The 224,946-nt window shown below is 69.8% G+C and carries 211 protein-coding genes and 4 tRNA genes (2 of these 215 running past the window's edge); 135 read left to right on the forward strand and 80 right to left on the reverse strand.

The window, feature by feature from the left end:
- On the forward strand, positions 1-333 hold the 3' portion of the coding sequence (locus JNB50_RS10825) for a TetR/AcrR family transcriptional regulator (protein WP_208040146.1). 246 nt of this gene lie to the left of the window's left edge; the window shows 333 of its 579 coding nt (coding positions 247-579); the start codon falls outside the window, past its left edge; it ends in the stop codon at positions 331-333.
- A gap of 62 nt (positions 334-395) precedes the next feature.
- Here JNB50_RS10825 and JNB50_RS10830 read toward each other — a convergent pair whose 3' ends face one another.
- Genes JNB50_RS10830 through JNB50_RS10850 form a run of 5 tightly spaced genes read right to left on the reverse strand, consistent with a single transcriptional unit; the run spans position 396 to position 6,323 of the window.
- Entirely contained in the window at positions 396-1,922 is a 1,527-nt protein-coding gene (locus JNB50_RS10830; RefSeq protein WP_208040147.1) for an ABC transporter ATP-binding protein, read from the reverse strand.
- Complete coding sequence (locus JNB50_RS10835) at positions 1,919-2,833, reverse strand: ABC transporter permease (protein WP_208040148.1); 915 nt, start codon at positions 2,831-2,833, stop codon at positions 1,919-1,921. Before JNB50_RS10835 ends, JNB50_RS10830 begins: the two co-directional genes overlap by 4 nt.
- 1 nt (position 2,834) lies before the next feature.
- The gene (locus JNB50_RS10840; protein ID WP_307794691.1) at positions 2,835-3,875 is read right to left on the reverse strand and encodes an ABC transporter permease; all 1,041 of its coding nucleotides are present in this window, start codon (positions 3,873-3,875) and stop codon (positions 2,835-2,837) included.
- A 60-nt stretch (positions 3,876-3,935) separates the two neighbouring features.
- Positions 3,936-5,483 (reverse strand): ABC transporter substrate-binding protein, encoded by a 1,548-nt coding sequence (locus tag JNB50_RS10845; RefSeq protein WP_208040149.1) that lies wholly within the window; start codon positions 5,481-5,483, stop codon positions 3,936-3,938.
- 45 nt (positions 5,484-5,528) lie between these two features.
- Complete coding sequence (locus JNB50_RS10850; protein ID WP_208040150.1) at positions 5,529-6,323, reverse strand: DUF427 domain-containing protein; 795 nt, start codon at positions 6,321-6,323, stop codon at positions 5,529-5,531.
- Between the two features lie 144 nt (positions 6,324-6,467).
- Between JNB50_RS10850 and JNB50_RS10855 the strand changes: the two genes are divergently transcribed.
- From JNB50_RS10855 to JNB50_RS10865, 3 genes are read left to right on the forward strand one after another with little or no spacing between them, the layout of a single operon-like run.
- On the forward strand, positions 6,468-7,499 hold the full coding sequence (locus JNB50_RS10855; RefSeq protein WP_208040151.1) for an LLM class flavin-dependent oxidoreductase: 1,032 nt from the start codon (positions 6,468-6,470) through the stop codon (positions 7,497-7,499).
- Positions 7,496-8,830, forward strand: a complete 1,335-nt coding sequence (locus tag JNB50_RS10860) for an LLM class flavin-dependent oxidoreductase (RefSeq protein WP_208040152.1) — start codon at positions 7,496-7,498, stop codon at positions 8,828-8,830. Before JNB50_RS10855 ends, JNB50_RS10860 begins: the two co-directional genes overlap by 4 nt.
- Positions 8,827-10,152, forward strand: a complete 1,326-nt coding sequence (locus tag JNB50_RS10865; RefSeq protein WP_208040153.1) for an NtaA/DmoA family FMN-dependent monooxygenase — start codon at positions 8,827-8,829, stop codon at positions 10,150-10,152. Before JNB50_RS10860 ends, JNB50_RS10865 begins: the two co-directional genes overlap by 4 nt.
- On the opposite strand, the gene JNB50_RS10870 is transcribed toward JNB50_RS10865, so the two are convergent.
- From JNB50_RS10870 to JNB50_RS10880, 3 genes are read right to left on the reverse strand one after another with little or no spacing between them, the layout of a single operon-like run.
- The gene (locus JNB50_RS10870; RefSeq protein WP_208040154.1) at positions 10,086-11,102 is read right to left on the reverse strand and encodes a DMT family transporter; all 1,017 of its coding nucleotides are present in this window, start codon (positions 11,100-11,102) and stop codon (positions 10,086-10,088) included. The two genes, JNB50_RS10865 and JNB50_RS10870, sit on opposite strands and share 67 nt — an antisense overlap.
- Entirely contained in the window at positions 11,089-12,408 is a 1,320-nt protein-coding gene (locus JNB50_RS10875) for an NtaA/DmoA family FMN-dependent monooxygenase (RefSeq protein WP_208040155.1), read from the reverse strand. The genes JNB50_RS10870 and JNB50_RS10875 overlap by 14 nt, the downstream gene beginning before the upstream one ends.
- A gap of 7 nt (positions 12,409-12,415) precedes the next feature.
- A complete protein-coding gene (locus JNB50_RS10880; protein ID WP_208040156.1) occupies positions 12,416-13,729 on the reverse strand; it encodes an O-acetylhomoserine aminocarboxypropyltransferase/cysteine synthase family protein in 1,314 nt (437 codons plus the stop codon).
- A 386-nt stretch (positions 13,730-14,115) separates the two neighbouring features.
- Here JNB50_RS10880 and JNB50_RS10885 point away from each other — a divergent pair, with 386 nt between their 5' ends.
- A complete protein-coding gene (locus JNB50_RS10885; RefSeq protein WP_208040157.1) occupies positions 14,116-15,129 on the forward strand; it encodes an isopenicillin N synthase family oxygenase in 1,014 nt (337 codons plus the stop codon).
- 40 nt (positions 15,130-15,169) lie between these two features.
- Here the strand turns inward: JNB50_RS10885 and JNB50_RS10890 are convergent, their stop codons facing one another.
- Positions 15,170-15,604 (reverse strand): SRPBCC domain-containing protein, encoded by a 435-nt coding sequence (locus tag JNB50_RS10890; protein WP_208040158.1) that lies wholly within the window; start codon positions 15,602-15,604, stop codon positions 15,170-15,172.
- Positions 15,601-17,538 (reverse strand): FAD/NAD(P)-binding domain-containing protein, encoded by a 1,938-nt coding sequence (locus tag JNB50_RS10895; RefSeq protein ID WP_208040159.1) that lies wholly within the window; start codon positions 17,536-17,538, stop codon positions 15,601-15,603. Before JNB50_RS10895 ends, JNB50_RS10890 begins: the two co-directional genes overlap by 4 nt.
- Before the next feature lie 153 nt (positions 17,539-17,691).
- Between JNB50_RS10895 and JNB50_RS10900 the strand changes: the two genes are divergently transcribed.
- The 13 genes from JNB50_RS10900 to JNB50_RS10960 all read left to right on the forward strand — a co-directional run bounded on the left by JNB50_RS10900 (position 17,692) and on the right by JNB50_RS10960 (position 31,911).
- Positions 17,692-18,204 (forward strand): GNAT family N-acetyltransferase, encoded by a 513-nt coding sequence (locus JNB50_RS10900; protein ID WP_208040160.1) that lies wholly within the window; start codon positions 17,692-17,694, stop codon positions 18,202-18,204.
- Positions 18,201-19,184: an amino acid ABC transporter permease gene (locus JNB50_RS10905; RefSeq protein ID WP_208040161.1), complete on the forward strand. Its 984-nt coding sequence runs from the start codon at positions 18,201-18,203 to the stop codon at positions 19,182-19,184. Before JNB50_RS10900 ends, JNB50_RS10905 begins: the two co-directional genes overlap by 4 nt.
- Positions 19,181-19,939 (forward strand): amino acid ABC transporter ATP-binding protein, encoded by a 759-nt coding sequence (locus JNB50_RS10910; RefSeq protein ID WP_208040162.1) that lies wholly within the window; start codon positions 19,181-19,183, stop codon positions 19,937-19,939. The genes JNB50_RS10905 and JNB50_RS10910 overlap by 4 nt, the downstream gene beginning before the upstream one ends.
- A 36-nt stretch (positions 19,940-19,975) precedes the next feature.
- On the forward strand, positions 19,976-20,995 hold the full coding sequence (locus JNB50_RS10915) for a transporter substrate-binding domain-containing protein (RefSeq protein WP_208040163.1): 1,020 nt from the start codon (positions 19,976-19,978) through the stop codon (positions 20,993-20,995).
- 10 nt (positions 20,996-21,005) lie between these two features.
- The gene (locus tag JNB50_RS10920) at positions 21,006-21,827 is read left to right on the forward strand and encodes a DUF1684 domain-containing protein (RefSeq protein WP_208040164.1); all 822 of its coding nucleotides are present in this window, start codon (positions 21,006-21,008) and stop codon (positions 21,825-21,827) included.
- A complete protein-coding gene (locus JNB50_RS10925; RefSeq protein WP_208040165.1) occupies positions 21,824-22,915 on the forward strand; it encodes an LLM class flavin-dependent oxidoreductase in 1,092 nt (363 codons plus the stop codon). The genes JNB50_RS10920 and JNB50_RS10925 overlap by 4 nt, the downstream gene beginning before the upstream one ends.
- The gene (locus tag JNB50_RS10930) at positions 22,912-24,273 is read left to right on the forward strand and encodes an NtaA/DmoA family FMN-dependent monooxygenase (RefSeq protein WP_208040166.1); all 1,362 of its coding nucleotides are present in this window, start codon (positions 22,912-22,914) and stop codon (positions 24,271-24,273) included. Before JNB50_RS10925 ends, JNB50_RS10930 begins: the two co-directional genes overlap by 4 nt.
- A 330-nt stretch (positions 24,274-24,603) precedes the next feature.
- A complete protein-coding gene (locus tag JNB50_RS10935; protein ID WP_208040167.1) occupies positions 24,604-25,572 on the forward strand; it encodes an ABC transporter permease in 969 nt (322 codons plus the stop codon).
- Entirely contained in the window at positions 25,569-26,477 is a 909-nt protein-coding gene (locus JNB50_RS10940; protein WP_208040168.1) for an ABC transporter permease, read from the forward strand. The genes JNB50_RS10935 and JNB50_RS10940 overlap by 4 nt, the downstream gene beginning before the upstream one ends.
- A complete protein-coding gene (locus JNB50_RS10945; protein ID WP_208040169.1) occupies positions 26,474-28,105 on the forward strand; it encodes an ABC transporter ATP-binding protein in 1,632 nt (543 codons plus the stop codon). The genes JNB50_RS10940 and JNB50_RS10945 overlap by 4 nt, the downstream gene beginning before the upstream one ends.
- Positions 28,102-29,739 carry an ABC transporter substrate-binding protein gene (locus JNB50_RS10950; RefSeq protein WP_208040170.1) on the forward strand — a complete coding sequence of 546 codons (1,638 nt, stop codon included), beginning with the start codon at positions 28,102-28,104 and terminating at the stop codon, positions 29,737-29,739. The genes JNB50_RS10945 and JNB50_RS10950 overlap by 4 nt, the downstream gene beginning before the upstream one ends.
- 10 nt (positions 29,740-29,749) lie before the next feature.
- On the forward strand, positions 29,750-30,865 hold the full coding sequence (locus tag JNB50_RS10955; RefSeq protein ID WP_208040171.1) for an LLM class flavin-dependent oxidoreductase: 1,116 nt from the start codon (positions 29,750-29,752) through the stop codon (positions 30,863-30,865).
- Positions 30,862-31,911, forward strand: coding sequence for an LLM class flavin-dependent oxidoreductase (locus JNB50_RS10960; protein ID WP_208040172.1), 1,050 nt, complete (start codon positions 30,862-30,864; stop codon positions 31,909-31,911). Before JNB50_RS10955 ends, JNB50_RS10960 begins: the two co-directional genes overlap by 4 nt.
- Here the strand turns inward: JNB50_RS10960 and JNB50_RS10965 are convergent.
- Genes JNB50_RS10965 through JNB50_RS10985 form a run of 5 tightly spaced genes read right to left on the reverse strand, consistent with a single transcriptional unit; the run spans position 31,896 to position 37,838 of the window.
- Positions 31,896-32,873, reverse strand: coding sequence for a RimK family alpha-L-glutamate ligase (locus tag JNB50_RS10965; protein WP_208040173.1), 978 nt, complete (start codon positions 32,871-32,873; stop codon positions 31,896-31,898). The genes JNB50_RS10960 and JNB50_RS10965 overlap by 16 nt on opposite strands.
- Positions 32,870-34,204, reverse strand: a complete 1,335-nt coding sequence (locus JNB50_RS10970) for a M20 family metallopeptidase (RefSeq protein ID WP_208040174.1) — start codon at positions 34,202-34,204, stop codon at positions 32,870-32,872. Before JNB50_RS10970 ends, JNB50_RS10965 begins: the two co-directional genes overlap by 4 nt.
- The gene (locus tag JNB50_RS10975) at positions 34,197-35,303 is read right to left on the reverse strand and encodes an LLM class flavin-dependent oxidoreductase (RefSeq protein WP_208040175.1); all 1,107 of its coding nucleotides are present in this window, start codon (positions 35,301-35,303) and stop codon (positions 34,197-34,199) included. Before JNB50_RS10975 ends, JNB50_RS10970 begins: the two co-directional genes overlap by 8 nt.
- Positions 35,300-36,652 carry an NtaA/DmoA family FMN-dependent monooxygenase gene (locus tag JNB50_RS10980; RefSeq protein WP_208040176.1) on the reverse strand — a complete coding sequence of 451 codons (1,353 nt, stop codon included), beginning with the start codon at positions 36,650-36,652 and terminating at the stop codon, positions 35,300-35,302. The genes JNB50_RS10975 and JNB50_RS10980 overlap by 4 nt, the downstream gene beginning before the upstream one ends.
- 13 nt (positions 36,653-36,665) lie before the next feature.
- The gene (locus tag JNB50_RS10985) at positions 36,666-37,838 is read right to left on the reverse strand and encodes an LLM class flavin-dependent oxidoreductase (protein ID WP_208040177.1); all 1,173 of its coding nucleotides are present in this window, start codon (positions 37,836-37,838) and stop codon (positions 36,666-36,668) included.
- 156 nt (positions 37,839-37,994) lie between these two features.
- On the opposite strand from JNB50_RS10985, the gene JNB50_RS10990 reads away from it, so the two are divergent.
- Positions 37,995-38,342, forward strand: a complete 348-nt coding sequence (locus JNB50_RS10990; protein ID WP_208040178.1) for a rhodanese-like domain-containing protein — start codon at positions 37,995-37,997, stop codon at positions 38,340-38,342.
- Between the two features lie 12 nt (positions 38,343-38,354).
- Here the strand turns inward: JNB50_RS10990 and JNB50_RS10995 are convergent, their stop codons facing one another.
- On the reverse strand, positions 38,355-39,698 hold the full coding sequence (locus JNB50_RS10995; RefSeq protein WP_208040179.1) for a M20/M25/M40 family metallo-hydrolase: 1,344 nt from the start codon (positions 39,696-39,698) through the stop codon (positions 38,355-38,357).
- 126 nt (positions 39,699-39,824) lie between these two features.
- Between JNB50_RS10995 and JNB50_RS11000 the strand changes: the two genes are divergently transcribed.
- From JNB50_RS11000 to JNB50_RS11060, 13 genes are all read left to right on the forward strand, one after another.
- Positions 39,825-40,403 (forward strand): flavin reductase family protein, encoded by a 579-nt coding sequence (locus tag JNB50_RS11000; protein ID WP_208040180.1) that lies wholly within the window; start codon positions 39,825-39,827, stop codon positions 40,401-40,403.
- Positions 40,404-40,482: 79 nt separating this feature from the next.
- Complete coding sequence (add, locus tag JNB50_RS11005) at positions 40,483-41,553, forward strand: adenosine deaminase (protein WP_208040181.1); 1,071 nt, start codon at positions 40,483-40,485, stop codon at positions 41,551-41,553.
- An 11-nt stretch (positions 41,554-41,564) separates the two neighbouring features.
- Positions 41,565-42,278, forward strand: coding sequence for a GntR family transcriptional regulator (locus JNB50_RS11010; protein ID WP_208040182.1), 714 nt, complete (start codon positions 41,565-41,567; stop codon positions 42,276-42,278).
- Positions 42,279-42,433: 155 nt separating this feature from the next.
- On the forward strand, positions 42,434-43,459 hold the full coding sequence (locus tag JNB50_RS11015; protein WP_208040183.1) for a BMP family ABC transporter substrate-binding protein: 1,026 nt from the start codon (positions 42,434-42,436) through the stop codon (positions 43,457-43,459).
- Positions 43,460-43,478: 19 nt separating this feature from the next.
- On the forward strand, positions 43,479-44,990 hold the full coding sequence (locus tag JNB50_RS11020) for an ABC transporter ATP-binding protein (RefSeq protein ID WP_208040184.1): 1,512 nt from the start codon (positions 43,479-43,481) through the stop codon (positions 44,988-44,990).
- Positions 44,987-46,072 carry an ABC transporter permease gene (locus tag JNB50_RS11025; protein ID WP_208040185.1) on the forward strand — a complete coding sequence of 362 codons (1,086 nt, stop codon included), beginning with the start codon at positions 44,987-44,989 and terminating at the stop codon, positions 46,070-46,072. The genes JNB50_RS11020 and JNB50_RS11025 overlap by 4 nt, the downstream gene beginning before the upstream one ends.
- Positions 46,069-47,043 (forward strand): ABC transporter permease, encoded by a 975-nt coding sequence (locus tag JNB50_RS11030; RefSeq protein ID WP_208040186.1) that lies wholly within the window; start codon positions 46,069-46,071, stop codon positions 47,041-47,043. Before JNB50_RS11025 ends, JNB50_RS11030 begins: the two co-directional genes overlap by 4 nt.
- Entirely contained in the window at positions 47,040-48,185 is a 1,146-nt protein-coding gene (locus JNB50_RS11035; protein WP_208040187.1) for an acyl-CoA dehydrogenase family protein, read from the forward strand. The genes JNB50_RS11030 and JNB50_RS11035 overlap by 4 nt, the downstream gene beginning before the upstream one ends.
- A gap of 2 nt (positions 48,186-48,187) precedes the next feature.
- Entirely contained in the window at positions 48,188-49,561 is a 1,374-nt protein-coding gene (locus JNB50_RS11040) for an LLM class flavin-dependent oxidoreductase (RefSeq protein WP_208040188.1), read from the forward strand.
- Positions 49,562-49,630: 69 nt separating this feature from the next.
- A complete protein-coding gene (locus JNB50_RS11045) occupies positions 49,631-50,203 on the forward strand; it encodes a hypothetical protein (RefSeq protein ID WP_208040189.1) in 573 nt (190 codons plus the stop codon).
- Between the two features lie 180 nt (positions 50,204-50,383).
- Positions 50,384-52,009, forward strand: coding sequence for a LuxR family transcriptional regulator (locus tag JNB50_RS25750; RefSeq protein ID WP_208040190.1), 1,626 nt, complete (start codon positions 50,384-50,386; stop codon positions 52,007-52,009).
- Positions 52,010-52,199: 190 nt separating this feature from the next.
- On the forward strand, positions 52,200-59,465 hold the full coding sequence (locus JNB50_RS25755; protein ID WP_208040191.1) for an isopeptide-forming domain-containing fimbrial protein: 7,266 nt from the start codon (positions 52,200-52,202) through the stop codon (positions 59,463-59,465).
- A 75-nt stretch (positions 59,466-59,540) separates the two neighbouring features.
- Positions 59,541-60,224, forward strand: coding sequence for a hypothetical protein (locus tag JNB50_RS11060; RefSeq protein WP_208040192.1), 684 nt, complete (start codon positions 59,541-59,543; stop codon positions 60,222-60,224).
- Between the two features lie 82 nt (positions 60,225-60,306).
- Here JNB50_RS11060 and JNB50_RS11065 read toward each other — a convergent pair whose 3' ends face one another.
- Complete coding sequence (locus JNB50_RS11065) at positions 60,307-60,873, reverse strand: TetR/AcrR family transcriptional regulator (RefSeq protein WP_208040193.1); 567 nt, start codon at positions 60,871-60,873, stop codon at positions 60,307-60,309.
- Positions 60,874-60,940: 67 nt separating this feature from the next.
- Here JNB50_RS11065 and JNB50_RS11070 point away from each other — a divergent pair, with 67 nt between their 5' ends.
- Positions 60,941-61,687, forward strand: coding sequence for a hypothetical protein (locus tag JNB50_RS11070; RefSeq protein WP_208040194.1), 747 nt, complete (start codon positions 60,941-60,943; stop codon positions 61,685-61,687).
- A 140-nt stretch (positions 61,688-61,827) separates the two neighbouring features.
- On the opposite strand, the gene JNB50_RS11075 is transcribed toward JNB50_RS11070, so the two are convergent.
- From JNB50_RS11075 to JNB50_RS11085, 3 genes are all read right to left on the reverse strand, one after another.
- Positions 61,828-61,900 (reverse strand) — tRNA-Phe (locus JNB50_RS11075).
- Positions 61,901-61,961: 61 nt separating this feature from the next.
- A tRNA-Asp gene (locus JNB50_RS11080) sits at positions 61,962-62,038 on the reverse strand.
- A gap of 37 nt (positions 62,039-62,075) precedes the next feature.
- A tRNA-Glu gene (locus JNB50_RS11085) sits at positions 62,076-62,148 on the reverse strand.
- A gap of 352 nt (positions 62,149-62,500) precedes the next feature.
- Between JNB50_RS11085 and JNB50_RS11090 the strand changes: the two genes are divergently transcribed.
- Both JNB50_RS11090 and JNB50_RS11095 read left to right on the forward strand, forming a co-directional pair.
- Positions 62,501-63,763 (forward strand): M23 family metallopeptidase, encoded by a 1,263-nt coding sequence (locus JNB50_RS11090; RefSeq protein WP_208040195.1) that lies wholly within the window; start codon positions 62,501-62,503, stop codon positions 63,761-63,763.
- Entirely contained in the window at positions 63,756-65,081 is a 1,326-nt protein-coding gene (locus tag JNB50_RS11095) for a C40 family peptidase (protein WP_208040196.1), read from the forward strand. The genes JNB50_RS11090 and JNB50_RS11095 overlap by 8 nt, the downstream gene beginning before the upstream one ends.
- 112 nt (positions 65,082-65,193) lie before the next feature.
- Here the strand turns inward: JNB50_RS11095 and ppa are convergent, their stop codons facing one another.
- A complete protein-coding gene (ppa, locus tag JNB50_RS11100) occupies positions 65,194-65,685 on the reverse strand; it encodes an inorganic diphosphatase (RefSeq protein WP_208040197.1) in 492 nt (163 codons plus the stop codon).
- Positions 65,686-65,729: 44 nt separating this feature from the next.
- On the opposite strand from ppa, the gene tilS reads away from it, so the two are divergent.
- Positions 65,730-66,845 carry a tRNA lysidine(34) synthetase TilS gene (gene tilS, locus JNB50_RS11105; protein WP_208040198.1) on the forward strand — a complete coding sequence of 372 codons (1,116 nt, stop codon included), beginning with the start codon at positions 65,730-65,732 and terminating at the stop codon, positions 66,843-66,845.
- A 16-nt stretch (positions 66,846-66,861) separates the two neighbouring features.
- Positions 66,862-67,413: a hypoxanthine phosphoribosyltransferase gene (gene hpt / locus JNB50_RS11110; RefSeq protein ID WP_208040199.1), complete on the forward strand. Its 552-nt coding sequence runs from the start codon at positions 66,862-66,864 to the stop codon at positions 67,411-67,413.
- A 6-nt stretch (positions 67,414-67,419) separates the two neighbouring features.
- Here the strand turns inward: hpt and JNB50_RS11115 are convergent, their stop codons facing one another.
- Together JNB50_RS11115 and JNB50_RS11120 are read right to left on the reverse strand one after the other, a co-directional pair.
- Positions 67,420-67,686: a type II toxin-antitoxin system RelE/ParE family toxin gene (locus JNB50_RS11115; RefSeq protein WP_208040200.1), complete on the reverse strand. Its 267-nt coding sequence runs from the start codon at positions 67,684-67,686 to the stop codon at positions 67,420-67,422.
- Positions 67,683-67,952, reverse strand: a complete 270-nt coding sequence (locus tag JNB50_RS11120) for a type II toxin-antitoxin system Phd/YefM family antitoxin (RefSeq protein WP_208040201.1) — start codon at positions 67,950-67,952, stop codon at positions 67,683-67,685. The genes JNB50_RS11115 and JNB50_RS11120 overlap by 4 nt, the downstream gene beginning before the upstream one ends.
- 104 nt (positions 67,953-68,056) lie before the next feature.
- Between JNB50_RS11120 and JNB50_RS11125 the strand changes: the two genes are divergently transcribed.
- From JNB50_RS11125 to lysS, 13 genes are all read left to right on the forward strand, one after another.
- Positions 68,057-68,425 carry a nuclear transport factor 2 family protein gene (locus JNB50_RS11125; protein WP_208040202.1) on the forward strand — a complete coding sequence of 123 codons (369 nt, stop codon included), beginning with the start codon at positions 68,057-68,059 and terminating at the stop codon, positions 68,423-68,425.
- Positions 68,426-68,513: 88 nt separating this feature from the next.
- Positions 68,514-70,517 carry an ATP-dependent zinc metalloprotease FtsH gene (gene ftsH, locus JNB50_RS11130; RefSeq protein WP_208040203.1) on the forward strand — a complete coding sequence of 668 codons (2,004 nt, stop codon included), beginning with the start codon at positions 68,514-68,516 and terminating at the stop codon, positions 70,515-70,517.
- A 12-nt stretch (positions 70,518-70,529) separates the two neighbouring features.
- Positions 70,530-71,105 carry a GTP cyclohydrolase I gene (gene folE / locus JNB50_RS11135; RefSeq protein ID WP_208040204.1) on the forward strand — a complete coding sequence of 192 codons (576 nt, stop codon included), beginning with the start codon at positions 70,530-70,532 and terminating at the stop codon, positions 71,103-71,105.
- Between the two features lie 416 nt (positions 71,106-71,521).
- The gene (locus JNB50_RS11140; protein ID WP_208040205.1) at positions 71,522-71,785 is read left to right on the forward strand and encodes a hypothetical protein; all 264 of its coding nucleotides are present in this window, start codon (positions 71,522-71,524) and stop codon (positions 71,783-71,785) included.
- Positions 71,782-72,585: a dihydropteroate synthase gene (gene folP, locus JNB50_RS11145; RefSeq protein WP_307794692.1), complete on the forward strand. Its 804-nt coding sequence runs from the start codon at positions 71,782-71,784 to the stop codon at positions 72,583-72,585. The genes JNB50_RS11140 and folP overlap by 4 nt, the downstream gene beginning before the upstream one ends.
- On the forward strand, positions 72,578-72,976 hold the full coding sequence (gene folB, locus JNB50_RS11150; protein ID WP_208040206.1) for a dihydroneopterin aldolase: 399 nt from the start codon (positions 72,578-72,580) through the stop codon (positions 72,974-72,976). The genes folP and folB overlap by 8 nt, the downstream gene beginning before the upstream one ends.
- A complete protein-coding gene (gene folK, locus JNB50_RS11155) occupies positions 72,973-73,539 on the forward strand; it encodes a 2-amino-4-hydroxy-6-hydroxymethyldihydropteridine diphosphokinase (RefSeq protein ID WP_208040207.1) in 567 nt (188 codons plus the stop codon). Before folB ends, folK begins: the two co-directional genes overlap by 4 nt.
- Positions 73,536-74,012, forward strand: coding sequence for a DUF3180 domain-containing protein (locus JNB50_RS11160; RefSeq protein WP_208040208.1), 477 nt, complete (start codon positions 73,536-73,538; stop codon positions 74,010-74,012). Before folK ends, JNB50_RS11160 begins: the two co-directional genes overlap by 4 nt.
- Positions 73,996-74,481: a PH domain-containing protein gene (locus JNB50_RS25760; protein ID WP_208040209.1), complete on the forward strand. Its 486-nt coding sequence runs from the start codon at positions 73,996-73,998 to the stop codon at positions 74,479-74,481. Before JNB50_RS11160 ends, JNB50_RS25760 begins: the two co-directional genes overlap by 17 nt.
- A gap of 17 nt (positions 74,482-74,498) precedes the next feature.
- Positions 74,499-76,472, forward strand: a complete 1,974-nt coding sequence (locus JNB50_RS11170; RefSeq protein WP_307794693.1) for a PH domain-containing protein — start codon at positions 74,499-74,501, stop codon at positions 76,470-76,472.
- On the forward strand, positions 76,469-77,263 hold the full coding sequence (locus JNB50_RS11175) for a Rossmann-like and DUF2520 domain-containing protein (RefSeq protein WP_208040210.1): 795 nt from the start codon (positions 76,469-76,471) through the stop codon (positions 77,261-77,263). Before JNB50_RS11170 ends, JNB50_RS11175 begins: the two co-directional genes overlap by 4 nt.
- A 107-nt stretch (positions 77,264-77,370) precedes the next feature.
- Entirely contained in the window at positions 77,371-78,246 is an 876-nt protein-coding gene (gene panC, locus JNB50_RS11180; RefSeq protein ID WP_208040211.1) for a pantoate--beta-alanine ligase, read from the forward strand.
- 142 nt (positions 78,247-78,388) lie between these two features.
- Positions 78,389-79,915, forward strand: a complete 1,527-nt coding sequence (gene lysS / locus JNB50_RS11185; protein WP_208040212.1) for a lysine--tRNA ligase — start codon at positions 78,389-78,391, stop codon at positions 79,913-79,915.
- An 83-nt stretch (positions 79,916-79,998) separates the two neighbouring features.
- On the opposite strand, the gene JNB50_RS11190 is transcribed toward lysS, so the two are convergent.
- Positions 79,999-80,910, reverse strand: a complete 912-nt coding sequence (locus JNB50_RS11190; protein WP_307794694.1) for a cytochrome c oxidase assembly protein — start codon at positions 80,908-80,910, stop codon at positions 79,999-80,001.
- A 27-nt stretch (positions 80,911-80,937) separates the two neighbouring features.
- Between JNB50_RS11190 and JNB50_RS11195 the strand changes: the two genes are divergently transcribed.
- Together JNB50_RS11195 and cls are read left to right on the forward strand one after the other, a co-directional pair.
- On the forward strand, positions 80,938-81,111 hold the full coding sequence (locus JNB50_RS11195) for a hypothetical protein (protein ID WP_208040214.1): 174 nt from the start codon (positions 80,938-80,940) through the stop codon (positions 81,109-81,111).
- Positions 81,112-81,172: 61 nt separating this feature from the next.
- Complete coding sequence (cls, locus tag JNB50_RS11200) at positions 81,173-82,651, forward strand: cardiolipin synthase (RefSeq protein WP_208040215.1); 1,479 nt, start codon at positions 81,173-81,175, stop codon at positions 82,649-82,651.
- 4 nt (positions 82,652-82,655) lie between these two features.
- Here the strand turns inward: cls and JNB50_RS11205 are convergent, their stop codons facing one another.
- The 3 genes from JNB50_RS11205 to JNB50_RS11215 all read right to left on the reverse strand — a co-directional run bounded on the left by JNB50_RS11205 (position 82,656) and on the right by JNB50_RS11215 (position 84,529).
- On the reverse strand, positions 82,656-83,120 hold the full coding sequence (locus JNB50_RS11205) for a type II toxin-antitoxin system VapC family toxin (protein ID WP_208040216.1): 465 nt from the start codon (positions 83,118-83,120) through the stop codon (positions 82,656-82,658).
- The gene (locus JNB50_RS11210) at positions 83,117-83,398 is read right to left on the reverse strand and encodes a hypothetical protein (protein ID WP_208040217.1); all 282 of its coding nucleotides are present in this window, start codon (positions 83,396-83,398) and stop codon (positions 83,117-83,119) included. The genes JNB50_RS11205 and JNB50_RS11210 overlap by 4 nt, the downstream gene beginning before the upstream one ends.
- A 147-nt stretch (positions 83,399-83,545) precedes the next feature.
- Positions 83,546-84,529 carry a pirin family protein gene (locus JNB50_RS11215; RefSeq protein ID WP_208040218.1) on the reverse strand — a complete coding sequence of 328 codons (984 nt, stop codon included), beginning with the start codon at positions 84,527-84,529 and terminating at the stop codon, positions 83,546-83,548.
- Between the two features lie 87 nt (positions 84,530-84,616).
- Here JNB50_RS11215 and JNB50_RS11220 point away from each other — a divergent pair, with 87 nt between their 5' ends.
- From JNB50_RS11220 to JNB50_RS11245, 6 genes are all read left to right on the forward strand, one after another.
- Complete coding sequence (locus JNB50_RS11220) at positions 84,617-85,039, forward strand: hypothetical protein (RefSeq protein WP_307794695.1); 423 nt, start codon at positions 84,617-84,619, stop codon at positions 85,037-85,039.
- Between the two features lie 127 nt (positions 85,040-85,166).
- The gene (locus tag JNB50_RS11225) at positions 85,167-87,689 is read left to right on the forward strand and encodes an ATP-dependent Clp protease ATP-binding subunit (RefSeq protein ID WP_208040219.1); all 2,523 of its coding nucleotides are present in this window, start codon (positions 85,167-85,169) and stop codon (positions 87,687-87,689) included.
- A 164-nt stretch (positions 87,690-87,853) separates the two neighbouring features.
- Complete coding sequence (locus JNB50_RS11230; protein WP_208040220.1) at positions 87,854-88,369, forward strand: amino-acid N-acetyltransferase; 516 nt, start codon at positions 87,854-87,856, stop codon at positions 88,367-88,369.
- 45 nt (positions 88,370-88,414) lie between these two features.
- Positions 88,415-89,050, forward strand: a complete 636-nt coding sequence (locus JNB50_RS11235; RefSeq protein ID WP_208040221.1) for a hypothetical protein — start codon at positions 88,415-88,417, stop codon at positions 89,048-89,050.
- Between the two features lie 125 nt (positions 89,051-89,175).
- Complete coding sequence (gene radA / locus JNB50_RS11240) at positions 89,176-90,537, forward strand: DNA repair protein RadA (protein ID WP_208040222.1); 1,362 nt, start codon at positions 89,176-89,178, stop codon at positions 90,535-90,537.
- 409 nt (positions 90,538-90,946) lie between these two features.
- Positions 90,947-91,870 carry an alpha/beta fold hydrolase gene (locus JNB50_RS11245; RefSeq protein ID WP_208040223.1) on the forward strand — a complete coding sequence of 308 codons (924 nt, stop codon included), beginning with the start codon at positions 90,947-90,949 and terminating at the stop codon, positions 91,868-91,870.
- Between the two features lie 10 nt (positions 91,871-91,880).
- On the opposite strand, the gene JNB50_RS11250 is transcribed toward JNB50_RS11245, so the two are convergent.
- On the reverse strand, positions 91,881-92,654 hold the full coding sequence (locus JNB50_RS11250) for an SGNH/GDSL hydrolase family protein (RefSeq protein WP_208040224.1): 774 nt from the start codon (positions 92,652-92,654) through the stop codon (positions 91,881-91,883).
- A 102-nt stretch (positions 92,655-92,756) separates the two neighbouring features.
- Here JNB50_RS11250 and JNB50_RS11255 point away from each other — a divergent pair.
- The 3 genes from JNB50_RS11255 (at position 92,757) to JNB50_RS11265 (ending at position 93,939) form a co-directional block, all read left to right on the forward strand.
- Positions 92,757-92,846: transfer RNA gene (locus tag JNB50_RS11255), tRNA-Ser, on the forward strand.
- A gap of 248 nt (positions 92,847-93,094) precedes the next feature.
- On the forward strand, positions 93,095-93,712 hold the full coding sequence (locus JNB50_RS11260) for a hypothetical protein (protein ID WP_208040225.1): 618 nt from the start codon (positions 93,095-93,097) through the stop codon (positions 93,710-93,712).
- Positions 93,712-93,939, forward strand: coding sequence for a helix-turn-helix transcriptional regulator (locus JNB50_RS11265; RefSeq protein WP_208040226.1), 228 nt, complete (start codon positions 93,712-93,714; stop codon positions 93,937-93,939). Before JNB50_RS11260 ends, JNB50_RS11265 begins: the two co-directional genes overlap by 1 nt.
- A gap of 394 nt (positions 93,940-94,333) precedes the next feature.
- Here the strand turns inward: JNB50_RS11265 and JNB50_RS11270 are convergent, their stop codons facing one another.
- Positions 94,334-94,546 (reverse strand): hypothetical protein, encoded by a 213-nt coding sequence (locus JNB50_RS11270; protein WP_208040227.1) that lies wholly within the window; start codon positions 94,544-94,546, stop codon positions 94,334-94,336.
- 407 nt (positions 94,547-94,953) lie between these two features.
- On the opposite strand from JNB50_RS11270, the gene JNB50_RS11275 reads away from it, so the two are divergent.
- The 9 genes from JNB50_RS11275 (at position 94,954) to JNB50_RS11315 (ending at position 102,537) form a co-directional block, all read left to right on the forward strand.
- Positions 94,954-95,274, forward strand: a complete 321-nt coding sequence (locus JNB50_RS11275) for a hypothetical protein (protein WP_208040228.1) — start codon at positions 94,954-94,956, stop codon at positions 95,272-95,274.
- Between the two features lie 91 nt (positions 95,275-95,365).
- The gene (locus JNB50_RS11280) at positions 95,366-95,854 is read left to right on the forward strand and encodes a hypothetical protein (RefSeq protein WP_208040229.1); all 489 of its coding nucleotides are present in this window, start codon (positions 95,366-95,368) and stop codon (positions 95,852-95,854) included.
- 701 nt (positions 95,855-96,555) lie between these two features.
- Positions 96,556-97,479, forward strand: a complete 924-nt coding sequence (locus JNB50_RS11285) for an ATP-binding cassette domain-containing protein (protein WP_208040230.1) — start codon at positions 96,556-96,558, stop codon at positions 97,477-97,479.
- Positions 97,476-98,276 carry a hypothetical protein gene (locus tag JNB50_RS11290; RefSeq protein WP_208040231.1) on the forward strand — a complete coding sequence of 267 codons (801 nt, stop codon included), beginning with the start codon at positions 97,476-97,478 and terminating at the stop codon, positions 98,274-98,276. Before JNB50_RS11285 ends, JNB50_RS11290 begins: the two co-directional genes overlap by 4 nt.
- Positions 98,277-98,295: 19 nt before the next feature.
- Positions 98,296-99,096: a hypothetical protein gene (locus JNB50_RS11295; protein WP_208040232.1), complete on the forward strand. Its 801-nt coding sequence runs from the start codon at positions 98,296-98,298 to the stop codon at positions 99,094-99,096.
- An 88-nt stretch (positions 99,097-99,184) separates the two neighbouring features.
- Positions 99,185-100,399: a sensor histidine kinase gene (locus JNB50_RS11300; RefSeq protein WP_208040233.1), complete on the forward strand. Its 1,215-nt coding sequence runs from the start codon at positions 99,185-99,187 to the stop codon at positions 100,397-100,399.
- Positions 100,392-101,069 (forward strand): response regulator transcription factor, encoded by a 678-nt coding sequence (locus tag JNB50_RS11305; RefSeq protein WP_208040234.1) that lies wholly within the window; start codon positions 100,392-100,394, stop codon positions 101,067-101,069. The genes JNB50_RS11300 and JNB50_RS11305 overlap by 8 nt, the downstream gene beginning before the upstream one ends.
- A 104-nt stretch (positions 101,070-101,173) precedes the next feature.
- Complete coding sequence (locus JNB50_RS11310) at positions 101,174-101,548, forward strand: SdpI family protein (protein WP_208040235.1); 375 nt, start codon at positions 101,174-101,176, stop codon at positions 101,546-101,548.
- The gene (locus tag JNB50_RS11315) at positions 101,548-102,537 is read left to right on the forward strand and encodes an AvrD family protein (protein ID WP_208040236.1); all 990 of its coding nucleotides are present in this window, start codon (positions 101,548-101,550) and stop codon (positions 102,535-102,537) included. The genes JNB50_RS11310 and JNB50_RS11315 overlap by 1 nt, the downstream gene beginning before the upstream one ends.
- Here JNB50_RS11315 and JNB50_RS11320 read toward each other — a convergent pair.
- On the reverse strand, positions 102,516-103,181 hold the full coding sequence (locus tag JNB50_RS11320) for a ScbR family autoregulator-binding transcription factor (protein ID WP_208040237.1): 666 nt from the start codon (positions 103,179-103,181) through the stop codon (positions 102,516-102,518). The genes JNB50_RS11315 and JNB50_RS11320 overlap by 22 nt on opposite strands.
- A 62-nt stretch (positions 103,182-103,243) precedes the next feature.
- Between JNB50_RS11320 and JNB50_RS11325 the strand changes: the two genes are divergently transcribed.
- On the forward strand, positions 103,244-104,197 hold the full coding sequence (locus JNB50_RS11325; protein WP_243768393.1) for an NAD(P)-dependent oxidoreductase: 954 nt from the start codon (positions 103,244-103,246) through the stop codon (positions 104,195-104,197).
- On the opposite strand, the gene JNB50_RS11330 is transcribed toward JNB50_RS11325, so the two are convergent.
- From JNB50_RS11330 to JNB50_RS11365, 8 genes are all read right to left on the reverse strand, one after another.
- A complete protein-coding gene (locus tag JNB50_RS11330; RefSeq protein WP_208040239.1) occupies positions 104,154-104,588 on the reverse strand; it encodes a lasso peptide biosynthesis B2 protein in 435 nt (144 codons plus the stop codon). The two genes, JNB50_RS11325 and JNB50_RS11330, sit on opposite strands and share 44 nt — an antisense overlap.
- On the reverse strand, positions 104,585-104,863 hold the full coding sequence (locus JNB50_RS11335) for a PqqD family protein (protein ID WP_208040240.1): 279 nt from the start codon (positions 104,861-104,863) through the stop codon (positions 104,585-104,587). Before JNB50_RS11335 ends, JNB50_RS11330 begins: the two co-directional genes overlap by 4 nt.
- Positions 104,860-106,665 carry an asparagine synthase-related protein gene (locus JNB50_RS11340; protein WP_208040241.1) on the reverse strand — a complete coding sequence of 602 codons (1,806 nt, stop codon included), beginning with the start codon at positions 106,663-106,665 and terminating at the stop codon, positions 104,860-104,862. The genes JNB50_RS11335 and JNB50_RS11340 overlap by 4 nt, the downstream gene beginning before the upstream one ends.
- Before the next feature lie 78 nt (positions 106,666-106,743).
- On the reverse strand, positions 106,744-106,854 hold the full coding sequence (locus tag JNB50_RS11345) for a lasso RiPP family leader peptide-containing protein (RefSeq protein WP_208040242.1): 111 nt from the start codon (positions 106,852-106,854) through the stop codon (positions 106,744-106,746).
- 34 nt (positions 106,855-106,888) lie between these two features.
- On the reverse strand, positions 106,889-107,821 hold the full coding sequence (locus JNB50_RS11350; protein ID WP_208040243.1) for a sporulation-delaying protein SdpB family protein: 933 nt from the start codon (positions 107,819-107,821) through the stop codon (positions 106,889-106,891).
- On the reverse strand, positions 107,808-108,347 hold the full coding sequence (locus JNB50_RS11355) for an SdpA family antimicrobial peptide system protein (protein WP_208040244.1): 540 nt from the start codon (positions 108,345-108,347) through the stop codon (positions 107,808-107,810). The genes JNB50_RS11350 and JNB50_RS11355 overlap by 14 nt, the downstream gene beginning before the upstream one ends.
- A 127-nt stretch (positions 108,348-108,474) precedes the next feature.
- Positions 108,475-109,098, reverse strand: coding sequence for a hypothetical protein (locus tag JNB50_RS11360; protein ID WP_208040245.1), 624 nt, complete (start codon positions 109,096-109,098; stop codon positions 108,475-108,477).
- A 69-nt stretch (positions 109,099-109,167) separates the two neighbouring features.
- Positions 109,168-109,278: a lasso RiPP family leader peptide-containing protein gene (locus JNB50_RS11365; protein ID WP_208040246.1), complete on the reverse strand. Its 111-nt coding sequence runs from the start codon at positions 109,276-109,278 to the stop codon at positions 109,168-109,170.
- Positions 109,279-109,519: 241 nt separating this feature from the next.
- Here JNB50_RS11365 and JNB50_RS25510 point away from each other — a divergent pair, with 241 nt between their 5' ends.
- Positions 109,520-109,642, forward strand: a complete 123-nt coding sequence (locus tag JNB50_RS25510; RefSeq protein WP_279554310.1) for a hypothetical protein — start codon at positions 109,520-109,522, stop codon at positions 109,640-109,642.
- A gap of 62 nt (positions 109,643-109,704) precedes the next feature.
- Here the strand turns inward: JNB50_RS25510 and JNB50_RS11370 are convergent, their stop codons facing one another.
- From JNB50_RS11370 to JNB50_RS11415, 10 genes are all read right to left on the reverse strand, one after another.
- Positions 109,705-111,783 carry a family 16 glycoside hydrolase gene (locus tag JNB50_RS11370; protein ID WP_208040247.1) on the reverse strand — a complete coding sequence of 693 codons (2,079 nt, stop codon included), beginning with the start codon at positions 111,781-111,783 and terminating at the stop codon, positions 109,705-109,707.
- Between the two features lie 54 nt (positions 111,784-111,837).
- Positions 111,838-114,114: an FAD-dependent oxidoreductase gene (locus tag JNB50_RS11375; protein WP_208040248.1), complete on the reverse strand. Its 2,277-nt coding sequence runs from the start codon at positions 114,112-114,114 to the stop codon at positions 111,838-111,840.
- The gene (locus tag JNB50_RS11380; RefSeq protein WP_208040249.1) at positions 114,111-115,103 is read right to left on the reverse strand and encodes an acetylxylan esterase; all 993 of its coding nucleotides are present in this window, start codon (positions 115,101-115,103) and stop codon (positions 114,111-114,113) included. The genes JNB50_RS11375 and JNB50_RS11380 overlap by 4 nt, the downstream gene beginning before the upstream one ends.
- A gap of 9 nt (positions 115,104-115,112) precedes the next feature.
- On the reverse strand, positions 115,113-117,119 hold the full coding sequence (locus JNB50_RS11385) for a beta-galactosidase (RefSeq protein WP_208040250.1): 2,007 nt from the start codon (positions 117,117-117,119) through the stop codon (positions 115,113-115,115).
- Positions 117,116-118,759: an FAD-dependent oxidoreductase gene (locus JNB50_RS11390; protein ID WP_208040251.1), complete on the reverse strand. Its 1,644-nt coding sequence runs from the start codon at positions 118,757-118,759 to the stop codon at positions 117,116-117,118. The genes JNB50_RS11385 and JNB50_RS11390 overlap by 4 nt, the downstream gene beginning before the upstream one ends.
- Positions 118,760-118,805: 46 nt before the next feature.
- Positions 118,806-119,729: a carbohydrate ABC transporter permease gene (locus JNB50_RS25035; RefSeq protein WP_208040252.1), complete on the reverse strand. Its 924-nt coding sequence runs from the start codon at positions 119,727-119,729 to the stop codon at positions 118,806-118,808.
- Entirely contained in the window at positions 119,726-120,673 is a 948-nt protein-coding gene (locus JNB50_RS11400; protein WP_208040253.1) for a carbohydrate ABC transporter permease, read from the reverse strand. The genes JNB50_RS25035 and JNB50_RS11400 overlap by 4 nt, the downstream gene beginning before the upstream one ends.
- Before the next feature lie 10 nt (positions 120,674-120,683).
- Positions 120,684-122,006, reverse strand: coding sequence for an ABC transporter substrate-binding protein (locus tag JNB50_RS11405; protein ID WP_208040254.1), 1,323 nt, complete (start codon positions 122,004-122,006; stop codon positions 120,684-120,686).
- A gap of 61 nt (positions 122,007-122,067) precedes the next feature.
- Positions 122,068-123,147, reverse strand: a complete 1,080-nt coding sequence (locus JNB50_RS11410) for a LacI family DNA-binding transcriptional regulator (protein ID WP_208040255.1) — start codon at positions 123,145-123,147, stop codon at positions 122,068-122,070.
- A 442-nt stretch (positions 123,148-123,589) separates the two neighbouring features.
- Positions 123,590-124,033 carry a hypothetical protein gene (locus JNB50_RS11415; RefSeq protein WP_208040256.1) on the reverse strand — a complete coding sequence of 148 codons (444 nt, stop codon included), beginning with the start codon at positions 124,031-124,033 and terminating at the stop codon, positions 123,590-123,592.
- Positions 124,034-124,609: 576 nt separating this feature from the next.
- Between JNB50_RS11415 and JNB50_RS11420 the strand changes: the two genes are divergently transcribed.
- From JNB50_RS11420 to JNB50_RS11430, 3 genes are all read left to right on the forward strand, one after another.
- Positions 124,610-125,053: a hypothetical protein gene (locus tag JNB50_RS11420; RefSeq protein WP_208040257.1), complete on the forward strand. Its 444-nt coding sequence runs from the start codon at positions 124,610-124,612 to the stop codon at positions 125,051-125,053.
- Positions 125,054-126,301: 1,248 nt separating this feature from the next.
- On the forward strand, positions 126,302-127,741 hold the full coding sequence (locus JNB50_RS11425; protein ID WP_208040258.1) for an Ig domain-containing protein: 1,440 nt from the start codon (positions 126,302-126,304) through the stop codon (positions 127,739-127,741).
- Positions 127,742-127,787: 46 nt separating this feature from the next.
- Complete coding sequence (locus tag JNB50_RS11430; protein ID WP_208040259.1) at positions 127,788-128,348, forward strand: hypothetical protein; 561 nt, start codon at positions 127,788-127,790, stop codon at positions 128,346-128,348.
- 114 nt (positions 128,349-128,462) lie between these two features.
- Here JNB50_RS11430 and JNB50_RS11435 read toward each other — a convergent pair whose 3' ends face one another.
- Positions 128,463-131,120, reverse strand: coding sequence for a discoidin domain-containing protein (locus JNB50_RS11435; protein ID WP_208040260.1), 2,658 nt, complete (start codon positions 131,118-131,120; stop codon positions 128,463-128,465).
- A gap of 142 nt (positions 131,121-131,262) precedes the next feature.
- On the opposite strand from JNB50_RS11435, the gene JNB50_RS11440 reads away from it, so the two are divergent.
- Positions 131,263-132,249: a LacI family DNA-binding transcriptional regulator gene (locus JNB50_RS11440; protein WP_208040261.1), complete on the forward strand. Its 987-nt coding sequence runs from the start codon at positions 131,263-131,265 to the stop codon at positions 132,247-132,249.
- A gap of 16 nt (positions 132,250-132,265) precedes the next feature.
- Here JNB50_RS11440 and JNB50_RS11445 read toward each other — a convergent pair whose 3' ends face one another.
- On the reverse strand, positions 132,266-133,123 hold the full coding sequence (locus tag JNB50_RS11445) for an AraC family transcriptional regulator (RefSeq protein WP_208040262.1): 858 nt from the start codon (positions 133,121-133,123) through the stop codon (positions 132,266-132,268).
- A gap of 162 nt (positions 133,124-133,285) precedes the next feature.
- Between JNB50_RS11445 and JNB50_RS11450 the strand changes: the two genes are divergently transcribed.
- From JNB50_RS11450 to JNB50_RS11485, 8 genes are all read left to right on the forward strand, one after another.
- Positions 133,286-134,230, forward strand: coding sequence for a carbohydrate ABC transporter permease (locus tag JNB50_RS11450; protein ID WP_208040263.1), 945 nt, complete (start codon positions 133,286-133,288; stop codon positions 134,228-134,230).
- On the forward strand, positions 134,227-135,051 hold the full coding sequence (locus JNB50_RS11455; protein ID WP_208040264.1) for a carbohydrate ABC transporter permease: 825 nt from the start codon (positions 134,227-134,229) through the stop codon (positions 135,049-135,051). Before JNB50_RS11450 ends, JNB50_RS11455 begins: the two co-directional genes overlap by 4 nt.
- Positions 135,052-135,097: 46 nt before the next feature.
- A complete protein-coding gene (locus JNB50_RS11460) occupies positions 135,098-136,369 on the forward strand; it encodes an ABC transporter substrate-binding protein (RefSeq protein WP_208040265.1) in 1,272 nt (423 codons plus the stop codon).
- 81 nt (positions 136,370-136,450) lie between these two features.
- Entirely contained in the window at positions 136,451-139,006 is a 2,556-nt protein-coding gene (locus JNB50_RS11465) for a family 78 glycoside hydrolase catalytic domain (RefSeq protein ID WP_208040266.1), read from the forward strand.
- A complete protein-coding gene (locus JNB50_RS11470) occupies positions 139,003-140,508 on the forward strand; it encodes a hypothetical protein (RefSeq protein ID WP_208040267.1) in 1,506 nt (501 codons plus the stop codon). Before JNB50_RS11465 ends, JNB50_RS11470 begins: the two co-directional genes overlap by 4 nt.
- The gene (locus tag JNB50_RS11475) at positions 140,508-141,761 is read left to right on the forward strand and encodes a hypothetical protein (RefSeq protein WP_208040268.1); all 1,254 of its coding nucleotides are present in this window, start codon (positions 140,508-140,510) and stop codon (positions 141,759-141,761) included. Before JNB50_RS11470 ends, JNB50_RS11475 begins: the two co-directional genes overlap by 1 nt.
- 99 nt (positions 141,762-141,860) lie before the next feature.
- Positions 141,861-142,826 carry a GlxA family transcriptional regulator gene (locus tag JNB50_RS11480; protein WP_208040269.1) on the forward strand — a complete coding sequence of 322 codons (966 nt, stop codon included), beginning with the start codon at positions 141,861-141,863 and terminating at the stop codon, positions 142,824-142,826.
- Between the two features lie 55 nt (positions 142,827-142,881).
- Complete coding sequence (locus tag JNB50_RS11485) at positions 142,882-144,177, forward strand: DJ-1/PfpI family protein (RefSeq protein ID WP_208040270.1); 1,296 nt, start codon at positions 142,882-142,884, stop codon at positions 144,175-144,177.
- A 1-nt stretch (position 144,178) separates the two neighbouring features.
- On the opposite strand, the gene JNB50_RS11490 is transcribed toward JNB50_RS11485, so the two are convergent.
- On the reverse strand, positions 144,179-144,820 hold the full coding sequence (locus JNB50_RS11490) for a TetR/AcrR family transcriptional regulator (protein WP_208040271.1): 642 nt from the start codon (positions 144,818-144,820) through the stop codon (positions 144,179-144,181).
- Positions 144,821-144,872: 52 nt separating this feature from the next.
- Here JNB50_RS11490 and JNB50_RS11495 point away from each other — a divergent pair, with 52 nt between their 5' ends.
- The 3 genes from JNB50_RS11495 to JNB50_RS11505 are packed head-to-tail and all read left to right on the forward strand — an operon-like array spanning position 144,873 to position 150,023.
- Positions 144,873-147,383, forward strand: coding sequence for a hypothetical protein (locus JNB50_RS11495; protein WP_208040272.1), 2,511 nt, complete (start codon positions 144,873-144,875; stop codon positions 147,381-147,383).
- A 43-nt stretch (positions 147,384-147,426) separates the two neighbouring features.
- A complete protein-coding gene (locus JNB50_RS11500; RefSeq protein WP_208040273.1) occupies positions 147,427-148,698 on the forward strand; it encodes a DUF3089 domain-containing protein in 1,272 nt (423 codons plus the stop codon).
- Between the two features lie 38 nt (positions 148,699-148,736).
- Entirely contained in the window at positions 148,737-150,023 is a 1,287-nt protein-coding gene (locus JNB50_RS11505) for an MFS transporter (RefSeq protein ID WP_208040274.1), read from the forward strand.
- A gap of 33 nt (positions 150,024-150,056) precedes the next feature.
- On the opposite strand, the gene JNB50_RS11510 is transcribed toward JNB50_RS11505, so the two are convergent.
- Entirely contained in the window at positions 150,057-150,929 is an 873-nt protein-coding gene (locus tag JNB50_RS11510) for a methyltransferase domain-containing protein (RefSeq protein ID WP_208040275.1), read from the reverse strand.
- A gap of 97 nt (positions 150,930-151,026) precedes the next feature.
- Here JNB50_RS11510 and JNB50_RS11515 point away from each other — a divergent pair, with 97 nt between their 5' ends.
- The 3 genes from JNB50_RS11515 to JNB50_RS11525 are packed head-to-tail and all read left to right on the forward strand — an operon-like array spanning position 151,027 to position 152,533.
- Positions 151,027-151,350, forward strand: coding sequence for a PadR family transcriptional regulator (locus JNB50_RS11515; protein ID WP_208040276.1), 324 nt, complete (start codon positions 151,027-151,029; stop codon positions 151,348-151,350).
- A complete protein-coding gene (locus JNB50_RS11520; protein WP_208040277.1) occupies positions 151,347-152,129 on the forward strand; it encodes a permease prefix domain 1-containing protein in 783 nt (260 codons plus the stop codon). The genes JNB50_RS11515 and JNB50_RS11520 overlap by 4 nt, the downstream gene beginning before the upstream one ends.
- Positions 152,126-152,533 (forward strand): hypothetical protein, encoded by a 408-nt coding sequence (locus JNB50_RS11525; RefSeq protein ID WP_208040278.1) that lies wholly within the window; start codon positions 152,126-152,128, stop codon positions 152,531-152,533. Before JNB50_RS11520 ends, JNB50_RS11525 begins: the two co-directional genes overlap by 4 nt.
- 28 nt (positions 152,534-152,561) lie before the next feature.
- Here JNB50_RS11525 and JNB50_RS11530 read toward each other — a convergent pair whose 3' ends face one another.
- The 3 genes from JNB50_RS11530 to JNB50_RS11540 all read right to left on the reverse strand — a co-directional run bounded on the left by JNB50_RS11530 (position 152,562) and on the right by JNB50_RS11540 (position 154,286).
- Positions 152,562-152,954, reverse strand: coding sequence for a hypothetical protein (locus tag JNB50_RS11530; RefSeq protein ID WP_208040279.1), 393 nt, complete (start codon positions 152,952-152,954; stop codon positions 152,562-152,564).
- An 80-nt stretch (positions 152,955-153,034) separates the two neighbouring features.
- Entirely contained in the window at positions 153,035-153,640 is a 606-nt protein-coding gene (locus tag JNB50_RS11535) for a DUF1269 domain-containing protein (RefSeq protein WP_208040280.1), read from the reverse strand.
- A gap of 217 nt (positions 153,641-153,857) precedes the next feature.
- A complete protein-coding gene (locus JNB50_RS11540) occupies positions 153,858-154,286 on the reverse strand; it encodes an Hsp20/alpha crystallin family protein (RefSeq protein WP_208040281.1) in 429 nt (142 codons plus the stop codon).
- A gap of 412 nt (positions 154,287-154,698) precedes the next feature.
- Between JNB50_RS11540 and JNB50_RS11545 the strand changes: the two genes are divergently transcribed.
- Positions 154,699-154,974: a MerR family transcriptional regulator gene (locus tag JNB50_RS11545; protein ID WP_208040282.1), complete on the forward strand. Its 276-nt coding sequence runs from the start codon at positions 154,699-154,701 to the stop codon at positions 154,972-154,974.
- 32 nt (positions 154,975-155,006) lie between these two features.
- Here the strand turns inward: JNB50_RS11545 and JNB50_RS11550 are convergent, their stop codons facing one another.
- Both JNB50_RS11550 and JNB50_RS11555 read right to left on the reverse strand, forming a co-directional pair.
- Positions 155,007-155,666 (reverse strand): DUF1345 domain-containing protein, encoded by a 660-nt coding sequence (locus tag JNB50_RS11550; RefSeq protein WP_307794697.1) that lies wholly within the window; start codon positions 155,664-155,666, stop codon positions 155,007-155,009.
- Positions 155,667-155,763: 97 nt separating this feature from the next.
- Positions 155,764-157,236 (reverse strand): aminotransferase class I/II-fold pyridoxal phosphate-dependent enzyme, encoded by a 1,473-nt coding sequence (locus JNB50_RS11555; protein WP_208040283.1) that lies wholly within the window; start codon positions 157,234-157,236, stop codon positions 155,764-155,766.
- Between the two features lie 59 nt (positions 157,237-157,295).
- Here JNB50_RS11555 and JNB50_RS11560 point away from each other — a divergent pair, with 59 nt between their 5' ends.
- On the forward strand, positions 157,296-158,177 hold the full coding sequence (locus JNB50_RS11560; RefSeq protein ID WP_208040284.1) for an alpha/beta fold hydrolase: 882 nt from the start codon (positions 157,296-157,298) through the stop codon (positions 158,175-158,177).
- Positions 158,178-158,214: 37 nt separating this feature from the next.
- Here the strand turns inward: JNB50_RS11560 and JNB50_RS11565 are convergent, their stop codons facing one another.
- Together JNB50_RS11565 and JNB50_RS11570 are read right to left on the reverse strand one after the other, a co-directional pair.
- Entirely contained in the window at positions 158,215-158,469 is a 255-nt protein-coding gene (locus JNB50_RS11565; protein WP_208040285.1) for a hypothetical protein, read from the reverse strand.
- A 104-nt stretch (positions 158,470-158,573) separates the two neighbouring features.
- Positions 158,574-159,935, reverse strand: a complete 1,362-nt coding sequence (locus JNB50_RS11570; RefSeq protein WP_208040286.1) for an Nramp family divalent metal transporter — start codon at positions 159,933-159,935, stop codon at positions 158,574-158,576.
- Positions 159,936-160,153: 218 nt separating this feature from the next.
- Here JNB50_RS11570 and JNB50_RS11575 point away from each other — a divergent pair, with 218 nt between their 5' ends.
- The 11 genes from JNB50_RS11575 to JNB50_RS11625 all read left to right on the forward strand — a co-directional run bounded on the left by JNB50_RS11575 (position 160,154) and on the right by JNB50_RS11625 (position 170,628).
- A complete protein-coding gene (locus tag JNB50_RS11575; protein ID WP_208040287.1) occupies positions 160,154-161,191 on the forward strand; it encodes an acyl-CoA dehydrogenase family protein in 1,038 nt (345 codons plus the stop codon).
- Positions 161,185-162,450, forward strand: coding sequence for a bifunctional PIG-L family deacetylase/class I SAM-dependent methyltransferase (locus JNB50_RS11580; RefSeq protein ID WP_208040288.1), 1,266 nt, complete (start codon positions 161,185-161,187; stop codon positions 162,448-162,450). The genes JNB50_RS11575 and JNB50_RS11580 overlap by 7 nt, the downstream gene beginning before the upstream one ends.
- Positions 162,447-163,121 carry a glycosyltransferase family 2 protein gene (locus JNB50_RS11585; RefSeq protein ID WP_208040289.1) on the forward strand — a complete coding sequence of 225 codons (675 nt, stop codon included), beginning with the start codon at positions 162,447-162,449 and terminating at the stop codon, positions 163,119-163,121. The genes JNB50_RS11580 and JNB50_RS11585 overlap by 4 nt, the downstream gene beginning before the upstream one ends.
- A gap of 68 nt (positions 163,122-163,189) precedes the next feature.
- A complete protein-coding gene (locus JNB50_RS11590; protein ID WP_208040290.1) occupies positions 163,190-163,927 on the forward strand; it encodes a FadR/GntR family transcriptional regulator in 738 nt (245 codons plus the stop codon).
- Positions 163,928-163,997: 70 nt separating this feature from the next.
- Complete coding sequence (locus JNB50_RS11595) at positions 163,998-165,209, forward strand: 2-oxo acid dehydrogenase subunit E2 (RefSeq protein ID WP_208040291.1); 1,212 nt, start codon at positions 163,998-164,000, stop codon at positions 165,207-165,209.
- Positions 165,210-165,241: 32 nt separating this feature from the next.
- A complete protein-coding gene (locus JNB50_RS11600) occupies positions 165,242-166,291 on the forward strand; it encodes a thiamine pyrophosphate-dependent dehydrogenase E1 component subunit alpha (RefSeq protein ID WP_208040292.1) in 1,050 nt (349 codons plus the stop codon).
- Between the two features lie 8 nt (positions 166,292-166,299).
- Positions 166,300-167,265, forward strand: coding sequence for an alpha-ketoacid dehydrogenase subunit beta (locus JNB50_RS11605; protein ID WP_208040293.1), 966 nt, complete (start codon positions 166,300-166,302; stop codon positions 167,263-167,265).
- Positions 167,262-168,131: a fumarylacetoacetate hydrolase family protein gene (locus JNB50_RS11610; protein WP_208040294.1), complete on the forward strand. Its 870-nt coding sequence runs from the start codon at positions 167,262-167,264 to the stop codon at positions 168,129-168,131. The genes JNB50_RS11605 and JNB50_RS11610 overlap by 4 nt, the downstream gene beginning before the upstream one ends.
- Complete coding sequence (locus JNB50_RS11615) at positions 168,124-168,930, forward strand: SDR family NAD(P)-dependent oxidoreductase (RefSeq protein ID WP_208040295.1); 807 nt, start codon at positions 168,124-168,126, stop codon at positions 168,928-168,930. Before JNB50_RS11610 ends, JNB50_RS11615 begins: the two co-directional genes overlap by 8 nt.
- 28 nt (positions 168,931-168,958) lie before the next feature.
- The gene (locus JNB50_RS11620) at positions 168,959-169,861 is read left to right on the forward strand and encodes an SMP-30/gluconolactonase/LRE family protein (protein WP_208040296.1); all 903 of its coding nucleotides are present in this window, start codon (positions 168,959-168,961) and stop codon (positions 169,859-169,861) included.
- 83 nt (positions 169,862-169,944) lie between these two features.
- Positions 169,945-170,628 carry a GntR family transcriptional regulator gene (locus JNB50_RS11625; protein WP_208040297.1) on the forward strand — a complete coding sequence of 228 codons (684 nt, stop codon included), beginning with the start codon at positions 169,945-169,947 and terminating at the stop codon, positions 170,626-170,628.
- A 50-nt stretch (positions 170,629-170,678) separates the two neighbouring features.
- Here the strand turns inward: JNB50_RS11625 and JNB50_RS11630 are convergent, their stop codons facing one another.
- Entirely contained in the window at positions 170,679-171,692 is a 1,014-nt protein-coding gene (locus JNB50_RS11630; RefSeq protein ID WP_208040298.1) for an Ldh family oxidoreductase, read from the reverse strand.
- Positions 171,693-171,951: 259 nt separating this feature from the next.
- On the opposite strand from JNB50_RS11630, the gene JNB50_RS11635 reads away from it, so the two are divergent.
- From JNB50_RS11635 to JNB50_RS11650, 4 genes are read left to right on the forward strand one after another with little or no spacing between them, the layout of a single operon-like run.
- Complete coding sequence (locus JNB50_RS11635; RefSeq protein WP_208040299.1) at positions 171,952-173,205, forward strand: ABC transporter substrate-binding protein; 1,254 nt, start codon at positions 171,952-171,954, stop codon at positions 173,203-173,205.
- Positions 173,195-175,069: an ABC transporter permease subunit gene (locus tag JNB50_RS11640; protein WP_208040300.1), complete on the forward strand. Its 1,875-nt coding sequence runs from the start codon at positions 173,195-173,197 to the stop codon at positions 175,067-175,069. Before JNB50_RS11635 ends, JNB50_RS11640 begins: the two co-directional genes overlap by 11 nt.
- A gap of 46 nt (positions 175,070-175,115) precedes the next feature.
- Complete coding sequence (locus JNB50_RS11645; protein WP_208040301.1) at positions 175,116-176,084, forward strand: C-terminal binding protein; 969 nt, start codon at positions 175,116-175,118, stop codon at positions 176,082-176,084.
- Positions 176,081-176,812: an SDR family NAD(P)-dependent oxidoreductase gene (locus JNB50_RS11650; protein WP_208040302.1), complete on the forward strand. Its 732-nt coding sequence runs from the start codon at positions 176,081-176,083 to the stop codon at positions 176,810-176,812. The genes JNB50_RS11645 and JNB50_RS11650 overlap by 4 nt, the downstream gene beginning before the upstream one ends.
- A gap of 75 nt (positions 176,813-176,887) precedes the next feature.
- Here the strand turns inward: JNB50_RS11650 and JNB50_RS11655 are convergent, their stop codons facing one another.
- Positions 176,888-177,523, reverse strand: coding sequence for a bifunctional 4-hydroxy-2-oxoglutarate aldolase/2-dehydro-3-deoxy-phosphogluconate aldolase (locus JNB50_RS11655; protein WP_208040303.1), 636 nt, complete (start codon positions 177,521-177,523; stop codon positions 176,888-176,890).
- Between the two features lie 66 nt (positions 177,524-177,589).
- Here JNB50_RS11655 and JNB50_RS11660 point away from each other — a divergent pair, with 66 nt between their 5' ends.
- From JNB50_RS11660 to tatC, 5 genes are all read left to right on the forward strand, one after another.
- Positions 177,590-179,026 (forward strand): FGGY-family carbohydrate kinase, encoded by a 1,437-nt coding sequence (locus JNB50_RS11660; RefSeq protein WP_208040304.1) that lies wholly within the window; start codon positions 177,590-177,592, stop codon positions 179,024-179,026.
- A gap of 68 nt (positions 179,027-179,094) precedes the next feature.
- Positions 179,095-182,481 carry an alpha-galactosidase gene (locus tag JNB50_RS11665; protein WP_208040305.1) on the forward strand — a complete coding sequence of 1,129 codons (3,387 nt, stop codon included), beginning with the start codon at positions 179,095-179,097 and terminating at the stop codon, positions 182,479-182,481.
- 22 nt (positions 182,482-182,503) lie between these two features.
- Complete coding sequence (locus JNB50_RS11670; RefSeq protein WP_243768351.1) at positions 182,504-182,779, forward strand: twin-arginine translocase TatA/TatE family subunit; 276 nt, start codon at positions 182,504-182,506, stop codon at positions 182,777-182,779.
- Positions 182,780-182,811: 32 nt separating this feature from the next.
- Positions 182,812-183,006 carry a twin-arginine translocase TatA/TatE family subunit gene (tatA, locus tag JNB50_RS11675; protein ID WP_208040307.1) on the forward strand — a complete coding sequence of 65 codons (195 nt, stop codon included), beginning with the start codon at positions 182,812-182,814 and terminating at the stop codon, positions 183,004-183,006.
- A gap of 43 nt (positions 183,007-183,049) precedes the next feature.
- Positions 183,050-183,820 carry a twin-arginine translocase subunit TatC gene (gene tatC / locus JNB50_RS11680; RefSeq protein WP_208040417.1) on the forward strand — a complete coding sequence of 257 codons (771 nt, stop codon included), beginning with the start codon at positions 183,050-183,052 and terminating at the stop codon, positions 183,818-183,820.
- 34 nt (positions 183,821-183,854) lie between these two features.
- Here tatC and JNB50_RS11685 read toward each other — a convergent pair whose 3' ends face one another.
- The 5 genes from JNB50_RS11685 to JNB50_RS11705 form a co-directional block, all read right to left on the reverse strand.
- Positions 183,855-184,772: a DMT family transporter gene (locus JNB50_RS11685; RefSeq protein ID WP_208040308.1), complete on the reverse strand. Its 918-nt coding sequence runs from the start codon at positions 184,770-184,772 to the stop codon at positions 183,855-183,857.
- Entirely contained in the window at positions 184,769-185,341 is a 573-nt protein-coding gene (locus JNB50_RS11690) for a TetR/AcrR family transcriptional regulator (protein WP_208040309.1), read from the reverse strand. Before JNB50_RS11690 ends, JNB50_RS11685 begins: the two co-directional genes overlap by 4 nt.
- Positions 185,342-185,414: 73 nt before the next feature.
- Positions 185,415-186,383 (reverse strand): agmatinase, encoded by a 969-nt coding sequence (gene speB / locus JNB50_RS11695; RefSeq protein ID WP_208040310.1) that lies wholly within the window; start codon positions 186,381-186,383, stop codon positions 185,415-185,417.
- 65 nt (positions 186,384-186,448) lie between these two features.
- Positions 186,449-187,858 (reverse strand): amidase, encoded by a 1,410-nt coding sequence (locus JNB50_RS11700; RefSeq protein WP_208040311.1) that lies wholly within the window; start codon positions 187,856-187,858, stop codon positions 186,449-186,451.
- Positions 187,855-189,390, reverse strand: a complete 1,536-nt coding sequence (locus JNB50_RS11705; protein WP_208040312.1) for a cytosine permease — start codon at positions 189,388-189,390, stop codon at positions 187,855-187,857. The genes JNB50_RS11700 and JNB50_RS11705 overlap by 4 nt, the downstream gene beginning before the upstream one ends.
- A 218-nt stretch (positions 189,391-189,608) precedes the next feature.
- Between JNB50_RS11705 and JNB50_RS11710 the strand changes: the two genes are divergently transcribed.
- The 8 genes from JNB50_RS11710 (at position 189,609) to JNB50_RS11745 (ending at position 198,138) form a co-directional block, all read left to right on the forward strand.
- On the forward strand, positions 189,609-190,592 hold the full coding sequence (locus tag JNB50_RS11710; RefSeq protein ID WP_208040313.1) for an Lrp/AsnC family transcriptional regulator: 984 nt from the start codon (positions 189,609-189,611) through the stop codon (positions 190,590-190,592).
- A gap of 103 nt (positions 190,593-190,695) precedes the next feature.
- Positions 190,696-192,372, forward strand: a complete 1,677-nt coding sequence (locus JNB50_RS11715; RefSeq protein ID WP_208040314.1) for a thiamine pyrophosphate-binding protein — start codon at positions 190,696-190,698, stop codon at positions 192,370-192,372.
- Positions 192,373-192,409: 37 nt separating this feature from the next.
- Positions 192,410-193,927, forward strand: a complete 1,518-nt coding sequence (locus tag JNB50_RS11720) for a PucR family transcriptional regulator (protein WP_208040315.1) — start codon at positions 192,410-192,412, stop codon at positions 193,925-193,927.
- A gap of 73 nt (positions 193,928-194,000) precedes the next feature.
- Positions 194,001-194,444 carry a type II 3-dehydroquinate dehydratase gene (locus JNB50_RS11725; protein ID WP_208040316.1) on the forward strand — a complete coding sequence of 148 codons (444 nt, stop codon included), beginning with the start codon at positions 194,001-194,003 and terminating at the stop codon, positions 194,442-194,444.
- Positions 194,445-194,453: 9 nt separating this feature from the next.
- Positions 194,454-194,987, forward strand: coding sequence for a hypothetical protein (locus JNB50_RS11730; protein WP_208040317.1), 534 nt, complete (start codon positions 194,454-194,456; stop codon positions 194,985-194,987).
- A gap of 43 nt (positions 194,988-195,030) precedes the next feature.
- Positions 195,031-195,516: a MarR family winged helix-turn-helix transcriptional regulator gene (locus JNB50_RS11735; RefSeq protein ID WP_208040318.1), complete on the forward strand. Its 486-nt coding sequence runs from the start codon at positions 195,031-195,033 to the stop codon at positions 195,514-195,516.
- Positions 195,517-195,806: 290 nt separating this feature from the next.
- On the forward strand, positions 195,807-197,147 hold the full coding sequence (locus JNB50_RS11740) for an MFS transporter (protein WP_208040319.1): 1,341 nt from the start codon (positions 195,807-195,809) through the stop codon (positions 197,145-197,147).
- A gap of 7 nt (positions 197,148-197,154) precedes the next feature.
- Positions 197,155-198,138 (forward strand): hypothetical protein, encoded by a 984-nt coding sequence (locus JNB50_RS11745; protein ID WP_208040320.1) that lies wholly within the window; start codon positions 197,155-197,157, stop codon positions 198,136-198,138.
- Here JNB50_RS11745 and JNB50_RS11750 read toward each other — a convergent pair.
- Complete coding sequence (locus JNB50_RS11750; RefSeq protein ID WP_243768354.1) at positions 198,131-198,931, reverse strand: dienelactone hydrolase family protein; 801 nt, start codon at positions 198,929-198,931, stop codon at positions 198,131-198,133. The genes JNB50_RS11745 and JNB50_RS11750 overlap by 8 nt on opposite strands.
- A 112-nt stretch (positions 198,932-199,043) precedes the next feature.
- Between JNB50_RS11750 and JNB50_RS11755 the strand changes: the two genes are divergently transcribed.
- Genes JNB50_RS11755 through JNB50_RS11765 form a run of 3 tightly spaced genes read left to right on the forward strand, consistent with a single transcriptional unit; the run spans position 199,044 to position 202,215 of the window.
- On the forward strand, positions 199,044-200,090 hold the full coding sequence (locus JNB50_RS11755) for a cupin domain-containing protein (RefSeq protein WP_208040322.1): 1,047 nt from the start codon (positions 199,044-199,046) through the stop codon (positions 200,088-200,090).
- Complete coding sequence (locus JNB50_RS11760; RefSeq protein WP_208040323.1) at positions 200,087-201,352, forward strand: FAD-dependent monooxygenase; 1,266 nt, start codon at positions 200,087-200,089, stop codon at positions 201,350-201,352. The genes JNB50_RS11755 and JNB50_RS11760 overlap by 4 nt, the downstream gene beginning before the upstream one ends.
- Positions 201,349-202,215 carry a fumarylacetoacetate hydrolase family protein gene (locus JNB50_RS11765; protein ID WP_208040324.1) on the forward strand — a complete coding sequence of 289 codons (867 nt, stop codon included), beginning with the start codon at positions 201,349-201,351 and terminating at the stop codon, positions 202,213-202,215. Before JNB50_RS11760 ends, JNB50_RS11765 begins: the two co-directional genes overlap by 4 nt.
- Here JNB50_RS11765 and JNB50_RS11770 read toward each other — a convergent pair.
- The 6 genes from JNB50_RS11770 to JNB50_RS11795 all read right to left on the reverse strand — a co-directional run bounded on the left by JNB50_RS11770 (position 202,203) and on the right by JNB50_RS11795 (position 208,240).
- A complete protein-coding gene (locus JNB50_RS11770; RefSeq protein WP_208040325.1) occupies positions 202,203-203,393 on the reverse strand; it encodes an alpha/beta hydrolase in 1,191 nt (396 codons plus the stop codon). The two genes, JNB50_RS11765 and JNB50_RS11770, sit on opposite strands and share 13 nt — an antisense overlap.
- Before the next feature lie 62 nt (positions 203,394-203,455).
- A complete protein-coding gene (locus JNB50_RS11775) occupies positions 203,456-204,049 on the reverse strand; it encodes a TetR/AcrR family transcriptional regulator (RefSeq protein WP_208040326.1) in 594 nt (197 codons plus the stop codon).
- A gap of 1 nt (position 204,050) precedes the next feature.
- A complete protein-coding gene (locus tag JNB50_RS11780) occupies positions 204,051-204,596 on the reverse strand; it encodes a hypothetical protein (protein WP_208040327.1) in 546 nt (181 codons plus the stop codon).
- Between the two features lie 52 nt (positions 204,597-204,648).
- Entirely contained in the window at positions 204,649-206,418 is a 1,770-nt protein-coding gene (locus tag JNB50_RS11785) for a DEAD/DEAH box helicase (RefSeq protein ID WP_208040328.1), read from the reverse strand.
- 52 nt (positions 206,419-206,470) lie between these two features.
- Positions 206,471-207,565 carry a GNAT family N-acetyltransferase gene (locus JNB50_RS11790; protein WP_208040329.1) on the reverse strand — a complete coding sequence of 365 codons (1,095 nt, stop codon included), beginning with the start codon at positions 207,563-207,565 and terminating at the stop codon, positions 206,471-206,473.
- A gap of 123 nt (positions 207,566-207,688) precedes the next feature.
- The gene (locus tag JNB50_RS11795; protein WP_208040330.1) at positions 207,689-208,240 is read right to left on the reverse strand and encodes a TetR/AcrR family transcriptional regulator; all 552 of its coding nucleotides are present in this window, start codon (positions 208,238-208,240) and stop codon (positions 207,689-207,691) included.
- 64 nt (positions 208,241-208,304) lie between these two features.
- On the opposite strand from JNB50_RS11795, the gene JNB50_RS11800 reads away from it, so the two are divergent.
- The 3 genes from JNB50_RS11800 to JNB50_RS11810 are packed head-to-tail and all read left to right on the forward strand — an operon-like array spanning position 208,305 to position 210,182.
- A complete protein-coding gene (locus tag JNB50_RS11800) occupies positions 208,305-208,757 on the forward strand; it encodes a nuclear transport factor 2 family protein (RefSeq protein ID WP_208040331.1) in 453 nt (150 codons plus the stop codon).
- Positions 208,758-208,794: 37 nt separating this feature from the next.
- Positions 208,795-209,391, forward strand: a complete 597-nt coding sequence (locus JNB50_RS11805; protein ID WP_208040332.1) for an RNA polymerase sigma factor — start codon at positions 208,795-208,797, stop codon at positions 209,389-209,391.
- Positions 209,388-210,182 carry a peptidase M56 family protein gene (locus tag JNB50_RS11810; RefSeq protein WP_208040333.1) on the forward strand — a complete coding sequence of 265 codons (795 nt, stop codon included), beginning with the start codon at positions 209,388-209,390 and terminating at the stop codon, positions 210,180-210,182. The genes JNB50_RS11805 and JNB50_RS11810 overlap by 4 nt, the downstream gene beginning before the upstream one ends.
- A gap of 35 nt (positions 210,183-210,217) precedes the next feature.
- Here JNB50_RS11810 and JNB50_RS11815 read toward each other — a convergent pair whose 3' ends face one another.
- Both JNB50_RS11815 and JNB50_RS11820 read right to left on the reverse strand, forming a co-directional pair.
- A complete protein-coding gene (locus JNB50_RS11815; RefSeq protein WP_243768355.1) occupies positions 210,218-210,904 on the reverse strand; it encodes an SGNH/GDSL hydrolase family protein in 687 nt (228 codons plus the stop codon).
- Positions 210,901-211,542 carry a TetR/AcrR family transcriptional regulator gene (locus tag JNB50_RS11820; protein WP_208040334.1) on the reverse strand — a complete coding sequence of 214 codons (642 nt, stop codon included), beginning with the start codon at positions 211,540-211,542 and terminating at the stop codon, positions 210,901-210,903. The genes JNB50_RS11815 and JNB50_RS11820 overlap by 4 nt, the downstream gene beginning before the upstream one ends.
- A 175-nt stretch (positions 211,543-211,717) precedes the next feature.
- On the opposite strand from JNB50_RS11820, the gene JNB50_RS11825 reads away from it, so the two are divergent.
- The 7 genes from JNB50_RS11825 to JNB50_RS11855 all read left to right on the forward strand — a co-directional run bounded on the left by JNB50_RS11825 (position 211,718) and on the right by JNB50_RS11855 (position 220,232).
- Positions 211,718-213,397, forward strand: coding sequence for an ABC transporter substrate-binding protein (locus JNB50_RS11825; protein WP_208040335.1), 1,680 nt, complete (start codon positions 211,718-211,720; stop codon positions 213,395-213,397).
- Between the two features lie 76 nt (positions 213,398-213,473).
- Positions 213,474-214,298: an ABC transporter ATP-binding protein gene (locus JNB50_RS11830; protein ID WP_208040336.1), complete on the forward strand. Its 825-nt coding sequence runs from the start codon at positions 213,474-213,476 to the stop codon at positions 214,296-214,298.
- Positions 214,295-215,107 carry an ABC transporter ATP-binding protein gene (locus tag JNB50_RS11835; RefSeq protein ID WP_208040337.1) on the forward strand — a complete coding sequence of 271 codons (813 nt, stop codon included), beginning with the start codon at positions 214,295-214,297 and terminating at the stop codon, positions 215,105-215,107. Before JNB50_RS11830 ends, JNB50_RS11835 begins: the two co-directional genes overlap by 4 nt.
- Before the next feature lie 26 nt (positions 215,108-215,133).
- Positions 215,134-216,228, forward strand: coding sequence for an ABC transporter permease (locus tag JNB50_RS11840; protein WP_208040419.1), 1,095 nt, complete (start codon positions 215,134-215,136; stop codon positions 216,226-216,228).
- A 2-nt stretch (positions 216,229-216,230) separates the two neighbouring features.
- Positions 216,231-217,292, forward strand: a complete 1,062-nt coding sequence (locus JNB50_RS11845; protein WP_208040338.1) for an ABC transporter permease — start codon at positions 216,231-216,233, stop codon at positions 217,290-217,292.
- On the forward strand, positions 217,289-219,565 hold the full coding sequence (locus tag JNB50_RS11850) for a glycoside hydrolase family 3 N-terminal domain-containing protein (protein WP_208040339.1): 2,277 nt from the start codon (positions 217,289-217,291) through the stop codon (positions 219,563-219,565). The genes JNB50_RS11845 and JNB50_RS11850 overlap by 4 nt, the downstream gene beginning before the upstream one ends.
- 16 nt (positions 219,566-219,581) lie before the next feature.
- The gene (locus JNB50_RS11855; RefSeq protein ID WP_208040340.1) at positions 219,582-220,232 is read left to right on the forward strand and encodes a DUF2625 family protein; all 651 of its coding nucleotides are present in this window, start codon (positions 219,582-219,584) and stop codon (positions 220,230-220,232) included.
- A 93-nt stretch (positions 220,233-220,325) separates the two neighbouring features.
- Here JNB50_RS11855 and JNB50_RS11860 read toward each other — a convergent pair whose 3' ends face one another.
- Together JNB50_RS11860 and JNB50_RS11865 are read right to left on the reverse strand one after the other, a co-directional pair.
- Complete coding sequence (locus JNB50_RS11860) at positions 220,326-220,736, reverse strand: hypothetical protein (RefSeq protein ID WP_208040341.1); 411 nt, start codon at positions 220,734-220,736, stop codon at positions 220,326-220,328.
- Positions 220,733-221,788 carry a glycoside hydrolase family 6 protein gene (locus JNB50_RS11865; protein ID WP_208040342.1) on the reverse strand — a complete coding sequence of 352 codons (1,056 nt, stop codon included), beginning with the start codon at positions 221,786-221,788 and terminating at the stop codon, positions 220,733-220,735. Before JNB50_RS11865 ends, JNB50_RS11860 begins: the two co-directional genes overlap by 4 nt.
- A gap of 125 nt (positions 221,789-221,913) precedes the next feature.
- Here JNB50_RS11865 and JNB50_RS11870 point away from each other — a divergent pair, with 125 nt between their 5' ends.
- The gene (locus JNB50_RS11870; RefSeq protein ID WP_208040343.1) at positions 221,914-222,606 is read left to right on the forward strand and encodes a hypothetical protein; all 693 of its coding nucleotides are present in this window, start codon (positions 221,914-221,916) and stop codon (positions 222,604-222,606) included.
- Here JNB50_RS11870 and JNB50_RS11875 read toward each other — a convergent pair.
- On the reverse strand, positions 222,600-223,250 hold the full coding sequence (locus JNB50_RS11875) for a DNA-3-methyladenine glycosylase (RefSeq protein ID WP_208040344.1): 651 nt from the start codon (positions 223,248-223,250) through the stop codon (positions 222,600-222,602). The two genes, JNB50_RS11870 and JNB50_RS11875, sit on opposite strands and share 7 nt — an antisense overlap.
- A complete protein-coding gene (locus JNB50_RS11880; protein ID WP_208040345.1) occupies positions 223,250-223,822 on the reverse strand; it encodes a TetR/AcrR family transcriptional regulator in 573 nt (190 codons plus the stop codon). Before JNB50_RS11880 ends, JNB50_RS11875 begins: the two co-directional genes overlap by 1 nt.
- Positions 223,823-223,914: 92 nt before the next feature.
- Between JNB50_RS11880 and JNB50_RS11885 the strand changes: the two genes are divergently transcribed.
- The gene (locus JNB50_RS11885; protein ID WP_208040346.1) at positions 223,915-224,367 is read left to right on the forward strand and encodes a hypothetical protein; all 453 of its coding nucleotides are present in this window, start codon (positions 223,915-223,917) and stop codon (positions 224,365-224,367) included.
- Positions 224,368-224,392: 25 nt separating this feature from the next.
- Here JNB50_RS11885 and JNB50_RS11890 read toward each other — a convergent pair whose 3' ends face one another.
- Positions 224,393-224,946, reverse strand: the final stretch of a protein-coding gene (locus JNB50_RS11890; protein ID WP_208040347.1) for an MFS transporter. The gene runs 619 nt beyond the window's last position; the window shows 554 of its 1,173 coding nt (coding positions 620-1,173); its start codon lies off the right edge, out of view; its stop codon occupies positions 224,393-224,395.

Raw genomic sequence — 224,946 nt, forward strand, 5'->3', positions numbered from 1 at the left:
CCGGACCCCCGCGATCGGCTGCTCTCGATCTTCGATTCCCTCGGAACCCTCGTCGCCAAGCCCGACTACCGCGGATGCGCGTTCGTGAACGCGGTGGCCGAAGCCGAGCCGGGCGGCGTAGAAGAGGCGGCGAGTGAGAAGTTCCGCGAGTGGCTCCACGGACTCATCGGCGGACTCGTCGCCGAGATCGGCGTCGGCGATCCGACCTGGACGACCCAGCAACTGGTGATCCTCTACGACGGTGCGACCACGACCGCTCAGATGGACAGACAGGCCTCGGCCGCCTCGGCCGCACGACGCATGGCGGAACTGGTCATCGACTCGTCACGGTGACGCGTCGCAGGGGACCCTTCACTTTTCGCAACATCCCGTCGTCCGGCCCGCCCCTGCCGCCGTCAGTGCAGCGCGGCCCGCAGCGCCGTCGCAGCGCCGACCAGCTCCCTGGTGTACTCCTCGCGCGGGGAGGTGAAGAGCTCGTCGGGCCGCCCCTCCTCCACGATGCGCCCGTGCTTGAGCACGATGATCCGGTCCGCGAGTGAGCGGACGACCGCGAGGTCGTGGCTGATGAAGAGGTACGCCACACCGGTTCGATCCCGGAGGTCGGCCAGCAGATCGAGGATCTGCGCCTGGACCGAGACATCCAATGCCGACGTGACTTCGTCGCACACCACGAGCGGCACGGGTCCTGCGAATGCCCGCGCGATGGCCACGCGCTGCTTCTGGCCGCCCGACAGCTCTCTGGGGAGCTTGTCGAGTACGTCGCCGGTCAGGCCGACCGCGTCGGCGAGCGTCCCGGGCGCCCAGTCGCCGCCGAGCAGGCGGATGGACCGGGTCAGGACCTGGCGGACCGTGCGGCGGGGATTGAGCGAGGCGTCCGGGTTCTGGAACACGACCTGTACCGGGATGCGTCCCGCCGGACCGTTCAGTTCGCGGGTGCCGCCGTGCGAGGTGAGTCCGGCGGCGATGCGGCCGAGCGTCGACTTCCCGCTTCCCGACTCGCCGACGACGCCGACCGTCTCGCCCGCGGCGACAGTCAGGGAGACTCCGTCGAGCGCGCGCTTGCGGCCGAAGTCCTTCGTGACCGACCGGAGGTCCAGCAGCGTCGTCGACTCCGCCCGTTCCCGTCCCGGCCGGCCGTCGAGGGAGGGGAGCGCCGCCACGAGCTCACGGGAGTACGGGTGGGTCGGCCGCGTCAGCAGCCGGCGCGCCTCGGCGCGCTCCACCACTGTCCCCTGACGCAGCACGGCCACGCGATCGCAGTGCGTCGCCACCAGCGGCAGGTTGTGGCTGATGAGCAGCGTCGCGAACCTGCGCTCCCTCCTGAGCCGTTCGATGAGGTCGAGGATGCCGGCCTCCACCTTGCTGTCGAGGCCGGTGGTCGGCTCGTCGAGGATCAGCAGTCGCGGATCGGTGGCGAGTGCCATGGCGATGACCGCGCGCTGCTGCTGGCCCCCGGACAGCTCGTGCGGATAGCGGCGCAGGATGGCGTCCGGTTCGGGGAGGTCGACGCTCGCCGCCGCGGCGACGGCGGCAGCCCAGGCGTCCGAGCGGGATGCGCCCGCGATGCGGTACACCTCGGCGAGCTGGGCTCCGATGCTGGAGGTGGGGTTCAGCGCGAGCCCCGGCTCCTGGTAGACGACCCCGACGGATCCGGCGCGGTAGCGGCGAAGGCCGGTGGAGTCGAGTGACGGCACGTCGTGGCCGTCGACGATGAGCCGGTCGGCTGAGATGCGGGCATTGGCGGGCAGGTACCGGGTGAGGGCCAGCGCGATGGTGCTCTTCCCCGAGCCCGATTCGCCGACGAGCCCGTACGACTCGCCCGCGTGGATCGTCAGGTCGACGTCGGAGACCACCCGCCGTCGCGCGCCGCCGATCCGGTAGTCGACGGCCAGGGTCTTCACGTCGACGATGGGGTCGCTCATCGGTCGAGCACCTCCTTGAGATTGTCGGCGATGAGGTGCACGGCCACCACCAGGGACGCGATCGCGGCGGCAGGGAACAGCACGGTCCAGCCTGCGCTCTGCAGATACGCGCGGTTGTCGCTGATCGCGAGACCCCAGTCCGGCGATGGCGGGGCTGACGCCAGGCCGAGGAACGACAGCGACGACGAGATGAAGATCGCCGCGGCGAGGCTGAGGGTGGCCTGGATGAGGATTGTCGGGAAGATGTTCGGCAGCAGCTCGCGGAACAGGATGCGCACCGTGGACTCCCGCTGCAGTTTCGCGGTCGTGACGTACTGCTTTCCCATCTCGGTCAGCACCGCGGCGCGGATGATCCGCGCGATGCCCGGAGCGAAGACGAGACCGACGGTGAGGATCAGCGTCGGCACGCTCGCGCCGAACGCTCCGACGATCACGAGGATGAAGATGAGTGTCGGCAGTGCCAGGAAGACGTCGAACACGCGCATGAGCGCCGTGTCGACCCAGCCGCGGTGGTAGCCGGCGATGAGTCCGAGGGTGCTTCCGAGCACGGTCGCCAGGATCGTCCCTGCCGGGCCGATCGCCAGAGCGGGCTCGGCTCCGGCGAGGACGCGAGCGAACACGTCGCGGCCGATGCCGTCCGTGCCGAACCAGTGTGCCGGCGACGGGGGTGCGAGGTGCTGCCCGGTGTCCGCGAACGGGTGCAGACCGAACCAGCGCCAGCCGACGGCGGCCACGATCCAGAACAGCACGACGAGTGCGCTGAGCACGAAGGTCGGACGCCGCAGCAGTTCGAGGACGGCTCGGCGCCGCGGTGCGGACCGGGAACGCGCGGGTTCGGCCCGGGTGGGCTCGGCGAACGGGGGCCGCGGCTGTTCCTGCGTACCGGTCAGGCCGATGTCGTCGATCGCCATCTCAGTCCTTCGCATCGAAGCGGATCCGCGGGTCGACGAGCGCGAAGACCACGTCCGTCAGCAGGAGTGCCAGCAGGGAGACGACTCCGGTGACCATCACTCCGGCCTCCAGCAGCACGATGTCCTTCTTCTGGGTCGCGGTGACGAGCAGTGCGCCGAGCCCCGGATAGCCGAACAGGGACTCGACGATGGCGCTGCCGCCGAGCAGGGTGCCCAGGTAGATGCCGAGGAGGGAGATCGTGGGGATCAGCGCGTTGCGGGCGACGTGCGATCGCACCACCTGCGACGGGGTGAGGCCTTTGAGCACCGCCGTACGGTGGTACTGCGACGTCAGCGTCTCGAGGGTTCCGGTACGGACCATCCGCACCAGAACAGCCAGATACCCGAGCGCCAGCGTGATCGCCGGCAGGGTCATGGCCCTCAGATGAAGCAGCGGGTCCGCGGAGGTCGCGTCCGCGGCCGAGCTGACCGGCACCCAGCCGAGCCCCACCGCGAAGACGATCAGGAAGACGATGCCGATCACGAACTCGGGCACGGCGGACAGCGACATCAGCACCACGGTGATGAACCGATCGGTGCGTCTGCCCTCCCGGTACGCCTGCACCGCACCGAGGGCGATCGCCACCGGCACGACGATCACGAACGCGTACAGGCCGAGCAGCAGCGAGTTGCCGAGGCGGCCGAGGATGAGCTCGGAGGCGGGCTGGGCGTAGATGAGGCTGACGCCCCAGTCGCCCGTGACGAATCCGCCGAGCCAGTGCAGGTATCGTTCGACGATGCTGCCGTCGAGACCGTGCTCGGCGTTCCACGCGGCGACCTGCGTCGCCGTGGCGTACGGGCCGAGGGCATTCCTCCCCGGGTCGCCGGGAACGACCTGGACGAGCCAGAACACCAGCATAGAGACCACGAGCAGCACCAGCGGGATCTGCACGAGCCGCCTGCCCGCGAGGCGGGTGAGCGCGAGGTGGCGCGGCGCGAGGGCACGCAGCCCCCGCCTGCGCGACGGATCGGCATCGCGCAGGCGGGGGCTGGTGGTCGTCACGAGTCGTCTCCTGGTGGGATTCGTGCTGGTGGGATTCGGTGCGGGTGGGATCGCGGCGGGTCAGCCGGTGATCGTGATGCCCTTGAAGGAGTAGCCGGTGTAGAAGTCCAGCGCTCCGGGGAACTGGCCGTGCACCCGCTTGTTCTGCAAGACCTTGGCCTTAGCGAACGTGGGGACGATCACGGCGAGGTCTTTCCACTGGGTCGCGGCGATCTCGTTGACGAGCTTCTGGCGCTCGGTCTTGTCCGTCGCCTTGTCGTAGGCCGCCGAGGTCGCCTCCAGCTCCGGGTTGGAGTAGTGCGACGCGTTCCACGCCGCTCCGGAGGTGAAGATGAGCGAGATGTACTGAGACGGAGCGCGCACCGCCCAGTTGGTGATCGTCAGCGGCGCGCTCAGCCACGGCGAGTCCGCGCCGTCGGCGTAGTACTGCTCGCTCGTGAGCACCTTGAGGCCGACCTTGAAGCCCTTCACCGCGTTGAGCTGCTGCTGCAGCACCTCGCCGTAGAGCTTGTTGTCGGTGGTGATGTCGAACGAGACCGTCTTGCCGCCGAGGAGCTCTGCCACCTTGGCGGTGTCCTTCTGGCGCTGGTCCAGGCCCTGCGGCTGGAGCGGGTAATCCGGGAAGTAGGTCGTGTCGTTCGCCACGACGGCGTTGCCGCCGTAGACGTTCTTCACCAGGCCCGGCCGGTCGATCGCCCAGGCGACGGCCTGGCGCACCTTCGGGTCGTCGAACGGCGCCGCGGTGACATTGAGGAAGATGCCGTCGAACTTGTTGTAGCCGGAGCTGACCTCGTTGTAGTCGGAGGCCTTCACCGCCGCGGCGACCTCGCTCGACTGGTCGATGCGGTCGATCTCGCCGGCCTGGAACGCGAGCAGCTCGGCCTGGGTGTCGGCGTAGACCTTGAGCTCGACGCCGGAGAGCTTGATGTCCTTGGCGTCCCAGTACTTGGGGTTCTTCGAGAACGTCGCGCCCTGCCCTGGAGTGAACTTGTCCAGGACGAACTGGCCGGCGCCGACCGGGTGCTTGAGCCAGCCGCCCGGGGTGTAGCCGGCCGGCAGGATCGCGGTGTTCGCGCCCGTCAGCAGACGGGGGAAGTCGGAGAACGGGCGGGCCAGCGTGAAGACGACGCTCTCGTCGTCGGTGCCCACCGCCACGGACGAGAGGATGCCGTCGAACGAGCTCTTGCCCGGCGATTTGCTGTCCTTGGCGGTGATGGCGTCGAAGGTGGCGACGACGTCCTTCGCGGTGACGGGCGTGCCGTCGTTGAAGTCGGCGCCCTTCCGCAGCGCGACGGTCCAGGTGAGGCCGTCCGCCGACGGCTTCCAGGAGGTGGCCAGCCGCGGCACGAGGTCACCCTTCGCGTCGAGGCTGATCAGGCCCTCGGACGCGAGGCCGGTCAGGAGCATGGCGTTGTAGTCGGCCGCGGTGAGCGGGTCGATGTCGCCGCCCGGGTCGGTGATCGGAATGCGGTACACGCCGCCGGCAGCGCTCGACGATGTCGGTGCCGCGGCGCCCGAGGTCGCGCAGCCGGCGAGGAGCAGGGCGGCGGAGGCGAGAGCGGCGGCGAGTGCGGCCGCACGTCGTCGGTGGGACGTTCTGATGGTCATTCGGGTCTCCTGGCTGTGAGCGGTGGCGTGGTGCGGGTGGTGCGGTCAGCGGGGTTCGCCGTCGACGGTCAGGTCGAGGCGTTCGGTGTAGAAGGCGACGCGGCCGGCGATCGCGTCGACGTCCTGCTTCGGGTCGCCGTAGGACCACGCGACATCGTCGAGCGATCCGTCGGCGAGGCTCCAGTACTGCGTGGTGTGCCCCTTGTACGGGCACGAGCTCTCGGTGCTGCTCGTTGTCAGCACCGAGAAGTCCACGTTCTGCGGCGGGAAGTAGTAGCGGGGGAGGAGCCCGGTCTCGTAGACGATGACGGTCTCGTCGCTGTCGGCGAGGACGACCCCGTCGCGCGAGACGGTGACGCGTCGGCTGCTGGGCAGCGCATCCACCCGGCTGAACTGGTCGCGCGGATGCGTGAACACCGGCTGGTCCTCCTCCAGCCAGCGGTCGAGCACCCCGGGGAACCAGCTGACGCCGAGGAAGCCCCCCAGCTCGGGGACGTCCCAGCTCCACGCCGCGTGCCGGATGAGCCGGTCGCCGATCCGCAGGTCGTACCACTGTGCCGGAGCGCGACGCGGACGGTAGTAGCCGAGGTCGCCCTCGGGCGCGTCGGTCTCCTCGAGGAGGTCGGTGCGGACGTCGGCGAGCGGGAACCCGTACTCGGGAACCTTGTGCCGGGGCTCCCACACGAGGAGCTGACGTCGGCTGTCGACGACGGCGACATCGCCCGCGAAGCCGCGGACCCAGCGCTCGCTGGGCTGGAAGCTCCACGTCTCCGGATAGGCCGGGAAGCGCTGCACGAGGTTCTCGGTCACGGGAGGGAGCCAGGTCTGATCGGTGGACATGCGTGGAACCTTCGCCTGGCTCACGTCGAGCGCGCCACCTCCGCCGAAACACAACGACATCTCCGACACATCGCGAAACAGAGGCTCACACGCTCGGGAGCGCCGTGGCTAGATTGGCCGCCTTCACGAGAAACGGAGACCCCGGTGACCGATCGGATCGTCGACGCGCCCCTGCAGCTCGGCCTCTTCGCGCACTTCGCGGAAGAGGCCGGCGAGGCGGAGTCGTACCGCGAATTCCTGCAGCTGTTCGAACACGCCGAAGAGGTCGGGTTCGGCTACGCCTGGGTTCGGCAGTTCCACTTCCGGAGCCCGGGGAGCACGCGCTCGGGCGGCTTGCCGTCGCCATTCGTGCTGCTGGCGGCGCTCGCCGCGAGCACCACGAGGCTGCGTCTCGGCACGGCCGCGATCACCCTGCCGCTGGAGAATCCGATCCGGGTGGCGGAGGACGCAGCGGTGCTCGACGCGATCAGCGGCGGCCGCCTCGAACTCGGCGTCGCGAACGGCGCGGGAGCGCCCGCCGCGGCCGAGGCGCTGGGCCGGCGGCTCTCGGAAGACCGCGACGAGCGCAGGCGGGCCTTCCTCGACGCGCTCGATGTGCTGCTGGACGCCCTCCGCGGCGAGCCGGTCAGCACAGACGGGCACACCCTCGCCCCGACGGCGCCGACTCTTCCCGACCGGATCTGGGAGGCGACGCTGACCGCGGAGAGCGCACGGGCCGCAGGAGAGCGCGGCTACGGAGTCCTGGTGGGCACCACCCAGACCGTCCCCGCCGAGGTCACGGCCGCGGCCTATCTGGAGGGGCTGGGCGTCTCGGGCGCCGCACCCCGGCTGGGGCTGTCCACCCTGGTCCTTCCCGGGCGCACCCGTGAGGAGGCTCTCGCCGCGGCGCGAGAGGGCATCGAACGCAAGTGGGCGTGGGGCAAGGACTTCCTGCCACCGGCGAGCACGCTCGCCGAGAAGGCGGCGTCCGTCGGCCTCCACTACGGCACGACCGACGACATCGTCGAGTCGATCGCCTCGCAGCCCGCGTTCCGCTTCACCACCCACCTGCAGGTGCAGCTCGAGCTGGTGTACGACGGCTTCGCGCAGCGCCACGACGCGCTCGAGCAGTTCGCCGCCGAGATCGCCCCGGCCCTCGGCTGGACCTCTCCGCTTCTCGCCGGGGTCGGCCGATGAGCGGCGGGCGGCACCCGCTGGTGCTGGGCGCCGGGCTGTTCTATCCCGGTGGCGAGCACATCACCGGGTGGCGATCGCCGGCCGCGCAACCCGATCGCTATCTCGACCTCGACTACTACGCCGAGTTCGCCCGGACGGCGGAAGACGGCCGATTCGCCACCGTGTTCATCGCCGACGAGCTCTACGTGTGGGATCGCTACGACTCGGGGATCGACCACGGCGTCAACATCCGGCCCGAACCTTTCACGCTGCTCTCCGCCCTCTCGCAGCTGACGACGAAGATCGGCCTGGCGGCGACGGTCTCCACGACGTACAACGAGCCCTACCATGTCGCCCGCAAGCTCGCGTCCCTCGACTACCTCAGCGAAGGCCGGGCAGCCTGGAACCTCGTCACGAGCGCGAGCGACGAGGAGGCACGCAACTTCGGCAAGGACGCGAACCTCGATCACGCCGTGCGCTACCGCCGCGGCGAGGAGTTCGTGGAGGTGGTCCAGGGGCTCTGGGACAGTTGGGACGACGATGCGCTGCGCTACGACAAGGCGTCCGGGTTCTTCGCCGACCGCGAGAAGGTGCACGTCCTCGACCATCAGGGCGAGTTCCTGTCGGTGCGCGGTCCGCTGAACATCCCGCGGCCGCCGCAGGGCCATCCGCCGCTGTTCCAGGCGGGTGCGTCGGAGGCAGGCCGCGCGCTGGCGGGACGCACGGCCGATGCGGTCTTCACGCTCGGCTCCGACGACCTCGTGGCGGGGCAGCGGCTCTACACGGACTACAAGCTCCGCGCCCGTCGCAGCGGTCGGGACCCGGAGGACGTGAAGGTCCTTCCCGCTCTTCAGCCTGTGATCGGCCGCACCCTCGCCGAGGCGGAGGAGAAGCTGCGGCTCATCGAAGAGCTCACGCCGGAGCAGGTCGCACTCGACCTGCTCTCGCACTGGCTCGGCGAAGACCTCGGAGCGCGCGAGCTCGACGAGAAGTTCGAGTTCGACCCGGACCTCGCCGGGTTCAACCAGTCGAAGTCGCTCTACGCCTCGATCGTCGCCCTCCTGGGTGAGCGCGATTACACCCTCCGGGAGTTGTACCGCACGGTGCTGCGCCGCCGGTTCGTGCTCGGAACGCCCGACTCACTGGCCGACCGACTGGCCACGACCTATGAGGAGCGGGCCGCGGACGGGTTCATCCTGATGTTCCCCACCCTCCCCGACACCCTCACCGACTTCGTCGCCTACGTCGTGCCGCGGCTCACCGACCGGGGCGTGTATCCGGCCGAGTACGCGGGCGACACCCTCCGCGAGCACCTCGGGCTCGCCCGACCGGGAAGCAGGTACGCCGCATGACCCGCCGCATCCACCTCGGAGCGTTCGCCTTCCACCCGGGCGGCGCTCACGTCACAGGATGGCGTCACGAGACCGCGCACCCCGACCGGCACCTGACGATCGGGCACTACAAGCACTTCGCCGAGACGGCGGAGCGCGGAGTGTTCGACACGATCTTCCTCGCGGACGGGCTGTACTTCTGGGATCGTCACCCGTCGGGCGTCGACCACTACGGCCAGCTGCGGCTCGAACCGCTGACCCTGTTGTCGGCGCTCTCCGTGCACACGTCGCACATCGGCCTGGCGGCCACGATCTCCACGACCTACAACGAGCCGTACCACGTGGCACGCGCGCTGGCGTCGCTCGACCACCTCAGCCGCGGACGCGCGGCGTGGAACCTCGTCACGTCGCGCTACGACGAGGAGGCCCGCAACTTCGGCGGCGATCACCACCTCGACCACACCCGCCGCTACGAGCGCGGCGAGGAGTTCGTCCGCACGGTCGAAGAACTGTGGGACAGCTGGGACGACGACGCATTCCCCACCGACCGGGAGAGCGGCATCTTCGCCGACCGCAGCCGGCTGCACACCGCGGACCATCGCGGCGAGTTCTTCCGGGTCAGGGGACCGCTCAACATCGCTCGCCCGCCGCAGGGCTACCCTGTCCAGTTCCAGGCGGGCGGGTCACCCGCCGGCCAACGGCTGGCGGCTCGGACCGCCGACGCCGTGTTCGCCGGTTACCGGCCGTTGGCCGAGGCACAGGCGTTCTACACGGGGCTCAAGCAGCAGGTGGAGGATGCCGGCCGCGATCCGGAGGCGTTCCACATCCTCCCCACGCTGCAGCCCGTGGTCGGCAGCACGCGGAGCGAGGCGGAGGATCTCGCCGAGCAGCTGCTCGCATCGACACCGGATGCGCTGATCGTGGAGGACGTCTCGCACTCGATCGGCCAGGATCTCACCGGGCGGTCGGCCGACGAGCCTTTCGCGTTCGAGCCGGACGTCGACACATCGAACGAGTCGCGTTCGCCGAATCGACGGGCGGAGGCGTTGCGCACCGGGGACGCCCCGGCGACGCCGCGACAGGTGTACGCCCGCTCGTTCCGCGAGGGGATCGTCGTCGGCACCGCGACGGAGGTCGCCGATGTGATCGAGGAGCGGGTGGAGGCGCGCGCGGCCGACGGCTTCATCGTGCAGTCGCTGACGCTCCCGTACAGCCTCGACCGGTTCGTCGACCTGGTCACGCCGGAACTGCAGCGCCGAGGCCTGACGCCCGATTCCTATGCGCCGGGCACCTTGCGCGATCGGCTCGGACTGGAGAGGCCCGCGCGGGTCGTTCCGGTCTGACGAACCGACGCTGAGGCGTCCGTCGTCCGTTCGAGCCGGACGAGCACGACGCCGGCGATGATGCACGCGCCGCCCGCGAGCTGACGCGCATCCGGCTGCTCGCCGAGCAGGAGCCACGCGAGGATCACAGCCGACACCACTTCGGTGAGGCCGGCGAACGACGCGATGCGCGCTCCGAGGCGCCGCGAACCGGCGATGCTCAGCGAGTACGCCGCGGCCGTCGCGACGAGGGCCACGACGAGCACGGGCTCCCACCACGACATCGTGATCCCGCCCAGCTCGACCTGGCCGGTCGAGAACGCGAGCGGGAGCAGACCGGTCAGTCCGACGCCCACGGTCGCGACCGCGCCGACGATCAAGCCGGAGCTGACCAGCGCCAGGGGCGGCAGCCCGGGCGTCGGGACCGCCGAGAGCACGTAGTACCCCGCCAGGCACACGGCGGCCGCCAGCGCGAGAGCGATGCCCGCGGCGTCGAGGCCGCCGGCCTGACCGATCCCGCCGACGCCGACGACGAGCACCAAGCCCACGACGCTGAGCACGACGCCCGCGACGACGATCGGGCGGACGGGCACGCGCCGTGTCGCCCACCCGAGCACGGCGAGCATCACCGGTGCCGAGTACTGCACCAGGAGCGCGACCGCGATCGGGAGCCGCTGGATCGCCGCGAAGTACAGCACCTGCGTCCCGGCTACGGCGATCAGCCCATAGCCGAGGACCAGCTTCCAGGACTGCAGCACAGGTCGCAGACTCCCCCGCAGCGCGATCAGTGCGGCGGGTGCGAGCACCAGGCCGCCGAGTGCGACACGCACGGCGACCGCCGCGGCAGGGGACCAGCCGGCGTCGAGCAGCGGCTTGAGCAGGATGCCGCTGGTGCTGAACGCGATCGCGGCTGCGACAGCGGCGGCCAGTCCGGTCCGGGTGCCGGCCGCCGGCACGTCAGAAGTCCGCAAGGTTCGCCCGGATGCCTCCGTTGCCGAACTCCGTCCGCAGCACGCCGCGGCGACGCAGGATGGGAACGAGCTCGTCCAGGTTGCGGTGCAGCGTGACCGGGTGCAGGTCGCCGGAGAAGATCAGGCCGTCGTTGTCGGCCTCCTCGCCGAGCTCCTCGATGAAGTCGGCGATCTGCTCCGCCGTCCCCACGAAGCCCTCACGGTCCGTGATCCGGCCCTTGACCGTCTTCGGGGTGATGAGGTCGCGGAGGGTGACACCCTCGCGCACGCCCTCCTTGCCGAACAGTCCCTTGATGCTGCCGAGCGAGACGTGGTCGCCGAAGATCGACGCGTCGAACGGCTCGTCGAGCGAGAGGGCGTTCAGGTCGGTCTCGAGGTCGCTGGACTGGCCGGCGAGCACGCGGTAGAGCTCCTCGTCCGTCGGGTGCTTCGATGCTTCGACGATGCGGTCGGCCTCCTCGTCGCTCGCGACGATCTCCGGCTTGAAGACGAAGAGGACCTTGATCGCGTCGGGATCGCGCCCGGCCTCGATCGCCGCCTGGCGGACCTTCTGCCGGTAGGCGCGGACGCTCTCTGCGTCCAGCGGTGCGAGCGCGAGCTGCACGTCGGAGTGCGCTCCCGCGAACGCGATGCCCCGCGGCGAACCGCCGGGGGAGACGATCGCCGGGTCGCCCCGCGTGAACGGCACGGCGTTGAGAGGCCCCGTCACCCGGAAGTACTCGCCCTCGTGCTCGAAGGCGCGGATCTTCGACCCGTCCGCGTAGTGGTGGGTGCGCGGGTCCGCGATCAGGGCGTCGTCGTCCCAGCTGTGCCAGAGCCGGCGGATGACGCCGAGCCATTCCTCGGCGCGGTCGTACGCGGCGTCGTGCGGCAGCGGCGGCAGCCCGAGGTGACGGGCGCTGCCGACGTCGGTGACGACGTTGATGCCGAGACGGTGGTCGCTGAGATGGTGGAGGGTCGCGAACTGCCGCGCGGCGACGTACGGCGGGTAGGCGCCGGCGTTGATGGTGGGGGCGACGCCGAGGTGCTGTGTCGCGTCGAGCAGGTAGGGAGACAGGATGAGCGGGTCGTGCTTCGGGCCGCCGTATGCTTCCCGCACACGCAGGTCGATCGTCTCGGGGAACCCGATCGAGAGGGCGTCCTCGATGATCACGAGGTCGAGCCCCGCCTGCTCCAGCTCCCGAGCGGCCTGCTGGTAGAGGCGCGGCTTGGTCCAGTCGTAGTTCCAGTCGTAGTACGGATGCCCCCAGCCCTGCGGGCCGAAGCCGCGGGCGAAGAACCAGCCGAAGTGCTGCAGTCTGGCCATGAGTCCCCTACCTTCCGGCCGTCGCGACGAGGCGGGCGGAGGCGACCGCCGTGACGGCCGCGATCCCGCGCTCGAGGTCGGCGATCAGATCGGCGGGGTCTTCGAGGCCGATCGAGAGTCGCAGCAGCCCGTCGCCGATACCGGTGGCCGCGCGGACCTCGTCGTGAAGGTGCGCGTGCGTGGTGGTGGCCGGGTGCAGGATGAGCGAGCGGACGTCCCCGATGTGAGTCATCCGGCTGAACAGCGTCACCGCGTCGTAGAAGCGCTCGGCCGCCGCCTCGCCACCGGCGAGTGTGAAGCCGAGGATCGCGCCGGCGCCGCGCGGCAGGTAACGCTGCGCGAGAGCGTGCGAGGAGTGCGACTCGAGTCCGGCGTAGTCCACGCTCGCCACCTCGGGCCGGCGTTCGAGCCAGCGGGCCACGGTCAGCGCCGTGTCCGACTGCTGCCGGAGCCGGAGCGACAGAGTCTCGATGCCCTGCTGGATGAGGAAGGCGTTGACCGGCGACAGGACCGGCCCGAACAGCGACGACACGACGGAGCGCGCGAAGGCGATGTACGCGCCGCGACCGTACGCCCCGACGTAACTGTCCCCGTGCAGCCAGTCGTCCGGCGCGGTGAGGTGCTCGAAGGGGGATGCCGCCCAGTCGTAGCTGCCCTGATCGACGACGACGCCGCCGAGCGCGGAGCCGTGGCCGCCGAGGAATTTGCTCGCGGAGTGCACCACGATGTCGGCGCCGTGCTCGCCCGGGCGCAGGAGGTAGGGTGTCGCGAGCGTGTTGTCGACGACGAGGGGGAGCCCGCGCTCGTGCGCGACGGCCGCGACCGCGGCGATGTCGAGGATGTCGTTGCCGGGGTTGCCGATCGACTCGCCGAACAGCACACGCGTGTTCCCGCGGATCCGCCGCCGCCACTCCTCCGGATCGTCGGGCCTGTCGATGAACTCGATCTCCACGCCGAGCCGCTTCAGCCCGGTCTCGAAGAGTCCGCGGGTTCCGGAGTAGACGCTCTGCGCCGAGAGCACGTGATCCCCGGCCTTCACGAGCCCGAGCACCGCCACGGTGAGCGCGGCCTGCCCGCTGCCGACCGCGATCGCCTCCCTGCCGCACTCGAGGGCGGCCACCCGTCGCTCCAGCGACGCCGTCGTCGGATTGCCCGACCGGCTGTAGGTGTATCCCGGGTCGTCGCCCCCGAACCGCTCCTCCGCGTGCGCGAAGCTGTCGAACTCGAAACCGGCGGTCAGATAGATGGGAGTGACACGGGCGCCGTGGGCGGCATCGCGGGTCTCCCCGGCGTGGACCTGCGATGTGGTGAATTCGGGCATTGGCATAGTCTGCGCCTCTCCACGCAGACGGCGGAGCCCATGTTGCACAAAGCTACGCCCCGGTGGGATGGGGGACGGGGCCGAGGCAGCAGAGAGCGCTGATCCGGCGGCCGCGCCGACACATTCGTAACATTCATTGCGCGCGCATCCAGCCGGGCTTACACCACTCTCATGCTGATCGATCAATGGTGGGTGTGCGGCAGCGCGTTGGCGGAGCGGTTGACACTGCTGAATGCGAGCGCAGAAGACGAAGCCGCTGAATCGCCGCCGCCTGCTCCGCCGGTCCGACCGTGAGTCCTGGCCCCTCCCGGCACGCCGCGCGAACGGGCGGCGACAGGTCGGGTAACAGAGCGGATCCCGCTCTCGTCGCCTGCGACCATAGAGGAATGGCTCTCGATGCGCTCCCCATCCTCGATCTCTCGGAACTCGACCGCGGCGAGGAGTCCGCGGCGGCCTTCCGCGACAAACTACGGCAGGTCACACACGACGTGGGGTTCTTCTACCTGGTCGGCCACGGCATCCCCCAGGAGTTGATCGACGAGGTGCTGGAGGTCTCGCGCCGGTTCTTCGACCTGCCCGAAGCAGACAAGCTCGCGATCGAGAACGTGCGCAGCCCGCAGTTCCGCGGCTACACCCGCACCGGTGAGGAGCTGACCAACGGGGAGGTCGACTGGCGCGAGCAGATCGATATCGGCGAAGAGCGCGAGACGGTGGAGGGCGGGCCGGCGTTCCACAGACTCGAGGGCCCGAACCTGTGGCCGGCCGCTCTCCCGCAACTCGAGACCGCGATCACCGAGTGGCGTGAGCGGCTCAGCTCGCTGGCGCTTCGCCTGCTGCGCACGTGGGCCGTGGCTCTGGGCTCCCCGGAGAACGTGTTCGATGCCGCGTTCGCCGATCACCCCTTCTCGCTGATCAAGATCGTCCGCTACCCGGGCAAGAGTGCCGACATTCCCGAGCAGGGTGTCGGCGCGCACCGTGACGGCGGCGTTCTGACCCTGCTCCTGGTCGAGCCGGGCAAGGGCGGCCTGCAGGTGGAGCACGACGGCGCGTGGATCGACGCACCGTCGATCCCCGGCGCGTTCGTCGTCAACATCGGCGAGATGCTCGAGCTGGCCACCGACGGCTACCTGAAGGCGACCCTGCACCGCGTCGAGTCTCCGGCGCTCGGAACGGACCGCATCTCCATCCCCTTCTTCTTCAACCCGGCGCTGGACTCGACCGTTCCACGGTTGGACCTCCCGCCCGAGCTGAAGGCCGAGGCGCGCGGGCTCTCCGCCGACCCGACGGACAACCCGATCCTCGAGACGTACGGGGACAACGTCCTCCGCTACCGGCTCCGCGCACACCCGAACGTGGCGGCCATCCATCACGCGGACCTCCTCAGCCCGCCGACGCCGTAGCTCGGTGCCCACGGTCGTCTGCGTTCCGGCATGGTGCTCCTCAAACGGCGGGCGGTCGAGGGAGCCGGTGCACGGCTGCGCGTAGTCGCTCGAACCGTCGGGTCAGGTCGACGGCCAAAGGCTCCGTCTGCGCGGTCGGGATCTTCCACCACACGGCCTGGACCCGGGACCCGGTCGAGGTCGGCTCGACGAAGAACTCCAGCTCCGAGCCGGGAACGACGATGTGTGACGGCTGAACGGGGTCCCAGGAGATCAGCACTCGGCGGGCTGGGACGAGGTCGAGGATGCGGCCGGTCGCGTTCTCGCCGGTGCGTGTGATCTCGTAGCCGCCGCCCCGGCGGGCGGCGACCTTGGCGCGATCGGCGAACCACTGGGAGAGCAGGTATGGTTCCACGACGGCATCGAACGCGATGCGGGGCGGCCGGTCGAGATCGATCCCGGCGCGCACTTCGAGCAGATACTCGTCGAATGTCATCGTGCCTCCCCCTCGAGCGCGAGCGTCCGCGCAACGGCGGAACGCTCGCTGGGACCGCCGGCAGCGCGGTCGATCCGCTGCATCACGGCCTGTGCCACGCGATCGTTCTCGCGGAACGAGAGCGCATTGGTGTTCGGCCGTGAGAACGCTCCCGCGAACGGCGCGTCCGTGAACGGACCGATGGCCCAGCGCCGCGGGTGCGGCCGGCCGGTTGCGTCGAGGACCCGTGAGTCTGAGGGGTCGACGCGCAGCATCCCGTGGCGGAAGGAGCCGGCGCGCGAGACGGCGAGGTCACGCAGAGCGCTGTTGTCGGTCCGGTCGGCGTGCGCCGGCGGGAGCCAGGCGTCGATGAGCGCGTCCACGGCGATGTGGCCGTCGACTGACGGGCTGGAGACGACGAAGCGACCCTGCCCTTCGTCCGCCTGAACGCGGACATCCGCGCCGGCGAACTCGACGACACCGGCCTCGGAGAGCGCGATCAGTTCGGCGATGCGATGCCCGGGCGGCCCGGAGGCGACGTAGCTGAAGTAGGCCGGCCACCAGCCGTGGAGGTCGCGGATCCGCGACTCCTCCGTCCACGCGGGGGAGGCGCTGACGGGCGCGAGCGCGAACATCGTCAGCAGCAGGGCGGTGAAGAGGCCGAGGGTGGCGCTGTGCTCGGGCGCCGTTCGTCGGCGGAGGTCGTCGTCGAGGTGAACCCGGACCCATCGCTGCAGTCCGTCACGATCGGCAAAGCGTGCCCCTGTCAGCGGCCGATCGAAGAGATCGAGGATCAGATGGTCGCCGGGATCGGGAATCGAATCGTCCAGCAGCGACCGGAACGCATCCGAGTGCGGGTCGATGTCGTCGAGATCGCTCCTGAAGTCGGTCCAGGCACGACTGGTGCGTTCGGGGTGGCCGGTGAACAGTTCGCGGTAGTAGCCGTGCAGCATCTCGCGTTCGACGAGCGGCCACACGTCCCGCTGGAAGTCGAGCGAGTCCGGGTGGCGTGTGAGCCGCGCCACGACCTCCGGGGTGAGGTAGCGCAGCGACGGTGCCTCGCCGGCGAGCGTCGAGGAGATCTTCGAGCGGTACGGGACACCGCGTCGTGACCCCAGGAGGAGCTTCGGCTCGCGCCCGCTCGGGCGATACTCGAGCGCGTCGCCCGCGCGCACGAAGCGCCCGCCCCTGCCCTCGGTGAGCAGGACGATCAGATCGATGGCGGCGAGCCCCATCCCGCGGACGGCGACGACGTCACGCGGCCCGAACGCCGAGAGGTCCGCGTCCGCGGTGAACGCGGGAGGCTGGTAGCGCAGGCCGTGCCGTCGGGCGAACCGGATGAGGTCGGCGGGCTCCCCATTCGGCTCGCTTCCCGTGTGGCCGATCGCGTAGACGACGGCATCGGCGGTGAGCTCGTCGCCGCCGGCGAGCCGGACGAGCTCATGGTCGTCGGCCGACTCGACGGCGACAACCGTGTCGGTGCGGCGGACGACGACGGCGCGGTCGTCGATATCTGCGATGGCCCGGCGGAGGAACCAGTCCAGGTAGTAGGAGTGGAGCCGACGTGTCGGGAAGTCGCCGCGGCGCAGTCGGGCGAGCTCGTCGGCGACGTACGGGTCCACCTCCACGTCCGGGATCCGGCCGTCTCGAACCGCTTCGACCCACTCCAGCAGCGAGGGCCCCGGCCGCACGGGTCCTTCGACCGCGCACGAGTCGTCGGTGAACATCGTGACGTCTTCGACCATCGAGTTCAGTTTGAGGAGCGGGGACTGCGCACGGCGCCAGATCCGGCCGGGGCCCGCCGGGAACGGATCGATCAACTCCACCACGACCCGCGGACGTTCGGCCGCAGCGAAGCGTGCCGCAGCGAAGCGTTCGAGCCAGCCGATGGCGCGCGGGCCGGCGCCGATGACGACGACGGTGGCGTGCCGTGGAGGGTCGGAACGGGGGAGCATCGGGTCACCTTGCCCCCGCCGGCGACCCCGCGGCAAACGACCGTGACGCACTGTTTCGGCGCCCGACGCAATCCGTAACCGGGATTGCCGGACGCCGCGGAATGCGCCGTACGGTCATCCGCAACATCCGCCCACACCCTGCGAAAAGGAGGCATGGTGACTGTCACGAACGTCGACGCTGACGAGTTCCGCTATGTCCACGCGACAGACGAGTTGGCCCGTCCACTGCTGACGGAGCTGGAGATCGAATACGACACCCGCTACGGCGACTTCTTCGGGGAGCGCGCCTCCACCGAGCTGAACCGCTACCCGGCGGAACTCTTCTCCGCTTCGCACGGAGGCGCGTTCCTCCTGCTGCTGCGCGACGGCGTGCCCATCGCCGGCGGGGCGTTCAAGCGCCTCGATCCGGAGACCGCGGAGCTCAAGCGCATCTGGACGAGCTCCGCCCACCGCCGTCAGGGCCTGGCTCGCCGGGTCGTCGAGGAGCTCGAAGCCGAAGCCGTCCGGCAGGGGTACACGCGGGTGTACCTGACGACCGGTCCCCGACAGCCGGAGGCGAAGGCGCTGTACCTCGCCACCGGCTACAGCCCGCTCTTCGACTCGTCGCTCCCCGCGGAAGAGGTGGGAATCCACCCCTTCCAGAAGTCCGTCGGAGGCGAGCGATGAGCGCGGCGACCCCCGTCGTCGAGGCGGGTGCTGTCGCTGCTCCGGCAGCCACCAGCCCGCTCCCGGAGGGCATCGACCTGCGCCGCCTCGCCGAGCGCCCTGTGCTGCCGCTGCGCCACCCGGGCCGGTGGATCGCGGCGGTCCTGGTTCTCGTGCTCCTGCTCAACTTCGGGCAGACACTGTTCACGAACCCGTCCTGGGAGTGGGCGAAGGTGGGCAAGTGGCTGTTCAGCCCGGCGATCCTCACCGGACTCCAGCTGACCCTGGCCGCGACCGCCATCTCCGCGGTCGTCTCGTTCGTGGGTGGCATCGTGGTGGCGCTCGGCCGGCTGTCGGCGAACCCCGTGCTCAGCTCGGTGAGCTGGCTCTACGTGTGGCTGTTCCGCTCCGTGCCGTTGATTCTCGTGCTGATATTCCTCTACAACCTCGGCAACCTGTACCCGACGATCGGGATCGGCATCCCCTTCGGACCGCAGGTCGAGGTGAAGACGGTGTCGGTGCTGTCCGACCTCACCCTCGGCGTCATCGGACTGAGCCTGAGCGAGATCGCGTACAGCTCCGAGATCGTGCGGGCTGGCATCCTCTCGGTCGACCAGGGCCAGCACGAGGCGGCGAAGTCGCTCGGGCTGCCGCGCGGACGCCAGTTCCGCCGGATCGTACTGCCCCAGGCGTTGCGTTCGATCGTCCCGGCGTATGTGAACCAGATCATCGGCCTGCTGAAGGCGAGCTCCCTGTTGTTCTACGTGTCGCTGCTCGACCTGTTCGGCGTCGTCCAGAACCTCGGAAGCACCTACCCGACCGACATCATCCCGCTGCTGGTGGTCGCCACCATCTGGTACCTCGTGCTCACCAGCGTCGTCTCGGTGATCCAGTACTACGTCGAGCGCTTCTACGCGCGCGGCGCGGTGCGGACGCTGCCGCCGACTCCCCTCCAGCGGCTGCGCGGCTGGGCGAACAACCGCCTGGACGGTGCAGTGTGAGCGCCGGGATCGAGATCGCGAACGCGACCAAGTCGTTCGGCGGCCGGCCGGTGCTCCGGGGGGTCGACCTGACGATCGAGGCCGGTACCGTCACTGTCATCCTCGGCCCGTCCGGCTCGGGCAAATCCACCCTGCTGCGCGCCATCAATCATCTCGAACCGCTCGACGAGGGCTACGTCGTCGTCGGTGACGAGCTGATCGGCGTCCGCGTACAGCGTGGCCGGCTGAAAGAGCTCAGCGAGCGGGAGATCCTGCGCCAGCGAGCGCGCATCGGGTTCGTCTTCCAGAACTTCAACCTGTTCCCGCACCTGACGATCCTCGAGAACGTGTCGGAGGCTCCGATCGCGTTGGGCACAGCCCCCGCGACCGCCCGGGAGCAGGCACGCGTGCTGCTGGAGCGGGTCGGCCTGTCCGAGAAGGCGTCGGCGTATCCTCGGCAGCTCTCGGGAGGCCAGCAGCAGCGCGTCGCCATCGCCCGCGCTCTCGCGTTGGAGCCGGAGGTCCTGCTGTTCGACGAGCCGACCTCGGCCCTCGACCCCGAGCTGGTCGGTGAGGTGCTGGCGGTCATCCGCTCCCTCGCGGGCAAGGGCGTGACGCTCGTGGTCGTCACGCACGAGATCGGCTTCGCCCGCGAAGTCGCCGACCGTGTGGTCTTTCTCGACGACGGGGTCGTCGTCGAGCAGGGCCGCCCGGCCGACGTGCTCGACAATCCGCGCGAACCGCGCACCAGAGAGTTCCTGAGCCGCGTGCTCTGAACGCACCACACGCTATCCCTCACCAAGGAGAAGATCATGTCCCCACGATTCACCCCGCCCAGACGCCTCGGCGTCGCCGGGGCCGTCCTCGCGTCGGCCGCCCTCGTCGTCTCTCTCGCGGCCTGCTCCGGACAGGCGTCTGCCGAGAACGACGGAACCTCGAAGGGCGGCGTCACCGTCGCCGCTCACGCCAACGGAGCCGGCACCGAGACCACGATCCAGGTCGACACGGTCTCGTCGATCGCGGACGAGCTGCCGGCGAGCGTGAAGTCCAGCGGCAAGCTCGTGATCGGCGTCGGCGCCCTTCCCGCCGGCTTCCCGCCTCTCGCCTTCACCGGTGACGATCAGAAGACGCTCACGGGCTCGGAGCCCGACCTCGGTCGCCTCGTCGCCGCGGTGCTCGGCCTGAAGCCCGAGGTCAAGAACGCGACCTGGGACAACCTCTTCGTCGGCATCGACACCGGCGCCACCGATGTCGGCTTCTCGAACATCACCGACACCGAGCAGCGCAAGGAGAAGTACGACTTCGCCTCCTACCGCAAGGACGAGCTCGCCTTCACCGTGCTGAAGAAGAACACGTGGGAGTTCGACGGGGACTACGAAAACCTGGCCGGCAAGACGATCGCGGTCGGCTCGGGCACCAACCAGGAGAAGATCCTGCTCGAGTGGAAGTCGAAGCTGGAGGCCGAGGGCAAGACCCTGACCGTCAAGTACTACCCCGACGCCAACTCCACCTACCTCGCGCTGAACTCGGGCAAGATCGACGCGAACTTCGGGCCGAACCCCACCGCCGCGTACCAGAACACCCAGAGTGCGTCGTCGGCCAACCCCACGCGAACCGCCGGCACCTTCTCGGGCGCGGGGGAGAGCCTCCAGGGGCTGATCGCCGCGACCGTCAAGAAGGGCAGCGGCCTCGACAAGCCGATCGCCGACGCCATCGACTACTTGATCGAGCACGGTCAGTACGCGAAGTGGCTGAAGGCGTACAACCTCACCAACGAGGGCCTGCCGAAGTCCGAGATCAACCCGCCAGGGCTTCCGATCAGCAACCAGTGAGGTGACGAGAATGACCATCGCAGCAGAGACCACGACAACCGCATTCGATTCGGCGTGGAGCGCCTGGCATCAGGCCCATGAAGCCGACCGTGCTTCGGCGCACGGCTTCCTCGCCATCACCGCACTGCACTGGCTGACCGCCGAGCCGACCGCCTACGACGGCATCCCCGGACGCTGGTGGAGCTCGGCCGAGGGACCGGTCGTCGAGCTCGGCGATGGCGAGACACTGCTCGTCGACGGCGACACGGTCACCGGCCGTGTCGCCTTCGGCGTCATCCCGGAGCGCGGTGGCCGCGTCGCCGCATCCGGCGACGTGGTGATCGAGATCGCGAAACGCGGCGGTTCCGACCTGCTTCGGCCGCGGCATCCCGGTCATCCCACCCGCTCCGGGTACCGCGGGACCCCGACCTACGCTCCGGATCGTGCCTGGGCGGTCGAGGGCCGCTTCGTCCCGTTCGACCAGCCGGTCGAGGTGACGGTCGGATCGGTCGCTGAAGGCCTCCAGCACGTCTACGCCGCTCCCGGCGAGGTGGCGTTCTCGCGCGACGGCGGCGTTCACCGACTGACCGCCTTCAACGGGCACACACCGGGATCCCTCTTCATCCTCTTCACCGACCAGACCAGCGGTGTCACCACCTATCCGGCCAATCGCTCGCTGGCCGTCGCCGCACCCAGCGCCGACGGGTCGGTCGTCATCGACTTCAACCGGGCGGTCAACCTCCCGTGCGCGTACACGGACTTCGCGACCTGCCCGCTGCCGCCCGCCCGCAACCGCCTGCCGTTCCCGGTGGAGGCCGGGGAGAAGATCCCGCACGAGCGGAGCGCTCGGTGAGCCGGCGGGAGCGGCCGCTCGTCCTCGGCGTCGAGCTCGACGGCGACGGAGCCCACCCGGCTGCCTGGCGGGCGTCCTCGCACAGTCCGGCCGAGCTCCTCGGCGGCCGGCTGCACGCCGAGCGCGCGCATGAGGCCGAGCGTGCCGGGTTCGCCTTCGCGACCTTCGCCGATTCGGCGGTGCCCCCGACGGATCCCGACGGCATCTCCGCCCGGTTGGACGCGATCCAGCGGGCGGCGTTCGTCGCGCCGCTGACCAGCGCGATCGGATTGGTCCCGGAGGCGGGCACGGTCTACACCGAACCGTTCCACGTCGCCACGCAGCTCGCCTCGCTCGACTTCGCGTCACGGGGACGTGCCGGCTGGGTCGCGACCGCCGCGGACGACGCCGAGACGGCGGCGCTCTACGGGCGCGACGGGCAGCCGGGACGACCGCAGGATGCGGTGGAAGTGGCACGTCGGCTCTGGGACTCGTGGGAGGACGACGCGGTGATCCGCGACGTGGCGACCGGCCGGTACCTCGATCGGAACCGTCTGCACCACATCCGCTTCACCGGCGACGACTACTCCATCGTGGGGCCGTCGATCGTGCCGAGACCTCCCCAGGGTGCCCTGCCGGTCTTCGGGCCCGCAGCCCTGGCCGGGACCGCCGAGCTGGACGCGGCACTCTTCGACGTGCGCCGGGGGAGGGCGGAGGAGCTGCTCGCGCGTGCGACCCACACCGCGGAAGGACTGCGGTCGGCCGGCGTCCTCGCGATCCTCGACCTCGAGTTCGCGCTCGATGCCGCCGGCGTCCCGGCACACGACCGGGTGAAGGCACTCGACGCGCGCGCGCCGTGGCCCACACGCCGCGCGCGCTACATCGGAACCGCGGACGGGCTCATCGACCTGCTCGTCCCCCTCGCGTCCGTCGTCGACGGCATCCGCCTCCACCCGGCCGTGCTTGACATCGACCTCGCCGAGTTCGCGTTCGCCGTCGCGCCACGGATCCGCGACCGCGTCCCGCTCGCGATACCGCGTCCCGGCGACACCCTCCGCGCGACGCTGGGGCTGCCCGACGCCGTCAACCGCTACCAGGAGTCCGCATGACCGCACCGACCGTCCTCCGCTTCGGCGTCTTCTTCCAGGGCGTCAACTTCTCGACCGTCTGGACCGAGCCGGAGAGCGGCTCCCAGATCGACTTCGAGAGCTTCCGCCGCCTCGCCCAGACCGCCGAGCGCGGGCTGTTCTCCGCATTCTTCCTCGGCGAGGGACTGCGGCTGCGCGAGCACCTCGGCCGCCTCCACCAGCTCGACGTGGCGGGACGCCCCGACGCCCAGACGCAGCTGGCGGCGCTCGCGGCCGTCACCTCCCGCATCGGGCTGGTGGCCACGCAGAACACGACCTACAACGACCCGCTGGACCTCGCGCACCGGTTCGCCAGCCTCGACCTGCTCTCGGGAGGACGTGCTGCGTGGAACGTGGTGACGACGGACAACGCGTGGACGGGTGAGAACTTCCGTCGCGGCGGCTACCTCGACCACGCCGACCGCTACCGACACGCGGAGGCCGTCGTGATCGCCGCCAAGCAGCTCTGGGCCGCCTGGAACGCCGACATCGCCGACTCGGCGGACGCGGACGCGTGGAGCACGGGGACATCGTCGAAGACAGTGGACGTGGAGACCGGGCACTACCGAGCGCGTGGTCTCAGCCGACTCCCGCAGAGCCCGCAAGGGCGCCCGGTGCTGTTCCAGGCCGGCGACTCGGCCGAAGGCCGCGACTTCGCGGCCCGGCAGGCCGACGTCATCTTCTCGGCGCACAGCGCCTTCGACGACGCCCAGAGTTTCGCCGCGGACATCCGCCAGCGCACGCTGAAGGCCGGCCGCCCTGCCGACGACGTGAAGATCTTCCCCGGGCAGGAGTTCATCCTCGCCGACACCGACGCGGAGGCGGAGGAGAAGGCCCGGTGGGTGCGCCGCAAGCAGGTCACCCCGCAGACCGCGATCGCCTTCATCGAGAACATCTGGGGCACCGACCTCAGCGCCTACGACCCGGAGGGCCCGCTGCCCGAAATCGACCCGGTGCAGGACGTCACGGGTGAGACCCGCGGCGCCGGCTTCCGCGCGGCGCAGGCCAAGACCACGGCTGACGCCTGGCGCGAGCGTGCGGAGGCGGAGAACCTCTCCATCCGGGAGCTGGTCATCCGCCTCAACTCGGGCCGCGGCTTCGTCGGCAGCCCGTCGTCGGTGGCGGCGACACTGCAGCGCTACGCCGACGCCGGGGTGGTCGACGGCTTCAACATCACACCCTGGCTGGTGCCGTCCGGCCTGGACGACATCGTCGACCGGCTGGTCCCGGAGCTGCAGGAACGCGGGATCTACCCGACCGGCTACGAGGGCGACACGCTGCGCGAGAATCTCGGGCTGCGTCCGGTCGACTCCGTGGCGGTCTCACGCCGGACGGCCTGACGGTTCGGCCTTCCTGGCCCCACATCGCATGATGTATCGGCGCTGCCGGACGGGAGAGCGTGACGTCCTGACTCCTGTCGATCGCGTCCATGGGCCGCACCGTACGCGTCGCCGAACCTCTGCCTCCACCGTCGGCGTCAAGGTCCGTAACGGAAGACCCGCGCGCCGTCGGGAGGAGCGCGCACCCGCGGAATAGCGCCGACGCAGGACGAAATCCACTGCTCCCGCAACGATCCGTAACCCCCGACATAGTCCGTCATCCCCGCTGGGCCGAGCGTGCGATCACTGGCCGAATGAGATGTCCGCAACGAGAGATAAGGGGTGCCGGACGTGAGCAGGTACATCCTCCGAAGGCTCGGCCAGGCCGCGTTCGTGCTCGTGGTCGCCTACGTGGTGAGCTATCTGGTGCTGTGGGCCCTCCCCGGCGACGCTCTGGCCAGCATCACCGGAGGCCAGTCGAGCGACCTGAGCGCTCAACAGCTGGCAGCGATCCGGGCGGAGTGGGGCCTCGACCAGCCCGTGCCGGTCCGTCTCGCTACGGCGGCCCAGCACGCGCTCTCCGGCGACTTCGGCCGGTCGTTCGTCTCCGGGCGTCCGGTGTCCGCGCTGATCGCCGAGAGCCTCCCGGCCACGCTGGAGATCGCCGGCCTCGGCATCGTGTTCGCTCTGATCGCGGGCACCGGGATCGCCGTCGCGGCGACCCGGTCGCGGTCGAGCAGGCTTCGCGGCCTCCTGTTGTCTCTTCCGCCGCTGGGCGTCGCCATCCCGTCGTTCTGGCTCGGGCTGCTGCTGATCCAGTTCTTCTCGTTCCAGCTGCCGATCTTCCCGGCGACGGGCAACGACGGGTTCGAGAGCGCCGTCCTGCCGGCGATCACGCTCGCCGTTCCGACGAGCGCCTTGGTCGCGCAGCTGCTCGCGCAGGGCCTCGAGCGCGAGCTGCGTCAGCCGTACGCGGACACCGCACGGGCCAAGGGCGCATCGCCGGCGCGCGTCCAGCTGTCGCACGCGTTCCGCAACGCGGCCCTCCCGGCCCTGACGATCGCCGGTCTCCTGGTCGGGCAGCTGCTCGCGGGATCGGTGGTGACGGAGACGGTGTTCGGCCGTACCGGCGTCGGCCGGCTGACCGCGGATGCCGTGGCCGCGCAGGACATCCCCGTGGTTCAGGGCGTGGTCGTCTTCGGCGCGCTCGTGTTCGTCATCGTCAATCTGACCGTCGACCTCCTCTACCCGCTGCTCGACCCGCGGATCGTGACCTCGCGACCCGCTCGTCGGGCCGCCCTGAAAGCGGTGCCCGCATGACCGAGACGATCGCCGCCGAGCTGAAGCAGGCCTCGACCCACCCTCCTGCGGTCGGTCATTCCTCCGCTCACGCTTCCGGGCGTTCGCGCTGGGCCGCCGCCGGCACCTGGGTGCGCCGCCGGCCCGGGGTGGTGGTGAGCGCCGTGTGGATCGCCGTTCTCCTCCTCGCGGCCGTGGCGCCGGCACTCTTCACGTCGACCGACCCGCTCGCGGTGACCAGCGCGATCCGGCAGCCGCCGTCGGCCGCCCACATCTTCGGCACCGACGCGATCGGCCGCGACCTGTTCTCGCGCGTCGTCCACGGTGCCGCCCTGTCGCTGGGCGCCGCCGCCATCGCCGTGCTCGTCGGTGTCGTCGCCGGGACGGTGATCGGGCTGGTCGCCGGCTACCGCGGCGGCTGGCTCGACGCGACCCTGATGCGGTTCGCCGACGTGCTGCTGGCCATCCCCGGGCTTCTGCTCTCCCTGGCGTTCGTCGTAGCACTCGGTTTCGGGACGGTCAACGTCGCGATCGCCGTCGGAGTCACGTCGGTCGCCTCCAACGCGCGCGTTCTGCGCTCAGAGGTGCTGAAGGTGCGCGGCAGCGTCTATGTGGAGGCGGCCGTCGCCGGCGGAGCCCGACCGGCGCGAGTGCTGCTGCGGCACGTGCTTCCGAACTCGATCGCGCCTCTGCTCGCGCTGGTCGCTCTCGACTTCTCGAGCGCGATCCTGGCGATCTCGGCGCTCAGCTTCCTCGGCTACGGCGCCCAGCCGCCGACTCCCGAGTGGGGAGCCCTGGTCGCCAACGGGCGGGACTTCCTCGCGACCGCATGGTGGATGACGACGCTGCCAGGCCTCGTCATCGCGCTGACCGTCCTCGCGGGAAACCGGCTGTCGCGGGCCTTCATCTCGGAGGGCGTCCGATGAGCGCGCTCCTTGAAGTCGCCGACCTGCGCGTCCGCTATCGCACGGGCGGGACCGACATGGAGGCTGTGAGGGGAATCGGGTTCGAGGTCGCGGCGGGTGAGAGGGTCGCTGTGGTCGGCGAGTCCGGCTCCGGCAAGTCCACCACCGCGGCGGCGGTCGTCCGGCTGCTCGCGGCGAACGCCTCCGTCTCCGGGACCATCCGTTTCGCGGGGGAGGACCTCACCTCGCTCGGCGATCGCGCGTTCCGCGCACTGCTCGGCCGACGGATCGGCTACGTCCCGCAAGACCCGACCGTCTCGCTGAACCCCGTCACGACGATCGGGCAGCAGGTCGCGGAGGTCCTCAGCATCCACCGGCTGGCGGACCGGCGCGCGGCGCACGTGCACGCGGTCGACGCGCTGGAGCGCGCGGGGATCGACCGGCCGGCCGAGCGGGCGCGGCAGTACCCGCACCAACTGTCGGGAGGTCAACGCCAGCGCGTGCTCATCGCCATCGCCCTGGCCGCCCGGCCCGAACTGGTGATCGCGGACGAGCCGACCAGCGCCCTCGACGTCACCGTCCAGCGGCGGATCCTCGATCACCTGGACGACCTGACGGCCGATGTCGGGGCCTCCACTCTGCTCATCACGCACGACCTCGGAATCGCCGCCGATCGCGCCGATCGCATCCTCGTGCTGTCCGGCGGGGAACTGGTCGAGTCGGGCACCCCCGACCGGGTGCTCGGCTCGCCCGAGCATCCATACACGCGGGCGCTGCTCGCCGCCGCGCCCAGCCTGAACACCTCGGGCGGAACGTTCCTCACGCGTGCGCGCGCCGGACGCCCAGAGCAGGCCGAGGAGATCGCCGCGAAGCCGCTGCTCGTGGCGACCGGGCTGGTCAAGGACTTCGGTCCGGACCGTGCGGTGGACGACGTGAGCATCGCGGTCCACCGGGGCCGGACCCTCGCCCTCGTCGGCGAGTCCGGCTCAGGGAAGACCACGACCTCCCGATTGATCCTCCGGCTCGACGACCCGACCGCCGGCCGGATCGTCTTCGACGGCGACGACATCACGACCGTTCGCGGCGCCGCTCTGCGGAGGCTGAGGAGCCGCCTCCAGGTCGTGCACCAGAATCCGTACGCGTCGCTGAACCCGCGGCTCCGTGTCGCCGACCTGGTGGCGGAGCCCCTGCACTCCCAGCGCATCGGCACCCGGCGCGAGCGCGACGCCCGGGCCCGCCTGCTGCTGGACCAGGTCGGCCTGCCCTCCGATTCGGCCGAGCGCCGCCCCGCCGAGCTCTCCGGAGGCCAGCGGCAGCGGGTCGCGATCGCCCGCGCCCTCGCGATCCGCCCCGACCTGGTGGTGCTGGACGAACCCGTGTCGGCGCTGGACGTGCGCGTGCAGGCCCAGGTGCTCGACCTGCTCGCGACGCTGCAGGCCGAGCTCGGGGTCGCCTACCTCTTCATCAGCCACGACCTCGCCGTCGTGCGCCAGGTGTCCGACGACGTCGCCGTGCTCCGCGACGGCCGCGTCGTCGAGACCGGGACCGTCGACGACGTCTTCGGCGCCCCGACCCACCCGTACACCCGCGACCTGCTGGACGCCATCCCCGGTCGCGGCACACCCCTCACCCCAAGGAGAACAGCATGACGACCACCCTCACCCGGCGCATCGTCGCCGGGATCGCCACTGCGGCAGCAGCGGCGCTCGTCCTCAGCGCGTGCGCCGCACACGCCGGCACCGCCTCGAGCACCGGCTCCGCGAGACCGGTCGATGGCGGCGATCTCACCTTCGCGCTGGCCAACGATCCGATCACGCTCAACCCAACCGCCCTCGGCAGCGGCAACGACACCCTCTACATCGAGCGCCAGCTCTTCGAGTCGCTCACCGAGCAGGACCCGAAGACCGGCAAGATCATCCCGGGGCTCGCGACCACGTGGAAGGCGAACGCGGACGCGACGCAGTTCACCTTCACGTTGCGCAAGGGTGTGACCTTCTCGGACGGCACACCGCTGACCGCCGCGGTGGTGAAGGCCAATTTCGACGATATCGTCGCCAACGCCACGAAGGCGGTCAACGCGGTCACTGCGCTCCCCAACTACGCGGGCACCACCGTCCTGGACGACTCGACCGCCACCGTGTCCTTCAGCAAGCCGAACGGCGCGTTCCCGCAGGCGGCCTCCGCCGTCGCGCTCGCGCTGCTGTCGCCGAAGTCGCTGGCGATCCCGTTCGATGACCGGGCCACCGGGAAGGGCCTCAGCGGAACCGGTCCGTTCACACTCGAGAGCTACACGAAGAACACCTCGGTCGTGCTGAAGAAGCGCCACGGCTACAGCTGGGCACCGGAGGACTACAGCAACCGAGCGGCCGCACACCTCGACACGGTCACGTTCACAATCGTCCCGGAGGCGGGCGTGCGAACCGGAGGCCTGACGTCGAAGCAGTTCGATGCCGTCGGCGGCGTTCTGCCGCAGGACATCGCCACGCTCAGGACCAGCAAGACCGGCCTCGTCATCCGCCCGAACCCCGGGATCGCGTTCGGCCTGACCACCTACGCCAAGCCCGGAACGATTCTGAGCGACGAGAAGGTCCGCACGGCGCTGCTGACGGCGATCGACCGCACCGCGATCCAGCAGTCGGCCCTGACCTCCGACTTCAAGGTGGCGACGAGCGTCCTCGCCGCCAACACCCCTGGCTGGGTCGACCTGAGCAAGCAGCTCACCAGAGACCCCAAGGCGTCGGCGAAACTGCTCGACGACGACGGCTGGAAAAAGGGCGCCGACGGTATCCGCGAGAAGGACGGCAAGCGCCTCAGCCTCAAACTCGGCTACATCGCCAACTTCAACCCGAACCAGTCCATCGTCGAGCTCATCCAGCAACAGCTGAAGCAGCTGGGCATCGAGGTGACCGTGTGGACGGGCACGGTTCCGCAGTACCTCGCACAGTCGAGCGCCGGCGCGTTCGACCTCGCGTACGGCAACCTGTCCCGTGCCGACGGGGACGTGCTGCGCACCCAGTTCCTGAGCACCCTCCCGTCGAACACACCGAAGGGCTACACGGACCCCGAGCTGAACCAGCTGCTGCTGGACCAGCTCGCCACACCGGACCAGGACAAGCGCAACACCATCGCCCAGAAGGCCGGCGAGCGCATCATCGACCTGGCCTACTACATCCCGGTCGTCGAGCTGACCACCATCCTGGGCACAGCGCAGAACGTACATGGAATCGTGCTCGGTGCGGACTCGCGGCTCGGATCCCTCGTCGACGCGTACAAGACGAAGTAGGAGTGGCTGCATGAAGGTCATCGGACTCGACCTGATCGCCAACGCGGCCGGGGGAGTGGGGCGTGCTGCCCCCTCCCCGCGGGAGCGGCTGGCCGAGGTGGTGGCGAACGCCCGCCTGTTCGAGGAGCTGGGCTTCGACGGGTTCGCCGTCGGCGAGCGGCATCACGCGCCGTTCCTCTCCAGCTCGCCTACGGTGCTGCTCGGTCATCTGGCGGCTGTCACCTCGCGCATCCGGCTGTTCACCGGCGTGACCCTTCTCTCGGTGCTGGACCCCGTGCGGGTGGCGGAGGACTACGCCACGATCGACCACCTCTCGGGCGGAAGACTCGAACTGATCATCGGCAAGGGCAACGGCCCGGAGCAGGCCGAGCTCTTCGGCATCGAGCGCACCGAGGCCTGGGAGACGCTGCGCGAGAACTACTCGCTGCTGCGTCGGCTGTGGTCGTCGCGCTCGGTCGACTGGGACCCGCCCATCGACGCTCCCGGCATCCGACACTCGCCGCTGCGTGGAGCGGACGTGCAGCCCAGGCCGCTGCAGTCGCGCATCCGGATCTGGCACGGGTCGGCGACCTCGCCGGCGTCGGTGGAGCTCGCTGCGCGGGGCGGCGATCCGATCTTCTCCGCGAACGCGATGAACCCCATCGAGCAGTACGCCGCGCTGGTCCGCCGCTACCGCGAGGTGTGGGCCGAGACCGGGCGGGACCCGGCTGACGCTACCGTCGGTGCGGGCCACGTCCTGCACGTGGCCCGCACCTCCCAGCAGGCCAGAGAGGAGTACCGGCCCGCGTACGAGGCATTCGTCGCTGCGGTGTCGAAGGCCGACCATTCCCTTCCCGGCACCCGCACCGACTACGCGGACTACGACGACTATGTCGCGCGTTCGTCCGCCCTGATCGGGAGCCCGCAGGAAGTGCTCGACAAGCTCGCCCGGTATCACGAGGCGTTCGGGCACACCACGATCTCCATCGGCGGCCATCCCGGCCAGCTGAAGCGCACGGCCTGGGTGGACAGCCTGGAACTCTTCCGATCGGACGTGCGCCCGGCGGCGGACGCCATCATCGGCGACCCGGAATGGCCCGTGTCCGATGCCGAGACGAGGGCCGTCGCCGAGGCGGTGCCCGCATGACCCGGCTCACCCGCCTGCACTTCCTCACGCCGGGCAACTACCCCGACGACCGCCCGGCGGAGGGACTGGAGAACACCCTGCGGCTGATCGAGGTGGGCGAGCGCCTGGGCTACGACGGAGCCTGGGTGCGACAGCGCCATCTCGAGCACGGCATCTCGTCGGCCGCGGTCTTCCTCGGCGCCGCGACCCAACGGACCTCGACGATCGAGCTCGGCACCGCCGTCATCCCCATCGGCTACGAGAGCCCGTTCCGGCTCGGCGAAGACCTCGCCACCGCCGACGTGCTCTCGGGAGGCCGGGTCGCGATCGGGCTGAGCGCCGGTACTCCGCCGCACGCGGAGCTCATCGGCGACCGGGTGTTCGACGGGGACTGGCGTGAGTACGACCTCTCGTACGGCCGCATCGAGCGGTTGCTGGCCGACCTTTCCGGCGAGTTCATCGGCGACGAGGACACCGTCATCCACTCGCCGGGCAACGTGCAGCGCCCCCGGCTGCAGCCGCACAGCCCCGGGCTCGACCGTCGCGTCTGGTACGGGGGCGGCAGCAAGGCGTCCATCCGCTGGGCGGCGACGCACGGACTGCACCTGCTGACCGGCAACGTCATCTCGGGCGAGGGCACCGACGACTTCGTGGAGGCCCAGCGCGCGCTGATCGCCCTGCACCGGTCGCTGACCACGCGGCCCGATGACCTGCGGGTGGCGTTCGGACGCGTGCTCCTTCCCACCGACAACGCCGATCGGACGACACGGAAGAAGTATCGGGAGTACGTGCGCGAGCGTGATGCGCGGTTGGGGGTCGCACACGGTCCCCGGCGGACCCTGTTCGCTCCCGACGTGGTCGGGTCTGCGGACGAGATCGCCGAACGGCTGGCGGAGGATGCCGCGTTCGCGGACGTGTCCGAGCTGCGCCTGGAGCTGCCGTACGAATTCGAGGAAGCGGATTACGAGCAGGTGCTGCACGACACCATCGAGCTCATCGCTCCACGGTTCGGCTACGTGTCCGGCAGCGGACGCGCCGAGGCGACGGAGTCTCAGACCGTCGCGTAGAGCGCCGAGAGCTCCTGCCCGAGGAACCGCGCGATCGCTCGCGGACCGGAGGCGGGGGCCACGGCCTCCACGCCGGCGTTGTAGTTCGTGTTGGTGTTCACGTCGTAGGTGACCGCACGCCCGTCGGCCGTCTCGATGAACTCGATTCCGGCGACCTCGATGCCGTGCCGACGGGTGAAGTCGACGTACTGCGCGACCAGGGGATGGTCGAAGTTCTCGCGCAGCCGGAACAGCTGCTGACCGGGCTCCGGCGCGATGGTCGCCCCGGGCGGGGTGAGGAGCGCCCCGGTCTCAGGGTCGATCGCGCAGGCGTCGGCCGGGCATAGCTGATACCCGCCGCGGGCCGTGTCGGCGGAGACCGCGTAGACGAGCTCATGGTCGACGATCTCCACGCGGGTGATGGTCGGTTCGGCGGCGACCAGGAGCTCCTGGAGCAGGGTGATGCCGTCCTCCGGCTCGTCCAGCTCGCCCGCCGCGACGGCCGTGGCGAGTTCGTCGGCCGAGTCGAACCGGCGCACGCTGATGCCCTTGCCGCCCTGGTTGTGCTTGATCACGAACGGGACGGCGAAGTCCTGTGCGGCCGAGGGGAGGTTGTGCGTGCCGATCACCGCGACGGTGCGTGGCGTGTCGATCCCCGCAGCGCGGAGCGCGGTCAGCTGGGCGACCTTGCTCATCTCCAGCTCGATCACGCTGCGCCCGTTGACTGTCCGGCGTCCGTGCGACTCCAGCCACGAGAGCACGCTGCGGGCGTAGTCCTTCGACCGGGTGTGCCCACGGGTATGCGAGGAGGCGCTGATCCGCGACCAGAACACCCCCTCCGGCGGCGCGACGTCGAGGTCGAGCACGCCGTCGACGAGCAGCCACTCGACCAGCGGGACGCCTTCGGCTTCGAAGGCTTCCCGGAACGGTCCGAACCAGTCCGGGTTCTCGTGCAGCGCGTAGACGGCGGGCGCGGTGGTCATGAGAAGTACCCTTCCACATCGATGGGGCCGCCCGCGGCGGCGAAGTCTGCGGCGGCCGCAGCGCGGAGCTCCGGGTCGGTCAGGAAGTCGAGCGCCGTCAGCGCCAGGCCGTGCGCGGCGTCGACGGCCGCCCGGTCCCCGGCCTCTGATGCGGCGTACCGAGCGAATTCCTCCGTGTGCAGAGCGACATCGGGAGGGCTCACCGCGATGACCGGATGGATGCCGGGGATGCGGACGCTGACATTGCCGAAGTCGGTCGAGGCAGCGAGCTCGCTCGGGACGACATCCCGGGTGAGCACGCGTCGTCCGACCTGCTGCTGGTGCACGGCCCAGCGTTCGGTGAGGGGGCGGTTGAACCGGGTCGGCAGCGTGGACGGCTGGGGATCCCACTCCAGTCGGACCCCGGTGCCCGTCGCGAGAGCGACCCCGTCCGAGATCTCGCGCAGTCGTGTGCTCAGCTCCCGCAGCGTGGCTGCTTCGCGCGAGCGGAGGTAGTACTCGAGCGTCGCGCCGGCGGGGACGATGCTCGGGCGGTCGCCGCCGTGGATCACGATGCCGTGGACGCGGTCGCCGGGCGGCAGGTGCTGCCGCAGCTGGGCGACCGCCTGGTAGTGCAGGTTCGCGGCGTCCAATGCGTTCCGGCCCATGAACGGTGTGGCCGAGGCGTGAGCCGCGACGCCGGTGTAGTGAACCCGGAGGATCCGCCGGCCGATGAACGGGTGATCGGCGACGTCGTAGCCGAACGGATGCGCCATGATCGCCGCGTCCAGGCCGTCGAACGCACCGGCCCTGGCCAGCAGCTCCTTGCCGCTGTTGCCCTCCTCGGCCGGAGTGCCCAGCAGGACCACCCGGCCATCGAGCCGGTCGGCGACCGAGGCGACCGCGAGGAAGGCGCCGACCGCGCTCGCCGCGATGATGTTGTGACCGCACCCGTGGCCGATCACCGGGAGGGCGTCGTATTCCGCGAGCACGGCGATCGCAGGTCCGTCGTGACGCCCCGCTTCGGCGTGGACCGCGGTCGGCTGGCCGAAGACGCCGAGCCGCCCCTCCCGCCCCTCGGAGCGGATCGCCTCGACGACGGCGGCGGCCGAGCGGTGCTCCTGGAATGCTTCCTCGGGAGTTGCGAAGATCCGCCGCGACAGGGCGGCGATCGTCCGTGACCGTTCCCGGACCGCCGTCGCCACCGCGGCGGCGAGCTCTGCCGGCGCGCCCCGGTGGGGCGAGGTCAGCGGCTCGGCACGTGCGGCACGTTCGGCCGTCCGGTCGCGCAGCGCATCCAGGTAGGTGCTGCTCGGTTCGGTCGGCCGCGAGAGGTCGCGCAGGTCAGTCACTCCACTCCTGCGCGATCGCCTCGAAGCTCGAGGCTCGGTCCTCGGGATCGTGGGTGATGGTCGTCAGCACGAGTTCATCGGCGCCCGTCGCGCGCTGGAGCGTCGTCAGGCGGGCGACCACCTCGGCAGGCGTTCCCACGAACTGCGTGCGCACCCGGTCGTCGACCAGACGGCGCTCGGCGTCGGTCCAGTCCAGCGCCGCTGCTTCGGCCGGCGACGGGTAGGGGATGGCTCCGAGCCCGCTGCGGATGCTGCGCACCCACGCGGGATAACCCGCCGCGAGCTCGTGCGCGCGGGCGGTCGTGGGCGCTGCGACGACGTCGGCCGACACGATCACGTGGGGTTGCTCGAGGCGTTCGGACGGTGTGAAACTGCGCCGGTACTCGTCGACCGACACGAGCACGCCGGACGGGGCGCTGTGGTAATTGGCGGCGAACGGGAGCCCGAGCCGGCCCGCGAGTCGTGCCGTGAGCGTGCCACTGCCGAACAGCCGCAGTTCCGGTACAGCACCGGCCGGCGTCGTGCCGAGCCCCACGCGTTCCTCTCCCGATCCGACGCCGTCGGCGAGGAGCGCGACGATCGTCTCGACTTGGTCCGCGAAGTCGGCTCCGCCTTCGCCGCGGACGAGCAGCCGGGCCAGGGTCTTGAACTTCGGTGCATCGAAGACCTGCTGGAACGAGAACGGCTCAGGGATCAGCAGTCCCTCCGGCGTCACGGTCTCCGGCGCATGGATCGGTCCGCTCGGACCGCCGCCCGCCAGCCCGGAGCGGCCGACGCCCAGGTCGATCCGCCCGGGGAAGGCCGTGGCGAGCAGGGCGAACTCCTCGGCGACGGTCGCCTCGGTGTGCCGGGGGCTCAGCTGCACGGCGGCCGAGCCGAGCCGGATCCGTTCGGTGACCGAGCCGGCCAGCGCGATGAGTACCGCAGGCGACGAGCCGATGACTCCCGGATTGAAGTGGTGCTCGGCGAACCAGTAGCGGTGGTACCCGGCGGCTTCAGCGCGGCGCACGAGGTCGAGGCTCGCCGACACGGCGCGAGCCGGAGTGCCGCCGCTCGAGACCGGGACCAGATCGAGGATGCCGAGCGGGATCCGGCTCATGACGCCAGCTCCGTCTGCTCTCCTGGTGCGCGGTGGTGCGCGCTGCCCCGCACCCAGGGCTGGTCGCCGAGACCGAGGTTCTCGCGCAGCGTCGGGTGTTCGTACGCGGTGCGGAGCACTCCGCGCTCCTGCAGCAGGGGCACGACACGGTCGACGAACTCGTCGATCCCGTGCGGCACGACCGACCCTGAGAGCACGTACCCGTCCGCGGCACCGGTCTGCACCGCGTCGTCGAGACGCTCGGCGATCTGCGACGGGGTGCCGACGAACTCGTGCCGGGTCGTTTTGGCCACCACGAGCTCCCGGATGCTCCACTCCCGCTCCACGGCCTCGGCATGCCAGGCCCGCGCTGCGGCGAGCGGGTCGTCGACCCGTCGGGCTTGCCCCTGGGTGAGTTGCTCGCCGAGCGATTCAGGAGGCGTCGGCACGGGGCCCTCGGGGTCGTGTCCCGACAGGTCGGAGCCCCACACCTGTTCGAGCAGGTGGATCGCGGTCTGCGGCGTGACCTGGGCGAACTGGGTCTCCCGAGCCCGCTCCTCCGCATCGGCCGGTGTGTCTCCGAGGACGACGCTCACGGCCGGGATGACGAGGATGCCGTCCGGGTCCCTGCCTGCCGCCAGCGCCCGCGCACGGATATCGCTGCGGAACGTGCGCCCGGCCTCCGGTTCGCCATGACGACTGAAGACGACGTCGGCGGTGCCGACGGCGAAATCGCGGCCGTCGCCCGAATCGCCCGCCTGGACCAGCACGGGGTGACCCTGTGGCCCGGGTGCGACCGGGAACCAACCCTCGGTATCGAAAAACTCACCGTCGAATCGATAGTGCTGGGGTGCGTCGCCGTCCCAGCTGTCCCAGAGCGCGCGCGAGAGTTCGACGAACTCGGCTGCGCGCCGATAGCGGTCGGGATAGGCGAGGTAGCCTCCGCGACGGAAGTTCGCCCCGGTGAAGGCATCGGAAGAGGTGACGATGTTCCAGCCCGCCCGTCCGCCCGAGAGGTGGTCGAGGGAGGCGATCCGGCGTGCGAGGTCATAAGGCTCGTTGAAGGTCGCGCTCGCCGTTCCGACCAGTCCGATGTGCTCGGTCACGGCTGCGGCGGCTGCGAGCACGGAGAAGTTGTCCGGCCGGCCCGCGACATCGAGTTCGTGCAGGCGCGCCTTGTGCTCGCGCACCCGGAGTCCCTCCGCGAGGAAGAAGTAGTCGAAGAAGCCGCGCTCGGCCGTGCGCGCGACGTGCTCGAAGGTGGAGAAGTCGATCTGGCTCCCCGCGCCGGGGGCGCCCCAGATCGTCCAGTGGTTGACGCCGGGCACGCCGGCGGCGAGGTGGAGTCGGCGTTTCGTCGGCAGTGGCATGATCATCCTGCTTTCAGGCGGCGTAACGGTTGACGGGGCGGGCAAGACCGAGCCGGTCCCGGAGGCTGCCGGCCGCGGGGGCGGAGGGCAGGAGTCCGCGACGACGGAGCTCGGGGACGAGCTCCTCGGCGATCGCGGGCAGGTCCACGTGCACGGACGCGGGGCGCAGTCGGACTCCCTCGATGCCGTCGGCGCGCAGCGACTCGATCCGATCGGCCAGCTCCGCCGCGGGGCCGGCGACCGTCGCGGCGTCGCTCCGGAACTCCTCGCCGTCGAGGGCGTCCCAGGCGTCCAGCCGGCTGCGCGCGGCCGCCGCGGAGGGTCCCAGCGCGACGACGAGGTCGGCGACGATCCGCAGCGGCTCGATTTCTGTCCGGTCGACGGCCTCGATCGTACGCACCGCGCTGACGATGCGTGCCGCGTCCGCGTCCCCGATCGGGGTGACGAAGACGACGTCCGCGGCGCGTGCGGCCAGCCGGTACGGGATCTCGGCGTGAGCGAGCGCCGTGACCAGCGGCTGGCCCTGAGGCGGCCGCGGCGTGATCGACGGCCCCGAGATGCTGAACGCGCTGCCGTCGAAGCGGACGTGGTGGAGTTTGTCGCGATCGAGGTAGCGTCCCGTCGCCGCATCGCGGATGACGGCATCGTCCTCCCAGCTGTCCCAGAGCCTCCGCACGACGGTGACGAACTCGGCAGCTTCGTCGAAGGCGCGGGCGAGCTCGTCCAGACCTTCGGGGGTGGACAGGAGCTCCGGCCCGAACGCGATCGCCTCGCGTCTGCCGAAGTTCGCGTTCTCACCTGGCCGGGTCGCCTGGACCTTCCAGCCCGCGCGGCCCTCGCTCGTGTAGTCCAGCGTTGCGAGTTGAGTGGACGCGTGGAACGGCTCCGTCTCAAGCACGCTGGTCGTCGGCACCAGTCCGATCCGTTCCGTCCGGCGAGCGACGAAGTTCGCCACCTGCACGGCATCCAGGCGACCGTGCAGCCGCCCGGGACGCTCGGGAGATTGGACGCTGAGCGCATCCTCGAACGTCACGAAGTCGGCGCCGGCCGCCTCCGCCCGCCGCACCTGATCGACCCAGTACTGCGCCCGGAACACCGTCGGCTGCTCGATTCCCGCGTCGCGCCAGGCAGCGGGATGCCAGCCCGCCCCGTCGAGCGCGATCGCGAAGATCAGGTCGTCGCTCATCGTCACTTCCTCTCCACACGTGTGGTTCTCGTCTCGTGCCGGTCAGGTTCGCAGAGGCCTCCGTGCCGGTGAAGGGCGGCCGTCACGAAGCGTCAAGTCCGCAATGGGGCGTAACCGGGACTTGCGCGGCGACGCGGCACCCGGTGGATTCGTCGCATGACCGAAAAACTCGAACCAGCGCTCATCTCCGCCACCGACGCCGCCGTGCGCGTCGAAGGGGGCGCCCGCCTCATCGACGTCCGCAGCGAGAAGGGCCGCTCCGCTGCCGGCGCGCTGCCCGGTGCCGACATCGTCGACCGCGACCGACTCGAGGAGACCTTTGCCGGCGTGTCCAGGGATCAGCCCGTCGTCGTGGTCTGCGGCTCCGTCAACGGTTCCGGCCCCGTGGCCGACTGGCTCGTCGGCAACGGTTTCGTCGACGTGGCGCACGTCGATGGCGGGTTCCCGGCCTGGAAGGACAGCGGCCTCCCGGTCGGCGAGCCCGCGGAGCCGGCCGCCGGTTGACGCAGGGCGATCTCAGGCGTCGCGGAGGATGCGCTCGGTGACGCGCGCGCAGAACCGCAGGGCGTCGACTTCGACGCGTTCGTCGACGGCATGGAAGTGCCCGAACGCGTCGAAGTCGTCGGCCGTGCGCAGCGGCGTGAACCCGTAGCCGGCGATGCCGGCGGCGGCCAGGTGCTTGTTGTCGGTGCTCGCCGGCATCAGGTAGGGCACGACGACGCCGTCCTCGTCCTCCGCCCGGATCGCCTCCGCCATCGTGTCGAGCAGGGATCCGGACGACGGAGACTCGATGGGATGAATCCAGCGGTCCCACTCTGCGGTGATGCCGGGCCCGATGAGCGCCTCCACCTCGCGCCGCAGCGTGCCCTCCTGCCCGGGCAGGACCCGCACGTCGAATTCGGCGCGGGCTTCGCCCGGGATCACGTTGGACTTGTACCCGCCCTGGATGATCGTGGGCGACACCGTGTTGCGCAGAGCCGCTGCGACCAGCGGCCCGGCGGTCCCGAGCCGCTCCGGGTGGGCGTCGATCGTCGGGATGTCGATGTGCTCGCCGAGCAGCTCCGATGCGCGCGCGGCGAACGCCTCCACGGCGCGTGTCGGCACGATCGGGAAGGTGTGCGATCCGATCGCGTCGACCGCCCGGGCGATCCGCGTCACAGCATTGTCCGCGGTCGGCCGCGAACCGTGGCCCGCGGTGCCTCGCGCCGTCAGCACCAGCCGACCGATGCCCTTCTCCGCGGTGGCGACCAGATAGGCGCGATGCTCACCGAGCGGCACCGAGAACCCGCCTACTTCGCTGATCGCCTCAGTGACGCCATGGAACCACCCCGGCCGGTTCTCGAGGAGCCAGCGCACGCCGAACACACCTCCGCCCTCCTCGTCGGCGAAGAATGCGAAGACCAGATCGCGACCGGGACGCGTGCGGGAGCGGGCGAAGTGCCGCGCGATGGCGACGAGCACGCCGGCGTACCCCTTCATGTCCAGCGCCCCGCGGCCGTAGAGGACGTCGTCGTGAACCTCGCCGGCGAAGGGCGGGTGCGTCCAGTCGGAGGCCGAGGCGGGAACGACGTCGAGGTGTGCGTGGACGAGCAGGCCGCCTCGGTCGGAATCGCGGCCGCGTAGCCGGGCGAGGAGGTTGCCGCGGCCGGGAACCGATTCGGCGTACTCGGTCTCGTACCCGGCCTCCTCCAGCAGCGACTGAAGGTAGCGCGCGGCCTGGGCCTCCCCGTCGCCGATCGATTCCGGGGCGCCGGTGTTAACGCTCGGGATCCGGATGAGCTCGCGGGCGAACCGCAGGGCTTCGTCTTCGAGCGTCGAGAACGCGGCCTCGGATTCGGCGGGCAGAGCATCGCGGGTCATGCCGTCCATGCTGGTGGGTCTTCGTTCGTCGCGGAAGCGTCGATGACGTAAGGATGCGTAACCCGACGAGGTCCGGCGTGCGCTGGTGGCGCACCATTGGCTCACCGAACACGAGGAGGAGACGCGATGATCGACACGCATCCGGAGCAGCAGGAGCTCCACGGTGGACGCCCCGGCGACGGTCCTGCGGCGCACCGTTTCCCGGTGGGGCTCACCCCGGACGAGTTCAAGCTCGCCTTCCGCAATCACGCGGCCGGCGTCGCGGTCATCACGGCCGACGCGGGCGAGGGACCGGTCGGACTCACCGCGACGAGCGTGTTCTCGGTCAGCGCCGAGCCGCCGCTGCTGGTGTTCTCGATCTCGGCGCACTCCTCCAGCGCGCCGACCATCCTGAAGGCCGAGCACGTGGTGGTGCACCTGCTGGCCGACGAGCAGCTCGACCTCGCGCAGCTGTGCGCGACCAGTGGAGTGGACCGGTTCGCCGATACGAGCATCTGGACCCGGCTGATCACCGGCGAACCCTACTTCCCGGCGGCGCACTCCTGGATCCGCGGGCGCGTCGTTGACACGATGAGTGCGGGCAAGTCCACGATCGTCGCCGTCCACGCCCTGCAGGCGCAGGTGCCGGAGGCGGAGGCGGCCCCTCTGGTCTACCACAACCGCACCTGGCACCGGCTCGGCGAGGCGTCTCGCCTCGAGGCCTGACACCGACCTCCCGAAACTTGTCAACAAGCGTGACGGACGATTAGAGTCAGCGGGCCGTCTTCGAAAGGACCCGCCACCGATGCCCACCCCCTCCACCGCCCTGTCGACCGGCCACCGCATCGACGAGACGTGGATCCGGCGGTTGCCGAAGGCGGAGACCCATGTGCATCTCGAGGGCAACTTCGAGCTGATCGATCTGCTCGACCTGGCGAAGGCGGCGGGCGAACCGCTGCCCGGTCCCGCTGCCACGCTCTTCGACGTGACCACGCACGACGCCAGCGACGGCACCGGAGACCTCGCCGACTTCCTGCGGTTCCTCGACTGGGAGTGCGGACTGATCCGGACCCCCGAGCAGGCCGCCCGCCACGCGTACACCTTCGCGGCGCGCCAGACCGCTTCGGGCATCGGCTACACCGACGCCATCATCAACCCCACCCACTGGACGGCCTGGTCCGACCGTATCCCCGCGCTCTTCGACGCGCTCGCGGCCGGTCTCGACGAGGCCGAGCAGGACGGACTCGCCGAGGTGCGGCTCTGCTATTCGCTGCTCCGCCAGCAGAGCGCGGCGGAGGCGCGGGAGGTCGTCGAGTGGCTGGCGGCTGCGCGACCGCGGCGTGTCGTCGCGCTCTCGATCGACGGCGACGAGCGCTCGGCCGGGCGGGTGAGCGAGCGGTTCGCCGAGGCGTTCACGGCGGCGAAGGACGCCGGGTTCCGTCGCACGGTGCACGCTGGCGAGTCCAGCGGTCCTGAAGGGGTTTGGGACGCCATCCGGCTGCTGCACGCCGAGCGGATCGACCACGGCGTGCGCGCGGCGGAGGACCCCGAACTGCTCCGGTACCTGGCCGACACGCAGATCCCGCTGGGCGTGTGCCCGCGGTCGAATGTGGTGCTCGGCCTGTACGACGACTGGCGCGACCACCCCCTCGTCGCGCTGCGGGACGCCGGCGTGAACGTGACGATCAACACCGACGACCCCGCTCCGCTCGGCACGACCCTGGAGGCCGACTGGGCGGTCTGCGCCGAGACGTTCGGGCTGACCGAGGACGACCTGATCGGTTTCGCCCGCGCCTCCATCGCGGCGTCCTTCGCCGACGACGCGACCAAACGGGCACTGGAGGCCGCGCTGCCGTCGCCCGCGACGAGCCGCTAGATTCTGAACTTGTGACCGAGAGCCGCCTGCACAACGAACTCCTCCGCGAGGTCCGTGAGGCGGCGGCGGCCAACTCCCCGCTTCCGGGCGAACTGGAGCTGACCTCCCGACTGGGCTGCACGCGCCAGCAGCTGCGCAACGCGTTGGCCGAGCTCGAGCGCCAGGGCATCCTGCGCCGGCGTCAGGGCGCACCCACCACCGTCGACCACGTCGGTCTGCGCATGAGCGTGCGGCTGGAGGACCAGTTCGAGCACACCGTGCTGCTCTCGCGCATGGGATACCAGGCCGGTGTCGAGATCCTCGCCTCGCAGGTGGAGCGGCTCCCCGCGGATGTGGCGGCCCTGCTGGACGTGCCGGAGGGAAGCCCCGCACTGCGCAGCGTCAAACGCTGGCGCGCGGACGGCCAGCCCGCGATGCTCGCCTCGGGCTATCTGCTGCTGCCCGATTTCGAGGAGCGAGAGCTCGACGAGTCCGTGTTCATGGCCGTGACCCAGGTGTGGAACGAGTCGCTGGTCTGGGAGGTCGCCACCCCCGGCGCCGAGGCGCTCGACCCCGAGCGGGCCAGCCTCCTGGAGAGGCCGGTCGGAACCCCCGTCCTGACCTTCGAGCTCATCGGCGTCTCGGTGAGCGGGCGCCGGCTGTTCTACGCGTTCGAGCATCACCTCCCTGAGGTCGTTCGCTACTCCTTCGCCCGGTCGGTTCGCCCGCCGTGGGCCGGGATCTGACCGTCTGAGCGGCCCGGGCCGCGATGCCGTGTGTCGTTGTGTTTCGCGCGGCATGGCCTTCGGGTTGCACGGCTGGGCAAACTTGTCGACAAGTTGCACCGCACTCACATTCCGCGACGTGCACACCCCCCACAACCCGACGAAAGGCGCCCGCCATGAAGCTGCGCTCCCTCATCGCCCCGTTGATCGCCATTCCCGTCGTCGCGGTGCTCGCGGCGTGCTCCTCCGGCGCTTCGGCCGGCGGCGACGCGACCTCCTCCGCCCACGAGCTGAAGGTCGCCGTCGTGCTCGGCGGCCTCGCCAACGACGGCGGCTTCAACCAGTACGCGGCCGACGCCGCGCACGCCCTTGAGAAGAAGGGGGAGATCACGGCTCAGATCCGCGAGTCGGTCACGACCTCCTCCGACGCCGAGGCAGCCTTCCGCCAGTACGCGTCGCAGGGCTACGACCTCATCATCGGCTGGGGCCTCGACTTCGCCAACTCGGTCTTCACCGTCGCCAAGGAGCAGCCGAAGGCGCACTTCGTCGCGACCGGCTCGGCCGACATCCTCAAGAAGGCCACCGCCAACGTCGAGACCTGGACGTACGCGAGCGACCAGCAGGGCTACCTGACCGGCTGGGTCGCGGGCAAGACCGGTCTCTCGCCGGTCGGCGTCGTCGATGGCCAGCTGGCGCCGTTCAACGAGACCACCTACAAGGCGCTGACGCTGGGCCTGAAGGACGCCAACCCGTCGGCGACGGAGCTGAAGCCGATCTTCACCGGCAGCTGGGAGGACCCGGCCCTCGCCAACCAGGCCGCCAAGGCGCAGATCGCGGCGGGCGCCAAGCTGATCGTGACCGGTGCGGAGGGCTACACCCCCGGCGTGCTGTCCGCCGCGAAGGCAGGCGGGATCGCGACCCTCGGTGCGTCGTCCACGTCCTCGTCCGACGCCAAGGCGGTCAACATCGGCCTGGTCAAGCTCGACTTCACCCCGACGCTGGAGGAGGTCGTCGGCCACCTGAAGAAGGGCGACTTCGGCAACCGCTCCTACACCTCCACGATCGCCAACAAGGGCCTGATCTTCGCCGACATCAACCCGGTCGGCGCTGCCCCCGGCCTGCCCAAGGACATCGCGGCCCAGGTCGACGAGCTGGCCAAGAAGCTCGCCAGCGGCGAGCTGAAGGTCCCGTCGGTCGGCTGATCCTCCTGACACACTGCCGATGAGTTCCGATCTCGCGCTCCTGGGCGTCTCCAAATCCTTCGGAGGCGCCCAGGTGCTGCACGCCGTCGACGTGGCGCTCGCGCCCGGCACCGTCCACGCCCTGGTCGGAGAGAACGGCGCGGGCAAATCGACCGCGCTGAAGATCCTGGCGGGGCTGGAACAGCCCACTGCCGGTCGGCTGACCGTGGGCGGCGAGCCCGTCATCTTCGGCAGCCGGCAGGCGGCCATCCGGCACGGGGTCGGACTCGTGGCGCAGCAGCTCAGCCTGATCCCCGAACTCACGCTGGCCGAGAATCTGATCCTCGTGCAGCCCGAGCGCATCGCGCGGCGTGGCCGGGCGGCGCGACTGCTGCGCTCCGCGGCCGAGTCGGCCGGGCTGACGATCGAGCCGGATGTGAGGGTGCGCGACCTGGGGCTCGCACAGCGTCAACTGGGCGAGCTCGCGATCGCGCTGGCCCAGGGCGCGCGCATCCTCCTGCTCGACGAGCCCACGTCCGCACTCGGACCCTTCGAGACCGCCGCTCTCTTCGACCGCGTCCGTGCGCTCGCCGCGGGAGGCTGCTCCGTTCTGCTGATCACTCACCGGTTGGACGAGGTCCGCGAGGTCGCGGACGAGGTCACCGTCCTCTCCCACGGCCGGGTCTCCCTCGCCTCCCGGGTGTCGGAGGTGTCGGACGACCAGCTGGTCCGGGCGATGGTCGGCTCCGTCCCCGATGTCCCGCGACGCGCCCACGACGTCACGGGAGTGGTGCGCCTGGAGTTGCGGGGAGTCTCCGGTTCCGGCGCGGGAGCCCGGATCGACGACATCGACCTGGCCGTGCACAGCGGGGAGGTGGTCGGGGTGCTCGGCGTGGCGGGCAACGGACAGACGGCGCTCGCCGAGGCGGCCGCCGGCGTGCTCTCCGTCGAGACGGGCACCGTCGTCGTCGACGGCGTCCCTGTGACCGGCAGGCCGGATCGCGCCGCGAGCGCGGGCCTCGCCTACGTGCCTGAGGTGCGCGAGGAGGCACTGTTGCCCGATGCGACGCTCACGCGCTCCGCGGTGCTGCGCACCCTCGGCGGCGGCGGCCGGTTCGTCCGCCACGGTCTCGTGGACTGGAAGGCCGCCCGCAGCTTCACCTCCGAGCTGCTGCGTCGTCACGACGTGCGACCACCGAATCCCGAGCTGACCGCCCGCACGCTCTCGGGCGGCAACCAGCAGAAGCTGCTGGTCGGCCGGGAACTGGACGGGGCGCCGGCGGTCGCGGTGCTCCACGGCCCCACTCAGGGCCTGGACCTGCACGCGAGCGCGGTGATCCGCGGCGAGATCCGTGCCGCTGCCGCAGCCGGCGCCGCCGTGCTGCTCGTGAGCGCCGACATCGACGAGATCCGCGACTTGGCCGACCGGATCCTCATCCTCTCGAAGGGTCGCATGGTGGACGCGCTCGCGGCCGACGACTTCGAGAGCGCGCGCGTGGGACGGGCCATGGCCGGCCTCATCGCCGACACCGAGGGAGGCGCATCCCGATGAACTCCGTGCTCGCCTTCGCGCGCCGACGTCGCGGCCTCCTGATCGCCGCCCTGTACGTGATCGCCGGCTTCGCGATCGTGCTCCTGCTGGTCTCGTCCACCGGCGGTGACCTGGGAGTCGCGTTGAACGGCTGGTTCACCGGTGCGTTCGGCGACGGCTACAACTTGACCCAGACTCTTGCGAACGCGACGCCGCTCGCGCTCGTCGCCATCGGGGTCTCCGTGGCGCTGCGTGCGGACGTGATCACGATCGGCGCAGAAGGGCAGGCCATTCTGGGCGCCGTGTTCTCCACAGCGCTGGCCCTGTGGCTCGGCCCGCACGCGAGCCCGGTGCTGGCCCTTCCGCTCGGAGCGCTGGCCGGTGTCGTCGGCGGTGTGCTGTGGGCGCTGCCCGCAGCGGTCGCGAAGATCCGGTGGGGTGTGACCGAGATTCTCTTCACCCTCCTGGCCAACTACCTCGCCGTCGCGCTGCTGACCTATCTGCTGCGGACGGCGCTGCGTGACCCGGCGACGAACGCCAGTCCGCAGAGCCCGCCGCTGCCGGGCCCCTCGCAGCTCCCGATGCTGCCCGTGCCCGGACGCATCCACGTCGGCATCGTCGTCGTCGCTGTGCTGCTCGTCGTCGCCTGGTGGTGGTCGCGCAGCCGCAACGCGTTCGTCCTGGATGTCTACGGCTCACGCCCGCTGCTCGCTGCCAGGCTCGGGCTCACGCCGCGGCGGGCGGTGCTCACCGCCATGATCGTCTCCGGCGCGACGGCCGGGCTGGCCGGGTGGATGCAGGTCGCCGGCGTGACTCAGCGGCTCGAACCCGATGTGTCGGCCGGGATCGGGTTCGCCGGTCTCGCGGTCGCCGTGCTCGGGCGCGGGAATCCGCTCGGCATCGCCATCGCGGCGGTCGTCTACGCCTCCCTCGGCACCGGGGCGGCGGGCGTGCAGATCGCCACAGGGACGGTCCCGACCGCGATCGGGACCGTCACCCAGGGCGTCCTGCTCCTCACAGCGGCCCTGGCACTCGCCGCCGTGAAGCTGAGCGGACGGGAACGCGCGGACGCCGCCGCCGCGAAGGCGGAGGTGGCGTCATGAGCCCGGTGGACTTCTGGACGGTCGTCCTCGCCGGTGCGCTGGCACTCTGCGCGCCGATCGTGATCGCCGGGCTGGGTGAGATCTTCCTCGAACGCACCGGCGGCTTCAACGTCGGAATCGAAGGGATGATGCTGGTCGGGGCGGTCTTCGGCGTGCTCGGCTCGCACCTCGGCGGCGTCTGGGTCGGAGTGCTCGCCGGCATCATCGCCGGGCTGGTGCTCGGCCTGCTCGTCGGTGCGGCCTCCGCTCTGGCCAAGGCCGACATCATCATCGTCGGAATCGCGATCGGCCTGCTCGGCTCGGGCCTCAGCGTGTTCCTCTACCAGGTGCTCAACCCGGCGGGCCACACCAACCAGACGGTGCAGACGCAGCCTCCGCTGCACCTCCCTCTCATCGAGGCCATCCCGATCGTCGGGCCGGGCCTGGCCGGAGCCGGCGTCTTCTTCTACCTCTCCGTTCTGCTCGTCGTCGTGTCATGGCTCGTGCTCGACCACACCCGTTTCGGTCTGCGGCTCCGGGCGGTCGGCGACGACGAGGCCGTCGCACGCACGCGCGGCATCTCTCCCGCGGCGTTCCGGATCGTCGCCGCCGTCATCGCCGGCGGGTTCGCGGGCCTGGCCGGTGCCACGGTCCCGCTCGCCGAGATCGGCACCTTCTCGCCGGGGATGACCGGAGGGACCGGCTTCATCGCCCTCGCCGTGGTCATCATCGGCCGGCGCACACCGATCGGTCTCATCGCGGGCGCCCTGCTGTTCTCCTTCTTCAACAGCCTGGCGCTGCTCGCCCAGACGCAGAGCCTCGGCCTGCCCGTCGAGCTGTTCCAGGCACTGCCCTACCTCGCGACGCTCTTCGTGCTGTGCGTCGTCTCGCGCCGCGTCTACCGGCGCACCCGTGCGCGACGCTCCGTCGGCCGCCCCGTGCGCTCCGCCCGCTCAGAATCTGTCAGCCCCGAACCCGAAGGAGTCCGATGACCGCCCCGACCAGCCTCCACGACCTGCCCGCCGCCGAACGCGACCTTCTGGACCGCATCGCCGGTCTCGCCGAGGGATTCGCAGCCGAGGCCGGCGGCTTCGACGAGCGCGCCGAGATCGCGGTCGGCAACCTCGCCGCCCTGCACGAGGCGGGGCTGGACGCGGCCGTGCTCCCTGCTCACCTCGGCGGCACCGGGCTGAGCTATCAGGCGTTCGGCGAAGCGGTGCGCATCCTCGCCGCCGCCGACCCGTCGACCGCGACGATCGTCACCATGCACTCGGGAGCCGCCGTCGGCCTGGCCGAGCTCACCCGCGAGCGGCAGGGCAGCTTCTTCGCCGACGAGCTGCTCGCCGGCAAACGATTCGCCAATGCCCTCTCCGAGCCGACCAGCGGCAACCGCTTCCTCAACCCGCAGCAGGAGGCCAGGCGCGCCGAGGGGGGCTGGCTGCTCGACGGCACCAAGCGCTTCGTCTCCGGCAGCGAGATCGCCGACTACCTGCTCGTCAACGCGCTCGTCGACGGCGAGCCGACCTTCTTCGCCGTCATCCCGGACGAGACGGTGACGATCATCCCGATCTGGGACACCCTCGGCCTGCGCGCCACCCGCAGCCAGCTGCTGTCGTTCAGCGACACCCTGCTGCGCGAGGAGTTCCGCGGGCGCTCGCCGCGACCGGGCGATTTCGCTGCAGTGCCGGCCGGCCTCCCTGCCATCTCGCTCGGAATCGCGGATGCGGCGCTGGCGTCGCTCGTCGACCACGCGCGAGGCCGCGCGATCCTGGGCAAGCCGCTCTCGCACCAGCAGTGGATCCAGCACGAGGTGGCCGACGCGCAGTCGCGGCTGGAGGCGGTGCACGCGTTCTTCCAGCGCACACTCGCCGAGGCCGACGCCGGCCGGCCGGAGTTCTTCAGCAACCTGTCGCGCGCGAAGTACCTCGCCAACAAGGTCGCGGTCGACGTCGCCCAGCTCGGCGTGCGCGTGGGCGGTGCCTCCGGCTATCTCAAGCAGTCGCCCATCCAGCGCCACCTCCGCAATGCGCAGGCCGGCCAGCTGATGGCGTACTCGACCGAGGTGCTCGCCACCGAGATCGGCAAAGAGGTGCTGGGCGTCGTGGAGACCGTCGAGAACGAGGAGGTGGCCTGACCATGGCCGATCGGCAGCGGATGATCTTCAACGCGTTCAACATCTTCTCGGTGTCGCACCACGACCAGGGGATGTGGGCGTGGCCCGGCAGCGAGCAGCTGCGCTACAACGACGTCCACTACTGGGCGGATGTCGCGAAGCTGCTGGAGCGCGGCCGCTTCGACACTCTGTTCTTCGCCGACGTGCTCGCGCCGTACGAGGCCTTCGAGGGCTCGCGCGAGCGGGCGGTCTACAGCGGGATGCAGTTCCCGATCAACGACCCGGGCGAGCTCATCCCGGCCCTGGCGTACGCCACCGAGAACCTCGGCTTCGTGCTGACGCAGAACATCCTGCAGGAGCCGCCGTACGCGTTCGCCCGCAAGATGTCGACGCTCGACCACCTGACCCGCGGCCGGATCGCCTGGAACATCGTCACCACATTCCTCCCGGGAGCCGGGCGCAACCTGGGCTTCGGCGGCCTCCCGGAGCACGAGGACCGCTACGCGCGCGCCGACGACTACATCGACGTCGTCTACAAGCTGTGGGAAGCCAGCTGGGAGGACGACGCGGTCGTGCGCGACAAGCGCCTCCAGCAGTACTCGGACCCGGCGAAGATCCACGAGATCAACCACGTCGGCCCGTTCTACGACGTCGTCGGGCCGCACCTGACCGAGCCGTCGCCGCAGCGCACGCCGTTCCTCATCCAGGCCGGGGTGTCGCCGCGCGGCCGTGACTTCGCCGGCCGCAATGCCGAAGGACTGTTCATCAACGCGCTGAGCCCGCAGGAGGCGGAGCCGGTCGTGAACGACGTGCGCGCGGCCGCCGTGCGCCACGGGCGCAGGGCTTCGGACGTCAAGCTGTTCGGCATCCTGGGCTTCGTGGTGGGCAGCACCGAAGAGGAGGCCCGCCGGCTCCACGAGGAGATCACGGACTTCCAGAGCATCGACGCCAACCTCGCCAAGCAGAGCGTCTTCCTCGGCTACGACTTCAGTCAGCTCGACCCGAAGGAGCCGATCGGCGAGATCGCCAAGCGCCCGGAAGGACAGGAAGGCATCGTCGGCAAGCTCATCGCGATGTCCCCGAACCCGCAGTACACCATCGGCGAACTCGTGCGCTGGTTCGGCAACCTCCGCGTCGTCGGCACCCCCGAGCAGATCGCCGACCACGTGGAGGCGTGGGACGACGCCGGCGTGGACGGGATGAACGTCCAGTACGTCGTCTCACCCGGCTCGTTCGAGGACTTCGTCGACCACGTCACTCCCGTGCTGCAGCAGCGCGGACTGATGCAGTCGGAGTACCGCGAGGGCACGCTGCGAGAGAAGATCTTCGGCAACGGACCCTTCCTCCCCGACGAGCATCGAGCCAGAGGCTTCCGGCGGGCGGCGTTCGGGCGATAGCCACCCGACGACGATGTTTCCGTCACTGTGCAATGATGTGGACTCCGCCACGGGACAAGGAGCGCTCGAATGACCATCGACCACCGCGTTCGAACGACGGGACGTCCGCTGTCGGTGCTCCGACCCGTGCTGGGGACGGCCGCAGCAGGAGCTGCCGGCGCACTCGTCGTGGTGGCCTTCTCGCCGTTCAGCGCGGCCACGGCCGCGTTCTCGCCGCCGCTGTACGCGCTGATCGCCGGTGCGTACAGCGTCGTGCCGTTCCTCGCCCGTCGCCTTCTCGGCTACGCCTGGGCGGCGACGGCGGTCGGGATCGTGGCGGCCGTGTTCGCCGCTCCGTTCAGCCCGATCGGCTTGCTCATCGTCGTGCTGTTCGTCGGGGCGGGAGCCGCGTACGATTCCGTGCTCTGGTGCGTCGCCAGGGGGAGCGCCGATCGGAGTGCGCCGCCGTGGGCGTATGTCGTCGCCGCGCTCGTCTCCGCCCTCGTGCTCTTTCTCGTGTCCTATCCCGTGCTGTCGCCGGCCCACCGGGTCCCGCTCATCCTCGCGGCGACCTTCGCAGGCCGAGCCGTCGGACAACTGGCGGCGGCCGGGGCAGCTGCTGCCATCGGTCGGCTGCTGCGTCGGCCCACTGGCCGCCAGTGAAGCGGCACCGCGCGCCGATCCGGTAGCGTGAAGCCACCGCACCGATTTCCGGCGACGTGGGCTGCCCAGCCGACGCCACGGGCCGGTGCGTGTCCGGGCGACACATCCGGGACGACCCTCGCCGAGTCGGGGGCGTCGTCGTCCGGTCGATGATGTCTCGCATTCGACCCGGAGGCCCACGTGAGTGATCGTTATGACGATCTCCATGACGAAGTCGGTTCACCCTCGGGCTTGCCTCCCGAGAGTCCGGACGATGCCGAACAGGTGGCGTCCGCGCTGTCGGCGATGATCTCCCGCGGGGATCTGGAGTCGGCGAACGCACTCGTGCGCCGGCACTGGTTCGAGCTGCTTCGATCCCACGGCGACGCGCTGAGGCAGGCGCTGGACACCATCCCTGCTGCTGCGCTCCGCGATCACCCGCTCCTGTCGATAATGCTCGGCGTCTGCTACAACGGCGTTCCGCACAAGCGGGTCAGGGCGCTGCGCTACTTCGCCACCGCGGTGCGCGCGGCACGTTCCGGCCGGGTGGCTCTCGACCCGGTGGACCGCGCACTGATCCTCGTCAGCGAGAGCGCCGTCTATCGGTTGATCGGTCGCCCGGCGATGGGCGTCGGGCCCGCACGCTCGGCCATCCGGATCCTCGACGCGATGAGCGCAGCCGAGCTCGAATCGGTCAGCTCGCTTCCCCGGGTCTACTCGCAGGCCGGTGTCAGCCTCTACTACGGGGGCGACCTGAACGGAGCCCTCTCGGCGTTCGAGTCGGGCCTGGCCGAATCGACGGCCAGACGATCCTCCGAAGGATTCAGCAACCTGGCGATGCTCGCGGGCATCCACGCCCTGCGAGGCGAACTGCACCAAGCGCGGGTCTACCTCGACCTCGCGCGCTCCTCCGAGTGGTCCGACGACCAACGGTCGATGTACACGGGCACCTTCTATCGCGTCGCAGAAGCGATCTCGTCGCTGGAGGAGTTCGACCCGACAACGGCGCGCGCCCACCTCGCCGCGATGGTCAACGATCCGCGCACGATCGAGCACTGGCTCACGATCGCCACGACCGAAGCCCTGACCGCGCTGCTCTCCGGGAGGCCCGGTGACGGACTCTCGCGACTGGACGCGGTCGTGGCGTCGCGGAGCGAGGGACGGTCACCGACCGCACGAGCTCGCCTCGCGCCGACCCGTGCGCTGCTCCAACTGGGGCTCGGCGCGCACGACGCCGCCGGGAGCATCCTGCTCCGCGACGCGACGCCAGGGGCCGACCGTCACGTCGCGCAGGCGCGGGTCGAGCTCGCCGCAGGCCGCAGCGGCGCAGCGCTCCGGGAGCTGCGGAGGGTCGCCGGCAGCGACCTCCCACCCCGGGTCGTGGCGGAAGCGCGGACGATCGAGGCCGCAGCCCTGCTCCGACTCCCTTCCAGCATTCGGGCGGACGGGGTGCTGGAGCACCTCGGTTCGCTGCTCGAGCACACCGGTCTGCGGATGCCGCTGGCGCTCATCCCTCCCGCCGACTTCGAACGGGTCCACGCAGCCCTGGTGGAACACGGGTTCGGCCGCGTGCTCGAGGGACGCGACATCCGCTCGGTCCTCGCCGACACGACCCCGGAAACGATCCTCAGCGAACGCGAGCAGGTCGTGCTCGCGGCCCTGATGCGGCACAGCTCGCCGACCGGCATCGCGTCGGAGCTGGTCGTCTCGGTGAACACCGTCAAGACGCAGTTGCGCAGCATCTACCGCAAGCTCGGTGTCTCGAGCAGGGACGAGGCGATCGCGGTGGCCATCGATCGGCACCTCGTGGCGGAGGACGACAGCTGAGCCGGCCTGCTGAGGGCTAACCCCGGTGAGGGCTAACCCCGGTGAGGGCTAACCCCGGTGAGGGCTAACCCTGGGGTGATCTCGGGGTGAAACCGCCCGTGTCCGATAGCGGCGATGAGCAGCCCTTCGATTAGCTGAGAACCGGCCGTGCGCTTTGACGTCCGGAGGCACCTGTGGGGAAGGAAACGCTGTGGCGCGTCGCACCGCTGAAAGCTCGATCGCGGACGAACGGCTCGGCCGGAGGATCCGGTCGCTGTTCTGGTATCGGGACTCGCCGACCCGCGGGTTTCGTGTAGTCTCCGCGCTGCTCGCGATCGGCATCGGCGCGGTGTCCGTCTTCAGCCTGGGCGGCGCGGCCACCGCGGCGACGACGGCGGTGCACGAGATCACGACCAACTGGGTCGGAAGCCCGGCGTCAGCCGCCTACGGAACAGCGCTGACCACCGAATGGCACGTCAGCACGAACGATGCGACCAACCCGCAGGCGAACGCTCCTGTCGACAACGTCCGCGTGACCCTGGTGGCCACCAACGGCGTGTTCGCGAGCGTTCCCGCGGTCTGCCTGACGAAGGGCGTCACGCCGGCCTCCGCCATCTCCGCCAACGGCACCACGCTGGTCTGCAACCTCGGCACGATCACCGAAGGGACAGCGTCCGTCGTCCAGGCATCCGTGCGCGCGACGGGAGCTGTCGGCTCGAAGCTCTCCGTGTCGGGCACGGTGACGTCGGATTCGGCGACGGCGCCCGCCGGCCCGGCGTCGACCACACAGCTGCCGATCACCGGCAGCCACGGGATGGACCTCGTGCTGAGCGCTCCGAACCAGAACTATCAGCAGTCGACGATCTCGAGCCGCAGCGGCGGGAACCGGCCGTCCATCGTGGTCGACTACGGCATCGCGATGACGACGGGGAGCATTCCGGGACCGTCGACCTACTCCTTCACGGTGGACATCACGCCGTCCGTCGCCGGCCAGCTGAACGGATTGCAGTGGGAAGGCTGTTCGCCGGTCGACGACTCCGCGCAGGCCACCGGCGTCCCGTACTCGGCCCCGACTGCCGGCTACCCGAGCCGGACGAACGCCCCGACCTGCACGATCACCGGCAGCGGCCCCTACACGGTCACCCTGAGCGGCTTGGACTACTCGCTGCAGCATGTCCCGTGGACCGACAGCCTCGGCAACGCGCTCCCCTCGACGACCACGTTCGTCGCCGCGGGCGCGCTCCACTTCAGCTACGCCAGCGCGATCACGGCCACCACGGGCGTGACGTTCAAGGCGACTCCCACTCCTTTCACGTTCGTCGACGGCGTCACCCAGCCGGAGACGGACACCGGCAACGACTCGACGGGCACCACCCTCGTCACCCCGGGAGTGTTCTCCACGATCTGGATGGGCAGCCCCGCCGCCGGCCGCTCCCCGTGGGACGCGAACCTGTGGGCGGCTCCGGGCGCGGCGCAGGACAAGACCTTCCCGTGGCCGGCCGCCGGTTCCTCGACCAATCCCGGGCCGTACACGCTCGCCGACCAGCCGCTCGGCATCCAGGCCGACAGCGTCACCTGGTCGACCTACAACGGAGCGGGCGGCGCCGACCTGGCCGGCTCCTGCGTCCTGGTGCAGAACCCGGCCGACTTCACGCCCCGCTACGCGGACTTCCTCGCGGCGGACGGCGCGTCGTACTCGAACATGACCACGGCGCACCTCTGGTACCGCACCGATGCGCTGAACACCAAGACCGCGACGTGCGGTGAGGCGGTCGGTGTCGCGGGCAGCCCGTGGACCTCACTACCCCTGCCGGCGGGCTGCTCCACGCAGACGGCCTCGATCTCGCCCGCCTACTCCGACGACAAGTGCATCGTGAACCTTCCGGCCGGCGTCACCGCCGTGAAGATGACCTGGAACCCGGCAGTGGACAAGCAGTTCCACCACTTCCTGCGGGTCTGGGGATACGTCCCGCCGACGGCGCCGATCGGATCGGAGTCGTGGGCGGTCGGCACGTTCAACGCACCGTACAACACGGCGACGGTGTTCCCGGGCTACCCCACCCTCAACAACTACATCAACTACAGCACCAACCCCGCCCCCACCGGGACCATCCCTGGCAGCACCTACGGACCGAACACCAACGGGATCCGGGACGCGATGCGCATCCAGGGCCCGACGGGGGTCATCACGAAGACGACCCCGAGCACGACCGTGCAGCCGGGGACGCCGGTGACCTACAACCTCACGGCGGAGGCGGACCTCGCGGTGCAGAGCCCGCCGAACCAGACGTTCACCGTGACCGACACCCTGCCGACAGGGATGGTCTACGTCGCGGGGTCGGGAACGCCGACGCCGACGCTGTCGACGAACGGCTCGGGGCAACAGGTGCTCAGCTACACCTTCACCAACGTGCCGGCGAACACGGCGCAACCGATCACGTACAAAGCTCAGATCCCGTCCGGCACGGCCGTCGCGCCGGGGACGGTGCTGACGAACACCGCGCAGGTCGACGTCCCCGGCGACAACCGACTCGCCGCCGCTCGACAGGCGACCGCCAGCGTCAGGGTCCCGAGCAACGGCGCGACGATGCTCGGCAAATCGGTCGAGGCGAACACGCTGTCGTTCTACGGAGACTCGTCCGCGTGGGACCTCGTCGTCACCTCGCAGGACCCGGTCAGCAACCCGTACACCGACACCATCGACATCCTCCCGAGCAAAGCGGACGGCCGCGGCACCACGATCGACGGCACGTACTCCGTCACCGGCGTGACCGCGCCGGCCGGGTCGACGGTGTACTACTCGACAGCGCCGATCGCATCGTTGAGCAACGATCCGCGTGCCGCCTCCAACGGCGGAACGCCGGGTAGCGTCACGGGAAACACCGTCGGCTGGACGACGGTGAGGCCCGCCAAGCCCACCGCCGTACGCGTCATCGGTCCGGCTCTCGCGCCTGGCGCGGTCCAGAACATCCGGATCGCGTTCACGACACCCGCCGGCACGAGCTGCTCGGCACCGGCCTCCTCGGACAACAAGCCGGGCCAGCTGCTGGTGAACTCGGCGAACTCGATCGCCGGGCACACCGCCCTCCCCATGCTGTCGTCGGCGACGACGACCATCGGCGACTGCTACGCCCTCGATCTGAAGAAGTACGTGCTAGTCAAGGGCGGCGACCCCGCGAAGGCCGCGGACTGGCACGACGCGAACAGCACCGCCGACTATCAGCAGTACGCGGCGGGCGACACGGTTCCGTACAAGATCACCGTGACCAACAAGGGCACAGGCACTCTGACCAACGTCCCCGTGACCGATGCGCTGGTCCCCGGCTGTGACTTCACGATCCCGAGCCTCGCGGCGGGAGCCTCCGCATCGAATACCTGCTCCACGACGGCTGCCGTCGGCACGACGGTGAACGTCGCCTCGGTGACCGTCACGCCTCCCTCCGGGCCGACCCTGACTGCCACCGACCCGGCCGGCATCGTCGTGCCCGACCCGTACCGCGTGGTGAAGACCTCCAACCCGGCGCCGGGCACCCCGGTCGCACCCGGCGGAACCGTCACCTACACGATCACGGTCTCGGAACCGGCCGGCAGCGCTGCGCCGTCGCTGAACCCGTCGCTGACGGACGATCTGTCGAAGGTGCTCGACGACGCGACCTACAACGGTGATGTCACCTCGACAGCGGGAACCGCGTCCGTCACCGGGCAGACCCTGAAGTGGTCGGCCGCGTCGATCATGCCGGGGCAGACGATCACGATCACCTACTCGGTGAAGGTCAACAAACCGGCTACGGGCGACAAGGTGCTGACCAACGTGGTCACCACCCCGTCCGGCGGTAACTGCGTGACCGGCAACACGGATCCCGCGTGCACGGTGACGACGAACGTCGAGTCCTTCACCGTGGCCAAGACCGCCTCGGTCGCACAGGCTGCCGAAGGGCAGACGGTGACCTACACGGTGACCGTCACCAACACGGGCACGTCCGCGTACACGGCGGCGAACCCGGCATCGTTCACCGACTCCCTCGCCGGCGTCCTCGATGACGCCACCTACAACAATGACGCGAGCAACGGAGCGACCTACGCCGCCCCGACCGTGTCGTGGTCGGGAGCGCTGGCCGTCGGGGCGAGCACGACCGTCACCTATTCGGTCACCGTGAACACGCCGGACACCGGCGACCACCTGCTGAAGAACGCCGTCACGCCCACCGGCGACGGCGGCACGTGCGCCTCGGCCGGCGCCTGCGAGACGCGGACACCGGTCGCGTCGTACACGGTCGCCAAGACCGCCTCGGCGTCGACGACCTCGCCGGGCGGCGTCGTCGTCTACACCGTGACGGTGACCAACACGGGCCAGGTCGGCTACACCGCCGGCAACCCCGCCTCGTTCACCGACGACCTCACCGATGTCCTGGACGACGCGACCTACAACGGCGACGCGAACAATGGCGCGACGTATGCGGCGCCCACCATCTCCTGGTCCGGCGCGCTGGCCATCGGAGCGACCAGGACGGTCACGTACTCCGTCACGGTGAACACGCCCGACGCCGGCGACCACCTGCTGAAGAACGCGGTCGTCCCCACGGGCTCCGGCGGCAGCTGCACGACGGCCGCCGACTGCAAGACCACGACGGAGGTCGGCACGTACACGGTCGCCAAGACCGCATCGACGGCCGCCACGACGCCCGGCTCGACCGTGACGTACACGATCGTCGTCACCAACACCGGGCAGGTGGCGTACACCGCCTCGCACCCGGCGACGATCACCGACAACCTCACCGGCGTGCTGGATGACGCGGTCTACAACAACGACGCGTCCAACGGTGCGACCTACGCCGCTCCGACCATCACCTGGGCGGGCCCGCTGGCCGTCGGCGCGACGCAGACGATCACCTACTCGGTGACGGTGAAGAACCCGGATCGCGGCGACCACGTCCTGAAGAACACGGTGTCAACGCCGCCGGGCGTCGGGAACTGCGACGCCGGCTCGACCGACCCGGCCTGTTCGACGGTGACGCTGGTGCAGTCCTACCGCGTCGTCAAGACGAGCCCGGCCACCACCGTCACCCCGGGCCAGGTCGTTCCGTACACGATCACGATCACGAACACCGGTCAGGTTCCGTACACGGCAGCCGACCCCGCGGTGTTCAGCGACGATCTGACGAAGGTGCTCGATGACGCCACGTACAACGGGGACGCCACGAACGGCGCCACCGTCGCCGGGAGCACCCTCTCCTGGTCGGGAGCACTGGCCGTCGGCGCCACGGTGACGGTGACCTACTCGGTCACGATCAACACTCCCGACACGGGTGACCACGTCCTCGACAACGCGGTCGTCACCGGCCCGACGGGCAACTGCCCCGTCGGATCGACGGACCCCGCCTGTGCGGTGCAGATCCCGACCAAGTCGTTCCATATCACGAAGTCGGCCTCCTCGTCCACGACGACTCCGGGCGCGACCGTGACCTACACGATCGTGGTGACCAACACCGGCCAGGTCGACTACACCGCGGCGGCACCGGCGAAGTTCACGGACGACCTGTCCGGCGTGCTCGACGACGCCACCTACAACAACGACGCCACCAACGGAGCCGTCTACTCCGCGCCCACCCTGTCGTGGTCGGGAGCCCTCCCGGTGGGTGGCACCGAGACGATCACCTACTCGGTGACGGTGAAGAGTCCGGACACGGGTGATCACGTGCTCGACAACGCCGTTGTCACTCCGCCCGGTCTCGGCGGCGACTGCACCGTCGACTCGACCGACCCGGACTGCGCGGTGACCGTGCCGGTCCAGTCGTACACGACGGCGAAGACCGCATCGACGACCACCACGACGGAGGGGTCGCGCGTCACCTACACGGTGACCGTGACCAACACCGGCGCGGTCGACTACACCGCGGCGGCACCCGCCTCGTTCACCGATGATCTGACGAAGGTCCTCGACGACGCCACCTACAACAACGACGCCACGAACGGTGCGACGTACGCTGCGCCGACGTTGACCTGGGCGGGCGCACTGCCCGTGGGCGGGACGAAGACGATCACCTACTCGGTGACCGTCGCGAGCCCCGACCGCGGCGATCACTCGCTGAAGAACCAGGTCGTGCCGACGGCGGACGGCGGAAGCTGCGCGACCGCCGGAGGATGCGCCACGACCACGCTCGTCCAGTCGTACTCCGTGGTGAAGACATCCTCGTCGACGACCACGCAGCCCGGTGGGACGGTCTCGTACACGATCACGGTGACGAACACCGGCCAGGTTCCGTTCACCGCCGCGAACCCGGCCTCCTTCACGGATGACCTGACGAGTGTGCTCGACGACGCGACGTACAACAACGACGCGACGAACGCCGCGGTCTACTCGGCCCCGGTGCTCTCCTGGTCCGGTGCCCTCCCGATCGGCGCGACGCACACCGTCACCTACTCGGTGACGGTGAAGACCCCGGACACCGGCGACAAGATCCTCGCCAACGCCGTCGTCACGCCCACCGGCCCGTGCGTGTCCGGGTCGACCGATCCGAACTGTCTCGTCGTCGTCCCCGTGAAGTCGTACTCGACCGTGAAGACCGCCTCCGTGGTCGACACGAAGCCGGGAGCGACCGTCACCTACACGATCGTCGTCACCAACACCGGCGCAGTTCCGTACACCGCTGCGGCGCCGGCCACGTTCCTGGACGACCTGAGCGGCGTCCTCGACGATGCGATCTACAACAACGACGCGACAGGCGGGGCGACGTACGCCGCTCCGACCCTGAGCTGGGCCGGCGCTCTGGCGGTGGGAGGAACGGCGACCATCACCTACTCGGTGACGGTGAAGAGTCCGGACACGGGCGACCACGTGCTGAAGAACGCGGTCGTCACACCGACCGGGCCCTGCGCCGCCGGCTCGAGCGACCCCGCCTGTTCGACCACCGTCCCCGTGCAGTCGTACCACGTCGCCAAGAAGGCATCCGCGTCGACGGTCTCGCCCGGTGGGGTCGTGACGTACACGATCGCCGTCACGAACACCGGCCAGGTGCCGTTCACGACCGGCGCGCCCGCGACCTTCACCGACGACCTGACCGACGTGCTCACCGGGGCCACCTACAACGGCGATGCGAGCAGCGGTGCGACCTACACCGCGCCGACGCTCGCCTGGTCGGGCGCGCTGGCCGTCGGCCAGACGGTCGACGTGACCTACAGCGTGAGGCTCCTCGCCGCCGACAAGGCCGGCACCGTGCTGCACAATGTCGTCGCCACCCCGACGGACCCGGGCGGGGAGGTCTCGAACTGCCTGCCGGGAGACACCGACCCGGCGTGCGCCGCGGATGTGACGGTCGACCCGCCGGCCCCGACGCCGACGGATCCGCCCGCCGCCTCGGGCCCGCTCGCCCACACGGGAAGCGACCTCCTCCCGCCGTTCCTGTGGGGCGCTCTGCTCCTCCTGACCGGTTTCGGGCTGGTGTCCGGTCTGTGGCTCCGCCGTCGGCGCCGCAGCTGACCGGCACCCACCGCGCTGCGTGCTCGCCCGGGCCCATGGGCGGGCACGCAGCATCCACACGACGAAAGTGCACGTATGACGTCTCCGAATGACCGCAGCGCGACCGTCCGGCGGAGGACCATCGGCGCGATGGCGACGGCTCTGCTCGGCGGCCTGCTGTTCGCGACAGCAGCCGCGCCCGCCGCGTCGGCCACCACCGTCTCCGCCGTCTCCGCCGTGCAGGCGGTCCCGGAGGGGCTCTCGATCGCGATCACCGACGGGAAGGCCGAGACGGTCTCCGGTGCCTCGACGACCTACACGGTGACGGTCACCAACCGAGGGACGGAGCCGGTGACGGGGGAGCTGGTCGTCGCCGTCCCGTCCTTCGTCACCGTCGAGAAGGCGGAAGGCTCCCACCTGGACAAGGCGGAGGCCGCCTGGACGGTGACCGTCGCCCCCGGCGCAACCGAGCGCCGTCGTGCGGCCGTGACCATCCGCAACATCCCGGCCACCGAGGTCCGGGTGAACACGCTCGCGACCCTGTACGACTCCGCCGACCGTTCCCGCATCCTGGTGCGCGCAACGGACGCGAAGGCGATCCGGGGTGTGACCGACCCCGCGCAAACCGTGGGGCAGAAGCCCGCCACGGTCCGTTCCGCAACGAACGATCCCATGGTCATCGTGATCGCCGTCTCCGCCGGCGCTGTGGCTCTAGCGGTCGCTGTCGTGGGTGCCGTGGTGTTCCGGCGTCGGCGGGGCGGGGCGCCGACGGGCTCATAGGCATCGAGCAGTACCTGACCGGCTCGACCTTTGGAGTGAGATCCGGCGGTGGGTGGATCCACTCAAGCTCGGGACCTGCCGCTCATCGCGTCTCGGCCGGGGGCGACTGGTCGACCGCCAACGCTGAGATCACGTCGTAGCCGTCTCCGATCACGTCCAGGTCGGCACTGAGCAGCAGGAGCGTGTTCGTGAGCATGCCGCGGCCGAGGAAGTCCGTGATCTGGTGTCGGCTCGCGCCGGCGTCGCGGAGCAGGCCGTGGACCTCGGTGAGGAGGCGACGCGACTCCACTCCGATCGCAGGGACATCGGCTGCGGAGAAACCGTGTGCGAAGACCCGCACCGCGTCGCGCTCGAGGGAGACCAGCCGCTGGTACGCCCGCCCCGCCGCGCGCAGGTCGAACGGATCGGCCTGGAGCTCGGTGTGCAGGCAGTCCACGATCTTCTCACCCGAGAACCGGTGGGTCGCCACGAACAGCCGCTCCTTGGAGCCGAACACCTGCATCACGTACGGCTGCGATACCCCGATCTCTGCGGCGACCGCTGCGGTCGAGGTGCCGAAGTAGCCGCGGTGGGCGAACGCCCGCTCTGCACCGGCCAGCAACTCCCGCGAACGCGCGGGAAGGGCCGGTGCGCTGCGCAATGCGTCCACTTCCACCATCCTCGATGCTTATCGTACGATAAGTCGGGCCGGGCAAGCATGGACGATCGGAGGCGCCGTGAGCACGACAGACCCCGCCCTGGCGCGACGCTTGCGGGAGCAGGCGCGTGTCGGCAGTTCCGGCGCGCTCGTCCGGCTGCTCGTCTCGGACCTGCTCCTCATCGTCGGAGCAGCCCTGCTGGTGCGGGGGATGTTCGCTTTCGCCGAGATCCCCGCTGACGGCACCGACGACCCGCCACTGGGCGTGTTCGGCATCGCCGCGGGGCTGCCCATCGTCCTTCTTTCGACGTTCATGCACGTGGGGGCCCTCCGCCGGTACACAGGCAAGCTCCTCGGTCGCAGCCCCTTCCTCGGAACCATGCCCCTTGTGTTCGTCGGCTTCGCCGCAGGAGCGTGGTGGGGCTGGGCGACCACGCGCGACGCATGGCTGTGGATCCCCCTCGCCGTCACAGCCGTAGCGGCCCTCCTTGTGGTGCTCTCCGTGTCGGCGAGGGTCGGACGGACGCGACAGGATGGGGTCCTCGACGAGGTGGCGGCCACGGGACGCATCGTGCCGGCGGTCGTCACCGACATCGCCGAGATCGACCCATCGTCCGGAGGCCTCATCGGCCCCATCACCGTGAAGTTCACAGACGCCTCCGGTACCGACCGCTGGGTGACGAAGCTCGGACAGTGGCGACGGGCAGACCTCCCCAAGAAGGGCGATCCGGCATCCGTCCTCTTCGACCCGTCCGCACCGGGCGACACCCGCCGCATCTGGGTCGGGCCGGCCGGAGCCCGCGGCGCGCAAGACTTTCGGATGTGAGCACCCCGCGCATGGCTGGCGGGGGCCTTCTCCGAACGCATCTCAGTCGCCATGCGCGCCGCCCCTGCGGCAACGCCCTGGCGATGACGCTGGACGCCAATGAAAAACCCCCGGGACTGTGACCCGGGGGCTTTCTCCAGTGGCTCCGACCGGCATCGATCCGGTGACCTTTCGATTTTCAGTCGAACGCTCTACCAACTGAGCTACAGAGCCGGAGGACATGAGACATGTCCACCTAGACGGAAGCCCTTCCGACTGGAAGGGCTTGTCGCCATGGCGACCCTGACGGGACTTGAACCCGCGACCTCCGCCGTGACAGGGCGGCACGCTAACCAACTGCGCTACAGGGCCTAATTGTGTTGCTGTTCAATTGTAGAGGATGCCATCGTGACCCCAACGGGATTCGAACCCGTGCTACCGCCGTGAAAGGGCGGCGTCCTAGGCCACTAAACGATGGGGCCGGATCGTCTCGGATCACTTTCGTTTTCCGATGACCACCGACGCATAAGCATACGGAAGTCCCTGACAGAAAGCGAATCGGTGCTGCATCCCGGGCGGGTCGATCGTCGCCGGGTTCCCGCCACGCCCCGGCGAAATGCCCGGGAGGCCTGTCGGCACCCCGGTAGATTGCCAGCGACGGCCCCCCTGTCGTCCGTGCGACCCGCACGTGGTCCGACCGTGCACCGACGCCCTCCCGACCCGGGCGGCGGCACTCCGATGTTGCTAAAGTTGCATCTGGTGAGAACGCGACCCGTGTGATTCGTGTGACTGGTGATAACTGACTGACTGCGACGGGTGCGAGGTGACGAACGTATGAGACGCGAGACGAGAGACGAGCTCCCCGAGCGGGGGCGGACTCGTCGAGCCCTGATCCGCCTGCTCTCGGCGGGTGCCGTCGTCGCGACAGCCGCGGTCGGGTCGATCGCCGCGCCGGCGTACGCCGACCAGTACCCCAGCTGGCAGGACGTGCAGAACGCCAAGGCCAACGAAGGAGCGGCGGCCGCCCAGGTCACGCGCATCACGGCGCTGATCGCGCAGCTGGACCAGGAGGTCTCCGACACCCAGGCGGCCGCGCAGGAGCGCGGCAAGGAGCTGCGGGCGGCCGAGGCGGCCTACGACGACGCCGACATGAAGGCCAGGATCCTCGAGTCACAGGCCGCCGCGAGCCAGCAGAAAGCCGACGCCGCCGCGGCGCAGGCGGGCAAGCTCGCCGCACAGCTCTACCGCACGGGCGGTCGCAACCTCACGGCCAATCTCTTCCTGAGCGGCAACGGCGCCGGCGGATCCAGCCCGGAGCAGCTGCTCTCCGGCCTCGGCAGCATGTCGAAGCTGACCCAGCAGTCCGACAAGATCTACACCGACGCGAAGGTCGCCCAGAACACGGCAGCGTCGCTCTCCGCGCAGGCCGAGGTCGCCAAGGCCGAGCGGGAGAAGCTGCGGATCGTGGCGGAGAGCGCCCTCCAGGCGGCCGTCGCCGCGGCGAAGGCGGCCCAGGACAAGCTGGCAGAGCAGCAGACGCAGATCGTGGTCATGCAGGCGCAGCTGGCTGCGCTGCGCGACGTCACGGCCAAGGAGGTCGCCGGCTACGAGGCCGGCGTTGCCGCCGCTGCGGCCGCCGCGGCCGCCCGCGGGTCCGGAGGCCTCCCCGGCGGGTATGTCGGCCCGCAGGGCTGGGCGGTCCCGGCCGCCGGCCCGATCACCGACGGCTTCGGCGCACGGCCTTCGCCCGGAGGTGTCGGCAGCACGTACCACATGGGCATCGACATCGGCGCGGCGTGCAACGCGCCGATCTACGCCGCCTACAGCGGCACGGTCATCTACGCGGGGCCGGACGGCAGCTACGGCAACTTCGTCCTCATCGACAACGGCGGCGGCATCAAGACCGGCTACGCCCACATCCGCAACGGCGGAATCCTCGTCGGCATCGGCCAGAGCGTCGGTGCCGGCCAGCCGATCGCGCGCGTCGGCACCACGGGCGCGTCGACCGGCTGTCACTTGCACTTCGAAGTCCGGGTGAACGATCAGAAGATCGACGGTATCCCCTTCATGAGAGACAGGCAGGCACCCCTTGGCTAGCGACTCCTCGAAGAATCCACGCATCCGTCCCGGCCTGGCGATCGGCGCCGGCGTCATGGGCGCTGTGACGGCCTCCATCGGCATCGTCACGCCCGCGCAGGCGGTCGACTACCCGTCGTGGAACGACGTGCAGCAGGCGAAGGCCAACGTCGCCAACCAGCAGGCGATGGTCGCCAACATCACCGCTCTGATCGGCAACCTCCAGTCCACTGTCGACGCGGCGCGGATCGCGTCAGAGAAGGCGGCGGAGGCCTACTTCCAGGCCAAGGTCGCCCTCGACAAGGCGACGGCCAAAGAGAGCGACCTCGAAGCCCAGGCGTCGTCGGCCGCGGACAAAGCCAAGACCTCGCAGATGCGGGCCGGTCTGCTCGCGTCGCACCTCGCCAAAGCCGGCGGCGGCGGCGACGTCAGCACCGAGCTCCTGCTCAAGGGCGGAGGCTCCGGGGCGAGCGCCGACAAGCTGCTGTTCCAGCTCGGCACCATGAGCAAGCTGACGGAGCAGTCGAAGGCCGTCTACGACCAGGCCACCAAGGACAAGAACACGGCGGAGGCCCTGACCGCGCAGGCGAAGGTCGCCAAGGCGGAGCGAGAGTCGCTCAAGGCCGACGCCGACAAGGCGCTCGCCGCCGCGCAGAGTGCACAGTCCGCTGCGCAGAGCGCGCTGGCCGAGCAGCAGACCAAGTCCACCGAGCTGGTCGCCCAGCTGGCCACCCTGAAGAACACGTCCACCCAAGTGGAGGCCGCCTATCTGCAGGGGGAGGCCGTCAAGGCCCAGCAGGAGGCCGCGCGCAAGGCCCAGGAGGACGAGGCGCGCCGCCAGCAGCAACAGCAGCAGCAGGGTGGCGGCTCCTCCGGCGGAGGCTCGTCGAACGGAGGCTCGTCGAGCGGAGGCTCGTCCAGCGGCGGCTCGTCGGGTGGCGGCCCGGTCTCTCCGCCCAACGGCAACGTCGTCCAGAACGCGATCGCGTACGCCAGATTGCAGCTCGGCAAGCCGTACATCTTCGGCGGCGAGGGCCCGACGGGCTACGACTGCTCCGGACTCACGATGAAGGCCTACGCGTCCGCCGGCCTCTACATCGGCTCGCACTCGGTCAACGACCAGTACTACACGGCGCGGGGCCGCGGCCAGCTCGTGCCGTACAGCCAGCGCCAGGCCGGTGACCTGATCTTCTGGGGCTCGGGTCCCGGCAGTTTCTACCACGTGGGCATCTACATCGGCGGCGGCATGATGATCGCCGCCCCCACCGAGGGCGACGTCGTCAAGACCCAGTCGGTCTGGGGATCGCCCTGGTCGCAGGTCGCCCGCCCCTCCGCCTGACCCGTCCCTCCCGCGCGCACCCACCCACCGTCGAGTACGCACGAACTCAGCGAAAAACCGCCGAGTACGCAGACTGTCTGCGTACTCGGCGGTTTGGTCTGAGCGCGAGGGGTCAGTGGCCCTCGGCGGCGAGCTTCGCGAAGCCCTTCTCGATGATGGCCTCGGCCTCCGCGGCGTCGCCCCAACCCTCGATGTTGACGAACTTGCCCGGCTCGAGGTCCTTGTAACGGGCGAAGAAGTGCTCGATCTCCTTGCGGGTCTGCTCGGGGACATCGTTCACGTCCTGGATGTGCAGCCAGCGCGGGTCCTTGTAGGGCACGGCGATGATCTTGGCGTCGCCGCCGGCCTCGTCCGACATGTTCAGCACGCCGACCGGACGGACCTTGACGCCCACGCCCGGGAAGACCGGGTACTCGAGCAGCACGAGCACGTCCAGCGGGTCGCCGTCGTCGCCGAGCGTGTTCTCGAAGAAGCCGTAGTCGGTCGGGTAGACGAAGCTGGTGAACAGCACGCGGTCGAGGTACACCCGGCCGGTCTCGTGGTCCACCTCGTACTTGTTGCGGCTCCCCTTCGGGATCTCGATGACGACGTCGTATTCGGCCATGCCGTTGCTCCTTAGCTGTCGGAAATCTGCACTAACGTTACTGGATGCACCTCAACGGCTCATCGGGTGACGCAACGGGTGACGCAACGGGTGGGGCAGCTGCAGACGCCCCCCGACGCCCACGGTTGACCCCGCCGATCGCCGACGCCCGCCGGGCCGTGCGCGACGCGCTGGCCGCCGCGGCCGGCCTCCCCGCCCCCGACCCGCACGACGACCATGGCCCCGCCCGGCCAGCGCCGCTCGCGCCCGGGGCGCTGGTGCTGGTGGGCCTGAGCGGGGGAGCAGACTCGCTGGCGCTCGCCGCCGCGACCGCCTTCGAGGCGCCGCGTCACGGCTACCGGGCGGGTGCGATCGTGGTCGACCACGGCCTCCAGGCCGGATCGGCGGAGGTCGCGGAGGCCGCGGCCGCCCAGGCTCGCGGGCTCGGCCTCGACCCCGTGCTCGTCGAGCGCGTGGAGGTCGGGTCGGGAGCCCGCGGGCCGGAAGGCGAGGCGCGCGCGGCCAGGCATGCGGCGTTCGATCGGGCCAGGCGTGCGACGGGCGCGGAGCGCATCCTGCTCGCGCACACGCTCGACGACCAGGCTGAGACCGTGCTCCTCGGGCTCGCCCGCGGTTCCGGTCCGTCGAGCCTGCAGGGCATGCGGCCCGACACGGGTGCGCTGCTGCGCCCGTTCCTCGCGCTGCGCCGCAGCACGACCCGCGCGTTCTGCGCCGACAGTGGCCTGACCGCGTGGGACGATCCGCACAACGTCGACCCCTCTTACGCGCGCGTGCGCGTGCGGAGCCGGCTGCTGCCGGCGCTCGAGGACGAGCTCGGGCCCGGCGTCGCCGAAGCACTCGCCCGCACGGCCGAGCAGTTGCGCGAGGACGACGAGGCGCTCGACGGCCTCGCCCTCGAGTGGGCGCAGGAGCTGGTGAGCCAGACCGACGACGGCGCGGTCGCCCTGGACGTCCGCGGGCTCGCCGCAGACCCGGCCGCGCTGCGCCAGCGCATCATCCGCCTGGTCGTCTCCGCCGAGTTCGGAGTGTCGCTCAGCCGGGCGCACACCCTCGCCGTGGCGGAGCTGATCACGGGGTGGCACGGCCAGGGGCCGCTCAGCTTGCCAGGCGTTAGAGTTGTCAGGCAGAACGGCCTGCTCACGTTTCACCCCGACAGCTAAGGACAGCGCCTCCCCCATGGAACTCACGGACGTTCACGACGACCTGACCGAGATTCTGATCACCGAGGAGCAGATCCGCTCCCGGATCGCCGAGCTCTCGCGCGAGGTGGAGGCCGACTACGCCGGCAAGGACGTCTTGCTGGTCGGCGTGCTCAAGGGCGCGGTCATGGTCATGGCCGACCTGTCGCGCGAGCTCCGCATCCCGGTGACGATGGACTGGATGGCCGTCAGCTCCTACGGCAGCGGCACCGCGTCGAGCGGCGTCGTCCGCATCCTGAAAGACCTGGACACCGACCTCAGCGGCAAGACCGTGTTGATCGTCGAAGACATCATCGACTCGGGACTCACGCTCTCCTGGCTGCTGGCCAACCTGCACAGCCGCGGCCCGGAATCCATCGAGATCTTCACGCTGCTGCGCAAGCCCGACGCCGCCCGCGTCGAGATCGACGTCAAATACGTTGGCTTCGAGATCCCCAACAAGTTCGTCGTCGGCTACGGGCTCGACTACGCGGAGCGCTACCGCAACCTGCGCGGCGTCGGCATCCTCGCGCCGGCCGTCTACAGCTGAGACGAGTCAATTCAGGCCGCGATCGACCTCGCGTCGGTGGGCGACCCTCAGAATCAGGATGATGAGGCGGTCGTCCTCGATGTCGTAGACGATGCGGTAGTCGCCGACGCGTACCCGCCAGGCGCCACCGCTGTCGACCAATGGCTTCGCCGCGGGCGGTCGCGGTGCTTCGGCGAGGAGTTCGACGGCGGCCTGAATTCGCCGGCGCGCGGCAGGGTCGAGTTTTCTCAGCTCGCGGGCGGCCGCGGGAGCGACGTCGATCCGGTAGGTCACGTCAGGCCGAGCTCCCTCTTCACGTCGTCCCAAGGGATGGGCTCCGCAGCCGTCTCTTCGACTTCGCGCCGGGCAGCGATCGCCGCCTGAGCGTCGTCGATCTCCTCGAGGCGCTCCACCATCCGGTCGAAGTCGTCGGCATCGACCAGGACTGCGACCCGACGACCTCTCTTGCTCAGCGAGACCAGTTCGTGCTGGAGGTGAGCGCGATCGACGAGCGCGCCGAGATGCTGCTTGGCCTCGGACACGGGCAGGAGCGTGGTCATGGCACCGAGCCTAACAGCCTGAGACCAGTTGGGTCAGTTTGGTCGATCAGCCCTCTTTGTCCCGTCCACTTGCGAAGCGGGCCTCGCAGTGATCCGATGTCCCCATGCCTGACGAACCCATCGAGCTCTTCGAACCCACCGAGCTCTACCGGCGCTGGCTGGCCGCGTGGAGCGATCGGCACGCCGCCCTCGAGCCGATCGTCGCCGCCGACGCCGTCGGGCACTGGCCGGAGGGCGACGTCGTCGGCCCGCGCGGATTCGCGCGGGCGATCGCCGAGACCGTCGACCAGTTCGACAGGGTCGAGTTCGATGTGCAGGCGGGGCCGCTCGTCGGCGAGGGGATCGTCGCGGCGCGCTGGGTGGTGAACTGCCGGATGGGCGATGAGACGATGTCCTTCGCGGGGCACGACTTCGTGCGCGTCGCCGACGGGAAGATCGTCGAGTACTGGCCGGCCATCCTTCCCACGGCCTGACCGGCACGGCGGCGCCATCGTGCGGTAAGCGCGCCCAGAGCGAACACGCAGCCGACCCACAGCGGTCAGGCGGTACTGTGGTCGCACCATGAACGTCAAGAAGATCTTCCGCGGCCCGATCCTGTACGTCGTGCTCGCGATCATCGCGGTGTGGATCGGCTCCAGCCTGATCACGATGTCGGGCTTCAAGAGCGTCACGACGCAGCAGGGCCTCGACCTCCTCTCGCAAGACAAGGTGGCGAGCGCGAAGATCGTCGACGGTGAGAACCGCGTCGACCTGACGCTCAAGCAGGCGGACGGCGCCAACGGCACGCAGGTGCAGTTCTACTACGTCACCCCGCGCGGCCAGGACGTCGTCAAGGCGATCGACGACGCCAACCTGCCCAAGGGCTACGACGACGAGGTCCCGCAGCCCAACTGGCTGGTCAATATCCTCGGCTTCCTGATCCCTGCGCTGCTGATCGGCGTGTTCTTCTGGATCATGATCTCGGGCATGCAGGGCGGCGGCAACAAGGTCATGCAGTTCGGCAAGTCGCGGGCGAAGCTCGTCACCAAGGAGACGCCGAAGGTCACCTTCGACGACGTCGCCGGGTCCGACGAGGCCATCGAAGAGCTGCAGGAGATCAAGGACTTCCTCAAAGAGCCTGCCAAGTTCCAGGCCGTCGGCGCGCGCATCCCCAAGGGTGTGCTGCTGTACGGCCCTCCCGGCACCGGCAAGACGCTGCTGGCCCGCGCCGTCGCGGGTGAGGCGGGCGTTCCCTTCTACTCGATCTCGGGTTCCGACTTCGTCGAGATGTTCGTCGGCGTCGGCGCGAGCCGCGTGCGCGACCTGTTCCAGCAGGCCAAGGAGAACTCGCCGGCGATCATCTTCATCGACGAGATCGACGCCGTCGGCCGTCACCGCGGTGCCGGTCTCGGTGGAGGCCACGACGAGCGCGAGCAGACGCTCAACCAGCTGCTCGTCGAGATGGACGGCTTCGACCCCAAGACGAACGTCATCCTGATCGCGGCGACCAACCGCCCCGACATCCTCGACCCCGCGCTGCTGCGCCCCGGCCGCTTCGACCGCCAGATCGGCGTCGACGCCCCCGACCTGCTCGGCCGCAAGAAGATCCTGGAGGTGCACGGGCGCGGCAAGCCGCTCGCGGCGTCCGTCGACCTCGAGGTGCTCGCCCGCAAGACGCCCGGCTTCACCGGCGCCGACCTGGCGAACGTCCTCAACGAGGCGGCCCTGCTCACCGCGCGCTCCAACGCGCAGCTGATCGACAACCGGGCGCTCGACGAGGCGGTCGACCGCGTCATCGCCGGCCCGCAGAAGCGCACCAGGGTCATGAAGGACCAGGAGAAGCTGATCACGGCGTACCACGAGGGCGGTCACGCTCTCGCCGCCGCGGCGATGCGCCACACCGACCCGGTGACCAAGATCACGATTCTGCCGCGCGGACGCGCCCTCGGCTACACGATGGTGATGCCGCTGGAGGACAAGTACTCGGTCACCCGCAACGAGCTGCTCGACCAGCTCGCCTACGCCATGGGCGGCCGCGTCGCCGAGGAGATCGTGTTCCACGACCCGACCACGGGCGCCTCCAACGACATCGAGAAGGCGACCTCCATCGCCCGCAAGATGGTCACGGAGTACGGCATGAGCGCCGACATCGGCTCCGTCAAGCTCGGCCAGGCGAACGGCGAGATGTTCCTCGGCCGCGACATGGGCCACCAGCGCGACTACTCGGAGCGCATCGCCGAGCGCGTCGACGCCGAGGTGCGCGCGCTCATCGAGAAGGCGCACGACGAGGCGTGGGAGGTCATCAACGACAACCGCGCTGTGCTCGACCGGCTCGCCGCGTCGCTGCTGGAGCACGAGACGCTCGACCACAACCAGATCGCCGAGATCTTCGCCGACGTCAAGAAGCTCCCGGAGCGCCCGCAGTGGCTCTCCAGCGACAAGCGACCGATCTCCGACCTGCCGCCGATCGAGTTCCCGAAGGCGCCGATCGACGCCGGCGCGGTCGACGGTGGAGTGGACTCCGAGCCGCCGTCGTCGAAGCCGAAGCGTTCTCCCGCCATCAAGCCGCGGCCGGCGACCGCCTAGGCCGCGCGCCGCATGACCGGTTTCGATCGCGCACGCATCGAGGCGGCCGTCGCCGAGATCCTCGCCGCCATCGGCGAGGATCCGTCGCGTCCGGGGCTGGGCGAGACGCCGTCCCGCGTCGCCGACGCCTACGAGGAGTTCTTCGCGGGTGTCGGCGTCGACGCGCGTTCGGAGCTGGGCGACCCGGTGCCGTTGGAGGGCGCGACCGCCGAGACGGTGATCCTGCGCGACATCCGCTTCCGCTCGGTCTGCGAGCACCACCTGCTGCCGTTCCTCGGCGTCGCGCACGTCGCCTACCTCCCCGGTGAGAGCGTGATCGGCCTCGGCCGCATCCCGCGCGCGATCGAGACCCTGTCGGCGCGCCCGCAGCTTCAGGAGCGGCTCACCGAGCAGATCGCCGACACCATCGAGAGCGGGGCAGGCGCGCGCGGCGTCCTCGTCGTCCTCGACGCCGCGCACGAGTGCGTGACGACGCGCGGCGCGCGCCAGACCGCTGCGACGACGGTCACGATCGCGGCGCGCGGCGCCTTCACGGAGCCGGCGGCCCGCGCCGAGCTGATCGCCCTCATCGGCCGGGGCATCGCGTGACCCCGCTGCCGCGCCAGCTCCCCGCGACGCCCGCCGCCCGCCGGCGCCGCCCCGCGCCCGCGCCCGCGAGATTCGTGACGAATCACGACATTCGTGCCACGAATGCCGCGATTCGTCACGAATGTCGCGCGCTGCCGCGTCGGGTGGGTCGTCGATTTGCGGCAAGTGCCGCGATGGGCGGCGCGTATCGCAACACTTGCGGCAAATGTGCGACCTCCTCTCGCCGGGGAGCGGTGGCGAGTTTCGTCACGAATGTCGACATTCGTGGCACGAATGCCGCGACTCGTCACGAATCTCGCGCGCTCTCGCGTCGGGTGGGGCGCCGATTTGCGGCACATGCCGCGATTGGCGCCGCCCATCGCCACATTTGCGGCAAATGTGCGACCTCCTCCCGTCGGGGAGCGATGGCGAGTTTCGTGACGAATGTCGACATTCGTGCCACGAATCGTGGGATTCGTCACGAATCTCTCGCGTTCGCGCGTTGGGTGGGGCGCCAATTCTCGGTGAATGCCGCGATGGGCGGCGCGTATCGCAACGTTTGCGGCCACTGTGCGACCTCCTCCCGCCGGCGAGTGGGCTGGACATTCGTGACGAATGTCGACATTCGTGCCACGAATATCGAGATTCGTGACGAATGTGCCGACGCAGCGCGCGAGTTCATGAGGCGGGCCGGCGCGTGACGCTCATCATGGGCGTCCTCAACGTGACGCCCGACTCCTTCAGCGACGGAGGCCGGTGGCTCGAGCCGGACGCCGCCGTCGCGCACGCCCTCGAGCTCGTCGCCCAGGGCGCCGACCTGGTCGACGTCGGTGGCGAGTCCACGCGACCGGGCGCCGTCCGCGTCGACCCCGCGGAGGAGCGGGCGCGCGTCGTGCCCGTCATCCGCACGCTCGCCGGGCTCGGCGTCACCGTCAGCGTCGACACGCTCAACGCCTCCACCGCCCGGGCCGCCGCCGACGCCGGTGCCGCGATCATCAACGACGTTTCGGGAGGGCTCGGCGATCCCGCGATGCCCGACGCCGTCCTCCACACCGGCCTGCAGTACGTCGTCATGCACTGGCGCGGCCGGCTCGACGCGGCGGACTCCCGGGCGGTCTACACCGACACCGTGGCGGAGGTGCGGTCGGAGCTGTCCGCCCGCGTCACCGACCTCCTCGACCGCGGGATCGACCCGGCCAAGCTCGTGCTCGATCCCGGGCTCGGGTTCTCCAAGAACGCCTCCCACAACTGGCAGGTGCTGGCCGGCCTGCGCGAGTTCGAGACCCTCGGCTACCCGGTGCTCATCGGCGCCTCGCGCAAGCGGTTCCTCGGTGCGCTGCTGCCGGAGGACGCCGCCGTGGAGGACCGCGACGCGCCGACGGCGGTCATCTCAGCCCTCGCCGCCCAGGCGGGCGTGTGGGCCGTGCGTGTGCACGACGTCGCGTCGACGCGGATCGCCCTGGATGTCGTGCGGGCGTGGCAAGCTGGACGCGATGACTGATTCCGATGCCGCGACCGCCTCGCTGCGGCCGACGGACGCGATCGTGCTGACAGGGTTGCGCGTGCGCGCCCACCACGGGGTGTTCGATTTCGAGCGCGAGAACGGCCAAGACTTCGTGGTCGACGTGACCGCGCACCTCGACCTCTCGCCGTCCGCAGCGTCCGACGACCTGAGCCGCACCGTCCACTACGGCGAGCTCGCCGTCGAGGTCGCCGACGCGGTGCGCCGTGACCCGGTCGACCTGATCGAGACGGTCGCCGAGCGTGTCGCGGCCGTGGTGCTCGCGCACGAGCCGGTCCACTCGGTCGAGGTGACGGTCCACAAGCCAGACGCGCCGATCGAAGTCCCGTTCGGCGACGTCGCCGTGCGCATCCTGCGGGGCCGGTCGTGAACGCCCCGCGCCCCGAGCGACTCCGGGTCGGCGCGCCGGCGGTGCTGGCGTTCGGCAGCAACCTGGGCGACCGGGCGGCGACGATCCGGGAGGCCGTGCGGATGCTCGGAGACGACGCGGGCCTGCGCGTCGTGGCGGTCTCCCGACTCTTCGAGACCCCGGCGCTCAAGCCGGATGGCATCTCGGAGGAGGCGCCCGCCTACCTCAACGCCGTCGCCCGAGTGCACACCATCCTCGACCCGCTGGCCCTTCTGGCTGCCGTCAACAGGGTGGAGGACGCGCTGGGCCGCGTGCGGCACGAACGCTGGGGCGACCGCACAATCGACATCGACATCGTGGACTACGACGGGATCGTCGCCGACGACGACCCCCGGATCGTCCTCCCGCACCCGCGGGCGCACGAGCGCGCGTTCGTGCTGGTCCCGTGGCTCGACGTCGACCCCGACGCTGTGCTCCCCGGCTACGGCCCCGTGGCTGCGCTCGCCGCCGAGGCGACCGATCCGGTGGTGCTCTTCGATGACGGGCACGAGGGCGGGCACAGTAGCGACGGGAGCGCCTCGTGAAGCGCACCCGGCCGACCTCCCTGATCGGGCTCGGCGTGCTCGGGGTGGTCATCGGCTTCCTGGCCGAGCTCGCCGCCTCGGGCATGGGCATTGCCGTCTTCGTGCCGCCGCTCACCCTCCCGATCACGCTCGTCGCCGTCGCGATCATCGTGGTCGCGTTCGCCATCCCGATCCGGAGGGCGGTGCGCGGGCGCAGTTCCCGGCGGATCGACCCGTTCCAGGCGATGCGCATCGTCGTGTTCGCCAAGGCGTGCAGCCTGAGTGGTGCACTGCTGACCGGTGCGGGCATCGGCATCCTGACCTACCTGCTGACGAGGGACGTGCTCCCGGCCTCCAACGCTGTGCTGCTGACGGCGCTCGGCACGGCCGGCGCGATCATCCTGCTGATCGCCGGCCTGCTCGCCGAGTTCTTCTGCACCCTGCCGCCCGACAACGACGACGACCCGGAGACCGCACGTGCCCGCTCGCATTGACCTCTCCGTCGGAGAGTGGAACCGCGTCTCGCCGAAGTACGTCGTGGTGGTGGTCGTCAGCACCCTGCTCAGCGGTCTCGTGCTGAGTGCCGCGGCGGTGTTCCTGTGGCTCGTCGCCGGTTGGTCCTGGGCGTGGATCGCGCTGATCGCGATCGTGGTGATCACGCTCATCTCGCTGTTCGTCGCCAACCGGCGCACGCGGTCGATCGGCTACCGCCTGCGCGACGACGACCTGCTGTTCCGCCGCGGCATCATGTACCAGCGCTTCGTCTCGGTACCGTACGGGCGGATGCAGCTCATCGACATCACGCGCGGTCCGGTCGGCCGGATCCTCGGCCTGGCCGACCTGAAGTTCGTGACGGCCGCGGCGGCGACGAGCGTCGTGGTCCCCGGCCTCCCGGAGGCCGAGGCGGCGGAGTTGCGCGACCGCCTCGTGGAGCTGGCGGAGAGCCGCCGGGCGGGGCTGTGAGCCCGCAAGAGCCGCCGGTGGGTGGCTCGGTTCCGAGCGATACGCCGCCGCAGTCGGGCGGGTCACAGCCGGCCGCTGCCCTCCCCGACGGGTCGCAGCCGGCCGCTGCCCTCCCCGACGGGTCGCAGCCGGCCGCCCTCCTCCCCGGCGGCCCACTCACCGCTGCCGAGCGCGCCGCCGAGCACCTCACCGACGGCGAGTGGCACCGCCTCCACCCGGCGACGCCCCTGCTGCGCGGCGGCATCGTCTTCATCGCTGTGCTCGGCTTCGTGCTGTCCAACCTGCGCGAGCGGCTCGTGAGCTTCTTCGTGGGCGCGCCCGATGTCGGCGGCGACCCGATCGACGCGATCTACAACCACGGCTGGGAGGGCTGGGCGCTGCTCGGGGTCGCCGTCGTGCTGCTCGGCTGTCTCGCGGCGTTCTACGTGTCGTGGCGGATGCACAGCTTCCGGATCACCGACGACGCCGTGGAGGTGCGCAGCGGGATCCTGTTCCGCACGCAGCGCAAGGCGCGCCTCGACCGCATCCAGGGCATCAACATCGTGCGACCCGTGCTGGCCCGCATCTTCGGCGCGGCGAAGCTCGACATCACGGTGGCCGGACACGACGCGAACGTGCAGCTCGCCTACCTCGGGTCCGTGCTGGCCGATGGGCTCCGGTCGGACGTGCTGCGACTCGCGTCCGGCGTGCGGGCCGTGGAGGCCGCGCAGACCGCGGGCGGGCCGGGCGTGACAGCGGGGTCCACCGACCCCGGTCAGGCCCCCGCGGCCTCCCGTGGCGCACAGGTGAGCGACTTCGTCGGCCGCCGGGTGAACGACTTCCTCGCCCCTGAGCTCGACCCGAACACGGCGCCGCCCGAGTCCGTGGTCAAGATCCCGCCGCTGCGTCTCGCCGGATCCCTGGTGCTGAGCGGCTTCTCGATCTTCGTGGTCGTCGTGATCGTGCTGCTGGTGATTGGATCGGCAGGAGGGGCGCCGTGGCTGCTCATCGTCGTGCTGCCCGGCCTGATCGGTTCCGCGAGCTTCTACATCAACCGCTTCACGAAGTCGCTGCGCTATTCGATCGCCGGCACCCCTGACGGCGTGCGCGTCGGTTTCGGCCTGCTGAGCACGAGCAACGAGACCCTCCCACCCGGCCGCGTGCACGCCGTGGAGGTGCAGCAGCCGCTGCTGTGGCGCCCGTTCGGCTGGTGGCAGATCCGGATCGACACGGCAGGCCATTCGCGTGAGAAGGGCGCGGCCGGTCAACCCAACACGACCATGCTGCCGGTCGGCGACCAGGCCGACGTGGCGCGGGTGCTGGCGCTCGTGCTGCCGACGTTCACGGCCGAGCACAGCGACGCGATCCTCCAGGGGATGACCTCCCGCGGCCGGGACGCGTTCACGGGCAGCCCGCGTCGCGCGGTGTGGCTGAGGCCGCTGTCGTGGCAGCGCACGGGCTTCCGACTGCTGGACGGCGTCGTGCTGCTGCGCCGCGGCTTCGTGTGGCGCAGCCTGGCGATCGTTCCGCTGGCCCGGCTGCAGAGCCTGGAGCTGCAGCAGGGACCCATCGACCGGCTGCTGGGGCTGGCGGAGACCCGGTTCCACACCGTGTCGGGGCCGGTGCACCCGCGGCTCGGGGCGATGGACTCCGCCAGCGGCGTCGAGCTGTTCGAGACTGTCGCCGCGCGTGCGGTGGAGGCCGCGGCCGGCGACCGCAGCCACCGCTGGGGGGAACAGGGGATGGTCGCCGGGGTCGGGGTGCAGCCCGCGGTCGCGGTGCAGCCAGGATCTGTAGTGCAGCCTGCGCCCGGTGTGCAGTCTGCACCCGGTGCGCAGCGTGGACCCGCAGTGCAGCCTGGATCCGGTGCGCAACGTGGACCCGCAGCACGACCTGCACCCGGCACACAGCCTGCCCCCGCCAGGCAGCAGCATGCTCCGACCACCCCGCCGCCTCCCGTGCCCGCGACCGCCGACGACACACCCCGCACCACGCCAGGGGAGGACGCATGAACGCCGCAGCACGGTCGGGCCGGCTGGGCCTCGGCATCGTCGGGGCGGGGAGGGTCGGGCCGGTGCTCGGTGCCGCGCTGGCCGGCGCCGGACACGCGGTCGTCGGCATCTCGGCGGTGTCGGCCGAGAGCCGGGAGCGCGCGCAGGCCATGCTGCCGCAGGCGCCGATCCTGGACGTGCCGACCCTCGTCGAGCGCAGCGAGCTCGTGATCCTCGCCGTGCCCGACAGCGAGCTCCCCGAGCTCGTGGCGGGACTCGCCGCGACCGGGACCTGGCAGCCCGGCCAGCTCGTCCTCCACACCGCACCCGGTCACGGGGTCGGTGTGCTGCGTCCGGCCGCCGAGGCCGGCGCCATCCCGCTCGCCGTGCACCCCGCGCTGGAGTTCACCGGCACGAGCCTCGACCTCGCCCGACTGGGCGAGAGCTGGTTCGCCGTTACCGCCCCCACCCCCGTGCTGCCGATCGCGCAGGCCCTCGTGGTCGAGATGGGCGGCGAACCGGTCGTGATCGCCGAGCAGGACCGGCCGGCGTACGCGGAGGCGATCGCGACCGCCACGGCATTCTCGCGCTCGATCGTGGAGCAGTCCACCGGCATCCTCGCGGGGATCGGCGTGGAGAATCCCGGCTCGTTCCTCAGCTCGCTGCTGCGCTCGGCCGTCGACAACGCCCTCACCCGCGCCGGTGCGCCGAGCTCTCTCGACGTCGGCCTGCTCGACGAGCTCGGCGGCACCCGCCCCGGCGGCGGGCCGGCCGAGGACGACGGGCGCGGCTGGTACCTGCGCGGCGAGTAGCCTGGATGCGGCCTCCCGTAGCGGAGGTCGAGCCGCGGGAGTTCACCCCGGCGGCCGCGCGCACCCGCATCACCGCAACACACCGCACCACCTCGAGGAGACCCGCCATGCCGGACGTCGTGACCACCATCGCCGAACTGCGCGAGCGCGTCGCGAAGGCCCGGAGGGAGGCCGCCCTCGACGGCCCGGCCGACGCGCCGGTCGGCCGCGTGGTCCTCGTGCCCACGATGGGCGCGCTGCACCGCGGGCACTTGCGGCTGGTGAGCCGCGCGCGCGACCTCGGCGGTCTGGTGGTCGTCTCGATCTTCGTGAACCCGCTGCAGTTCGGACCGGGGGAGGACCTCGACCGCTACCCGCGCACGCTCGACGCCGACGTGGCGGCGCTCGACGGCCTCGCCGACCTGGTGTTCGCGCCGACCGCCGCCGAGATGTACCCGCAGGGGCCGACCTCCACCCGGGTCACCGCCGGCGATGTCGGCCGCACCTTCGAGGGGGCGTCTCGGCCGGGGCACTTCGACGGGATGTTGACGGTCGTCGCCAAGCTGCTCAACATCGTCCAACCGGACGTCGCGGTGTTCGGCCAGAAGGACGCCCAGCAGGTGCACCTGGTCGGCCGGATGGTCGACGACCTCGACCTCCCCGTCACCATCGCCGTGGTCGACACCGTGCGCGACGACGACGGGCTCGCGCTCTCCAGCCGCAACCGCTTCCTGGACGACGACCAGCGGCGTGCGGCGCTCGCGCTGTCGCAGGCGCTCGCCGCGGGCGCAGAGGCGGCCGCAGGGGGAGTGACGGCCGCGCTCGCCGCAGCGACCGCGCGCGTGGAGGCCGAGCCGGTCGTTAAACTGGACTATCTCGCGATCGTCGATCAGGACACGTTCCTGGAGGCGGGTGCCGGGCTGCAGGGCCCGGCTCTGCTGCTGATCGCCGCGCGGGTGGGCTCCACCCGCCTGATCGACAACGCCAAGATCACGCTGGGCTGAGCGAAGCGTTTCGAACCACACCGCACGACCTCCATGGCACGAAGCGCGGCCAGCGCGAACCGCGGCCAGTACCACCAGAGCCGCCAGCACCACCCACCACCACGAGACCGCCAGCACCGAACCGCCGGAACGGAAAGACACGATGACCGAAGCGCCGCCCACCGACCGTCCCGAAGACGGTGACCTCACCGCCGACGAGATCTCCGAGCAGAAGGCCGTGCGCCTGGCCAAGCGCGAGCGCCTGATCGCCGAGGCCGGCGACGCGGGAGGCGGCGCCTACCCTGTGCAGGTGCCGGTGACGACGACCATCCCCGAGGTGCGCGCCGCGTGGGGCCATCTGGAGGCCGACCAGACCTCCGGCGAGACCGTCGGCGTCGCGGGTCGCGTCGTGCACCAGCGGAACACCGGCAAGCTGTGCTTCGCCGTGCTGCAGTCCGGCGACGGCTCCCGCATCCAGGCGATGCTGTCGCTCGCCGAGGTGGGGGAGGAGTCGCTCGCGCGCTGGAAGGAGCTCGTCGACCTCGGCGACCACGTCTTCGTCTCCGGCGAGGTGATCTCGAGCCGCCGCGGTGAGCTGTCGATCATGGTCCGCGGCTGGGAGATCGCGTCGAAGGCCATCCTGCCGCTGCCGAACCTCCACAACGAGCTCAGCGAGGAGACGCGCGTGCGCTCCCGCTACCTCGACCTGATCGCCCGCGAGCAGGCACGCCGCAACGTTCTCGACCGCGCCGCCGCCGTCGCGAGCCTCCGCAGCACCTTCGCCGCACAGGGCTTCGTGGAGGTCGAGACGCCGATGCTGCAGGTGATGCACGGCGGCGCCTCCGCCCGCCCGTTCGTCACGCACTCCAACGCGTTCGACACCGAGCTGTACCTGCGGATCGCGCCGGAGCTCTACCTGAAGCGCGCCGTCGTCGGCGGTATCGACCGGGTGTTCGAGATCAACCGCAACTTCCGCAACGAGGGCGCGGACTCCACGCACTCGCCCGAGTTCGCGATGCTGGAGGCCTACCAGGCGTACGGCGACTACAACTCGATCGCCGACCTGACGCAGCAGCTCATCCAGGACGCGGCGGTCGCGATCTCCGGTTCGCACGTCGTCACCTGGGCCGACGGCACCGAGTACGACCTGGGCGGTCAGTGGGACCGCATCCGCATGTACGACAGCCTCTCGGAGGCCATCGGCGAGGAGATCACCCCGGAGACCCCGATCTCGCGCCTGCGCGAGCTCGCCGCCGACGCGGAGATCGAGGTGCCGCACCCGCTGCCGGGCAAGTACGTCGAGGAGCTGTGGGAGCACCACGTGAAGTCGGGCCTGGTGCGCCCGACCTTCGTGATGGACTTCCCCGTCGACACGAGCCCGCTGGTGCGCGCGCACCGCTCGCGCGACGGCGTGGTCGAGAAGTGGGACCTCTACACCCGCGGCTTCGAGCTGGCGACGGGCTACTCCGAGCTGGTCGACCCCGTCGTGCAGCGCGAGCGCTTCGTGGAGCAGGCCCGCCTGGCCGCCGCGGGCGACGACGAGGCGATGCGCCTCGACGAGGAGTTCCTGCGCGCCCTCGAGTTCGGCATGCCGCCGACGGGCGGCATGGGCATGGGCATCGACCGCCTGCTGATGGCCCTCACAGGCCTCGGCATCCGCGAGACCATCCTCTTCCCGCTGGTGAAGTGAGCCCGAAGGGCACGTTGTTGTCGCTTTTCGCGCTCGAAAGCGACAACGGCGTGCCCTTCGAGCGATGGGGAGGGAGTGCGCGCTCAGCCGTGCTGGCGCAGATGCGCCTGCGTGAGCGCCTCCATCTCCTCGTCGCTCAGCTCGTCGAGCTTCTTGCCCTCGCGGCGGTCGAGCCGCATCCAGCGCACGAACAGCAGCACCAGCACGGGCACGTCGGCGACCTCCGCGATGAACCACAGGAAGTCGCCGGACAGATGTTGGTCGTGTAGGGCGCTCGGGAACCAGGAGGGCACCGCGCCGACGACCGCCGGCGCGTGGTCCAGGACGGCGTCGTTCAGCCGCAGCAGGAGTCCGGGGATCGCGTCGAGGATCATCGCGACGAACGCGAGCAGGAACTCCACCGTGATGAAGAAGCTGGTGTGCAGCACGGAGTGCGCCGCGATCGGCAGCACCATGAGCAGGCCGGCCAACGGCACCAGCACCGAGATCGTCCACTCCGACCACGGGTTGTCGCGCAGCACGGCGGCGACCGGCGTCAGGAAGATCAGGAAGGCGACGCACGCGAACACGGTCGCGAAGATCGCGTTGCCGAACAAACGCACCGGGCGCGACTGCAGGAAGCGGTCGGTGCGCCCCTGCCCGGCCGCCCCGAGCGCGGCGCGCGCGAGGGCGATCGGCCTCCCGAGGCTCACCAGCGCCGGCACGACGAAGAGCAACAGCGCGATCCGGGTGGTGAACGCCCAGCGCAGCTCGTGACTCTCGGCACCCAGGAAGCCGAACGAGATGAACGCGTACGACCCGAGGCCGAGCAGGAAGTACATCGCGGTCAGGCGAGCCGGCCAGTAGTGGCCGCGCCGCCGCAACGACCGAACCCCGCCGAGGTACAGCACGGCAGCGGCGACCAGCACGATCGCGGCCGCCGGATCGAACGACCAGGTGGTCAGGAAGACGAGGAAGGGAGGCGTGGCGCTGCTTTCGGGAGGATCGGCATTCACATGTACGGGAGGTACCATTATCCCGCTATGGGAGACATCATCGGTGGAATCGTCTGGTCGCTGGCCCCGACCGTGCTCGTGGGCCTGCTGTTCTGGATGATCATGCGCGCGATCGTGCGTGCCGACCGCACCGAGCGCAAGGTCTACTCCCGCATGGAGGCCGAAGAGCGCGCCCGCCGCGGTCTCGCCCCGAAGGGCTGACGGCCGCTACGGTAGGGCAGAGGGCGTTTTCCCTCGACGCGTGACGCCGGAGGGGGCCTGGATGGACGCAGGGTTTCTCACCACGGCGATCGTGGTGCTCCTGCTGCTGCTCGACTTCGTCATCCGTGTCATCGCGATCATCGTCGTCCCGCGCAACCGCAAGCCGACGTCGGCGACGGCCTGGTTGCTCGCGATCTTCCTCATCCCGTACATCGGAGTGCTGTTCTTCCTGTTGATCGGCAGCTACAAGCTCCCCAAGAAGCGGCGCGAGAAGCAGGACGAGATCAACCGCTTCATCATCGACAGCACCGAGGGCATCGAGCGGGTGCGGCGCGACCACCCGTGGCCGCCGTGGCTGGAGTCGGTGGTCGAGCTCAACCGCAACCTGGGCGCCATGCCGCTCGTCGGCGGCAACCGTGCACGGCTCAACGGGCACTACGAGGAGTCGCTCGCGGCGATGACGGCCGCGATCGACGAGGCGAAGCGCTACGTGCACGTCGAGTTCTACATCCTCACGCTCGACAAGACGACGGCGCCGTTCTTCGAGGCGATGGAGGCCGCGGTGAAGCGCGGCGTCGTCGTGCGCGTGCTGCTCGACCACATCGCGTCGCTGCGCACCCCGGACTACAAGGCCACCATCGAGCGGCTCACCGCGATGGGAGCCACCTGGCACCTGATGCTTCCGGTGCAACCCTTCAAAGGCCGATACCAGCGGCCAGACCTGCGCAACCACCGCAAGCTGCTGATCGTGGACGGCCGGGTGGGGTTCATGGGGTCGCAGAACGTGATCGACCGCAGCTACAACAAGAAGTCGAACATCAAGCGCGGGCTCAAATGGAAAGAGCTGATCGTGCGGCTCGAAGGCCCGATCGTCGCCGGTCTGAACGCCATCTTCATCACCGACTGGTACAGCGAGACCGACGAGCTGCTCCGCCGCGAGACCGAGCCGATCACCGAGGAGGACCTGCGGAACGCGGAAGACCCGGACGAGCTGGACGCCCAGGTCGTGCCGTCAGGGCCGGGATTCGCGGGTGAGAACAACCTCCGGCTGTTCCTCGCGTTGCTTTACTACGCGCAAGAGCGCATCGTCATCACGTCGCCGTACTTCGTCCCGGACGAGGCGATGCTCACCGCCATCACCACTGCGACGCAGCGCGGCATCGCGGTCGAGCTGTTCGTCTCCGAGATCGGCGACCAGGCGCTCGTGTACCACGCGCAGCGCTCCTACTACGAGGCGCTGCTGCGGGCCGGCGTGCGCATCTGGATGTACAAGGCGCCGTACATCCTCCACGCCAAGCACTTCACCATCGACGACGACGTCGCCGTGATCGGGTCGAGCAACATGGACATGCGCTCGTTCCTGCTCAACATGGAGGTGTCGCTGATGGTGCGCGGCCGCTCCTTCGTGGAGGAGATGCGCGAGGTGGAGGACGGCTACCGCCGCGACAGCCGCGAACTCACCCTCGAGGAGTGGATGAAGCAGCCGCTGCGCTCGACCGTGCTGGACAACCTCGCCCGCCTCACCTCGGCGCTGCAGTAGCGCCTCACCTCGGCCCGGCGGGAGGCGCGGAGGGCATCGGCAGGGATCCCTCGGCCGCCGACGGCGCGAGCTCGCTCAAGAGGCGAGCCTCGCACCATCGCCCGGCCGCAGCGGCGAGTCTCGCGTCGCTCGTGACGAGGGGCACGCGCAGCTCGTGCGCCAGTGCGACGTACATCGCGTCGTACGCGGAGAGCTCGTGGCGCCAGTCCCATGCCAGGCGGCGCAGGGGCCCGTGCTCGAATCGCGTGATCGGCACGGACGCGAATTCGTCAAGGAGCTGCTGGACCCATTCCAGCTGCTCCGGTCGGCTGCGCCCGAGCCGCCGGACGACGCTGACGAACTCCGGATCGATGAGGTGCGGCGCCGCCAGCAGGCAGTCGCCGAGCTCGTCGTGTTCGCGGACCCCGGCCGACCCGGCTGACGTCAGAAGGTCGGCCACCGCACTGCAGTCGATCACGGCGGCGATCACCTCTCGCTCCTGCCTTTGCGGACGATGGCCACGATGTCGTCCGACGCGATCTCGAGATCCGGAAACGGCCCGCGACGCGAGTCCGCCGCCGCCTGCGTCGCGGCCGCGTCGAGCGCGACGACCTCCGCCCAGCGCTCCTCCAGGCGCAATCGTTCTGCGATGCGGGTGAGTTCTCTGCGGAGGTACTCCGAATACGACAGGCCCTTGGCGGTCGCGGCGCCCTTCAGGCGGGCGTCGACCGCCGGGTCGAGATCTCTGACTTGCACTGTGACTCCCATGGTTCGATCGTAGCGTGAATCTGCATGCGGATCTACCCTGTTTGCATGCACGCTCTCATTCTGGCGTGCGGATGCGACTCAGGCCGACACCGCACCACAATCTGTGCAGAACCGGGCGATACCTCAGGCTGTGGAGGAGTCGGCGCGCTAGCCGCGCGGCTTGAGCCGCACCGTCGGGAGCTCCGGAGCCGGGAGGGCACCGCCGTCGAAGCCGCGCACGGTGCCGAACCGGCCGTCCGGGTCCTCGCCGTCGATCACGTCGCGCTGCCACTCGGCGCGGGCCGCGACCACGTCCTCGTGGCTGCGGCCGATGAAGTTCCACCACATCACGATCTCTTCGCCCAGCGGCTCGCCGCCGAGTAGGAGGAGGCGCGCCGCACCATCCGGGCCGACCACCACCTCCACCGCGTCGCGACCGGGGCACAGGTAGGCGAGGTGCGCGAGCGGCACCGGCGAACCGTCGACCGTCACGTCGCCCGCGTCGACGAGCACTCCGTGCTCGAACGATGGGTCCAGCGGGACCGTCACGCGCGCCCCCGCCGGCACGAGCAGCTCGGCGCCGAGAAGCGGCGAGAAGACGGTCGCCGCCGTTCCGCTGCCCGCGAGCGTGCCGACGAACGTCCGCACGCCGGCTTCCCCGAGCGCGGAGGCCGACGGGACGTGGTGCTCGAAGAACGGCTCCACGTCCCGAGACGCGCTCGGCAGCGCCACCCACAGCTGCACACCGTGCAGGCGACGCGTGTCGGGCGTCGAGACCTCCGAGTGGCTGATCCCGCGTCCCGCGGTCATCAGGTTGAGCTGGCCCGGCCGCACCAGGGCGTGACTGCCCACGCTGTCGCGGTGATCGATCTCGCCCTCGAACAGCCAGCTCACCGTCTGCAGACCGGTGTGCGGGTGCGGCGGAACCTGCATCCCACCCGTCTCGGACACGTCGTCCGGGCCGTAGTGGTCGATGAAGCACCAGCCGCCGATCAGTGAGCGTCGGCGCTGGGGGAGGGTTCGCCGCACGGTCATCGCGCGAGGCCCGCCGAGCGGCACCGCCCTCGGCTCGAGGATCTCCACCCTGGCGCCGTCGACGACCGCGTCGTCACCGACCAGGACCTCCACCGGGTCGCGTTCGAGGTTGCTCATAGCGGCATCCTAGGCTGCACGAGACCCACTGCGAACGCCGCTGCGAGTGCCCGGAATCCCCCAGGTCCCCGCACCTAGAATGAGCGCGTGAACCGAGCAGCGCGTCCCCTGACCTCCCTCGTCGCCGTCGCCGCCGCCGTGCTGCTGCTCGCGGGCTGCTCGAGTGCACAGGTCAAGCCCGTCAGCGATTACGCGGGTGAACCGAAGGGCGTCGACGCCCCCGCGAGCAGCGCGGGAGGCGCGTCCTGGGCGACCTGGATGCAGAGCGGCAAGCAGTTCGGGATCGTGCTCTACGGCAGCTCCACGTGCCCGCCGACCGTGCAGTCGGTGAAGGTGATCGCCTCCAATCAGCTGGAGGCCACGCTCTCGCCCGCCTCCGGAGGCGTCTGCACGCACGATCTCGTGCCCCACACCACCGTCTTCGCCACGCCGAGCGAGGTCACCACGAGCTCCGACGTGACCGTCAAGCTGCCGGACACCACCCTCACCATCCCGGCCCTGCGCGGTTGACCGGGAGGCCGGGCGAACCGGCGACGTACACGTCAGCCTCCAGCGAACAACCCCCCGCAGCCCGGGGGCCCGCGGTTACTCTCGATGTATCGATGCCGACCCTGCAACGGCGTCGAGAGGAGTAGAGATGTTCGAGAGATTCACCGACCGCGCTCGACGCGTCGTCGTCCTGGCCCAAGAAGAGGCCAAGATGCTCAACCACAACTACATCGGGACGGAGCACATCCTGCTCGGCCTGATCCACGAGGGTGAGGGCGTTGCCGCCAAGGCGCTGGAGTCGCTCGGGATCTCGCTGGACGCGGTCCGCGAGCAGGTCCAGGACATCATCGGCCAGGGCCAGCAGCAGCCGACCGGCCACATCCCCTTCACGCCGCGAGCCAAGAAGGTCCTCGAGCTCAGCCTGCGCGAGGCCCTCCAGCTCGGCCACAACTACATCGGCACCGAGCACATCCTCCTCGGCCTGATCCGCGAGGGCGAGGGCGTCGCCGCCCAGGTGCTCGTCAAGCTGGGCGCCGACCTCAACCGCGTGCGCCAGCAGGTCATCCAGCTCCTCTCCGGCTACCAGGGCAAGGAGCAGGTCCAGGTCGGAGGCAACGATCAGACGACCGCGCAGGCCGGTAGCCAGATCCTCGACCAGTTCGGCCGCAACCTCACGCAGGCCGCTCGCGACAACAAGCTCGACCCGGTGATCGGGCGCGAGAAGGAGATCGAGCGCGTCATGCAGATCCTGTCGCGCCGCTCCAAGAACAACCCCGTGCTGATCGGCGAGCCCGGCGTCGGCAAGACCGCCGTCGTCGAGGGCCTCGCCCAGGCGATCGTGCGCGGAGACGTGCCGGAGACGCTGAAGGACAAGCAGCTCTACACGCTCGACCTCGGCTCCCTGATCGCCGGCTCCCGCTACCGCGGAGACTTCGAGGAGCGCCTCAAGAAGGTCACCAAGGAGATCCGCACCCGCGGCGACATCATCACCTTCATCGACGAGATCCACACACTCGTCGGAGCGGGTGCGGCCGAGGGCGCGATCGACGCCGCCAGCATCCTCAAGCCGCTGCTGGCCCGCGGCGAGCTGCAGACCATCGGCGCGACCACGCTCGATGAGTACCGCAAGCACTTCGAGAAGGATGCGGCGCTCGAGCGCCGGTTCCAGCCCATCCAGGTGGCCGAGCCGTCGCTGCCCCACGCCATCAACATCCTGAAGGGTCTGCGCGACCGCTACGAGGCGCACCACAAGGTGTCCATCACCGACGGCGCGATCGTCGCGGCGGCCAACCTGGCCGACCGCTACATCCAGGACCGCTTCCTCCCCGACAAGGCGATCGACCTGATCGACGAGGCCGGCGCCCGCCTGCGCCTGTCGATCCTGTCGGCTCCGCCGGAGCTGCGCGAGTTCGACGACAAGATCGCCGCCGTGCGCTCCCAGAAGGAGGCCGCGATCGAGGACCAGGACTTCGAGAAGGCCGCTTCGCTCCGGGATGAGGAGAAGAACCTCCTCGGCGAGCGGCTGCGCCTCGAGAAGCAGTGGCGCTCGGGTGACGTCAAGACGACGGCCGAGGTCGACGAGGGCCTGATCGCAGAGGTGCTGGCGCAGGCCACCGGCATCCCGGTGTTCAAGCTCACCGAAGAGGAGTCGGCCCGCCTGGTCTACATGGAGAAGGCGCTGCACCAGCGCGTCATCGGCCAGGAGGAGGCCATCGCGGCCCTCTCGAGGACGATCCGCCGCACGCGTGCCGGCCTGAAGGACCCGAAGCGTCCCTCCGGCTCGTTCATCTTCGCCGGCCCCACGGGTGTCGGTAAGACCGAGCTGGCCAAGGCGCTCGCCGAGTTCCTGTTCGACGACGAGTCGGCGATGATCTCGCTCGACATGTCGGAGTACGGCGAGAAGCACACAGTCTCGCGACTGTTCGGCGCCCCTCCCGGGTTCGTCGGCTTCGAGGAGGGCGGCCAGCTCACCGAGAAGGTCCGCCGCAAGCCGTTCAGCGTCGTGCTGTTCGACGAGATCGAGAAGGCGCACCCCGACATCTTCAACTCGCTGCTCCAGATCCTGGAGGAGGGACGTCTGACGGATGGCCAGGGCCGCGTCGTCGACTTCAAGAACACCGTGATCATCATGACCACGAACCTCGGCACGAAGGACATCTCCGGCGGCCCCGTCGGCTTCCAGATCGAGGGCGACCCGACCACGGGCTACGACCGGATGCGCGGCAAGGTCTACGAGGAGCTCAAGAAGAACTTCAAGCCGGAGTTCCTCAACCGTGTCGACGAGATCATCGTGTTCCCGCAGCTCAACAAGGCGGAGCTGCTGCAGATCGTCGACCTGTTCATCAAGCGCCTCTCCGACCGCTTGCTCGACCGCGACATGACGATCGAGCTGGAGGTCCCGGCCAAGGAGCGCCTGATCGAGGTCGGCTTCGACCCGACGCTCGGCGCGCGGCCGCTGCGCCGCGCGGTGCAGCACGAGATCGAGGACCGGCTCAGCGAGAAGATCCTCCACGGCGAGCTGAACGCGGGCGACCACGTGCACGTCGACTACCAGAACGGCGAGTTCGTGTTCACCACGACGGCCCGCCAGGAGTCGGTGACCGCCGGCGTGAACGCCACCGCCGCGATCGGCACCGGCGCCGTCACCCCTGACCTCGCCGCGAACGACTGACGCCTCCGCGTCCCAGGGCCGGCCTCCGCTCACGCGGGGCCGGCCCTTCGTCGTCCCCGGCGGGCTGGCCCGCCGTCGCTTCCTCAGTTTTTCCCGGCTGAGCCCGGCGTGTTGCGGGAGGAAGTGAGGAACGGATGGCCGGGCGGGGTCGGTAGGGTTGTGGGGTGAGTTCTGAGGGCAGTGCGTATGTGGTTCGGAGGGCGCGTACGAGTGACGTGCCCGGCATCCAGAAGCTCGTGGAGCCGCTCGTCCAGCGACGCATCCTGCTCGGCAAGGAGGCCGTCACCTTCTACGAATCGGTGCAGGAGTTCCGGGTCGCGGAGACCGCCGACGGCGAGCTGATCGGCTGCGGCGCCCTCCACGTGATGTGGAGCGACCTCGCCGAGGTGCGCACGCTCGCGGTCGCCGACCCGTGGCTCGGTCGCGGTGTCGGCCGTGCCCTGCTCGAGCGGCTGGAGGGCGATGCGCGCGAGCTGGGCCTCAGCCGGCTGTTCTGCCTGACGTTCGAGGTGGCGTTCTTCGAACGCAACGGCTTCGAGGACATGGGGACCGAGACGGTCGACCCCGTCCTGTACGCCGAGCTCGTCCGGTCGACAGACGAGGGCGTCGCCGAGTTCCTCGACCTCGCCCGCGTGAAGCCCAACACCCTGGGAAACACGCGCATGTTGAAGCGCCTCTGAGCGCGCCTTCATCGGCGTGTCGCAGGTCGGCGCTAACCTTCGGGCATGTCGACGTTCAAGCACCCTGTCGGCCCCCAGCCGAGCAGCGTCTACTGGCGCCGCAGGCTCATCGTCCTGATCGGCCTCGTCGCCGTCATCGTCGTGATCGTGCTCATCGTCGTCCGGCCCGGCTCGTCGAGCGGTGAACCGGCCAAGGCCCCCGTCAGCACGAACACGTCGACGCCGAAGCCGGCGGCGGCGACCAGTATCCCGACCTCCAGTGCAACGGCGAGCGGCCAGGAGTGCAAGCCGGCCGACGTCAAGGTGGAGGCCGTCACCGACGCCGCCCAGTACGCGGCGGGCCAACTCCCTCAGCTGTCGGTCGCGCTGACCAACACGGGGTCGGCGGCGTGCGTCATCGACGCGGGCACGTCGCAGCAGGTGTTCACGATCACCAGCGGCTCGGAGGTCTACTGGAAGTCGACGGACTGCCAGGCCTCCAAGGTCGACGCGCAGGTGCTGCTGCAGCCCGGCAAGACGATCTCGTCGCAGGCCCCGATCACCTGGGATCGCACGCGGTCCGACCCGGCCACCTGCCAGGCGCAGCGTCAGCAGGTGCCGGCGGGCGGCGCGTCGTACCATCTGCAGGTGTCGGTCGCCGGCATCACCTCGGCGACGACCAAGCAGTTCATCCTGCAGTGACGTCCTCCTCCACCGCTCGGGTCGTGCGGGACGTGTCCACGGGTTCCACGCCCGTGGCGCGGAGTGACGGTGGCCGCCCGTAGTGTGGAACGCGCCGGGTCGTCCGGCCCGACCGAGGAGGTGCCGTGGCTAAAGCCGCTGTGACGTACCGCTGCACCGAGTGCGGCTGGACGACCGTCAAGTGGGTCGGGCGCTGCGGCGAGTGCCAGGAATGGGGCACGGTGGCCGAGGCGGCGGCGCGCACGGGCGTTCTGCGCACGCTGACGCCCGTGACGGTCGGTGCCGACAGGGCAGCCAGGGCGATCACCGAGATCGGCGTCGAGTCGACGCAGCGGCGGCCGAGCGGCATCGGCGAGTTCGACCGCGTGCTCGGCGGCGGCATCGTTCCCGGCGCGGCCATCCTGCTGAGCGGCGAGCCGGGTGTCGGCAAGTCGACCCTGCTGCTGGAGGTCGCCTCCCGGGCGGCGCGCGAAGGGCGGCCGGTGCTCTATGTGAGCGCGGAGGAGTCGGTGAGCCAGGTTCGCATGCGTGCCGAGCGCACGGGCGCCCTCCACGATCAGCTGTTCCTCGCCTCCGAGACCGACCTGGCGACCATCGTCGGGCAGATCGACGCCGTGCGGCCGTCGCTGGTGATCGTCGACTCGGTGCAGACGGTCTCGAGCGGCTCGGCCGAGGGCATCGCGGGAGGCCCGAGCCAGGTCCGCGAGGTGGCGAGCACGCTCATCCGGGTGGCCAAGGAGCGCGACCTCCCCGTGCTGATCGTCGGACACGTGACCAAAGACGGCTCGATCGCGGGCCCGCGGCTGCTCGAGCACCTCGTCGACGTCGTGTGCCAGTTCGAGGGCGACCGGCAGACGGCGCTGCGGTTCGTGCGGGCGCTGAAGAACAGGTTCGGGCCGACCGACGAGGTGGGCTGCTTCGAGATGGCCGGCGACGGCATCGCCGAGGTCCCCGACCCCAGCGGACTCTTCCTCAGCCGCACGACCACGCCGGTTTCCGGAACCTGCGTCACGGTGGCGATGGAGGGCAGGCGGCCTCTGCCGGTGGAGGTCCAGGCGCTGGTCGTCGCGACCACGGCGCCCAACCCGCGCCGCGTGACCAACGGCGTCGACTCGTCTCGCGTCGCGATGCTGCTCGCCGTGCTGGAGCGCCGCGCCGGCATCCGCCTCGGCGACAAAGACGTCTACGTCTCGACCGTCGGCGGCGTGCGGCTCGCCGAGCCCAGCGCCGACCTCGCCATCGCCCTCGCGGTGGCCTCCGCGGCCACCGACCGCGCCATCCCGCACACGCTCGCGGCCTTCGGCGAGATCAGCCTCGCGGGCGAGATCCGTCCGGTCACCAGCGGCAAGCAGCGCGCCACCGAGGCCACCCGCCTCGGCTTCGCCACCCGCATCGACGACCGCAGCGCCACCATCCGCGAGGCCCTCCGCGTCGCCTTCTCGTCGGCGGCCACCCAGCGCGAGCGGGAGCTCGACGCGGCGTTCTGAGGGGTGTCGCTAGCGGAGGAGATCACCGCTCGCCACGGCGCGGTTCTCCTCCGTTGGCTGCGCTGTCCCAGAGTGTCGGCGCGGTTCTCCTCCGTTGGCTACTGGATCGGCGGGTTTAGGTGTTGCTAGCGGAGGAGATCACGGCCCGCCACGCCGGCGGACTCCTCCGTTGGCTGCGCTGTCCCGGGGTGTCGGTGGGGTCCTCCTCCGTTGGCTGCTGACTCGTCGGCTGGGTCGGTGGGTTGGGATGTCGCTAGCGGAGGAGATCACGGCCCGCCACGCCGGCGGACTCCTCCGTTGGCTGCGCTGTCCCGGAGTGTCGGTGCGGTTCTCCTCCGTTGCCCACGCGCGGGGCGCCGTGCGAGCATCCGGGGTTCTGCGCGTCGGTGCTCCGGAGCACAATGGCGGCATGGCCAACCTGACCTTCGCTCTCCGTTCCGGCCGGCGCGTCGGCGTGACCACCCTGGGCGATCCGAGTGCTTCGCGGGTGGTGGTGTTCTGTCATCCCGCGCCCGGGTCGTCCGTGTTCGACCCCGATCCCGACGCGTCGGCCGATCATGACGTCCATATCGTCGCGCTCGACCGGCCCGGCTACGGCTCCAGCGACCCGTGGCCGTTCGGGACGTGGCCCAGCATCGCGCGCGCCGCGGACGACGTCGCCGAGTACCTGCGCGACCTGAAGCGGTTCGAGGCGCCGATCGGCGTGGTTCGGCCCGCGACCGTCGGGATCGCCGGCTGGTCCGCGGGCGGGCGCGTGGCGCTCGCGTTCGCCGCGCGCTATCCCGACCTGGTCGATCGGGTCGCCGTGGTCGCGACGCCAGCACCCAATGACCAGGTGCCCTGGATCCCGCCTGAGCTCCAGAAGCTCTCCGACGAGCTCGGCCAGCAGCCTCCGGATGTCGCGTTGAGTCGCTTGTCAGAGATGATGCAGGGCCAGGCGGATGCGGTTCGCGCCGCTGACGGCGAGGGCGCGGTCCCGCTCGACCTGCTCGGCGCCGGGCCGGCCGACGCCGGCGCGTTGGAGCGGCGCGGCCTCCACGACAGGCTCGGCAGGATGCTGATCGACGCGTTCCGCCAAGGTTCGGCGGGCGTGGCAGGCGATGTGCTCAGTTACACCGCGCGGCCGTGGGGTTTCGATCCGGCGGACGTGAAGGCCGAGACGTTGATCATCGGCGGCCAGGCCGATCCGCTCGCCGGCCAGGCGCACGCCGCGTGGTACCAGAAGGCCATCCCCGGCGCGCAGCTGGAGATGGTTCCCGGTGTCGGCCACCTGGTGATCGCCCAGGCCTGGGGCCGGGTGCTTTCGCACCTCGCGCCCGCCACGGCGCCGTGAGTCGCAGCGCTCAGGCGTCGACCGCTGCTCGCCGCGGGAACTTGGCTGTCGCGCGCTCGAGGACGGCAGGCAGGAAGGCGGAAGCCCACACCCGGTAGCCGTGGTCGTTGGGGTGAAACCAGTCCTCGGCGAACTGGGTGATCGCCCTGCGGATCCCTTCACGGCGCATCGCCTCGTGCAGGGGCACCACCGTGAGCCCGCGCGCCTCAGCCTCCTCACGGAGGATGCGGTTGGCGACAGCGACCTTCCGTTCGTTCTTCGGGAAGTAGAAGTACGGAAGGTCCGCAACGATGGCGTCGGAGGGGACGGCCTCCAGAACCCGGCGGATGCCTTCCCTGAACCGTTCGGCGTCGAAGTCGGCGATGTCGTTCGCGCCGATCGACACGGTGACCAGATCGGGCTCGTACCCGGCGAACCGCGGAAGCTGGTCGGCGACCGCCAGCGCGACGGTCGCCCCGGACACCGACAGGTTGACGACGCGCACGCTGCGCCCGGTCGCGGAGCGGACGTGGTCGGCGATGATGCCGACGTAGCTGTTCCGCGGCGCGGACGCGCCGATGCCCTGCGCGGCACTGTCTCCGATCGCGACGTAGAGGATCTCTCCCTCGGTCTGCGCGTGCTCCCGCCACCACGCCGAATGGACGGGAAGAGTCTGATTGATGCGCTCACGCCCGGCCGCGAGCCGGACGTTGTGCTGAGCCCACGCCGACCGCACGACCAGCGAGCTTGCAGTGACGACAGCGACGGCGCCGCTCACCCACACCGCCGGTCTCAGGAACCCCATCCCGGCAGCGTACCTCGCGGTTCGGGGCGGCAGCTGCGGATCACCCGCGAGCACGACCCCCTCGATTGGCGACCGCGCCGCGCTTCCAGTAAACTCGTCGGCGGTACCGTGTCCGAGCGGCCGAAGGTGCAACTCTCGAAAAGTTGTGTGGGTGAAAGCCCACCGTGGGTTCAAATCCCACCGGTACCGCCATCGTAAAACCCCCGCGATCCCCGTGTTTACACGGGATCCGGGGGTTTTCTCATGTCGCCCTTCGAAGGTGCAGTAACGCAGCGGTAACAGATCGTTCGGAAGGGCTCGCTGAGAAGCGGCCCCCGTCGACGCTGGGTCAGCGACGGTTCGCCGTGGCCTCTGCGGGTTGTGTTCTCTTTCGGGTTATGCAATCTTAATGATAGTCGATATTATCGAAATTCGATATTATCCAGTGGGGAGAACCAAGTATGAGCACTATCCAGCAGACCAGGATGTCGACGGGCGACCGAGTGTCTATCGTCGCGTTCATCGCGGCCGGCATCGTCCTCGCCGGCTGGTCGGTCGTACAGGCGGTGACGGCCATCCTCGACGCGGTGGGCAATCGCGACGTCCGCGTGCTCGCTGCTTTCGATGGCACGGTCGCGCTCGTGCCGATCGGCCCGGGAGGGGCGATGAAGGAGGTAGAGTTGGCGACCGCCTTCGTGACGGCACCGGAGCTGCCCGTCGCGTCGTTCGCCGCCCTCATCCTCCGTGAGGTGCTCGGTGCGCTCACCATCGTCGCCATCATCGCCTGCCTGACCTGGCTGGCGGTGAACGTGCTGCGCGGACGCATCTTCTGCCGCACCAATACGGTCCTCGTGGCCACAGCGTCCATCGGTGGCGTGATCGCGTGGGCGTCGCTCGCCCTGTTCGAAACGATGGTCGCCAATGGAGCGATCGCGCGGATCAGCGATCGCGGCTTCGACAACCCCGTGATGTCCATCCCGGTGCAGACGCTGCTGCTGGTTGGCTTCGCCAGTGCGATCGTCGCGACGGCGTTCACGGTGGGAGACCGCCTGCGGCGCGACACCGAGGGCCTGGTCTGATGGGTGACGAGGACTCGGGCGTCCACTGCCGGTTGGATGCACTGCTCGCCGAGCGCGGGATGACGGTGGTACGGCTCTCGGAACTGGTCGGCGTGAGCGTCGTGAACCTGTCCGTTCTCAAGAACGACCGGGCAAAGGCCATCCGCTTCTCGACGCTCGTAGCGATCTGTCGGGCGTTGGACTGCGAGGTCGGCGACCTCCTCGTGTTGGCGCAGCAGTCAGTGTGAACCGGGTTCTCGTGGCTGCGGCGCGCGGGCGAGTTCGGAGTCGGCCTCGTTGTGCTTCGGCGGCGATTGCCGAAAGAGAGCGGCGTCTACGCGTTTTACTGAAGCCCTGCCGTCGACGACCTGAGACTGACGTCGCTGGGCGGCGAGCACTTCCGGTGAGCCCGCTTGTGCGGAGGCGCTCACGAGCGCGAGTTCCAGCACGCCCTCGGGGGCACGTCTGGCGACTTCGAGCGGCGACATATCCGCCCACGCTCGTACGCAGCAGCGCGAACTTCTCGGGTGCGTTCCGTGGCAAATGGTTCGTCGGAAAGGTTTTCGGGCTCTGATTGAGTGGCCGAATGGGACGACCGGCCCGCTTCCTGTGTCCCTGCTCAGGAGCGCCGTCTTCCGTCTATCACCCACGCGATACCGGCACCCGATAGTTGCGGCGTGCGTTCGAAACCCGGTCTCGTCGCCAGACGACGACCGCGCCGGCTGCCGAGAGCAAGAACACAATACTGCCCGCCACTAACCATCCCGTTTGCGTGGCGTGGAGGTCATCGGAGACGACCGCCATCTCCTCATAGGAGCGGCCCTGGTCCTGGTAGGCCGAGAACGTGGTCTTCATGGGTGCGCACCTATCCGACGGGGTCATCACCTCATCGCCGCAACGGACGCCGCTGGTCTGCGCCAGGCCAACGGCGGCGAACACCGCGAACGCCGCAGCAACGACCGACACAACGAGAAGGGCACGAAACATCCATCGCATGACAGAAGAACACCACAACCGGATGGCCCTCATCAAGGGGCCATCCGGTTGCGGCGCGCCCGCCTTGGCATCGGCCGGGACGCAGCGTTAGGCGAGCAGGTGCGGAGTAGCGCCGGCATGTCCAGGTGAACATGTCGTGGGCATGTTGTCCGAGAATTGGACATCGCTCCGGAGAAACCTGCGGAACGAGCCATCGCGGTCGAGAATGACACGCGATTTGGGGGCCGCCGGCAGGGACCGTCCGGCGTCGGCGATCAGTACCCGCCGTGATCGCTCTCAGCGGTGACACCCTGATCGGGCAGGCGCCGGCTCTGACCGGTCCGGAGCGACTGACGCTCACGCACCAGGTCGACACGATCGGTGCCGTGATCGGCCGCCCCGTGGCGGTGATCGGGCAGATCGAGGCGGAGTCCACCGCGATGCTCTCGCAGTACGTCCCCGAAGTGTGGGTGCGGCAGGTCGTGAAGGACTGGCGTGAAGCCGTCGGCGCGACCCCGGCGATCTCGACCGGGTACGAACGCATCACCGGGAAGCCGTCACGCTCTTTCAGCACCTGGGTCGAGGACAACGCGCACCTGTTCCGCTGAACACCCTCCGACCGAGAACGGCACACGCGGCGATGTCGAGCTCGCTCATCACCCCGGGGGGCACGGGCTCTCCTCTCGCTAGGATCTCTGGGTGCAGCAGAACACGTTTGGGGACGAGGATTTTGCCAGGGCAATGCGGAGTCCCGGGCGTGCCCGGAGGTGGCTGGTGGCCCGCTCTGACCGGCCCGACCTCATTCTGGTCGAGGAGCTGAACGCACTTGAGAGAGCCTTGGGCAGGAGTGCGTCGACCGGCCGGGGCATCTTTGACAGTGGGGTCGTGGTTGGGGGAATTCTGTTCTCTGTGCTGATCGGGATGCTGGCGCTGGCCTTCGCTCTACCGCGTCACGCCGAGGTCGTGCCAGCAATCCTGTTCACACTCATCAGTATGGGAACGCTTCTCCTGCTCCCGATGGCCCTCATCGTCTGGGGTGGGATCATGGAGGGAAGCGCGCTTAGAACCTTGCGCGAGATGGATCTCTTGCGGGTTCAGGCTGCCCGGCTGAGCCGCGGTCAGCGCTCGAACTCGAGTGGTCGTCGCTCGTCGAACCAGCTCCGTTGGGCCTCCCGGGCGCGTGGGTAGGTTCGTGGCATGACCGCCTCGCCTCGACGACGCTGGTGCATGAACTCGCGGCGGACGCGTGGGTACGGAGGGATGCTCTTGCCGTTATCGCGATCGTCGTATCGGCCGTCGCGCTGATCGTGTCGGCGATCAACGTCTGGATCAACATTCAGAACCGTCGGGCTAGCGCGGCTGCGGGTTCCTGCTCTGAACGCCAGGTGCGGCCGCAAAGGAACTCTTCGGCGAGGATGCGGTTGCAGCACTCGCTCTTTCCATTTTGCCGCTTTGGCCGTGGCTTGCGACATCGTCACTTTGATGTAGGTTCCGAATTCGATCCCCCGAGGCCAGATGCCGCCGCTGCTCGACGGCGGCTTGGGCATTGTGACCAGTGACAGGCTCGGGCTGGCATCGACAGTCTGTTGGATCTGTTCGTCCGTCCATCCCTCAGCGTTGAGCTGCTGGGCAGAATTGCTGCCGTCGCTTAGAGACAGGTCAGAACGGTGCCAGGGGCTCAGGCACATTTCCGGCCAAAAACGCATCTGCCAGGGCGACAGCCGATGGACCATGCATCCGGGGAACCTGCAACGGGATTGCGACTGCTTCGCCCGGCAGCGCACCAAACGCGGCAATGCCGCGCCGCCCGATCGCAATTCAACCCACGGCTGGTGTTTTTCCACTACTCCCGATCCCTATTCTGCAATCGACGACGGAGGTGGGTGCGCATGACGATCTCGATCGAGGGGCTGAGCAAGAGGTATGGCGGGCGGTACGCCATCCGAGACGTCTCATTCGAGGTCCATCCGGGGATAGTGACTGGTTTCCTCGGTCCGAACGGCGCGGGCAAATCGACCACCCTGCGCTCGATCGTCGGTCTCGATCGTCCGACGGCCGGACGGGCGTTGATCGATGGGACGCCGTATCGCAAACTGAGGGCACCACTCCTGGAAGTCGGCACGCTGCTTGACGGCGGGTCCGCACACAAGGCCCGAACGGCAGTCGACCATCTGCGTTGGATCGCGGCGACCCACGGGATCGGACGACGACGGGTGGGCGAGGTGATGGAGCTGGCCGGGCTTGGCAGCGTCGCGCGTCGGCGCGTCGGCGGATTCTCGCTCGGGATGACCCAGCGCCTTGGCATCGCGGTCGCGCTTCTCGGAGACCCCCACACGCTCATCCTGGATGAACCGGTGAACGGGCTCGATCCCGACGGGGTGACCTGGTTGCGTGGACTGCTCGCGGGATTCGCCGCCTCCGGCGGTACGGTCTTCCTCTCGTCCCATCTTCTCGGCGAGCTATCGCTCATCGCCCAGCACATCGTGGTGATCGGCCGGGGGCAGATCATCGCGGACAAGCCGCTCAGCGAGCTGGTCAGCCCGCGGCCGATCGTGCACGTGCGCACGCCGTCCCTCCCCGAACTGACACTGCTCCTGGCTGGTGAAGGGGTCACTGTCGCGAACGTCGCCGCGGGCACGGCGGAGTTGGAGGGGATCAGCGCAGAGGCGGTGGCCGAACGCGCCGCCTCTGCTGGGATCGTCCTCTATGAGCTGCGCAATGCGACCACGCAGCTCGAGGACGCGTACAACATGTTGACCCGCGACGCTGTTGAGTACGGGATGCCCGACCGGCCGGGACCTACAGAGGCATGATCGCGGACGTCTCTTCCCTCGGGCGCGTGCGCGGGGGCCGCGTCACTCTCGGGCGCGTCGTGATCGCGGAATGGATCAAGTTCCTGACCATCCCATCGAATCCGATCTGCCTCGGCGTTGCGTTTGTCGCCCTCGCCGGCTTCGGGCCTGCGGCGGCTTTGTCGCGGGCACTGTCCGGCGAAGGCGCGGCGCGCCCCTTCGGCACGGGCGACGCCCTCGTGTCCGTGCAGGGTGTACAGCTGCTCGTCGCCGTCGTCGGCGCGGTCTATTTCGCCTCCGAATTCCTCTACGGAGGCATCCGTCCTAGCGTGCTAGCGGTACCCGGACGTCTCCAGCTGGTGGTGGCCAAGGCGTTCGTCCTCGTAGCGGCGGTCTTCGTGATCGGAGCGGCAGGAGCGCTCGTGACCCTGTCGATCGTCCCGCTCGCGCTGGGCGCAGATGCGTCGTTCGATCTGCCGCCGCGTCTAGCGGCGCGCCTCGTGATCGGAACGGGACTCGAGCTCGCCGCCATCGGCATGCTCGCCCTCGGGATCGGCGGCCTGGTCCGGTCCGTCACCGGCTCCGTGGTGGCGGTGCTGGCACTGCTCGGATTCGCACCGTTCGCCCTCGCCGTCGTCCCGGTGGCCTGGCTGCAGAACCTGGCGGTCTGGCTCCCGAGCGCCGCCGGGCTGGCCGTGTTGCAAGGTGAAGGAGGCGCTAAGTCCGTCGGCCCCTGGGAGGGACTCGGGGTCTCGTTCTGCTGGGCGGTGGCGGCGCTGGTTCTGGCAGCGGTCACGCTGGTGCGCCGGGATGCGTGAGGAGCGCGAGGTGGCGGAGATGACAGCAGCGCGGACGAACGCGTTGTCGCGGTCGACGGGACTGATCTCATCGGAGTGGCTCAAGTTCTGGACGATCCGCTCGAACATCGTCCTCGTGGCCGTGTGCACGGTCTGGGCGCCGGCGAGCGCGTCGCTGTCGTCGAGCGCGCTGGCCCAGCGCGCGACCGACAGCGATCTCGGTCGGCGCAGCGCCGTGGTCACCGCGTATACCTTTCTGGACTCCATCTTGTGGCTTCAGCTCTTGCTTGTGGTCGTCGCCGTCCTGTTCGCCACCTCGGAGTACTCCAGCAGGCAGATCCGCGTGACGCTCCTGGCGGTTCCGGCCCGCGCCCCGGTGCCGGTGGCGAAGGCGATCGTCATCGGTGTTGTGGCCTTCCTCATCGGTGTCGTGGGCGCTGGATCCGCGCAGGCACTTCCCGCCGCGCTCCTCGTCGGTAGCACGGTCGAATACGATTCGAGCCTCGGCCAAGGGGTGGCGTTCGCACTCGCGGCAGGACTCTACCTCGCGGCGATCTCCATCGTGACGCTCTCCATAGGAGTCCTGGTGAAGAACGCCGTCGTGGGCATCCTCATCCCTCTCGCACTGTTCACGATCGTCCCGGCGATGCTCGGATCGACCGGAGTCGCCGCCCTCGACCGCGCTGCCGGATTCTTCCCCACCATTGCAGGGCGGGTTCTCATCTCCACGTTCGCGAATCCGGCCGGCCTCAGTCACCTGGCCGGGATGGCGGTCCTCTGTGGATGGGCCGTGCTCGGTCTCGCCGGAGCCGCCCTCGTGTACAGATTCCGCGACGCCTGACCTGACTATGCCTCCCAGCGCCGATCACGGAAGAATGGGGATCAGGCTCGGGGAAGAGCCGCAGACGTGGACGCAGGGAGGGGCGGACATGACCTCGCGCATCACCGCGGCGGACCTGAACGACCGGTGGCCGGCAGCGCGCCGCCTGCTTGCCGGGCACCGTCGTACGGTCGACGCATGCCTCGCCGTCCTGTTCGCCGGGGTGCCCATCGTGGCTGCGGCCGTACTCGCCTCCCCGGGATGGCCTGCCACACTCGCCGCCCTCGCACTCGCGGGCGGCGCGCTGTTCTGGCGCCGCGGGCACCCACTCGTCGTCGTGGCGGTCGTCGCGGCGCTCACCGTCGCACCCGCTCCGTCGTATCTGGTCGTGCCCCTCGCGCTCGCTGTTTACACTGCGGCCGTCGAAACTCCGCCCTTGCGTGCCCTGCTCGGCTACGGGATGGCCGTCGTCGTTCCGATCGTGATCACAACCGGGAAGCACCTGCTCGGACTGCCGGCGAACACGGCACCGATTGCGCCGAATCCGATCACTCTTGGGGCGAATGTGGTGGAGCCCCTGCTCGTAGTCGCCCTGGTCGCCGGGCTCATCGTGCGGGCCGCGGCGGTGCACCGCTCCGATCTGGCCGCACTGCTCAACCAGCGGATCGACAACGCGACCGTTCTCGAGCGCAACCGCATCACCGGCGAGATGCACGACGTGGTGGGACACTCGCTGACCGTCATGATCGCGCTGGCGAATGGTGCTGCCGCGAGCTGGGAGAAGCACCCCGAGGAGTCAGCGGTCGCGGTGCGGCGCGTGGCAGAGGTCGGCCAGTCCGCCCTTCTCGACCTGCAGCGCACGCTCAGGATGCTCCGGGAAGCCGACCGGTCGCTGGACGAGACGCTCGACGATTCGGGAGTGGCCGCGCCACCACTCGAGCATCTCATCGAACTCTTCCGCGATGCTGGTCTGCCTGTCCGGCTCGTCCGCCGTGGTCCCGCGCTCCCCGACGATGCGCTGCTCTGCAACGCGGTCCATCGGATCGTCCGGGAGGCGCTGACCAACGCGCTCCGGTACGCGGCCGAGCCGACCCTTGTGGAAGTCTCGATCGAGCGTACCGGCGACGACGTCGTGATCCGCGTCGTCGACGACGGTGACGGACGCGCCACGCCGTCGCGCGGCACGGGGAGCGGCCTTCTGGGCATCCGGGAGCGTGCCAACGCCCTGTCCGGCACCTCCGGCGCGGGCCGCAGGGACGGAGGAGGCTGGGAGACGTGGGCGGTCCTCCCGGTCGGGAACGCAGCAGGCGGTGGACATGGCTGATCCGAGGATCATCCGCGTCCTGATCGTGGACGACCAGCAGCTGGCCCGATTCGGGCACTCGCTCGTGTTGCGCAGCGCGGACGACATCGAGGTGGCCGGTGAGGCGGCTGACGGACCGTCAGCGGTGTCGCTGGCCCTCGAACTGCGACCGGATGTCGTCCTGATGGATGTCCGGATGCCCAGGATGAGCGGAATCGAGGCGACGGCGCAGATCACGCGCGGCTCTCCCGGTACGAGTGTGATCGTCATGACCTCGTTCGATCTTGACCGCTACGCGTTCGGCGCGCTGGATGCGGGCGCGTCGGCCTTCCTCCTTAAAAGCACCGGCCCCGATGAGTTGCTGGCCGCCGTGCGGACGGTCGCCGGCGGTGACGCGGTCGTCGAACCGCGGATCACCCGGAAGCTGATCGAGCACTACACGGCCGGCGAGCTCGGTCGTCCCGTGCGGGCGCCGCGTCCGTCTGAGCTGGAGTCGCTGAGTCCGCGAGAGTACGACGTCCTCCTCTCGATCGCGGAGGGGATGACCAACACGGAGATCGCCGCCCACCACCACCTTTCTCCGGCGACGGTCAAGAGCCACGTGAACCGGCTGTTCAGCAAGCTCGGCCTGCGCGATCGCGTCCAGGCGGTCATCCTGGCTCATCGGCTTGGGCTGACACGAGACTCCTGACGCGACCCACGGAGAATCAACCTCGGGTTGGTGTTTTCGGCACGGGGTGAATCGTAGTTTGGTCCCGTCCGGATCGCAGCCGCGTGGGACGGAAGGGGGTAGTCATGGTCGGGGTCGTCGTGGGGTCGCTGCTCATCATCGTGGTGAGCGCACTGGTGCTATGGTGGGCCTCTGCAAGCAAGCGGGGCACGCTGCGCCGGAATCACATCCTGGGCTACCGCACGCGGTTCACGCTGAGCGACGACGACGTGTGGGTGACGGTGAACCGGGCGATCGCCCCTTTCCTGTTCATCGCGGGCATCGGCGCGATCTTCGGGGCGGTCGTGGCGCTGGTGGTCGGCTTGATCGGCGCGCCCGAGGCGGGTGCGATCGTGATCGTGGTGAGCGTCGCCTGGATCTTCGTGTGGCTTGTCCTGACGCTCATCCCCGCCCACGCACGCGCTCGCGCCCTCAAACAGCGCACGGCGACGGCCCGCTGATGCGCACGCTCACGCTGCCTGCCCAGGAGGCCGGCACCAGCACGGACCGTGGTTTCGACCGCTACTTGGGACCTGCGTCGTCTCGGTACTTCGGGAGCGGATATCGCAAGGTGGCCTACGGGATCGATCGAATCGGCATCCACCCAGGACGGAGCGCTCTTTCGGCGGTGGGCTCCGTCGGCTATCCGGTGGACTGGTCCGTCAAAGACGGGCGTCAGTCGCGAGCGCACCTGAGCACCATCGACGGGGTGACCCTCGCCCTCGTCCTCTCGCACATGCTCGACGCCGAAGCCAACGACGGGACGCGCTCACTCGCCCGGTCTATCGAGGTGAGGGCGGGGGCGAAGGCGATGACGGAGCTCCACGCCGTGCCGCTCTCCCTCCGACGGGCAGTGGGCGACTCCGCCGTCGAAACCCAGGACGGGCCGACCTTCACCAGCAGGATCGGCACCCTCTCGGTGACGATCGGGACGTGGGCGACGTCCGGCCCGCGCGTCGGCGTGCAGGCGCACGGCCCGGCACCCTCGCACCTGGCTTTCACCGGGGATCACGCGCACGCAACGGACTATGTGTCGGAGCTGGTCGCTCAGCCTTCCCACAGGTCGTCTGCGAGCTTCGACCATTGGGCTTCGGCACGCGCGGACACTGCAGGCGAACATCCCGTCGGCGAGTATGCGGCCCGGTTCGTCGACCCACTGGTCCTCGCCGGCCAGATGGCCGAAGTCCTGCTGTACTCCCGGGCAGGAGTTGACCGCGCGTCAACCGGCAACCTGTGGATGCGGAGGGCGGCCGTGCAGTTGTCCTCCCGGTCGGCGGAGTCGCCATCGTTCTGCCACGCCACCATCCGCGTGACCAAGGAACTCACGATCGAGCGAAACGGCCGGCGACTCCAGTGCGTCGATATCCTCGTCGATGATCTGTTCGGCACCCGGATCGCCGCATCCCTGGCGTACGAGGTCGCAACGACTCAGCCGCGGGTGGTCGGCTGAGGCACCCGGAACACGGATTCGACGACGGAGAGGAGCCGCGGCTGGTGCTCGGGGACAACCGAAGCGGTGATGATCACCCGCCACATCACGTCGAGGACGGAGTAAAGGTCCTGCCGGCCGTTGAGCACGTTCGCGACGAGATGCACGCCCGAGAAGTAGGGGACGAGCGTCCGGCCCAGCTCCTGGGGTGTGAACGCGGAATTCAGAGTCCCATTCTCGTCCGCGCGGGCGAAGAGGGCGCTCACCGACCCGATCCACTCCTCGTAATAGCCGGCGGTGGGCGCCGAGAGCGTCCCCTCCTCCAGCGACAGGCGCATCCCGGCGCGCACCACCGGGTCCGTCAGGATGTGCGCCGCGATCGCCCGCGACCCTTCGATCAGTGCTTCGAGGGGACGCTCGTCGATAGCCTCCGGCGGGATGGCGTCGAATGTGCGGGCGTTTTGTTCAGCGATGATCGCGAGCGCAAGGTCGTCCTTGGAGGGAAAGTAGAAATACATCGAGCCGGAAGTGGAGCCGGACTCCCGCGAGATGTCGGAGAGCGACGCCTGGGCGAAGCCGACCCGGTCGAAGACCCTGGCCGCTCCTTCGAGGACCGCCAGGCGGCGGGCATAGCCGCGAGGCTGTTGTGGCTGGCGTGCAGGCATCGGGGGACACTCCTCGCGACGGGGGACGACCATCGTACCGTCAGCGCTCAGGAGCAGCCGAGATGACGGGCGGGAAAGTCTTCCTCACGGGGGCGGACGGATTCATCGGCTCGGCGATCGCCCGGGCGCTGGGCGAACACAGAGTCGACATGGTCCGGCACGTGCGGCCGGGACGGAGGGAGCCCTCTTCGCCGCTGCCTGGGAGCAAGGCCCCGGCCGACCTGGCGCACGCGGGCGAGCTGGCGCAGGCGATGCGCGGCGCGCGCATCATCATCCATGCCGCCGCTCACGTCGGCGTGGATCCGGTACTGCAGCGCGAGGTGAATGTCGAGGGGACGAGGAACATGGTGGCTGCCGCGCAGGCGGTCGGGGCGGGACGGCTGATCTACCTGAGCACTACCGGCGTCTACGGCGGTCAGTCGCTGCACGGTGAGACGGAGGAACAGGCAGTGGCGCGTCCCGTCTCGACACTCAGTCGTAGCCGGTACGAAGCCGAGAGGATCGTTCTCGACGCCGGCGGCACAGTGGTGCGCCCGAACCTCGTTTTCGGCACAGGCGATCGATGGTTCCTGGGCCCCCTCATCCGGCTGATGATGTTCGTCGGTGGATGGATCGGCGATGGCGATGCGCGCGTGTCGACGATCGAACGCCTGGAGCTCGGGCGTCTGGTGGCGAGGCTGGCGCTCGCCGAACATCCCGCGGGCGTTTACCACGCAGCCGCTCCGGCACCCGTGCCCGTCCGCTCCCTGGTTGCACCGGTTCTTGCACGACTGGGGATGCCCGCGCTTCGGACGACGGTCGCCGTCGAGCGGGCGATCTCCCAAGCTGCCCCGCTCGGTGTGAGCCCGCGTCAGATCGCGATGGTGGCCGTCGACAACTGGCTGAACGTCACGAAGATCTGGCACGCAGCGGGTGGCGTCGCCCTCCCGGCGACCGTTAGCGACACGATCGCCGACTGGTATGCCGAGCAGCTCACACAGCCCGGGCCAGGCCGGCGGGAACCCGCATCGTCGTGACGAAGCCGGCTGCCAGCCCGGACGGCTCACGTACCGGCACGCCGTCCACCTCCACCCAGGCGTGGGCGCGGAACGGATTCGTCGCGGCGCCCGCACACCAGTCCGGCCACGCACCGTGCAACCGGCAGACCAGTGCCACCGCGAGCGATCGCTGCAGACAGTAGCGTCCCGCGCAGCGAGAGCTCACCGTGACCACGGCGTCGAGCGAGTGCTCCACGAGCTCGCGACTTGCGGGGTGAGAGCGGCGCGCGAGTCGCGCGAGCAGGCCCTCGAGGTGGGCGGGGCGCAAGCGCGCGAGCCCGAAAGCGAACGGCACGATCAGCGATGCCAGGATGCGCGAGCGGGCCGGTACCGGGGCCGTTGCGCTCATCCCGATCAGTGCGTCGCTCACCGTGCGACGATCCCTACCTCGCGGAGCTGCGCGACGAGGGCGTCGACGTCCGATCGGACGATCGCGAGGTCGGCCGCTTCGTATCGACCGGTGATCGCATGGGCGATCTCGTCCCGAGTGAGGCCGTCGATCAGGCCCTCGATGACATCCGCCGCGGAGGAGTTCACCTGGCTGTAGGCGCCGGAGCGCTTGTCGAGGACGATCCCGCCGTCGGGTGTGCGGCGGAAGACGACCCCCGCCCGGATACGGTCGGTCGTGGTCTCTGCGTCTGTCATGGTCTCTCCAGGAGGCTTTGCGCGGTCGCTGCTCGCAACCAGCGATCCGCGGCGAGGTGGAATTCGAAGGGATAGAACCGCGACGCGTCGGGTTGTATCCGGGTGAGGAAATCGGTGACGGCGTCTCCGCGCACGAGTCCGCGCGTCACAAGGGGCGAGTGGTCGACATCAGCGGCGATGTCCCTGCGGACCCGGTTGTAGCCGTCGTAGATGAGTGAGACGTAGTCGCCTTTGGACTTCCGTCCGAGCAATTCATCCGGAACGACGCCACGCGACGCAGCGGCGAGGACAGGTTTGAACGAGGTCGTGTTGAGACGATCGCTCAGCCGGACGCTGAGCGACAGTTCGACGATCCTGTCATCGAGGAAGGGCGCCTCGTACCTCACCCCCTCAGCGCGAAACTCCGCATCCAGTGCGCGGTGGATCTGCCCGTTGCGTCCGATCATCGCGAAAGACACCGCATCCGCCTCGGCGAGGGCGCGCGGGAGCGCGGACACGTCGATTCCCTCGAGCAGCCCGTGCACCTGGAGGGAAGCCAAGGGTGTGGCCCACGGCGAGAGTGAGAACGGGACATCCCATCCTGCCGAAGGACGCGGAGGCTCTGGCAGGTGAACGTGCGCGACTCGGTCGCGGACCCACCGCGTGTGCGAGCGCCGGACCAGCGCTTGCCGGACGGTGCGAGCGCGGGGCCAGCGATGCACCGAGGCCATCCCCATCGCCGCGGGGATGGCAGTCGCCGGCTCCTCGCGCATGAGGCCGGGAAGGATTGATTCGTCCGGATAGTACAGCTCGTCGCCGCCGGAGCCCGCGATGTGCAGTCGGCTGCCCTCGCGGCGGAGCACTGTAGCCATCGCACGGTGCATGCCCTCGGTTCGGATGGACGGCGACGGCTCGTCGGCGAACTCAGGTGTCGCGCTGTCCCAGGTCGCGAACCAGTGGTCCAGAGACCCGGGGGCGAGTTCGATCAGGTCGGAGCCCATGAGGGCGCCGGCCTGCCTCGCCCAGCGGACATCCTCGTTCAGTGCGTCGTCGACCGTCAGATGCGTCGCGACCAATGTCTCGACGTGCTGCTTCGTGAAGAACGCGAGAGAGGTGGAGTCCATCCCTCCGGAGAGATCGGAGCTGACGCGTCCGTCCGCGGAGCGGGCGCGCGCGGCGACGGCGGCATGCAAGGCTTCCTTGAGGAGCGGGGCGACGACATCGAGGGGCAGGCGCTCGGTCGGGAAGCGCCAGCGTTCGCCGCGTTCGGCGCGGTGACGTGAGGCCGGGAACGAGAGGTATTCGGTCGGCAGTAGATTCTCGAGGCCGTGCCAGTACGACGGCTCTGACAGCGGCCACGGCGGACGCGGCACCAGAAGTGACAGGGCGAGGGCGTCCTCACGGAGCGGAGCGGTCACCAGCTCGCGAAGCAGTCCGATGCTGTTGGACGCGCCCAAGGCCCGCTCGCCCGTCGAATAGGAGACGCGGCGGAAACTGGACAACGAACCCCAGATCCGCGTCTCCGAGGAATCGGAGTACACGACGAAGTAGGAGCCGCTGATCGTCGCATGGATCCCGTGCAGAGCGTCCGGCTGAGCCGCCCGCTCAAGGACGGCGCGGAGCTGACCGGAATCCGCGCCGAACGTCCCGATCAGGCTGAGGCGACGGTCGCCCGTGGTGACCGTCAGGAATTCCTCCGGGAGCCAGTCGCCCACGATGTGCGGTCGCCCTGAAGGATGCAGGATCCGCTCGGCCACCGGCGACAGCGCCGTCTGGTCGAGCGGCAACGCGCCGGCATGGTCCGGCAGCACGATGAACCTCATCGAAGTCGTTCCCTTCGTCGGGTCGCGGTGGGGCGCCGGCCTGCCTAGCCCGTGCGCCCCACCTCGAGCTCTTCTAGATCAGAACCACCAGCCGAGCACGTCGGTCCAGTAACCCTTCGACGTGAACGCGGTGTCCTTGGCGAATGTCCCGACACTGATGATCTGCGGGGTCTCGTAAGCGGCGCTCATGGTCTCACCTCCTCCCTAACCTTGACGGAGCTCCTCACGACGAGGAGGCTTCAAGCTCCGTGACGTCGTCGTCGACGGCGCCCGGAGAGTCGGGAGGCGGATCGGTTTCGCGGCGGGTCGGGGTGCCCGAACGGACCGTGGCGATGATCACGAGGCCGATCATGACGAGGCCGAAGCTCCACAGCCCGATCGTCACGATGATGCCGACATGCAGGAGGATCGAGAGGACGAGTGCGACAGAGCGCCCGCGGTCGCGGCCGACCATGATCAGCACGCCGATCGATATCTCGAGGGCCATCGCACCCCACGTCGCGAGGGCCACGATGACCGGCGAGGAGGTGAAGAACAGGCCGATGCTCCGCACGACGCCGGAGGCGCCGAATGTCGAGTCCCGGAGCACGTAGTACTCCGCGGTTCCGGTCAGCCACTTGTCGCTGGCCACTTTCGCGATGCCGGAGTCGATGTAGATGATCGCCGCTTGGAGGCGGACCGCCCAGATGGTCGCGAAGGCGATGCCCTGACGGATCGGGCCGAGCGGGGCCTCGTGGCGCCAGGCCCAGAGCCGGCGGTCGGTGAGGCAGTACGGGATGAGCAGCAGCGTCACGATCCGCGCGGCGATGTCGCCGCCGTCCGGTAGGGCGATGCTCACGCTGAGCGAGAAGGACACCCACGCGTGTACCATCCCGGATGGTCCGGGCAAGAACCCGCTCGCTACGAGGATCAGGAGAGCGAACATGAGCCAGTGCGCCAGTGCGGGATTCCCCGAGAGCGCTGGGACGCAGTACAGCGAGATCGCCTTCACGCCGTCGCAGTATGGTGCGGGCTGCTGACCGATCACGGGAACGAGCAATGCCTGAGGCGTCGTGAAGAGGAGGTACGTCGCCTGACCGATGGCGATGACCGAGCGGCCGACGCCGATTCCGAGCTGTTGCGGGTCGAACCGTTGGACGTAGTCATTCAGCCGCATGGGTGCTCCCGCCTCCGTTCGCGCAGTGGACGTCGAGCAGCACGTACTTGTCGACGAGATAGGTGGGCACGTCAGAGAACCCGCGATAGCTCCACGGCGACTGGTGCTGCTGCGTGATCACGACCTCGCCGCACACTGTCGGCACCGGGCTCTGGTTGCTGATGGCCAGGGCGCGGTGGGCGGTCGAGATGCACGCGCTCGTCTGGTCGGTGCAGTCGATCCAGTCGGACTCGGCGACGCCGGCAGCGAGGAAGGCGAGTTCCGGGCCTTGGGCGCGCTGGGCGCGCGACAGACCCCAGAAGTTCTGCGCCTTCGTCTGAGGCGTGGCCACGATGTCCGTCAGCGATTCGTTGCCTTCAATCTGATACACGCCGAGCTGCGCCGACTGCGGGTCCTTGGTGAAGAAGTTCCAGCCCTGCTGGATGAAGGTCCCGTACCCCTGGCGCACCGCGTTGGAGACATCCGCTGTCACAACCGTCGGCGGTATGGAGAGGAGCACCGAAACGAGCAGTGCTCCGCCCAGCACTGCCCCAGTCGTCGAGAATGCGATCGACGCGGCATGCCTGCGGATCCATCGCCACGCTTGTTCCACTGTTACCCCCCCTCCTGCGGCGCGTGGGACCGGGAGTCTCCGCTCCCGGTCCCACGGCTCATCAGAGCGCCGACGCGATCGACGCTGCAGCCTGCTGCTTCGTCAGATCGGTGGGTGCGCTCGCCCCGGCTGCGCGGGGGGTGTTGTGCACGTAGGTCACGTTGGTCGTCGAGACGACCACCACAACCAGCGCGGCGCCCGCCACCACGGCGGCACCGACCACGAAGACCACGCCGAGCACGACGCAGTCCGTGTGCACACCGGTGTCCGGCGTGGACCCCGTGCTCTTGGCGAGCGTGAGGATGGTGCGGTTGTACGCGTCGATCGCACGCTCCACCTTCAGCGGGTTGCCGCTCTGAAGCGGAACCGTGACGTGATCATGGAATGCGGGATCGATCGCCGTGACTTTCGACAGGAGCTGTGCGACCTGCGCAGCGGTGTGTCTCTTCTCCGGGGCGTCGTAGCCGAGCGAGTGGATGAGGCCCGGGTGATCGGCCTCAATCCGCCCGGAGCCGAGTGCGAGGAATTCGACAGCATCGGTGTCGCTGTATGCGCGTGCCGACGCGGTCGCGTGCGAGGCATGCGACGAGTCAGTGGCGGCCATCGCGGGCGCTGCCGTGAGGCCGCCTCCCGCGAGTAGCAGGGCCGCCGCACTGACCAGGGCGATTGTGCGTTTATGAGCCATTTCAGTCCTTCGTTCAGGGTGTTCTGGTGAAGGGCCGGGCACCGCCCGGCCGAGAAAGGTCGATTCTGATCAGAACCACCAGCCGAGGACGTCGATCCAGTTGCCGTAGTGCGTGAACGCGGTGTCGCGTGCGAAATCGCCGACGGTGGCGATCTCGGGCTTCTCGTAAGCGCGGACCATTGAACTCACCCCCCTCCGAGTTCGGGGCAAGCGCGTTCTCGGTGGAAGAGGAGCCCTGATCGGGTGTCTCAGCCAAAGGTGCCGCCCCTCGGCACCGTGCTTGCGGGAACAATGTATAGGGCGCTCAACTTAGTTTGCAAGCATCAATGTGTCGCAGTTCGGAGCAAACCGTCTCGGCCCCTTCGCTCTGACGAACCTTGTGCTGCCCTAACAGTGGTTCGACGAACCAGAGACGATGGGCATGAAGACCCAGCGCACGTTCGACTACACACTCGGCGCCTACGGGGACTACTTCTTGATCTTCGGACTCCAAGGAGGCGGAAGGCTGGCGATCGACGACATCACCGTACAGCTCCTGCACTAGCTCGATTGGAGACTCCTCGGCAGCGATGCTGCCGCTCGGCGTGGCCACACACCTACGTCCCCCTACCCCCGCACCACGACCTCGTCGACCAGCGCCGCCGAGGACGCCGTCCGCACACCGACCGCGCCGGACGCCGGTTGCGATGCCGGGTTCGTCCAGCTGATCAGCTTCGTGCCGTTCAGCCAGCCGTCCACCGCGGCCCCGCGGACGTCGGCGCGCAGCGAGACGATCTGGCCCGTCGGGACGGCGGCCGGCTGGGACGCGACCAGCGTGAGCGTTCCGGCCACCTTCGTGTAGAGCTCGACTGCCGAGGTGGTGAGGTTGAGGCGCAGCATCAGGTAGTTGCCGGCGTCCTGGTACCGCACCAGGATGCCCGCGTTGCCCGCCGGTGTCGTCACCGCGAGCCGCGCGGTAACGGTGTAATCGGTCCACGCGGCGGACCCGGTGGTCGCCACCGCCTCGCCGGTCACCGAGCCCTGCCGAAGCGCGCTCGGCCATCCTCCGACGCTCCACGACCCGCTCACGGGAGTCCAACCGTCCAGGGCGCCGTCCTCGAAGGTGGCACTGGAGAGGACGGCGGCGACGCCGCCCTCCACCGCGCCGCGGTCGGGCCCCGCGCCCTGATAGAGCTGACGCCCGGCGAAGTCGAGGCCGCCGTTGGACGCGATCGGCGCTCCCGAATCGATGGAGGGCGAACCGGCACTCGGAGCGTAGGCGGCCGCCGCATCCGCGATCGACGTCGCACCTCCCGGGGCGGCGAGCTGCGGGTCGGTGGTGAGCTTGCCGGTGTGCGGCGCCGCCGACGAGTTGGTGCCGTAGAACGTGTTGTTCGCGTAGGACGCACCACCGCCGACCGCGTAGGTGCCAGAGGCCTGGTTGATGAAGATGTTGTCGGCGTACGTCGCGACGCCGGCCGAGTTGGACGTGGTGAGCAGGCCGGTCTGCCCCTGCGACCGGTAGACCACGTTGTTGTAGACGGCGAGGCTGCCGCCCCCGAACGGAATGCTGAAGGCGCCCTGCTGGTCGAGGTCGTTCTGAGAGATGTTGTAGCGGAAGACGTTGTTCGAGGTGTTGTTCATCATCAGCAGCGTGCCGCCCTCGTTGTCATGGCTGTAGTTGTACTGATAGACGCTGTTGCGCACCTCCACGTCGAAGTCCCAGGGCTGGCCGTCGCCGCCGATACGGCGCGTGCGCGATGCCTCGTTGTACTGGAACACGGCTCCGGAGGTGTAGTACGCCCACTGCGCAGCCACCACATCCACGGCGGGCAGGTACGTGACGACCGCGGTGTTCGCATCGGTGTACTTGCCGATCCGGTCGGTCGTGTTGTATTCGACGAGCGGGTTCACTCCTGCCCGGACGAGGATTCCGTCGCGGTGGATCCGCGTCACGGTGTTGCGGCGGATCACAAGGTTCGTGAACGCGTCGTGGGTGTGCGTCCAGGTGGACCCGGAGACGAAGGCGTCGGTCATGGTCTGGATGCCGGTGTCCGCGACGTTGTCGACGGTGTTTCCCTGGATGAGCACGTCGTCCCAGGTGCTCTCGGGGTCCCCGGACGCCAGGCGCCTGGCGTGGAAGTTGATGCCCCCGGTGCGCCGGTCGTTGCCGAAGACGTCGTGGATGTCGTTGTCGAGGATGCGGATGTCCGAGAACGCGCCGCCTCCCGCTCCGGCGCCCAGCACCAGGATGCCGTTGCGCCTCATCGACGTGCTGAACTGTCCGCTGGTGATCTCGAGATCGCTGATCGTCCAGTGCGATCCATTGGTGATCCGCACCCCGAATCCCTCGCCGCCGACCGCGGTGTTCCCGAAGTCGATGACCGGCTTGGCTCCCGTGCCGTACCGGCCGACCACGATCGGGTCGCCGGCGGAGCCGGAACCGGTGAGGTCCAGGTACTGGTTGGTCCAGGTGCTCCCCGCTTTGAGCAGGACCTGCGTGCCCGGCCCCAACGCCGTCGCGTTCACCTTGGCCAGCGACTTCCAGGGTGCGGACGCGGACGTTCCCGCGTTCGTGTCGGCGCCGGCCGCCGCGTCGACGTAGTAGGTCGTGCCGACCGCCTGCGCCGGTGTCGGCGCGGCCACGAGACCGGCAAGCACGGCGATCGCCGCGATTGCGGCCGGAAACAGCTCACGTGTTCTCATTAGTTCCTCCTTGAACCGTTGGATGGTGCTCGTACTCGGGGGTGCCTGGTCAGGTCAGGCGGGGTAGCAACGCAGCTCGAACACGGCCGCCGATGCGTCGCCGTTCGCGGCGACGATCTCGATCGAGAGCTCGTCGACATCCAGCGGATGGTCCAGCACGATCGTGTTCCGCGTCTGGTGGTTGTCGGTGCGCTCGGCGACCACCGTGCCGCCGGCGCGGACGACGTAGTGGCGGACGCAGAACGGCACCGCGGCCTCCGCGTGGTCCCACAGCACCGACTCCATGGCGTGGTCGAAGTCCGTGTCGAAGCCGAGCTCGACCCGTCCGATCCGCTGCGGCCGCTCCCAGCGTGCGGTGAGAACCGGACGCGTGTCGTCCTCCGCCGCGACCCAGGCGTTGGGCTGTGCGGTGGGGCGGGCGTGGCCGTTGCGCACCGCCGCGGCGGGCCAGGCCAGGAGCGGTCGGTCGAGGGTGACGGCGAGGTTGTGACCGCCGGGACGTCGCTCGGGCGTCCAGAACTCGACGCGGGGCCGGCCGAGTGAGGGATCAGCCTCCTGCGTGGACGTGTGCCGGACGGAGAGGAGGCCGGTCACCCGCCGGGTGGAAGTCCGGACCGAGACGTGCTCGTTCTGCAGGAGCGCCACGAAGACGAAGCGCGGTTCGTCGATCGCCGCGTCGACCGCCACCTCGATCCGCTGTCTCTCGCCCGGCTCGAGCTCGAACGTCTTCGTGGCGAGCACGACGTCGGGTGTGTAGTCGTCGGGGCGGTTCCCGGTGCGGATCTCGACCTCGAGCGTCGTGGACGCCGAGACGTCCACGAGCAGGCTCACCGTGGGGACAGGTCCGGCACCGACGGGCAGCAGCTGTGCGCGCGAGTGGTCGAGGGGCACGACCGGTCCGTCGTCGGGCAGTGTTGCCACAGCGAGCTCGCTCGATGCGGTCAGGGTCGCGCGCCCGATCAGGTCCTCCGGGTCGTCCAACGCCATCCCGGGGATGTGCTGACCGGTGCGCAACAGCCTCCGCTGCAGCAACCGCAGGCGCGATGGCTCGAGCAGCTCCGCCGGGAGCACGCCGTCCTGCGCGCACAGCGCCGCCGCCATCCCGGCCGCCTGCCCGACCTGGCCTGCCGTGGCCATCACCCGGGTCGAGCCGAAGGCGACGTGCGACACGCTGATGAGCCGGCCCGCGAGCAGCAGGTTGGGAACGTCACGGCTGACCAGGCAGCGATACGGGATCCCATAGACCCCGCGCGGGTGCAGGTGGCTGCTTCCGTCGCGTTCGCTGTAGACGCCGTCCGCCGGGTGCAGGTCGATGGACCACCCGCCGGAGGCGATGGCGTCATCGTGCGGGCGCTGCTCGACCACGTCCTGCTGACGAAGCATGTAGAGGCCCTCGAAACGGCGGCTTTCGCGCTTCCCGGGGATCACGCCGGCCCACTCCAGCGTGAGCGTCTCCGCCTCGGGGAACTCGCCCGAGTTCTTCAGGTGGTTCCAGACCCCGTAGACCACCCTCCAGAGCTCCCACTTGATCTCCTCGGTGTCGTGGACGGTGTCCAGGCGGCCGCCGTACTCGATCCACCACAACCGGCACCCCTGGATGCTCGTGTCGAAGCTGCGCCAGCGCGGGATCCGGGTGATGTCGTCCAGCGCGAAGCTCGGCGGAACGTAGCGGACGGGCGTGCCCACGTCCTTGCTGTAGAAATAGATGGACTGGCCGAGCAACCGTCCGAACGACTCGTCCGGCGCGAACTGCTCGCCGAACTCCTCCTTCGCCTCGGCGCCCATGCGGTACGCCGCCCCCGCGAGGAAGCCGAGCACACCGTCGCCGGACGCATCGCAGAAGACCGGTGCGGACAGCTCGTACATCGTCGAGTTCTGACTGCAGAACGCGGTCACGGAGCGGATGCTTTTCCCGTCTTTCGACACGGCGATCGCCGCGGTGTTCAGGAGGAGCGTGAGGTTCGGCTCGGAAACCGCCTTCTCCAGCAGGACGGTGTCGAAGACGACCGCATTGCCTTCGGGGTTGCGGTACAGGTTCTCCACGAGGATCTCGTCGATCACGCCGCCTTCGCGGGACCAGCGGTTGTTGTTGAACATGTGCGCCGTCGCGCCCAGCACCCACAGCCGCACCTCGCTCGAGGCGTTCCCGCCCAGCACCGGCCGATCCTGCACCAGGACGACGCGCGCTCCCTCCCTGGCGGCGGTGATCGCCGCGCAGGTGCCGGCGATGCCGCCGCCGACGACGACCAGCTCCGCGTCCTTCGTCTCCGTGCGGAAGCTCCGCTGCTCTCGTGCGGGCTCGGTGCTGAGCAGGTTCGTCGAGGTGGTCATGAGCGGATTTCTCCTTCGAGGCGTTCCAGGCGGTGCCGAAGCCAGGCGGCCTGAACGGGCCAGTGGGCAGCGCGCCCGCCTTCGTGCTGGTTGAACGGATAGTCGACGACGTCGGCGCCGTTCGGGTGGCGGTTCGCGGCGGCGTAGACGGTGGAGGGCGGGCAGGTCTGATCCATCAGCCCCACCGAGTACAGGGCGGGCGCGGTGATGCGGGTGGCGAAGTTCGCGCCGTCGAAGTACGACAGCGTGGAGAAGACCCGCTCGGTCTGGTCGTGGTGGACGGCGAGGTACGTGACGATCTCGCCATAGGGGATGCTGGCGGTCATTCCGACAGCTCGTTCGAAGTGGCACAGGAAGGGCACGTCGGGCATCACGGCGACCAGCTCGTCGCTGAGCCCCGCGGAGGCGATGGCGATCCCGCCGCCCTGGCTGGTGCCGGTGACGGCCACCCGGAGGGGGTCGACGAGGTCGAGCGAGCGGAGGGCGTCGATCAGGAGCACGGCATCCGTGAACACCCGCCGGTAGTAGTAGTCGTCCGGGTTCTGGATCCCGCGCGTGACGAAGCCGGGAGCCGAGGGGCCGGCACCGTGCGGATCGGGGGTGGCGCCGCCCGCTCCCCACGCGCTGCCCTGTCCGCGCGTGTCCATGACTGCCCAGACGTAACCGGCGTTCACCCAGGCGAGGCGTTCGTGCGGGAGCGAGCGGCCGCCCCCGTAGCCGACGTACTCGACGACCGCCGGCAGCGGTCCGGCGGCGCCCGCCGGAGCGAGGATCCAGGCGCGGATGGGGTCGCCGCCGAACCCGCTGAAGGTCACGTCGTACACCTCCACCAGCGTGAGGGAGGACTCCGTGCGCGTGAGCAGGGGCGGTCGCGCGGCGGAGCGCGCCTCGTCGAGGGTGCGCTGCCAGAACGCGTCGAAGTCCGCCGGCTCGGCGATGGCCGGGCGGTACTCGCGGAGCTCTGCGGGACTCAGGTCGAAGCGGGGCACGCCGATCCGTCACCCCTCTCGCGCGACGACGCGGACGCCGCCCGCTGCCAGCGGAGTCGAGGGAGTGACCGCGGTCTGTATGAGCAGATCGATGCCCTCCACGTCGACCCAGACCGGCGCGCCGGTGTGGTTGAGCACGAACAGGAACTCGCGGTCGGGGGAACGTCTGCGCACGATCTCCACTCCGGCCGGGGAGGCGGCGGGGGGCACCAGGCCGCGGGCGGCGCACAGCTGGTCGACCAGCCTGCCGAGCGCGGCCTCGTCCAGCTCGGTGGAGACGTACCACGCGGTGTCGCTGGCGCAGGTGACCGCGGGCAGACCTTCCAGGGGCCCGGCCGCGTAGCGGGAGTGCACCTCTGCTGCGGTGACGGTCACGCGTTCCGCCCAGAGCGTCCCGTGCCCGCCGGCACTGAGCGCGACGGAGTCGCCGGGGAGCAGCGGGAAGAACTCGTCGACGTGGACGCCGAGCAGTTCGCGGAAGGCGCCGGGGTAGCCGCCCAGACGCACCCGGTTGATCGGATCGACGATGCCGGACAACGCCGTCACCACCACGGTGCCGCCGCGGCGCGCGACAGCGGCGATGCGTTCTGCGTCCTCGTCGGACACGGCGTAGAGGCCGGGGACGATCACGAGGTCGTAGGTGTCGAGCTGCGCCGACGGAGGGACGACGTCGACGCGGATGTTGCGCTGCCAGAACGCATCGTGCCAGGTGCGGGCGGCGTCGCCGTACGTGATCGCGCCCGTGGGTTTCGGCCCTGCCTCGTACGCCCAGCCGGCCTTGTCGTCGAACAGGATGGCGACCCGGGCCGCCTCCAGGAGCGTGCCGCTCACGGGGCGGAGGTCATGGAGGTGCTGTCCGAGGACGACGATGTCACGCCAGGTCGCCGAGGCTGTTCCTGCATGCGGGAGCATCGCCGAATGGAACTGCTCCGGCCCGGCCGCCGAGGCCCGCCACTGGAAGAACAGGGCTCCGTCCGAACCGCGGGCGATGTGCCCGAGACTGTGCCGGATCAGCTCGCCTGGCTGTTTCGCGAGGTTGACGGTCTCCCAGCTGACGGCTCCGGCGGCGTGCTCCATCAGCAGCCACGGGCGCTCCCGGCCGGCCAGGCCCCGCACCCGGTCGCCGGAGAACGCGATGTCCTGGGCACGGCGGGGATCGCCCTGGCGCGTGTAGTGGTCGTTCGCGACGATGTCCAGCGACGGCGCCCAGGCGGCGTGGTCGACGACCCCTGCGCGTGCGTTGACCATGAGGTTCGTCGTCACCGGCTGACCGACGCCGGCCCGCACGAGGACGTCCCGCTCGCGCAGGAAGTACCGGTGCAGAGCCTCCGACGAGAAGAGGTCGAAGTCGAGGACGAGCGAGGGGTTCTTGACCAGGCCGCTCCCGCGCGGCGGCTGGACCTGCTCGAAGCGGCGGTAAGTCTGCCCCCACACGGCGGTGCCCCAGGCGTCGTTCAGGGCCTGGATGGAGTCGTACTTCAGCGCGAGCCAGGTCTGGAAGGCGGCGGCGGACGCATCGCAGTAGCAGCGGGCGTTGTTGCCGCCCAGCTCGTTGCCGACGTGCCACATCGCCACCGCGGGGTGATCGCCGTAGCGACGCGCGATCGCGTCGACGATGCGGTCGGCGTGCGCAGCGAAGGCGGGTGAGCTCGCACACCAGCCCTGCCGGGATCCGGGAGGACGGCGGTTCCCGTCCTCATCCACCACGAGGATCTCGGGATGCTGCTCGAGCAGCCACTGCGGGGGCGAGGCTGTGGGCGTGGCGAGGTCGACGGCGATGCCGTTCGCGTGGAGCAGGTCGATGATCGTGTCGAGCCACTCCCATTCGAACACGCCGTCGTCGACCTCGAGCAGCCCCCAGGAGAAGACGCCGAGGGTGACGAGGTTCACCCGGGCCTCCCTCATCAGCGCGACGTCTTCGAGCCACACCTCGCGCGGCCACTGCTCGGGGTTGTAGTCGCCGCCGAAGCTGAGCCCGTCGGTCGGCCAGGCGGCGCGCGACGCCGAACCGCTCATGACGCCCTCACGATCGGCACCGCCTCGGATGCCGAGCCGGTGGTACGGATCTCGTCGCTCCAGGCGAGAGCGATCCCGAGGGTGTCGCCGAGCAGCCGCTGGTAGTCGGCGACCCGCTCCGGGTCGGCGTGGACGGCGCCCGGCACCGTCCGGTTGCGGAGGCAGTACGTGACCAGCGCACCCACGGCCTCGCCGATCGACCACTCGACGGGGTGGAGTCTGTACGCCCCGTTGGTGATGTGGGTGGTGCCGATGTTCTTGTTGGACGCGAGGAGGTTGTCCATGGCCGCCGGAATCAGGGCACCGAGCGGGATCTGGAAGGGGTAGCAGTCGATGTCGACGTACGTCCTCCCTGCGGTGCTGGGGTGCAGGTCGATGCGGTAGTACCCGATTCCCACGCTGTCGGCGAAGATCTCCGACCCTGCGCCCGCGGGTCGCATATCCCGGCCGATGTGCGCTTCGGTCACCGTGGACAGAGCCCGGATGCGGCGAGACTCCCGGACGTAGACGGCCTTGGCCAGTCCGTCGGTGGTGCCCATCACGTCGCCGCGCAGCCGCAGCTCCGGGTAGCCCGTCCCTCCTCCGAAGCGCGGCGCCTCGGTCTGCATCCAGTGCACGAAGCTGAGGGTGAGATCGCGGGCACCCTCTGCAGCGAGCGCGGCCTCGGCGGCTGACACACCGACGAACGGCCGCTCCCAGTAGTCGGCCTGCGGCCAATTCAGGAGGGTCACCTCGCCGCCCGGCCAGCCGGGCGCGAGGTTCGAGCGGGCGACGATCCTGCGGTAGTGCCAGAGATCGCGGGCGCCGCTCCGCTCCGCGTCTGCGGGGTCGGTCTCGAAGATCGGACGGGTGCGGCGATCGAGCGTGATCGGCTCGATGTCGTCCCACGACAGCTGCGACCCGGGCCAGAACGGGGCCACCGTGGTCTTCCAGTGGTCGTAGCCGGCCGGACGTTCGATGGTGTGGTCCTCTCCCGGACGGCACTCGAGCGCCGCGCACCACGTGACCGCCTGCTGGTCGAAGGGGTTCGCGATGTCGGGGGCGTGCAGCTCGCCCGTCTGGGCGGACGACTCGGCACCGATGACGTAGTCCACGCCGCCGAGCTCGAGGAGGTCGCCCAGTTCGGTGGCGTCCGCCACGAACCCGGCGTGCACGGCGAACTCGTCCCCGGTACGCAGGTCGCGGAACCGGACCGCTTCGATCCGGGCATCGTGGCGGGAGACCGCGATCGGCTCCACCTCTTTCAGCACGGTCACCAGTCCGCTCGCGATGAGCGGCGACAGCAGCTCCTCGATCGCAAGCGCGGCGACCCGCGGTTCGTGGCACAGGCGCGACACGAACCCGAGGCCCGGGTTGAGAAGCGGGTCGTCTTTCGCGGAAGTCGTCAGGGGATAGTTGCGTCGATAGTGGTCCCTGATCCGTTCCCGCAGTTCCGAATAGCTCGGCGAGATCTGCAACGTGTCGATCCACTCGTGCTCGTCCGGCGGGACGCCCTGGCTGGAGAGCTGTCCGCCGAGCCAGTCCGTCGGCTCGGTCAGGACCACCCGGACGCCGAGTCGGGCGGAGGTGAGCGCTGCGGCGACGCCGCCAACTCCCCCGCCGACGACGAGAAGCTGGGTGGAGAGATCCCGAGAGGGCATGGAGGTGGTGCCTTTCATTTCGTGTGGATGCAGGACGCCGGCGAGTTCAGCCTTTGAGGCTGCCTTCGGAGAGCCCGGAGATGAAGCTGCGCTGGTTGAACAGGAAGACGATGAGCACGGGGACGGTGGCGATCACCGCTCCCGCCATCACCGGCCCGTATTGCACGTTGCCGCTGCTGAGGAAGCGGGCCAGCGCCAGCTGCACGGTCTGCGTCTGCGGCGAGCTCGTCACCACGAGCGGCCAGAGGAAGTCGTCCCACACTCCCGTGAACGAGAAGATGGCGACCACGGCAACGAGGGGGCGCGCGAGCGGCAGGTAGATCCTGCTGAAGATGCGCCATTCCCCTGCGCCGTCCACGCGGGCCGCCTCGGCGAGCTCGACGGGAGCGCTGAGGAAGAACTGCCGGGCCAGGAAGATGTTCATCGGCGCCACCAGGTACGGGAGCACGACCCCCGCCAAGGTGTCGAGCAGACCGCTGCCTCCGTGGCCGAGCAGATCGTTGCCGCCGGCCAGGGGGAACCCCCGCGCCATGAGGAACAGCGGGATCAGCGTGACCGAGATCGGGATCGCCGTCGTGGCGATGAGCGCGTAGAAGACGACCGAGCTCCCGGGGAAGGGCAGCATCGCGAACGCGTACCCGGCGAGGACCGCGATGACGCAGTTCGCGACCACCGCGACGACCGCGACGATGGCCGAGTTGGTCAGCGCCCTGCCGAGGTTCGCGTCCCTGAACGCCGTGACGAAGTTGTCCCAGGTCGCGTCTGCCGGGATCAGGGAGACCGAGCCAAAGGCGTGCTGCTCCGGTGTGAAGGCCAAGGAGATCACCCACACGAAGGGCGTGACGACCAGGAGTGTCACAACGAGGAGCACGAGGATGCTCGCCCCGTTCCGCATTCCGGGGATGAGTCTCCTGCCGCCTCGGCGGTGGGCGAGGACGGCGCCTCTGCGCCGGCTGGTGATGGAACTCACTTCTGTCTCCCCGTCATGCCGCGGATGGTCAGGAAAGAGAACCCGATGATGAAGGCGAAGAGGACGAAGGCCATCGCCGACGCCGTTCCCATCTGGTTGTACTGGAAGGCCTCGGTGTAGATGAGGTAGTTGACCGTCGTCGTGCTGCCCAGCGGGCCGCCCTTCGTCAGCACGTAGATCTCGGCGAAGCCCTGCGCCAGGAAGATGATGTCCATGGCGATGACATACGTCAGCATGGGCTTCACGCCGGGGATAGTCACGTAGCGGAAGCAGGCCCAGCGGCCGGCGCCGTCGACGCGAGCAGCCTCGTAGAGCTCCTTCGGGATCGACTGCAGGCCGGCCAGCAGCAGCACCATGTTGCTGCCGAGCGCCTTCCAGATCCGCATCGCGGACGCCGCCGTGAGCGCGGTGTTCTGATCCAGCAGCCAGGACTGGTCCGGCAGGCCCAGCGCGCCGAGGATCTCGTTGAACAGGCCGTGCTGCGAATACATCCAGAGCCAGACCAGGCTGACGGCGGTCAGCGAGACGATGTGCGGCACGTAGAGAGCGCTGCGGAACAGGCCAACCCCGCGGAACGGCCGGTTGACCAGGAGCGCCAGCAGGAGGGCGAGCACGACCGTCGCCGGCAGGACCATCAGCACGTACCGGCCGGTCACCCAGAGCGCGTTGCCGAACTCCGGGTCGGTCACGATGCGCGCATAGTTCTCCACGCCGATCGGCTTGGGCCCCGACCTCCGGATCGGGTTGTAATCGGTGAACGAGAGGACGAATCCGTAGATCACCGGGACCATCTGGAAGATGAGCACATAGAGCGCCGCGGGCAGCACGAACAGCGCGCCGGTGATCCTCAGCCGGGTCCACCGGCGCGGGCGCCGTGCGGGGCCCGCGGGCGAGGCGGGCGCCGACGGTGCGGCACCCGCCTCGACGATCTGGTCGACTGTCATCGGACGGCCGTCAACCGTTGGCCTTCAGGATGCGGTCGGCGTCGGCTTTCGCTGCGGCCAAGGCAGCCGCTGGTGTCACGGTCCGGTGGAGGGCCTGCTCGAGGTTCTTGTCGAGCACGTCCCGCACCTGCACCCAGCTGGGGACGTTGGGGTTGCCGCTGTAGTCGGGTGCGGCCTTCAGGAACGCCTGGATGATGGGGCTGCCCTTGACATATGCGCTGTCGACGGCCGAGGCGCGGAGCGGGACGGCGCCGATGCCCTCGGTGTACTTCGCGTTCACCGCCGGATCGATCAGGTAGGTCATGAACTTCCAGGCGGCATCCTGCCGCTTGCTGTCCGCGTTGATCATCAGGTGCGTGCCGGCGCCACCCAGCGCGGCCGGGTGCTCGCCTTCGAAGCCGAGCGGCTGCATGATCCTGAGGTCCTTACCCGGTGCGGCCGCCTTGATCTGGGTGGCGGACGTCGGCTGGACCATCGTCATGGAGGCGGTGCCCTGCACCAGGGGCTGCTGAGCGGCCGGCGCGTTGGAGAAGTCCTCGCCGAGGTTGGCGGAGACGGCGTCGGGGCCGTCGTAGAGGCTGGCGAAGTACTCCAGCGCCTTCTTGCCTGCGGCCGAGTCCCAGACGGCCTCCGTCCCCGCCTTGTTGAGCGCGTCGCCTCCCGCGCCCTTGAGCAGCGTCTGGAACGTCTGCTGACGCCCGATCGCCTGGGAGGGCAGCAGCAGCCCCGAGCGGGTGATGGTGCCAGAGCCGTCGCGCTGCGTCAGCTTCGCCGCATCGCTCTTGAGGGCCTCCCACGTCGTCGGCGGCTTGTCGGGGTCGAGTCCGGCGGCGGTGAAGTCGGCCGCGTTGTACATGATCAGGTTGCCGGTGCGGGACGTGGGGATCGTGTAGTTCTTGCCGTGCACCACACCGCCGTCCAGCGCGCTGCCGAGGTCCTGCTGGTCCTTCTTCGGGAGGCCCTTGATGCGCGAGGTGAGGTCGACGATACGGTCGTTCGCCACGAAGTCGGCGACGGCGGCCCCGCCGTGGCCGAACACGTCCGGCGCGGTCCCGGCGGCGAAGGCGGCGTTGAGCTTGGTGGACATATCGCCCCAGTCGACGAAGGTGACCTGGACTTTCGTCCCGCTCTCCTTCTCGAATGCCGGCACGATCGTGTTGTTGACGAGGTCGATCTCGGTCTGGTTGTTGCCGGGGAACCAGACGGTCAGGGTCCCGCCTTCGTCCTTCGACGTCCCCTCGCTGGAGGCGCTGGTGCACCCGGCCAGGAGGAGGGCGGCGCTGGCGGCGGCGATGGCCGCGCCGAGCAGATGTCGTGGAGCGACGGTGCTCATGTATTCTCCTTATTCGTATTAGCAGCCTATGGACTGCCGGGGTTTCATGGGAGGGGGAAAGCTAGACGCCGCGAGACGTGAGGGCCGGGTCCGCAACGAGGCCTGCCGCGGCTCTCGGCCGGCCGACGGAGACGTCGGAGGGAGCGCCGCACGCGAGCACGGCGACGCGGTCAGCGCCGAGCGTGCCGTCGATGAGGTGGTTCAGCATCGTTACAGCGAGCCGCCCCATCTCCCGTCGAGGGATGTGGACGTGACTGATCGGGTCGTTGAGCTCGCCGATCGGGTCGGTGTCCAGACAGATGATCGAGACGTCGTCCGGCACGCTGAGCGACAGGCGCTTGACGACGGCGCCGAGAGCACGAGCGAGCTCGAACGATTCGGCGAGGATCGCCGTCACTCCGTCGTCGAGCTGCCGACGCACCCACGTCTCGTCGACATCGGCAGGCTCCACGAACGTCTCGGTCGGCGCCGGGATGCCGTCGACGGCGAATGACTCGCGGATCCCGGCGAGCCTCTCCAGCTGAGAAGGTCCCCGGACGGTGATGCCGAGATAGGCGACGCGGGCGTGCCCGAATGCGGCGAGCACGTCGGCGACGGGTCGCATCCCGCCGCGATAGTCCGCCGTCACGTGCGGGATGTCGACGCCGGGGACGACCCGGTGACCGATGAAGACGAACGGGTACCCTTCGGCAGCCAGCCGTGCGAGCTCGTCGTCGTCCTTCTTGAAGCCGAGCATGATCGCACCGTCGGCGAGCCGGAGGCGATTGGCGCCGCTCCCGTAGATGGACCGGCTGCCGTCCGCGCGTTGTGTCGAGGCGAAGAGGACGAGGTCCAAACCTTCGTAGACCGCCTGCTCCTCGATGCCGTTCAGGAACTCCCGGTAGTAGTCGCTCGACGCGACCGGGAAGACGGGCTCGAAGGTGTGAACGCCGATCAGTCCGTTCCTGCCGCCCTTCAGAGACCGCGCGGCGACGTTCGGGACATAGCCGAGCTGGTCCATGGCGGCGCGGATCCGCGACTCGGTGGACTCCGGGATCCCATTCTCGGATGCCCGGCCGTTGAGGACCATCGACACGGCCGCCTGCGAGACACCGGCGATGCGCGCGATGTCGCTTTGCCGTGGAGCACGCGGGTTCGACATGCCTTCTCCTCATCGAGCGGCCGGGTGGGCTGATAGGTATAAGTGACTATTGCAGACGCCTGCAGGAGCTGTCAACCATAGCGACGGCACCACGGCGAAGTGAACCATCGCACGCGCCATTCTCACTGTTGTTGACCGTTCCTCCCGTGCGCGCACGAAGGCCGCTCCCGTGTTGGGCGGTGCTGCGCTCGTAGCGCCTTTCCCAACGAGGCCGTGGTAACTCGCAGCCCTCGTTACCCCTGGTGGAAGTCCGCGGGCATCACTTTACGAATCCGGTCTGGGCATGGAATCTTCATGGTCGTAAGGACGGGATGCGTCCTGCCGAGTGTCGCCTCTTCGGTGTAGTCGGAGAAGTCCGCGAGCCAGCCACCGGCTAGGAGATCCTGCGACGACCGAGCACTACCGGTAGTCCCGCCGCGATGCGATCGCAGACGCGGCGCCCTCAGCGCCGCTCGATCGGTAGCAGCATGATGTCCGCCATCAGGTCCTCCGAACCACCGCGCGTCATCCTCGCCGGCGTCAGCGCCACGATGTCGCTGCGGAAGATGCGGCCGACGCCGCGGACCAGTGCATGGCTCGCGCGCGCACCACGGTGCTCCTCGGGGACCTCGACGTAGTCGATGATCACCAGGCTGTCGGCGAACAGCGACTCCTCGTCGACCACGCTGAGGCGCTCCCGGTCGAAGAAGGCGCCACCCACGGCCTCGAGCTCCGCGCTCTCGGCGTCCAGCGCATCCAGCCACGCGCAGTCCAGTCTGACCCGGGCCAGAGACGCTGTCGCGAGCACGGTCTCGCTGCGCGCGCCGTCGTCCTCGTCGAACTCCAGCGCCTTTAAAGTTGCGCTCCAGAGTTCGACCTCCAGCTGACCCTCACCGCTGCTAAGCACAACTCCTACACCCGACCGGCGCCGATGATTTCTCGGAGGTCCTCCACCGGCGTCCTCCTCGCGCTGTGATCCGTCGCTCAGTGAATCACACCGGTGGCGCGAAAGCCGCGCGAAATGCTCAGCCTCATCTCACTTCAAGGGGTCGGGATTTCGTCAACGACTTGTCCTGGAATCAGAACGATTCGGCACGTGAGGTGGGCGCCGTCGGACGATCAGTTACCCGAGAAAGCCGTCCTCTGCCATTGACGTCGCGGCTGCCTCCGCTTCCTCGAACCGGTCGCTGCGAATAGTGTCGACGGGGGAGTCGTGGCCCAAGAGAGGGTTCGAGCCGATGAACCACATCCGCGCTACCTCGTCACCCTGCGAGGCTCCAATCGCAAGCCAAGAGCTATAGGCGGACCGCAGTCGACGCACGGCGGGGTTCTCGGGCTCCGAGCCATCAATACTCGCCCATCCGTAGCTGGCGTTTGAGTCATGGGAGCCAGCTAGCGGTTCCTCGATAGAGGGGAAGCCGAGAAGGGCAGCCCCCGCAGCTGTCCCTTACATGCGGCTACCAACTGCCGATAGGTGCCTAGCGTGACTTCGAAATCAGCCGCAACCCAAGCCATCGACGTCCAGCAGCTGCTGGGCAAGCCCGCCGCAGCGAACGCCGCGATTAAGGCTGGATTGGACAAGATTACGATCGGAGACGAGTCGTACGGGGTTGCCCGTCGGTTCCTCGAACGACGGATGGAGGTCGCTCGCTCCACGAGGACCGTTGGTCTCGCATCAACGGCGTTGCTCGTGGCTATGGGTGGGGCCTTCTATGCTTCTGCAACTCCCGCCGCTGTGGTTCTCTGGATAGCAGCAGCCGCATTGGCAGTCTTGTCGCTGTTTGCTTCGATGAGCGCGGCCGCTGATGAGCGGCGCATTACGGAGCTGGAAGTCCGAACGGCACTGAACCATGCACCCGCGCCGGTGGCTCAACCAGGACACGTCGGTCGAGTCATGCGAAGCCTCGCTGTACGGTTTCATCCGTGACCACTAGTCCTAGTCGCGGTGTCTCCGCGGTGCTGCCAGCGGCCCGCGTGGTTAAGCGCGACGCCATCGGCAGTGCGGGGTCGCCGGTCACTCCCGCCTGAACCTCTCGCTTACGTACCGGAACGAGATAAAGGTGCTTCTTCTCGCCGGGAAGAGGGCGCCGTATCCAGAAGAGTGGGACGAGGACTCGGAGCTCGTCGTAGATGGTACTGAAGCGCCGCGAGAGGTTGGAGCGTACGTTCTAGCGAAGCTGGAAGGCGTCGCAGGACACAACACCTCGGATAATCATTCCGGCTCCGCCTGAGATTCGGCGCATGGCCAGTTGCGGGACGGCGGCGCCTCGCGTCCGGCGTGGCTGGCTCCTCGCCGAGCGCTGTGTCGGGCGACAACTCCAATGCGGCTATATGGGTTCAAATCCCACCGGTACCGCCACGAAAAACCCCCGCGATCCCTTTGTTTGCAAGGGATCCGGGGGTTTTCGCTTTCTAAGGCACGGTCACTTGCCCACACTTCGCCCACGCGTGAATCGCTGCATCCCTCGACTTACTCGTTCGGACAAGCGTTCTCCGATGCGCGATTGCGTACCAGTACGCTCAGCACGTGGATTGGACTCTGGCGCCGCTGATTGTCGGCTTTCGGCTGGTGGGCCTCGCCGCGGGGGTCGCGGCGGTGTGGGCAGCGGTGAGAGGCCGTGGCCGCATGATGGATTGGGCGAGAAACCGAGATAAGCGCCCATATCGTCCGTGGGAGCTCATTGTCACGGGGTTGGGTTCGGGTCTCGCGATCGCTCTTATCGTTATGGCGATTTCGATGACCGTCTGGGTCTTGCAAGGAGAGCCGGCTTGACTGCAACTAATTCGGCGCGGGGAGCGCGTAGTACAGCGTCCGGATTTCACCGCGACCGCGGCGACACGCACATCGCAACGGTCGGCGTACCGTCCACGGTAGCTGTGCATGTCCATGAACTCGATCTCGATTCGCGCGTACTCGCTCTCGAGGTGATGGTGAGCGCCTCCGGTTCGTAGACGTGCCGCCCGAAGCCTTGTGGCTCTCCGCGGTGTGTCACCCTCACGAGATCGGGAGGGGCCGCTGGAGGCGGTATGCCTTGTGCGAACAGCCCCCCAGCACTAGCCTGCCTCACCGTAGGGGAAGTTTCGCGTGATGGCGGCTGCAAATTCAGGGAACGATGCGATTTCAGCCCGGCACCCGATCAGATCGGCGCGTGCCGGGTCGGTCGCGGCCGTCGGGGTGCCGGGCGCCCTCCTGCTCGGGATGCTCGGTGCGACCCTGAGCGCCGCGGGACCAGCCGCCGCCGCGACCGTCGATGTCCGGAGCGTCTGTACCGCGTCGCAGACCAGCGGCACCACCATCACCCTCACCGCCGACTGCGCCACGACCGACAACCTGACCGTTCCCGACGGATTCACGCTGAACGGAGCGGGCCACACCATCACGGCCACCGACGCGTCGCTGGCCAGCCCGCTGCTCGGGGCGGTACTGAGCAACGCCGCCGGCGCGACCTCGATGAACATCGAGAACCTCACCGTGCGGGGTGCCTACCTGCCGCGCGCCGCGAACGACGCCACCACCAACGCGCCGTTCTTCGGGATCCAGTTCCTGTCCGCGTCCGGATCGGTGACGAATGTGACCGTCACCGGGATCACCCGTCACCAGACCTACAACTTCGGGCAGGGCATCCAGATCGACGCCACCAACGGCACGCCGCAGACGCTCACCGTCACGAACGCGCAGGTCACCGACTTCCAGAAGAACGGCCTCACCGCCAACGGCGCCGCCACCATGAACGTCACCGGTTCCACCCTCGGGCCGCCGGACACGACCATTCCACTGCCTCCGCCGCCGGTCCCCGGGAACATCGCGCAGAACTCCGTGCAGTACTTCAACTCCAGCGGCGTGTTCGCGCACAACACCGTCGTCACCTACACCGCCGACAACTCGGTCAGCAGCTCGACCGGGATGCTGCTCTTCACCGCCGACAACGTCACCGTCGACCACAACACCATCACCGGACCGAGCGGCGCCGACATCGGCATCAACGTCAGCGGCGGCACGAACATCACCATCTCGTACAACGCCATCGGACGATCCCCGATCGGGCCGGGACTCCACGACTTCTGGGGGTTCGGCGCCGCCGGCTACTCCGGTGCCGGCGCGACGACGACCCTGATCTGCAACACGTTCTCGGGCTGGAATCTCAACCTGCGCTCGCTGACCCAGCCGCCGTGCATCATCACCACATCGCTGCCCGATGGGACGGTCGGGACGGGGTACTCGACGGTCTTGGAGGCAACGACAGAGAACCCGCAGCCCGAGCTGACCTGGAGCGTGGTCGGCGGCGGCCTCCCGCCCGGACTCACCCTGAACCCCGACGGGACGATCACCGGGACGCCGACCACCGCAGGAACCTACGCGTTCACCGCGCAGGTCTCCGACCCCGTCGACGGGATCGCGACGCGCGAGTTCACGATCACGATTCACCCGACTCCGCCTCCGCCACCCCCGCCACCGCCGCCGCCCGCGCCGCCGGGGACGGCCGAGGTGGGCGGCACGACCGAACTCGCACCGACCGGCTCCGGCACCGACGGCGCCCTCGCGCTGGCGATCGTGCTTCCGCTGGCCGGGGCCGCAGCGCTCGTCGTTCGCGGCCGGCGTCGCCGATCGGGCTGACGTCGGGGTGCGGAAGCCTCACGGCAGCACCACTAGAGTGACGCTCGTGAGTCATGCCGACAGCGCCAGCCCGCCCGTGGTCGTCTCAGCGCCGCATCGCAACGTCGTGGCGAACGTCGCCGGGGGGACCTTCATCGGCGTCGTGGGTCTCCTCGCCGGCGCGGGCATCTTCGTGCCATACCCCCCTGCGGAGAGCACCGTCCGGCTGCCGCTGATCATCGGTGCGATCGTGCTGATCACCTTCGCGGTGTTCTGCGTCGTACGCGCCCCCAGGCTCGGGGTGACCCTCGACGCCGACCGCGCGGTCGTCACCGGTCAGTTCTGGTCGCGCACGGTGCCCCGCGACTCGATCGTGGACGTCGCACCGTTGCCCGCGTTCGTCTGGCGCGACGCGAACGGCCGAAAGCACCGCACTCCGATCAGCGCGCTCAACGTCTGGCGCGACGTCGATCGCGCCCCAGCGGAACTGCGCAACGAGATAGCAGGGAAGACCCGCGCCATCATCGATTGGGCGCGCTCCGGAGACAACGCCTTCGCACGGACGCCGGTTCCCGCCGACGACACCGCCGAAGAGACCGAGGATCCGTTCAGCACTCTTGGGCTGTAGGCCGGACGTCGCGCACGGTCACGGTGCGGTCACCTCCCGCGGTGTGCTCCTGCTCGTCCACGCCCAACGGGGGACCGCGGGGCTCCAGGCGGATACCTCGCGGTCCCGCGCAGGTCACTGCACCGTCAGGTCCACGGGCCACACCGTCGTGTCGTAGCTGCTGTCGCCGTTTCTGTCGACCACGAATCTCACCTTGTCGCCCGACGTGATCGGGGTGGAGAACGAGGTGTCGAAGCCGAAGGCGTCGGTGGCGGAGAGGGTGGCCCAGCCCGATGCCGGCCAGACCTGGGTGTTGTTGACCATGACCTTCGCCCGTACCCCGTCTCCTCCCGTGACGTCGCCCTTCTGGATCCAGCCGGCGACGGAGAGCGTCCCCGTGGCCGAGGCCGTCCAGGTGCGCACCGACGCCGAATTGGTGTCCGGGTGCTGGTAGTCGGCCGCGACGAGCGTTCCGGTGCCCGGGCGCTCCCATCGCATCGTCGACGCGTTCCAGGTCAGGTTCGTGTAGTTCGTGCCGTCGAAGTACTCGTAGGAGAACCCGTTGGCGCCCTGCGTCGAGGAGAACGCGGAACTCGAGCTGGTCGTCGACTTGACCGTCGAGTACGCGATCGTCGGGTTCCAGGCGGTGCTGTCCGCGGTGGTGTCGCCGTTCGCGTCCACGACGAAGAGGACCCTGTCGCCGGCGTTCACATGCTGATAGGTGTCGACGTTGTATCCGGTGCCGTCGTTGTACGCGATGGTCTGCCATCCCGATGCCGGCCACACTGTGGTCCTGTTGACCATGACCCGCACCCGCACGCCGTTTCCCGCGGAGGTGTCCTGCTTGGCGACGTTGCCCGTGATGTGCACGACGCCGTCCGCCGGCGCCCTCCAGACTCGCGCCGCCGCGCTCGCGTCCGGCTGCACCGTGCTCGAGCCGACGGCAGCGAGCGTACCGGCCTTCTGCCACTGCGATGCCGACGCGTTGTAGGTCATCGGCACCCACTGCCCGTAGGTTGCCGCCGGATCGAGGGGCGACTGGTACATGTACGTCCAGCCCGACTGGCCCTGCGTCGATGAGAAGCCGGTGGAGGCGGTGTACGTCGCATCGACGGCCGTCGGAGCGACGGGGTCGGTGGGGGCGGGCGCCGTGTTGTTGTAGACCTCGAACTCGGCCAGGTCGAAGTTGAATGGGACGAACGGCTCAGCATTGCCCGAGAGCCGGCTCCACGACAGGCGCACGTAACGATAGTTCTGGCCGGCGAAGTCCAACGTCACGGTCGCGCCGTCGCGGGGCTTCTCGAATCCTGTCTTCGAGGTGATCGTCGTCCACGGTCCGCTCGCGCCCGACGATCCTGCGAGACTGAAGTCGGTCGGGAAGCCGTTCCCCCATTTGGCGGCCGGCTGCAGCCGGACCCGGTTGAACGCCTTGGTGGAGCCGAGGTCGACCTGGATCCAGCCGGTGTTGTCGGCGGTGTTGGTCCGCTTGTCGGAGATGAAGTCCGTGCCGAAGTCGCCGTCGACGAGGTTCTGGGCCGACCCGAAACCGAAGTTCGAGTCCGCGGTGGCCGTGACGCCTGCGGCGAGGTTGGTCTGGGTGTCGAAGGTGATGAGGCGGCGGTGGACCTCGTAGTTCTTATTGCCGAGCACGTAGAACATCCAGGCCGTCTGGCCGATCTGGTCCGATGTCGCGTTGGCACCCGTTCCCGCTCCGACGAGGTTCACGTACGCGATGAAGTTCGCGCTGTCGCCGTAGGTCGAGGACTTCGCCGTCTCCTGGTAGAGGAACTCCGGCTTGCTCCAGTCGACCAGGTTCGTGCTGTAGCTGAGGTAGACGCCCTCGCCGCTGGCAAAGCTGAGCACGTACTTGTTGAGGTAGGTGCTCCAGACGATCGAATGCTGTTCGTTCTTGGGTTGGCGCTGGTTCGCGGCTGAGAGCACGTAGGTCTCGTGGCCGCCCTGGCCGGGCTCGGTGAAGGCGCCGTTCCAGTACTTGTACCAGGTTCCGGGCGCTCCCTTGTCGGAGATGGCCGAACGCGCGACAGCCATGTTGCCGCGGTTGGTGGCGACGCCGGCGGGAACACCCGCCGGGTTGATGTAGGTGAACTGGTTGTAGATCATGTAGAGGTAGCCGTCGTTCCCGGGGATCACGTCCAGGTCGCCCGGCCCACCGACCTTTGGCCAGCCGGCCTGCGAGTTGCAGTCGTTCGCCGGCGGCTGGAAGTTCCGTGCGCCGTCGAGACTCAGCGCGACTCCCTGGTAGGTCCAGTTCGCGCCCTGGTCGCTCGACTTCCAGACGCCGATCGTGCGGAGGTCGGACCCGACGCCGGGATTGCCGGTGTTGCACTGCGAGCCGTCCTCCGTGTGCATGTAGCTGTACCAGTCTCCCGTCGCCGGGTCCTTCCAGAGGGTGAACGGCCACCAGCCCTCCGAGTCGTAGACGCGGCCGCGATCGGTGTGTCCCGTGGTGAGGCCGTTCATCTTCGTCGTCGGCACCAGATGGTTGACATCCGAGCCGCTGAACTGGAACTGCTCGCACGCGCTGCTGTTCACGGGAGGGAGGGCGACGAGACCGCCGGTGCCCATGTCCTTCAGCGCGAACGCACCGTCGGTCCAGCAGTTGAACGGCTCGCTGAGGGTGTCGGCGCCCAGCGAGACGTTCACACCGCTCGGGGTCTGCGTCGGCAGGTTGAGCACGCCGGGGGAGGCGGCGAACGCCCAGGCTCCCCCGCCGAGGAGGAGTGCGGTGACACCGACCGTTGCAACGATTCGTGATCGCAGCGCTTTCTTCATGTGCATCTCGTTTCTTCATTGAGAGATGGAAGCTTTGTATCGATGCAAAAGGTAGAGTATCCACGCGAGGTCTGCAAGACTCGCGTTTCACGATCGACCGGGTTGGAGAGTGCCGATGGGGGCAGTGCAGCAGTCACCCAGGGTGGCGATCAGGGATGTGGCCGCTCGCGCCGCGGTCTCGCCGAGCAGCGTCTCGAACTACCTCAACCGGCGCGACCGGCTTTCCGCGCCCATGCAGGCCAGGATCGCCGCCGCGATCGCAGAGCTGGGATTCGTGCCGAACGACGCCGCGCGGCAGCTGCGGGTCGGCGAGAGTCCGCTCGTCGGCATCGTGGCGTTCGAGACCGCGAATCCCTTCTTCGTGCAGTTCGCCGAGGCTGTGGAGAGGGAGGTGGAGGCCCGCGGCCTGTTCGCGTTCTCCGCGCTGAGCAACGGCGACCCCCGCCGGGAACGCGCGTACCTCGACCAACTCGAGCGTCAGCGCGTTCGCGGCATCCTGATCGCGCCGGCCGGGCACGTGGAGGAGCGTCTGCTGCAGCTGACCGGACGGGGGATCCCGTCCGTGATCTTCGGTCGTCGTTCCGAGGCGCCGGAGGTGTCCTCCGTCTCGTCGGACGACCACGCAGGCGGGTATGCGGCGGTACGGCATCTCGCCGAGCAGGGCCGGCATCGCGTCGCCGTCGTCGGCGCCGGGTTCGACGTCGCTCAGATCGGCGCCCGGCTCGGCGGCGCACTGCGCGCGGGGAGCGAGTTCGATGTCGCGATCGAGGTGATCGACGCCGGAACCCGGACGCTCGAGGGCGGCCGGACCGCCGGTGCCGTCCTCGCCGGGAACTCGGGACAGCGGAGCTTCGACGGGGTCTTCGCGATGAACGACCTCCTCGCCATCGGTGTCCTCGAACAGCTCCTCTCCGCGGGGGTCGCCGTCCCGGAGCAGCTCGCACTCGTCGGCTACGACGACATCCCGTTCGCGCGCTCGACCGCTGTGCCCGTGACGTCGGTCGCCCACGACCACGCGGAACTCGGTCGCCGGGCGGTGAGGATCCTTCTGGATGGCACGGGCTCACCCGAGCAGCTCGTCCTGCAGCCGGGTCTCCGGGTCCGTGCGTCCAGTGTCGGCGCGGCGTGACGGCCGGCGTCGCCCGCTAGAAGGGGATCTCGGTCACCGACGGGCTCGCGAAGCGCCGCCGATACTCGCGGGGAGACATCCCGTAGAGCGCGCGAAACCGCCGGCTCGCGTAGTTGGGATCCTCCCAGCCGACCGAGCGGCCCACCGCGGCCACGCTCGCGGTCGATGACGCGAGCTGTGTCGCAGCCGACTCGCCTCTGGCCTGCATGAGCCACGCCATCGGCGGGAGACCGACGTGCGCCTTGAACAGCCGGTGGACGAGCGGTGCCGAGACGTTGAGGCGCTGCGCGAGCTCGGAGATCGTCCAGCCGTGGGCGAGATCCGACTGCATCAGCTGCATCATCCGGACGACGGTCTCCGCCGCGTCGTCGTCGTACTGCCGGGAGACGGACGGCACGTTCTCGGTGAGGATCTCGATGACAGCGCCCGTGAGCCCGATCGCCCGCGCGACGTGCTCGCCGGGGCGGAGGCCGGCCAGCTGACCGATGAGCGCCAATGCCGCCGTCAGCGACTCGGGACCGAGCACACCCAGGTTGGGCGTGCCCTGGAGCAGGGCGCGCGAGAGGGAGGGATAGCGCACGAGCCAGGAGAGGTCGCGGTGCAGAAGTTCGGGTCCGAGGTAGACATTGAACGTCCAGAGCTCGTCCGGCTCCCAGTAGGCGTGCCAGGTTCCCGGTCGGATCAGGATGACCGAACCCGGTTCGAGCCGTGTCGCATTCCCGCGGGTGCGATGGAGGCCGTACCCGCGGGACACGACGGCCAGCTCGAGGTATTCGTGCATGTGCTCGGGGATCCCGTCGAGGGCGGGAACCTCGTTCGCGGCGATGGGCAGCCTGCCGGGGGTGAACACTTCGTGTCGTTGGATCGAGCGCATCGCGGGCCTTTCTCGGGACTCGCTCCATGATGGGGCCGGCGGCGTCGTGAGGCCAGTTTCTGCAGGATCGTGCTAGTTCTCGATAGTCCAGTACTACTCCAGGCGTCGAACGCACGTGAAAATCGATCCTGCATTCACCCCGAGCTCAAGGAGAGCGCAGCAATGTCCACTGTCGTACACGCCCCCTCTCCGGCGGCCGACACCCGTGCGGCGGTCACGCCTCCGCGGCGCCGGCGGCCCTGGAGAGGAGTGCGCGTTTCCCTCTGGTTCGCCGGTCCGGCGCTGGCGCTCTACCTCTTCGTCTCGGTGTGGCCCGCCCTCCGCGGTGCCTTCTTCGCCTTCACGGACTGGGACGGCATCTCGTCCGGTTTCCGCTTCGTGGGCTTCGACAACTTCGCGCGGGTGCTGCAGGATCCCCTGGCGCTCGCCTCGCTGGTGAACACGTTCGTGCTGGCCGCTGTCGTCATGGTGCTACAAAATGCGATCGGCCTGGCTCTGGCTCTCGCCCTCAACACACGGCTGAAGACGAGCGGGGCGCTGCGGGTGGCCTTCTTCGCCCCCGTCGTGCTGACCCCGCTCGTCGCCGGGTACATCTGGAGCTATCTGCTGGCGCCGGACGGCGGGGTCAACAGCGTCTTCCGGGCGATCGGCCTCGGGGCGTTCGCGCAGGACTGGCTGGGCGATCCGAAGTTCGCGCTCGGCTCGATCTGCGTGGCGATCCTGTGGCAGTTCAGCGGCTACTCGATGGTCATCTACATGGCGGGGCTCAAGGGGATCCCCAGCGAGCTGATCGAGGCGGCGGTCGTCGACGGGGCCGGCCCCTGGACGCGGTTCCGCTCCATCGTCTTCCCGCTGATCAACGGCGCCTTCGTGATCAACCTTCTTCTGACGCTGATCGGAGGGCTCGGCCAGTTCGACCAGGTGTTCGCCATGACTCAGGGCGGCCCGGGCACGTCGACGGTCACGATCTCGCTCGTCATCTACAAGAACGGCTTCCAGCTGGGCGACTACCCGTTCGCCACAGCTCTCGCGGTGCTGCTCTCCCTCGTCGTCGGGGTGCTCGCCCTCCTGCAGTACCGGCTCACGTCGCGGCAGGTCCAGCGATGATCAACCGGTACACCGGGCGCAGCCTGGCCCTCGAGATCACGATGTGGGCGATCGCGCTCCTCTTCCTGCTCCCCTTGGTGGGGCTCGTGAACCTCTCGCTCAAGGCCCCGCACAATCCGTCCGGCGCCTTCGAGTTCGACGGCGAGTACAGCTTCGTCAACTATGTGCGCGCCTGGAACGACGGGCACCTGGGCGCCGCGCTCGCGAACAGCGCGGTGATCGCGATCGTCAGCGTCGTCGCCGTCCTCCTCCTCGCGTCGCTCGCCGCCTACCCGCTGGCCCGGGTGGGCACACGCTGGCCGCGCTGGCTCTTCTACCTGTTCCTCGCGGGGCTGATCATCCCGGGGCAACTCGGCGTCCTCCCGCTCTACACGAGCATGCGGGACCTGGGACTGGTCGGGAACATCGCCGGTGTCATCGTCGCGAGCATCGGGGGCGGGATGCCCTTCGCGATCTTCATCCTGACGACGTTCCTCCGCGAGGCGCCCAAAGACTTCGAGGAGGCTTCGGCCCTCGACGGCTGCGGCCCGCTGCGGACCTACTGGTACGTCATCGTCCCGCTGCTGCGTCCCGCGCTCGGCACCGTCGCGATCCTCAGCCTGATCGCGATCTGGAACAACTTCTTCCTGCCACTGCTCTTCCTCTCGGGGAGCGGGAGCGAGACCCTGCCCGTCCGCATCAGCGGTTTCATCAGGACGTACAGCGCCGACTGGCCGGCGGTGTTCGCCGCGCTCGTCATCTCCACCGCGCCGATCCTGGCCTGCTACTTCTCCCTTCAGAAGCACATCATCCAGGGCTTCTCCGGGGGGCTGAAGGGGTGACCACCCCAGCATCACCTCCTCCATCACGAGAAACGAAAGGACATCCATGTCTACGAAAGGACGCACCGCGATCGCCGCGGCCGGCATCGTCGCCGTCGCAGCGCTGGCCCTCGCCGGGTGCTCGACGACGGACTCGGCAGCGAGCGGGAGCCAGGCGCTCACGGTCGCCACGGACAACCCCAACCAGTTGAAGCCGGTCGTCTCGGCGTTCGAGAAGGCCAACCCCGGGGTGACCGTGACGGTCCAGGACGGCGGCAACTCGTACCAGGACTTCATCCGCACCGGCATCGCCGCCGGAAGCGCCGCCGATGTGATCCGCACGTTCCCCGGCTCGGGGAACAACGCCGCCATCGGCAAGCTGACGGCCGCGGGCGCTCTGGCCGACCTGTCCGGCGCCGCCTGGAAGGGTGACCTCTCGACGGCGCAGAAGCAGTTGTTCAGCGCCAAGGGCAAGCTCTACGCCGTCCCGATCGGAGAGCTCGCGCTCGGCCTGGTGTACGACGACCAGACGCTGAAGGAGGTCGGGGCGGCGGTCCCCTCGACGTTCACCGATGTGCTCGCACTGTGCGACACCGCGAAGAAGCACGGCAAGGTCGCCTACTCGCTGTGGCAGAAGGGCGGAACGGTGCTTCCCTCGTTCGCCGCGGTGGCCCCGCTCGTCTACGGACCGAATCCGGGCTTCACCGAGGACCAGCTCGCGGGGAAGGCCTCCTTCGCCGATTCGAAGTGGGTCGACGCGTTCCAGTTGCAGCTGAAGATGCGCGACGCAGGCTGCTTCAACGACGGCCCGAACGGCACAGACTTCAACGCCAGCGCCGCACAGGTCGGCAAGGGCCAGGCGATCGCGACCTTCGCCTTCTCCGACACCTCGTCGCTCGAAGCGGTCGCGCCGGCAGGCTCGACCTTCACCCTGGCCCCGTTCCCGGTCGGGGACGACCCCCAGCAGCAGTACCTCGCGGTCGCGGACTCGGCCGGCTTCGCGGTGAACGCGAAGGCCAAGAACCCCGAGCTGGCGCGGAAGTTCGTCGACTTCCTGGCGCAGCCGCAGGCGCAGAACCTGTACGCCGCTGCCGGCAAGGGCGCCCCGGCGATCCCGAACGACTCGTTCAAGGCCGACAGCAAGAACCAGCAGACGATCATCGAGTACCAGAAGGCCAAGCGGACGGGCACGTGGCCCGACCAGGGCTGGCCGGGCACCGGCACCGGGGCGGCGCTGACCGAGGCGAGCCAGACGCTCATCGCCGGTTCCGACACCCCGCAATCGGCGGCGCAGAAGATGGATGCCGCGTTCGCCAAGGACGTCGCAGCCCAGAAGTAGCACCACTTCCGTACACCGCGACGGTGTCGGCTGCGCACGCCATGCGGGGCAGCCGACACCGGCGGATCACCGAAAGCGATCATGACACCTCACCTCTCCGCCCACCGTCTCCGTACGAACGGTCTCGAAGACCCCTCGGGCATCGACGACGACGAACTCCGCCTGGCGTGGGACCACGACGGGGGAGCCTCCGCCTTTCTCGTCGAGGCGTGGGTCGGCGAGTCGAGGAGCCGGTCCGCGGCGCTGCTCGTGGCGTCGACCCTCGACGCGACCGCGCGGGACACCGTGATCCGACGACCGGACGGCGTGCGGAGCCTGTCGTGGCGGGTCGGCGCGCGCGTCGACGGCGACGTGGCGTGGAGCGGGTCGCAGACGATCCGCTTCGCGCTCGACTTCGAGAGTGCCGCGGCTCACTGGATCACGCATCCCGAGCACCGCACCGACTCGACCAGGAGCGTCTGGTTCCGGCACCGGTTCGAGCGGAACGCGCACGCGGCCGAGCTCGTGCTGCTCCACCTGGCGTGCGTGGGCGTGTGCGAGGTGCGGGTGGACGGGCGCGAGCTCGGAGCCCGCGTGCTCGCCCCGGGGTACGCCCGCCTGGACGGGGAGGCCGCTGCTGTCAGCCTGGACCTCAGCGCTCTGGACGGCGGCCCGCACACCCTCACCATCGAGGTCGCAGCTGGCCCGTACCTGCTCGGCGGCGGTGCCGACCGGTACACGAAGTTCCGGGCACGGTCATCCACTCCCCGGATCGCCGCCGTGCTGGAGCACGTCACCCACGGGCAGTCGGTCGCCGTCGAGCGTCTCGACGAGTCGACGCTGGTGGGCCGCGGTCCGACGATCGCGTCGCACTGGTACGGCGGGGAGGACATCGACGCGGCGCTTCCCGAACCCGTGGACGACCCGCTCGGCACGACACCGCTGGTGCTCGGCCCGAGCACCCTCCACCGCATCTGGTGGCCGCAGAGCCCGGCGATCGAAATCGCCGCCGCGATCGACGGAGCCGCGATCGCCCGCGACGAGGACAGCGTGACCTTCGACTTCGGGGTCAACATCGCCGGATTCCCCGAGTTCGCGTGGCCGTCCCCCGACGAGCGACGCAGGATCACTCTCTGGCCGGCCGAACGGATCATCGACGGCGCGCTCAACCAGGCCAGCACAGGGTCGCCCATCTTCGACTCGGTGACCACCCTGGCCGGAGAACCCGGCCGCTGGCGGCCGCGATTCGGCTACCACGGGTTCCGATACCTGCGGGTCGACGGCGCCGGATCCGGCGCGACGGCGCGGGCGCTCGTGGCGCACACGTCCAACACCCGGGTGGGCAGCTTCACCTCGTCGGACTCCTTCCTCCAGCGTCTCGACGAGCTGATCGTCCGCTCCATCGAGGGCAACATGTACTCCGTCTTCACGGACTGCCCCCACCGCGAGAAGCTGGGCTGGCTGGAGCAACTGCACCTGTGCTTCGGTGCTCTGGCCGGTCATTTCGACGTCGAGGCCCACCTCCGGTCCGTTCTGCACCACGTGCGCGCGGCGCAGCTGGACGACGGCGCGATCCCGAACATCGCGCCGGAATTCGTCGACTTCAGCGGAAACGGCGCGGACGGCGACCCGGATGCGTTCCGGTTCGACGTCAACTGGGGAGGGGTCATCGTGCTCCTCCCGCTCCACCACTTCGTCCAGTACGGTGATCCGCGGATCCTCCGGGAGAACGCGAGCGCGATGGTCGCCTACCTCGACCATCTCGCGTCGCGCGAGCACGACGGCGTGATCGAGTTCGGCCTCTCCGACTGGGTGTCGATCGACGGGTCGGCCGAACGCCGGCTGGTCGCGACGTACGGGTACTGGCGCGTCCTCCGCGCGGCGCAGCGGATCGCCCGCCTCCTCGGGCGCGCGGAGTGGGAGGCCGTCATCGCCGAGCGGCTGACCCGGACGCAGTCCGCGCTTGCGCGCTGGCCGTACGCCGACACGGTGAGCCAGAGCGACCTCGCGCTGCTGACCGACGTGGCCGACCAGCTCGGCGACCACGTGCGCGCCGATGAGCTGTTCTCGCGGCTCGTGGCGGCCGTGGACGCGGCGGGGAACGCGTTCACCGTCGGCGAGATCGGGTTCGAGCCGCTGGTCGACGCGTTCCACCGCCGGGGCCTCGACGCCCGGCTGCACGAGGTCTTCTCGCGCCAGGACGTGCCGGGCTACGGCATGCAGCTCGCCAAGGGCATGACTGCGCTCGCGGAGACCTGGTCCGCGGAGTCCGGTCCGGAGGGAGAGGGCTCGAACAACCACTTCATGCTCGGGATGGTGTCCCACTGGATGACGGGGAACATCGCCGGTCTCCGTCAGGCCCCCGGCTCCGTGGGCTGGGCGAGGGCCGAGGTCGAACCGGTCTTCCTTCCTGGCGTGCCGAGCGTCGAGTACCGCCTCGACTCGCCGGCGGGTCGCTACGGTGTGTCCTGGCGCCGCACCGAGCGGGACACCGTGGTCGAGCTCACCATCACGGTCCCCGGCGGCGGTTCGGCCGTCCTGCTCACCCCCGACGGTGACGCGCTCGAACTGGGCCCCGGCGTGCACGAGACGGTGCTGAACACCCCCCTCGAGCTGCTCGACGGCAGCCCCGCTCAGAAACTGGAGACGATCGCATGACCGATGTCCGCTCCGGCGTCCCCCTGCTCCGGGTCGAGCTCGCGAACGATGCGGGCATCGCCCGCTCCACGGCGCGACTGCTCCGCTCCGACTACGACCCGCGCTCTGTGGTGGAGGAGACGTCGACCGACCCCTGGCCGGGCGACCTCGCCGGGAGGCTCCTCCTCTCGCTGAGCAGGTACGCCCGGGCCGGCCTGCAGACCGATCGGGCGGCGGACGCGCTCTTCGCCGAGATGAGTGCCGCGATCCGTGAGCGGGGCTACTTCGGCCCGCCGCTCGGGCCCACCCGCGACGAGCAGCAGCTCGCCTGCCACGGGTGGGTGGTCGCCGGATTCCTGCAGTATCACCACCTCACCGGCGAGGAGTCCGCGCGCGCGGCCGCGCTCAGGGTCATCGACGAGCTGATCCTTCCCGGCCTCGGCTCGCTCGACGACTATCCGGTCGACCGTGCCCCTGTCGAGGACGGTGCCGCGTCCGGCCAGATCGGACTCCGCACGCCGGAATGGGACCTGTCGACGGACACCTACTGCGTCCTGCTCTGCCTCAACGGGCTCGTCCCGGCGTACCTGGAGACGGGAAGGGCCGACCTGCTGGCCGCCGTCTCCGGCCTGGCGGACCTGGTCACGGCGATCGACGTGGTGTCCACGGGGGCTCAACTCCACGCCGTGCTCGCGGCGGCCCGGTGCCTGTCCGATCTCGCCGTCGCCGGTCGGGACGAGTATCGGGGTCTCGCGTCGAGCTTGTTCGACACCTACCGGAACCACGCCCAGTCGCTCACGTTCGCGCCGTACAACTGGTTCGGCCGAGCGGACTCCTGGTCGGAGCCGTGCGCGATGGTCGACGCGCTCGGGGTGGCGCAGAACCTGTGGCGGATCACCGGCGACCCGGCCTACCTCGAGGAGATCGCCCGGACCGAACACAACGCTCTGGCGTTCGCTCATCGGGCCGATGGCTCGTTCGGCCTCGACTCCCTCCCGACCGTCGACGACCCTGCGCTTCGGCGCATCCACGACGACGCGCGCTGGTGCTGCACGATGCGCGGGGCGATCGGCGTGCTGGAGGTGCGGGAGCACTCGGTCGAGTTCGACCCCGACACCGCCACGCTGACGATCCTGGACCCGCACACCGGCAGCGTCACGCTGGCGACGGCCGACGGCGAGTGGGAGCTCCGGATCACGGCGAACTGGCCTGCCGACTCGACCGTCCGCGTCGAGGCGCATCGAGCACCGCACAACGGGGCCCTGACCGTGGGCCTGCACCCGGTGCGCGGCGGCGGCGAGATCGCGCTCGGCGGGTCGCAGGGGTATGCCGGGACGCTCACAGCGGTGGCTCCGCATGTGGTGGATCCGATCGGGCGCGGCCTGGCCCGGGAGTTCCGCGGACCGACGCTTCGCGTGTCGGCCGGTGCGGACGAAACAGGTGACCGGTGGCTGGACGAGGGTCTCTCCCTCGACGAGGGCGCACTGGTCGTCGCCTTCCCGGTGCGCGGTGGCGAGTCCTGATGGCGCATCGCGAGCTCGGCCTCTGCGTCTGGGACTGGGACGCGACCTGGAACGACGACACCGCGTTCTCGCGTCTCCTCGCTCAGTTGGCCGGGTGGGGGTTCGACTATCTGGAACTCGGCGTCTCGTGGCGCGGATCACGAAGCGCACTCGACCGCCGCATCGCCGAGTTGGAGCGGTCGGGCCTGCGCGTCCACCTGAGGGTGAACCTGCAGGACCTGCCTGACCCGGTCGCCGCGACCGCCGAGTGGTCGCGCTTCGCGGACGGCTCCGTGCTCGAGACAGGATACGGTTCGACGCGGCAGCCGCTGCCCTCCCTCTTCGATCCGCGGGTGCTCGACGCACAGCGCGACTACCTCGCGGGACTGGCCGGCACGTACCGAGGCCGTGGAATCTTCTACACCTTCGGATTCGGCCTTCACTTCGAGTACAAGTACGGGGGCTGGATCGGCTTCGAGCCCGTCGCGGTCGATCGCTTCGCCCTCTGGCTCGCGGAACGAGAGTTCGGCGGCGAAGCCCGTTCGATCGCGGAAGCCCATGACGCGGACTGGCTGGAGTTCCGCGAGGAGTGGCTGGCCGCGAAGGTCGACGGGTTCGCGGCGGTGGTGCGGGAGGCCGACCCTTCCGCGCGGCTCTCCGCTCCCCTGGGGGAGAGCTTCCGGCCGGAGTCCGCGGAATTCGGCAACCAGGACATCTTCGGGCTCAGCCGCCACGCCGACCGTGTCGTCTTCTCGTTCGACTACGACAGCCACCGGGTGGATGACGCGCCACGCGCTGTCGAGGAGCTCACCGACGTCTACCGCGAACTGACCGAGCGCCCCGTCCTGGTCGAGCTGGACGGCCCGACCGGCCGGTTCTTCACCGGATACGGGGGCAGCGGCGTCCTGGCCACGGCCGAGGCGGCGTTCCGGGGCGGCGCGAGCGGACTCAACGTGGCGAACTACACGCAGCGAACCGAGTGGAGCGGCGACCTGGCCCAGTTCGAGTTCTTCCCCCGCCTGCGCGAGCTGGCGGATTCCGTCGAGGCGCCGCCCTCGCCGCTCCACGAGGAGCGCTTCCTGCTCTCCAACTGGACGTACTATCTGGACACTCGTCCCGGCGTGCTCGCCGCGCAGCTGGCGCAGCGCGATCGGTTGCGCTCGAGAGGAGTGCCCACGCGGCTGATCTCCGACGGTGCGGTCGGCGGCGCTCCCGTCGGGACGGTGATCCACGTGCCGGGGGGAACGAGGCTGCGAACCGAGGAGCGCGGCTGACCGGGCACCCCGACTTTCTCTTGGCGTGACCGGATCCGTCCGCTCGCTCGCCCTGTCCCGGCCTCCCTCGCGCCGTTCACCGCGAATAGCCTGGGTGACATGGATGTCGTGTTCGTCACCCTCCCCGAGGTCAACCTGCTGGATCTGTCCGGTCCTGCCCAGGTCTTCTCGGCGGCCTCCGCGCTCGGAGCGGACTATCGGCTCCGCTGGGTCGGTGAGCCGGCCGGCGTGGTCAGCGCTCAGGGCCTGAGGCTCGCCGGGCTGGAGCCGCTGTCCGACGCGGCCGCCGACGAGGGCGCTCTGGTGATCGTCCCCGGGCCGGATCTCGCTGCCGTCGTCCGGCGGGCGGCGGGTGACGGCGAACTCGTCGCGCCGGAGGTTCTGGAGTGGACCCGGCGGGCTCATGCCTCCGGTGCGCGGGTGGCGTCGGTCTGCACCGGCGCGATCGTGCTGGGCGACGCCGGGTTGCTCGACGGACGGCGGTGCACGACGCACTGGAGCGCCATCGGCGCGATGCGCGAGCGCTATCCGGCCGCGCACGTCCTCGACGACGTCCTGTTCGTGCACGACGGGCCGGTGAGCACCAGCGCGGGGATCGCCTCGGGCATCGACCTCGCGCTCTCGCTGGTCGAGGCCGACCACGGACCCGCGTTCGCCGCGGCCGTCGCCCGTGAGCTCGTGGTCTACGCCCGCCGCAACGGCTCCTCTGCGCCGTTCAGTCCGTTCCTCGCCCACCGCGACCACCTCGACCCTGTCGTGCACACCGTGCAGGACACGCTCGCCGCCGATCTGGCCGGCACGCATCCGCTCGCAGAGCTTGCGGCGCACGCGCACCTCTCTCCGCGCGGGCTCAGTCGAGCGTTCGTCGCGGCCACCGGGCTCACTCCGGCGCAGTATCAGACCGCGCTGCGGCTCGGGCACGCCCGCACGCTGCTGCGCGGGTCGGCGCTCACGGTCGAGGAGATCGCGCGCGCCTGCGGGTACGCCGACCCTCGGCACTTCCGGCGGATGTTCAGTGCGCACGAAGGCGTGCCCCCGTCCGCGTACCGGACCAGCGCAGCCTGAGTCCCCGTCTTCGTCCGTTCCCCTCTCACACACGCACACCCTCTGGAGCCCCACCATGCCCAAAATCGCCTCCGCACTGCTGACCGCCGTCCTCGGCGTGGTGCTCGGCGCCGCCACCCTTGTCGCACTCCTGGGCGGCGGGTTCGCCGTGACGATGGCACGCGACTTCTCGGTTCCCGAGAGTGCGGCGGGGGCGGCGTCGCGGCTTCCCCGTCCGGCGGCCGACAAGCGCGACGATCGCATCCCCGTCGCCGTGCTCCTCGGCGCGAACGGGTCGGTGGCCACGGATGCGCTCGGACCGTACGAGGTCCTCGCCCGGTCGTCGCGGTTCCACCTCTACACCGTCTCCGTTCGACGGGAGCCCGTGGCGCTGTCCGGGGGACTGGCCGTCCTGCCGGACTACTCCGTCGCCGACGTCGAGGCGGGCGTCGCTCCGGAGCCGGCCGTGGTGGTCGTGCCGGCCATGGCGGACCCGGATGGTGCCGACGAGGCGCCCCTGCGCGCGCTGATCGAGCGGACCGCGCGGAGCGGGAACGCCGTGCTGGGCGTGTGCGCCGGCGCGCGCGTGCTCGCGGCCACGGACGTGCTCGACGGCAAGCGGGCGACCTCGTTCTGGTCGGATATCCCAGAACTCCGGTCGACGCATCCGAAGACCACCTGGGAGGAAGGAGTGCGCTGGGTGCAGGACGGCATGATCCTGACCACCGCCGGGGTCAGCTCGGGCATCGCCGGCGCCCTCCATCTGGTGGAGCGCTACGTCGGCGCCGACGAAGCGAGCAGGATCGCGTCGGCGATCGGCTATCCGGCGTGGCGTCCGGGGCCGGCGGAGACGATGCCGGTGAACACGGTCGCGCTCGCGGACTACCCCTACCCCCTGGCGGCGACGCTGCCGTGGTTCCAGCCCACCTACGGGCTCATGCTGACCGACGGCGTCGACGAGATCGGCGTCGCCGCGGCGGCCGAGCTCTACGGGGCAGCCGCCTTCCTCGCGCACGTCGTGCCCGTCGCCGACGGCGACAGCGTGCGCACGGCGCACGGGCTCACCCTGCTGACGACGCCGCGCGAACAGGCGGGCCGGTTCGACCGCACGATCTCAACCGGCGGGGGCGCACCAGGCGGACGCGCGCCCGGCGAGTCGGCGTTCGAGCCTGTGCTGCGAGACATCGCGCAGCAGGCAGGAGAGCACGTCGCGCGCACGGCGGCGAAGTACATCGAATACCCGGTCGGCGCGCTCCCGGCCGGTGGCGGGCTCCCGGCACGGCTGACGCTTCTGGGATCCGGTGCCGTGCTGGTGGCGGTGGGGGTGGGGATGCTCCCGTGGCTGGTGCGACGAGCGCGGCTCCGCAAGTAGGTCAGGCGCGCACGCGCAACGAGTCGGCCAGCCCTGCGGCGAACTGCTCGGTGGCCCCGATGATGTCGACATCGTCGGGGTCGAGCAGCCACTGCGTGTTGAGCCCGTCGATCACGGCGACGACCTCCGCGGCTTTGAGGATCGGGTCGACGTCCGTGCTGAACTCCCCGGTGCGCTGCCCTTCGGCGATGAGTTCGGCGACGATGCGGCGCAGACGGCGATACCGTGCGACGAAGTGATCGTGGGCGACGGCGTGCTGCGGGAGGTTCTCCGCGACGAGGACGGCGAAGAGCCGCACCAGGTTGGGTTCGGCGACGTTGCGGCGCGCCGAGGAGGGGATGGCGCGGATGGCGTCGAACCCGCCGATCGCGGCGAGCTCCTCGGCGAACGCGACGGCGGCGCCGTCCCGTTCGTCGATGACGGCGTCGAGCAGGGCCGGCTTGCTCCCGAAGTAGTAGAGCAGCGCCTGCTGGGTGACCCCGACGCGCTGGGCGATGTCGGCGATGCTCGTGTCGCGATAGCCGTTCTCGGCGAACAGCTCGCTCGCCACGTGGAGCAGCTCGTCGCGCCGGGAGTCGCCGCGCCCTGTGCCGCGGTGCCGTCGGCGGCGTGACGGGGCCGTCGTGTCGCTGCTCTCGCTCATGTCCCTATTGTGCCCTCTTGCATTTTACTTACCACTCGGTAAAATCAGACGCATGTCATCGACGCCGTGGCCGGAGAAGTGGACCGGGAGCTGGATCTGGTCGCGCCGCCCCGCGTTGGCGGGACCGACCGCGGACCACCCCTACGGCGCGCCGGATCCCGAGCGCTTCGACACGCGGGTGCTGTTCCGCCGCGTCCTGCACCTCGACTCGGCGCCGCGCACCGCGCGCCTGCGGATCACGGCCGACTCCGACTACCGCCTCTTCGTCAACGGGCGTGAACTCGGGTCGGGCCCGATCCGGCACGCGCCGCGGCGGATCGAGTTCGACGAGTACGGCCTCGACGGCGCTCTCGTCGCCGGGGCGAACGTGGTCGCTGTCATCGGCCGGTTCCGCGGGTATCCCTCCCCCTGGTGGGAGCCGTCGCCCACCAGCTTCACGCTGGGCGGTGGCTGTCTGGCAGCAGAGATCGCCATCGATGGAGCCATCGTCGGCACCGACGACACCTGGCGGGTGATGGCTGCGGACGCGTGGATTCCGGCGGCTCCCCGCGGGTTCCTCGTCACCCAGCCGGACGAGCTCCTGGACGCGCGCCGCCTCGACGCGGACTGGGCGCAGCGCGACTACGACGATTCCGCGTGGGAGGCTGCGACGGTGCTGCACGAGCACTCCATCGTGGGTCCCTCCGGGCGCACGACGCCGGGCGGGGAGCCGTGGGGGGCGCCCCGCCGGCGGCCGGTCCCGGCCCTCGTCGGTGAACTCCGGAATCCTGTCGGGCTCGCCATCGCGGACGGCGGGTCCGAGGCCTGGGACGGCACCGCCCTCACAGTCGCTCGCACCCTCCTCGCCGGGCTGCTCGGCGAAGCCCCTGGCGTTCCCGCCGAAGCCCCTGGCGTTCCCGCCGAAGCCCCTGGCGTTCCCGCCGAAGCCCCCGTCGCCTTCGAGCGCCCGGTCGACGTTCCGGCCGGCCGCCGCCTGATCGTCCTGGACTTCGGCGCGATCGTCAGCGGCCGGCTGGTGCTGCAGTTCTCCGCGCCGCGGGGCACAACGGTCGCGGCGAGCCTGCTCGAGGCGCCGACGCCGGCGGCGCTCGACTCCGCCGCTCTGCTCGGATACATCTGCCGCGGTGCCGACGACCGGATCACGTCGTCGGAGCGTCTGGGCGGCCGCTGGCTGGTGCTGCTGGTCGACTCGGCGGCCGACTGGTCGCTGGACGATGTCGCCGTCCTCGAACGCCTGCGTCCCCGGAAGGCGGTCGCGCCCTTCCGCTCCGACGACCCGCGGCTCGACCGCATCTACGATGTCGCGTTGCGCACCGCCGATCTCAGCTCGCACGACGCCTATGTGGACTGCCCGACCCGGGAGCAGCGCGCCTGGACGGGGGACTCGGTGGTGCACCAGTCCGTCGACTTCGCGGCGAACCTCGACTGGAGCCTGCCGCGCTGGAGCCCCCGCCTGCTCGCACAACCGCGCATCGACGGCATCCTGCCGATGGTCGCGGCGGGCGATTTCGCCACCCCGGAGGTCCCCACCATCCCGGACTGGTCGCTGCACTGGATCCGCCAGGTGCAGCGCCTGCACCTCTACACGGGCGATCGGGAGGCCGTTGCCGAGCTGCTGCCGGTCGCCGAGAACGTGCTGCGCTGGTTCGACCGGTTCGCGGGCGACGACGGCCTCGTCGCCGACGTGCCGGGATGGGTGCTCATCGACTGGTCGCCCGTGCAGGTGAGCGGGCGGAGCGCTGCCCTGAACGCGCTGCTGGCCCGCGCCTTCCTCGATGTCGCCGAACTCGCCGACGCGCTCGGCGACCACGGCCGTGCCCGCTGGGCGCGCGAGCGGCATTCCGCGATCGCGGCCGGGTTCGAGGCGTTCTGGGACGAGGTGCGCGGCGCCTATCGCGACACGATCGTCGACGGAGGGCGTGGAGCGTCGGTCAGCGAGCACACCGCTGCCGCGGCGGTGTGTGCGCGCATCGTCCCGGAGCACCGGCACGATGCCGTGCGGCGTCTCCTCCTCGATCGGGACGCCATGTTCACCCGCAGCCCGCTCGCCGACCACGGTTCGGACGCGCTCGGCCCGGTGGCCGGATCGCCGGTGTCGGTGCGCGATGCGCCCGACTGGGACACCGAGCGGTCGACGGTCGGGGCGCAGCCCTTCTTCCGCCCGATCGTGCACGAGGCTCTCGATCTGCTCGGCGACACCGATCGGCTGCCCGACCTGCTGCTCGACTGGGACGCGCTGCTCGAGGACGGGCCGACGGCCTTCCGCGAGTGCTGGGAGGGCGGCTCGTTCTGCCACGGCTGGAGCGCCACCCCGGCCCGCGACCTGATCGTCTTCACGCTCGGCATCCGGCCCGACGAGCCCGGTTGCGCCAGGATGCGCATCGCTCCACGGCCCGGACGCCTCTCGCGGGTCTCCGGCGCCGCCGCCACCCCCTTCGGCCCGGTGCAGGTCGCCGTCGACGGCGACCGGGTCGAGATCGTCTCTCCCGTGCCGTTCACGTTCGTCGACCGCGCGGGGCGGGAGACCGCGCACCATGCAGGGTCCGCGACGACGCGGCTCTGACCACTACGCACACCGCTCGGTGTGCCGACGAAAGGAGGCGACGATGCCTTCACCGTTCCTCGGGATCGCGACGGCCGTCGCGCTGACGGCAGCCGTCGGTCTGACACCCGCCTCGGACGCCCTGTCCCTGTCGCTGACCGCACCGCTGTCGGCGCCGGTCTGGCTCTGCCATCCCGGCGACCCGGCCTCGGCGTGCGGCGACGGCGTCGGCCGTTACCCCGACGGCACCACGGTCCCGCTCTCGACGACGGTGGCCGCCGGCGGCAGTCTGGCCGTCGTGCAGCCCACCGGCGTCACCCCTCCGCCTGTCGACTGCTTCTACGTCTACCCGACGGTCGACCTGCTGCCGAATCCGCCGCTGATGATCGGCTCCGCCCCGCCGTCCGCCCGCGACGACGAGGTCGCCGTGATGCTCGCGCAGCTCGGGCCGCTCGCCGGCCTGTGCCGCGTCTTCGCTCCGCTCTATCGGCAGAGCACCCTCGCGCAGCTCGCCGTGAGCGGTGTGACCGGTGGCGACCCGTATCCCGGCCCCGGTTTCGCCGATGTGCAGCAGGCGTGGGACGACTACTGGACGCACGACAACATCGACCCGTCGACGGGGAACCGCCGCGGGGTCATCGTGCTCGGCCACTCGCAGGGCAGCGTCGCCGTCGAGCGACTGCTGCAGCACTCGGTGGACGGTCAGGCCGCGGCGACCGCGCAACTGGTGAGCGCCGTCGTCCTCGGCGGCCAGGTCCAGGTGCCGCTGGATGCCGCGGCCGGGGGAGGGGCCGATCCGCACTCGACATTCCAGCACCTTCCGCTGTGCGAACCCCAGCCGGGCTCGGTGCCGACCGGGTGCGTCATCGCCTACTCGAGCTACGGCCAGCCGGCGGGGCAGCCTCCCGTGTCGGGGAGTCTCGCCGCCAATCTCGACCCCGGCCACAGGATCGGGTGCGTCAACCCCAGTGCCCTGCTGGCCTCGAAGCCGGCAGGGACCTCCACGCCGCTGGACCCGATCCTCCCGACCCGCACGCTCGTCCGCGGCAGCCTGCTCGCCCCGAACGGCGCGCTCACCCACCTGCTGCTGGGCTACACGCTGCCCGCCGACCCGACGGGCTACCGCGAGACGCCCGGCGCGCTCACCGGACACTGCGCGTTCGCCGGCGACGCGACCGCCAACTCCAGCTGGTTGCAGATCGACGACCCCACCGGGATGCTTCCCGACACCTCCACGTCCGCGCTCGGGCTGCACGTCGTCGACTATAACGTCGACCTCGGCGGCCTGCGCGCCCTCCTCGCCGCCCAGACCGCCCACTGGCTGCGGACCCGATGAACACCATGGGCGCAGACCCGATGAACGGAGACCTCCCGATGACCGAACCCGCACCCGCCCCCGCCGGCACCGCGCCCGACGCTTCCGGCATCGAACCTCAGGCGCGCGCACCCTGGCGCACCGCTGTCCTCGCCGGGATGGCGTCGTACCTCGATGCGGGGACGATCGTCGCGGTCAGCGCGAGCCTCACCCTCTGGAAGAGTCAGTTCTCGCTCGACGCCTGGCAACTCGGCTTCCTGTCCGCCGCTCTCACCGTCTGCATCGGCATCGGGGCGATCGTCGGAGGCCGCGTCGGCGACCGCGTCGGCCGCAAGCGGGTGTACTCCTTCGACCTGCTGCTCTACGCCTTCGGGCTGCTCTGGATCGTGTGCGCCGTCGTGCCCGCCATGCTGTTCGTCGGCGTGATCATCGTCGGCCTGGCGATCGGCGCCGACGTGCCGACCTCGATCACCGTGGTGGGCGAGACCGCCCCAGGAAAGCGCCGCGGCCGGCTCGTCACCTTCACACAGCTGCTGTGGGGGCTCGGCCCGCTCATCGTCATCCTCGTCGTCCTGGTCTCGACGGGCCTGGGGGAGTGGATGCCGCGCATCGTTTTCGGGCACCTCCTGGTCCTGTCCCTGGTCACCTGGCTGTTGCGCCGCAAGATCGGTGAACCGACGGCCTGGAAGAACGCGCGCAGCGTCGGCGCGACCCGGGAGACGATCGGTGGCCTGTTCCGCGGTCGGCTGCTGCGGAACACCCTGTTCATCCTCGCGTTCTACACACTGCTGACCATCGGTACGAACTTCTACGGCTCCTTCGGGCTCTACGCCCTCGAGACGGTCGGCGGCCTCCCCCCTGCGGTCGCCCTCCTGTTGTCCCTCGTCACGGTCCCGATCATCCTGATCACCGTCGTGGTGATGATGCGGCCGATGGACAGCGCTGCGCGCCGGCCGATCTTCATCGTCGGCGCCATCGTGCAGGTGGCCGCCTGGTTCCTCGCCCTGGTGCTCCCGGTCGGAGCGGGAACCCTGGTGATCGCGTTCGTGACCTACGGGATCGGCACCACGATGGCCGGGGAGGCGCACTACAAACTGTGGTCGCAGGAGCTGTTCCCGACGGAGCTGCGCAGCACAGCGCTCGGTCTGAGCTTCGGCGTCGCGCGGATCGCCTCCGCTGTCTCGCTCGTCTTCGTGCCGACGCTGCTGGCGTCCGGACTCGTCGGGGTCTCGATCCTGATGATCGTGGTGACCGTCGGATCGGGCATCCTGGGCATCGTGTTCATGCCGCGCGGCCGCGGCGAGTCGATCGAGGCGATCGATGCCAGACTGCGCGCGACGTCATGAGCTCGTCGTCGGTGTCCGTCGCAGGGGCCGGCCTCAGCCGCCCCGATGGGCGACGGTGATGAAGATCGTCAGCGACGCGAAGAACAGTCCACCCGTGAGGGAGCCGAGCCAGCGGTCCGCCTGATCGTCGTCGAGGTAGCCCGCGGCGACCGCTCGGCGGGTGACCCGCGCGAAACCGAAGACCTGATCGGCGTCGACGGGATCGGTGAAGGTCGCGGTAGCGGGGAGCACGGTGTCGAGACGAAGGCCGGCGACCTGCACGAGCCGCGGCAGCTCGCTGCCGATGCGCGGGTTGCGGATGACCTGGTCCACGACGAACCGCCGGTAGTTCGCGGCGAGTTCCGGTTCGGTGCTGTCGATGACGAGGGTCTGCCAGTCGGGTTCGGCGAGCACGACCCGGCCGTCCGGCCGCAGTATCCGCCGGAGATCGTCGAGCACGGTCGCCGGCGCGGCGAAGTGCTGCGCGGCGCGGTCGACATAGACCCGGTCGACCGATTCGTCGGCGAGGTCGAGCGCGTGTGCGTCGCCGCTGCGCAGGCGCAGCCGCCGGTCATCGAACCGTTCCCGCGCGACACGGAGTGCGTCGTCGTCGGTGTCGATGCCGATCAGCGAGCCGTCCGGGCCGAGTGCGCGCAGGAGGGTTGCGAGTTCGCCGCCGGTGCCGCAGCCGAGATCCAGGATCGTGTCGTCGGCGTCGATGGCGAGCTGCTGGATCGCGAGCGACTTGTACGCTTGGCCGGCAGCGGACGCCGCTGCGCGGAGCAGGTAGTCCGAGGGGCGTCGGGCTTCGAACGGCGGCGGTGGCTGCTCGCCAGGGAGCACGTGTCCGCGGGTGCTCGGAGAGGACTCTCCGGCCTCCGGTGCGCGCACGCGGATCCGGTGTTCGAGGTGCTGGTCGCGGGTCATAGCTCTCCTTCACACCTTCACTCCGGGAGGCGATGCCCGGCACTCTACCTCGATCGGCTCTTGATACCTAGAACTCCCATGCCTAGAATCCCTAGGTATGGCCCACGATCGAATCAAGGGGAATCTCGACCTGCTGCTGCTCGCCGCTCTCGCCGCCGGCCCGGCGCACGGGTACGAACTCACGGCGAGCATCCGGGAACGCAGCGACGGCGAGTTCGTCCTCGCCGAGGGCACCGTGTACCCGGCGCTGCACGGGCTCGAATCCCGCGGGCTGATCACGAGCTCGTGGGAGGTCGTCGGAGGCAGGCGCCGCCGGGTCTATGAGCTCAGCGGAGCCGGCCGGGAGGCGCGGGATCAGCAGGCCGCCGACTGGCAGCGTTTCGCCAGCGGCATGAACCGAGTGTTGGGAGCATCCGCATGAGCAGTGACCGCATCGACGCCTACCTCGACGACATGCTCGACCGGCTGGAGGGCACCGCGGCCGAGCGCCGCAGAATGCTCGCCGAGGCCGAGACGCACCTGCGCGACTCGGCCGACGCCTACCAGCGCGGCGGCCTGGACGCCGATGCCGCCCAGGCGGCGGCGATCGACGCCTTCGGCGACGCCCCTGCGATCGCGCGGGTGGCCAACCGCCGCCGACCGGCCGAGCTGATCGCCGCCTGCGTCCGGGCCGCCGCGCAGCTCGCCGTCTACGGGTTCGCCGCGATCGGCCTGGCCACCCTCCTCGCCCGTGCGCTGGCGCTGGTGACCTCGACGCAGTGGGTCTACGGCGCACCCGCCGGTTACCGGTTCACCGCAGCGCAGTGCGCACACTGGCTCGCCGTCCAGCCGGGCGCGAGCGATTGCAGCACCGCGGCCGCGCTGGAGAGCTCCGACGACTCGTTCCTGTTCATCCTTGCCGCCGCGATCGTCGGGTTGGTCATCGCGGGCGTTCTCCTCGCCGCGATGCGGCTGGCCCGGCGGCGTCCGCTCGGCGCCCGTGCTCGCCTCCCGCGCAGCGTGGTCACCGCGATCGGGGCGACCGCGTTCCTCGGCGCCGGCCTCGCGCTGCTCGCCGCCGGAGCGACCCAGGGCGTCTCCCGCGTCGCGTGGGGGCAGGGCGTGCTCTACGCCGACGGAGTCGTGGCGCTGATCTTCGGCGTCGTCTTCCTCGTCCGGTTCCTGCTGACGATCCGTCCCGTGCGGACTCCCGCACCATGAGCAGGACGCTCACCGTCGTCGTCGGCGGCGTAGTCGGAATCGGCCTCGGCGCCCTCAGCGGGCAGATCCTGTTCGGCGGCTCCGCCTGGAACCTGATCGTCTGGGCGATCGTCGCGATCGCCATCGGCCTCCTCCCGACCGACCGGCTCACCGCTCTGCTGGCCTCCGGCGTCTACGGCTACCTCCTCTGCGCCGTCTTCCTCTACACGGCGAACACGGGCGGTGCGCCCGTGGCTCAACGCATCCTCTTCGCGCTCGCGCTCGCCGTGGTCGGTCCCGTCTGCTCCATCGCGCTCACACTGCTCGCGCGAGTCGTCTCCCGGCAGCTCCGCGGGCGACGCCGTGGTCGCCGGGACGAGCGCGCGGACGCGCTGCCGACGACGCGCACACCGAGCGACGAATAGCGCAGGGCGCGACCACCGCCGCCGAGGACTACGAGGATGCGACCGGCGGAGTGAGGAGCGCCGCGATCGCGAGCACGGCGACGACCGTGATGGCGACACCGGCGAGCACGACCAGCCAGACCCGCTGCCCGGCCGCGCGCGCAGCGAACCCGGCGCCGACGGCTGCGCCGATCAGAACGACGACCGAGATCAGGCTCCAGATGTCCGCCTTCCAGATCGCCTCGCCCGCGTTCAGCTCCGAGACGCTGCTGCTGTACGAGCCGGGCCAGCCGTAGTGGAGGGCGTGCTGCCATTCGCCGTAGCCCGACGCGGCCGGAACGACGAGCACCACGGCTGCGGCGAGGAAGATGAGTGCGGCTGCACGGGCACGGTTCCGTTCGGCGTTCGAGCGGGATCCGGCGGCGTCTGGAGTGCTGCTCATTCCTGCATCGTCGCACGGCGCGCATCGCGCGGACCAGTGGTGGTCGCCCCGCACACCATGACCGGTGGCCCGGACGCGGTCTATTTCTTGTCGGCGGAGTCGGCGGCGCCCTCCTCGGCTGTGCCCGCTGTCTTGAGGTCCGCCGCGGCGGCATCGTCGATGGCCTTCTCGACGATCCGGTCGGCCTTCTCGAGCGCCTTGCGGAACTTGATCTCCGCGGGGTCGGAGACGAGCGCGATGATGCCGGAGTGGCCGGGCTCGATCGCGTCCTCGAGCTCCTTCGCCAGCTCCTTCTTGTGGTGCCGCTCACGCAGCTTTCCGATGAGGCCGCCGCCAGCGCCGACCACGAGCGCGCTTCCGATGATCGACGGAGGGAACAAGACGCCGAGCACGGCCCCGCCGACAGCGCCCCAGGCGGCGCCCTCGCGGGTGCTGTGGTCGGTGGCCTTCTGCACTTCGAGCTTGCCGTCCGCGCTCCGCCTGACGACGACGACCCCGTCGATCTTGACGGTCGCTCCGTCTTCGACCTTCTTGAGTTCCTCGTACGCCTCCAGTGCGATGTCGGTGTCCGCGAAATCGGCGGCGATCAGCGTGTAGGCGCCGTTGCTGATGCCGGCCGCCGTCACGTCGACGGCCGTGTCCTCCCCGTCGGCTCCGTCTGCTGGAGTCGGTGTCGTATCGGTCATGTCGAGTCTCCTTAGCCCTAGTGACTGCCGTTCGGGCGCGATTCTAGGAGCGGTCGTCGCTCGTGGCTATGCCCTTTCGAAGGAGTATCGGCACTCGGATACCGAAGGAGGCCGCCCCCGTAGGGACGGCCTCCTGTCGTGGTGGGCGAGCGAGGCGCGCCGCCCGCATCATGCGGTCCGGCCTGCACCGGCGTGGAGCCCGCTCGCCGGCCGCCGCTCAGGCGGTGACGGCCTTGTTGTGGTGCTCCGACGCCGATCCGACGCTGACCTTGCGCGGCTTCGCCTTCTCGGCGATCGGGATCAGGACGCTGAGCACGCCGTTGTCGTAGCTCGCGCTGATGCCCTCGGTGTCGACGTCGTCGCCGATCGTGAACTGGCGCAGGTAGCTGCCGAACGGCCGCTCCTGGAGCAGCCAACGGCTGTTCTGGCGCTCTCCCGCCGACCGTTGCGCGCGGATGCTCAGCAGGTGGCCGTCGAGGTCGATGTCGATGGATCCGGGGTCGATGCCCGGGAGATCCGCGTTGAGCAGGTACTTGTCGCCCTCACGCGACAGATCCACCGGCATCATGCGCGGCTGGCGGCTGGTGTCGAAGACGCTCTGAGCGATCCTGTCCAGCTGGCTGAAAGGATCGAACGACATGGCCATGGTGTGAACTCCTTTCATCGTGGTGTGCGGTTGCGCGTAGGTGCGTTCAGCGTGGGCGGGCAGCGCGCCACCGCCCGGACGCGCCAGGCGGAGAGCCTCCGCTGCCGTCCCGGGCTCCACCGGCGCGGCCAGGTGGACACCGGGACGCGCGGTCCCGACGGTTGGGGACCGGAGACGCCGGTGCGAACGGGAGGCTCCAAGCGGGAGCGGGCGACGAGTGCGGCGAATTCAGCCTCCACCCAATCCGGGTCGGAGCAGATCAGGTCTGCGAACCCTGCCGTGGCCGTCTCGATCGCCGTCTGCATCTCGGAGCCTCCCATCCTGCTGACCAATGAGATTACCTACAGCGTCTGCTATAGATTTAATACACCCTGCGTTTGACAAAACTTCCGATTTACAGCAAACTTTGAGGATGACCGACCGGTCGGGGAGTGTCCCGCTCTACAGCATCGCCGTTGCCGCGCAGCTGACGGAGCTCCCGGCGGCGACGCTCCGTCTCTATGAGGAGAAGGGGCTGGTCACTCCCGCGCGCACGGAGGGCGGAACACGCCGCTACAGCGACGACGACATCGCCGCGATCCGCGAGGTGGCCGTGCTGCAGGGCGACGGGGTCAACCTCGCCGGCGTCGGCCGGGTGCTCGAACTGCGCGCCGAGAACGCCGAGCTCCGCCGTCGCCTCGACGGCTGACGGCTGACGGCTGACGACGACGCACGCCGACATCAGGAGGCAAGGCTCGCGACCAGGTTCACGGAGGTGGCGATGATCACCGCGCCGAACAGGTACGACAGCAGCATGTGCCGCAGGATGGCGGCGCGAATCCGCTGGCTGGAGATGTCGGTGTCGGAGACCTGGAAGGTCATGCCGACGGTGAACGAGAGGTAGGCGAAGTCGAGGTAGCGCGGCGCCGTGTCCTCGTTGAAGTCGATCCCGTGCCGCCCGCTGCCCGGCTCGTTGTAGTACAGGACGGCATAGCGGAGCGTGTAGATCGTGTGCACGAACAACCAGGACAGGGCGACGGAGGCGATGCCGAGCGCCGCGATGAGATCCTTCGCCGGTGGGGCGGCGTTCTTCGTCTGGCCCAAGAGCAGGGCGACCGCGGCGAGGCTGGCCACGGACGCGACGAGGAGCAGGGTGTCGCTGGTGGTCCGGGCGGGGTCCTCGGCGGAGGCGCGACGGTGCGTCTCCGCGCCTCCCATCCGAGAGATGGTGAGCCAGACCCACGCCAGGTAGACGGCGCATGCGACAGCCCACCCGACGGCCGCTGCATACGCCCACAGGCCGAGGGCGGCGGTCACGGCGGCGGCGGCCACCCCCGCGCCGATCATGGTCGCGGTCCGGATCCTCGACGTGTGGCGCGGGGTGCGCTGGTGTGCGGTCACGATGGCAGACGTTTCCCTTCCGTGCGGATACGCGGTCCTGCGGCTCCTTCGAGATCGAATGCCCGCGGCAGCGCGAACGCAAGGGGTTGACGGACGGTCAGAGCTCGCTGGGCAGCTCTCGAACGACGCGAACGGTTTCCAGTGACGGGTCGGCCGCATCCGGGATCACCATGCCGGCGGCCAGCCCGCTGCGCAGGTAGTCGACGACCTCGGAGACGATGACCTCGCCGGGGAGGATCGCCGGTATCCCTGGCGGGTACGGGGTGAGCTGCTCCGCACAGATCCGGCCGGCCGCGTCGGCTACCGGCACCGTCTCGACCGGACCGAAGAAGGTGTCCCGCGGGAGCCGGGCCTGTCGCGGGACGAAGGCCTCTCCGGAGGGGAAGGCGACCATCGGCGGTGCCGCGAACCGCGCGGCCGCGTTCGGCAGCTGCCGGAGTGCCTCGAGCAGTCGTCCGGTCGTCGCCTCGTCGTCGGCCATGGACAGGGTGGCCTCCACGCGGCGATGGTCGCTGAGGCCCATGTCGATCCGGTGCTCCGCGCGCAGCCAGTCGGCGACCTGGTAGCCGGAGACACCGAGTGCGCCCACGTCGATCAGGACGTGGAGCGGATCGAGATCGTGGGACGCCTCCTCCGAGACGAGCTCGTCGCGCAGGACATGCACACCCTCGATCGATTCGATGTCGGCCCGAACGCGCTCGGTCAGCTCGAGGGTCCGGGAGAGCAGTTCGTGGCCGTGCTCGACCATCTGCCGGCGCCAACCGTCGATCGCGGCGTACAGCAGGACGTTGGAGCTGGTCGTGGCGAGCACATCCGCGCACTGCTTCAGCCGGACGGGATCGACCAGGCCGCCCTGCAGGTGGTAGACCGAGCCCTGTTCGAAGCCGATGCCCATCTTGTGGACGCTGACGACGCAGATGTCGGCTCCCGCATCCATAGCCCAGGTGGGCAGCGACTCGTGGAACGGTAGATGAGCTCCCCAGGCCTCGTCGACGATGAGCGGCTTGCCGCGGCTGTGGCAGATGCCGGCGATCGCCTCGAGGTCGGTGCAAGTGCCGTAGGGTGTCGGGCTCGTGACGAGCGCAGCCGAGGCGTCCGGGTAGCGCTGCCACATCCGCTCGACCGCGTCGGGCGACGGCGGGTGCGCCAGGTGGAGCTCCTCGTCGTAGCGGACCTCGATCCAGCGGGGCTGCAGGCCGGACAGCACCAGCCCGGCGACGACGGACTTGTGCACATCGCGGCCGATCAGGATGTCGCCTTCACCTCGGGTGACGGCGAGGATCGACGCCTTGACCGAGAGCGAACTGCCGCAGGTGGAGAAGAAGGCATGGTCGGCCCCGACGGCGTCGGCCATCAGCTCCTGAGCCTGCTGGAGGTATCCACCGGACGACGTCCGGTCGTCCAGCCCGGCCGTGGCGAGGACGTCGAGAGCGAGCGCGCCGCCGATCACCTCGCGCACGCGGGGATCGGCGCCCCGGCCCTGTCGATGACCGGGCGGGGTGAACCCGTAGCGATCGAGCCGCTGATACTCGGCGAGCGCGTCCAGGACAGGGGCGACGGAGTGATCCATGACTCCTGCGTACACTCGACGCGCCGGGGCTGATAGCCCCGGGGAGTACCGTACGCAGCGTGTTCGAGGGATTCGTCGAGGAGGACATCGAGGTCGGCGGGGTGGTCGTCCATGTGCGGCACGGCGGCGATGGCCCTCCGGTCGTCCTGCTGCACGGGCATCCGCGGACCGGCGCGACCTGGCACCGTGTCGCGCCGTCGCTGGTCTCGCGCGGCTATCGCGTGGTCGTCCCGGATCTGCGCGGCTACGGACAGTCGACGTCGCCCGACCCGGCGTCGGATCATGCGCAGGCGTCGAAGCGGGCGATGGCCGAGGACGTCCTCGCGCTGATGCGGGCGCTGGGGCACGATCGGTTCCTGCTGGTGGGACACGACCGCGGCAGCTATGCGGCGTTCCGGTTGGCGATGGACCATCCGGAATCGGTTCCCGCCGTGGCCCTGCTCGACTGCATCCCGATCGTGGAGCATCTGGAGCGGATCACGCCGGAGTTCGCGACCGCGTGGTACCACTGGTTCTTCTTCGCTCAGCCCGATCTCCCCGAGCGCGTGATCTCGGCCGATCCGGACGCCTGGTACGGCGGCGATCCGGATGTCATGGGAGCGGAGAACTACCAGGAGCGGCGCAGAGCCGTCCACGATCCCCGGGTGGTGCGGGCGATGCTGGAGGACTACCGAGCAGGGCTCGGCGTCGACAGGCGCGCCGAGGAGGCCGACCGCGAGGCCGGCCGCCGGCTGAGGATGCCGCTGCTGGTGCTGTGGTCGAGCCGAGACGATCTGGAGCGGCTGTTCGGCAGCCCTCTCGCGATCTGGCGCGACTGGGCCGTGACGGTCTCCGGCGGCCCGATCGACAGCGGGCACCACCTGGCCGAGGAGGCGGCAGAGGACCTCACGAACGCCCTGGACGAGTTCTTCGTTCGCGCGGGCCCCTGCCCTCCGCGGTGATGCAGCGCGCCCGTCATGCGATCGCGCCTCCCGGTCATCAGTGCGCGGCGTCTCGGGCGTCGTCGGCCACGATCGCGAGCGCCGCCGCGAGGCAGTCCGCCCGCCTGGTCTCGACGCGTCTGCCGCGGAGCAGCATCACCTCGAACCCGGCCGGGTCGCGCTCGATGTACGCGAGCGTGCCCGACGATCCAGCTGACGGGAAGCGGTCGGCGCAGACGCGCCACGTCCGGTCGCTCAGCGCGACGAAGTCCAGCCCGTCGGGGATCGGGGTTCCTTCGTAGGACAACAGCATCGTGGACTCCCTTCGCGCGCTCACCGCCTCACCACTGAAGTCGCCCGATGCGTTGCGGGGGAGGGCTTGACACGGCGGGCTCTCCAGCGTGGGGAGCGCGGAAGTCAGCCGGCCGTCACCGTGAACCACACCCCGTAGACGCCGCCCGCGCACATGATGCCGGTGGCGATCCAGCCGAGGAACTGCGACAGCGCGCGATTGCGGTACCGGTGCATGATCCGCCTGTCGCGGGCGATGAGCATCATGATGACCAGGAACGGTCCGGCCGCGATGCCGTTGACGACGGCCGAGAGCACCAGCAGCTGGATCGGGTTGTTCACGAAGATCGCCAGTACCGTGCCGGCGATGATGCCGACGCCGAGGAGGATGTAGAACACCGGTGCTTTGCGAGGGCTGTCGTCGAAGCCCCACTGTTTGCCCAGAAGCGCAGCCATCCCGGATGCGCCGGATGCTGCGAGCACGGGGACGGCGAGGATGCCCGACCCGATGAACCCGATCGCGAAGAAGATCCCGGCGTAGGTCCCCGCGATGGGCTCGAGCGCCCTGGCGGCGTCCGCGGCGCTCGTCACCGTCTTGTGGTGCGCCCCGAGGGTGGCTGCCGTGGCGGCGATGATGGCGAACATCACCAGCACGCTGAAGACCATCCCGGTGAAGACGTCGACCCGACCGCCGAGCTGGCGGCGTTTCGCCGCCGCCCGACTGCGCTCGGAGAGGGGCTGAGCCTTGCCGTCCGCGCGCAGCTCCTCCCCCTCCATCTCCTCGATCCGCTCCTGGGACTGCCAGAAGAACATGTACGGGCTGATCGAGGTGCCGAAGACCCCCACGGCGAGCCCGAGGTAGGCCGGACTGAACTGGAAGTGCAGGCCCAGGAGACCCGCGGCCAGCTCCGGCCAGTTCACCTGGCTCACGAAAAGCACACCGACATAGATCAGCAGGGCGAGACAGAGCCACTTGAAGATGCGCCGGATCCAGTCGTACGAGCCGAAGACGAGCGTGACCACGATCCCGGCGCCGGCGACAGCGGACCACAGTGCGGCCGGTCCCGCGTGCAGCAACTCCATGCCCTGGCCCACCGCCATCAGATCGGCGGAGAGATTGAGACAGTTCGCGACGAGGAGCGCGGCCAGGAGGATCCCGATGGCGATCCGCCATCCCCGGGTGAACTTGCGGCGGATCAGCTTGCCGAGGCTGTCCCCGGAGGCCAGCGCCATCCGGTCGCACATCTCCTGCACGGCCATCATCAGCGGAAGGACGACCGGTACCGTCCAGAGCATCCCGTAGCCGTAGGTCGCGCCGGCCTGAGCGTAGGTGGCGACGCCGGAGGGATCGTCGTCGGCGGCGCCGGTGATCAGGCCGGGGCCGAGGACCTTCAGGAAGCGGGCGACAGGGTTCTTGCGTCCCTCTTCGCCGTTCGTCCGTTTCTCTTGATCGTCACCGCGGGGCGTGGCGGTGGTTCCCGTCACCATCTCGGACTCCTTCGTCTCCCCGACGCTGCTCCGCGGAGCTCTCGCGACCCGTGGAACTGTGCCGCCACGGTAGGCGTGGGCGCGGAGATCCGGCAGGGGCTTGCCTCGATCGTCCGTCGGTGCACGAACATCGGATGGTCTGCCGGTCTCCTGGCGCCACGGATCCCCGCTCCGCGCAAGGGGTTGAACGTCGCGGCTCGTGGCCGACTGTGAACGTCATGGACACGACCCGGGACCGGCGACCCCACCTGGCGATCGGGCTCACTGCCTCCCTCGACGCCTATCTCGATGCTGCGGCGGAGTGCGGAGGCGCCGTCGCACCGGTACTGGCGGTCCTCCGCTCGACACCTCCGGCCGGCCTGCTGCCGCTGCCGGGGTCGGGGCGGACGGCGGAACGCTTCCGCGGCCTCGCCCGCATCGCCGCTGTCGACCTGACCGCGGCTCGCGTGATCGAGCCGCACGTGGACGCGGTGACGATCCTCGCCGAGGCGGACGCCCCCGAACCGGAGCAGGGCACCACGTGGGGAGTGTTCGCCGCCGAGGCGCCCGACACCGTGCTGCTCGCGCACCGGGAGCGGGACCGCTGGGTGCTCAGCGGTCGCAAGCCCTGGTGCTCCCTGGCCGGTCGGCTCACCAGCGCGCTGGTCACGGCAACGACCCCGGAGGGCGCACGGCGGATGTTCGCCGTGTCGATGGGGGCGCCCGGCGTGACGGTCGAGCCTGCCCACTGGGTCGCACGCGGCCTCGCCGATGTCGTCAGCGGCCCTGTCGCCTTCGACAGCTCACCGGCTCGCCCCGTGGGCGGCGACGGCTGGTACCTGGACCGCCCGGGCTTCCGCTGGGGCGCGATCGGCGTCGCCGCCTGCTGGTGGGGCGGCTGCCTCCCGGTGCTGGACGCGCTCATCGCGTGCACCGTGAAGCGTCCGGACGACGCGATCCTCGCCGCGCGCACCGGCGAGCTGTACCGTCGTCTCGAGGCCGGTCGGCTGGCGTTGGAGGACGCAGCCGACCGGATCGACGACGACCGGGTCGCGGACGCGGCGGTCCTCGCGCACGCCGTCCGCGGCACCGTCGCCGACGCGCTCGTCGCCACCCTCGACGCCGCGCGTGACGTGCTCGGCCCGACCGCTCTGGCGTTCGACGAGGGCCTCGCGCGCCGCTGCGCCGACCTCGAACTCTACGTGTCCCAGTACCACCGCGGTCGCGACGACGCCTCGTTGGCTGCTCGTCTGGCAGGAGGGGAACTGCAATGGTGACCTTCGATCCGCTCGTCACGACCACCTCGGCGGCCGACTGGGAGGACCCGGACCGCTGGGCGTCCGTGCCGCTGCGCACCAGGGGATGGCTCGCGGGCTTCACGCGGATCGTCGTGTTCTCGGCGCACCCGGACGACGAGACGCTCGGCGTGGGAGGCCTGCTCGTCGTCGCAGGCGAGCTCGGAATCGACATCTCGGTGGTCGTCGCGACGAGCGAATGCGACGAACGCCTGGTCGAACTGACCTCGGCCCTGTCGCGGCTCGGCACCACCATCGACCTGACGGTGCTCGGCTTGACCGACGGGCGCCTCAAGCACGAAGCGGGTCTCCTCCGCGACGGGATCGACCTCGCTCTCGCCTCCCGCCGAAGCGATACGACCCTGGTGCTGGCGCCCTGGCCCGGTGACCGGCACGGCGATCACCGCACGCTCGGCCGCGAGGTCGCCGCCGCCTGCGCGGTGCACGGCGACACCCTCCTGCTCTACCCGATCTGGCTCTGGCAGTGGGGTTCGCCGGACGATCTGCCCTGGTCGCGGGTCAGCGAGGTCGAGCTCAGTGCCGCGGCGCGTGAGCGCAAACGGGTCGCGCTCGCAGCGTTCGCCAGCCAGCTGCACACCGCCGCGAATCCGCACGGCGTACTCACGAGCGCGTTCGTGCAGCGGGCCGTTCACGGCAGGGAGGTGCTGTTCGAGCCGGAGGAGACCGCGGCCGGCGACCATTTCGAAGCGCTGCATCGCACCAGCGCGGACCCGTGGTCGGTGCGCACCCGCTGGTACGAGCGCCGCAAGCGCGCACTCACCTGCGCCGCGCTTCCGAGGGAGAGATACGCGCGCGGCTTCGAGATCGGCTGCTCCAACGGGGAGATGTCCGCGCTCCTGGCGGAACGATGCGACACGCTGCTGTGCGTCGACAGCGCACCGACCGCCGTCGCGCTCGCGTCGGAGCGGACCGCGGGGCTCGCCGACGTCGTCGTGCAGCGCATGCGCGTCCCCGGCGAGTGGCCGGAGGGACGATTCGACCTCGTCGTCGTCTCCGAGGTCGCCTACTATCTCGCCACCGACCAGTGGGCGGACACGATCGATCGCATCCTCGGTTCGCTCACCGAGGGCGGCCAGGTGGTGCTGTGCCACTGGACGGGGCACGCCGACGACTTCGCCCAGTCCGGCTGGGACGCGCACGCCGAGTTCGCCACCCGCTCCGGACTGCGCGTGCTGGTCCAGCACCACGACGAGGACTTCCTCCTGGAGGTCTTCGGGTGACGGTCGAGCACATCCTCATCGCCGTGCCCGCACGCGACGAGGAGGCCACGCTCGCAGAATGCCTCCGCTCGATCGAGGCCGCCCGCCGCGCGATCGAGGTCCCGTCGTCCGTCGTCGTGGTGCTGGATTCGTGCACGGACGCGTCGGCGGACATCGTGCGCGGCTTCGACGGCGTCCTGGCGATCGACCGTGACCACGGCAACGTCGGCCGCAGTCGCCACGACGCCGTCCTCACCGGGCTGGCGGCCGTCGAGGCAGCACCGTCGTGCACCTGGATCGCGTTCACGGACGCCGACAGCTCCGTGCCACGGCACTGGCTGCGGGAGCACCTCAGGGCGGCGCGCGCCGGCGACGCGTACGTGGGCGCGGTCGTTCCGCGATTGGCCGACCTGGACGAGGCTCGGCGGCAGGCGTGGCAGCTGACCCATCCACCCGGCGCGACACTCGGCCACGTGCACGGCGCCAACCTCGGGCTGCGGGCCGCCGCCTACCTTCGGGTCGGTGGCTTCCTCCCGCTCTACGTCGGCGAAGACGTGGACCTGGTCTCCCGGCTCCGCGCCGCCCGCGCCGCCATCGTGGAGAGCGAGCACCATCCCGTCACCACCTCGAGCCGTCTGGTCGGCCGCGCGCCGCGGGGTTACGCGGCGTACCTCGAGGGGCTCACGACGTGAGCGGCATGTCGTCGCTCGTCACGCCATCCGTTTCGCAGCGACCGGAGCCGCGATAGTACGATGCGGACGTGCCAGCAGTCGAACGAGAGCCCAACACGTCGCGCCGTGGTTTCGGCGGCCACGCGAACTCTCTGCGGAGCGAGCTCACGCAGTTGCTCCTCGAGCTGGACCTGCGGCCCGGCGACCCGATCCCGTCGGAGAACACGCTGATCGAGCGGCTGAACGTGAGCCGCGGATCGCTGCGGGAGGCGCTGAAGACCCTGCAGGCGCAGGGCATCCTGGAGGCGCGGCACGGCTCCGGCACGTTCGTGAGCCGGTTGTCGTTCGAGGGATTCGCCGACGGCCTGATCTTCCACAGCCGGCTGTCCGGCGAAGGCGCTGTCCGCACGGCGACGGAGCTCGCCGATCTGCGGCAGATCCTGGAGACCGAGCTCATTCAGCGCGTGGCTGTGAACGGAGCCAGCGAGCCGGTCGTCGTCCGTCTCGGGCAGATCGTCGACGAGATGGGCCGCCGTGCCGAGGCTGACGAGTCCCTCGACGACCTCGACCGGGAGTTCCACGCCAAGCTCTACTCCGATCTCGACCTGCCGTTGATGGGTCAGCTCCTCGAGGCGTTCTGGTTGGCCCTCGCCTGGGCCAAGCCGATGCCGGCCGCATCGCAGGACGAGACGGACGCGGTGGAGCGTCATCGCGCGATTGTGGAGGCGGTGGTCTCGCGAGACCCTGCTGCTGCTGCGGAGGCGATGCGCCAGCACTTCGCCAACACCCAGCGGTGGATCAGCGGGTCCGGCGACCCGGCCCTTTGACATCGCGGGAGAGGGCCCACTATGCTCCAACTTGTTAGACGTCTAGTCACTCAGCCCAATGGAGGAGCGAATGCAAGAGATCTATGTCCCGGCACTCGGGATGGCGAGTGACACGGTCTACCTCGCGGAGTGGCTCAAGCAGCCCGGCGACCGCATCGAAGCGGGGGACGAGATCGCGCAGATCGAGACCGACAAGGCAGAGATGTCGATCGAGGCCCCTGACGGCGGCACGCTCGGCCGTCACCGGTTCCCCGACGCCACCGAGGTGCCGTCGGGCGCGACCATCGCGGTCCTCCTCGCCGAAGGGGAGTCGGAGGAGGCCGACGACGCCGCTCCCGTTGCGGCGCCCGCCGCGACGGCAGAGGCGGTGCCGGCCCCCGCGGCGCAGGAGGCGGTTGCGCGGCCGCGCGATGAGGCCGGCCCGCTGACGCGATCGGACCGCGCACGCCTCGAGTCCGGTGAGCTCGAGCCCTATCGGGCGAGTCCGCACCTCCGGGCCGACCTGCTCGCCCAGCGATCGGCGCCGAGCGCAGCGCCGGCTCCCGAGCCGAGCGCCACGCCGACTGCCGGGTCGACCGCAGCGCCAACCGCCGCGCAGGCGACTGCCGGCCCGGTACCGCCCGCCGAGCCCGCGTCCACCCGCGACCGGGGCGGCGACCGGCACCGCGCCGCCGTGGCCGCAGCCGTCTCGCGTTCCTGGGCCGAGATCCCGCACTTCGCCGTCGAACGCGAGGTGCGTGTCGAGCGGCTGGACGAGGTGCTCGCCGGCTACCGCGCCGTTCACCGGCACGTGACATTCACCGATCTCGTCGTCAAGGCCTTCGCGCTCGCACTCATCGAGACCGTCGGCACCTCGGAGATCGACCTCGGCCTGGCGGTCGCGACCGATCGCGGCGTGGCCATCCCCGTCCTGCGCGATGTCGCACGCCGAGACGTTCTCGGCATCGCCGACAGCCGCCGCGCCGCGATCGAGCGCAGCAAGGCCGCGCGCCTCGACCCGGACGACGCGGTCGAGCCGATCTGCACGGTCTCGAACCTCGGCGCCTATGGGGTCGACAGCTTCACCGGAATCGTGCCGGTCGGGCAGAAGGGGATCCTCACCGTGGGGTCCGCGGGCCTCCGACCGGTCGTCGAGAACGGCGAGCTTGCGGTCGGGCGGGCCATGACCGTCACGCTCAACGTCGACCACCGGCACTGGGACGGCCAGCACGCGGCGGAGATGCTGTCCCGCTTCGCCGCCATCGCCGGCAACCCGCTCCTGCTCACCTCATTCGGCCGATGACGGCCGTGACCACCCGTCGAAAGGACATCTCCGTGACCCTGACCCAGACGACACCGAGCGTCGGCGACGTCGCAGACGACGACCTGCGCAGCTGGCTGTCCGACATGCTCCTCATCCGCAGATTCGAGGAGGCCGCGGAGGAGGCCTCGCTGCGCGGCCTCGTGCCGGGAGGGATCCACCCGGCCATCGGCCAGGAGGCGAGCGCCGTGGGCGTCGCTCGGGCGCTCCGGCCCGACGACATCGTCACGAGTACGCACCGCTCACATCACCACGCTCTCGCGAAGGGCCTCGATCCGGCCGCGGCCATGGCCGAGCTCTTCGGCAAGGAGACCGGCACGATCGGCGGTCGTGGCGGCTCGATGCACCTCGCCGACTTCGAGAAGGGGCTGTGGGGAGCCAACGCGATCGTGGGAGGGGGGCTCGGGCTCGCGATGGGCTCTGCGCTCGGTGCGAAACTGCAGGGACTCCCGCGCGTCTCGGTGGGCTACTTCGGCGACGGCGGTGCGAACGTCGGCCGCGTGTGGGAGTTCGTCAACCTGGCTTCCGTCTGGCAGCTCCCGCTGATCGCGATCTGCGAGAACAACCTCTACGCCGTGGAGACGCCCTCTGCGACGGTGACCGGAGGGACCTCGGTCGCCGACAGGGCCGCGGGGTTCGGGGTGGCGTCCCGTCAAGTCGACGGCCAGGATGTCGTGGCCGTCTACGAGGCGACCCGCGAGGCCGCGGAGGCGGCACGCGCCGGAGAAGGAGCCCAGTTCATCGAGGTGCTCACCTATCGCTACCGCGGCCACAACGCCGGCGAGGTCGTGACCTACCGCACCGATGACGAGGTCGAGCTCTGGCGGTCGTCCAAGGACCCCATCGAGCGCTTCGTCGCCCACCTGACCGACCGTGGTCTCCTCAGCTCCGAGCAGCTGGCCGAGATCGAGAAGAGCGTGGCCGAGACCGTCGATCACGCGGTGACCTTTGCAGAGGAATCGAAATGGCCGGACCCGTCGAGCGCTGGAGAGAACGTGTCCGAGTGGAACGTGCTCGGCTGGAGCGCGAACGGGCGGATCGAGAACGACGGGAGTCAGCGATGAGCCGGCCGATGAGCTATTCCAACGCGTTCCGCGAGGGTGTGCGGGAGGAGATGCTGCTCGACGATCGCATCTTCATCCTCGGCACCGACCTGTACGAGCGCGGCGGGCATTTCGCGCAGGTGAAGGGTCTCGGCCCCGAGTTCGGACACGAGCGGGTTCGCGATGCGCCGATCTCGGAGGCGGCCATGGTGGCCGCCGGCGTCGGCGCCGCCGTCAGCGGCTCGCGCCCGCTCATCGATCTGAACTTCGACGACTTCGCCTACGGAGCGATGGACGAGATCTTCAATCAGGCCGCCAAGCTGCGATACATGTGGGACCGCAACGTCCCGCTGGTGATCCGGGCGACCTCCGGGGTGGCTCTCGGCGGCGCGCAGCACAACAACAGCATGGAGATGCTCTTCGCGAGCATGCCGGGGCTGGCCGTCGTGTCGCCGTCGACCGCCAGGGATGCGAAGGGCCTGATCAAGACGGCTCTCCGCTCGCCCGACCCTGTCGTCTTCCTGATGCACAAGAAGCTGACGGGCGTGCGCGGCGCGGTCGGCGGAGACGGGGAGTTCACGCCGATCGGCGTCGCCGACCTCGTTCGCACCGGAGGCGATGTCACCGTCGTGAGTCACAGCCACGGCATGATCACGGCGACGGAGGCCGCCGACGCGCTCTCCGCAGCGGGGGTGCAGGTCGACCTGATCGATCTGCGATCCATCTTCCCTCTCGACATCGACACGATCACCGCCTCGGTGCGCCGCACGGGCCGCCTGGTCGTGGTGGACGAGTCGCCGCACTTCGGCAGCGTGGCCGCGCAGATCGTGACCGAGGTCCAGTCGCGGGCGTTCTGGTACCTCGACGCCCCGATCGTCACCGTCACGGCGGCGCACGCGCCGATTCCGCACAGCCCGCCGCTGATCGACGCCCTGCTGCCCAGCGTGGACGGGGTCGTCCGCGCGACGCGCCGACTGCTGGAGGAGACGGCATGAGGCTCGCGAGCTACCGGCTGAACGGCGTCACGAGCTACGGCGCCGTGGTGGGCGGCCGCGATCTCGACGACCTCGAGAACGCCCGCATCGTCGACATCCCGCGGAACGTCCCCGGCGCACCGTCGACCATCACCGACTTCCTGGCCGCGCGATCGGAGTCCGGTCTCTCGATGCCGGATGGCCCGATCGTGTCGTTCGGCGAGGTGGAGCTGCTGCCCGTGATCCCGGAGCCGCGGAACATCATCTGCATCGGGGTCAACTACGTCGACCACGCGTCGGAGACCGGGGCTTCCGTCCCGGAGTACCCGGTCATCTTCTCGAAGTTCACCTCGTCGATCTCGGCACACGGCGCACCGATCGTGATCCCCGAAGACAGCACACAGCCCGACTTCGAGGCCGAGCTCGGCCTCGTGATCGGGGCGCCGGCGTCGCGGGTCCCGGTCGGGGAGGCACTCAAGGCGGTCGCGGGCTACTTCACCTTCAACGACGTGAGCGCACGCGACTACCAGAACCGCACGGGGCAGTGGACGCAGGGCAAGGGGTTCCCCACCTTCGCCCCGACCGGACCCTACCTGGTCACCTCCGACGAATTCGGCGACCCGGCGGGACGGCGCATCCGGCTGACACTCGGCGACCGGGTCATGCAGGAGGCCACGACCAGCGACATGATCTTCACTGTTCCGCAGATCGTGTCGTACGTCAGCTCAGTCTGCGACCTGCGTCCCGGCGACATCATCGCCACCGGCACGCCGTCCGGGATCGGCGCGGCCCACATCCCGCCGCGGTTCCTCCGCCCGGGCGACCGGCCGACCGTGACGATCGACGGCCTGCCGACCCTGTGGAACCCGGTGGTCGCGCATGGTTGAGCCGCTCACGGCCGGTTCCGGCGACGGTGCGGGGCGCACGCTGGTCGTCACGGGGAGCGGCCAGGGCATCGGGCGCGCGGTGAGCATCGCAGCAGCCCGGCGCGGATACGCCGTCGTGGGAATCGACATCGACGCGCAGAAGGGGGAGGAGACGGCCCGGCTGAGCGGCGGGAGCTTCCACCGGTGCGACCTCGCCGACGCCGCGCAGATCGCTCCCGTCTTCGAGGCGATCGAGGCGGAGAGCGGAGGTGTCGACGTGCTGGTGAACAACGCGGCACGCGGCATCCACCGACCTCCCGAGGAGGTCACGATCGCGGAGTGGGACGGCGTCATGGCGGTCTCGCTGCGCGCGGCGGCGTTCGCCGCGCAGGCGGCCGGACGGGCGATGATCGCCCGCGGCGCGGGCGGCTCCATCGTCAATCTCGCCTCCATCGGCGGCCTCGCTGCACTGGGCCGAGGCAACTACGTGTACTCCGTCGCCAAGGCGGGGCTCATCGGGATGACCAGGGAGCTCGCCGTGGAATGGGCGTCCTACGGCATCCGGGTGAACGCGCTCGCGCCGAGCCAGGTCGACACCGAAGGGTTCCGGCCGCTGATCGCGCGAGAGGACGTGGCCTCCGGCAATACGCTGGCGGACGCACTCTCCGGAGTCCCGCTCGGCCGCCTCGCGCATCCCGACGAGGTGGCGGACGCCGTGCTGTTCCTCGCTAGCGAGCAGGCCTCCTTCATCTCCGGTGTGACGCTCCCGATCGACGGTGGGAGTATGGCCTTCCACGCCGGCGGGTCCCTGCGCCGCTGAGCAACCGAATCCTGTCAGGAGTCCGACCGTGATCGTATTCGACGCCGCCCGTGCGGATGCCACACCCGCCCTGCTGGGGGAGGGCCCGATCTGGGACGAACGCCGCCGGCGGCTGATCTGGATCGACATCTTCGGCAAGACGGTGCACGTCGCCGGCCCGGACGGGCGGCGCAGGGAGTCCTTCCCGCTGCCCGTGATGCCCGGCACCGCGATGCCGGCCGACGACGGCCGGATCCTGCTGGCCACCGAGGACGGCTTCGCCCTCCTCGACGACAGCGGAGACCTCGAGATCGTCAGCGACGCGCTGGCGGGGATGCCCGATCATCGCTTCAACGACGGCAAGACGGATCCCTCGGGGCGGGTGGTCGTCGGGACGCTCTCGCTGAGCGGGCGCCCTGATGCGTCCGCGCTCTACACCTGGGAGCCCGGGGCGGGCCTGCGCACCCTGGTGCCGGGCGTCAGCCTCTCCAACGGCCTCGGCTGGTCGCCGGACGGAGCGACCCTGTATTACGTGGACACGCCGACGGGCCGCGTCGACGCGTTCGACTACGACCTCGCAGCCGGCACGGCGTCGCGCAGGAGGCCGTTCGCGCGGATCGACGGACCCGGCGCGCCCGACGGGCTCACCGTCGACGACGACGGCGGCGTCTGGGTCGCCGACTACGGCGGCGGCCGGGTGATCCGGTTCGCGCCGGACGGTCGGGTGGACGCCACGGTCATCGTGCCGGCGCGCCACGTGACGAGCTGCTGCTTCGGGGGAGAGGGACGCAGAACCCTGTTCATCACGACGGCGTCCATCGACATCCCGGCAGACGAGCGCCACCGCCGCCCGGCAGCGGGAGCACTCCATCGCGTGGACGTCGGACGCTCCGGCCCTGCGGCGACTCCGTGGCGCGTCGCGCCGTCCGCTCGCGCAGAACGGACGGCCTGACTGCACTCCCAGCCCGTTGACTGTAGTCTGTTGACAATCGAGCTGACGCCGAGCAGTCACTGCCGCGCGGGAAAGGATTAGTCGTGGAGAACATCCCCCTTGATCTCGGGCCTGCACGCCGGCGCCTGTTCGCAGACGAGGTCACGGATCAGATGCGCGAGGCCATCATGACCGGTGCCCTCCCGCCCGGTGCCTGGCTGCGGGAGGACCGCCTCGCCACCCAGATGAACGTGAGCCGCGGGCCCGTGCGAGAGGCGTTCGCAAAGCTGGAGCGCGAGGGCCTCGTGCAGATCGAGCCGTTCCGCGGCGCGCGCGTCGTCGAACTGTACCGCTCGGACCTCGACGAGATCTTCAGCCTCCGCAAGGCCCTGGAGTCCCTCGCGGTGCAGTGGGCGGCGACCCATGCGACGCCGGAGGAGCTCGCCGAGCTCGGCGCGACCCTCGACCGGTTCGCGGCCACGCCCGCCGAGGAGCGCACTCCCGAGCTGATCGCCGAGGTCGACATCACCTTCCACGACGAACTGGTGGCCGCGTCGCACCACCAGCGTCTGCAGCGCGCCTGGGAAGGGCTGCGCGGCCAGATCTACGCGTTCCTCGTCACGCGGATGTCGCTCCGCAAGGACTACGACGACGAGTGGGAGCCGGACCACCGCGCGATCGTCGACGCGCTCATCGCCGGGCGTGCCGACGACGCGGTCGATCGCATCCAGCACCACGTCGAGGCCTCCTACGGCCGTGTGGTCAAGGCGATGGAACAGGGCGAGTAGGCGGGACGCGCGCAGCGCACGCCCCGCCGGCGGCTACGCCGAGTCCGTGCTCAGGCGGCCAGCCGCTCGCGCAGCGCCAGGACGTCCGCCCAGATGTTGTCGTTCACCGGGACCCGCTCCGAGCGCTCGGCGCGCAGTGAGGCTTCGATGTCTCCGGGGATGAGAACACTGGTGCCGGGGCGTGCGGGAGCCGACGCGCGCAGCGCGTGAACGGTCTCGCGGACGTCGACGGCGAAGTCAGTGGCTGCGAAGGCTCCCGGGTCGATGCCGATCATCACGACACCGTTCCCCTCCCGGTACCGGGAGGTGACGGACGGGTGGTTGCCGGAGAGCGCACCGCCGAGGAGCTCGATGAAGGCGCTCAGGGCGTAGCCCTTGTGCCCGCCGAACGCGCGGAGGGCCCCGCCGTCGTAGAAGGCGTTCGGGTCGGTCGAGTCGTTGCCTTCTGCGTCGATGACGGCTCCCGGCTCGATCGCCATGCCCGCGGCTCGCGCCACCCGCAACTTGCCCTCCGCGACCGTAGCGGTGGCGATGTCCATGACGAACGGGTGCTCGCCCTGCACCGGGATGCCCGTCGCGAACGGGTTGGTGCCGAGCATCCGCTCCTTTCCGCCGAACGGCGCAACGGTCGGGTCGGCGTTGCAGAAGATGATCGAGGCGATGCCGTCGGCTGCCATCCTCTCGGCGTACTCGCCGATCCGGCCGATGTGGTTGCCGTTGCGGAGGACGGCGACACCGACGCCGAACTCGTGCGCGGCCTGGGCGGCCTGGTCGGCGGTGAACCGTGCGGCGACCTGCCCCCAGCCGTGATTGCCGTCGACGACCGCGACGGCGCCGGAGCGGTGGACGACCTGAGGCTCCGCGGTCGGATCCAGGACCCCGCGTTCCACGAAGGTCGTGTACTCGAGGAGGCGCACGACGCCGTGCGACTCGTGCCCGACCATGTTCGCTTGCACGAGCGACTCGGCGACGTCGTGCGCCGGGGCGGCGGGTGTTCCGAGGTCGCGCAGGATGTCGGTGGCGCACGCCAGGAGTTCGTGCGCGGGGACGAGCAGTTGGGTCATCGTCGGTCCTTCTCTCGTGATCGTGTCGAGCCGTTCGATCGGCTTCGAACCCGCGGATTGACACCCGCCCTGTTTGCTGGCAAGAATGTGTCTGCGAGTTAATTGTTTTCAATTTACAGCACACAGTCGCCAAGGGCGCAACGCCCGCTCGATCAATGGAGATAGGAGAACGCTGATGCAATCACCCCTCGGTTCCGCCCCTACAGGCTTCTCGAGGCGTCAACTGATCAAGGGGGGCGGTGTCGCCGCGCTCGGCTTGATGACAACTGCGGCCCTCGCCGCGTGCGCGCCGACTCCGTCCTCGGGGTCGACGTCCGGCAGCGGCACGAAGACGCTCAATCTGATGCTGGCCTCCTGGGTCGACGCATCGTTCATCCGCGACGTCATGCAGAAGTCCGCCGCCGACCCGCTGGGCGTCAAGCTCAACCTCATGACGGTCGACGACGGTACGTACCCGGCGCAGGCCGCCGCTGCCCAGAAGTCGGGCCAGGTGCCCGACCTCATCTTCTGGACCGCCCAGGGCATCCCGTCCCTCCAGGCCGCGGGCGTCAAGCTCGCCGACCTGACCAGCTACGCCAAGACCGAGAACCAGTCGGACTTCTACGCGCAGAACTACAAGGCGAGCACGATCGACGGAAAGCTCTACGGACTGGGCTTCCGCTGCAACACGCGAGGCCTCGTCTACCGCAAGGACATCGCGGAGGCGGCGGGTCTCACCGCACCCGAGAGCTGGACCTTCGACGAGTTCGGGAAGTTCGCCACCGGTCTGAACTCGAGCTCGGTGAACGGCTTCGCGTTCGAGGCGAAGGTCGGCGACGGCCGTGCGTCGTCGAACTTCCTCCCTCTGCTCTGGTCGACGGGAGCACCCCTGGTCACCGGTGGCGCGGGCTCCTTCACAATCGGCTTCTCCGACGAGCAGGCCCAGAAAGTCCTGCAGTTCTACTACGACGCCGTCAACACCTGGAAGTCGACGCCCAAGGATGTCGCGAACTGGGGCTACCAGGAGACCGACAGCAAGTTCGCCAAGGGCACCCTCGCGTCGTACTCGGCCGGTCCGTTCGTGTTCGCCAACGTCGAGCAGTACCCGGACACGAAGAAGAACCTCGCGGTCGCTCCGCTGCCCAACGCGGGGACACCGGCCTCCTTCTGGGAGGAGCACACGCTGATGATCCACCAGGACGCCCCGAACCGCGACCTCGCCGAGCAGTTCCTCAAGAACATGCGCAGCGTGAAGACGCAGACGGTGATCGCCGGCCGCGAGGGCGATGCGCAGCTGTCGGTGCGTCCGCAGGTCAACGCGAGCGCGATCACGAATGATGTGCTCAAGGGCTTCGCCAAGATCCTCGACACGGCCGTCGTCCCGGAACCCATCAACATCGCTCCGCTCATGAACAACGCGATCCTGCCCGCGATCGAGTCCGTCTGCCTCGGCTCGGCATCGGTCCAGGCCGCTGCGGGCACGCTGCGGACGAACTTCCAGAAGGCGCTCGATCAGATCAACCATGGCAGCTGACACTTCAGGTCTCACCCGGCCGGTCGCCGGCAGCCCACTCGGGCTGTCGGCGGCCCGCCGCCGCACGCACGGTCGCCTCGGGAGGCGCGCGGCCGTCGTCTACGGAATCTTCCTCCTCCCGCTCCTGGTGATGCTGGTGGTCTTCGTGGCGATTCCGATCGTCCTCAGCGTGATGACCAGCTTCCAGGCGGGTACGTCGGGCAAGTGGATCGGCGGGGAGAACTACGTCCGCTTCTTCACCGACCCGACGTCCGTGCAGTTGGTCCTCAACTCCTTCATCCGCGGCATCGGCGGTGTGATCCCGAGCTATCTGCTGGGCCTCGGCGCTGCGCTCGCGCTCAACAAGGCGCTGCGGGGACGCACGGCGCTGCGGCTGCTCATCCTGCTGCCGTTCGTGATCTCCGCCCCTGTCGGGCTGGGGATGTGGAAGCTGCTGCTCGATCCGCAGAGCGGCGTACCGGCCGCCCTCGGACTCCACACGCAGAGCGTGTTCACCGATCCCGACGCGGTCTGGTGGGTGCTGCTCGCGATCAACGCGTGGGCGTCGTTCCAGTTCTATACGATGCTGCTCCTCGCGGGTCTCACCGCCATCCCCGAGGAGCGCTTCGAGGCCGCTCGGGTTGACGGTGCAGGCGTCTGGCAGCGGTTCCGCCACATCACGCTCCCCGGCATCGCCGCCATCACCCTGGCTGCGTGCGGCCTGCACTTCATCAACAGTTTCAACGAGTTCAACCTCATTTACATCCTCACGGCCGGCGGCCCGCTGGGAGCGACCCAGACTCTCGCCACCGGCGCGTACAAGGCTGCGTTCTCGGACTACGACTCGGGCTACGCCACGACGCTGACCACCATCAGCATCGTCGTGATGGTGATCGCCATCGCCATCGTGGTCGGGGTGGGAATGCTCGTGGCGCGCGTCTGGAGGCGCGTCAAACCGTCGCTGCCCGAGTTCCACCTGCCGCGCCGTGCTCGCCGGCCCCGCACGAACGTCCGGCGACGGAAGGGGGGAGGAACGGCCGCCAGGACCGTCGCAGCGATCGTCCTCGCGCTGATCTCCGTCTCGCCGATCCTGTTCACGCTCTCGCGGTCGTTCGACAGCACGCCCGGCGGCGCCGAGGCGGTCTCGCTGCTGCCGCGCACCTGGTCGCTCTCGAACTACACGTCCGTCCTCGGGTCTCCGGCTCTGTGGGACACGAACAACATCGCGGTGCCTCCGCTGGCCTACAACTTCTGGAACAGCATCGTCGTCACCTTCTCCGTGACCGTCATCGTGATCGTCCTGAGTCTGTTCGGCGGATACGCGCTGTCGCGGATGACCGGCTGGGTGCCCAAGGCCGTCGTGGGCGCGCTGGTGCTCTTCCAGCTCGTCCCCGTCATCGTTCTGGTCTTCCCGCTCTACGACATCCTGAGCTGGTTGCACCTGCTCGGGTCGCAGCCGGGCCAGATCCTGGCGACGACAGCGATCTTCCTCTCCATGGCGACCCTGTTCTTCCGGGTGTTCTTCGACGGGACACCCCGAGAGATCGAGGAGTCGGCGGCGATCGACGGGGCAGGTCCCGTCCGCATCCTCCTGCAGATCGTGCGTCCGCTCGCCCGGCCGGTGATCGGCGCGATGACCGCGTACACGCTCATCAACACCTGGAACGAATACCTGTTCGCGACGACGCTCGTCAGTCAGAGCAACATCCGGACGTTCCCGCCGGCACTCCAGCAGTACATGTCGTCGTACAACTTCACGGCAACGACGACGCCGGGGGAGCAGGCCGTCTATCTGCTCATCCCGGTCGCCGCAGCCGTCATCCTGCTCGCGCTCACGCAACGTCAGCTCGCCGCCGCCTACGAAGGCGGAGCCGTCAAGGGCTGAGTCGGGCGCAGCTCACTCGATCTCGACAACACTCGAAAGGTCTCCAATGCCGAACTCATCCCATCCCATCATCGCCGTGGCGGAGAACTCGTTCGCCGGCCTCGACACCATCCGGCGGGACTTCGCGGACACGGCGGAGTTCCGCGTCGGCCCTCTCGGCACGCCGGACGAGGTCGCGGAGCTCACGGCTGGTGCGAGTGCGCTGGTCGTCACGCTCCAGCCGCTGCGGGAGCACCACCTGGCCGCCGTCTCCGACTCGGTGTCGGTGATCGGCCGCGCCGGTGTGGGTCTCGACACCATCGATCTCGAGAAGGCCGCAGACAACGGGCTGAAGGTCTACTACATGCCCGATTACGCGACGAACGAGGTGGCGGACCAGGCCGCATCCCTCGCTCTCGCCTCCTGGCGCCGGCTCGGATCGGCGGACCATGTCGTGCGGGAGAACGGCTGGGGTACCTCGCGACAGGTCGGGCGCGTCCACGCGCTTCAGGAGGCGACCCTCGGCGTGCTCGGCACCGGCAGGATCGGGAGGGCGCTGATCCAGCGGATGAAGCCGTTCGTCCGTCGCGTCGTCGCCTTCGACGCCTTTCGCGACGAGTCGCTCGACGGCGTGGAATGGGCGGACTCGCCGCAGGACCTGTTCGCGCAGGCGAACCTCCTCTCGCTGCACGTCCCACTCACCGACGAGACCCACCACATCGTCGACGCCGACGCGATCGACACCATGCCGGACGGAGCCGTGATCGTGAACGTCTCGAGAGGCGGCCTCATCGACGAGGCCGCGCTCGCGGAGGCGCTCACCAGCGGACGGCTCGCCGCAGCCGGTATCGATGTGTTCGAGACCGAACCGCTCCCCGCGTCGTCGCCGCTGCGGACCGCCCCGAACCTGCTGCTCTCACCCCACATCGCGTGGTACTCGGAGGAGGCGGGCGACCGTCTGGCCCTCTGGACGCTGTCGGACGCGGTCTCCTATGCGCGTGAGGGCATCATCGCCAAGGGCTCGTGGGCGCGATGACGACCGACCGGGTCGCCGTCGTCAGCGGCGCGGGCGGCGGGATCGGCGGGGCGATCGTCGCGGACCTCGCGGCGACCGGGTGGGCCGTCGTCGGCCTGGTGCGACGGATGCCGGAGGCCCGGGTGGACGATGTCGACTACCAGCTGTGCGATGTGTCCGCCACGTCGTCGGTGGATTCGGTGTTCGCCGGGGTGCGTGAGACCTACGGCCGTATCGACGGCCTCGTGACGTCGGCCGCGATCCTGCGCACCGCACCCCTGCACCGCATGGACGACGAGCTCTGGGAGGATGTGATCGACGTCAATCTCGGAGGCGTCTTCCGCTGCTGTCGGGCGGTGCTGCCCACGATGATCGAGCAACGGCGGGGCAGCATCGTCAACCTGTCGTCGGTGCACGCCGTCGCGACGGTGCCGGGCACCGGGGCGTACGCGGCGAGCAAGGGCGCGATCGTCTCCCTGTCGCGGCAGCTCGCCGTGGAGTACGCCGACGAGGGCATCCGTGCGAACTCCGTCGTCATCGGGTCGGTCGACACGAAGATGTCCGAAGAGCACGGCAGGGCGCTGGCCCGCGATTCCGTGCACGTGGAACCTCCCGAGGGTGCGGTAGGCCGGATGGCGGCCCCTGCAGAGATCGCGCGGGCGGTGCGCTTCCTTCTGTCGGACGACGCCTCGTTCGTGACCGGAGCGGCGATGACCGTCGACGGCGGCCTCACGAGCCGCTTGATGTGACGTGCCGCCCGGGGGATCGGGCCCCCCGGGCGGTCGCTCAGCCGACGGGCGGTCGCTCAGCCGACGAGCCGTCGCTCAGCCGACGGGCTGTCGTTGCCGCGCGGTGTCGAGGAACGCCGTCGCCTCGGCCACGAGGCCGTCGTGATCGCGCGCTGCCAGCGTGGCGGGATCGAACATCCGGATGCCGACGCACACGGCGACGGCGCCGGCCGCGAAGTACTCGGGCGCCGTCTCGGCGGTGACGCCTCCCGAGATCACGAAGGGGATGTGCGGAAGCGGTCCGCGGAGCTCGGCGAGATAGCCGGGCCCGCCCACGGAACGCGCAGGGAACAGCTTCACCGCGTCCGCCCCCGACTTGTGGGCACGCTGCACCTCGGTCGGCGTGAGCGCGCCGGGCACGACGGCGACGTTGTTCTCGTGCGCGGCGCGGATGACCTGCTCGTCGGTGTCGGGTGCTACGACGAATGTCGCGCCCGCTCGGACCGCGGGAGCGACGTCGGACGCGTCGAGCACGGTTCCGACACCCACCGGTGTGCCGCGGCCGGCGAGTGCCGCAATGACCTCGGCGGCTCCCGGGACGGTGAGGGTGATCTCCACGGCATCGATTCCCGCGGACATCGCGGCCTCGGCTGCGGCGATCGCCTCCGTCGCATCGTGGGTCCGGATCACCAGGATGACCCCGGTCGGTACGGCCGTTCTCGTGTCGGGCATGGCGCCTCCTCGCGCAACAATTTATTGTTGACAATAATACTAGAGGAATGGAAGGGAGTGAGCTGCATGCGCACCTGGTTGGGCATCGACTTCGGAACGTCCGGAGTGAAGGCGATCCTCGTCACCGACGACGGCGACGTGGTCGAGCGCGGGCATGCCGAGTATCCGTCCTGGGAGTCCGGCGGCGCGCACGAGCAGCAGGCGGAGGACTACATCGGCGCCGTCCGACGCGCCGTCGCGCACTTCGAAAGGAAGCCCGACGGCATCGGAATCGTCGGGCACACCCCCTCCCTCGTCCTCGCGGCGGAGGATGCGACAGCGGTCCGGCCCGTGATCACCTGGCGGGACGGCAGGCCGACGGAGGAGGCCGAGTGGCTCAGGCGGTCGTTGCGCAGTTCCCTCGACGTCTTCGGGGTGGACAACCTCTGGGACGTCAGCCAGCTGCCGGCGAAGCTGCTCTGGCTGGCCCGCAACGATCCGCGCGCGCTCGCCGCGACGAAATGGCTGCTCACGCCGAAGGACTTCATCGGCTTCCGTCTGACCGGGTCGGCGGCCACCGACGCCTGGTCCGGCAAGGGCCTCTGGTCGATCGCGGAAGGCCGGCCCTCGCCCGACGTGTTCGCGGCCGCGGGCGTCGACGAGGACCTGCTCGCCCCCGTGCTCGACCCGTGGGAGGTGCTCGGCGCGACCACAGCGTCGGCCGCCGCCGAGTTCGGCCTGCCCGCCGGATGCCCCGTCGTCGTGGGGTGGAGCGACGCGATGGGCGGAATGCTCGGCATCGGTGCGGCGGCGCTGCCCCGCAGCTTCGTCCTCGCCGGCACGTCGGACATCGTCGGGCGCTCGTTCTCCGCCGACGAGGCCACGAAGGCGGGTGTCTATCGCGTGCCGGCATCCTGCAGCCCGATTCCCGTCGACTACGGCCCGACGCAGTCGAGCGGAGCGAGCCTGCTCTGGCTGTCCCGGCTCACGGGGCGGACGCCGGGCGAGCTGGTCGCGGCGGCCGCCGGCGCAGCGGAGACGGATGCAGTGTTCCTGCCCTACCTGCGGGGCGAGCGGGCTCCGCTCTGGGATCCGTCGGTACGCGCCTCCTTCAGCGACATCGCGGAGTCCGACGGGCTCGAGGAGGTGGCGCTGGCCACGATGCGCGGGGTGGGCCTCAGCAATCGGCACGTGCTGGACGCCTGCGGGCATCCGGAGGCCGGTGAGCCGGTGCACCTCGGCGGCTCCGATGTCGGGAGCGCCGGCTGGACGCGCGCTCGCGTCGAGGCGCTCGGCGTCGATCTGGTGATCCACCTGGAGCCGCAGCTCCCCGCGCTCGGTGCGGCGATGCTCGCTCGGAGTGGAGCGACGGGAGATCCGATCGCCGAGTCGTACCGGCGCCTCGGCGCGGACGTCCGGGTGGTTCGGGCGGACGAGGCCGCCGGCGGCGCGGCGCGGCGTCGTTACTCCGCGTACCGCCGCCAGGTCGCGGTCGCGGTCGGCGATTATCGGCTCGACTATTGACACGGGATAATCTCGACGATAAACAGTTAACAATTAGTAGTTGGCCAATCCATGAGATTGAGGCGTCAATGACAAAGCCGTCAGACCCCGCAGCGAACACTCCGTCGCAGCCCGGATTCACCATCAGCCGCCGATCGGTCCTCGGGCTCGGCGCGACCCTCGCCGCCGCCGGCGGACTGCCGATGTTCGGTCCGCTCGCCGCTGCCCCCGCCGCCGCCGATGCGCCCCCGACGATCCTGTCGATGGCCGACCTGCTGGCGACCCCTCCCTTCTCGTTCACCTACGACGGCGTCAGCTCGACCGGGCTCCTCGCCTCGTGGCCCAAGACGACCTCCACGAGCACCCTCGCCGACGGACGCCAGCGGCACACCGTCACCTGGACGGCCCCCGACGGGCTGCAGGTGCAGTGGCTCGGGGATGCGTATCCGGGGTACACGACGCTCGCCTGGACCGTGCACTTCACCAACACGGGCAGCGCGAACTCCAAGCAGCTCGCCGATGTCCTGGCGATGGACGTGACCGTGTCCGCCCTCCCGACCACGGACTGGACCGTGCGCACCGCCCGCGGCAGCCACGCTGCGAGCGACGACTTCACCCCTCTCGACCTGGCGCTGCCCGTCGGCTCCTATCGCGTGTTCACCACGAGCGGGGGCCGGCCCACCGACGGATCTGACCTGGCCCTGCCCGGCAGCGACTGGCAGTACCTCACCGGCACGGCCGGATCCGGAGCCCCGGGCTACTACAACACCGACCAGCACACCACGACAGCGGCCGGCGCCCGTGCGATGTTCACGTTCACGGGCACCTCGGTCTCGTGGATCGGTCCGAAGAACGTCGACTGCGGCATCGCCGCGGTGTACATCGACGGCGTGCAGGCCGCCGTCGTCGACATGTACGCGACCACCTGGCTCAAGCAGCAGACGCTCTTCAGCTCCGGCCCCCTCCCCGACGCGATGCACACGATCGAGGTCGTGAACACCGGCCGCAAGAACCCGGCGGGAAGCGGGACGCACGTCGCGATCGACGCGTTCTCGTTCCACGCCACGGGGGCGGTCACGGTGGACGACTCCATCAGCGGCATCACCTACAGCGGAGCCTGGAACACCAGCCCGGGAGGCGGATCGCCCGGTTACTACGAGGGAACGCAGCACTCCAGCTCGGCAGCGGGCGCGAGCGCGAGCTTCACGTTCGTCGGCAACTCCGTCAGCTGGATCGCCCCGAAGAACGTCGACTGCGGCATCGGGAACGTCTACATCGACGGTGTGCAGGTGGCCAGCGTCGACCTGTACGCGACCTCCTGGCTCACGCAGCAGACGGTGTACACGTCGCCGGCCCTGACGCAGGACACGCACACCATCCAGGTCGTCAATTCCGGGACCAAGAACGCGGCGGGCACGGGGACGTTCGTGCCGATCGACGCGTTCGTCTACACCTCGAGCGGCCCGACGATGGTCGACGACACCTCGTCCTCGATCGCGTACACCGGCTCGTGGAACACCAGCCCCGGCGGCGGCTCACCCGGCTATTTCGGCGGCACCCAGCACTCCAGCTCGGCGGCCGGCGACACCGCGATCTTCACGTTCACCGGCACCGGTGTGACGTGGATCGGCCCGAAGAACGTCGACTGCGGGATCGCCGACGTCTACCTCGACGGCGTCAAGGTCGCGACCGTCGACCTGTACGCGACCAGCTGGCTCAAGCAGCAGACCCTCTATTCGGCGGGGCCGTTCGCCGACGGCGCGCACACCCTGAAGATCGTCAACACGGGCACGAAGAACGCGGCGGGCATCGGGATCCTCGTTCCGATCGACGCCTTCGAGTACGTGTCGACGGGCGTCGACACGATCTACAACGACACGGACGGCGCGATCAGCTACGGTCCGGGCGCGGCCAACGCGACGGCCATCGCGAACGGCTGGCCGTTCTGGAACCTGGATTTCGTCGGGGCCGGCCTGGTCTGCGCCCTCGGCTGGCCAGGGCAATGGGGCGCCGAGATCAAGCGCACCGACGCGACGACGGTGCGGCTCACCGGCGGGATGACCCTCCTCGACGGGCTCGCCAACGGCCAGGAGCTCGCCACGCTCGGTCTCACGAACCTCTGGCTGGCGGCCGGTGAGAGCATCCGCACCCCGCTGGTGGTGACCCAGCCGTGGGACGGGGGCGACGCGAAGGACGCGCTCGCGGGCTGGCGCCGTTGGCTGCTCGGCTACCACGTGCCACGCGCCGCCTCCGGCACCGGTCCGGCTCAGCCGCTGGCCACGACCCAGGCGAACGACTACTTCCCCGGGCAGACCGACACGGCGAACGACGAGCTGACCTGGATGAACGCCTACGGGACGCACGGCGCGACGGCCGGCACGGGCGGCATCCAGGACCACTGGTGGATCGACGCCGGCTGGTACCAGACGTCCACGGACTGGACTCCGGTCGGAACCTGGACCCCGGACAGCACCCGGTTCGCGAGCGGCCTGAAACCGGTGACCGACCGGGCCCGCGCGCTCGGCATGGCGGCGATCGTCTGGTTCGAACCCGAGCGCGTCATGCCCGGCACCGACATCGCGACCAACCACCCCGGCTACCTGCTCGGCGCCAAACCCGGCGACACGCAGTGGGGCGGCCAGGCGTACCTGTTCGACTTCGGCAACCCGGCCGCCCTCTCCTGGGCGAGCAGCTACTTCAGCGGTCTGATGACGACGCTCGGCGTCGACTTCTACCGCGAGGACTTCAACATCCGGCCGCTGCCGTATTGGCAGAACGCCGACCCCACCGGGCGGCAGGGGCTGACGCAAGCGCACTACGTCGACGGGCACCTGCAGTTCTGGTCGGCGTTGCAGGCCGCTCATCCCGGGATGCTGATCGACAGCTGCGCGAGCGGCGGCCGGCGGCTCGACGTGTTGACGCTGCAGTATGCGATCAACCTCCTGCGCAGCGATGACGTGCTCGACGCCACCTCCAACCAGTCGCATGTCGCGGCGCTCACCCCGTGGGTCCCGATCCACGGTGGCGCTGTGCGGGCGACCGGTTCCGCGGACGACGCATACAACCTCCGCTCCGGATTCGGGCCGGTCTATCACGAGGCGCTGAACGCGACCGACCCCGCGGCGCCGTGGTCGACGTTGAAGTCGTTCGCCTCCGAGTGGTCGTCCATCAAGCAGCACTACGTCGAGGACTTCTACGCCCTGACGCCGCCGAGCGACTCGGACGACCGCTTCGTCGCCTGGCAGCTCGGCAGCACGGCGTCGGGTGCCGTGCAGGCCTTCCGGCGGCCGTCGAACGGAGCGGCGCACCAGACGGTGAGACTGCGCGGACTGACCGGCTCGAGCGTCTACCGGCTCGCGGACCTCCGCTCGGGGAGCACCTGGACGCAGTCGGGCAGCTCGCTGATGTCGGACGGGCTCACGGTGCAGCTGCCGGCCGCTCCGCTCGCGACGACCATCACCTACGTGACTCCGTGAGGCCGCCATGCTCGGTCTCACCATGGACAAACTGGTCGTCATCGCGGTCATCGCGATGTTCCTCCTCGGGCCGAAACGTCTGCCTATCGCCGCGCAGTGGCTGGGCCAGGCCGTCCGCTCCCTCAAGCGGTTCGCCGACACGGCCAAGGACCGGGCCCGCGAGGAGCTCGGCGACTCGATCGACGACATCGAGTGGACCAAGCTCGACCCGCGCCAGTACGATCCGCGGCGCATCATCCGGGACGCATTGACCGAGACGCAGACGGGGAGCGATCCCCGCCGCGAGATCGAGAACTAGCACCTTCACCACACAGAAACGGAGATCGACTCATGTTCGCTGGACTCACCGGATGGCACCTTCTGATCATCCTCGCCGTGATCCTGCTCCTCTTCGGAGCGGCCAAGCTCCCTGCCCTCGCCAAGAGCGTCGGGCAGTCGATGCGGATCTTCAAGGGCGAGGTCGACGAGATGAAGAAGGACGGCCCCGATGGCGACGCCGTGACCGACGTCCCGACCCGGCCGTAGCCGCATGGCCTCCGCGAAGCGGGGCTCGAACCGCGAAGGCCGGATGACGCTGTCCGAGCACTTCGTCGAGCTCCGCAAGCGACTCTTCCGCTGCGCCCTCGGGGTCGTCGTCGGAACCGTCGTCGGCTGGCTGCTCGCCGGTCCGGTGATGGACGTCGTGCGCGGCCCGATCACCGCGATCGCGAAGGAGCAGGGCCGTGAGGCGATGCTGAACTACGACAGCATCACCGGTGCGTTCGACCTGAAGATGCAGGTGGCGATCACGGTCGGCATCGTCATCTCGAGTCCGGTCTGGCTCTGGCAGGTCTGGGCGTTCTTCGTCCCCGCGCTCAAACGCACGGAACTCCGCTACGCCCTGGGGTTCTTCTTCACCGCGGTCCCGCTGTTCATCGCGGGTGGGACTGTCGGCTGGCTGCTCGTGCCGCACATCGTCAGCCTGCTGACGGGCTTCGCCTCGCACCAGGACTCGGCCATCATCGCGGCCAAGACCTACTTCGACTTCATACTGAAGCTGGTGGTCGCGGTGGCGATCGCGTTCGTGCTGCCGGTGTTCCTGGTGCTCCTCAACTTCGTCGGCGTGCTGAGCGCCAGGTCGATCATCGCGTCCTGGCGCTGGGCGCTCATCCTCATCGTCCTCTTCACGGCGATCGCGACGCCCTCCGCCGACGTGCTCTCGATGTTCCTCCTGGCGATCCCGATAGCGGGACTCTACTTCGCCGCGTACGGGGTGGCCGCGATCCACGATCGTCGGGCGGTCAAGGCCGCCGATCGTCTCGAAGCCGAGATCGCGAGCGTGGGCCGCCTCGAGAAGTGAACGGTCGAGCGAACACTGGTCGGGTGCTCGCCGATCACGGACTCGCCGCCCCTTCGCCCTCGCCGCTCGCCGCTCGGCCGGGCACGGTGAGCGCGACCAGTCCTCCACCGATGAGTGCGAGGCCGGACCAGCCGAGCGGTGAGAGGCGCTCGCCGACGATCGCGACGGCCAGGATGGCGGCGACCGCCGGCTCGCACAGGGTGAGGATCGTCGCCGTGCTGCTGCGGACCCGGGCGAGCCCGATCCCGAACAGCACGTAGCCCAGGAACATCGGGACCACCGCCATGTAGATCGCGACGGACAGCGTGCCGGTGCTCGTCAGGATCGGCCCCCCGGTGACGGCGAGGACGGGCATCAGCGCCAGACCTCCGACACCGAACACTGCCCCCATCGCCGCGGGCCGGGGGACGCCACGACGCATCACGCGCTGCACCACCCAGGTGTACAGGGCGTAGGTGGCGCCCGCCACGAGCCCGAGGGCCGCTCCGGCCGTCATGGGCAGGGCGCCGGATCCGCTGCCGTCCAGGTGGGACAGGCACAGCGCCGCACTGCCGACGATCGCCAGCGCGGCCGCGCCGAACCAGCGGCGGGAGAGCGGCGCACCGTCGATGACCCGTTCCAATACGGCCGAGAACACCGGCGCGGAGGCGATGGAGATCACCGTGCCGACGGCAACGCCGGCGAGGCGCATGGACGCGTAGAACGCGAGAGGGTAGATCGCGACCGACCCGGCGCCGATGACGACCAGTCCGGCCACCGATCTCAGGCCGCTGCGCGCGGCGTAGAGGGCAGGTACGGCGATGAGCGCCTGCAGGAGACCGCCGACGCCCATCGCGAAAGCTCCGATGGCGATGGGGGGAACGGAAGGAGCGAAGCTCGCCGCGGTCCCCGTCGTACCCCAGAGGGCGCCGGCGAGGAGGACCGCGATCGTTCCGGCTCCAGGTCGCTTCACAGCGCGGCGATCATCTCCGCGGCGATCCGCCTGGCCCCGATCAGTCGGCGCGCATCCCCTTCGAGCCCGGCCCGAGCCATCGCGCCTTCCAGCAGGAACGAGAAGTGCTCCGCGGTACGGTCGGCACTCGGTCCGTCGACGAGCTGGGCGAGCTCGTCGCGCAGGATGCGTTCGACCTCCTCCTTGTGTCGGCGCACAGCCTCCCGGCCCGGCGCGTCCCGGGGGAGCTCGGCCGCAGCGTTCAGGAGTCCGCAGCCGCGGAAGCCGTGTTCGTAGGCGGCGTCCGCATGGTCGATGTAGGCGTCGAACACCGCGAGCAGTCGTTCCGCCGGCGTCGTCGCCCTCTCCGCGCGGGCGCGGTACAGCCCCAGCCACTCGTCGTGGCGGGCGTCGAGGTAGGCCTCCACGAGAGCGGACTTCGAGGCGAAGTTGTTGTACAGGCTCATCTTGGCCACGCCGGCCTCCGCCGTGATCACGTCGATTCCGGTCGCCGCGACGCCATCGGCGTAGAAGCGGCGCGCGGCCGCGTCCAGAATGCGCTGCCTGGCGTCGCCGCGGCGTGTGCTCATGATGACCGTCCCGCTCCCTACTAGGTAGGTCAGTCTACCTAGTAGGGAGCGGGATGTCATCCGGTCGCACCGCTCAGGGAGTGGGCGACGCCGCTTCGCCCGCCCGCTTCAGGGCGAGTAGGGAGACCAGATCGTAGGCCACGTGGGACGCGGCCACCCCGGTGATCTCGGCGTGGTCGTAGGCGGGTGCGACCTCCACGACATCGGCTCCGATGACGTTCAGCCCGCGCAGACCGCGGATGATCTCGAGGAGTTCCCTGCTCGTGATCCCGCCCGCCTCCGGGGTGCCGGTCCCCGGCGCGTGCGCCGGGTCGAGCACGTCGATGTCGATCGAGACGTAGAGCGGGCGGTCGCCGATCCTGGCGCGGAGCTTGGCGACCACGTCGGCCACACCCTGGTAGTAGACGTCCGCGCTGGTCACGATGCCGAACCCGAAGCGATGGTCGTCGTCCAGGTCGCGCTTGCCGTACAGCGGCCCTCTGGTGCCGACATGGCTCAGGGCTTCGGTGTCGAGGATGCCCTCCTCGACCGCCCGGCGGAACGGGGTGCCGTGCGTGTACTCCGCCCCGAAGTAGGTGTCCCAGGTGTCGAGGTGCGCGTCGAAGTGGAGCAGGGCGACTGGCCCGTGCTGCTTGGCGGCCGCCCGCAGCAACGGCAGCGCGATCGTGTGATCGCCGCCGATCGTGACCAGTGCCGAGCCGGAAGAGGTGAGCTCGGTGGCGGCCTGCTCGATCTGCTCGATCGCCTGGTGCAGATCGAACGGGTTGACCGCGAGGTCGCCGGCGTCGGCGACCTGCACGAGCTCGAACGGGGAGACGTCGAGGGCCGGGTTGTACGGTCGCAGGAGCCGGGAGGCCTCGCGCACGTGATTCGGCCCGAAACGGGCGCCCGACCGATACGAGACGCCGGTGTCGAACGGGACGCCGACCACCACGATGTCCGCCGCCGCGACCTGGTCGAGGCGCGGCAGGCGGGCGAAGCCGTCCCTTCCCGCGTAGCGCGGGACGAGGGAGCTGTCCACGGGTCCGATGGGAGGTGTCATGTTCGCAGACCTTTCTTCGGCGTCGTTCTCGGGTCGTCCGGGCATCCCCGACGGGCGCGCGTCGCTCACTGTCCCACCCCGGCGAACGGCTCATACCCGGGCGCGACCTGCGGCCACGGGAACGCCCGCTCCCAGAGGTCTCCGACATCGAGGAGCATCCGGTCGCTCCACCGCGGGCCCGTCAGCTGCAGCCCGAACGGGAAGCCGTCCGAGTACGACCCGGCCGGGAGCGACAGGGCGGGAAGGCCGGTCATGTTCTGGATCGCTGTCGAGTAGACGCTCGGGGGCAGGAGGCCTTCCGGTCCGTCGCCGAGGCTTCCGTGCGCGCTGAAGCCCTTGACGGCGACCGTCGGCGTGAGGAGCAGCGCGTCGCCCTGCAGCGCTTCGTCCAGCTCGCGGATGTAGTCGGCACGGCGCCGGCGTGCGGCGATGTACTCGTCCACGGTGACGCTCAGCCCGGCGCGGAAGAACTCGAGGGTGTTCGGGTGCAGCCGCGCGGCGTCCGCAACGATCCGTTCGCGGCCCCAGCGGTGCGCGTGCTCGGCGGTGGCGAGGGTGAACCAGTCGTTGTCGGGGCTGCCTCCGGCGAAGAACGAGTCGCTCGTGCGCCATTCCACCGGGATCCGCAGCAGGGCGGAGAGCTCGTCGACGGCCGTGTGGAAGACCTCGGCGACCTCCGCGGGGAGGGGTCCGAGGTCGTCCGTGCGATCGGCGGCGATCAGTCGCCGCGGCATGCGTGCGGGCGGCAGCTCGGTGGGGAGGGCACGGTCGTCGCCGGCCACCGGCCCCGCGATCAGCTCCAGCTGGAGTCGCAGATCCGGGACCGTCGTGGTCATCACGCCGTCCGTCGAGAAGTCGATCCAGTCGGGAACGTGCGACTGGCCGATCAGGCCGTTCGTCGGCTTCATTCCGACGAGGCCGCAGAACGCCGCAGGCATCCGCGCGGAACCGCCGCCGTCGGTCGACGTCGCGATCGGGGCGATGCCGGCGCTCAACGCGGCGGCCGATCCGCCGCTGGAGCCTCCGGGCGAGAGTTCCGGATCCCACGGGTTCCTGGTCACCCCGTGCACCGGGTTGTCGGTGAAGCCCTCGCTCGCGAACTCGGGGAGGTTCGTCTTGCCGACCGGGATGGCCCCGGCCGCGCGAAGCCGACGCACCACCAGGCTGTCCGCCGTCGAGGGCGGAGCTCCCTCGAACCAGAGCGACCCGTGCGACGTCCGCATTCCCGCGACGTCGTCCAGGTCCTTGACCAGGAAGGGGATGCCCGCCAGAGGGCCGACCGGCACTCCGGCCCGCAGCGCGGCATCCAGCTGGTCGGCTTCCCGCAGCGCCTCGTCCGCGCGGAGCGAGACGACGGCGCCGAGGTCGGAGGCGTCGCTCCGTCGGATGACGCTCTCGACCAGCTCCCGTGAAGTGAGCTCGGCGGAGCGGAGCCGCTCGGCGATGGACTGCAGTGTCACCCGATCTCCCGTCATCGGTCGCCCTCCCCGCCGTCCACTCCGGTGCGGACCTCGTCCATTCCGGTGACCCACTGACCGTCGGCGGTCTCGATGCTCAGGGGCTCGGCGTCCGCCTCGAGCTCAGCGGAGCTGAGTGCGATGGCCGTCTTCTCGGCCGAGCGGTCGGCGCGGAACCAGAAGAGGTAGTACAGGGCGCCGGCGACGATGAGGCCGACGACGAAGGAGAGGTCGGCACCGCCCAGCAGCTGGGCCATCGGACCCACGTAGTTCCCGACCACGAAGAACGGGATCATGGCGGCGAACCCCACCAGGTAGGCGACGATGCCGCGCCAGGCCCAGCGGCCGTAGACCCCGCCGTCGGACCGGAAGATATCGGCGATGGCGTACTTTCCGTGCCGGAGCAGGTAGAAGTCGACGAGGTTGACCGCGGTCCAGGGGATGAGGAAGTACAGCATGAGCGTCACGAAGGCGTTGAAGCTGTTGAGGTAGTCCGTCGGGATGAAGAGCGCGATCGCCAGTGAGATCAGGCCGACGATCACCAGGCCGACGACGCGGACCCGAGCCGTACGCCGGAGCGGACGGAACGCGTCGATCGCGCTGAGGCCGGAGAGCATCGCGCCGTACGCGTTGATGTCCTGGCTGAAGGTCTGGCCGACGCCGAGCGTGAGGACGCCGACGATGCCGAACCCGACGAAGATCAGGTCGCCGGCCGACTGCAGTGCACCAGGGCCGTCCATGCCAGGCAGCTTGGCGGACAGCACGATGCCGAGCGACATCAGCCAGGCCGCGGAACCGGCCGCTCCCAGATACGTCCAGGTGATGAGCTTCGTGCTCGAGGATCGCGCCGGCAGGTAGCGGGAGTAGTCGGAGACGTACACGGCGTAGCTGATCTGATATCCAGCCGCCAGCGAGAACTGGGTCAGGAACGCGGCGGTGCTCCAGCCGAGGTGGTGCGCGGAGGCCGGGACGGGCACCAGCCAGATCGCGGAGATCGTGACGAACGTGAACACGAGGATGAGAAGGTACGCCAGCCAACGCTGAACGAAGTGCAGCAGCCGGTACCCGAAGATGGCGATCACGATCGCGATGGCGATCAGCACCGGATACATCACCCACTTGGGCAGCGGCAGCACGACCGAGAACAGCTGAGCGGAGGTCACGGTCGAGAAGACGATGAATCCGATGTAGACGAACACCGTCGCCACCAGGGGGAAGATCGCTCCGCGGGTACCGAACTGCGTTCGCGACTGGATCATCTGGGGCAGGCCCATCTTCGGTCCCTGGTTCGCGTGGAACGCCATGAAGAACGTGCCGAAGCAGGCCCCGAGCACGGCGGCGAGCACGCTCCAGCCGATGGAGAGCCCGAGCTGCGGCCCGGCGAAGCCGATGAGCATCGTGAGCAGCCCGAAGTTGCCGGCGAACCAGAACGGCGCCTGATGCCAGACCTTGCCGTGCCGCTCCGCGTGCGGAACGTAGTCGATGGAGCGCTGCTCCACGACGCTGGAGTCGCCGGATCGCTCGGGCGTTGGCGTGGGCTGGGAAGACATCGTCGACCTCCTCTGTCGGGTTGGCAGCGAGTATCGTGCAGCCCGATCGCGGTTGTCAACGGCAGAAAATCGGGGAAAGTTCCCGCTGAAAGCAGATCTGCGGCACCCAGGTCATACAATGCCGCAAGATCGGATACGGGAAGGCCTTCACGCCGCCGAAGTGCTCGGGGCGCCTGGCAAGAAGTTTTTGGGCCGACCGCAGAGCAGAGGAGATCGATGTGGACGCGCAGACCGAACGGATCCTGGCGAAGCTGCGCGAAGACGGGCGGGCCTCCTACTCGGACCTGTCGCGCGAGCTGGGGATGGACCGCAACCTCATCGCGCGCCGGGTCGGCGAGCTCCTCGACTCGGGAGACCTGAAGATCATCGCGAGCGTCCACCCCGAGATGCTCGGTCTGAACCTGTACGTGCACCTGGCCATCCGGGTGGCGGGTCCGATCCACGATGTCGTCACGCATCTCACGCACACCGACGCCGCGATCCTGGTGACGGAGACCACGGGCGCGCACCAGATCGTGGCGGACCTCCTGCTCACCGACACCCGGGAGCTCCACGCGCACCTCCAGGAGCTGCGCGGCAGACGCGGCGTGGTCGAGATCGCGGTGGACGTCTACGAGGAGGTCCGCGACAATTTCTTCCGCGGCTGGCACCCCGACGCGTCGAGCGCCTCGCTCGACGACGACGACCTGGAGATCATCCGCATCCTGCGCCACGACGGCCGTGCCGCCTACGCGCGGATCGCAGAACAGGTCGGGCTGTCGACGAGCGCGGTCCGTTCGCGCGTGCAGCGCCTGGTCGATCGGCACGTCATCCAGATCGGCGCCATCCCGCAGCGGGCGCAGATGAACCGCGACCTCCTCTTCGGATTCGGCATCTGCGTCACCGAGTCGGTCGAGCCCGCCGTGGAGTTCCTCGTGAAGCACTCCGGGCTCGAATTCCTCGCCACGACCACCGGCCGGTTCGATCTGATCGCGACCCTCGGCTTCGCTTCGCTGAGGGAGCTGGATGCGCTCGTCACGGGCCTGCGAGCCCTTCCGACGTTCGCGTCCTCCGAGTCCTGGCTACACACCAGGATCGCGCGGGAACGGTACGACCGTACGCTCGGCGTTTTGACGCATCCCTGGCGTGGGAGCGGTCGAGCACTGAGTGACGGGAGAGGGCGCGAATATTTCGTCCCACCATGGCAACAATCCGGGATGTAATGTCTCGATGCGCAGTTCGTCCGTGTCAGTAGCCTTCTTCTCGCGGCCCGCGCTGTCCCGACCGGTCGAGCCTCCCGCACTCAACCCAGGAAAGGGCGACGCCATGACGACAGATCGACGCATCGGAGGCGATGTCGTGCTCGAGACGCTGTCCGCGCTCGGAGTGAAGGCCGTGGTCGGGCTTCCCGGGCAGCACGCGCTGGGGCTGTTCGACGCCCTTCGGCGTTCGGACCTGGCGTACGTGAGCTCACGTGTCGAGAACAACGCGGGCTTCATGGCGGACGGGCTCGCTCGGGTGACGGGCGACGTCGCGCCGTTCCTGCTGTCGACCGGGCCGGGGGCGCTCACCTCGCTCGCCGCTCTTCAGGAGGCCGCGGCATCGTCCATCCCCGTGCTCGCGATCAGCGCTCAGGTCCCTGTCGCCGGCCTCGGCGGAGGACGCCACGGGTACCTCCACGAGCTTCCCGACCAGGCCGCGTCCTTCCGCGGGGTGGTGAAGTCCGTCTTCACCGTGCGGAACGTCTCCCAGCTCTCGTCCGCGATCGTCCAGGCCTACGCGCACGCGCTCTCCGCGCCGTCCGGCCCGACTCTGGTCGAGATCCCGCAGGACGTCCTGCTCGAGGGGGTCGACGGCATCGTTCCTCCCGTACGGCCGATCGTGCCGCACGTGACGCGGCCGGAGCCGCAGGCCGAACTGATCGACGAGGCCGTGCGGCTGCTCGCGAACGCGGCTCGGCCGGCGATCCTCGCCGGGGGCGGGGTGAGCAGAGCGTCGGCGCAGCGTCCGCTGCAGGAACTTGCGGAGGCCCTGGGTGCGCCGGTGTTCACCACCTTCGGCGGCAAGGACGCGATGTCGAGCGCTCACCGCCTGTTCGCGGGGTCCTGGCTCGAAGACATCGCGGTGACCGAGTATCTCGAACGTGCGGACGTCCTCCTCGTCGTCGGCAGCGGCCTCGGCGAGCTGTCGACGAACTATCGCACCTTCGCGCCCCGTGGCACGGTCATCCACATCGACGCCGACCTGGGAGTCATCGGCGCGAACTACCGCTGCCTCGGGATCCACGCGGACGCTCTGCTCGCCCTGCGCGCGATCGTGGCCGCGATCGAGCCCGTCGTATCGCCGGGGCACGCCGACCAGACGGCCGCGACCGCGGGTATCGCGGCTCTCGCCGACACCGTCTCCGCCCGGATCGGCGAACAGGAGCTCTCGCTGGAGACAGGGCTGATCGCGTCGATCCGAGACAGCGTGCCCGACGACGTCGACTCGTTCTGGGACATGACGATCCTGGCGTACTGGGCCTGGTCGGCCTGGGATCCCCGCTCGGGGAGGTTCGCGAGCGGCCAGGGCGCCGGGGGATTGGGCTACGGCTTCCCCGCTGCCCTGGGCGCCGCATTCGGGCATCGGACGAGCGGTCGGCCACGACCCGTGCTCGCCGTCTCGGGAGACGGCGGTGCCCTGTACGGGATCGCGGAGCTGGCCACCGCCGCGCAGCACGCGCTGGACGTCGTCTGGGTGATCATCGACGACGGGGGATACGGCATCCTCCGCGAGTACATGGTCGCGGAATTCGGGGCCTCGACGGGAACCGACCTGGTGCGGCCGGACTACGTCGCGCTCGCCGAATCGTTCGGTGTCCCCGCCGTCTCCGTCGCCCCGGAACAGGTCGGGGCAGCGATCCGGCGTGCGCTCGACGAGGGCGGCCCGCAGGTCATCGTGGTGCCGGCGGTCCTGACGATGTTCGAGCCGACCCACCTGGAGCGGGTCGGGGACGCGACATAGGCTCGTCACGTCCTGACCTGCGATGACGGAGCCGCCGATGAACGAACTCGATTCCATCGTCCCGCTCGAGCGCCTGCTCGACGACCGAAACCTCGGCATGCGGGTGATCGTGGACGGCGGGATCGACGACCGCTGCATCTCGCTGGTCGCGACGACCGAGATGGCGCACCTGACCGAGTACGTTGTCGAGGACCAGCTGGTGCTGACCGCGGGGGCGGGCCTCGGCGACACCCCTGAGGCGATGGCGGAGTATGTCGGCGACCTCAGGGACGCGCGCGTCGCGGCCCTCGGCTTCGGGCTGGAGCCGCTCTACGACCGGGTGCCTGAGCACCTGATCGACGCGTGCAGGCGCGCGGGGGTGACGCTGGTGTCGATCGATCGGTCGGTGCCGTTCCACCGCATCGTCCAGGCCTTCGCGCTCGAACTGCAGCGACGCAGGAACTTGGAGCTCAAGCACGTCGCCGACCGGCTCAAGGCGCTGGTCTCCATCGCGGCGCAGGGCACGATCGCCGAGCTCCTCGACGGGGTGGCGACCGACGGCGTCGACTGGGCGGCGTTGGTCACCGATGCCGTGATCTGGAGGTCGGGGAGGACGCCCCGGCTCTCGAGCGCCGACCTGCACGCTTTCACGAACGGGCTCCTGCCTCATCGGGGTGTCGCGATCCGGACGGTGGAGTCGCCCGAGCTCGGATCAGAAGTGGTGGCCTTGGCGCTGCCGGGCAGCGACGGCTTCCGGCACGGCGCCGCCCTGGTGCTCGGCCGATCGCGCAGGCATTCCACGCACCAGACGATCTTCACGGTGGCGTCCAGCCTGTTCGACCTCGTGCTCCGCGGGAGCGCCGATCCCGGCGCGCGGCTCGAGCAGGCGGTGACCCGCGCCCTTATCACCCGGGGCGATCTCACCACGTCGCTGCGGAGCGAGCTCCTCGACGATCTGAGTCGCACCTTCGAGGGTCGCGACATGACCATCTGTCTCGCGAGTCTCGCGGGCCGGGCGCCGACCGAGGCGGACATCGCGTGGTGGCGGCGGCGGTTCGGTTCGCCCTTCGTCACCACGGTCGGGAACGCGGTCGCGCTGGTCGTGTCGACCTCCGTCGTCCCCGGCCTGCAGGAGGAGGCCGGGCGCTCCGGCTGGACGGTCCGCGCGACTCGACCGTTCGGCGTGAAGCAGTTCGATGCAGGGGCGGCGGAGGCCCGCCTGGTGCTCGCGCACTTCGAGCGGACGGGTTCGCTGGACGCGTGGCCGATCGGACCGTCGGCGTCGATGCTCCTCGACGGCGAGCGGCGCGGTCTGTTCGCGTCCGCGGTGCTGGGCCGCCTCGATGCTGCAGAGCCGGAGGTCAGGGAGCAGCTCATTCCGACGCTCTACACGTGGCTGGAGGAGTCGGGCAGCTGGGAGCGGACAGCGCGCCGCCGGGGCGTCCACCGGAACACCGTGCGGCGCGTGATCGCCGAGAGCGCGCGCATCCTCGACGTCGATCTCGACGATGCGCGCACGCGTGCGTCGCTCCTCATCGCGCTGGACGCCAGGACGGGCGGTGGGGCGGGGGCGTAGGCGCGTCCGAGCCTTTGACAGCCGCTCGGGAACGGAATATATTCAGTTGACGGAATAACCCGAGGAGGATGAGATGCACATCGCCGTGCTCAATGGTCCCAACCTGAATCGACTGGGCCGACGGCCGACCGATCAGTACGGTACGGAGACCGTCGCGCAGCTCGAGCAGCGGATCCGAGTGCACGCCGATGCCGGCGGCATCCGCGTGACGCTCTTCCAGTCGAATCACGAGGGAGCTCTCATCGACCGGCTCTACGAGCTCGCGGACGAGATCGACGGCGTCGTGGTCAACCCCGCGGGGCTCACCACGTACGGCAGGAGCCTGGCGGATGCACTCGCCGAGTGCGGCTCGCCGTTCGCCGTCGTCCACCTGTCGCAGCCATACCGGCATCGCGGTGCCGACATGTCCGATGTGTTCCGCGACCGTTCGGCCGTGTACGTCTGCGGGCTGGGCTGGCGCGGCTACACCGCCGCCATCGACGGGCTCGCGGACATCGCCGCTCGGGACGCGGACTGAGTGGTCGGCGTGGCTGTTCGGGACGCCGCACCTGTGCGCATCGGCGTCTTCGGCGCCGATCGGCTCGGTGTTCTCCTGTCGGAAGGGGTGGTCGACATCGGCGACCTCGCGCCCCGGATGCCCGGCGCCCGTGGGCCGCTCTCCTGGTTCATCTCGCACGAGTGGGATCGCGACCTCGACTGGGCGCAGGTCGTCGCCGGTCGGCCGGTGCTCGCCGCGACAGGGATCCGGTGGTCGCCTCCGCTCCCCGGCTGTGCGGTGGTCGACCCTTCCGGCCGCGCCCCGGCCGGCAGCGGCGCGTCGTCGCTGGGGATCGTCCTCGCCGGCAGCGACGCGTCCGACCGGACCGTCGACCTCGCCGACGGGGCGTTCGGAATCGTGCGGGTCCGCCGGCGGGGCGACGGCTCCCTGGGCCTCGCGGCCGAGCCTATCCGGGTCACGACGATCGAGGCAGCGGTCTCCGTGCGCGACATCGTCGCCGGCGTGCGCGAGGGTCGTGCTCTCGGACTCGCGGCGGCGGACGTCGTCGTCCTGCCCCGGTGACCGAGGTTATTCCGCACACGTCCTAATCGCGTAGCATGGCGGGATGGCTGAACGCGACGCGCAGTTCGATGAGGAACAGGGGGCCGAAGCGCTCCCCATCATGTCGGGCCAGGCGGGCCACTGGGTGCGTCGCGCCCATCAGGTGCACAACGCCCTGTGGGTCTCCACGGTCTCCGGCGCGGTCACGCCCTCGCAGTTCGCCGTGCTCTCGGTGCTCGCCGAGTCGCCGGATGTCGACCAGAACGCGATCTCCCGCGGCACCTCGCTCGACACCTCGACGACCGGTGCCATCGTCAACCGCCTCGCACAGCGCGGGCTCTTGGAGATGCGCAAGGACCCGGCCGACCTCCGCCGCAACCTGCTCACGCTGAGCCCGCAGGGTCAGGCGGAGTTCCGCGAGTTGGCACACCGCGCCGCGCACATGACGGAGGCGTACACCGACGCGCTCAGCGATGCGGAGAAGCGCCAGCTCGTCGACCTCCTCAAGCGTGTGGTGGAGGCGGGGGAGCTCGCCGGCGACCGGGCCTGACAACCGAATCATTCCGTTAACGGAAAAACTCTCACCAAACTATTGCGTTGACGGAATAGTTGGGATTAGTGTCGCATCGCACCACACCGCCGCACTGATCGACCGGGCCCCACCGGGCGGGTGCGGCACAACACGAAAGTACGAAGAGGGGCCGAGCGTTAGGCCGCTCGGCCCCTCGGCATTCGGGCGCAACGACAATCGAGACCGAATGCATCTGAATCTGGCAAACGGCGAAGTCCGCCGTTCACACGACAACGGAGTCTACAGAGATGAGTGCACCCTCAACAGAAGTGGCCCAGCCCAATCGTCAACTCGGGCTGGCCGTGTTCTCCGGCTTCTTCGGAAGCGTCCTGGAGTTCTACGATTTCTTCCTCTACGCCACGGCATCGGCCCTGGTCTTCAACCACGTCTTCTTCCCCGACCTCAACCCCGTCGTCGGCACGATCGCCAGCTTCGGGACGCTCGCGGCCGGCTACTTCGCCCGTCCGATCGGCGGCATCGTGTTCGGCCACTTCGGAGACAAGCTCGGCCGCAAGCGGATGCTGGTCTGGACGATGAGCCTGATGGCCGGCGCGAGCATCCTGATCGGCCTCCTCCCCGGTGCGGCGCAGATCGGAGTTGCCGCGCCGCTGCTGTTGACTTTCTTCCGGGTGATCCAGGGCATCGCGCTCGGAGGCGAGTGGGCTGGATCGGCCCTCGTCTCGGCGGAGCACGCGACCAGCCGCCGCGGACTCTGGGCCAGCTTCACCCAGGCCGGCGCCCCCACCGGGTCGGTCTTCTCCACGGCCATGCTGGCGCTGGTCTCGGCGTTCACGACCCAGGAGCAGTTCCTGGCGTGGGGCTGGCGGATCCCGTTCCTGTTCAGCGTCGTGCTGCTGGCCGGAGGCCTCGTCATCCGCAGCAAGGTGCACGAGACGCCCATCTTCCTCGCCGCCGTGAAGGCTGCCCCGCAGCGCCGCTTCCCGCTCGCCGACGTGCTCCGGCACGAGTGGCGCCCGCTCCTCCTCGTGCTCGGCGTCTCCATCGCGGGGTCGGTCTGCTCTGCGGTGCTGACCACCTTCGTGCTCGCCTTCGCCACCGGGCACGGCTTCGAGCGGCAGACGGTTCTGAACGTGCTGCTGCTGTCCTCCTTCATCACCGCGCTGTTCATGCTGTTCTACGGCGCACTCTCCGACCGGTTGGGCCGGCGACCGGTGATGATCGCCGGAACGATCGGCCTGATCGTGATGTCGTTCGTGCTGTTCCCGGTCATCGGCAGCGGATCGGTGCTCGCGCTGGCGATCGTCCTCCCGATCAACCAGGCGGTCGTCCACGCAGCGCTCGCCGGACCCCAGCCGGCGATGGTGACCGAGCAGTTCAGCACCGTCTCCCGCTTCACCGGCGCCTCGGTCAGCTACCAGCTCGCGGGAATCTTCGGCGGGTTGACGCCCCTGGTCTTCGCATCCGTGCTGCAGGCGAACGGCGGATCCAGCACCCTCCCGCTGTCGATCATCATGTCGGCGACCTGCGTCGTCGCGCTGGTCTGCCTGCTCGCGCTGAAGGAGACCAGCACGAAGAGCCTCTCGGACTCGGCTCCCGGTGTGCCGCCGGCCGCAGCCCCGCTTCCCGACGCCACCCGGACCCCGGCCTGAGGCGGCGATGGCGAAGCAGTTGACGCTCGCGTGCGGCGCCTACGACCGCACGGCGCCCCTCGCCGACGGGAGGGTGCGACCGGAGGGGATCGACCTCACCGTCCTCACCCTCCCGGTGGAGGAGATCTTCTACCGCACCGCGACGTACCGCGAGTTCCCGGTGTCGGAGCTGAGCCTCTCCTCGTATCTGCTCACCCTCGATCGCGGTGCTCCTTTCGTCGCGATCCCGGTGTTCCCCTCCCGCTCCTTCCGGCACAACGGCGTCTATGTGCGGGCCGACGGGCCGATCGCCAGTGCCGCCGACCTGGTCGGGGCGACCGTCGGCATCCCGGAGTATCAGGTGACGGCGGCCGTCTGGATCCGCGGCATCCTGGCCGATCACCACGGGGTCCCCGTGCGGTCGGTACGGTACCGCACCGGCGGTCTGTACGACCCGCGCCGGCGGGAGAAGCTCGCGATCTCTCCTCCGGGTATCGACCTGAAGCCGGTCGACCGCGACGCGACCCTCGGCGAGCTCCTGATCGCGGGCGAGATCGACGCGATCTACTCGCCGCGGGTCCCTCCCGAGTACCTGCGGGGCGACCCGCGGATCCGGCGCCTTTGGGCGGACCCGAAGGGGGCGGAGACCGAGTACTACCGGGCGACGGGCATCTTCCCGATGATGCACACGGTGGTCATCCGCCGCGATGTGTACGAGGCCGATCGGTGGATCGCACGGTCGCTGTTCACCGCGTTCGAGTCGGCGAAGGACCTGGCCGCATCGCACCTGGGGGAGACCGCAGCGCTGGCGTCGATGCTGCCCTGGAGCTATCAGGAGGCGGAGCAGACGCGCACCCTGATGGGGCAGGACTTCTGGACGTATGGCCTGGAGGCGAACCGCGCAGCGCTGGAGACGCTGATCGGCTACTCGGTCGACCAGGGGCTCGCCTCCGGAGTGCGTGAGCCGGAGGAGCTGTTCGCCCCGGAGACGGCCTCCTCGTTCGTCATCTGAGCTGTGCGGTGGGGTTGGTTTCGGCGAGGAATCGCTGGAACCGACCCCAGCTGCGCGCGTCGGCGCCCGGGCGGAACCGCTCGGTTCCCGGCACGGTGAACGCGTGCGGCGCGCCACCGTGGATGTCCACCTCCCAGGACAGCCTCTGCGAGGTCCGGAGCTCGGCCAACAGGCGCAGGAGTGCTGCGTCGGGGACGATGTCGTCACTCCCTCCCGCCACGATCAGCAGCGGGGCGATCGCCCGCCCGGCGTCGGCAGGCTCGTGGCCGAGCAGCGTGCCGTGGAACGATGCGATGCCGGCGACGGGGGCGCCGGAGCGGGCGAGTTCGAGGGCCGCGGTGCCGCCGAAGCAGTAGCCGGCGACGGAGACGCGGCCGGGTTCGACCCCGGTCATGCGCGCGAGGGTGTCCAGGCCGGCCGTCGCCCGATCGGCGAGCAGCGGAAGATCCCGGTAGTAGGCGGACGAGACTGTTTTCGCCTCGGCCGGCGTGCCCGGTCGGATCCCCGCGCCGTAGAGGTCGGCGGCGAAGGCCACGTAGCCCAGGCGCGCCAGCATCTGCGCTCGCATCTCGACGTTCGGTCCGACGCCGCTCCAGGCGTGCAGCAGGAGCACGGCCGGTCCGGAGACGGGAAGGGAGCGATCGAGCGCGATGAAGCCTTCGAAGTCGGCTCCATCGATCGAGTAGGGAACGCGGGCGACCCGGATGTCGGAACCGGCGGGAACGGGGACGGTGGCGAGCAGGTCGTGGAACGGCTCCGGCAGGGGGCCGCCTTCGGTGAGTTCGAGCGCCAATGCTGCATCCTCTCTTGACATTCAGTTAACGGAATAATAGCGTCCATCCCATAGATAGTCCGTTGACGGACTAATTGATTCCCGATCAATGACGATGAGTGAGGAAGCTGCCATGACAGACATCGACAAGGCGACACGGGCCGACGCCTATTTCGCCAGGCTGCGGGACGCCAACGTCGCCGCGCTGTGGACCATCCCCGGCACGCTGGCGACCGAGCCGACCCTCGACGAGGTCCCCTACGTGTGGAGGGCGGCCGAGATCTTCCCCCTGCTCGAGGAAGCGGTCACGATCGCCGACCTCGGCGAGGACACCGACAGGCGAGCCCTGAACGCCTCGAACCCGACCAGGAAGTTCGGGACGAGCCACAACCTCGTCGCCGGCTACCAGCTGGTCCTCCCCGGCGAGACGGCTCCCGCACACCGCCACACGCCGAGCGCCATCCGGCTCCTGCTGCAGGGCTCGGGGCACACCACGGTCGACGGCGAGCCGGTGCTGATGGAGCGAGGCGACCTCGTGCTGACGCCGCCGAACACCTGGCACGACCACCGCCACAACGGCACTGTCCCGATGATCTGGCTCGACGGCCTCGACGTGCCCTTCGTCCGCGGCCAGCACGCCCAGTTCGCCGAAGAGTACCCGAACGGCGAACTCCAGAAGATCACGCAGGCCGAAGACGCCAGCGTGCACCGCTACTTCGCCGGCCTCAACCCCGTCGACGAGAACTGGGGCGCGCTCCACTCGCCGCTGAACAAGTACCCGTACTCGACCGCCAAGGCGGCCCTCCTCGAGTACCACCGCGCACAGGGCGAGCCCGCAACGGGGTCCCGACTGGAGTACGTCAACCCGCTCACCGGGGGCCACGTCATCCCGACGCTCTCGTGCTATCTGTCCGTCCTCCCCGAGGGCGGCCGCACGACCATCCAGCGCCACACGCCCAGCGCGGTGTTCTGCGTTCTCGAAGGACACGGCCACAGCATCATCGAGGGCGAGCGATACGACTGGGCGGAGAATGACTTCTTCGTGGTCCCGTCGTGGCACCGCTACGAGCACGTCGCCGACGAGGGGGACGTCGTCCTCTTCGAGCTCAGCGACCTGCCGATCTACGAGCCCTTCGGCCTGCTCCGCAGCGAGGTCGGCCCGGAGCAGGAGCGCGCATGAACGCGCGATCGGCACGGCTCGCCGCGCGCGCCGTCGTCATCGGCTGCGGGATCGGCGGCATCACAGCGGCGCTCGCCCTCGCGCGCCACGGGATCAGGGTGGACCTCTTCGAGCGGGCCGCGGAGATCAGGGAGGTGGGTGCCGGGCTCCAGATGGGCCCGAATGCCGTTCGGCTCCTCCAGGAGCTGTCGGTCACGCCGTACCTGACCGAAGCGGTCGTCCTCCCGGATCGCGCGGTCATGCGCGACATCGCGTCGGGCGAGGAGATCTTCCAGATCCCCTTCGGCGAGGCTTTCGTCGAGCGCTACGGCGCCCCCTACCAGGTCATGCACCGCGGCGACCTGCTCACGGCGCTGCTGACGTCGGCGGAGCGCACCGGCCTCGTCCAGGTCCACCCGGCCAAGGAGCTCGTCGACGTCACCCAGACCGACGACGCGGTCTCGGCGCACTTCTCCGACGGGACGGCGGTCGCGGCGGAGATCCTGATCGGCGCGGACGGCATCCGATCGCGGGTGCGCAGGGCGCTCGGCGACGACGAGCCGCCGCTGGCGTCGTCGTACGCCATCTATCGGGGGACCTTCCCGCGATTCCCGGAGATCGAGAACGCCGTCACCCTCCAGGCCGGCGCCGGACACCACGTCATGTACTACCCCATCAGAGGCGGGTCGATGGTCAACCTCGTCTGCTCGTTCCGGAGCGAAGCGGGGGAGCCGGGAAGCGACGCCTGGGGCCGGCTCGACGAGCTCGACGGCGCCTTCGCGGACGCCTCTCCTCTGGTCCACCGCCTCATCACGCACCTGGACCGGACCAGGAAGTGGACGCAGTTCGACCGGACGCCCCGACCCGGCTGGGTGGACGGCAGGGTCGTGCTGATCGGCGATGCCGCCCATCCGACCCACCAGTACTTCGCGCAGGGCGCGTGCCAGGCGATGGAGGACGGGGTCGAGCTGGCCGCTCTCGTGTCGGGTTCGAACGACCTCGCCGATCGGCTGGGCGAGTTCGAAGCGCTCCGGTACCCGCGCACCTCCGCGGTGCAGAACGGATCGCGGTTCTGGGGCGAGTGGAGCCACGCCGGTGGCGTCGAGGCGGAGCTGCGGAATGTCGCGCTGCGCGCGGCCGCCCCGCACGTCTACGACTACCTCGACTGGCTCTACGGCACGGATCGACGCGTGGCGATCCCCGCCATTCCCCCCAGCCGTGACCGCTATGCGGTCGCTCCGGCGGAGCGCGACGCCTACGCGGACGGGTTGGCCCGCTCATGATCATCGCGCGATTCAACGGCTCCAGGACCGGCGTGATCCGGGACGGGCGGATCTACGACGTGACGGCCCACCTCGGGAACGCGGACCCGGTCCTGATCGACACCGTCGCCGGCCTGCCCGTGCTCGGACTGCTCGCCTCGCTGGACCTCGGCTCGCTGCCATCCTCCGACATCGCCGAGGTGGTGCTCGAAGCGCCGGTGCCCCGTCCCGGGAAGATCATCGGCGCGCCCGCCAACTACTACGACCACATCGACGAGATGCCCGACTCGGCGACCATCCGCGAGTGGGGCGCGTTCCTCAAAGCGCCCAGCTCCGTCGTCGGACCCGGCGCGATCGTCCGGTTGCCGTACTCGGACGTGCGAACGGACTACGAGGGCGAACTCGCCGTCGTCATCGGCAGAGGTGGCAGGAACATCGCTCGGGAGCGCGCTCTCGAGCATGTCCTCGGCTACACGTGCCTGCTCGACATCACGGTCCGCTCGACTGAGGACCGTTCGACACGCAAATCGTTCGACACCTTCACGCCGATGGGGCCGTGGATCGTGACGGCCGACCAGCTGCGCGACCCCGGCGCCCTCGAGCTGACCCTCTCGATCAACGGCGGGGTGCGGCAGTCCGCGTCGACCGGCACCATGATCTTCGGTGTCGAAGAGCTCATCGCCTACGCGAGCTCCGTGATGACCCTCGAGCGCGGGGATGTCATCGCCACGGGTACGCCGGCGGGAGTCGGCCCGCTCGCCGACGGCGACCTGATCGATCTGCACATCTCGGGGATCGGCGGATTCGCGGTCTCCGTCTCGGCCGCGCACGCGATCGCCTATGCGGATCGTCCCGGGCCGAAGGCGGGCCTCTACGCCGAATGACCGGCGATCCACGGCCCGATGCGCGCCGCGACCGTGTCGAGGATGCCGAGGTGAGTGGCGCCGGGGACGATCGCCGTCGTCGCGTGCGCGGCGTGGTGGGCGTAGGCGACCACGCGGGTCGGATCGAACACCTCGTCGTCCGCTCCGATCCAGACGCCGACCGGTTGCGGGATCCGGGACAGGGTCCCGGCCGCATCGGCGGGGTTCTGCGCGATCGCCATGTCGGCCGTGTAGCGGTCGACGAGGTGTGCCCCCGCGATCTGGCCGGCCGTGTAGGCGAAACCGACGGCCGGGGCGTGCGCGTCGAGCAGGCCGTCGGTGACGGTGGCGGCGATGAGGGGGCGCTGGCACACGGTCGCGAAGTTGGACGCGTCGGATTCGAGCTCTGTGCCGGAGTGCAGCCCGAAGTCGGGCGCGACGAAGACGTAGCCGGCGACCTCGTGCGCGATCGCGGGAACGGAGTTGAGCACGACACCTGCTCCCGCCGAGTGGCCGCCGACGAACTCGGGGATGCCCGGCTGTGCGTGGTGCACGTAGTCGACGGCGGTCTGCTCGTCCCGCTGCAGCTGGGCGACGCTCGGGGTGTCGCCGCGCGGGCCGCCGGACGCGCCGTGACCGCGGAGGTCGACGAGGTACGTCGCGATCCCGAACTCCTGGTCCAGATCGCGAGCGAGCGGGAGGTAGCCCGCCGCGCTGTTCGCGCCGGAGCCGTGGGAGAAGACCAGGCTCGCGACGGGGTGCGCGGGGACGAAGGCGTAGTACGCGAGGCGGGTGCCGTCGCTCGCGCGGAGCGTGCCGGTCGGAGCCGGTGCGCCGGCGGTCGTCTGCGTCTCGTCGGTGGTCAGGCCGCTGTGCGACGGCGCGGGAAAGGAGCACGGCACGACCGCGACGGCGACGCCGGTGCCGAGTCCGACGGTGAGCACGCCCAGGCAGACGACGACCGCCGCCAACGCTGCGCGCGCAGCGCGGCCGATCAGCAGCGCGCCGACGATGGCGGCGACGCCCACGACGATCAGGGCGACGGCGAGGAGGTGCGCGCCCGTCCCCTGCGGAGCATCGGGGCCGAAGCCGATGACGCCGCGCAGCAGCAGGAGCACGCCGCAGAGGGCGAGGAGCACCCCGCCTGCGGCGCGGAGGACGGGATGGGCTGGACGCGTGGAGCGAGTTTTCGGGGTCACCTCCCCTGTCTACGTGCGTCGCGCGCGATCCGGCTCCCCCTGCGGGTGGAGCCGGGGTGGACTTATCCCGATCGACCGGTCAGCGAGTCGAGGTGCCGGGTGAGGATCCGCGAGGCGTACTCGGCCGCGTCGGCGCGCGGTTCCCACAGCAGCTGGAGGGCGAGACCGTCGAGGAGCGCGTGGAGGCGCTCCGCTTCGAGTGCTTCGTCGCTCCCCGCCGCGAGCGCGTCGCACCGCGCGAGCTCGGCGACGGCGGACGTGCACGCTCGGCGCACGTCCGCCGACAGGTTGATCACGCTCGGCTGCAGGGTCGCGTCGGTCAGAGCGAGGCTCCCGAGCTGCAACTGTGCGACGAACTCGGCGCGGCGGGTCGCGTCCAGCGGGAGGAGCTCGAGGAGGACCGCGAGAACGAGCGACGTGCCCTCCCCGCTGAGCGCGGCGATCCTGGTCGCCACCGCATCGCGGATCTGGTCGAAGCAGAACTGTCTCAGCGCGTCCTGCGTTGGGAACGCGCGGCGCAGCGACGCCGTCGCGATCCCGGCCTCCGCGGCGAGGTTGCGAACGGAGAGGGCCGCCAGCCCGTCCCGGGTCAGCACCCGGATCGCCGCCCGGGCGATGACCTCGTTGCGCTCGTCGTGGTCGATCAGCCGCGGCATCTCAGCCCACCGCCCGACCCGGCGCCGGCTTCTTCGGCCACAGGGTGTAGCTCACGGCCCAGAGCACGTCGATGCCGAGCACGAGGCCGAGCAGGGGGAACAGCCCGAGCAGCTCCTCCGTCCGTTCCGGCGCGCCGACCACCAGCACCAGGCCGCCGACGATCCCGCCGGCGATGGCGACGGCGAGCAACGTCCGCGCCACGTCCTTCCAGCACGCGATCGTGTACGCCGTCCCGACCGGCTTCTGCCGCGGCTGCGCGCCACGGAAGCGCGTGGCGAACTTCGCATCCGCCCACGCGATCATGCGATGCCCATAGGCGATGGAGATGCCGATGTACAGCGCGGCGAGGCCGTGATGCCACGAGGCGGTCCCGCCGCCCAGGAGGTCGATCGCCACGAAGCACAGCAACAGGAGGTCGACCACTGGAGCGAGGAACACCAGGGCCATCCCCAGACGCGGTCTCCCCGCCAGATAACGGACGGCGAGACCGCCCAGGAGGGCCACCCAGAACGCAACTTCGCACACAACGATCGCTGTCAAGACCATGGTGGTTAAAGTAGCACAGGTGTGCTAATTCGTGAATCTGACGTCGAGCGGCTCAGCGGCGCCGCGGCTTGCGCGGCGGCCGATCGTCGCGCTGCGGGGCGTCGCGGCGCGGGCGGGCCCCGCGGTCGGGTCGGAGCTCGATCAGTTTTCCGCTGATCCGTGTGCCGGAGAGACGGGAGAGCGTCTCGGCGGGGAGGTCGGCAGGCAACTCGACGATGGAGAACTCGGGCATGATGCGGATGTGCCCGAAGTCTTCGCGACTCAAGCCGCCTTCGTTGGCCAGAGCACCGACGATCTGGCGCGGTTCGACCTTGTGCCGCTTGCCGACCTCGATGCGGTAGGGGGCCATGGGCTTGTCGTTCCGGGCTTGTCGTTGCGATCGGTCGCTGCGTCCACCGCTCCGGTCGGAGGGACCGCCGCGGTCATCGGACCGAGAGTCGCGTTCGACGCGCTGCGCGAGAGCGTCGTCCGCGGTGAGGAGCAGGGGCTCGTCGCCCTGGGCGACGACGGCGAGGGCGGCGGCGACGTCCGCTTCGGGCACATCGTGGTGCTCGACGTAGTGACCGATGATGTCGCGGAACCGCGCGATGCGATCCTCGTGGGCGAGGGCCTCCGTGATCGCGTCGTCGAAGCGGGCGAGCCGGGTGACGTTGACATCCTCGATGCTCGGCAGCTGCATCTGCGTGAGCGGCTGGCGGGTGGCCTTCTCGATGGCGGTGAGCAGTCGACGTTCGCGCGGCGTGACGAAACTGATCGCGGCGCCGCTGCGCCCCGCGCGGCCGGTGCGGCCGATGCGGTGCACATACGATTCGGTGTCGATCGGGATGTCGAAGTTGATCACGTGGCTGATGCGTTCGACGTCGAGGCCGCGTGCGGCCACGTCCGTGGCGACCAGGATGTCGAGCTTGCCGGACTTCAGCTGATCGACCGTGCGCTCGCGCTGGGCCTGGGCGACATCGCCGTTGATCGCGGCCGCCGAGTACCCGCGGGCCCTGAGCCGCTCCGCGAGGGTCTCGGTCTCGTTCTTGGTGCGGACGAAGATGATCATGCCCTCGAAGTTCTCCACCTCGAGGATGCGCGTCAGCGCATCGATCTTCTGCGGGTACGACACCACGAGGTAACGCTGCGTCGTGTTCGCCGAGGTGGTGGTCTTCGTCGCGACCGTGATCTCTTCGGCGTCGTGGAGGTACTTCTTCGAGATGCGGCGGATCTGCGCCGGCATGGTCGCCGAGAACAGCGCCACCTGCTTGTCGTCAGGAGTGTCGGCGAGGATGGTCTCCACATCCTCCGCGAACCCCATCTTCAGCATCTCGTCGGCTTCGTCGAGTACGAGGTACTTGAGTTCGGAGAGGTCGAGCGTCCCCTTGTCGAGGTGGTCCATGATGCGGCCGGGCGTGCCGACCACGATGTGCACGCCGCGCCGCAGCGCCGAGAGCTGCACGCCGTACCCTTGGCCGCCGTAGACCGGCAGCAGGTGCACTCCCCTCATGTGCGCCGCGTAGCTCTCGAACGCCTCCGCCACCTGCAGGGCCAGTTCGCGGGTGGGCGCCAGGACGAGCGCCTGCGGGGTCTTCTGCGCCAGGTCGAGCCGGGACAGGATGGGGAGCGCGAACGCGGCCGTCTTGCCTGTTCCGGTCTGGGCGAGCCCGACGACGTCACGGCCCTCCAGGAGGAGGGGGATCGTCGCCGCCTGGATGGCGGACGGGGTCTCGTAGCCGACGTCCTTCAGGGCGCGGAGCACAGCGCCGTCGAGCCCCAGGTCGGAGAAGGTCATTGCGTCGTCGGTGTCTGCCTCGCTCTGCGAGTCTCCGGGCGTGGTCATCGTTCAACGGTAGTCCCCGCAGGGTGCGTCCACCATGCGGGGACCACAGCTGTCACCCGATGAGCGTCTTCCGCCACCGCGCCGAGAACGACGCCGCCGCGAAGCCGATCGAGTCGTTGACATCGAGCATCGGGCGGTTCTCCTCGGCGTTCACCGTCTCCACGAGCGCGCAGGCGGGGAACCGCCTGGTCAACTCGCGGAGGTTGGCGAGCTTCAGCAGCATCCCGAGGCGGTGCCCGCGGTGCTCGCGCAGCACCAGCGTGTCCATCTGCTCTGCCGGCCGGTCGGACACGGTGGAGACGTCGAGCTCCGTGAAGCCGACGGCTTCTCCCGTCGCCTCCTCGACCACGATCGACGTGAGCGCAAGGCGCGGGCTGTCCGCCCAGAGGTCGTCGACAGCGCGAACGCGTTCCGCGGTCCAGACATCGGTCACGTCGATGCCGGCGTTGGGTGCGTCGGTGCTCATCCTGGTGCGCAGGCGCGCGATGGAGTCCACCCACTCCTCGGGGGTCCTGCCGTGCCAGCTGACCGTCCGGTAGCCGGCCGCCGCGACGACCGCCTCCTCGAGGAGGGCCGAGAACACGTCCGTGTCGACGGGCAGCGGCAGGGCGCTGATGCGCGCGACCTGCTCGAGCGAGAAGCCCTGGCGTCGCAGGAACCGGGTCGACGGGAGGTCGAGCGGCACCGAACCGAAGCCGGTCGGAGCGGGGATCACCTCGCCTTCGACGCCGGCCGGGTAGGTCGACTGGTTTTGGATGGTGGAGCGACCCTCCTCGCGAGCCCGCTGTTCCAGGAGCTCGTAGAGCGCCGAACCGATGCCGCGGTCGCGGAACTCGGGGAGCACGGAGACTGCTCCCCAGCATTCCGGGGCGCCGGCCGGGAGCGCCAGGGTGCCTCGGGCGACGACGCGGCCGTCGACTTTGGCGACGAGTCCGACCATCGACCGCGACTCGTCTTTCCAGTCCGGCAGCAGTTCGGCGGCGGTCATCACCTCGCCGGTGTGGCCGCGCTGTTCCGCCTCGACGGTGTTGCGCACGGCGGCGAAACCGATGAAGTCCGCCGCGTCGTCCGCGTCGATGCGGTCGGGGACGACGAGCGGCTCGATGGTGAAGCCGGAGAGCGTAGTGGTGTGATCTGTAGATGACATGAAACCTCATTGTTGGCAGGATCGATCGACTCACCCACGGTCGTGGGGAGGAAGGGAGTCGCTGCTAGAGGATCACGGGGTTCAGCATGGCACGGCGGCGCCGGCGAGGACAAGTCCGGGATGCTACGGCCGGGCGCGCAACCCGTCGATGATGACGCGTGCGATCCGCTCTCCGCTCTCCGGGCTGCGGGTGGTGGAGTACGCCGCCCGGAGGAGGGCGAGCACGTCCTCGAGCCGGATGTCGTGCCGGACCTCGCCCGCGCGCTGGGCGTCGGTCAGCAGCCGGCCCGCGTGTTCGCGCAGCCGGGCGGATGCAGCCATCACCTCCTCGCCGAAGCCGGTGCCCTCTCCCTCCAGGGCTGCGGTGAGGTCGCCTTTGAACCGGGACCCGCGGAACGTCGCGGTAATGAACTGTTCGAGTCCGTCTCCCGCGTCGTCGCCCTGCACGGCCACGGCGCTGAGGGCGTCGATCTCCTGCACGATGAGCGCCTCCAGCAGGGCGCTCTTGGTCGGGAAGTTGCGGTAGAAGGTCCCCACCCCGACACCGGCTCGCTGCGCGACCTCCTCGACGGACAGCGCGCTCGCGCTCTCGCGGAACAGCTCGGTGGCGGCGGTGAGGAGCTTCGCGCGGTTGCGCGCGGCGTCCGAACGCGGTGCTCGAGAGGTGGGTGCCAAAACGGAATCACTCCTCCGTATACTTAAGCGGAAATCAAGTTCCGGATAATTCTAGGAGATGACGATGTCAGAAGCCACGGATACGGCACGGCGGTTCCTCCGGGTAACGGTCGACGACCTGAGCGCGCTCGCGGAGGTCTACGGCGACGAGGTGGTGATCGAGATGCCGTTCGCGGCGGGGATCGCTCCGACGTCGCGGCGCGTCACCCGCGACGAGCTCCGCGCGCAGTTCAGCCGGGAAGGCATCCCGCGTTACACCGCGGTCAGCGGCGAGACCATCCTGGAATGCGCCGACCCGCACACCGCCGTGCTCGAGTACCGACTGCACGGAGAGCGCGCTGACGGCCAGGCGTTCGCGACGGACTACATCATGGTGATCACCACCCGCGACGGGAGGATCGTGCACTCGCGCGACTACAGCAACCCCGTGCAGGCGGCGCTCAACAGCGGTCGTGCCGACCAGCTGATCCGGCTTCTGCAGGACGCGGCCCCTGCGCGGGGCGACCGCGGCGAGTGAGCTGTAACACTTTTCCCGGCGCCGGACAGTATGGAGTGTGGGGACATTCGCGGACGAACCGGCCGAGCAGGAAGAACCGGCCGAGTGGGCGCGCGCCTGCTCGGGTGACTCGTCGGCGTTCGCCGCCGTGTACGACCGCCATCGGGAGCGGGTCTTCCGTGCCGCGCTGCGCGTGAGCGGCGATCGTCACGACGCGGAGGACATCACAGCGGCGGCGTTCTTCGAGCTGTGGCGCCGACGTGCCGCGGTGCGCGTCGTCGGCGGGTCGGTGTTGCCGTGGCTGCTGGTGGTGACGTCGAACGCCGCCCGGAACCAGGCCAGGAGCGTCCGACGCCATCGCCGGCTGATCGACGCGATCCCGCGCGGGGTCGACGACGGTGCGGCAGCGTTCGAGGCCGTCGACGACGCGGTCGATCATGCCGGGCTGGCGCGCGAGCTGCGGGCGATGCCGGACCGCGACAGGGCGCTCCTCGTGCTGACGGCGATCGAGGGCTACTCCACGGTCGCGGCGGCGGAGGCTCTCGGGATCAGCGCGGGCGCCGCCCGGGTGCGGTTGCACCGGCTGCGCGGCCGGCTCCGGGAGGTCTACGCGCGACCGCCGGCTGTTGCGGACGAGCTGGGAGGTGCACAGTGAGCGAGACGATGGATCCCGCCTTCGCGGACGGTCTGCGGGCGTCGCTGATCCGGTACGTGGACGCGACGCCACGGCGACGCAGAGCGGCCCGCTGGCGGTGGGGAATCGGCGCCGTGCTCGTCGTCGGCCTGCTCGGCGGGGGCACCGCGTACGCCGCGCACGTCTGGGTGCAGCCGGGCGGCGAGGAGCACGCCGAACTGGCGAAGCCCGTCCGGGTCTCGTCGACGGGCACTGCCACGATCGATCTCGGCCCGCGGCCGCAGGGCGCGTCGCAGGTGTTCCTCGAGTTCACGCCGTACGACCCGGGCACCTATTCGTTCGGTCGCGGGGGAGCGGCGCTCATTGTGGGGTCCGCCGACCTCCCCGGCTCCGAATCCGACTCGGCCGCGAACCGCGCGGCGACCTCTGCCTACTTGCGGCGTGAGCAACTCGACCCGGGCGGCACGTCGTTCACGATCACCACGTCATCGGCGTCGCTGCGGTGGACGGCCACGCTCACCTGGGTGAGCGCCCACACCACCGCGTGGGGTGTGAACGCATCGGGCCAGACCTACGGCATGCAGAACGACACGGGGACACCGGACCTGATCGCCGTCGTGGCGACCAACGGCCGCGAGGGCTACGTGTACCGCACCGAGCTCGAGGACGCCGACGGCACCACCGCGAGCCGGTCGTTCCGCAGCCCGGAGGACGCGCTCGCCTGGCAGCGGGAACACGCCGGCACCGTCACGCACGTGCCGGTGTACGCGTCGGACGGCCGGACCAGGGTCGGCGAGTTCGACGTGGGGTGAGTCGGGGTCGGATCCGGCGCGCGCCGGCATCCCGCTCATCCGGCCGCGTCGAGCCCCGCTGCGTCGAGTCCGGCCGCATCGAGCCCGGCCGCATCGAGCCAGGCCTCGGCGATCATCCGGTGCCCGGCCGGGCTCGGGTGCACGCCGTCCGACGCGATCGCCGGGATGCCCTGCTCGCGGGCCGCCGCGGTCATGCGGTCGTGCAGCGGAATGACAGTGGCGTCGTAGTCGGCCGCCACGCGCACGACGGCGGCGCGCTTGCCGTCGAGGTCGTCGAGCCAGGCGTGCTGGTCGGGCGTGACCGGCAGGAAGAACGGCTCGATCAGGAGCAGGCGCGGGAGTGGTTCCGGCAGTGCGTCCAGGAGACGGCGCAGTGTCGCCTCGAACGCGGCGGCCTCGGTCGGGTCGTCGCTGTCGAAACGGCGCCACATGTCGTTGACGCCGACGTAGACCGTGAGGACATCCGCGCGGGTGGGCGCGACCTCGCCGGCCCAGCGGGCTTCGAGGTCGACCGCGCGGTCGCCGGAGACGCCGAGGTTGCGCACCTCCGCGCCGTCGGCGCGCCCGGCGAGGGCGTCGGCGATGAGGTGGACGTAGCCCTCGCCGAGGGACGCCGGGTCGCTCCGATCGCGGCCGCAGTCGGTGATCGAGTCGCCGACGAACACGAGTCGGGCGGGATGCGACGTGGTGCTCCTCAGCTGGTCACTTCGCTCGCCCATCATTCCTCCCGAACGTACGACGCCAACTCCGGCCCCGCCTTCAGCACACTGTTGACGATCGCCTCGATGGCGAATTCGCTCGCGCCGGCGAGGTCGACCGCTGTCGGGTCGAGGAGCCATTGCAGCTGGAGGCCGTCCATGACGGCGAGGATGGCGGCCGCGCCCTTGTCGATCGTGGCGGGCTCCGTCACGCCCTCCTGAGCGCAGAGCTCGCGGAACGCGTCGCCGACCTCGACGCGCAGGTTGCGGTATCGCTCCTGGAAGTAGGCGGTCGCCGGGTGGTCCTCGGTGACCGACTCCGCCGAGAGCACGGTGAAGACCTGCACGATCCCCGGACGCAGCGCGTTGCGCTGCGCGGTCGCGACGAGGTGTGCGAAGAGCGCTGGGCCACCGGGGATGTGGCGGTCGGCGAGATGCGCGACGTCGTCCCTGTCGCGGAACTCCAGCACCTCGAGCAGCAGGTTGTTCTTGGAGCCGAAGTGGTGCAGGACGCCAGCGTGGGTCATCCCGACCTGTTCCGCGATGTCGGCGAGCGTGCCGTTCGTGGAGCCCTTCGTGCCGAAGGTCTCGATCGCCGCGCGGAGGATCTCCGTGCGTTTGCGCTCGGTTTCCGGGCGCGGACTGGCGCTGCCGCCGCTCATTCGCCCCTCCGTGGTCGCATCCTCCCAGCGCCCCGTGGAGGCTGGTTGCGGATGAGCTTACCACCCAGTAACCTCGCCTCAGCCAACTTGCTTTCTGACCAGTAAGCAAGTTATGGTCAGCCAACATTCCGCAGCACCAGGGCACAACGGATGTGCCCGCCACGAAGGAGAAGCAATGAGGCTTGGCAAGTATCTGATCACCGCCACGGCGATCGCCGCGCTCGGCGCGGTCGCGCTCACCGGTTGCTCGTCCGACAACAAGTCGGGCACGAGCAGCGCGAGCACCGGATCGCTCACCGTGGCGAAGCCGGACGGCGCGGCCATCCTGGCGACCCAGATCAACAACCCGTTCATCACCACCGGTTCGGGCATGTCGCTCGGCTACGACCGGATGATCTACGAGCCCCTCGCGATCGTCAACCCGGTCGGCAAGAACGAGACCACCCCGTGGCTCGCGTCGAAGGTCGTGTGGAACTCGGACTACACGCAGCTCACGGTCACCCCGCGCTCCGGCGTCAAGTGGAGCGACGGCAAGCCGTTCACCGCCGACGACATCGTCTTCACGTACAACCTGATCAAGAACACCCCGGCTCTCGACCTCGCCGGTCTCAAGCTGACGGACGTCAAGAAGGACGGCGACAACGTCGTGCTGAACTTCAGCGAGTCCAAGTACGTCAAGCAGGGCGACGTGCTGGGGACCACCATCGTCCCCGAGCACCAGTGGAAGTCCATCGCGGACCCGTCGAAGGATGCGGTCAAGGACGCCGTCGGCACCGGCCCGTACACGATCAAGAGCTTCTCGTCGCAGGGCGTCGTGCTCAAGTCGCGCACCGACTACTGGGGCGGCACGGTCCCGGTGGCGCAGCTGAACTACCTCGAGTACAACGACAACACCGGCCTCCTCCGCGCCCTCCAGAGCGGCGAGACCGACTGGGCGCAGATCTTCATCACCGACTACCAGAAGAACTACGTGGACAAGGACCCGAAGCACAACGTGTTCTGGGGCGCCAACGTCCTGAGCCCGGACATGATCGTGGTCAACACCACCAAGGCTCCGTTCAACGACGTCGCCTTCCGCAAGGCGGTCAACATGGTCGTCGACCGCAAGGCGCACGCCGAGAAGGCCCGCAGCAACGCCGGCCCCGAGCTGAAGAGCGTGACGGGCATCCCGCAGCCGACCGGTGACCAGTACATCGCCCCCGAGTACAAGGACCAGACCTTCAAGATCGACGTCGACGGCGCCAAGAAGGTCCTCAGCGACGCGGGCTACACCTGGAAGGACGGCGCCCTGATCGACCCGAAGGGCAACCCGGTCTCCTTCACCCTGCAGGACCCGCAGGGCTGGAACGACTACGTCACCGGCATCCAGCTGGCGGCGACGCAGATCAAGAACACGCTCGGCGCCGACGCCAAGGTGGCCACTCCGGACGCGGACACCTGGTTCGCGAACATGGCCTCCGGCAACTTCGATGCGGCCCTGCACTGGACCGGCTCCGGCTCGAACCCGTGGCACATCTACGACGACGTCATGAACTCGAGCTACATCGACCAGGCCGCTGACGGCAAGGTGTCGGACAACTTCGGGCGCTACAACAACCCGGAGGCGACCGCCCTGCTCAAGGAGTACGCGCAGGCGTCCGACGACGGCGCCCGCACCGCCGCGCTGAACAAGCTGCAGAAGATCTTCGTGGACGACGTCCCGGCCATCGCGATCGGAACCCACCCGCAGCTGGCCGAGTACAACACCCGGAAGTTCGTCGGCTGGCCGAGCGAGAGCGACCAGTACGCCACCGCCGACCCGACGCAGCCGTCGGCCGTCCAGGTGCTCATGAAGCTGAAGCCCGCAGGCAAGTAATCAGCAAGCACGTCCGGGGCGGGGGAGGCGGTCAGCCCACCCCCGCCCCGGGCGACACGCGGACGGAAAGCGCACCATGACAGACACCCTTCTCTCCATACGCGACTTCTCTGTCGTGTACGACGTGGAGCCGCCCGTCGAGGCGGTCAAGAACGTGACCCTCGACATCAAGCGCGGCGAGATCGTCGGTCTCGCCGGCGAGAGCGGATCCGGCAAGACCACGCTCGCCTACGGCGTGCAGCGCCTCCTCAAGCCCCCGGCCGTCATCACGAGCGGCAGCGTCGTCTTCCACGACGAGAGCGGCGAGGACATCGACATCAACGCGCTCGACGCGGAGCAGATGCGACGCTTCCGGTGGGACAAGACCTCCATGGTCTTCCAGGGGGCGATGAACGCCCTCAACCCGGTGGCCACCATCGGCGCGCAGCTCGACGACGTCTTCGAGGTCCACCGCCCCGGGATGAGCCGCTCCGAGCGCAAAGCCGCCGTGATCGAGCTCCTCGAGATCGTCAAGGTCGGGGGCCAGCGCGTCCGCTCGTACCCGCACGAGCTCTCCGGCGGCATGCGGCAGCGGGTCATGATCGCCATGGCCCTCGCGCTCCGACCACAGCTGATGGTGATGGACGAGCCGACGACCGCGCTTGACGTGCTCGTGCAGCGCGAGATCCTCAAGCAGATCTCCCAGCTGCGCCACGACTTCGGCTTCTCCGTCGTCTTCATCACCCACGATCTCCCGCTGCTGCTGGAGATCAGCGACCGCATCGCCATCATGCGCGAGGGCGAGATCGTCGAGCTGGCCACCGCAGAGCAGATCTGGACCGACCCGCAGCACGAGTACACACGCACGCTGCTGAAGTCGTTCCCGCGGCTCACCGGCGAGAGAGGAGTGGTCGTCCGATGACGACGCTCGAGTTCAGGAACATCACCAAGATCTACAACGTCCGCGGATCCGGTCAGCTCAAGGCCCTGGACGACGTCAGCTTCACGCTCGGCGCGGGGCAGACCATCGGACTCGTCGGCCAGTCGGGCAGCGGCAAGTCGACGATCGCCAAGATCCTCACCCAGCTGGAGACCCCGACCAGCGGCGAGGTGCTGCTGGACGGCTCCCCGATCCCGCGCAGCGGCAAGCGGCTGCGACGTTATCGCCAGCAGCTGCGGATGGTCTTCCAGGACCCGTTCGCCTCGCTGAACCCGTCGCACACGATCCGCCACCACATCGAGCGTCCCCTCCGGCTGGACAAGGTCGTCCCGAGCGCGCAGGTCGACGACGAGGTGCGGCGCCTCCTGACCCGCGTGCGGCTCGACGCCGACACCGTGATCGACCGCCGCCCGCACGAGCTCTCCGGAGGCCAGCGCCAGCGCGTGGCCATCGCCCGCGCCCTCGCCTCGCGACCCGCCCTGCTGGTGGCCGACGAGCCGGTCTCGATGCTCGACGTGTCGCTGCGGCTCGGAGTCCTCAACCTCCTCGCCGACCTGCAGCGCGAAGACGGCCTCGGTGTGCTCTACATCACGCACGACCTGGCGACGGCACGGCATTTCAGCGACGAGATCATCGTGCTCAACCAGGGCAGGATCGTCGAGCACGGTCCCGCCGACGACGTCATCCTGCGCCCGCAGGACCCGTACACCCGCGAGCTGCGCGCCGCGTCCCCCGACCCAGAGAAGCACTTCGCGGCGCTCGCCGCGCAGACGGCAGGAGGTGCCCTGTGAGCGCCGAGACCACCACGCCCGCGGGCCTGACGCCCGCCGAGCCGACGCCCCCGGCGACCGCCGATTCCGCGCACGTCGACCCGACCCTCGTCGGCACCACGGCCACGAAGGCGGAACGAAAGGGCCGCCGCATCCCGTGGCGCTTCATCAGCGGGCGCGTCGTCTTCTACGCGTTCACCCTCTGGGCGGCCATCACCATCAACTTCTTCGTGCCCCGCCTGATGAAGGGCGACGCGGTCAGCGCCTACATGGCGCGGAGCCAGGGCCAGCTGACGCCCGACGCCGAGAAGGCGCTGCGCATCATGTTCGGCGTCGACCAGTCGGTGCCGCTCTGGCAGCAGTACGTCAACTACTGGGACATGCTGCTGCACGGCAACCTCGGCGTCTCCATCTCCACGGGCATGGCGCCGGTGGGCGACGCGATCGCCTCCGCCCTGCCCTGGACGCTGGGACTGGTCGGCTTCGCCACCGTCATCTCCTTCCTCGTCGGGACCAGCCTCGGCGCCGTGATCGGCTGGCGGCGCGGCGGACGGCTCGACGTCTTCATCCCGATCACCACGTTCCTCGGCACCGTGCCCTACTTCTGGGTCGGCCTGATCTTCATCGCGATCTTCTCGACCACCCTCGGCTGGTTCCCCGCGGGGCACGCCTACGAGCTGGGTGTCGAGCCGGGCTGGAACGCCGACTTCATCGGTCAGGTGATCTCGCACGCCGCGCTCCCGATGCTCACCATCGTGGTCGTCTCGATCGGCGGCTGGGTGCTCGGCATGCGCAACATGATGCTGACCGTCCTCGACGAGGACTACATCACGGTCGCCCAGGCGAAGGGCATGCCGAACCGGCGCGTGCTGTGGCGCTACGCCGCCCGCAACGCGGTGCTCCCGCAGATCCAGAGCTTCGCCCTCGCGATCGGCTTCATCGTCAGCGGCACGATTGTGATGGAGATGGTGTTCTCGTATCCCGGCATCGGCCTGCTGCTGCTCAACGCGACGAACGCCAAGGACTACGCGCTGATGCAGGGCATCTTCCTCGTCCTGGTCCTGGCCGTGCTGATCGCGAACATCATCGCGGACATCGCCTACGCCATCCTCGACCCGCGCACTCGTCAGACGGAGGCCTGATCATGACCATCCCCACCTCCACCGGTGTCGGCACCCCGGAGACCGTGGCCGTTCGGGCCGTCGACCGGCAGCAGTCCCCGCAGCCCCCGAAGAAGACCACGTTCTGGTCGCAGCTGAAGGTCTCGCTGGCCATGTTCAGCAACCCGAAGTCCGCGACTGGGCTCATCATCATGGGCGTCTTCGTGCTCGTGGCGATCTTCGCCCCGCTCATCGCGCCGTACGACCCGAACGCGCAGAACCTGAACGCGACGCTGCAGCCGCCGTCGTTCCAGCACCTCCTCGGCACGACCCACATCGGCCAGGACGTCTTCAGCCAGCTGATCTACGGGACCCGCGGCGTGCTCGTCGTCGGCTTCCTGGCGACGATCATGGCGACCGTCGTCGCGATCATCGTCGGGGTGACCGCCGGCTACCTGCGCGGCTGGAAGAGCGAGTCGCTCTCGGCTCTCTCGAACGTGTTCCTGGTCATCCCCGGCCTGCCGCTCATGATCATCGTCGCCTCCCAGTTCCAGGACCCGCCGCTCGCGCTCATCGCGGCCGTGCTCGGCCTGACCGGCTGGGCGTGGGGAGCGCGAGTGCTGCGCGCGCAGACCATGTCACTGCGCAACCGCGACTTCATCCAGGCCGCGCGGGCGAACGGCGAGCCGCTGCACCGCATCATCCTGGTCGAGATGCTGCCGAACCTGATGGCGATCATCGCCTCCAGCTTCGTCGGAACCATGACGGCCGCCGTGCTGGGCCTCACCACGCTCGCGTTCATCGGCGTCATCCCGGTGTCGAACCTGAACTGGGGCACCATCCTGTTCTGGGCGCAGCAGAACAACGCCTTCCCCGACTACTGGTGGTGGTACGTCCCTGCCGGGCTGTGCATCGCCCTGCTCGGGGTGTCGCTGGCCCTCATCAACTTCGGCATCGACGAATACGTCAACCCGCGCCTCCGCTCGGCCGGCGAGCGCGCCAGGGCGATGAAGCGCAAGGGCATGAACGTCAACGCCGCCGTCACCCAGGTGCGCACGGACTCCGCCGCGCCTGCCACGGCCTCACCCGAAAGCAACACCGCATGACCTCGATCCTCCCGTCCACCACCACCGCATCAGAACAGGAGGCGCTGCTCCCGTACCAGGACCCGTCGCTGACGACGCCCGAACGCGTCGCCGACCTCCTCGGCCGCATGACGATCGAGGAGAAGGTCGGGCAGATGCTGCAGCTCGACGCGCGCGACGACCTGCGCGACCACGTGCTGCGCCGTCACGTTGGCTCGATCCTGCACACCTCCCCGGAGCGCATCCTGGAGGCCAACCGGCTGACCGCGGAGACCCGCCTGCGGATCCCGCTGCTCGTCGGCGAGGACTGCATCCACGGGCACTCGTTCTGGCCCGGCGCCACGATCTACCCCACGCAGCTCGGCATGGCCGCCTCGTGGGACGCCGAGCTGATCGAGCGCGTCGCGCGCGCCACCGCGGAGGAGGTCGCCGTCACCGGCGTGCACTGGACCTTCTCTCCCGTGCTCTGCATCGCCCGCGACCTGCGCTGGGGCCGCATCAGCGAGACGTTCGGCGAGGACCCGTTCCTCATCGGCGAGCTCGCCAGCGCGATGGTGCGCGGCTACCAGGGCGAGGGGCTCGACGACCCGACGGCGATCCTGGCGACCGCGAAGCACTTCGCCGGCTACTCCGAGACGCAGGGCGGTCGCGACGCGAGCGAGGCCGACATCTCCCGGCGCAAGCTGCGCAGCTGGTTCCTGCCGCCGTTCGAGCGCGTGGCTCGCGAGGGCTGCCGCACCTTCATGCTCGGCTACCAGAGCACCGACGGCGTGCCGATCACGATCAACGACTGGCTGCTCAGCGAGGTACTGCGCGGCGAGTGGGGGTACACCGGCACCCTCATCACCGACTGGGACAACGTCGGCCGGATGGTCTGGGAGCAGAAGATCCAGCCCGACCACGCCCACGCCGCCGCCGCAGCGGTGACCGCGGGGAACGACATGGTCATGACGACGCCGCTGTTCTTCGAGGGCGCTCTCGAGGCCGTCGAGAAGGGGATGCTCGCCCGGGACGCCTTCGACACCGCCGTCGCACGGATCCTGACGCTCAAGTTCGACCTGGGCCTGTTCGAGGACCCGCGCCTCCCGTCGCCCCGCCTCGACGAGGTCGTCGGCAGCGCGGCGCACGCCGAACTCAACCTCGAGGTCGCGCGCCGGTCGATCGTGCTGCTGGAGAACGACGGGACGCTGCCGCTGGCGGCGTCCACTGCATCGCCGCTGCGCGTGGCGCTCGTCGGCCCGCTCGCCGACGACGCCCAGACCCAGCTCGGCGACTGGGCGGGCGGGTCCGGCCAGGCCGGCTGGCTCGACGGCCAGCCGCGCGAGATGATCACGACGGTGCTGGACGGCCTGAACGCGATCGACGGCTGGACCGTTCAATACGCGCGCGGCGCCGACATCCTGACACTGGAGGACGACCCGCGCGGCACGACGTTCCCGGACGGGCAGCCGCGGCCACCCGTGGTCGTGCCGTCGCCGCCGTCCGCCGAGCTGATCGCGGAGGCCGTCGCCGCCGCCGAGGCGTCGGACGTGGTCGTCGCCGTCGTCGGCGACCGGATCGAGCTGGTCGGCGAGGGCCGCTCGACGGCGACGCTCGAACTGATCGGCGGCCAGAACGCGCTGCTCGACGCGCTGATCGCGACCGGCAAGCCGGTCGTCGTCGTGCTGCTCGCCTCCAAGCCGCTGGTGCTGCCGGCGTCGACGGCGAAGGCGGCGGCGGTGCTGTGGGCCGCGAACCCCGGCATGCTCGGCGGTCAGGCGATCGCCGAGATCATCGCCGGCCGTGTCGAGCCATCCGGCCGCCTGCCGATCTCGTTCGCCCGCCATGTCGGCCAGCAGCCCACGTACTACAACCAGATCCGCGGCCAGCACGGCGACCGCTACGCCGACCTCACCCAGGCGCCCGCGTGGGCGTTCGGGCAGGGCCTCTCGTACACGACCGTCGAGTACGCCGACCTGACCCTCGCAACCGACACGCTCGGCCTCGGCGACGAGATCGTGGCGGAGGTGACCGTGAGCAACACCGGCGGCCGGCCGGTGCGCGAGACGGTGCAGGTGTACGTGCGCGACAAGGTCACGAGCGTCAGCTGGGCCGACATCGAGCTGAAGACCTACCACCAGGTCGACCTCGAGCCGGGGGAGACCGCGCGGGTCAGCCTGCGGCTCCCGGTCGCCGACTGCACGATCGTCGACTCGGCGGGCGACCGCCACGTGGAGCCGGGCGAGTTCGAGCTGCTCGTCGGCGCGTCGTCGCGGGAGGGTGATCTGCTGGCGGCGGGGTTCGTGGTGGGGTGAGCTGTACGCTCACGGTGTGACGGAGACCGATGACGAGTCCGTGTGGCCGGCGGTCCTCCGCCTGCTGGACGACGCGCAGACCGATGTCCGGGTCGTCTCACCGGACCCTGAACGTTGCCGGGCGGCGCTGCAGGAGCTCCAGCTGACGGAGCGATCGACGATGGGTGCGATCACCGCGCGCACCGGCGGCCTGATCGTCGACAGCGGCTGGCTGCGCATCCTCGGCGGCGGCTCAGCCGGCCTTCCCGCCCTGGCGGTGTCGGCCGACGACGACCCCGCCCGGTCGCACCTGGTGATCGCCCACGACGCCATCGGCGGCCGGTTCGCGGTCGACGGCGGCGGCCTGGGCGTCGGCCCGGGCGAGGTCTGCTACTGGGGTCCAGACACGCTCGCCTGGTCGGGCATCGGCGGCGGGTACTCCGCCTTCATCCCCTGGGCGCTCGGCGGAGGGCTGACCGACTTCTACGGTTCGCTGCGCTGGAAGGGCTGGCAGGACGATACCCGCCCGCTGCGGCCCGACGAGGGCTGGGCCCTCTATCCACCGCCCTTCGCGGAGCAGGGACAGGACACGAACGCGGTGTCGCGCGCGGTCGTCCCGCTGGCAGAGCTGCACGAGTTCTACGCGGAGGCGGCGAGACGGTTCGACGGGAACGCGCCGACCAGCTGAAAGCGGGAAGGCCTCCACAGGCCTGTCTATTCGGCCGCCCGCCTACAGCCCGAGGAACGGTACCGCGAACGCTGCGGGTAGCGACGGCTCAGCTCATCCGCCCTCCTGCGTGATCGTCCCGTCGCCGTGGAGTGTCAGCCGCGCACCCCACTGGCCGCACTGCCCGTCGACGAGCCGCGCTCTCGTCGTGAACGACTCGATCGCCGTCGAGCCCTGGATCGGTTCGACGGTGACCTCGATGCTGTCGCCGTCGTGGAACGGCGTGGTCGGCATAGGGCCGTACGTCGTCACCACGTTGTAGCCGTCGGTGCAGTTCCCCTCGACACACACGCGCACGTTGGTGTCGGGGTGCGCCGCGATCCACGGCTTCACGCCGACACTGATCTCCGGCGTCGGCGTGATGGCCTGCCCGCACGTGCCGATCCGGATGCAGCCCGTCAGGGCGAGTGCGAGCAGCACGGGCACGGCGAGTGCTGCACGCGACGTCCCCCGGTGCCAGCTCACATGCCGAGGCTACCGCCGGTGCGTCCCACCACCAGCGCCTCCGCGCCGCTCTCGAACCAGCGCCCGGCGGCGGGACCCCCGTAGCACGGGCCGTCGCTCGCCCCGGGGTGCTTGACCCAGAGCAGCGCGTCGAGCTTGACCGCGGGGGATTCGGTGATCTGCGGGTTCTGGCCGAGCGCGGCGCCCGGAGGGTTGCACCAGTCGCCCGTCCAGCCGTTGCCGTTGCGGGAGACGTCGATCACGAAGTGCTTCCAGCCGACGCGGGAGGACACCTTGCCGGCGTAGTCGCGTTCGGCCTGGGTGGCGTCGAAGTTCGAGACGTTGGTGAAGAAGCCGCGCGCGTCGGCGACGCCGGCGGCCTTCAGGTAGGTGGCCTGGACATCCGGGCTCAGCCAGCGGGCGTTGCCGCCGTCGAGGTAGGTGCTGAGCCCCGCGGCGGCCAGGATGCCGACCGCGGAGCGGAGCAGCGGGAGGCGGGTGTCCGCGACGCCCGCGCACTTCGCGCTCGGCAGCATGGCGAGGGAGTCTGGCTCGATCAGCACGACGGCCCTGCTGCCGGCGAGTGCTGCGGCGACCCGGCGGTTCCAGTCGAGGTACTGGTCGGGTGTGAAGCCGCCGGCGGAGTATCCGCCGCAGTCCCGGTCGGGGATCGCATAGGTGACGAACACGGACGTCGCTCCCTGTGCGGCGGCGGCGCGCAGGTGCCGTTGGATGACGCTGGAGAGCAGCGCTGGACCGTACCAGTCGCCCAGCCAGACGGCGGTCGGCTGGCTCGCGATCTGCTCGATCAGCGCGGCCCGCCTCGCGTCTCCCGCGGCGGCCAGGGCATCGGCCACCAGGCGCGCGTCGCTGGTCGGGTCGACGTACAGCCGGCTGCCGAAGGCGGAATCGGAGGCGGGGGAGGTCGGGGAGGCCGGGGCTGCAGGCGACGAAGAGGAGATCGCGGTTGCGGCGGGCGCCGGCGCGGCGCCCGGCGCGGCGCCCGGCGGAAGAGGCGTCAGGAGCGCAGCCGCGGCCAGAGCTGCGCCCAGCACTGCGATGAGTGTGCGCATACCTGCACTATCGGCTCGTTCCGGTCTGAGGTCAGGGGCCGCCGCGATGTGGAGCCTGAGGATACCCAGAGATTTCGCATCCGGTGCGCGGCGGGAGCACAGCCGGCGCTTGCTTGACTGAGGGCGTGAACGACACCCCCGCGCGCGACAGGCGACTCGAAGCGCAGAAGCGCGCCACGGAGCTGCGCCGACAGGAGGCGCGCCGGGCGCGTCGCCGCCGGTCGCTGATCGTCGCCGGGGTCGTCGTCGCCGTGCTCGTCGTGGCGGGGACCATCACCGCCGTCGTGCTCCACGGCAAGCCGTCGGCGTCGGTCGCATCCTCATCCTCCCCCTCGGCGGGCGCCGCGCAGTGGGCCGCCCCGGCCGACGTCGAGTCGGGGGTGACGGCCGCCGGCCTCCAGATGCTGACCGCCGAGGGCACGGCGCTGCACATCCACCAGCATCTCAGCGTCACGGTCGACGGCTCGCCCGTCGTGGTCCCCGCCGAGCTCGGCATCGACGTCGCCCGGCAGCGGATCTCGCCCATCCACACGCACGACGAGTCCGGCATCATCCACGTCGAGTCGCCCACCGTGCAGACCTTCACGCTCGGCCAGGTCTTCGACGAGTGGAAGCAGAAGCTGGGACCGGGACAGGTCGGGGCGTATCGCGACGGGTCCGACGGTCAGACCGTCACCGTTTTCGTCGACGGGAAGGCCACCGCGGGCGACCCGCGCTCGATCGAGCTGACCTCGCACGAGGACATCGACATCGTGGTCGCGAAGAAGGGGACCGCCGTCGCCGCGCCGCCGGCCTTCTCCTGGCCTGCGGGCTACTGAGACGCCGGCGCCGCGATCGGGTTCGCGGAGGCGGAGTCGGCCGCGACCGCCCAGCAATACCACGCCACGAGGGTCCGGTAGGGACGGTACGCGTCACCGGCCGCCTGGAGCTCCTTCGGCGTCGGCGTGGGCACGCCCCACCCCTGGCCGTATCCCTTGCGGACGGCCAGGTCGCCGACCGGCCAGACGTCCGGGCGGTGGAGGTGGAAGATCAGGAACATCTGCGCCGACCACGGGCCGATCCCGCGGACGCGCGAGAGCTGGGCGATCACCTCGTCGTCCGTGAGCAGGTCGAGCGAGGCCGTATCGAGCACGACGTCGCCGTCGACGACCCGCGCGGCGAGGTCACGCAGCGACGCCACCTTGTTCTTCGAGAGCCCGACGCGGCGCAGGTCGTCGTCCGAGAGCGCGAGCATGCGCTCGGGCACCACGTCGCCGAGCGCGGCGACGAGCCGGCCGTGGATGGCCGAGGCCGCCGCTCCGGCGATCTGCTGGTAGCAGATGCCCCGAACCAGCGAGGCGAACGGCGTCTCGAAGGGGATGGCGAAGTGCGGGATGCCGAGCTGCGCGTGCAGGCGCGCGAGCACCGGATCGCGCTCGCCGAGCTCCCGCGCCGCCCGCTCGAGCCCCGCGTCCTCGAGCATCAGCGCGGTGCCTCGGCGCTCAGGGCGCGCACCTGGGCGAGCAGCTGCTCGGCGACGGCGTCGAACGGGTCGATGCTCGCCTGCGCCCGGCTGAGGATGACGCCGCCCTCGCTGGCCGCGATGAGCAGGGTGGCCGTCGCGGGAGCCGCGTCGGCGTCGATCCCGCCGAGCGTCAGCAGCTCGGCGAGCAGCTCCGCCCAGCCGCGGAACACGTCGCCGGCCCGCTGCAGCAGGTCATCGGAGTCGGCGGCGACGGTGACGGCGACGGCCGAGCAGCCGATGCGGAAGTGCGACACGATCAGAAGGCTCCGCCAGGCTCCGATGAACGTCGAGGCGACGTCGACGGCCGGCTTGCCGCGCGCCGATTCGATGAGCGCGTTGGAGGTGGCGCCCTGGTGGGCGAGCGCCTGGGCGACCAGGCTCGCCTTGCCGTCGGGGAAGTGATGGTAGATCGACCCGCGCGGAGCGCCGGTGAGCGCCAGCACCTCCGAGAACGACGTCTCCTGCAGGCCCTTCTCGGCCAGCAGCCTGGCCGCACCCTCGATCATCCGTGACTTGGCGTCGGAGACCATACACCGGCCCCTTCCTGTCGGGAGGTGTTGACTATGACGATCATCATACTGCACACTGGTCGCACACACCCGGATTCGAGGAGTTGATCCCCATGCCCATGATCGACGTCTATGCCACCGCAGGAACGTTCTCCGACCCGCACGCGCTCGCCCGGACCCTCGCCGACACCCTCAAGGTGATCGAACAGGTGCCCGACATCCCGATGTTCCGCGCGAACACCGCGGCCTTCGTCCACGACCTCCCCGCCGGCGCCATCTCGAACGTGGACGGCGACTCGGACTACGTGCGCGTTCAGGTGCTCACCAACGCCGGCGCGCTCGACCGGCCGAAACAGCTCGCGGTGGTGGAGCAGTTCACCGACCTCGTGGCGGAGGCCGCGGGCGACCCGTCGCTGAAACAGCGCACCTGGGTGCTGCTGACCGAGGCCGTCGAGGGCGGCTGGGGCCTCGGCGGGCACGCCAACACGAACGAGGAGCTGGTGGCCGCAGCGCGGGCGCAGATCGCGGAGCTGCGAGCGGGGGCCGCCGCCGCGGAGAACGACTGACTCCGCGTCACCCGCGAGCGCGGACTCAGGCCGCGACGGCTGTCGCCTCCTCGGTGACGGGCCGCCGCGCCGGGTCCCGCAGCGTGCAGAGCACGGCGAAGCCGAGCACCGGCATCGTGACCAGCGTCGCGAGCGCGAGCTGGAGTCCTGCGGCGTCGGCGAGCACGCCGATCAGCGGTGTGGCGACGCCGCCGACGCTGACCGCGAGCCCGAGCGTGATACCGCTGGCGGTTCCGACGCGCGAGGGCAGGTAGTCCTGGCCGAGCGTGACCTGCAGCGAGAACGGGACGTAGAGGCCGATCGAGGTCGCCGCCGCGAACACCAGCAGTGCGGGTCCCGGCACCCAGACGACCCCGGCGATGGCGACGAGGGTGACGAGGTTCGAGACGGCCGAGACGCCGACGCGTCCCCAGCGCCGGGCGAAGTAGCCGCCGAGCACGGACCCGACGATCCCGCCGAGGTAGAGGATCGTGAGAGCAATGGTGCCGACACCGGGCCAGCCGGGCAGCCGCTGCTCCGCGTGGCTTGCGATGAAGGCGCCGAGGCCCACGAACGCGATGGACCGCGTCATGATCACCA

The organism is Leifsonia sp. TF02-11 (genome assembly GCF_017565305.1).
GTDB lineage: Bacteria > Actinomycetota > Actinomycetes > Actinomycetales > Microbacteriaceae > Leifsonia.

What these genes read in the sequence shown, in the direction of transcription:
- JNB50_RS11455 (WP_208040264.1), top strand. Translation starts at nt 134,227, where the DNA reads ATGATCAACCGGTACACCGGGCGCAGCCTGGCCCTCGAGATCACGATG.
- JNB50_RS11490 (WP_208040271.1), bottom strand. Translation starts at nt 144,820, where the DNA reads ATGAGCGAGAGCAGCGACACGACGGCCCCGTCACGCCGCCGACGGCAC.
- JNB50_RS11565 (WP_208040285.1), bottom strand. Translation starts at nt 158,469, where the DNA reads ATGCTGTTGTCCTACGAAGGAACCCCGATCCCCGACGGGCTGGACTTC.
- JNB50_RS11350 (WP_208040243.1), bottom strand. Translation starts at nt 107,821, where the DNA reads ATGCGGCTGAATGACTACGTCCAACGGTTCGACCCGCAACAGCTCGGA.
- JNB50_RS11645 (WP_208040301.1), top strand. Translation starts at nt 175,116, where the DNA reads ATGCCGAACTCATCCCATCCCATCATCGCCGTGGCGGAGAACTCGTTC.
- JNB50_RS11865 (WP_208040342.1), bottom strand. Translation starts at nt 221,788, where the DNA reads ATGCGCACACTCATCGCAGTGCTGGGCGCAGCTCTGGCCGCGGCTGCG.
- tilS (WP_208040198.1), top strand. Translation starts at nt 65,730, where the DNA reads ATGCACCTCAACGGCTCATCGGGTGACGCAACGGGTGACGCAACGGGT.
- JNB50_RS25510 (WP_279554310.1), top strand. Translation starts at nt 109,520, where the DNA reads ATGAAGACCCAGCGCACGTTCGACTACACACTCGGCGCCTACGGGGAC.
- JNB50_RS11260 (WP_208040225.1), top strand. Translation starts at nt 93,095, where the DNA reads ATGAGCACTATCCAGCAGACCAGGATGTCGACGGGCGACCGAGTGTCT.
- JNB50_RS11850 (WP_208040339.1), top strand. Translation starts at nt 217,289, where the DNA reads ATGACCTCGATCCTCCCGTCCACCACCACCGCATCAGAACAGGAGGCG.
- JNB50_RS10960 (WP_208040172.1), top strand. Translation starts at nt 30,862, where the DNA reads ATGACCCGGCTCACCCGCCTGCACTTCCTCACGCCGGGCAACTACCCC.
- JNB50_RS10830 (WP_208040147.1), bottom strand. Translation starts at nt 1,922, where the DNA reads ATGAGCGACCCCATCGTCGACGTGAAGACCCTGGCCGTCGACTACCGG.
- JNB50_RS11825 (WP_208040335.1), top strand. Translation starts at nt 211,718, where the DNA reads ATGAGGCTTGGCAAGTATCTGATCACCGCCACGGCGATCGCCGCGCTC.
- JNB50_RS11790 (WP_208040329.1), bottom strand. Translation starts at nt 207,565, where the DNA reads ATGTCATCTACAGATCACACCACTACGCTCTCCGGCTTCACCATCGAG.
- JNB50_RS11640 (WP_208040300.1), top strand. Translation starts at nt 173,195, where the DNA reads ATGGCAGCTGACACTTCAGGTCTCACCCGGCCGGTCGCCGGCAGCCCA.
- tatC (WP_208040417.1), top strand. Translation starts at nt 183,050, where the DNA reads ATGACGCTGTCCGAGCACTTCGTCGAGCTCCGCAAGCGACTCTTCCGC.
- JNB50_RS11340 (WP_208040241.1), bottom strand. Translation starts at nt 106,665, where the DNA reads ATGAGGTTCATCGTGCTGCCGGACCATGCCGGCGCGTTGCCGCTCGAC.
- JNB50_RS11655 (WP_208040303.1), bottom strand. Translation starts at nt 177,523, where the DNA reads ATGCCCGACACGAGAACGGCCGTACCGACCGGGGTCATCCTGGTGATC.
- ftsH (WP_208040203.1), top strand. Translation starts at nt 68,514, where the DNA reads ATGAACGTCAAGAAGATCTTCCGCGGCCCGATCCTGTACGTCGTGCTC.
- folE (WP_208040204.1), top strand. Translation starts at nt 70,530, where the DNA reads ATGACCGGTTTCGATCGCGCACGCATCGAGGCGGCCGTCGCCGAGATC.
- cls (WP_208040215.1), top strand. Translation starts at nt 81,173, where the DNA reads ATGGACGCAGGGTTTCTCACCACGGCGATCGTGGTGCTCCTGCTGCTG.
- JNB50_RS11030 (WP_208040186.1), top strand. Translation starts at nt 46,069, where the DNA reads ATGAGCCCGGTGGACTTCTGGACGGTCGTCCTCGCCGGTGCGCTGGCA.
- JNB50_RS11215 (WP_208040218.1), bottom strand. Translation starts at nt 84,529, where the DNA reads ATGAGCAACCTCGAACGCGACCCGGTGGAGGTCCTGGTCGGTGACGAC.
- JNB50_RS11400 (WP_208040253.1), bottom strand. Translation starts at nt 120,673, where the DNA reads ATGACAGTCGACCAGATCGTCGAGGCGGGTGCCGCACCGTCGGCGCCC.
- JNB50_RS10995 (WP_208040179.1), bottom strand. Translation starts at nt 39,698, where the DNA reads ATGACCCGCGATGCTCTGCCCGCCGAATCCGAGGCCGCGTTCTCGACG.
- JNB50_RS11375 (WP_208040248.1), bottom strand. Translation starts at nt 114,114, where the DNA reads ATGACCACCTCGACGAACCTGCTCAGCACCGAGCCCGCACGAGAGCAG.
- JNB50_RS11500 (WP_208040273.1), top strand. Translation starts at nt 147,427, where the DNA reads ATGCCTTCACCGTTCCTCGGGATCGCGACGGCCGTCGCGCTGACGGCA.
- JNB50_RS11410 (WP_208040255.1), bottom strand. Translation starts at nt 123,147, where the DNA reads ATGTCGAACCCGCGTGCTCCACGGCAAAGCGACATCGCGCGCATCGCC.
- JNB50_RS10945 (WP_208040169.1), top strand. Translation starts at nt 26,474, where the DNA reads ATGAGCGCGCTCCTTGAAGTCGCCGACCTGCGCGTCCGCTATCGCACG.
- JNB50_RS11660 (WP_208040304.1), top strand. Translation starts at nt 177,590, where the DNA reads ATGCGCACCTGGTTGGGCATCGACTTCGGAACGTCCGGAGTGAAGGCG.
- JNB50_RS11670 (WP_243768351.1), top strand. Translation starts at nt 182,504, where the DNA reads ATGGACAAACTGGTCGTCATCGCGGTCATCGCGATGTTCCTCCTCGGG.
- JNB50_RS11830 (WP_208040336.1), top strand. Translation starts at nt 213,474, where the DNA reads ATGACAGACACCCTTCTCTCCATACGCGACTTCTCTGTCGTGTACGAC.
- JNB50_RS10955 (WP_208040171.1), top strand. Translation starts at nt 29,750, where the DNA reads ATGAAGGTCATCGGACTCGACCTGATCGCCAACGCGGCCGGGGGAGTG.
- JNB50_RS10930 (WP_208040166.1), top strand. Translation starts at nt 22,912, where the DNA reads ATGACCGCACCGACCGTCCTCCGCTTCGGCGTCTTCTTCCAGGGCGTC.
- JNB50_RS10900 (WP_208040160.1), top strand. Translation starts at nt 17,692, where the DNA reads ATGGTGACTGTCACGAACGTCGACGCTGACGAGTTCCGCTATGTCCAC.
- JNB50_RS11365 (WP_208040246.1), bottom strand. Translation starts at nt 109,278, where the DNA reads ATGGTCCGCGCTTACGAGAAGCCCGAGATCGCCACCGTCGGCGATTTC.
- JNB50_RS11305 (WP_208040234.1), top strand. Translation starts at nt 100,392, where the DNA reads ATGGCTGATCCGAGGATCATCCGCGTCCTGATCGTGGACGACCAGCAG.
- JNB50_RS11485 (WP_208040270.1), top strand. Translation starts at nt 142,882, where the DNA reads ATGCCCAAAATCGCCTCCGCACTGCTGACCGCCGTCCTCGGCGTGGTG.
- JNB50_RS11775 (WP_208040326.1), bottom strand. Translation starts at nt 204,049, where the DNA reads ATGCCGCGGCTGATCGACCACGACGAGCGCAACGAGGTCATCGCCCGG.
- JNB50_RS10850 (WP_208040150.1), bottom strand. Translation starts at nt 6,323, where the DNA reads ATGTCCACCGATCAGACCTGGCTCCCTCCCGTGACCGAGAACCTCGTG.
- JNB50_RS11715 (WP_208040314.1), top strand. Translation starts at nt 190,696, where the DNA reads ATGACGACAGATCGACGCATCGGAGGCGATGTCGTGCTCGAGACGCTG.
- JNB50_RS11540 (WP_208040281.1), bottom strand. Translation starts at nt 154,286, where the DNA reads ATGGCCATGTCGTTCGATCCTTTCAGCCAGCTGGACAGGATCGCTCAG.
- JNB50_RS11630 (WP_208040298.1), bottom strand. Translation starts at nt 171,692, where the DNA reads ATGACCCAACTGCTCGTCCCCGCGCACGAACTCCTGGCGTGCGCCACC.
- speB (WP_208040310.1), bottom strand. Translation starts at nt 186,383, where the DNA reads ATGACACCTCCCATCGGACCCGTGGACAGCTCCCTCGTCCCGCGCTAC.
- JNB50_RS11595 (WP_208040291.1), top strand. Translation starts at nt 163,998, where the DNA reads ATGCAAGAGATCTATGTCCCGGCACTCGGGATGGCGAGTGACACGGTC.
- JNB50_RS11315 (WP_208040236.1), top strand. Translation starts at nt 101,548, where the DNA reads ATGCGCACGCTCACGCTGCCTGCCCAGGAGGCCGGCACCAGCACGGAC.
- JNB50_RS11535 (WP_208040280.1), bottom strand. Translation starts at nt 153,640, where the DNA reads ATGACCGATACGACACCGACTCCAGCAGACGGAGCCGACGGGGAGGAC.
- folB (WP_208040206.1), top strand. Translation starts at nt 72,578, where the DNA reads ATGACTGATTCCGATGCCGCGACCGCCTCGCTGCGGCCGACGGACGCG.
- JNB50_RS11335 (WP_208040240.1), bottom strand. Translation starts at nt 104,863, where the DNA reads ATGACAGACGCAGAGACCACGACCGACCGTATCCGGGCGGGGGTCGTC.
- JNB50_RS11390 (WP_208040251.1), bottom strand. Translation starts at nt 118,759, where the DNA reads ATGCCCTCTCGGGATCTCTCCACCCAGCTTCTCGTCGTCGGCGGGGGA.
- JNB50_RS11575 (WP_208040287.1), top strand. Translation starts at nt 160,154, where the DNA reads ATGGACACGACCCGGGACCGGCGACCCCACCTGGCGATCGGGCTCACT.
- JNB50_RS11815 (WP_243768355.1), bottom strand. Translation starts at nt 210,904, where the DNA reads ATGATGGGCGAGCGAAGTGACCAGCTGAGGAGCACCACGTCGCATCCC.
- JNB50_RS11125 (WP_208040202.1), top strand. Translation starts at nt 68,057, where the DNA reads ATGCCTGACGAACCCATCGAGCTCTTCGAACCCACCGAGCTCTACCGG.
- JNB50_RS11035 (WP_208040187.1), top strand. Translation starts at nt 47,040, where the DNA reads ATGACCGCCCCGACCAGCCTCCACGACCTGCCCGCCGCCGAACGCGAC.
- JNB50_RS11700 (WP_208040311.1), bottom strand. Translation starts at nt 187,858, where the DNA reads ATGACGGGAGATCGGGTGACACTGCAGTCCATCGCCGAGCGGCTCCGC.
- JNB50_RS11385 (WP_208040250.1), bottom strand. Translation starts at nt 117,119, where the DNA reads ATGAGCGGTTCGGCGTCGCGCGCCGCCTGGCCGACCGACGGGCTCAGC.
- JNB50_RS11000 (WP_208040180.1), top strand. Translation starts at nt 39,825, where the DNA reads ATGATCGACACGCATCCGGAGCAGCAGGAGCTCCACGGTGGACGCCCC.
- JNB50_RS11045 (WP_208040189.1), top strand. Translation starts at nt 49,631, where the DNA reads ATGACCATCGACCACCGCGTTCGAACGACGGGACGTCCGCTGTCGGTG.
- JNB50_RS11515 (WP_208040276.1), top strand. Translation starts at nt 151,027, where the DNA reads ATGGCCCACGATCGAATCAAGGGGAATCTCGACCTGCTGCTGCTCGCC.
- JNB50_RS11325 (WP_243768393.1), top strand. Translation starts at nt 103,244, where the DNA reads ATGACGGGCGGGAAAGTCTTCCTCACGGGGGCGGACGGATTCATCGGC.
- JNB50_RS11265 (WP_208040226.1), top strand. Translation starts at nt 93,712, where the DNA reads ATGGGTGACGAGGACTCGGGCGTCCACTGCCGGTTGGATGCACTGCTC.
- JNB50_RS11885 (WP_208040346.1), top strand. Translation starts at nt 223,915, where the DNA reads ATGCCCATGATCGACGTCTATGCCACCGCAGGAACGTTCTCCGACCCG.
- JNB50_RS11610 (WP_208040294.1), top strand. Translation starts at nt 167,262, where the DNA reads ATGAGGCTCGCGAGCTACCGGCTGAACGGCGTCACGAGCTACGGCGCC.
- JNB50_RS11635 (WP_208040299.1), top strand. Translation starts at nt 171,952, where the DNA reads ATGACAACTGCGGCCCTCGCCGCGTGCGCGCCGACTCCGTCCTCGGGG.
- JNB50_RS11310 (WP_208040235.1), top strand. Translation starts at nt 101,174, where the DNA reads ATGGTCGGGGTCGTCGTGGGGTCGCTGCTCATCATCGTGGTGAGCGCA.
- JNB50_RS11300 (WP_208040233.1), top strand. Translation starts at nt 99,185, where the DNA reads ATGACCTCGCGCATCACCGCGGCGGACCTGAACGACCGGTGGCCGGCA.
- JNB50_RS11285 (WP_208040230.1), top strand. Translation starts at nt 96,556, where the DNA reads ATGACGATCTCGATCGAGGGGCTGAGCAAGAGGTATGGCGGGCGGTAC.
- lysS (WP_208040212.1), top strand. Translation starts at nt 78,389, where the DNA reads ATGACCGAAGCGCCGCCCACCGACCGTCCCGAAGACGGTGACCTCACC.
- JNB50_RS11195 (WP_208040214.1), top strand. Translation starts at nt 80,938, where the DNA reads ATGGGAGACATCATCGGTGGAATCGTCTGGTCGCTGGCCCCGACCGTG.
- JNB50_RS11605 (WP_208040293.1), top strand. Translation starts at nt 166,300, where the DNA reads ATGAGCTATTCCAACGCGTTCCGCGAGGGTGTGCGGGAGGAGATGCTG.
- JNB50_RS11475 (WP_208040268.1), top strand. Translation starts at nt 140,508, where the DNA reads ATGGCGCATCGCGAGCTCGGCCTCTGCGTCTGGGACTGGGACGCGACC.
- JNB50_RS10895 (WP_208040159.1), bottom strand. Translation starts at nt 17,538, where the DNA reads ATGCTCCCCCGTTCCGACCCTCCACGGCACGCCACCGTCGTCGTCATC.
- JNB50_RS11345 (WP_208040242.1), bottom strand. Translation starts at nt 106,854, where the DNA reads ATGAGCGCCGCTTACGAGACCCCGCAGATCATCAGTGTCGGGACATTC.
- JNB50_RS11820 (WP_208040334.1), bottom strand. Translation starts at nt 211,542, where the DNA reads ATGAGCGGCGGCAGCGCCAGTCCGCGCCCGGAAACCGAGCGCAAACGC.
- JNB50_RS11720 (WP_208040315.1), top strand. Translation starts at nt 192,410, where the DNA reads ATGAACGAACTCGATTCCATCGTCCCGCTCGAGCGCCTGCTCGACGAC.
- ppa (WP_208040197.1), bottom strand. Translation starts at nt 65,685, where the DNA reads ATGGCCGAATACGACGTCGTCATCGAGATCCCGAAGGGGAGCCGCAAC.
- JNB50_RS10865 (WP_208040153.1), top strand. Translation starts at nt 8,827, where the DNA reads ATGACCCGCCGCATCCACCTCGGAGCGTTCGCCTTCCACCCGGGCGGC.
- JNB50_RS11225 (WP_208040219.1), top strand. Translation starts at nt 85,167, where the DNA reads ATGTTCGAGAGATTCACCGACCGCGCTCGACGCGTCGTCGTCCTGGCC.
- hpt (WP_208040199.1), top strand. Translation starts at nt 66,862, where the DNA reads ATGGAACTCACGGACGTTCACGACGACCTGACCGAGATTCTGATCACC.
- JNB50_RS10950 (WP_208040170.1), top strand. Translation starts at nt 28,102, where the DNA reads ATGACGACCACCCTCACCCGGCGCATCGTCGCCGGGATCGCCACTGCG.
- JNB50_RS10990 (WP_208040178.1), top strand. Translation starts at nt 37,995, where the DNA reads ATGACCGAAAAACTCGAACCAGCGCTCATCTCCGCCACCGACGCCGCC.
- JNB50_RS10920 (WP_208040164.1), top strand. Translation starts at nt 21,006, where the DNA reads ATGACCATCGCAGCAGAGACCACGACAACCGCATTCGATTCGGCGTGG.
- JNB50_RS11690 (WP_208040309.1), bottom strand. Translation starts at nt 185,341, where the DNA reads ATGAGCACACGCCGCGGCGACGCCAGGCAGCGCATTCTGGACGCGGCC.
- JNB50_RS10845 (WP_208040149.1), bottom strand. Translation starts at nt 5,483, where the DNA reads ATGACCATCAGAACGTCCCACCGACGACGTGCGGCCGCACTCGCCGCC.
- JNB50_RS11760 (WP_208040323.1), top strand. Translation starts at nt 200,087, where the DNA reads ATGAACGCGCGATCGGCACGGCTCGCCGCGCGCGCCGTCGTCATCGGC.
- JNB50_RS11015 (WP_208040183.1), top strand. Translation starts at nt 42,434, where the DNA reads ATGAAGCTGCGCTCCCTCATCGCCCCGTTGATCGCCATTCCCGTCGTC.
- JNB50_RS11020 (WP_208040184.1), top strand. Translation starts at nt 43,479, where the DNA reads ATGAGTTCCGATCTCGCGCTCCTGGGCGTCTCCAAATCCTTCGGAGGC.
- JNB50_RS11780 (WP_208040327.1), bottom strand. Translation starts at nt 204,596, where the DNA reads ATGGTCTTGACAGCGATCGTTGTGTGCGAAGTTGCGTTCTGGGTGGCC.
- JNB50_RS11470 (WP_208040267.1), top strand. Translation starts at nt 139,003, where the DNA reads ATGACCGATGTCCGCTCCGGCGTCCCCCTGCTCCGGGTCGAGCTCGCG.
- tatA (WP_208040307.1), top strand. Translation starts at nt 182,812, where the DNA reads ATGTTCGCTGGACTCACCGGATGGCACCTTCTGATCATCCTCGCCGTG.
- JNB50_RS11845 (WP_208040338.1), top strand. Translation starts at nt 216,231, where the DNA reads ATGACCATCCCCACCTCCACCGGTGTCGGCACCCCGGAGACCGTGGCC.
- JNB50_RS11705 (WP_208040312.1), bottom strand. Translation starts at nt 189,390, where the DNA reads ATGTCTTCCCAGCCCACGCCAACGCCCGAGCGATCCGGCGACTCCAGC.
- JNB50_RS11525 (WP_208040278.1), top strand. Translation starts at nt 152,126, where the DNA reads ATGAGCAGGACGCTCACCGTCGTCGTCGGCGGCGTAGTCGGAATCGGC.
- JNB50_RS11465 (WP_208040266.1), top strand. Translation starts at nt 136,451, where the DNA reads ATGACACCTCACCTCTCCGCCCACCGTCTCCGTACGAACGGTCTCGAA.
- JNB50_RS10860 (WP_208040152.1), top strand. Translation starts at nt 7,496, where the DNA reads ATGAGCGGCGGGCGGCACCCGCTGGTGCTGGGCGCCGGGCTGTTCTAT.
- JNB50_RS11210 (WP_208040217.1), bottom strand. Translation starts at nt 83,398, where the DNA reads ATGGGAGTCACAGTGCAAGTCAGAGATCTCGACCCGGCGGTCGACGCC.
- JNB50_RS10965 (WP_208040173.1), bottom strand. Translation starts at nt 32,873, where the DNA reads ATGACCACCGCGCCCGCCGTCTACGCGCTGCACGAGAACCCGGACTGG.
- add (WP_208040181.1), top strand. Translation starts at nt 40,483, where the DNA reads ATGCCCACCCCCTCCACCGCCCTGTCGACCGGCCACCGCATCGACGAG.
- JNB50_RS10905 (WP_208040161.1), top strand. Translation starts at nt 18,201, where the DNA reads ATGAGCGCGGCGACCCCCGTCGTCGAGGCGGGTGCTGTCGCTGCTCCG.
- JNB50_RS11835 (WP_208040337.1), top strand. Translation starts at nt 214,295, where the DNA reads ATGACGACGCTCGAGTTCAGGAACATCACCAAGATCTACAACGTCCGC.
- JNB50_RS11735 (WP_208040318.1), top strand. Translation starts at nt 195,031, where the DNA reads ATGGCTGAACGCGACGCGCAGTTCGATGAGGAACAGGGGGCCGAAGCG.
- JNB50_RS11755 (WP_208040322.1), top strand. Translation starts at nt 199,044, where the DNA reads ATGACAGACATCGACAAGGCGACACGGGCCGACGCCTATTTCGCCAGG.
- JNB50_RS11245 (WP_208040223.1), top strand. Translation starts at nt 90,947, where the DNA reads ATGGCCAACCTGACCTTCGCTCTCCGTTCCGGCCGGCGCGTCGGCGTG.
- JNB50_RS11520 (WP_208040277.1), top strand. Translation starts at nt 151,347, where the DNA reads ATGAGCAGTGACCGCATCGACGCCTACCTCGACGACATGCTCGACCGG.
- JNB50_RS11435 (WP_208040260.1), bottom strand. Translation starts at nt 131,120, where the DNA reads ATGAAGAAAGCGCTGCGATCACGAATCGTTGCAACGGTCGGTGTCACC.
- JNB50_RS11090 (WP_208040195.1), top strand. Translation starts at nt 62,501, where the DNA reads ATGAGACGCGAGACGAGAGACGAGCTCCCCGAGCGGGGGCGGACTCGT.
- JNB50_RS11320 (WP_208040237.1), bottom strand. Translation starts at nt 103,181, where the DNA reads ATGCCTGCACGCCAGCCACAACAGCCTCGCGGCTATGCCCGCCGCCTG.
- JNB50_RS11460 (WP_208040265.1), top strand. Translation starts at nt 135,098, where the DNA reads ATGTCTACGAAAGGACGCACCGCGATCGCCGCGGCCGGCATCGTCGCC.
- JNB50_RS11765 (WP_208040324.1), top strand. Translation starts at nt 201,349, where the DNA reads ATGATCATCGCGCGATTCAACGGCTCCAGGACCGGCGTGATCCGGGAC.
- JNB50_RS11875 (WP_208040344.1), bottom strand. Translation starts at nt 223,250, where the DNA reads ATGCTCGAGGACGCGGGGCTCGAGCGGGCGGCGCGGGAGCTCGGCGAG.
- JNB50_RS11580 (WP_208040288.1), top strand. Translation starts at nt 161,185, where the DNA reads ATGGTGACCTTCGATCCGCTCGTCACGACCACCTCGGCGGCCGACTGG.
- JNB50_RS11450 (WP_208040263.1), top strand. Translation starts at nt 133,286, where the DNA reads ATGTCCACTGTCGTACACGCCCCCTCTCCGGCGGCCGACACCCGTGCG.
- JNB50_RS11235 (WP_208040221.1), top strand. Translation starts at nt 88,415, where the DNA reads ATGTCGACGTTCAAGCACCCTGTCGGCCCCCAGCCGAGCAGCGTCTAC.
- JNB50_RS11800 (WP_208040331.1), top strand. Translation starts at nt 208,305, where the DNA reads ATGTCAGAAGCCACGGATACGGCACGGCGGTTCCTCCGGGTAACGGTC.
- JNB50_RS11505 (WP_208040274.1), top strand. Translation starts at nt 148,737, where the DNA reads ATGACCGAACCCGCACCCGCCCCCGCCGGCACCGCGCCCGACGCTTCC.
- JNB50_RS10980 (WP_208040176.1), bottom strand. Translation starts at nt 36,652, where the DNA reads ATGCCACTGCCGACGAAACGCCGACTCCACCTCGCCGCCGGCGTGCCC.
- JNB50_RS11880 (WP_208040345.1), bottom strand. Translation starts at nt 223,822, where the DNA reads ATGGTCTCCGACGCCAAGTCACGGATGATCGAGGGTGCGGCCAGGCTG.
- JNB50_RS10890 (WP_208040158.1), bottom strand. Translation starts at nt 15,604, where the DNA reads ATGACATTCGACGAGTATCTGCTCGAAGTGCGCGCCGGGATCGATCTC.
- JNB50_RS11270 (WP_208040227.1), bottom strand. Translation starts at nt 94,546, where the DNA reads ATGAAGACCACGTTCTCGGCCTACCAGGACCAGGGCCGCTCCTATGAG.
- JNB50_RS11405 (WP_208040254.1), bottom strand. Translation starts at nt 122,006, where the DNA reads ATGAGCACCGTCGCTCCACGACATCTGCTCGGCGCGGCCATCGCCGCC.
- JNB50_RS10875 (WP_208040155.1), bottom strand. Translation starts at nt 12,408, where the DNA reads ATGGCCAGACTGCAGCACTTCGGCTGGTTCTTCGCCCGCGGCTTCGGC.
- JNB50_RS10915 (WP_208040163.1), top strand. Translation starts at nt 19,976, where the DNA reads ATGTCCCCACGATTCACCCCGCCCAGACGCCTCGGCGTCGCCGGGGCC.
- JNB50_RS11040 (WP_208040188.1), top strand. Translation starts at nt 48,188, where the DNA reads ATGGCCGATCGGCAGCGGATGATCTTCAACGCGTTCAACATCTTCTCG.
- JNB50_RS10985 (WP_208040177.1), bottom strand. Translation starts at nt 37,838, where the DNA reads ATGAGCGACGACCTGATCTTCGCGATCGCGCTCGACGGGGCGGGCTGG.
- panC (WP_208040211.1), top strand. Translation starts at nt 77,371, where the DNA reads ATGCCGGACGTCGTGACCACCATCGCCGAACTGCGCGAGCGCGTCGCG.
- JNB50_RS11555 (WP_208040283.1), bottom strand. Translation starts at nt 157,236, where the DNA reads ATGGATCACTCCGTCGCCCCTGTCCTGGACGCGCTCGCCGAGTATCAG.
- JNB50_RS10975 (WP_208040175.1), bottom strand. Translation starts at nt 35,303, where the DNA reads ATGAGCCGGATCCCGCTCGGCATCCTCGATCTGGTCCCGGTCTCGAGC.
- JNB50_RS11360 (WP_208040245.1), bottom strand. Translation starts at nt 109,098, where the DNA reads ATGGCTCATAAACGCACAATCGCCCTGGTCAGTGCGGCGGCCCTGCTA.
- JNB50_RS11725 (WP_208040316.1), top strand. Translation starts at nt 194,001, where the DNA reads ATGCACATCGCCGTGCTCAATGGTCCCAACCTGAATCGACTGGGCCGA.
- JNB50_RS11370 (WP_208040247.1), bottom strand. Translation starts at nt 111,783, where the DNA reads ATGAGAACACGTGAGCTGTTTCCGGCCGCAATCGCGGCGATCGCCGTG.
- JNB50_RS11665 (WP_208040305.1), top strand. Translation starts at nt 179,095, where the DNA reads ATGACAAAGCCGTCAGACCCCGCAGCGAACACTCCGTCGCAGCCCGGA.
- JNB50_RS11250 (WP_208040224.1), bottom strand. Translation starts at nt 92,654, where the DNA reads ATGGGGTTCCTGAGACCGGCGGTGTGGGTGAGCGGCGCCGTCGCTGTC.
- JNB50_RS11175 (WP_208040210.1), top strand. Translation starts at nt 76,469, where the DNA reads ATGAACGCCGCAGCACGGTCGGGCCGGCTGGGCCTCGGCATCGTCGGG.
- JNB50_RS11025 (WP_208040185.1), top strand. Translation starts at nt 44,987, where the DNA reads ATGAACTCCGTGCTCGCCTTCGCGCGCCGACGTCGCGGCCTCCTGATC.
- JNB50_RS10880 (WP_208040156.1), bottom strand. Translation starts at nt 13,729, where the DNA reads ATGCCCGAATTCACCACATCGCAGGTCCACGCCGGGGAGACCCGCGAT.
- JNB50_RS11295 (WP_208040232.1), top strand. Translation starts at nt 98,296, where the DNA reads ATGACAGCAGCGCGGACGAACGCGTTGTCGCGGTCGACGGGACTGATC.
- JNB50_RS11510 (WP_208040275.1), bottom strand. Translation starts at nt 150,929, where the DNA reads ATGACCCGCGACCAGCACCTCGAACACCGGATCCGCGTGCGCGCACCG.
- JNB50_RS11650 (WP_208040302.1), top strand. Translation starts at nt 176,081, where the DNA reads ATGACGACCGACCGGGTCGCCGTCGTCAGCGGCGCGGGCGGCGGGATC.
- JNB50_RS11570 (WP_208040286.1), bottom strand. Translation starts at nt 159,935, where the DNA reads ATGGTGACGGGAACCACCGCCACGCCCCGCGGTGACGATCAAGAGAAA.
- JNB50_RS11745 (WP_208040320.1), top strand. Translation starts at nt 197,155, where the DNA reads ATGGCGAAGCAGTTGACGCTCGCGTGCGGCGCCTACGACCGCACGGCG.
- JNB50_RS11445 (WP_208040262.1), bottom strand. Translation starts at nt 133,123, where the DNA reads ATGCGCTCGATCCAACGACACGAAGTGTTCACCCCCGGCAGGCTGCCC.
- JNB50_RS11495 (WP_208040272.1), top strand. Translation starts at nt 144,873, where the DNA reads ATGTCATCGACGCCGTGGCCGGAGAAGTGGACCGGGAGCTGGATCTGG.
- JNB50_RS11785 (WP_208040328.1), bottom strand. Translation starts at nt 206,418, where the DNA reads ATGACCACGCCCGGAGACTCGCAGAGCGAGGCAGACACCGACGACGCA.
- JNB50_RS11060 (WP_208040192.1), top strand. Translation starts at nt 59,541, where the DNA reads ATGACGTCTCCGAATGACCGCAGCGCGACCGTCCGGCGGAGGACCATC.
- JNB50_RS11545 (WP_208040282.1), top strand. Translation starts at nt 154,699, where the DNA reads ATGACCGACCGGTCGGGGAGTGTCCCGCTCTACAGCATCGCCGTTGCC.
- JNB50_RS10885 (WP_208040157.1), top strand. Translation starts at nt 14,116, where the DNA reads ATGGCTCTCGATGCGCTCCCCATCCTCGATCTCTCGGAACTCGACCGC.
- JNB50_RS11120 (WP_208040201.1), bottom strand. Translation starts at nt 67,952, where the DNA reads ATGACCACGCTCCTGCCCGTGTCCGAGGCCAAGCAGCATCTCGGCGCG.
- JNB50_RS10940 (WP_208040168.1), top strand. Translation starts at nt 25,569, where the DNA reads ATGACCGAGACGATCGCCGCCGAGCTGAAGCAGGCCTCGACCCACCCT.
- JNB50_RS11530 (WP_208040279.1), bottom strand. Translation starts at nt 152,954, where the DNA reads ATGAGCAGCACTCCAGACGCCGCCGGATCCCGCTCGAACGCCGAACGG.
- JNB50_RS10835 (WP_208040148.1), bottom strand. Translation starts at nt 2,833, where the DNA reads ATGGCGATCGACGACATCGGCCTGACCGGTACGCAGGAACAGCCGCGG.
- JNB50_RS11290 (WP_208040231.1), top strand. Translation starts at nt 97,476, where the DNA reads ATGATCGCGGACGTCTCTTCCCTCGGGCGCGTGCGCGGGGGCCGCGTC.
- JNB50_RS11480 (WP_208040269.1), top strand. Translation starts at nt 141,861, where the DNA reads ATGGATGTCGTGTTCGTCACCCTCCCCGAGGTCAACCTGCTGGATCTG.
- JNB50_RS11615 (WP_208040295.1), top strand. Translation starts at nt 168,124, where the DNA reads ATGGTTGAGCCGCTCACGGCCGGTTCCGGCGACGGTGCGGGGCGCACG.